The sequence below is a fragment of the Providencia hangzhouensis genome, assembly GCF_029193595.2.
GTDB classification, from domain to species: domain Bacteria; phylum Pseudomonadota; class Gammaproteobacteria; order Enterobacterales; family Enterobacteriaceae; genus Providencia; species Providencia hangzhouensis.
Map to the genome: position 1 here is coordinate 922,742 of NZ_CP135052.1, position 230,686 is coordinate 1,153,427.

Here is a 230,686-nt window from a genome sequence, read left to right on the forward strand (position 1 = left end):
TAATGCAATTCCCATTTGAGGGAGGGCTGGGAGGTACATATCGATAGACAATGGACCGAATGCCACTAATGACCCCAGTAATGGAATCAAGTAGTGCGGTATGTGTTTATCGAAATTTTTAACCATCTTGCCCTCTCAATAAAACGAAGAATAAAGCTTTAAACTCTTAGCCCTTAAACAAGGCATGAACATTGTTCTGTTTATAATTTAAAACAGGATCAAGCTCTTCCATGGTAAAAGACAGCGCGAGGTAACGTTTTGCCATTAAATCGGCAAAGTGGGTTTTGATCAGGTCGAAAATCATTTCCCCCGTTTTTTGCCTATCTTCAAGAGAGCGCCCAGCACCGATCTTCAACGTCATATGGACAAAAGCATAATCGTGCTTGCCATCGGCCATTTGCCAAGTATCCAGCCAAATAGCACGACTACGAATGCCACCTAATGGGAAGATACCGGTTCCCGCGAGGGCTTCATTCACTTTGGCGAAGAGCTCAGGTAGTTGAGCTTCATCACGAATATTTTCTGTACATTCTGCATAAAAATGAGGCATAACAATTCCTTATGCGGTGACAGCTTGTTTATCAGTAATATAGCTTGGTAGTGGGAACACGGCATTGATTTGCCCTGTGCCTGAGCTTGCAAACAAGTCAGTTAAGACTTCCACTTTCTCAGCGTATTTATCCCAACCTAACATACCTAACAGCATCACGGTGTCGTGCATATGGCCTTCGCCATAGCAGTAATCTGCGTATTCAGGCAACATTTTGCAGAATTCTTCAAAACGACCTTCACGCCAAAGTTTGACGACACGTTTATCCATTTGCTCATCAAATTCACGCGTGTAGCTGTTCATGCCATCTTCGGCTTTTTGGTCATCAATAAAGCGGTGTGATAATGAGCCACTCGCTAATACAGCGACGGTGCCATTGTATTTTTCAATCGCGGTTAGTACGGCTTCACCTAATTTGCGGCTGTCTTCAAAACTATGAGAAGTACAGAATGCTGAGATTGAGATAACTTTAAAGTGACGGTCACTATTCATATAGCGCATAGGAACTAATGTCGCATACTCAAGGGTTAAGCTTGGGATTTCATGAGCTTGAGCACGAACACCTAACTTACGCGCTTCCTCACCAATCATTTGGCCTAATACCGAGTTCCCATCGTATTCATATTCCATATCGCGAATAAAATGTGGAAGTTCATTACTGGTGTAAATACCTTTAAAGTGGTCAGCACAGTTAATGTGATAGGCGCTGTTGACTAACCAGTGCGTATCAAAAACGATGATGGTATCAACGCCTAATTCACGGCAGCGGCGGCTGATTTCTTTATGCCCATCGATAGCGGCTTGGCGGCATCCAAAGTTTTTACCTGGTAGTTCTGATAGGTACATGGATGGGACGTGTGTTATTTTTGCGGCGAGTGCCAACTTACCCATTTCATCCTCTCTTACCCGTTATATTTTGAGCTGTAGCGGTGTTGGCCGCACAAAACCACCCTAATCACATACTCATGTATGCTCATAGGGATGATTTCGCTTGCCGCCTAGCTACAACTCAAACTATTTAGGGTAAGGAACGAGTTTACCCATAATTTGTTGTAGCTATTATTTATCATGAATCATTTACAGTTCAAATTTTCATGGGTATCTAATTGATAAATAAAATAAATTTATGAATCACACACCCCAGCGAGGGATGTTGTGGTCTCCGTAGGAGATACACACGTTCTTCATTTCTGCGAACACTTCGAAGCTGTACTCGCCACCTTCACGACCTACACCGGAGGCTTTGACACCACCGAATGGTTGGCGCAGGTCACGCACGTTTTGGGTGTTAACAAACACCATTCCAGCTTCAATACTGCGTGATAAACGTAAAATCTTGCTGACATCTTGCGTCCAAATATACGAAGCAAGGCCGTACTCAATATCATTTGCCATGCGTAAACCGTCTTCTTCAGATTTAAACGGAATTAAACAAGCCACAGGCCCAAAGATCTCTTCTTGGGCGACACGCATGCGGTTATCGACATCAGCCAGTACGGTAGGACGTAAGAAATTACCGCCTTTGAGGTGGTCAGGTAGGTCAGTCGGTTTGTCTGGGCCACCCGCTAACAAGGTTGCGCCTTCTTCCATACCTAAACGAATATAACCCGAAACCTTGTTCCAGTGCTGCTGGCTGATCAATGCACCCACTTGGGTTTTCGGATCGTTCGGGTCACCGACGATCAAGCGGTTTGCACGTTCCGCAAAGCGTTTAACAAACTCAGGATAGATACTTTCTTGGATGAAAATACGTGAGCCAGCCGTACAGCGTTCGCCATTAATGGAGAAAATCGTAAACAGGGCAGCGTCTAGTGCACGCTCAATATCCGCGTCTTCAAAGACCAGTACCGGTGATTTACCCCCTAATTCCATGGAATACTTTTTCAAGCCTGCATTTTGCATAATAGTGCGGCCAGTAGCCGTGCCCCCAGTAAAGGAAACCGCACGGACATCATGGTGTTTGACTAAAGCATCCCCAGCAGTGCTACCATAGCCTTGAACCACGTTCAAAACGCCCGCTGGAATACCGGCTTCCAGAGCCAGTTCACCAAGGCGATTCGCTGATAATGGTGATAACTCAGACATTTTCAGAACCGCAGTATTACCCAGTGCTAAACAAGGGGCGGTTTTCCATGTTGCGGTCATAAATGGCACGTTCCATGGGGAAATCAGCGCACAGACACCCACAGGTTGAACCAAGGTGTAGTTCATCATCTTGTCATCAACAGGGTAAGTACGGCCATTCATTTGCTGGCAAATTTCAGCAAAGAATTCAAAGTTGTGTGAAGCGCGTGGGATCAACACGTTTTTAGTTTGGTGAATAGGCAAACCAGTGTCTTTGGTTTCCATTTCTGCAATTTGCGGGACATTTTCGTCGATCAATTCACCAAGGCGACGCATTAAGCGAGCGCGCTCTTTCATCGGGGTATTGGACCATTTTGGAAATGCGTCTTTTGCTGCGGCAACGGCTTGGTTGATTTCGTCTTGTCCACCCGCTGCGACTTCAGCGAGTACTTCACCCGTTGCAGGGTTGGTGGTTTCAAAATAGTCTTTGCTAGCAACGTTTTTACCGTTGATCCAATGATTAATCTTAGTCATTACACACGTTCCTCATAGTCTTTTTCGCTGATAATGGTGTTGACCAGTTTGCCAACACCTTCAACTTCAACAATGACTTCGTCACCCGGCACGACATCAGACAACCCTTTTGGTGTCCCTGTCGCAATCATGTCTCCCGGTTGCAGTGTCATAAAGTCACTGAGGTAAGCAATTAAAAATGGAATATCGAAAATTAGATCGGCAGTGGTGCCTTTTTGACGTAATTCACCATTAACATAGGTGTATAAAGCTAAGTTATGTGGATCTTTAATGGCGTCTTTATCGACGATCCAAGGGCCGATCGGCGTTAAGGTATCGCGGCTCTTAACACGTAAATTTGGGCGATAATAGTTCTCTAAATAGTCACGGATCGCATAGTCATTACACACGGTATAACCTGCGACATAATCCATGGCATCTTCTCTTGAGACCTTGTGAGCCGTTTTTCCAATCACCACCACTAACTCAGACTCATAATGCATATATTCAACATTATCAGGGCGAACAGAAACTTGGCGGTGGCCCGTTAAGCTGCTTTCTGCTTTTAAGAAAATTAAAGGTTCTTCAGGTGGCTTAAATTCTAATTCGGCAGCATGGTCCGCATAGTTCAAACCAAGGGCAAATAACGTTCCTTGAGCAGGGGGTAACCATTCAACATCAGGAGAATCACCCGTGACTACATCCCCATTAGGTAACGTAATGGCTTCGTTATCACCAACGGTGACGGAATATTCAGTGCCTTTAAAAAGGATTTTGGCGCGTTTTGTTATCGTAGACATTATTTTCCTCCTGCTGCCACAACGGTATTTTTCAGGCTAGGAAAGCCTTCCGCTTGGATAACCACGTCATCACCGGGTTTGATGGTGACGCGTTGCTGTGGCGTTCCGAGCAGGATCACATCCCCTTGCTTTAAGGTGGCAAAGTCACTTAATGCAGCCACTAACTCGCTAGCATCGCGGATCAGATCTTTTGTTGACCAGCGATCCACTTCTTTGCCATTCACTAGGGTGATGATATCGACAGGAGTATTTAGCGAAGTAGCCACCATTTCACCGATTGGGCAGAAAGTATCACGGCATTTTGCTTTAATTGCAGGGCGATAGAAGGTGTCTTCTGGCAAGCTCACTTCATTTGCCAGCGCAAACCCAGCAATAAATTGATGAGCATCCTCTTTACTGACTTTGCGTGCATTTTTACCGATCACCAAAGCAAGCGTAGCGCCACTTTGCACTTCTTCACCTATAGGGTGCAAAATTTGCTCACCTGAATTGATACGCGTATTACGCGGCTTAATAAACCACACAGGGGTTTTTGGTGGGGTCTTATAAGGGGCTTGCTGGAATGCCTCAAGCCAATGGCTAAGCTGGCTTTGGTGATTGAGGGCAACGGCAAATACAGTGCCTTTCATTGACAACTCCTTAATGAAAAGAATTCAACTTTCGAGTAATTATTAATATATTAATAAAGTATAATTTTTAAATTAGCAATAGGTTTATGTAAATGTTAATTTTAATTGTGATCTCATTAACATAATTGAGTCACCTTTCTGTAACATGCTGTTATAAATGGATTTATTATTTTTTCAATTTTTTTTGATTTACAAAAAATTAACTTTAAAGTTGAATTTTAAATTATTTACTCATTAATATTTTAGGGTTTTTCTTTGAGATTGTTATTTGACCGTGCTACTCTTGAATAAGGCAAATTGGTGATGTGGAAATTCATGGTGATAACCAAAGGGTTTCACTAAAGCATTGCGCCAATAAAGCACTGTGGCAGCCGCCATAAAATACCTAAATTGGGCTAAATAACGTTAATTAAGTGGTGAGTTTTAAGCTTATGCATGAATCATTGACAATTGCATTATTGCAGGCAAGGGAAACCGCAATGGGTTTTTTCCGGCCGATATTAAAGTCGTATAATTTGACTGAACAGCAATGGCGTATTATTCGCGTTTTAGCTGATAAGCGTTCAATTGATTTTCATGAATTATCAGTCCAAACCTGTATTCTGCGCCCAAGTTTAACGGGGATCCTAACCCGTATGGAGCGCGAAGGTTTAATTTTCCGCTTAAAACCGTTGAATGATCAGCGCAAGTTATATGTCTCTTTGACACCTGCAGGGCAAGAGCTGTATGACAAAGCGCGGCAGGAAGTGGAAGAAGGTTATCAAAAAATTGAGCTGGCTTTTTCGCCAGAGAAAATGCAGCAATTAACCGCGTTGTTGGATGAGTTAATTGCTTTAGAGAGCCCAGATTATAGTAATATCGCTGCTGATAAGAGAAAGAGCGCCTAAATTTTCGTCATATTTCGAGCTCTAGCTGTGTTGGCTTCTTTCGGCTATTTGGGTCACATACTGATGTATGCTCCCCAAACTATCCTCAATTGCCGCCTTGCTAGAGTTCGAACTATTTAGAAAATTAATTTGTCTTCGTCATATTTCACATTGTGACATTGTTGCTGGCGCTGGCTACTGGGTCACATATTGGTGTGTTTTCATCGGACTTTCTTCAATTGTCGCCTTCTTATAATTCGAATTATTTAGAATATAGTTATTACTTAAATAATTCACTTTTCCGTTTAGATTCACTGAAGTTGAACTTCATTTATACTTTTAGTTGAGTAGCCAATCCCTCACTATCATATCTTATTTGTAATTGTGAAATTACCTATAGGTTACTTGTGACAAACTCTTCAGAAAAATCATTCCTAATAAAATCAAATGATTGATTTTCAGTATATGGCATTAAATTTTATTATTAATTGCGGTTTGGTTAGATTAATATAATAAAATGGCGCAAAAAAAATCATATTAAGAATGAAAGTATTAATTTTTAGTCATGGTGGATTTTTTTATCTAAAAACAGTTAATGAGAATAAGTTACATTACGGTAAATTTACTGTTCGTAACGAAAATTTAGATAACATGACAAAATATCAAATTATATGGCGTTTATTATACTTATCGTTGTTTATGATTTCGCCTTATGGCTACACGGAAAATCAATTATTCCCTTCCACGAATGAAAGTATTCAATTTGAACAGAAACAACGGTTAGAATCGGAGTTAACCCAACGTAATCTATTGGAAAAACACAATGTAATCACTGTTGATGATACTTTTTCCAAACACGGTCAAGATGAAATTTGTTTCCCGGTCGATAAGATCCAATTTGTCGGTGCCACACAACTCACCAGTAAAACTCAGACTCAGTTAACCTCACCTTACTTAAAACGCTGCCTCACGCTAGGTGAAATACATGAGCTCACTAAGCATGTGACTAATTACTATATAGAACAGGGGTTTATTACCTCTCAAGCCATCATTCCTGAGCAAGATTTATCGTCACATCATCTCGCCATACAAATGATTGAAGGAAAGATTGAAACTATCGAGATTGAAAACTCCCCTAAGCGTTTAGCTCATCAAATATTCCCTCATCAACAAGGAAAAATATTAAACCTACGGCATATTGAACAGGGGTTGGAGCAACTCAACCGGTTATCGTCCGCTAAGTACACTATCGATATCCAGCCAGGAAGCCAAAATGGCTACTCTCGGATTATTATTCACCAGCAAGGGAAAAAGTGGCCTATCACGGGCCAATTGAACTTCGATAATTCAGGGATGAAAGCAACAGGAAAACAGCTGATTACCGGCGGTTTGACGGTAGATTCCCCATTAGGGTTTGGTGAGCAGTGGTCAGTCTCGGCCAATACCGATATGGATGGAAGTACATCCCATCATAATCGTTATATCGTTGCGAATGTGAATGTGCCTTATGGTTATTGGTCATACCGTTACCAATTATATCGTAATAATACATTACAGCCGTTTTATACATTGGATCAGCAATACCGTTATGAAGGCAAAAATACCAACCAACAATTTGATATCAGCCGCTTAATTTATCGCGATGGAAAACAGCGTCTAACCTTACAAGGCAGTTTGAAACATAAAAATGCCCGCACTCAGCTAGCTTCCCAAACCCTGAGTATCAGCAGCCCAACCTTAACCTCACTCTCGTTTACCCCGCAGTACAGCACTACCCTCGGACAAGGCTACTTCACGTTAAACCCTGCTGCTGAATGGGGAATATCCGCCTTTGGCGCCTCACCGGACACCCTCGCGAAAGACTCACCGCGCAGCCATTACCGCAAATTCAGTCTAAGTAGCAGTTATCAGTATTTTTTCGCTAATGGTTTGACTTATTTAACCTCATTTTACGGTCAATATTCGCCCGATAATTTATACGGCATTGAACGCATAAGTATTGGAGGCCAGTATTCTGTCCGTGGCTACCATGAGCAGTCTTTGAGTGGTAACCGAGGTGGCTATTGGCGTAATGAAATCAATAAAGGCATCGCTAATACGGCAATTGGGCAACTGCGTTTTATCGGAGCGCTAGATTACGGGTTTATTGCCTCAGATACGTACCACGTTGAACATGACACTTTAGCCGGCGGAGCCGTTGGCCTCTCTTTTACAGGCAATAGCCTAATTTATTCTCAGTTTCTACTCAGTAAACCTTTGCATTATCCCTCACAACTTAAACCAGACAATTGGTCGGCTTATTGGTCGGTCTCATTCTCTCTGTAGCTTTACGTTTTTAAAGGATTATTTATGCTAAATGAACAATTGCCTTCTCGCTCTAAGCGGATATTAAGTTACACCATTATTTTCTTAACTGCCGTCTACCCCTTACATCCCGCTTGGGGAGCTGCCATGACGGCGGCAGATAAAAACACCCAAATTAGCCAACAAAATAACGTCCCGATTATTAATATCGCCACACCGAATGGGGCGGGAATATCCCACAATAAATTTCAACAATTTAATGTCGATAAACAAGGTGCGGTACTCAATAACGCCACCACTAATGTGAATTCCCAAATTGCAGGGCAAATCAAAGCCAATGCGAATTTAAAGGGAAATGCCGCCAATCTGATTATCAACGAAGTTACCGGCAGTAACCGCTCAGAATTACAAGGTAAGTTGGAAGTAGCAGGCAAAGGGGCGAATGTCTTAATTGCTAACCCGAATGGGATTACCTGCAATGGCTGTAGCTTTGTGAATACCCCTGCGATTACCTTAACCACGGGAAAACCTATTCTGGATAACAAGGGGGCTTTGTCTGCGGTTGAGGTGAAAAAAGGCAGTGTGGTTATCGGCGCCAATGGCATGAATACCGAAGCGCAAACTTATGCCGATATTATCAGCCGTGCCACCGAATTGAATGGGCAAATCAAAGCCAAAAACCTGACCCTGATGCAAGGTAGCAACCGTGTCGATTTTCAAAAAGGCACCGTAACACCGATTGCGGGTGAAGGGGCAAAACCCAGTATTTCCGTAGATACCAAAGCACTGGGTGGGATGTATGCCAATCAAGTGAAATTGGTGAGTACGGAATCAGGGGTGGGGATTAACCTCAGTAATGTGCAAGCCAACCAACATGACCTGACGTTAACTGTCGATGGCAAAATTACCCTTGCCGGCAATATTCAAGGGAAAAAAGACATCAATGTCAGCACCAAAAACCTGCAGATTAACGCCAATGCCAACGTGAATGCCACCAAAGACATCACATTAGCCACCAACACCCTCGCCAATAACGGCAAAGTTACCGCAGGCAAGGATATGCGTGTCTTTGCCGATTCAATAAGCAATACGGGCAATAGTGCACTTATTCAGGCACAAGATAATTTGTGGATGCAAAAAAATGCCAAGGGGGATTTGAGTACGCTGATTGAGAATAAATCGGGGACGATAAAAACCAATACGGGAGATTTGGTGGTTCGTACGAAGCAATTGACCAACATGTCGTTAAATACCCACTACAAGGAAAATACGATACAACCGACCTCCACAAGTAAGAACTTATTAATAGACCGAGTTAGAGAAGGAGGCGGGAATTATGATGTGGTCATGAATGCAAAGTTGGTTAACCCTCTTCCTAATAAGTGGTTCGGTGTAGCTGATTTTTCAAATGCATTTTATAAAGAGGGTGTTTTAGTCAATACAGGTCAAAGTATTTACTCTGATGATTCAGTTCGGCTCGGAGAAATAGTTAGCGGTGGAAATGCTTATCTTAATGGTAATCAAATCACTAATGATAACGGTATCATTTCTGCTAAGAAAAATTTAATTTTAACCGGTAATACTTTAGATAACAGTCAAAATATTGGCTGGAAAAAATACACCTATAAAAATTATGTCATCGATCCTTCGAACAGTGGAAGTGGAATAGTTAATATTAGAAATATCAAAGAATTAATTTTAGAAACGCATTATAAAATACAAGGTGATGTGTTCATTTTGGAATTGATTGATAATGTAAAAACAAAGAAAGGGTTACATTCAGGTGCGAATCTCATCCTCGATTTTAAACATTCGATCAGCAGTGAGAACAAACTACCTATTACCTCATCACTGATCTCAAAAATAAATCACATCGATTCCCCCGCTTATTTAATGTCAGCAAAAAATATTATTTTAAATTCTAATAATATAAATATTTCTACTAACTTACAGTCTGAAAATGATCTGTCTATTATCGCTGGTCAAAACATCAATATTCATGATGCACAACTGGTTGCAAAACAATCACAAAGCCTAATTGCCAATAACGACCTTAATCTTAAACAAGTCAATTTAACGGCTAAAGACAGCACCTTAATTGCGAAAAATGGCGATCTTCAATACAGTTTAAACCCCGTTTCTGCCTTTAAAGAGAATGTATTATCGCCCCCGGTTCTCAATGCCGCAAATTCGTTACATATCCAAGCGGGTAAAAATATCACTTTTGATAATGCGCAATTAGCTAAAACGAATAAACTTACCCTAAGTGCCAATGACAATATCCTTATTCGTCGCGATGAACTCAACTTAATGAAACTCGCGGCTTCAGAGCCTGTCGCCAATATCAATGCGTTACTCACAAAAACAGGAAATTGGGCAAGTTCAGGGGAGATAAACCTCACTGCAGGTAAGAATATTGAAGCGCGTGGCATTGCCTTCAACAGTGGAAAATCACTGACGTTCAATGCAGGCCAAGATATTTTGTTAGGCTCAAAAGCGATTAAGGATGTCGATAATGTATTTAAAACCAATCGCTATCCAGAGTTGCGTTCTCAGCTCATCGCGAATGGCAATATCACGTTGAATGCAGCCCGTGATATTGACTTGCAGTCGGCTAACCTTCAATCCACAGACAAGGTCATAGCGCTTTCAGGTCGTGATATTAAATTAACGGCTACCGCTTACTCTGCCATTCCCAACCCCAGTGAAGATAACCAAGATGTACGTTATGTGACTTCGACACTTTCCGGTGACAAAGGCGTCACACTGGCCTCCAATGGTGCCTTAACCGCACAAGGCAGTACAATCAAATCCCTAGGTGATATCACACTCTCAAGCGGGGGAAATGTACGCTTAGAGTCGGTCAAAACGAATTATCGAAAACAGTCAGGGAAAAAATTTGAAGAGTTATATCGCCAAATTGGCACTGAAATTAACAGCGGTAAAACCCTGACCATTTTGTCAGAGGGGAGCATTCTTTTCCAAGCCTCACGTCTCGTTGCCAAAGGCGCGATGGATATTGCAGCAAAAGGCGGCTATCTCTACGCCCAAGCCATGGAAGAAAGCAGTTACTTCGAAGAGTATAAAAAGAAATACAATAGATGGACGCTTTGTATTACGAAAAAGGAAGTGAGAAAAACACGCAGTGATAAAACCAATAAAGTCACTGAGTTTACTGCTGGTGGCGATATTAATCTGTATGCCAAGGATGATGTCACATTAGAAGCGACCAAAATTAATGCGGGCAAGAATGCCAAAATCACCAGCCAAACGGGCAAGGTCAATTTTAAAGCGGTCAAAAACTCGCAATTTGAACAGGTGATTACAAATTCTAACGGTTTTTATATCACCCAACGTAATAAAGGCTATACCTCAGATAAATGGGTTTTACCTGCATTGCATATTGGTGGAAAACTAACAGTTGATGCGAATAAAGGGATCACTGCGGATGTTAAATCGAAAAATGGTCAGAGCTTAGAAAATGCCTTAGAGGCTCTTGGTAAAACAGAAGGTACACAGTGGCTTGCAGGCTTAAAAGACCGTGAAGATGTTCAGTGGAACTTAGTTAAAGACGCCTATGACAGTTGGGATTATAAAAGCCAGAGTTTAAACCCGGTTGCTGCTGCGCTGATTATGATAACTGTTGCAGCGATGACGTCAGGTACAGCAACGAAATTTGCGGCTTGGGCAGCATCCGGTAGCAGTGGTACGAGTGCTGCAGTGATATCAGGCGCGGCTTACTCTGGTATGACAGCTCTTTCAACACAAGCAGCGATCGCACTGGCTGAAAACCAAGGAAACCTATCGAAAGCGCTTAATTCACTAGGTAAAAGCGAAACAGTTAAATCTATTGTTGCTCAAATGGTGATCTCCGGGGCGCTTAATGGCTTAGATGTCAAAATGGGATGGACAAAAGGGAATCCGGGGAATGCTAAGTTACCTTTATTAAGTAATGGGGATTGGAATAAGGTTGCTCAGCGTGTTGCCGCGCAATCTGTGATTAGTTCAACCGTGAATACTACAATCCAAGGTGGCAGTTTTACCGATAACTTTAAGAGTGCCTTACTCAGTAATATTGGCAATCAGGTGAATGCGGAAGGTGCAAAGTTAATCGGTGATAACGGAGAAATTTTAGGGCATACAGGCAAATTATTAAGTCACTCAGTTGTTTCAGGGATTAGCGCTGAAATTGCAGGCGGAAATGCAAAAGGAGCTATAGTGGGTAGTCTTGCTGTTCAGTTAGCAGGGGTCACACTAAACAACAATTTAATTAATGAAAAAGAATGGCAAAAAGATTCTGAGAAATACGCTCAATTATCCCGCGTGTTAGGGGGATTTGCGGGTGCAATATTCACTGGTAACGCAGGAGGGGTCTACAGTGGTGCGGACTCGGGAGAAAGTACCTTCAGGTTTAATCACTTACTTCATGAACTTGCAATGGATTTTGATAATGAAATGCAAAAGTGTGCTGGTAATACAAACTGCGAAGCTACACAAATAAAAAAATATGCTATGTTCAGCTTAATAAACAGTGGCAATTTAGATTTAGAAATAACTAATAACCCATTAGTTACACAAGATATCACTAAAACGAGAATATCAAATGCATTTGATTTAGCTAAAAGGCCTTACTGGGCTAGTTATCTAGGTTTTGATGTCATGCAAAATGACCTAGCAAAACAATACTTAATGTATTGGAACTCACAAGACTTAAATAAAATAAACGCAAAAACACCGGGTTGGACAAAAGCAGCAGTATTAATATCAGATCCTGAAATACAAGCCTCAGTTATTTCATTAGGTTGGATAGGAAAACAACTTATACAAAAGAGTGTATTTACAGTGTCAAAACTAGGCTCTGATGAAATAACATTAATGATAAAAAGTACACAAACGGGCCTTAAAAATCCTAGTCAAATAGATCAAATGAAAATAGATATGCTCAGCAATAACTATAGATTCACTGCACCAGAAGGTATTATTGCTGGATACGTCGATAAAAAAGGTATTCATTATATATCAGAAGGCAATCATAGAATGGTAGCAGCTAAAGAAATATATGTTAAAACAGGTGACTCGCAGTATATTAATAAATTGATTGAAAATGGTAGATGGACTGTAGTTGAATCTGCTCCTGCTGGAGCAAAACCATTACCATCTAGAAACTAATAGGGTAATATCATGACAAAAAATGAAATATATGTAGACATGTTATTTTGGATCCTTCCATACATAAGAAATATTCAATCTCAGGATAAAAAAATAAAATCTAAGGATTTATCATGTTATTATGAATCTGAGCTAATACATAACTTACCAAATAAAATTCTAACGAATGAGTTCACTAGTAGTGATATATCATTTTTAAACTACCAAGCTAAATACTATTATGAAAATTGCACTCCGAAAATCAGTGTGCTTTACTCAAAAAATATAGAATATATTAAAATGTTATTTATTTTAGTACCTGATGAGTTAAAAGATCAACTAACTTGGTCAGGTCCACAAAATAATTCTATAGTTAATCAAGAAACGAATTAGCGTAAAATTTAATAGTTATTCATTCATTGTGGCGTTAATTTAAATATCCTAAATATTATATGGAGAGTGTAGTGGTACAGTGAACTTAACTAGTTAAAAATAAGTCTAATATATTGTTTTTAATGAATTTTAACTCCTTGTATCCATGATGGGTTCCGGTGTGGAACCTATAATGGGGAGCAGACCCCGAAAATCAACTTCTTCTTGTGAGTGGTAGATATTTAGCAAAACGATTAACTGATTTTACTATTAATTACTTTAGTCGAAATTCGTCTATAAAAACAATATCAACCTCAGAGATTGGAATGAAATGGTATTTACAAGGAGAGGGTAATACTCAAGAAATATTATGTGAAGATACGATCGCTAAAATCTTACCAGACTTAGCTAGCGTAAGTAATTTATTATCAAAAATGCAAATGTCATAAAATAGGATTCTATTGCATTAATAGACAATTGAATAAACACAGGCGGCTATAATTTTAGCCGCCTGTGAATTCTTATCGACACATTTTAGGTAATGTTTCTTTTTTGGGACTACTTACCCAGTAAGTGCAAGAAATGAATATGTTTTTCATATTGGTCTAGGATATCGTGAATGATCTGCTCTTTTTCCCAGCCCATCACGTTATAATCTTGCCCACCTTCTTTTAAGTGAATTTCAGCACGATAGTAGCGTTGCACCTCGCTCTTTTCATCATCACTTTCTGTCCCCATACCTGCTAAAGCAAAGGCTGGTTGAATATAGTAACGGAGGAGAAATTCATAGAAAAAGTTCATATCGTCGCCTAAATCGACTTCAAAGCTAAATTACCAGTCCTTCCCACATGATTTAAATAACAGAGCAGTCGGTTTCTATATCACAATCAGCAACAACGGCAATAATGCGAGGCTCAAGTTGCGTTTTAAACTCATCGCAAATGGTAATATTACGTTAAATGCGGCCCGTGATATTGACTTGCAGTCGGCCAACCTTAAATCCACAGACAAGGTCATAGCGCTTTCAGGTCGTGATACTAAACTATCCTCAATTGCCGCCGTGCTAGAGCTCGAATTATTTTGAATACCAATTTGTTTTCGTCATATTTCGCATTGTGACATTGTTGCTGGCACTGGCGTGCGGATATACTTAATCGTTATGCAGCCATTTTGGTCGGCAGGCGTTGGTCTATCACATCTTGAATCACATTTAGCCGTTTCACATCTTCCAATGTAAAAAATTCCGCTCTATAAGCAGTCATGTGCCCCCCTTAATAGTTAGCTTACGTGACGGACACCTTAACTTAGCCCAGAGCGGACATTACAATTTTGCTATTACAGCGTTTGATCGCTTAAGCTCCTTTATGTTAACACTATGTATTAATTACTTTTTTTATGCATTTTTTTATCTAAGTAGTCAATCCGTGATTGAATATCGGTGTAACCTAGTTGATAAGCTCTCTTGTATAAGTTGATCGCCTTCTCATAACTTTGAGGAACACCTAGTCCCTCCTCATACATTAAGCCCAAATTAATTAACCCGCCAAGCCCTTCTTTATTTGAAGCATCTTGATAGAGCTTTACTGCTTTATTGATATCGACTTGAACACCAAAGCCATGCTGATAAAGCAACCCCATTGAATTCATTGCCGCGGGATCTCCGTTTGCAATGCCTATTTCATAGCATTTTATTGCCTCATCATAATTTTCTAAATCACCGTACAAATAACCTAATCGAGTAATCGCAAAATCATTACCGAATTTAATCGATTCTTTATACCATTTTTCAGCCAACTTAGTGTTTTTCTCTCCTCCTCGACCATCTCTATATAAATCACCTAAACTCATCATAGCGCTGCTTGATTTATGCTTTTTAATTGCTATTTCAAACATTTCTTTAGCTTTGATGTAGTTATTTTCGTATTTATATAATATACCTAAATTGTAGTCTGCGGAGGATGACCCAAGTTCAGCGGCTTTTTGATAAAGTAAAATGGCCTCATCTTTTCTCCCTTGGTCTTCTGTTAGCATTGCTAAACGATTCATCCCGTTTGCATCATTCTTATCTGACAGTCTCTGATAAATTTCCTCTGCCTTTTCGAGATTTTTTGCGACACCAGTACCCGTTTCATAAAAACGCCCGACGATTAATAAAGCCTCATCATCCCCTTGTTTTGCTAAAGCCTCACACGCAAGAAAATTATTCTCTTCAGGAATACATTTAATCGCAGGTTCAGAATAAGACAATACGGGATTGCATAAGAGTAGGAATACTGTGACTATTGTAATTTTATTGTTTAACATAATCAAAATTCACCTAAGAAAAGTTTTCATAGGGGTCATAAACAAACCGCAGTAAATAGATAACCTCAACATTTTCTTGCATGACACGAGGATTTCGAGATACCCGAGATTTTAGAATAAAATCCATCCCTCGTAGAGTCGGAGGGATTACACCAAGTTCTGCTGCTGTATCTATTGTTCGTTTAACACCTTTTACTGATGTTACGCCAAAATCCTCTGTTCCTTTTACCCAGGGATTACTGAGTGCCGTTTTAACCGAAGGTTCATCACCATCACACCGATAATAAATTGATTCATCTAACCCGTTAGGGGTAAACATTCATTGGAGCGATTATGTGCGCTTTTAAGGTTTTTCAAAATTCGACGATAAATAGCCAACCTTTTTTCCATAGCTTCATTAGCATCCATGATTTCACCGTTTTTGCAGTAAAACCACTCTAAATCCCCACACTGCATACAATCCCCCACCTTATCCTTAAGTTAAACTTAAATCATAAATGAAAGAGAATTAAATGAATACATTTAACTTTGTGTTTATTGATTACCATAAGACCCATTATGCTAAACGAGCAAGTTTAGAGAATAAAACAGCCCGTTAGACATCATAAAACCGCCTCAGCGCGTTTTTAGCAACGTTGAGATTGAATGCGAAAACACACTGAAATCGTCGAAAAACATAAACCTGTTTTGTGGTGATTAACGATTTAACCAACCGAGTCAACGAGGGTTGTAGCCGAATCAATTAGGTAAAAGACACGTGGTCATGTCTGTCTATTTGAGGGATAAAACTTTCTTCTACTACGCCAGATTAGCTTGTGAAAAATATTTAAAAGTTCATTCGGAAGACTTAGCTAGCGTAAGTAATTTATTATCAAAAATGCAAATGTCATAAAATAGGCTTCTATTACATTAATAGACAATTGAATAAACATAGTCGGCTAACTTACTATCAAAAGGTAAGATCATTACGCTTTCAGACCATGATATTAAATTAGGCTTAATATCTCAAAATTAACCCCCCATCATAGAAAAAGATCAGTTGCATGCCTCTGCGACTAACAAATTGGTTGAGGAAATTAATAAATTAAATTCTAAATCACAAGCCGAGAAGTTTGCAGTTGGGATTGGTGCTTATGATCCTTCTATGGAGAAAACAGCATTTGGGTTTAGTAATGGTAAAGTCAGTGCGGAACTCGTTATGTTTTTATTGCTTTATGTGAAAAAAAATGGCTTACTAAAGCCAAATGCTACATAAGGAAATCGCATGAAACACCAAATAATCATGAGAATAATTGGATCTGAACAGGGGTTAATCACGAAAGACCTTTCAAATTCAAAAAATGATGCGATCCTAATTAATTCAATTAGTTATTCTAGAGAAAAAGATGAAAATGGCACTCCAATTCTACGATTGACGATTGATAAAGATTTGGGGCACTCAACCAAATTTATCTTTGATGCTATCAAAAACGATGAAAAAATAGATATTACTCTTAAATATTTTATTGATGGGGAAGAACCTTCTATTATCAATTATAACAATGTCATTATTGACAGTATACAATCGTTATTTTGTGCTGAAGGATTCAATTTCGATGATAACCTTGCGATAAGACAAGGTAAACCGTATGAATTAATTCAAGTGATTTCATATAATTAAGTATTATAACCTTGATGGTGATTATTATAAATCACCACCATCAAAATGAAAAACAAGACTATTTACACCAATTAAGATAAAAAGCTATATATTAGTATCAGAGGTCATAGTGAAAATAAGAAATATAGATAAGTTAAATAAAAATGACTTTATCAAACTTAGTTCAATTCATTCATCCATTGGAAAAGGGGATGATTTTGATTCATGGTTTGAAGAATCAGTATCAAGTAAAAAGATTCCCAAAATATTGTATTTGATTTATATTATTAACTATTTAACTCTTGTTTTTTTTATGGGGGCACCATTAATTCTATCACTAATACCTTTAACAATCGCATATTTAATCCCTGTATTAATGGTTTTATTTATAGACTCAGTAAATAGTAAAATACCTTTTTTATTTTATCTATCCATAAAATTTAAACTTTTAATTCACTAATGAAAATAAAAAAATTATAAAATACTAATTTTCGTCACTATGTAATTCAAGAATCAATTTCAATTTTATTGCTGATGCTGTTAATGAATATAATAACATTGGCTTATTTCCTATAGCTAATTTTCTTTTATAATTTTCACTAGTCCATCTTTCTATTCTAAACCCGACGTTATCTGGAAAATAGCGTTCAAAAAAACCTAATTTTCTTAATCCTTTAGAAGTTTTTGTTGGTAATTGTCTTATTTCAGTTCTTTTCTTTGGATCAATAATTTTAAATGCTCCAAAACCGATATAAAGATTATTTACAAAATCAACATCATAATAAATTTTCTTAGCTGTGATGCTATCTCCACCTAATGCTATAGTACCTTGTTCTATTAAAAATTTAACTGGATCTTGTCTAAAGTTTATTTCACCATCAGTTAACTCATACGTAATATCAGAAATACCTTGATATACACGACCTCCACCATAGGCCATGCTTATCGCACCGGACGTTTTCATTCCGTGACTTCCAATTGTTTTACCTATTCTATAACTAAAAATACCAACTGCTGTTTGAATTGCACCACCTAATATATCAAGGCTCTTGTCACCATAAAAAAGCCAGCCTTCACCAAAATAAGACCTAGTTGCATTATATAGTTCTTTACTTGCCTTTCTTAATTGGGAATACGCTAATTTTTCTGATTCATATTCGAGTTTAATTTCCTCAGTGTATTTATATATATCGGGCCAATTCCCCGTTGAACCTATATTCTCTCTAAACCAATCCCGAGTGCTATCTACTCGTTGATGCCTAGCATTATTATTATACAGTGCTATATTAAAATCAGCTCGGATCAACCTTATAACTTCATTTATTTCACTTCTGTAACCTTGTTTACAGTAGGGGTCGTCAAGAAAATACCTTGCAGATAACTCAGATATTTTTCTTAATTCATTTGCATACCATTCAAAGGTCTCTTCTGGGCTAGAGAACATTAAAAGCTCCTTTCTTCCCATATACTGTATGTACTAGTACCAGCAATAACATGCTCCCAGGTAACCGATTTAAATCGAAACGATACAGACTCTTCTGGTTGGGCTTGATTGTGAGTAACAGAATTAGGATAAAAACAATTTAGGTCAACAATTGAGGCATCTGTCAGTTTTATTTTATAATACAGCTCTAACCCACCATTCATTGATGTTCTATAAAAAGTAAAGTCGCACGTTAATATCTCACTCGATGTTAATGCTTGAGAAAGTAGTGGGGAAGACTTATCAATTGGCTTACGAATACTAATAGGCTGAAAACTGACATTTTGATGCATCGATAAATTAGAAGACAACTCATTAATAAGAATTTCGTTTTCGTGTCCCTTTTGATACTTGTTTCCGATAGAATCTATCGATGAGCATCCTTTCGAGATTAAACCTTGTTTATTTCCTTTTAGCGTAAGATAAATTATATTCGCCATTTTAAGCATTCCCTTTGTCATTAAAAACCAATATAGATAGTTCACAATACCATATACATTACTTAAGTTAAATATCATGATTTAGCATAGATTGCGTTTACCTTGATTTTAAAATTTCCATAAGACCTATTATGTTAAACTGGCGAACTTAGTGTCTAAAACACCCGTTAGGCATCATAAAACCGCCTCAGCGCGTTTTTAGCAACGTTGAGATTGAATGCGAAAACACACTGAAATCGTCGAAAAACATAAACCTGTTTTGTGGTGATAGACGATTTAACCAACCAAGTTAACGAGGGTCGTAGCCGAATCAATTAGGAAAAAGACACGTGGTCATGTCTGTCTATTTGAGGGATAAAACTTACATGAGGGGAGAAAATAAGAGTGCTAATTTTGCTTGTGAGTATGATGGATTTTTAGATGATATGATTTTTAAAGAGGGTGTTTTTTTGCAATAAGTTATCCTCCAGAAAAAGAAGATGAAATAGTCGTCAGTGAAGAAACTTGCTTTTACTATGCCAGATTAGCTTGTGAAAAATATTTAAAAGTTCATCCTGAAGACTTAGCTAGCGTAAGTACTTTATTATCAAAAATTCAAATGTCATAAAATAGGATTCTATTGCATTAATAGATAATCGAATAAACACAGGCGGAGGCGGCTATAATTTTAGCCGCCTGTGAATTCTTATCGACACATTTTAGGTAATGTTTCTTTTTTGGGGCTACTTACCCAGTAAGTGTAAGAAATGGATATGTTTTTCGTATTGGTCTAGGATATCGTGAATGATCTGCTCTTTTGCCCAGCCCATCACGTCATAATCTTGCCCACCTTCTTTTAAGTGAATTTCAGCGCGATAGTAGCGTTGCTCCTCGCTCTTTTCATCATCACTTTCTGTCCCCATACCCGATAACGCAAATGACGGTTGAATATAGTAACGGAGGCGAACTTCGTATAAAAAGTTCATATCTTCGCCTAAATCCACTTCAAAACCTATTCGGTCATCTTTATCAGTATGGATATGGCATACAGTACCTTGCTTAGCCAGTTCTTCAGATACCATTTCCATTGATGGCTTCACAGATTCTTCCATAAAGCGTTTAACATGCGCGCGTTTAGGGAAATATACGATGTTACGCAAGCGTCGCTGCCACGGAATAGGGTTACGGCTGGCAGTTGGTGCAATGGTCGCTAACTGTTGGCTATCGCGCTTATAGGCATCGACTCTTAAGGCTTTGAACAAGCCATAAATGGAGGCGAGCAAAACGACAGCAAAGGGAAGAGCACTCGCAATTGTCAGTGTTTGTAACGCTTGGAGACCACCTGCGAGTAACATTGTTATCGCAACGATACCCATTAAACCCGCCCAAAAGATACGTTGCCAAACAGGGGTATTAGAATCGCCGCCTGAAGCTAAAGTATCAACCACCATTGCTCCTGAATCCGCTGAAGTCACGAAAAACACAATGACCATTAGCATAGCAAAGAAAGATAAAACCGAAGAGAATGGAAAATAATTAAGGAATTCAAACAAAGCGAGAGATACGTCTGCCTGAACAGTTTCGGCTAATAAGGTTGCGCCTTTATTTTTAATTAAATCAATCGCTGTGTTACCGAAGAATGTCATCCACATTAAAGTGAAGCCAGCAGGGACAAATAATACCCCCATGACAAATTCACGAATACTACGACCGCGAGAGATACGGGCAATAAACATACCGACAAATGGCGACCAAGATAACCACCATCCCCAATACAGTAGTGTCCAGCCGCCTAACCAATTACTTGATTTGGGTTCATAGGCATAGAGATTGAAGGTTTTATTGACGATCTCTGAAAGGTAGCCACCTGTATTCTCAACGAAAGATTTTAAAAGAAGCACAGTTGGCCCTAAAGCAACGATTAATACGAGCAATAGAAATGCGAGGCCAAGATTGAGTTCCGATAAGATACGGATACCTTTATCTAGCCCTGAAACAACGGAAATTGTTGCAAGCCCTGTAAAAATGATGATCAAAGCCACCTGTACGGTTTCGCTGACTGGTAAACCAAATAAATGGTTCATCCCAGCGTTAACTTGCAGTACACCGAAGCCTAAAGATGTTGCAACACCAAATACCGTCCCTACTACTGCAAATACATCAACTGCATGGCCTATTGGGCCATAAATACGCTCACCAATAATGGGGTAAAGGGCAGAGCGTAATGTGAGAGGGAGACCGTGGCGATAGCTAAAAAACGCTAAAATTAATGCGACAATGGCATAGATAGCCCAAGCATGTAACCCCCAGTGGAAGAACGTTAAGCGCATGGCTTCTTTTGCGGCTTCAACGGTTTGCGGTTCACCTACAGGTGGGTTGAGGTAGTGCATTACGGGTTCTGCAACCCCAAAAAACATTAGCCCAATTCCCATACCTGCTGAGAAAAGCATGGCAAACCACGAGACATAGCTAAAATTGGGTTGGGCGTGGTCAGGGCCTAATTTTATTTGCCCATAACGGGAGAGTCCCAGATAAGTCACACTCAAAAGAATAATAGCGACGGCTAGAATGTAAAACCAGCTAGCATTATTGAATAAGTTTTGCTGAAGATGACTTAGATGAGATTCTGCGACTTCTGGCATCAAAGCGGCAAAGCCAACGATAACCAAAATAATAACGGCAGAGCTATAAAATACAGGGGGACTAATTTTAGAACGAATTTTTTTAGAATCAGTATCAATTTGACTCATAACAACCTTCTTTTGTTTTGTTTTATTTTATTTTTGGCATACCGATATCGACAAATATGCAGCGAGCTGTCCTTCTTAATGAAACAATGAATAATTGCGAAAAATTTCCCCTAAGGAAACGAGATAGAAAGAACAATAATATGGTGTTGAGGGCAGGCTAAACTGCCAAAAATAGCGATGAAACCCGGGTCTTTATCACCTTCATAAGTTAAAAAATAGGCGGTTATACTGCCATGATACGAGTGAATGATCAACAATATCGGGAAATAACATTAAATAGAGGATAAAAATATCATGTTAATTATCATTAAATTAATAATTAACAGTGCAGTATTTACATGTTTTACCAATAAGTTAACGCAAATGAGTGAAAGTAAGTACTAGATAAGTAAAAACCTTAGATAAATGGAGGTGGAAATGTGATTAGCGTAATTGGCTATCCTTACTGCCACGCCGATTATAGCCACTAAATGTAGATTGTTTTTTATCTAATTCATTTTGGCAGTTGATACAGAATTTAACGCCGGGTAATGCTAAACGGCGAGCCTCAGGAATTGCCTCACCACACTCTTCACAAAAATCGGCACTTTCACCTGAGTGCAATTGGCGACGAGCTTTCGCTACCGCATCATCAAGAGTGGCATCAATTTGTTCTTGAACAGCATCTTCATTTGCCCAACCATTTGCCATCATTCACCTCTGTTTGATTAAATATTGACCTATATACCAATATAGAGGCGAGAAAATTTAATTCAAGGGCAATTATTACTCTAAAGATAATGTCATATAAATGTGGTCCATTCCCTCTTCATCATACATTTCTCCCTCAGTTTGGTACCCCAGAGTATGGTAAAAATCAATGGCAGTATATTGCGCTGAAAGAGCTATTTTATGGTAATGATGAGAACGGCCATATTGCTCTACAAATTTCATTAATTCACGTCCTAGCCCTTTACTTCGGTGTGATTTTTGTACTGCGACACGGCCAACTTTGATAAGATTGTCTTCAAGTAGTACACAACGTAATACTGCAGCTGGCTGCCCATCTAAATACAAAACGACATGTAATGCGGACTCATCATATTCATCGACATCGATATCAGCGGGAAACCCCTGTTCTTGAGTAAAAACTTGTTGGCGCAGGTTGAAAGCATCAGTAAGGAGTTCTGGGTTTGTGTACCCCATGCTATGTTTAATTTGCATTAGTTTTCCTGGTAGCTAGCGAATAAGAAACATAATTATATCGTGGAATGGCGAAAGAGTTAGGTGGGTTTTGTTGTTTTTTTGCACCAAATAAGAATGCAGGCATTTAAAGCCCACATTCTTGAAGGGAACTGAGCGGAAAATTATTTTTTATTGGTTTCTGCGTCATTTTCTGCTTTGAGCGATTCCGTTTTTTCTTTCATATCGGTTGCGACTTCGTCAGCTTTATTAATCGCATCTGTTTTAACTTCTTGGCTCAGTTCTGACGCATTTTGTTTTAACTCTTCAGCTTTATTTTGCGCATCTTTCGTTAATTCATCAGCTTTTTGTTCACCATCTTCTTTTAATTGCTGGGCTTTTTCTTCAGCTTGTTTAACGGTGTCACTTGGTTTGGATGAGTCATCACAACCTACGATAACTGTAACAATTCCCGCGAAAAGAAGTGAAGTGATGAGTTTTATATTCATAAACATATCCTTAGCACGATGCTGGTAAAAATGTTATTAAAGCTCGATATTGGCATAATCGCCAATGTGTATATTTAACTATAGTTGAAATTAAGTGAGTTATAAAATAATTAGGTAAAAAACTGAAATCGTTATATTTTTTTTGATTGTAAACTCAAGTGAATGCTTTTTTTTGGAAAGTCATCTCTTGTTCCATGCTATAGAGTTATAAAATATAGAAAACCAAGCTAAACTGTTCGAACTTATTATTAAATAAATAATGAAAACAAATGTATGGCTTAGATAACAAAGGAATAGCATTATGGCGTACTATTATTCGTTGATTATTTTAAAATTTATTATCGGTTTTGCCATTGTTATCACTCATATGAATCTATCGGGAAAAACGCAGCTTTCCCAAATGACTCCTATTGATTTTATTGGTAATTTTGTTTTAGGAGGTATTATTGGTGGGGTGATTTACAGTGATACTATCCCATTGTACCAGTATGTGACTATTTTAATTATTGGTGTTTTGTTTATAAGCTTTTTGAACTTTTTAACAAAAAGATTTAATTTTTTTCGTAATGTGGCCATTGGTAATCCCATACCTATCATTAAAAAAGGCCAATTTATAATGGAAAACATCTTAGAAAAAGCCAATAAGATAGATCTCATCAATATTTCATCTAGAATTCATGCACAAGGCATTCATTCCTTTCAAGAAATTTATTATGCACAAATAGAACCTGATGGGCAGCTAACCATTATTTGTGATGAAAAAAATATGCCATCAGTGATCCTGATAAAAGAAGGGGTTATTAGAAGCTATGGTTTGGAATCTATCGAAAGAGATGAAGCTTGGTTAATGCAGCAAATTGAATTACAAGATATTGAATCAATAAACGATATTTTCTTAGCTGAATTTTGGCGTGGTGAAGTCACGTTTATTTTGCGGGATGGTAAAATAAACCGCAAGGGAGCACAGCATCTGAAAGTTATAGCTTAAATGAATAGGTCGGTGAAATGCAGATAACATTTCACCGACAGAGACCTAATTATTGTTTTAAATCATCATAAAGCATTAATGAGGATTTATTATCTGGGTCACCAATATAACGAGGTTGAGGTTTAAATGCCTCATTAAACAGGCTTTTTTCGGGCTCAAACCCAGTATAGTTTAAACCTGCTAAATCAGACCACGCGTAGATAAAGTCCATATTACTGAATGGTCGGGTTGTTTTATCATTCAAATCAAATTGATGAGTTGATAGCCACTCAGGTGATTGCCAAACTAGGAAAGGCACATTATAAATGACTTTACTTGGCTTACCTTCACTACGCCCTAACATTTTATGAGGCGGGGTATCATAAACATCTTCACCATGGTCTGAGAAAAACACCAGAAAACCATTTTCTTTTGAAGAATCAAAGTCCTTGATTAATGTTGAAACAACATAATCGTTATAATGTTGTGCGTTATCGTAAGCATTATAATCTTTCACTTCATCATCATTTAGGTTAGCGGGAACCACGCTGTCTTTATCTTTGAAAATGGCTTTATCTTCTGGATAGCGGAACTCATAGCGCATATGTGTTCCTAACAGATGGACCACGATAAATTTCTTTTCTGCTGGGTCTGCAAGCGCTTCTTTGAATGGTGCAAAAACCACGTCATCATAGATACGTGAGCTTTGAGCCATATCATTATTCAAATAATATTGCTTATCTGTTTGGCGAGAGAATGCCGTTAATAAGGTGTTGCGTTCAGTCATCGTCTGCTGGTTAGTGATCCAAAACGTTTTAAAGCCCGCTTGCTTCATCATGTTCATCATAGAAGGGCGCGAATTGAATAGTTCAGGCTCAGTTTGTGTCGCAAACGTCAGAATTTGTTGTAGTGCTTCAATAGTATAAGGTCGCGACGTCACAACATCATTGAATACGGATAAATTAGCAGGATAATCCCTTGCAAGTTCATCTAACTCAGGTGTCGTTGGGCGTGAATAGCCATATAGGCTCATTCTATCGCGGCTGGTGGACTCACCTATTACTAATACAAATGTGCGGGGTGTATCACCGTTTGCATCGACAAAGTTTTCTAATGGTGGAATTTTACTGTTGTCGCGGATTAATTCTTCCATGTTTGCTAGCTGGTTTTTATATAAAAAGTAACCACTCACAAACTGCCATGGCGCAGCGTAGGCGAGTTTACTATTTAAATATGATGCGACATTGGCCATTGGTCGGTCTTGTTTAATGCCTTTGTTATAATAAGGAATACCGAACAAAATAACTAAAATTAACAATGAAATACCGATTCGCCCTGACTTTGGCAGTGTTACCGGTTTTAGACGTGTCCATAGAAAAATTGCGACTACAGTATAGGCGAGTATGACTCCTAAGACTTTGAAGCTAAAATATTGTTTAAGGAATTCGCCTGCTTCATTAGTATTGGTTTCAAACATCACAAACATGACACTTTGGGATATTTGATGCCCATAAACCACAAAGTAGGCGAGGGCAACTACCGAAGAAAGCCATAAAACAATACCAATTAGTCCCGCAACTAACTTAACTTTTTTAGGGAACAGTAGGGCAGGAACCAGCCAAAGAGAGCTATAGAGTAGTGAATCTCTTAGGCCAATAGAATTACTTTGTCCTGTTACGAGCACATACAGTTGTAATAGTGATGAAAAATACCAAAAGTAGATTAGTAACCAGAACAGTGAGGTCCAGCTAAATTTTTCCGAGTGTGTAGTGTTACTCATAGGTTTTTAAACTCTTGTTTTCTATTATTGTTAAATCGAATTGAAAAATAATTGAGAAATCGGTTTTTAGATATAAAGACGTAGTTTAAGTTCCAAAATATATTATCTATAAATAATATTTCCTTAATAATCATATAACCGTTTGTTTACTAGTGTTTTTTAAAAGCTGTTTTGTTCGCTTGGAATTGGGCAGCTATCGTGATATTCAATTATAGACGATGTTTTGCTAGCCATTGTTAAAATAGTAAAATGTCCAATTAGCATTTGTCATCGTCTTTACGCCATTGGTACTATCCTTTGATGTATTTATGGTATATAAGAAAATTTGACGAATGCATCAATGAAGGGTGAGAGCAATACATGTTAGATAATTCATTTGTGGCTTTTTTAAAATCACCTCTATCAATCAGGGTGTTGCTTTCATTGCTAATAATTATTGATGGCGCAATGATTTTAAAGCCTGTATTAAGTGCTTATACCGACTACATTGATTGGCGCGAGTCAGGGCTAACACAGTGGTTAAAATCACTCGGCTTTATGAAGTTACTGGATATTCCTCGTTTTTTATTGGGAATTTCACTGATTTTCCTATCGTTATTTATGGTTAACGGAGCCCGTATTGCTTGGGTGTTCTCCTTATTTTTACTTGGGATTATTTCATTTGTTGACCTGCGGTTAACACAAGAAAACATACATCAAGGTTATTTTTCCCTCTTTTTATTGGTTGCTTTGTGCCTTTTTTGGAAGTTGTATCATCACCATAGCTTAACCAGTGCTGGCTTTGTGGCAATAACCTGTATTATTGCATTATTGCTGTATTCCATTTTTGGTACTTTATATATTGGTGATGAATTTTCACCAGTGGTTAAAGACGGCACAACGGCCTTTTATTTTGCTTTAGTCTGCATGACAACGGTCGGGTTTGGTGACATTGTTCCGGTTACAGTGGATGCGCGTGTATTCACGGTGACGGTGATTATTTTAGGAATTACAATTTTTACCACTTCAGTGGTTTATATTGTTGGGGTGTTAGCGAAAGGTACGAAAGAAATCGTGCGTAAGAGGTTTTCTTATATGAAAAATCATTATGTGGTGATTGGTAGCACACCAATGGCTGTCAATGTCTATCAAGGGCTGAAAAAACGAGAGCTGCCGGTGGCTGTGATTTGCCAAGAAAACCATCGCAGTCATTATCCCGAAAAAGATAATATTGTGACCGGTGACCCAACCAGTTCCGAATTGCTCGCCGCTGCTAATGTTAAACACGCAAAGTGTGTGTTAGTGATGACAGATAGCGATTCGCTCAGTACTTTCGCTTTATTGGGAGTGAAAGAGCAAGCAGGGGAAGGTAGCTCGGTAAAAACCGTGGTGCTAATTAACCAAGAGAGCAATATGGATAAAGTTCGCTTACTTAAACCTGATATGTTGTTTTCATTATCTACGCTAGGTTCAGAGGTTTTGATGCAAGTGCTTTGCGGTGAAGCAATATCGAGCGACTCTATTAGTGATATGCTGTTGAACAAAGTTGCAAAAAGCTAACCTTAAAATAAAAATAACGGGAATTGTGCTTCATGCTAAGTGCTCAACAAGTGAGTTGCCATCGGCAAAATAGGGTGTTATTCCATCAACTTGATTTTATAGTGCAACCTAGTGAAATCTTGCAAGTTGAAGGGCCAAATGGAGCGGGGAAAACAACCTTGCTACGAATGATGGCTGGGTTATTAAAACCTGATGAAGGGGCTGTCTGTTGGAATAATCAATCGATTGATAAACTAAAAGAAGAATTTACTCGTCATTTACTTTATTTAGGCCACAAACCAGCGGTTAAATCATTATTAACACCTTATGAAAACCTCAAATTTTATTACCAAATGCACCATAAAGGGCATGAAGGTGAGCGTATTTGGTCTGCTTTAGAAGAAGTTTCGTTAATTGGTTATGAAGATATTCCTGTTAGCCAACTTTCTGCTGGGCAACAACGGCGTGTTAATTTAGCGAGGTTATGGCTAAGCGAAGCTCCTCTGTGGATACTTGATGAGCCTTTTACCGCAATTGACGTGGCGGGGGTCGCTCGTTTAACAGAACGTTTTCATCAGCATGCAGAGCAAGGGGGGATTATTTTGTTTACCTCCCACCAAGCGATGTCAGGGCAATTTGGTTCACTAAAACTGACGGGTGGGGTTGAATCATGTTTTGGTTATTAATTAAAAGAGAGCTTAAAATTGCGTTTCGAGGTTTTTCTGAGCTCGTTAATCCGCTATGGTTTTTCTTAATTGTTATCACACTATTTCCCTTGAGTATTGGTCCTGAACCTCAATTATTAGCGCGCATTGCGGTTGGGGTGTTTTGGGTTGCGGCCATTTTATCTTCACTATTATCACTAGAGCGTTTATTTAAGGATGACTACCTTGATGGCTCCCTTGAGCAACTGTTACTCGCACCGCATCCTTTATTTATCACTGTATTTGCGAAGGTGATTGCCCACTGGTTAGTCACAGGGCTGCCCTTGATCTTGTTATCCCCTGTTGCGGCATTAATGTTGTCTTTTAGCGCAGACACACTATTTGTATTAGCAGGGACATTATTATTGGGCACACCTGTATTGAGTTTTATTGGGGCGATTGGTGCAGCATTAACCGTTTCCTTAAAAAAAGGCGGTGTCTTGGTGAGCTTGCTTGTTTTACCGCTGTATATTCCTGTGCTGATTTATGCAACAGGTACGATGGAAGCCCACAGCTTTAAAATGCCTCTCGATGGCTATTTTGCCATTCTTGCCGCGTTATTTGCCGCCAGTATTACTTTTTCTCCTCTCGCTATCGCCGCTGCGCTGAAGCTTAATATTAGCAATAGCTAATTATTTTTCTCTCGTCAAAATAGATAACAAGAGCAAATTAATTTTTGCCTTGTTATCTATTGTCGGTTCAGAATTGAAATATAATAATTACTTATACATTTAACGGGTGTTTTTTCTTAAGATTTCATTTTATTCAACTAGTTAATGGGCTTTATTTGTGTTTTTGATACAAATAAAGGTAAGTTTTATAAAAATCGCATTGAACTCAAATAATTTATTTAAATTGCTACCGTTTTATATTGTTTATTACAAAAAATATTTTTATGTTAAATTATAATCATAATATATGAAGTTAGATGAGTTATAAAAAAGCTTAAATGAGTGTGATTGTAATTTGACTTAAGGTATATGAAGTTTCGTATATTACTTTATCTCAAACCAATACAATTAATAATTCTAATGATTTTAAAACGTAATTTTAGCTATAGATCGATTTTGCTTACCTTTTGTCTCCCTATGGTAGCCAAGCGGGCGGTGGTTCACTGAGTCTCAATGCCAGCAAAACCGAGATGCACAGCGATTACCAATCGGTGGATAAACAAACTGGCATCAATGCAGGCAAAGCCAGCAACACCACTCATACAGCGGTATCGGAAGGTGAGATTGTTATTTGCGATAAGGTAAATCAGAAACAAGATGTTACTGATTTAAGTCGATATACAGACAATGCCCATGAGAAGCTGAATATGATTTTTGATAAAGAAAAAGAACAGAAACGGATACCCATCTAAATGGGTTAAAATTGAAAAGCTAATAATGAATAAGAGTAAAAATATAGTTTATTATTTAATAATAAACATCTTTAAATAATCTAGGTTCATCAAAGCTAATAATATTCATGAATAAAAATCCAATGTATAATAAAAAACTAAAAGTGGTTCATGTATCGTATGGTTTTTAAAAGTTAATATAGCGAGTTTATTCTTGTTATTTATTATGAATCATATTTTTATGCTTTATTGTGATAAAATGTTAAATTGGTTTATTGTTCTTAAATGAAAATAATCAAATGCCAAATAATACTAAATAATTAATGGACAAAAGGTGACTTATTATCTAGTTTATTGTTCCAATATGTTAGTTTAGGAAAAAATCACAAAAGGTAGCATATAATGTCGAATATTTTATCATTAGATAGTGATAATTTCTCGAGTACACTTTACCCCCTAGAGCAAGATGAGCAACAAACTGTAGTTGTTTATTTTTCGGCTTCTTGGTGTTTACCGTGTAAAAATATGTATCCTATTTTTACTAAGCTTTCTGAGTATTTTCAAGAAAATAACATCGATTTTGGTATTGTTGATATTGCTCAATCGCCCACTTTAGCTCCTCGATATGGTATAAAATCAGTGCCGACAATTGCGGTTTTCCAAGATACTCGGTTAATCGATATTATTGCAGGAGAAGTACCATTTAATAGGGCATTAATGGTATTGGAGAAAACGCTCGGTAAGCGTTAATATTCAGCGAATATATTTAATAATAATGATAAGACATTCATAATGTTAATACTGATATTAGAAGGGCTATTGATAGGCTGTCTACTAGGTTTAACGGGAGCGGGAGGTGGAATTCTTGCTGTTCCTGCTTTAATGGCAAGCCAAAATTGGAGTGTAGCATTAGCAGCACCTGTAGGGCTTTTAGCTATTACAATAGCGGCTTTTATTAGTGTTATTCAAGGGCTTATAAAAAAGAATATTCGCTATAAAGCAGCTATTTGGATAGCGCTATTGAGTATTCCTTCTGCTAAGTATGGTATTTACCTTGCCCATATTGTTCCTCCAGTTTGGTTAACGCTTATTTTTAGCCTTGTTATGCTTTATGTCGGGGGACGTATATTTTTCAATCGGGGTGATGAGCAAAATGATGCACATTGTTTAATTAATACAGAAACTGGGAAATTTATTTGGAACACTAAAACAGCGTTAATCTTTGGGGGAATTGGTGTCATTACAGGATTACTTACTGGCATGTTAGGTGTCGGTGGTGGTTTTATTATTGTTCCTGCATTGCGAAAATTCACTAATTTGAATATGAAGAGTATTATCGCAACATCATTAATGGTTATCTTCTGTATTGGTAGTATTAGTATTTTTATTAATGTCTGGAATGGGTTTCAATATCCTAAAGAAATTAGCATCGTTTTCATTGCTTCATGTGTTGTTGGCTTATTAATTGGTCGATTAATAATGCATTATATTTCTAATAAAGCCATTCAAATACTATTTTCAAGTGCTGTTATCTTTGTTGCCTTAGGGTTGATTTCATCAGTATTGATTGAATTTAATGTCATTTGAAATAGGTTTTAAATATCACTTATTAAATAAATTTTTATAATTCATGCAGTGTGTCACTATTTTGAATGTTCAATCATTTATTCTTCTTTAAAAAAGTAAATTTGATTTATCTTCAAGCTCAAAAAGGTATAATGAACCATCGCATTTTTCTACCCTGATAATAGTGAAATGGATTGCTAATATACTCTTCTGGGTAATCATTAAAGGTTGACTAGTATAATTATGACAAAACAAGATAGCTCAACAACGATAATTGATATAGCTAAACGTGCTAATGTAACTGATATTACAGTCTCTAGAGCATTTAATCATCCTGAGATGGTAAAGAAGGAAACTCGAGATAAAATATTAGCGATAGCACAAGAGCTCAATTATGTGCCAAATCTTTTTGCACGTAATCTGAAAAACAAAAATAGCCGCATAATAGGTGTGGTTACTGATAGCACATTTAACCCATTTTATATCGTACTAATTCAAACAGTCTCACGCTTAGCGAAAGAAAAAGGCTATCAAGTCATGATTTTTGATTCAGATAGTGATGAAAAAGCAGAAAAAACAGCAATCGAAACATTAGTCAGCTACAAAGCGAGCGGTATTTTACTATCGCCAGTTCGTGACGATAAAGACTATCAACCAAGTTACTTATCATTAATTGATCAACATAATGTGCCTTTAGTTTTTGTTGACCGTTCAATTTATGGTTATCAAAATAAGTATTCAGGACTGTTTTTGAAAAACTTTGAAATTGGCGCTTTAACAGGAAAATTTCTTAACCAGCAAAATAGTGAAAATACACTTATTGTTTCAGGTCCAGAAGGATCTGAAATTAGTTTGTCTCGTTTAGCGGGTATATATAAAAATTTTCCAAATAGAAAAAATATTAATGTCTTATACAGCAGTTATATGTTTAACAAGAATGATGAAGATTATCTAAGAAAAAAAGTTCAAGAGCTTTATACACCAAATATGTATATTGTTGGGCTGAATGGAATTATTACGGCAGGGATGTATAAAATTATTTTAGAACTAGGACTTTCTTGCCGTTATTTTTCTGTAGATTTACCACCCTATGCAGATACTTATCATTTATCTATTTCTGGTGTACATCACGATTCGGTATATCTTGGTGAATTAACAACTGAGTTATTGTTTTCTGAAATAGAGCGAGATTCACATAAAGACCATAAAACAAAACAGATATTTGTTGATGGGAAACTTGTTGTTTATTAATAAGAGTTAGAAAGAAAGTCCTTTGTGATTTATATACTCTAAAGAATTTTAGTTGTATATGAACACAGTCAACACCCATGCAACTTGAAGTATGGCGATTATAGATAGGCAGGTAATGATACCTGCCTATCTTAATGGCGATGAGGTATTATTAATTTAGCGTTTCATTGAGCTAATTAAGGTAGCGCCCCAAATAATTAAACCTTTTACAATATATTGAACATAAGGTGAAATACCTAATAAATTTAAACCATTATTAAGTACGCCTAAGATCATTGCGCCAATCAGTGTGCCAATGATCATACCACGGCCTCCTGCAATTGAAGCGCCGCCGAGTACGACCGCAGCAATAGCATCTAACTCAAATCCTACCCCTGCATTGGGTTGCCCACTCATTACTCGAGAGGTAAATATTAACCCAGCGAATGCAGCAGTAAAACCGCTAATAACGTAAACTAACATTTTATAACGTTCAACGCGGATACCACTGAGGCGTGCAGCTTCTTCATTACCGCCAATGGCGTAAATATAACGGCCAAAAGAGACATGATTTAGTACAACATAGAAAATAAGATAAAGGCCAAGCATTAATAAAATAGGAACTTGAATTCCCATTAATTCTTCGCGTCCCCAAAAAGCAAATTCTTGAGGTAACCCTGACACTGGGTAGCCACCGGTATAAATTAAGGCTAGCCCTTTAGCAATAATCATGGCGCCTAAAGTGACAATGATTGGTGGCATTTTACCATAAGCGGCTAAAATTCCATTAATGAAGCCAAAAGCAACACCGGATAATAAGCCCAGAGCAATTGCGGCGTAAGGGTCCATTCCATAATATTTCATTAAGCCAGCCATCAAGGTTCCAGAAAGCGCCATAACAGCACCAACGGACAAGTCAATTCCACCTGTTAAGATAGCAAATGTCATACCAATAGCGATGATGGCATTAATAGAAACCTGACGAGCAATGGTCGAAAGGTTATTTACAGTTAAAAAATGTTCATTAAAAATGGACATGCAGACAAATAAAAGAATTAAACCAACAAGTGGTAAAAATGCAGGTATTTTTGTTAGCTTAGAAAAACTAAATTTATTTTTAGTTAATGGAATTGCACTTTGATTAGACATAGTCGTTATCCTATATAATATTGCCGGCCGCATGTACCATGATCTGAGTTGAGTTTATTTCGTCTCCAGTTAACTCAGCAGCAATTTCACCATCTCGAAAAACCAAAACTCTATCACTGACACCAATAACTTCTGGTAGCTCCGATGAAATCATAATAATGGAAATTCCTTTTTCAGTTAGAGAGCGCATTAACTGATAAATTTCTGATTTTGCCCCAACATCAATACCTCGGGTGGGTTCGTCGAAAATAAGAATTTTGGCTTGTTTATTTAGCCAGCGAGCAATAACAACCTTTTGCTGATTTCCACCACTTAAAGTAGAAACCGCGGTGTGAGGTTCTGGTGTTTTAACTTTTACTTGGGAAATTAAATCAATAGATAAAGTGAGTTCTTTTTTATTTTGAATTAAAAATAATTTTTGAGCATGATTGTTTAACCATATATTTTCTTTAACGGAAAAGGGCAATACAAGGCCTTGAGTTTTTCGGCTTTCTGGTAATAAACCGATACCTAATTGCAATGCAGCCGCAGCCGATTTAACTTTAACTTCTTTGCCTTCTAAAATAACTTTCTTCTTATATGCTTTATCAGCACCGATCATGGCAAGAATAGTTTCTGTGCGACCCGATCCCACCAACCCCGCAAGCCCTAAAATTTCACCTCTCTTTAATTGAAGGTGGTTAGTTGGGCTATATGAGAAACGCTGAACTTCTGCATCTAAGATGACTTCTTGCTCGTTGAATTGGCGTTTATGAGGATAAATATTCTCAACTTCACGACCAACCATCATTTCGATAATAACGTCTAAATCTGTTTCATCGACCTTACGCGACCCTATATATTGTCCGTCACGTAGTACACTGATGGTGTCACAGATTTCATAAATTTCTTCTAGATGGTGGGAAATAAAAAACATTCCAACCCCTTTAGCTTTTAAATCACGCATTACATCGAATAAATGGTTTGCTTCATTGGGGGTTAATGTCGCAGTTGGCTCATCTAACACTAAAATTTTAGCATCCAAAGACAGAGCCTTTGCGATTTCAACAAACTGTTGCTCTGCGATACTTAAATGGCTAATAGGTTCATCAATATTGATGTTTACACCCAGCTCAGCTAGGATTTCCTGCGATTTTTTTCGCATTAATTTTCTATCTAATAAACCAAACTTATTTTTTAACTCTCGATTTAAAAATATATTTTCAAAAGCGTTTAAATAAGGAATAAGAGAAAATTCTTGGAAAATAATACCTACGCCAGCTTTGATGGCATCTCTGTAGTTATGAAAGGTGTGTTCTTTGCCTTCAATCAGAATTTGTCCGCTATCAGGTTTATGTATTCCACATAACACTTTCATTAGCGTTGATTTACCTGCGCCGTTTTCACCTAATAATGCGTGAACCTCCCCTTTTTCTAGGGAGAGATTAATATTATCTAACGCCTTAACCCCAGGGAAAGTTTTACTGACATCTTTTAATGCTAATAATTGCATCATATTGCTTCCCTATATTTCTCAACTGCTTAAAAATGGGTAACAAAGCCATTTGGAATTTTTATTCCAATATGCATTTAATAATTAATATTTATGAAAATGTATTGCACCGAACATCAGAAATACAGGTGCAATACATTGGTTATTGATAACTAACGATTACCAGTGAAAATCTTTAGCATTGGTTTTGTCGATCAATTTAACATCAATTGGGACTTCTTTAGGGACATTAGCGCCCCAGTATTTTGCTAAGCCCATAGCTAAACCAATACGAACTTGGTCACGAGGGAATTGCGCTGAAGTAGCAATAAATGGAGAGTTACCTTTGGCAATTTCAGCAACCGCTTCAGGGGAACCGTCAACACTCACTAATTTGACATCACGACCAGAGGACTCAATCGCTGCTAACGCACCTAAAGAACCGACATCGTTAACACTGAAAATCCCATTTAGCGTTGGGTTTGCTTGCAACATATTTTCTGTAACGTTCATTGCAGTATCACGTTCTTGTTTACCGTTCAATTTAGTTACGATTTTGATATTTGGATATTCTTTCATCGCTGCTTCAAAACCACGAACACGCTCAAGAATTGGCACAACAGGAATACCATCTAAAATTGCCACTTCGCCTTTGCCGCCTAATGCTTCACCTAAACGTTTACCTGCCATTAAGCCAGCATCATAGTTTTTAGAACCAACGAAAGAGTCAATTGGGCCATTTGCTTGAGCATCAATGGCGATAACTACAACTCCCGCTTTTTTCGCTGCCAGTACAGCCGTTTCCGCACCAACGCTATCTGCCGGGTTTATTAACAGAATATCGATTTTTTTCTGTAACATATCTTCGATATCACTGGTTTGTTTTGATACATCATGAGCCGCATCAGAAATGTATAGTTGTGCGCCCATATCACCCGTTGCGCTCTCTAAGGCTTCCTTCATGGTGACAAAATATTCATTGTTTAATTCTTGAAATGACATACCCACTGAAACTGGCTTAGCGGTAGCGTTAAATGCCATACCTAAAGTCAGTACACTTGCAGCGACAGCTAACTTTTTAAATTTACTCAGCATAAGATGTTCTCCTAAAAGAGCGTTTAATTATATGTAGGGTTTTTACTTATTTAGTGTTTATTTGAATTATCAATTATTACTGCCAGTTAAAACATGTTTATGGCTTGATGACGACTTTAATTGAGTCTGCCGATTTCGCCATGACAAAGGCTTCTTCCCAATCATCGATGGAATAGAAGTGAGTAACGATATCATCAGCACTAACTAAGCCACGGCTAAATAGGTCAATAGCGACTTCATAACTATATGGCCCTAAGTGAGCACCGCGGATATCGAGTTCTTTGCGGTCACCAATGATTGACCAGTCAACTGTTGTTTCTTTACCAAACACGCTGAATTCCACGAAACGGCCAAGTTTGCGGATCATTTCTAGCCCTTGAGTAACACCGATTGGTGCACCCGTTGCTTCAATATAAACGTCACAGCCATAGCCTTCAGTCATATCTTTGACTAATTTAATCGCATCTTCTTTCAGTGGATTGATAACGACATCTGCACCAAATTTTTTTGCTAATTCAAGGCGCTCATCAATCGCATCAATGACAACCAATTTTTTCGGCGTTTTTAATTTTGCGACTTGGATCATGCACAGCCCTAGTGGGCCTGCACCTGCAATGACGACGACGTCATTTAAATCAATATCACCACGGCGTACAGTGTGGATAGCACAAGCCATTGGCTCAATTAATGCGGCATCTTTATCAGATAGTTCATCAGGGATTTTATGAATAATGGCGCGTTCTGAAAAACGCATATATTCAGCCATACCACCGTCGGCAACTTCTTTTTGGAAACCGTAAATATCATGGGTTTCACACATCCAGTATTTGCCAGACTTACAGAAACGGCACTCCCAGCAAGGGACTATCTGTTCTGCTAAGATGCGGTCACCGATTTTCAGTTTGAATTTTTCAGCGGAGCCTTCACCGAGCTCTGCAACGCGGCCATAAAACTCATGGCCAGGAACTACTGGGGCTTTGATCCATGGGTCATCTCCCCAAAACATTTGAGCACCATCGTTGGCTTTACAGTCGCCAGCACAGATCCCGCACCCATCAACTTTGATGACAACTTCTCTAAATCCTGGCGTTGGTCTTTTAATATTTTCAAAGCGATAATCATGTGGGCCATGACAAACAACTGCTTTCATTTTTTCAGGTAGGTTACTCATGTTCTAAGACCTCTTTCTAGTTGTTAACCCTAATGTTGACGTCAACATTAAGCGTTTTTTTATAACGCATTTGCTTTAGTTTTTTAACGCTTAACTATCAATATTGATATGTATGTAAGAAAAATGGTTGTTTAATGTTATAGATAAAATAAATTTTTTTTAATATGACGACGTCGTCATTTTTGAAAGTCAGTATCTTAAAAACTAAAATTTGTGATTTAAGCCCTAATTTTAGTCACTTAATTGAGTACTTTCATTGGGAAATGAGACTGCCGAAACTGACTTTGTAACATGATGAAAATCATAATAAAAATCTTAATTCATTCCTTATTCTGTTTTTTTAAGAAATGAATATGAAGCCGAGTATAATTATTTTAACTATTTTCAGAAGTGAATATTTCATGCAAAAACATTTCAGCTCACACTTTTGAATGAAAACAAATTTAAACTACATTTTATAAAGAGATATTGAGTGGTTAACAGGACATTATTTTTAATTTATAAAATTTAATTTAAAAAATTAAATAGAGTAATGAGTCATTTTGATACGCTGCTATAATATTTTCTTTGCAGATATACCTATAGGTATTAAAAAAATAGCTTTATACCTTGTAATTGTATTTTACCAATTAAGCAAAGTATAAAGCTAAATAGAGCCAAAGTTTAACTTCATTTTGTCAATAAAATCATTTTGTTATATTCTAAAGAGGGTGAGGAAACCTCACACCCTAGTGTTAGACAATCATTGGTGCAATGATAAAACCGAAGGCGACACCTGCAATAATTCCACCTAGCCCTGGTAGCATAAAGGGGTGATTTAAAATATATTTTCCAACCCGAGTAGACCCTGTAGAGTCGAACTCAATGGCAGCTAATGATGTTGGGTAAGTGGGTAAGACAAATACCCCGGTGACGGCGACAAAAGAGGCCAATATTGCCCATGTCGGGACATCCAAGGCGATGGCTAATGGAATAATTAACGGTGTTGTGGCACCTTGTGAATATAACAAGGCACAAGTTAAGAACAGAACTAAAGCCAATAAAATAGGATATGCAGATAACACATCTCCTGCGATGGCCTTGATTTGGTCCATATGGGCATCAACAAAAGTAGTGCCTAATGTCACAATTCCGAGGATCACCGCAAGAGAACTCATTCCTGAGCGGAATGTTGGTGCTAGTACAATGGAATCCGGTGATGTTTTACAGAAAACTACCATCAAACATGCTGCACTTAGCATACAAATGATGATGATATCTCGTGTTCCCATCGGCTTACCAATATCAAAACCAGGACGTAATTGTGGGAATGCAGCGAGGATCACTATAGCAATAGTGGCAATAATGAATAGAACAACAGAGAATTTTTCTCTCGTTGTGCTCTCGCCTTTTTTCTCTTCGTACTTATGCACTAAGCCTTTTTGTAAACGTTCTAAATAGACCTCATCGTTTTCAAGTTCGCAGCCTTGACGCGATGCAATAAAGGCGGCAACCATAGCAGCAACAAAAGAGGCGGGTAAACATACTGACATGACAACGATAAAAGTGATGCCGTTACCTTCCATAATTGTCAACATCGCAGCCATTGCTGCACTGATTGGAGAGCCAGAAATAGCAATTTGTGAGGCAACCACTGAGCCTGCTAATGTTCTTGATGGTCGGATACCCGAATCTTTCGCAATTTCCGCTATCACAGGCAGCATAGAAAACACAATGAAACCTGTACCAGCCATGATAGTCATCACCCAAGTGGTAATTGGTGCTATTATATTCAAATACTTAGGATTTTTACGCATAAATTTACTGGCTAGGCGTACTAGATAATCCATCCCACCAGCAGCTTGTAATGCCGAAGCTGCTACCACGACCGTCATAATAATTAAAATAACATCAACAGGTGGTGATCCAATGGGTAAACCAAACCCGATGGTTAATACAGCTAATCCTAATCCACCACAGAGTCCTATACCTATTCCGCCCATGCGAATGCCAAAGAATATTGCACCTAATACAACAATGATTTCTAGCCAAACCATAATCGTCTCCAATAGACAATATATTGTCATTAGTAATATTGAAAAATTAATTTTTGATAATTGATATAAGTTAAATATTTTTATTTATCATTAAATTTTGTTTTCCGACTCTGTTTTCATACCAGTGAATACTTGCTCTGACTAATGAGCTGGTTGAGTCGATATATTTATCTGGATAATTATTTATTTCATTTGCAAGAATGACGGGGACTTCAGTACAGCCAAGAACAATAACTTCAGCTCCTCGAGAAAATAATGTCTCAGCTTGTTTTTTCATAATGGACTCAGCCATCTTTTTATTTCCTGACTTTAATAAATAAATGCTTTCCATTACATTTTCTTGGCTTTTTTTATCAGGAGTAATGCAATTTAAATAATTTCTCTCTATATTTTTTTGGTATAACCCCATATACATGGTGGCATTTGTTGCAAGTAATCCGATATTTTTTTTCTTAGTTGCTAGTACCTCTTTCATTGTCGTTTCAACGATACTTAGCATATCGACGTGGCAAACCTCTTTCAGTTCACTAAACCAAAAATGTGCGGTATTACAAGGTATAACAATGCATTCGGCACCTGCATTTTCTAGCTTTTTCAAATAGTCAGTCATTAAAGGTAGAGGAGATTCACCATGGTTTAATAGTGCGTCCGTTCGGTCTGGTATATCAGGAATAGATGATATAATTAAAGGAATATGCTCTTGGTCTCTATTTACCACGGTATAATTTACGAATTTATTAAATAAATCGACAGTAGCGGCAGGCCCCATACCACCTAATACACCAATTAAGCCTTTCATTTTAATACCCCTGCATTTCATTAGTCTTTTTATAAAATAAAAAACAATAAGAACTTATCTTTATTAATTTATTTAACATATACTTTAATGTTAAAATGGTTATTAACTTATTTATAACTGCCTAGCCTGTGGTTAATATTTATCAATGTTTATCTAAAATGAGAAATGCAAGTAAGTATGGTTTGATGCAAGATATGCATTAAGAGTTTTTATTCAAAATAAAAGCATTTTTATAAATGGCTCTGAAAGCCTGAATAGACTGGGCTCTATGGATTAAAAAAATCAAATGAAATTAATTTTTGATTTTTGTTAATGTTTTAAATGGTAGGGCTATGCATAATACAAATAACGCCACTACAAATTTAGTTTGATTATTTAACCAGTCATTAACTTAAAATATCAATAAAAATACTTTTGATTTTTTATATTTTAACAGCAAGTCAATTTAAGGCTTAATAAGATGAAAAATATAGAAACAAAATGGCTATATGATTTTTTAACACTAGAATCGTGCCGACATTTTTCTCATGCAGCAGAACAGCGAAGTATTTCTCAGCCCGCATTTAGCCGTCGTATTAAAGCTTTAGAGGAAGCTATTGGCGTTGAATTATTTGATAGAACGACGTCCCCTTTACAGTTGTCTGAAGAGGGCAAAATTTTTCATTCTCAAGCGCGTAGTTTATTACAACAACTGGAATGTAACTTAAATGAATTATCCGGCCATAATGTATTGAGCCTACCGAATATTAAAATTGCTGCTGCTCATTCGTTGTCGTTAACATTGCTCCCAAAATTAGTTCACGGGCTGTCTGGTTACGGTGGAGAATTTGTTTACCATGTTGAGGCTATTGATGTCGTACAAGTTGTGAACACATTGAGAGAAGGGAAAAGTGATTTTATTATCTCATTTTATGATGAAGATTTAATGCAATCACCATTTTCCTCATTGAATGTATTTGAATCTGAATTATACCCAATTTGTGCAGCGGATGAGCAGGGTAAGCCGCTATTTGACATCTATCAACCCCAAGTGCCGCTGCTGAATTATACCAGTGCTTCATATATGGGAAGATTAGTTAATCGTCGGTTAAGTGAGTTTGGTGCGATCAATTCAAAAACACTTTTTATGTCATCAATGAGTGAGTTACTAAAAAATATGGCTTTGGATGGCCATGGTATAGCATGGTTACCCATTTATTCTGTAGTGAATGAATTGAAAGAAAAAAAACTCGTTTGTTTGGATACACCTGAATTAACGATACCTATCCAAGCGTATATTTACCGCATGGATACACGACTAAATAAAACTGCAGAGGATTTTTGGCGTATTTTGAAAAAAAATATTCCAGAGGATTTACGGAATTTATAGTGGGGAAAGGTAATTTATAAGTAAATAACCTGCGAATATAAGCAGGTTATTTAAGTAATTCGCCTTTTATTTAGCGGAAATATAACACCTTAAAAGTGAGAAAATTAATGATCTAGAGAAACAGAATGCACATATTCCAACTGTTTTAAAGAACAGTAAAATTCAGGTAAAGTGATTTTTTGGCGTACTAATAGCTTTAAATTTACCTCGACGCGCTCTTTCTTGATATCTCTGATAGTGAGATTCTCAATTAAGTCCTTATGGTTTTTTAGATACTCAATAAGTAAAGGTACACCTTTTTCATGAGTAAATAGCATACGAACTTTAATTTTTCCTAGTTTTTGGTTTTTCATCTGAAATAATGCAACTTGGGGGCTGAGTTGTATTGCTAAGAAAAAAAGAACTGTAACTATGACCGCATGCCAGTAGAACCCCGAACCGCATGCAATTCCAACACCGGCAGATGCCCAAACAATGGCTGCGGTTGTTAGGCCTGAAATTGCATCATCACGCCGATGTAATATAACGCCAGCACCTAGAAAGCCTACTCCACTAATTATTTGTGCAGCTAATCTCATTGGGTCGCTACGTATATTGTCAGAGATATTGGCGTAATACTCCGCTGACTGAATAGAAACTATGGTTAATAAACAGCTAGCAACGGCAATAATGACACAAGTTTTAAAACCAACAGGCTTTCCCTTTGATTCACGTTCTAGGCCAATTAAGCCGCCTAAAACAAAGGCGGCCAACAGTTTAGAAATACTTGATAGTGATAAAGGGCCAATGGTGTCGACAAACTGTATAAATAAATCCATGGCTTGCTCCTGACGTAGCCTTAGCCTTTCCTCGATTTTTACTGTGTATACTCGTAATCCTTCAAGTTGCAGCGGTATTGACTACACTCAGCTAGCCGAGTCACATAGTTTATCTATGTTCCCCATCTATCTTCGCTTGTCGCCTACCCGCAACTCAAATCATTTGGGTATAGCAACGTTATTTACTACTTTTTCACCTTCGTTATTTTTCTTTTTAGATACGTCATCTTTAAAGAAGAAGATAAAGAAAACGGTGACAACAGCGGCGACGATAGCCGGGTAATGCCAGAATGTTCCCCATTGTGGTAATGCTGCGCTACCTGTCTCTGTGACAGTTGAATTAAAGATTTCACCACAAATTGTTGAAGCAAATAATAAGCCAAAGCCATTTGAAACAATAAAGCGTAAACCCTGAGCTTGCGCTCTGATCTCAGGTTTGGCTTTACGGTCAACGTAGATATCACCTGCTGTAAAGAAGAAGTCCCAGCATAATCCTTGAAGCATCAACCCTATAATAATGAAGTAAAAACCGGAATCTACTGCGGCATAGGAGAATAGCATTGAGCGAATAATCCAACTTACCGCGCCAAGAAGTAAGGTAATTTTGAAACCGAACTTCATTAAGAAGAAGGACAGAACGAACATAAATAGGACTTCACATGCAATACCAATTTGCATGATAGATGCCGCATTATCGAATCCCAGTGTTTTAATAAATACAGGAATATAAGCGGAGTAAGCTGTTTTCGGTATCATTAATACAAAGATGCTAAACATTAAGATAGCGAAATAGCGGTCTTTGAATAATGAAAGTGCATCTAAGCATAGAATATCTCTAGCGGAGAAAGGTTTACCTTTCGCTTTTGGCGGTGTATTTGGCAAAGTAAAGCAGTAAAAGCCTAATAATACAGCAACAGCCGATGCGATATACCAAGTCATGGTACTACCTGAAAAGCCCATTTCTCCTAATATAAATCCGATAGCCATAAAACCGAATGTGCCAAATACACGAATAATAGGGAAATATTTCACGCCATTAATATGAGAGAAGCTGATGCTATTAGAGAGTGCAGTTGTTGGATAAAACAGTAGCCCAATAATGAAAATCATAAACAGGGTCATACCGCTATTTTGTGCCTCAATAAATTGAGGAACACATAGAATAACGGCCGCATTAATTAAATGCAGTGTTCCCATTACCTTTTGTGAGGCAAAGAAGCGGTCTGCAACCATACCAATAAATAAAGGAGAAATAATGGTTGCCACACCTAATAAAGCGTAGGCATTACCAATAATATTTGCCATCCCATAAGTACTTAACACGAGTCCCATAGTCATATTCCATGCCCCTTGCATGAAATATTGCACAAACATCATAATGAGTAAGCGAGAGGTTATTTTCATATCCATGATTAGTTTTCCTCTTAATGTGCTTCTAGCGTTAATCCGTCATAAGCAACACGGATATTATAAGGTGCACAAATCGCTTCTAATTCTTCATGAAGTAATTTGCCACTATGGGAAATATGTGAAACAGCAATTTGAGTTTCTGAATGCAGACAGCCTTGTTGTTGCAGTTTTTCTTTGGCTGCAAATACAGTTTCTAAGCTCATGTGGTTATCTGTACAGTTTTTCCCATTGAGTCCGTAAGTGCATTCAAATACGACAATATCAAGCTGTTTATTTTCCAACCATTTCCATGTTAATTCAGGGAACCAACCTGAATCATGTCCATAAAAAATAGCTTTTCCAGCTTTTTCAATGTGATAGACGTAGCACAATTCCCATTTAGCATGGTTTGCGAGTAATGGCGTAATTTTATAACCATTTCTTTCTACAGTGACAAAAGGGATTAAGCAGTGGAAATCGAAACGTTCTTTGCTATAGCCAGGCAGAACATCAAGGCAGCCATTAATTGCTCGGTCATTACCAAAAATATGTAATGGATGGTAAATTTCAAAACCATAACCTTCCATGCGGCTAAATAAATCACCGACATTAAAATGGTCAGGGTGAGTATGGGTAAATAGCAGGCTTTCAAACTTGGTTGCATCCATTCCATCACGCATTAACTGATAGCTAAATGTCGGGGAAACATCGATCAGCATAAGATCATCTACAATAGCGGAAGAATGGGTTCTAATATCTTTCCCCCCGAGCTCTCTTGCTCTCTGGCAGTGCTCACAACGGCAGAAAGGATTTGGTATACCTTCAGAAGCCGCGGTGCCTAAGAAGTGAATTTTCATAATAATTACCTATATTTTATTGTTTTATATGTATTTTTTTAACCCTGATGTTGGCATTCAAATAAAAAACAAAGATATTTGAACGTTCCAATAATAATATTGGGGATTACTTTTGCCAATAAATGTTATTTTGATCAGTGATCTCATTCAAAGAATATTTTCAATGACATTGATTTTATTGATTTTTATTTTCAAATTGGAAAATGGCAATAAAAAAAGTATTTATATTACTAGCTTGCTTTATAAACGAATTAATTATGGAACGTTCAAAGTAATTATCAGTAGTCGCGATAAATAATTCAGGTATGCTATTGGTAGCAACAACCAAGGTGAAAAAAACAGATGGCAACAATCAAAGATATCGCAAAATTAGCAGGTGTTTCTCATGGGACTGTTTCTAACGTATTGAATAAACGGGGAAATGTGAGTGTTGAAAAAATTGAAGCAGTCTATAAAGCAGCAAAGCAAATGGGGTATCAGCTAAATACACAAGCTCAATTATTGAGAACCAATAAGAGTCAGAAGATAGCAATACTATTACCGCAATTAGTGTCTGATAAGTATGCAATATTTTTTAATTCATTTAGGCAATCAATGGCTCAGTATCCAGAGATAACTTATGATCTATTCTTGACGGATGATCTGGAAACGACAGAACTAGATGCATTACAAAAAATTGCGGCAGGTGGTTATAGGCAAGTAGTGGCAGTCAGTTGTTTGCAGGATGCCACTATCTATTTTGATACCTTAAAATTAGCGGCGTCTCAAATTATTTTTATTTACCGTCAGCCCACAAATGCTTACCACTTTTTCACACTGGATTACTCTCAGGCAACTGATGCGATATGCCAACAAATAGCCACAAGTCGAAGTCAATTAGTAGGTATTTTTAGTGATGATCATGGAAATCTAGAGAACGCCACTTTTGTCAGTGAGTTACAAAATAACCTTAAACAGAAGGCTCCGAATAAAAAATTTATTATTATTCGTGCTTCTAATGATGAATCTTATAAGGCGGCTTTTGATTTTTTCTCTGGAGAGCAGATTCCTGATTTATTTGTTGCTGAAGACATTGAAAAAGCGAGTTTTTTAACCCAAGCAAGTTTTTTTGGTAGCGAAGGTGATTGCCCCGCAATTTTTGCTTTAAGCGGTAACATTCCTCCTATACTAAAAGGGTTACATTGCTTCCCAATGAACTATGCACAATTAGGGTTGGAAGTGGTCGATGAACTGATGAGAGAAGATCATGAAAAGAAAACTGCGGGGACAAATACTGCCTATGTTCGTAATCAAAGTGGTAACCTTTATACGGCAACATCGGCAATAATTACTGACAATAAATCTGATCCAACCCTGAATTTACTCATTTTACCGAGTCCTTCAACAAACGCACTTAAAAAACTACTGCCACATTTTTATAGACAAACAGGAATTAAGGTTAATTTAGCGGTTTATCCTTATGATGAAGTTTATCAGATATTAGGGCAACTCCATTTACACCCTTATTATGATTTACTACGTATCGATATGGCCTGTTTTCCCTGGTTTGCGGAGCGCATTCTACAACCATTAGATAAAGTAGGAAGAGGGGTGACTGATTTATTAAATAACTTTTCCTTACCGACTCAGCAAAAATATAGTTTGGTGAATGATACTGCTTATGCCATGCCATTTGATGCCAGTGCGCAAATGTTGTTTTATCGTAAAGATCTCTTTGAAGATCCTATTTTAAAAAGAATGTATTACGAGAAAACAGGGCAAGAACTAATAGTACCCACTTCTTTTACTGAATATGATCAGGTAACTCAATTTTTCACAGAGCTACATGAAGAAGGTGAGTTTTTACGGCCTATTGGTGCATCAACGACGTTAGGTAGTGCAGGGTTAATTGCCACTGAGTATTTATTAAGGTATTACGCCGCTGGCGGAAAATTGATAAGTAATGGCCATATTCCTAGGTTAGAAATGCCATTAGCGGGTCAAGTATTAAATGAATACCTTCATCAGGTTTCTATGACAGAAAATATTCATAATAAATGGTGGAGTGAATCCGTCGAGCAATTTGAGCAAGGAAAACTAGCCATGTTAATTGCTTATATGAACCTATTTAACGATGTCGCTTATAGTAATATTTTCCCTAAAATTGGCTTTGCTTCTGTACCTGGGGGAATTCCTCAATTGGGGGGGGGAGCATTAGGGGTTTCTCGCTATAGCCAAAAAACTCATTATGCAGAACAATTTTATCGTTGGCTCTATTCACCGATAGTAATGGATCACCTCATATTATTGGGTGGCAACAGTAATCACCAAGATTTCAGCCATAATCAAGAGATTTGCTATCGTTATCCATGGATGCCGCTGGCGTATCAAGAAATAAACCGAGGGATCCGTGAGTCTTCAATTCCAAACGGTAAGTTGTTTAATTTACGCCAAGCTGAAGTCATTATTGGGCAAGGTATTACTAACGTTGTGAACAAAATCATGACGATAGATGAAACGATTGAATATATTAACCAACGGTTATTAGTTGATACGCAAGGCGAGAGATAAATATCGGTTTAATTAGAGTTTTAAATCAGCGGATAAACATATGATAAGGCGTCATTACTTTTCAATTTTATCCGCACAAGCTATCTTCTTCGCAAAAGTAATTTGTGATGAAGAGCGTTTTGCTCAGTAATTTTATAGGTAGATACAAAGCAAAAACCCGCCTTTTGGGCGGGTTCTTTAAATAAGTGGTGCCCGGACTCGGAATCGAACCAAGGACACGGGGATTTTCAATCCCCTGCTCTACCGACTGAGCTATCCGGGCAACGGAGCGTATTAAACCTGATTTCATTGGTTGAGTCAAGGCGCTTTCAATAAACTTTTGACTGTATGCGCTTTTTTTCAACATGTTAGCTAGTTTTTAATCGAAAACACATAAAATTATTAAGGTTAATGACTAATACCAGCCTTAAATCAGATTTTGGCTGGCATTCACTATTGGAAAATTTTAACGTAGATAATTTTTCTGTGCTTTGTTCACTTTAATCAGGTAATTACGTGACTCTGCAGCAGGGTGCTTAGTGGACAAGGTTTCATACACTTCACCCGGTTCTAAATTATTAATACGCTGCGCGGCTTGCTTTTTATCGCTGTGGAACACCCGCAGAACGCTGCCTGCGCCGCCATTATATGCGGTAATAACAGCATAACGGCGTGAGGTTTGATTACGAATATCGCCTAAGTAGCTGTTTTGCAATATGGCTAAGTAAGCCGTACCCGTATCAATATTTTTTTCTGGGTCAAACAAATAGCTACGGCTAGGAACACCGGATTTCCCTTGTGAGCGGAAAACATCTTTGCCGGCGGTATTTGGCATAATTTGCATTAAACCAAGCGCATCAGAGCGGCTAACTGCATAAGGGTTGAAACTCGACTCAATTTGCATAATCGCGAGGATTAATGACTCATCAACACCATATTTGGCCGCAGATTTCTTAATATAAGGTAAATATTTATGAGCCCGTTTATCTAAATGGTTTGGTACTAATTGCATAGTCACGGACCAAACAATATTCATACCAGACTGTCTGCGCTGCATTTTATTTTCAATCAGATAATCAGCAAACTTTGTGGCTCTCCATTCCCAACGAATCGCTTCTCCTGTGTTATCGAGCACTTGGCCAAATAAAAAGGGTTCTTTGCTGTGAGGAATATCATTGATATCAGAATAGAGGTCAATGGAATTGGGGTCGTCCCCCATTAATAAGGTGGTGACAATAGCTTTCTTTAAGTGCTGTGAAGGCTCTACCGCTGAAATAGTCTCAACCGTAATGGTCCCTGCATCAAAATTAATATGGCTACGAGTTCGGTATTCATCGGTATATTTTACGTAGTCTTTTGGACCCGCAATTAATACTTCTTTAATGCCCCAAATATTTTCAATATTGTGGGCAAATTGACCCATTAATATATCGAACCCATTGGTATCTTTGACATAATCAGGGTTAAAGTCAGATTTTTGCTTGCTAGAACAAGAAATAATTAGAGGGATCAACAAACTCAGCGCAAATAGTTTTTTCATACGATTCACAGTCTTGGGGCAAAAGTCTACCTACTAAGTAGGTAGACAAACAGATTATTTTTCAGGAGTATAGCCATCAATATGGATATCGTGGCCTTCAAACAAGAACTTAATCATTTCTTGTTCTAACATTTTACGGTCATCAGGGTTCATCGTATTAAGTTTCTTTTCATTAATGAGCATGGTTTGCTTTGTCATCCACTGACTCCACGCCTCTTTTGAAATCTCGTTAAAAATACGTTTTCCTAACTCACCTGGGTAAAGCTGAAAATCTTGCCCATCTGCATCACGTTGTAAAAATGTACAAAAAATGGTTCTACTCATTAATTTTTCCTCAAATATCAGGTAGTAAGGCGAGCTGTTTTAGTAAACTTTCAACTGGGGCAGCAAGGCCGATAGTTGCGCCTAAGTGTAAGTTATACCAGAGTCCTTTGCCTTCATCCATGGCAGAATTAAATGCCTGAATCTTAACTTTTACAGGGATAATATCTAAATGAAAATGGCTAAATGTGTGACGGAAAGAAATTAATTGCTCTAATTGAGTATACTCAAAGCCAGATTCGTTCAGCCAATCATTGAGTTGCTCTAAAGAATCAAACTGTGGAAAGGCAAATAACCCCCCCCAAATACCGGATGGTGGGCGTTGTTCTAACCACACATCATCGTCGTGCTGAATAATTAGAAACCAAGCACTCTTTTCAGGGATTTTCTGTTTGGGTTTTTTACCTGGGTAGTTTTGCCATGAATGATTAGCATAGGCCATACAGCCAAAATTAAGCGGGCATAGTTCGCATTTTGGTTTACTGCGAGTGCAGACCATTGCGCCTAAATCCATCATCGCTTGGTTAAAAAATTCAACTCCCACTTGTGGGGTGACATCAGTGCTGATTTCCCACAAACGGTTTTCGACTTCTTTTTTACCCGGCCAGCCATCAACCGCATAAGCTCGAGCTAATACGCGTTTAACATTACCATCGAGGATAGGGTAATGCTGTTTTTGCGATAATGATAAAATTGCCCCAGCAGTGGACCGGCCAACCCCGGGCAGCGCTAAAACCTCATCAAATGTAGTGGGAAATGAGCCATCATATTGAGTCGCGATCACTTGAGCGGTTTTATGGAGATTTCTAGCCCGGGCGTAATAGCCGAGCCCTGTCCATAAGTGCAAAACTTCATCAAGAGGAGCGTTGGCAAGGGCGGTCACATCCTCAAAGCGAGAGATAAACTTCTCAAAATAAGGGATTACAGTACTCACTTGGGTTTGTTGCAGCATAACTTCTGATAACCAAACATGGTAAGACGATTTTTCCTGTTGCCATGGCAACGTCTTACGACCATATTTGTGATACCAGTTAAGTACTGCAGATGAAAATTGTTGAGCTTCCATTAATAATTTTATTTTTTATTGATATTTCCAGTCATGGTAGGAATTGCAACATAGACGAAGGGGGCTGTAAACCGCTATTGTGTTGTTTAGTGTAAAGTTAGCGAATTATCAACTGCATCCTTGTGGAAGTTTTGCTAAACTCCGATATCCATCATGCCTCAAGGGTAAAGTTAATCACTACAACTTGGGCATTTAGGGCTGTAAATTGATAGGTTTGGTAACCAATCACCTTATAAACTTGATTGTTGGCACATTAACTTAATTGGGCACTCATTTTAGAACCTTTATTATGATCAATAATGTTATCTCCCCCGAATATAATGAAGATGGGCGGGTTATGCGCCGAGTCCGTAGTTTTGTCCGCCGTCAAGGGCGTCTGACAAAACGTCAGGAAGACGCATTAGAAAAAGAATGGGCAGAAAAAGGCATCGATTTTATCAATGAACCTTTTGATTTTGTCAAAGTATTCAATAACTTAAATCCAGTTACCTTGGAAATTGGGTTTGGGATGGGCGCCTCATTGGTGACCATGGCATCTCAGAATGCAGATAAAAACTTTTTAGGTATTGAAGTTCATGCTCCCGGTGTTGGCGCATGTTTAGCATCAGCAAAAGAAGAAAACGTCACCAATTTACGGGTGATGTGCCATGATGCAATAGAAGTTTTAGACTGCATGATCCCAAACGGCAGCCTTGCGATGGTTCAGTTATTTTTCCCTGACCCATGGCATAAAGCGAAACATAATAAGCGCCGTATTGTGCAAGTTCCGTTTGCAGAAAAAATTCGTAGCAAACTAGCTATCGGCGGTGTTTTCCATATGGCAACAGATTGGCAGCCTTATGCAGAGCATATGCTTGAAGTGATGACGAGTGTCGAAGGGTATAAAAACTTATCACCATCAGGTGATTACGTTCCTCGTCCAGAAACAAGACCAGAAACAAAATTTGAAAAGCGCGGCCAGCGGTTAGGGCACGGTGTATGGGATTTAATGTTTGAGAGGATCAAATAATGGCTAAACAACCACGTAGTCGTCGTTTACGTAAAAAATTACGCTTGGATGAGTTCCAAGAGTTAGGCTTTACTGTTAAGTGGAGCTTTAAAGAAGGTACGCCGATTGAGGAAGTTGACAGCACCGTTGACCAACTGATTGCAGAAGCGATTGAACCGAATGGTTTGGCGTTTGAAGCAAGTGGCTATATGAACTGGGAAGGGATCGTTTGCTTACAAAAAATTGGCAAATGTACCGAAGAGCACCGTCAAATTGTTGAAAATTGGCTAAAATCAAAAGGCATGAATGACGTCGTCGTTTCTGAGCTGTTTGATGTTTGGTGGGAAGAATAATTTTATTGAGTCAATCTCAATAAATAAACTGAGCTTTCAGTCGTTTGAAGAGGCATCCAAAAATTGGGTGCCTTTATTTTCTGTTGCAAATACTATCTGGAGTCAACGTTTTGAGCGCCATGTTTTCTAACCAGCTACTCAACGATATCCTAGACCAAGTTCGCCCACTGATTGGGCAAGGTTGTGTTGCAAATTATATTCCTGCTTTAGGTTGCGTACCTTCCCACCATTTAGGCATTGCGGTATCCACGATTGACGGTGATATTTTCACCGCAGGGGACGCATATCAACGTTTTTCAATTCAATCTATTTCAAAAGTATTAAGCCTCACGCTTGCAATGACACGTTATGAGGAAGAGGAAATCTGGAGCCGCGTAGGTAAAGAACCCTCAGGGCTACCCTTTAATTCGTTAATTCAAATTGAAATGGAAAAGGGGATACCTCGAAACCCGTTTATCAATGCGGGAGCCATTGTTATTGCTGATATGTTGCAATCACGCCTAAGCGCACCTAAACAGCGCATGCTAGAGTTTGTCCGAAAGTTGTCCTGTGAACCGGATATCAGTTATGACACGGTTGTCGCTCGTTCAGAATTGGAACACGCCAGTCGTAATGCAGCTATTGCTTATCTTATGAAATCTTTTGGGAATTTTGAAAATGATGTTTTAACGGTTCTCGAAACTTATTTTCATTATTGCTCTCTAAGTATGAACTGTGTTGAATTAGCGAGGTGTTTTTCCTATTTAACATCGCAAGGGATGTCATCTTGCTCCATTGACCCCATCATCACGCCACTACAATCAAGGCAAATCAACGCATTAATGATGACTTGTGGTATGTATGACGGTTCTGGTGAGTTTGCATTTCGGATAGGAATGCCCGGCAAGTCTGGTGTTGGTGGCGGTATTGTTTGTGTGGTTCCAAACCAATTTACCGTAGCGGTTTGGTCACCTGAGCTAGACTCGGCGGGGAACTCTTTAGTCGGCTGTGCGGCTTTAGAGTTATTATCGAAACGAATTGGGCGTTCTGTTTTTTAATTAATGCTCTACTAGGAGATTTTATGTTACGCCGTACATTAATTGCATTTTCACTCCTTGCTTGTGCGACGAGCCAAGCTGCAGATTATAACTGTTCTGTAACACCAAAGGATGACATCGTTATGACACCTGGAAGTGTGCAAGTTATTGGTGCAAGTGGCGATTTAAAAATTACGCCAAATGGTGATATCACGCTTAACGGTAAAAATGTTGCTGCAACAGAGGCCCAAAAGCAGCAAGCTATTCGTTACCAAGCCTCTATCCGTCAGGATTTACCTTGGATAAAACAAGAATCAGAAAAAAAATTATCAACTTCAAGGGAAACGATAGACAAAGTTGTCGTTAAAGTGGTTGGTAGCGATAGCAATATCCGTAACCGGTTAACAAAACTAGAAAAAGAGCTTAATGGGCAAATCAATCAAATTATTGAGACTCGCCCTAATGGTTATGTATTTCACCATGAAGCCATGAAAACTGTTGAAGCGAAAGGACGCGAGCTAGTTAATGAAAGCTTGGGGGGCATTTTACAAGACAGCATCAACGAAATGGGGCGCAAGCAATTATTATCGGGTGGTGATGCTAATAAAGCGCTACAAGGTATGTTAGGGAACTTAGGCGGGTTACAACAAGAGCTCGAATCTGAATGGAAAAAACAAGAGAAAAGCTTCCAGCAATTTGGCCAACAAGTTTGTTCTAAAGTAACCTCAATAGAGCAACAACGCGTCTCATTACTTAATTCAATCAAAAGTAGCTGATAGCACTAAAATCACAATAACCTTATGAGCAGTAATGTATTTTTTGTACATTACTGTTTTTTTATTTTATCTCTATCATCAATTTGTGTGATATTAATTCCATTAATGGGAATGAAAATGAAATTGATTCTTATTTGATTGACATCTAAGCTGCTCACTTTACAATGCGGGTTTGGCTTAATGACTAAATTGGGATCATTTAAATGAAAAAGTTCATTCCTGCTCTCCTTGTTTCTGTGTTGTCATTCTCTGCGCCTTTCGCTCTCAGCGCTGAATCTACCACTTTCACGCCAAATGCGGTGATAGCACAAGGTGTTGAAAAAGTGACGATCAAACACCTATCAGGTGAAACTGAAGTCGTGAAAAAACCACAAAAAGTGGTTCTGTTTGATTTCGGTGTTTATGACTCAATGCAAAAACTCGGCTTAGGTGACAAGGTTGTTGCGCTACCAACTGGCAATGCTCCCGCTTATATAAAAGGCAGCATTCCTGCATCAATGGAAAATGCAGGTGGAATGAAACAACCTGATTTAGCCAAAATCGCGCAATTAAAACCTGACCTTATTGTGATCACGGGTCGTCAAGGTAAGTCTTATGATGAGTTATCAAAAATTGCACCCACCATCAATTTAGGCTCTGATAGCAAGCACTATATTGATTCTGTAAAAGCCAACATTGGTGTGATTGGTGAGCTCTATGGTAACCAAAAAGCGGTTGATGAGCAGTTGGTTCAATTAGATAAAGTCATCGCAGACGCCCAGAAGAAAGCGGCTGATTCTAATAAAAAAGTGTTAGTGCTGATGCATAATGACGGCAAATTAATTCCAAACAGCCAAGCTGTTGTTTACAACGTTGTGAAAGCGCAACGCGCTGACCTACCTGTTGATGAAAGTGCAGATAAAGCAAAACGTCGTGTAGTGGATACCAAAACTATTGCTCAAGCGAATCCAGACGTGATCCTGATTGTTGACCGTAGCGAAGCGATTGGTGCAGGTAAACTGGATAAAACGGTATTTGAAGACAGCAATATTCAAGAAACCAAAGCTTATAAAGACGGCAAAATTACTTACCTGCAATCTGACTTATGGTATTTGTCAGGTGGTGGTTTAGTTAGCTTAACTGAACAAGTTAATGCGGTGGTGAATGCTCTATAACAGATATCTGCCACTGTCTTATTGATGGTGGCAATATGTATTACCTCAATTGTTATTCTTGTCTATTTCATTTTTATCTCTAAACAAAAGCCCACGTCAAATAAAGTGGGCTTTCATCTGATTTATAAGTGAAATGATATTATAAATAGATCGAATAACCGCTACTCTTCACCTAAAAATAACTCTAATAGGGAATTGAGAAACAATTTTCCATGCTCAGTGATCTGCCATTCATCCACAGTTTCTGTGATATAGCTTTTCGCTAAGGCTTCATCAATAGCCGCTCTAACTGTTGATTCTGGTAACCCTGTATATTGGGTAAATTCAGCGCGAGGCATAGCTTCAAGCAGACGAAAGCGGTTCATGAAATATTCAAATGGCCTATCGGAGGCATCAACATCATAGGATTGGTGCATATAACGCCCCTCCATATAACCTCGAGGGTGTTTTGTTTTTACGGTTCGTAAAATTTGACCATCTTCAAAAGAAATTTTTCCATGAGCACCACAACCGATGCCTAAATAGTCACCAAAGCGCCAGTAATTGAGATTGTGTTGGCATTGGTAACCGGGTTTAGCATAGGCGGATGTTTCATATTGCTGATAACCTGCCGCGCTCAATAATTTATGGCCTTCGGTGTAAATATCCCATAGTGTATCGTCATCGGGTAATACCGGAGGACGTGAGCCAAACTGAGTGTTGGGTTCAATGGTTAATTGGTACCAAGACAGGTGCGGAGGTGCAAGTTCAATGGCTTGGCGCAGGTCAGATAAACCTTCAATTTGAGTTTGCGCAGGTAACCCATGCATTAAATCGAGGTTAAAGCTTCTTAAATTAAGATTAGTGGCCAACTGAGCGGCGCGTTTCGCTTCATCAGCGCCATGAATACGCCCTAAAGTGATTAATTTGTCATTACCGAAACTTTGTACACCAATAGAAATACGGTTGATTCCTGCTGCTTGGTAACCTGCAAAACGGCCAGCCTCAATAGTGCCGGGGTTTGCTTCCATGGTGACTTCTGCGTGAGGGTCTAAATCAACTCTCTGACGTACGCCATCCATTAATGCTTGCATTGACTCAGCACTTAATAAACTGGGCGTTCCACCCCCAATAAAAATGGTTTTTACCGAACGCCCTGCAACTAATTTTGCATCAATGTCTAAATCGGCCAACAAGTGTGCCACATATTCTTGCTGAGGAATTTCCCCCTTAAGTGTGTGCGAGTTGAAGTCACAATAAGGGCATTTTTGCACACACCAGGGGATATGGATATACAGGCTCAGCGGGGGTAATTTAAGCATTCTTCAGCGCATCCAACATCATTGTGAGGGCTCTTCCACGATGTGAAACGGCTTGTTTTTCTGCTTTTGTTAACTCTGCTGAGGTGCAACCTAATTCAGGAACATAAAATATAGGGTCATAACCGAAGCCACCTTGGCCTTTGCGTTCATGAGTTATGACACCGTGCCAGCGACCATGAAAAACCAACGGCGTTGGGTCTTCTGCATGGCGTAAATAGACCAGAACGCAGTTGAATTGAGCCTGACGTTGGTCGTCAGGCACATTTTTCATTGCTTCAAGTAATTTTATCAGGTTTTGCTCATCGGTCGCATCTTCCCCTGCATAACGTGCAGAGTAAATGCCAGGTGCGCCACCGAGTGCATCAACAGAAATTCCTGAATCATCAGCAATTGCGGGTAACCCGGTTTGTGCTGCTGCATGGCGTGCTTTTAAGATCGCATTTTCAATAAAGGTTAAGCCTGTTTCTTCTGCAGATTCAACACCTAATGAGGTTTGTGCGACGATATCCATCCCAAAGTCACGTAGTAGGTCAGCTAACTCATTCACTTTCCCGGGGTTACCGGTGGCTAAAACAACTTTTTGCATTATTTAAAACTCGTTTTTACATAATACCAATGGAATACATCATTGCAGTCAATGATGGGTCAATCATCAGTGAGATATCAACACGCAGATAATTCAGCGCGATTAAAATAAACATTACAATCATTGCGGAGAAATCTAACCCGCCCATAGCAGGGATAATACGACGAATTGGCGCCATTAAAGGTTCTGTTAATTGGTATAATAAATAGTCTACAGGATTACGGCCTTGGCTGACCCAGCTTAAAATTGCACGGATTAAAATCATCCAAAAAATCAATTTACCGGTATAGGTTAATAATAAAATCAGCCCCATAGGTAAAATACTTATGCCTAAAATAGGGAGCAAGTTAGTCGCCCACATACCAAAAATAATAGCTGCAATGGCTAAAATAAATGCCACAACCACTGAAGCGGTATCTATTGCGCCAAAAGAAGGAATGACTCGGCGCAATGGTGCGACGATAGGCTGTGTTGCTTTGACAACAAATTTCGAAAAGGGATTGTAAAAATCTGCACGCACCCACTGCATCCATACGCGCAGCAGTAATACAAAAATATACAGTTGAATCAGGGTAGTAACGACGAATACTAAGGTCTGCATGGTGAGTTCCGCGATTAATTTAAAAAAGTTTTTCCATTTCTTCCGCTCTATTTATTGTGCTTTGCATTGCATCGGCAACAATCTGCGGAAGATTTCCATTATAAAATTGCTCTAAAGCCATCGCGGTGGTACCGCCTTTAGAGGTGACTTGTTCACGTAGAGTCGAAAAAGCCGTGTCATTTTGTGACTTAGCAAGTTCTACAGCCCCCTCAATCGCATGAAGAACGAGCTCTCTAGCTTGTTGTTTATCATAACCGAGTTGCTCTGCTTTTTGCTGCATTGATTCCATAAATAGAAAGAAATAGGCAGGAGAGCTACCAGTAATAGCAATAATGTTATTGATTTCTTGTTCTTGTTGGCACCAAATCGTTGAGCCGACACTTTGCATCAGTTCTTGTGCAAATTGTTTGTCTTGCTCTGAAACTTTCCCTTGAGCAAATAGCCCACTAACGCCTTTCCCTACCAATGATGGCGTGTTTGGCATGATGCGCACTAAATTCAGCGAATGAGCGAAATAGTCGTTATAACGTTCTGCTGGGATCCCAGCCGCAATGGTTAGGACTAATTTTTGCTCAAAATCAGCCGCATTTTGTAGTGGTTCACATACTTCTTTCATCATTTGCGGCTTAACGGCAAGGACAATCACATCCGCAGCTTTGACAGCGGCTAAGTTATCATGACTGCTGATAATGCCATATTGTTCAGCCAGTTTATCTCGACGCACAGGTGTCGGAGAACACACCGTGATCATCGATGCAGGGTAACCATGGTTAACCAGCCCAGCAATGATGGCGTGAGCCATATTTCCGGCGCCGATGAAGGCAATTTTACGATGTTGCATTCTGTTCTCCTATTTATTGGTGATATTGGCGCGCGCCAAAAATAGCGGTTCCTATGCGAACAAGTGTTGAACCGCAATGGATTGCTGCACGCATATCGTCAGTCATCCCCATTGAAAGAGTGTCAACCGTGGGATAAGTGGTTTTTAATTGTTCAAATGCCTCATTCATCTGATGAAACACGGCACACTGGCGTTCATAATCCGTTTCAGGCGCAGGGATCGTCATCAGGCCGCGTAACACTAGGTTTGGCATAGTAGCGACCTGTGCAGCAAGTTCTGCGACTTCTGCTAGTGTTATACCCGATTTACTGTTTTCATCGCTGATATTAATTTGAATTAGCACATTGAGAGGGGCTTTTTCACTAGGACGTTGGTCATTTAAGCGCTGAGCAATTTTCGCTCTGTCTAAAGTATGAAACCAGTCAAAATGTTCAGCGACAAGGCGGCTTTTATTTGACTGTAATGGGCCAATAAAATGCCAAATAAGGTCATTTCTATGCGAAAAATATTGAATTTTCTCAACACCTTCTTGAACATAATTCTCACCAAATTGGCGCTGACCTGCCTCAATGGCTTCTGAAATAGCTTCACAAGGTTTTGTTTTACTTACCGCGAGTAGCGTAATGTCCTGTGGTGAGCGCTGGCACTCTGCGGCAGCATGCTCAATACGCGCGGTGACATCAGAGATATTATTTTGAATGGTCATTATTTTATTCAATATGGTTTATTCAATACTATTTTATTCATGTCATACATGAATAGCGGCTGTTGACCATAGTGTAAAGCAAATTACATCAGAACGGCACCATGGCGTGAGATTAAGCTAAAAATAACCACGCAAAATACGCAATAATTACATCTGTTGTTCAAACCAGCTTTCAAGGATCACCACGGCAGAGGCTGAATCAACTTTGCCTTTGCTTAGTGCTCGATAACCGCCTTGTTCAAAAAGGCCTGCTTTTGCTTCAACCGTGGAAAGACGTTCATCATGTAATTCGACTTTAACACCAAAACGGCCATGAATCCGATTTGCAAAATTACGGGCTTGGCTTGTAACAAGTTGCTCGGTACCATCCATATTAAGGGGAAGGCCGACAATAACCAACTGAGGTTGCCATTCTTTAAGTAACTTTTCGATTTGTTGCCAATCAGGACGGCCGTCACTGGCTTTTAGTGAGGTTAGTGGTCGTGCAGTACCTGTAATTTCTTGCCCAACCGCTACACCGATACTTTTGGTTCCAAAATCAAAGGCTAACAATGTTCTTCCAGACATTAAGCATGCCCCGCTTGCATTGAAATTGTATGAATATCAACACCAATTAATTTAGCCGCGGCACTCCAGCGTTCATGAATGGGTGTGTCAAAAATAAGCTGAGGAGAAGCTTCAACGGTTAGCCAGCTATTTTCCATAATTTCACGCTCAAGTTGGCCTGGCTCCCAGCTTGCATAACCTAGCGCCACTAATGAGTTGGTAGGCGAGTGCTCACTTCCTAAAGTCTCTAAGATATCTTTTGACGTCGTCACCATAACGTCATCATTTAAATGCAGGCTAGATAAAAAGCCTTTAATTGGTGTGTGTAAGATAAACCCATGTTCTTCTGCAACAGGGCCCCCCGCAATGACGGGCTTTTTTAAATTACGGTTATCAATTTTATCTGAAATCGTAATTTCGAGTTTTTTGAGCATCGTATCGACAGAAAAGTCATCAATAGGTTTGTTAATCACGATCCCCATCGCCCCTTTTTCATTGTGCTCACACACATAAACGACCGACTGTTCAAAATAAGGGTCTGTTAAGGATGGCATGGCGATAAGAAAATGGTTTTGCAGATTCAAACTTAGACTCCAGCAAATTTAAAAACAATTGATAGAACACAATAAAAGGCAAAACTATAAGGTGGTAAATAAAACTGATGACTTTTACCGTTTGAAAACAATATATCTTGTTAAAACAATATATTGTGTGAAAAAAATAAAAATCATCAGTAAAGATAAACCACTGCTATAAATTATTTATTGAGACGGCGTTCAATGGCATCCATTAACATACCGGTAATGGAGATATCAAATGCGGCTTCAATTTCCCGTGCACACGTTGGGCTGGTCACGTTAATTTCAGTTAAACGGTCACCGATGATATCAAGACCAACAAAAATTAAGCCTTTTTCTTTTAATGTTGGCGCGACAGCACGCGCAATGGCCCAGTCACTTTCACTTAATGGACGCGCTTCCCCACGGCCACCCGCAGCAAGGTTACCTCGGGTTTCGCCTTGAGCTGGAATTCGTGCTAAACAATACGGAACGGGTTCACCATCAACAACTAAGACACGTTTATCACCATCTTTAATTGCTGGCAGGAAGTTTTGTGCCATGCAGTAGCGGGAGCTATGTTCTGTTAGCGTTTCAATAATCACACCCACATTTGGGTCATCTTGTTTGAGGCGGAAAATCGAAGCGCCGCCCATACCATCGAGTGGTTTAAAAATGACATCGCCATGTTTTTGGTGAAATTCTCTCAATTTTTGTGGGCTGCGAGTGACTAATGTGTCCGGTGTTAATTCAGCAAACCAAGCCGTAAACAATTTCTCATTACAGTCGCGTAGGCTTTGCGGCTTATTCACAATTAGGGTGCCGGCTTGTTCCGCTCTTTCTAAAATATAAGTCGCATAGATAAATTCAGTGTCAAAAGGCGGGTCTTTACGCATTAAAATGGCATCAAGTGAACTTAGGGCGATATCTTGTTCGCCATGAAATTCATACCATTTTTCAGGGTTTTCTTCGACCGTCACGATTTTTGTTTGTGCGCGAGCTTCACCTTGGTGTAAATACAGGTCATTCATTTCCATATAATGGATTTCATAACCACGACGCTGAGCTTCCAACATCATTGCAAAACTGGTGTCTTTCTTGATTTTGATGGATGAAATAGGATCCATCACTATACCGAGCTTGATCATTTTTTCTCCTTACCCCAGATCACCTAAGCGCACTTGCAGTGCTGTGATAGCGGTTAGCGCAGTCGTTTCTGTTCGTAATACTCGAGGCCCTAACAGTATATCGGTAAATTGATAGTTTGCTGTCATGGCAATTTCGTCTGCTGACAAGCCACCTTCAGGGCCAATCAACAATCGTACTTTCTTTAGTTCAGTGGGTAGCGTATTAATACTTTCTGTCGCCCGTGGGTGTAAATTGACTTTAAACGCACCGTCATTCTCGGTGCACCAGGCTTCAAGGGTTTGCACTGGGCGAATTTCTGGAATTCGGTTGCGGCCGCATTGTTCACAGGCTGCAATTGCAATTTTTTGCCATTGTAGTAATTTTTTTTCGAGTCGTTCGCCATCTAAGCGAACACCACAACGTTCTGATAATAAAGGTGTTATTGTATTAACTCCGAGTTCGACAGATTTCTGGATGGTAAATTCCATTTTTTCCCCACGAGACATGACTTGCCCTAGGTGCAAATCGAGCGGGGATTCTCTATCATCAATTTGGCTATTTTCAATGTGTACGAATACGTTTTTTTTAGTTGCTTCAGTAATTTCAGCACTAAAGGTCTGATTGCTGCCATCAAAAAGTTCGAGTTTTTGGCCAGCAGTCATGCGTAGCACCCGGCCGACATGGTTTGCGGCATCATCACCAAGAGAAATTGTTGTATTTATTTGAAGAGGCTCTGGGTGATAAATGCGTGGAATGCGCATAGCTTTTCCTTAGTACAAACTGGGTTAATAAATAATATAACTTTGATGAATATGGGGGTTGAATTGTTAAACTCAAGCGCTACTACCTAGTTTATAACGAAATACTGACCTTTTATAGTATGTCTGTGCCATAAGCGATATCTTAAACAGTGATGAAAGCAAACTAGGAGATCATGATATTCGAATAAACCGACTCCACTCAACGGAATTAAAGTGTTGGGAGCATCGAAAATTCACAGTATATTTATTTTTATCTCCATAAAGGAATAAGGAGTTAATATGAGGGAACTAATTTGTATTTTTATATCATCAGCTATATCTATTATTTCACCGTCTGAGCAGTTTATATTATCATGCCAAAATGGAAAATTTACAAATCCGTTTGATTTTGTTTGTATTTTTTCTGCTTTGATTATGTTATTAATCTCTTTTTTCTCGACTAAAAAGCTGCTTGTTTATTTACCAGTTGTTTTTTTTGATAAATCAAAAATTTTTATTAAAAATACTATTCTACTTCTAATATATGGCGTATTAATTTTTATAATATATTGGACATCTGATGGTTTATATATGGTTTTATTTTTGACACTATATATTAATTTGATAATTCCATTATTCATCATTGATAATAAAATAGGTTATCTCCCTGATATTCTTACATACCCATTATTATGGTTGGGGCTGTTATATCAAATTCATTTGCCAAATGGGAATGTGGTTTCAGCTATTTACGCGGTGCTGATCAGTTACTTAGTAATGCTTATGGTGGTGACATTGGTTGAAAAACAAACGTCTCAGCCACAAATGGGGAGGGGGGATTTTAAACTCGTTGCCGCTTGTTCTGCCTGGCTTGGGGTTTGGCAGCTTCCTTACTTTCTGGGGACTGCCGCAGGGGTAGGGCTATTACAATATTGGGTAATCTATGGGTTATTGCCTAAAATATATCAAAAGAAGCAACAGGCGAATCAGGCCTACCCTGAGATACTATCTGGGGCAAAAATAGCTAAAAAAACGAAGACGATCCCATTTGGCCCTGCGCTAATTATTAGTGCTAGCATATGGTTGTATTTATCAATAATTGAATATTAAATTAAAAGACAACCATACGTGCATGCATGAAAGGGGTGAGTAAAAATCGGAGTTGTAGTTGTTAAGACGCTGCTGTTACTAGAGAGTCTAAAAACTGCTGCCATTTACTCGGCTCACCGAGGTAATTTTGTAATGGAACACGCAACCATCTATCCTGTTGTTGTATTAACAGTGTTGGAAAACCGGATGCACCTGACTGCGCTAACAGAGCCTTACTTGTTCCAATGTGGGCCGCAGTTTCATGTTGCTCACACTCACTGTAGTCGGACACATACTGGGTTACATCGAGGCCAATTTCTTTGGCGAGCTCAAGAAGTACCGCGGTATCTTTAATATGGCGTCCTGAAATATAGTGTGCTTTTTGAATGGCTTTAAGCATTTCAAAGCCTTTGCCTTGCTTGGTTGCCGCTAATATAGCGGTTTGCGGTGGTGTTGAGTCCATAACCAAATTAGGTTCGTGTAGCATTTTTATATAGTCATCGCCAAACACTTGCCCTGTCATTGATGCAATGCGCTTATCGGATTGCAGAATATATTGGCGAAAATTATCATCTAAATGTAGACGAGCGTCACCTGCTAGCATGCCTCCACCATGCATTTCAATGTTGATACTTGGGTGTTGCTTGGCAATTTCGACTAAAGGCGCAGCGGCATAGCACCAGCCGCAATAAGGGTCATAAATATAGTGTAGGGTGATGTTACTCATAATCGTTCTCTTTATTTGCTATTTTTAAGTAATTTGAATTAAGTTGTATCATTATCATCAAAAGATTAATACCACTGTCATCTAGTTAAATCAGCCAAATTGTTTTAGGTAAGTCATTCAGTGTGTAGATACGGGACATACCGCGCAACTGGCTGAAATAGTGAATATTACTTAATTACTGAGGCCATTTCATTTCGCCTTTAATGACTTTTGCACTAAGTTCTAAGCTTGATTTATCATCTAATTGTGGATACTTCGCTGCAACTTTTTGGATGAGCTCACCTGAGTTTTTACTTGTTTTATATGCACTTTCAAAGTCCTGTAAATATTTTTGAGTGAAAGAAACCGTCGTTACATCTAATTTAGACGCCCCCGTAAAGTGGCCGGGAACAACGGTTGCTGGGTTCAGAGCTTTGATGTCTTTTAATGTTTGCAGCCAATTTTTGCGTGACTCTTCTGTTTGGGTATCCGCTACCCAAACATGAATATTGTCAGAAACAATAACGCCACCCACAACGGCTTTTAATGATGGAACCCAGAGATAAGTTCTATCTGGTGACACGCCATCAAGGCCTTTAATTTCAAGTTTTTCGCCATCAACGGTGAAGTAGTCTCCTTTAATCACTTCAGGGACGATAACATGGGCAGGGGCTTCATCTTTTAATACACCGCCCCAGTAAGCCAGCTTGCCATCTTTAGTGGCTTTAATGGCTTCAACTGTGTTTGCTGTTGCGATCACTTTAGCCTCTGGGAAGGCGTTTGTTAGGGTATCTAGCCCAAAATAGTAGTCTGGGTCAGAATGGCTAATGTAAATCGTAGTTAATTTTTTATTGAGTTTTTTAATCTTATCAACCAATTGTTGTGCATCATTTTTTTGAAATTGTGCATCAATCAACACCACTTCACTTGAACCGCTAATTATTTCAGAGGAAACTGGAAATACGCTGTTATTTCCAGGGTTATAAACATCTAGTGTGAGTGTTTCAGCTTGGGCCAGATTTATCGTTGTGGCAAATAGCGCGGTTGCCGCTAATAAGGTCAATTTCATGTTGTATCCTAAAATGAAGTTATACAGAAAAGTTTGTTTTGCATGTCGTGTATACTAAATTGCAATGATGAGATGAAAAACCCCATAATTAGGTGTTGTTTGTTGCATAATTCGGTCAAATGAGAATGGTATGGATAGATTAAAAGCGGCTGAGGTATTTATTACTATCGTTGAACAAGGCAGCCTAAGTGGAGCCGCAGAAAAACTGGATATGTCTAGAGCGATGGTGACACGCTATTTGTCAGAAATGGAGCAATGGGCGGGAGTACGTTTATTAAATCGCACCACACGGAAATTAAGTCTAACTTCAGCAGGGGAAGGGGTATATCAACAATCTTTGCAACTTAATGCTATTTCCCAAATGGTGCCTGTGCAGCAAGAGCTTGATGCAAAAGCATTATCTGGTTTAGTGCGTATTAGTTGTTCACAATCAATCGCCCAAAGTGCGCTTTCTGTGGCTATTTCTGAGTTTATGAAGCTCTACCCGAATATGGCTATTGATATGCAAATATCGAATAAATCGGTAAATTTGATAGAAGAACGAATTGATTTGGCAATCCGTATCACGAATCAATTGGAACCGAGTTTAATCGCAAAATCCTTGTCAACTTGCCATTCTGTCATTTGTGCTTCACCTGACTTTTTAAAAGGAAAAAAACAGCCTGAAAAGCCAGAGGATTTAGTTTTGCTTGATTGCTTAACCTACAATTTTTTTGGTCGTAGCTTATGGGTATTTGAAAAAGCAGGCATGCAGCATAGAGTGTTAGTTGATGGGCGCTTAAGTGCTAACGAATCCGTATTTCTCGCTGAAGCAGCATTGCAGGGGGCGGGTATCTCTATGCAACCTTATTATTCAGTTGCTAATCATTTGGCTTCGGGTGAGTTAGTTCAGTTATTACCTGAATATACTCCAATGCCACTAGGTATTTACGCTGTGTATACTAGCCGCCAAAAAATGCCAACCGCCCTGAGGGTGGTGATTGATTATCTCGCTAATTGGTTTGAAACTTCACCTCATTGGCAGTTATTGATGCAACAGCGCGGAAGTTAGCTGAGTTTTTATTTGATTAAAGTTATCCTCTAAATGTTGAGTAAAAATATTGGTCAATTGTGATGAAGGGCGGTGAATTGGCCTTATTAAACTAACAGTAAAAGGAATCGAAAAACTGAGTGGGCGTAGAGCTAACTTCCCAGCTGATTGTTGATGGAAATCTAATGCAGTTAACGGGTTAACAATAGAAACTCCAATCCCTTTTAGTGCCATAGCGCAAATGGATGATGCCGAATGCGTTTCCATGACCATTTTTCGTTCGACGTGGTGTTCCGCAAAGGTTGAGTCAATCAACTGACGGTAGCTGTCAGTTAATGACAGGCTAATAAAACGTTGGCCTTGAAAATCGCTGGGTGTTAACACTTCTTTTTGGGTTAAAGGGTGGCTCGCCGGTAAGACACACACTTCATTTAAACTTCCTAGTGTTTGTTGTTCAGTTCCTGGTGGCATTTGTAGATGCTCTGTTAAGCCGAAATCGTAACGTTGGGCTGACAACCATTCCTCTAATACAGGGGACTCTTGTGGGATCACCGTGATGCTGACATCAGGGTAATTTTCCATAAACGATTGGCAAACCTGAGGTAATAAAGATTGGGCGAAAGCAGGTAGACAGGTTATCGATATTTGCGCATGTTCGAAACGCCGGATGGTTTCCGCTGAATTTTTAATGCGTTCTAAACCATAATAGGAGCGTTCAACCTCTTCAAGAAACCGTAAACCTTGTGCAGTAGGTTGTAACCGCCCTTTGACTCTATCGAATAACTTAAACTGTAAAAGGTATTCTAAGCGAGCAAGTTCACGGCTGATAGTGGGTTGTGAAGTGTTCAGCAGCGCAGCGGCTTCCGTCAGGTTGGGGGTGGTCATCACCGCACGGAATATTTCGATGTGCCGCCATGAAATGGCTTGCATAAAAAGTCCTTAAATAAAGTCTATATCAAATATGAATAGATTTTAGCAAAATAGATATTTTTTTTCCCGTATTATTCTTTGAATAATAGCTTTTAATATAATAAAAACTTGCAAACGAGAAAGACAATGACTTCATTCGCAACGACAACAAGCCAATATTTAACCCCTGAGTATTTACGCGCATTACCTGAGCAGTATGGTAGCCCTGTTTGGGTTTATGATAGCGCGGTGATCATTGAGCGTATCAAGCAATTACAAGTTTTTGATACCGTGCGCTTTGCACAAAAAGCGTGCTCGAATATTCATATCCTTCGCTTAATGAAACAACAAGGCGTTAAAGTCGATTCCGTTTCCTTAGGGGAAATTGAACGTGCGCTGGTGGCAGGATTCCAGCCCGGGCGTGAAAACTCAGAAATCGTCTTTACAGCAGATGTGCTCGATAGGGCGACATTAGCGAAAGTGACTGAGTTAGATATCCCTGTGAATGCAGGCTCGATTGATATGCTTGAACAAATTGGCGAGCAAAAAGCTGGCCATCCTGTTTGGCTGCGTATCAACCCTGGTTTTGGTCACGGTCATAGCCAAAAAACTAATACTGGCGGCGAAAATAGTAAGCACGGTATTTGGCATGAAGACTTATCTTTAGCGTTAGAAAAAATTCGCCATTACAATTTGTCATTGGTTGGTATTCATATGCATATTGGTTCTGGGGTTGACTATCAACATCTTGCCGATGTGTGTGATTCTATGGTGGCGCTAGTCACAACCGCAGGGGTTGACCTTCATGCCATTTCAGCAGGTGGTGGGTTATCAACCCCTTATCGTGAAGGTGATGAATTAATCGATGTGCAGCATTATTACAGCTTATGGGATAACGCTCGCCAACGTATCGAACAACACTTAGGGCACAAAATTGAACTTGAAATAGAACCTGGCCGATATTTGGTTGCGGAATCAGGCGTATTGTTAGCTGAAGTGCGAGCCGTTAAAGATATGGGTAGCCGCCACTATGTGCTTGTAGACAGTGGTTTTAATGACCTAATGCGCCCAGCGATGTATGGCAGCTATCACCATATTTCAGTATTACCCACGGATGGACGTAATGTTGATGGGGCTCAACTAAAAGACACTATTGTCGCTGGCCCTCTGTGTGAATCAGGAGATGTATTTACCCAGTTAGAGGGCGGTTTAGTGGTAACCCGCGCTTTACCCGAGGTGAAAGTTGGCGATTTTCTGGTTTTTCATGACACTGGCGCTTATGGTGCATCCATGTCTTCAAACTACAATAGCCGCCCATTATTACCCGAAGTGATGTTTGTGAATGGCAAACCACAATTGATTCGCCGTCGCCAAACGATAGAGGAATTATTGGCGTTGGAGTTGTAATTTAAATAATTCCTCAAAAAATTAATGGGTCCAGCTATTAAATAAATGGCTGGATTTTTTTGTTTTTAATTAAGGTTAAAACTACTCTTTTAGGTTATTTACAATACTTTTTTATATGTAAAAATAAATTTATTTTCTTCTAATGATTGATTTTATTTAAATGAGAATAATATGAAATTGATGATTTTTATACTTGGCTTAGCCTTTTTAGAGTGTAAAGCTAATGATTTTAAAAGAGATATCATTATGCCATCATATAGGATGTTATCATTTAATTATGATAGTAAGTATTTAATATATGAACCATCTATTAGTGATGAGTACCCACCACCAAGAAATGAAAAAGATTTCTTTTTGTTAGTTGAAAAGGCTGCATCAGGAGATTCAAATAGTAATTTATTATTATTTAAATTATTCCTTAAGGATTCTAATTGCAAGTATTTTGATTTTAAACCGTCGATACCTAATTTCATCTGCAAAAAAGCTGTTAATTACTTAATTGAATCAGTTAATATAAATCCTGATAATAATATGGCGTTATTTGAAATGAGTAAACTTTATCATAAAGGGGTTGTATTGAATGAAAATGAAAATAAAGCAAATCTAATTCTAGATGAAATAATAAAAAAAGGAGGGAGAGATTCTGTATTAGTCTGTGATTACTTAGTTGAAATTACTCTTTTTGATGATGATGGAAATATAAAAAATATTGATAAATCTAGATATTATGCAGATATTGGTGCTAAAAATGGTAGCGAAAAATGTAAAAAATATCTCAATGATATAGATAACTATATGAGAAATTAATAGAGATAAAAGGAGGGATGTATGGATGTTAAAGAATATATACCAGAACATTATTTACAAAGCGTAAATGAAGGTGATAGTCGATTGTTTGAATTAGATGATAATGGTTTCTCTAGCTATGGAGGACCTAGCTTTACTATATTTGTTTCTCCGCCAGATAGCCAATATATAGATGTTGTAGGTGATAATACAAATATAGGGGATTCTTCTTTTGGTCATATATTTATTGGCCTTAAAGGCATAAATCCGGAAAGTAACCAATTTGAAAGCGTATCTATAGGTTTTAGTGCTGGTAATAGTTTTTTGACCAATACGGATAATATTTCATTCGATGATCATAATAAGTATTCAGAAGCATCATCTTTGACAATTGTGGGACAAGGACCTGTGTTTGATAATGATTTAAATAATTTATTTAAGACATATAATTCAATCAAAAATAATTCGGATGGTAATGAAAATTATAACTTGATATCAAATAATTGTATTGACTTCGTGAGTGAGTTTCTTGAGAAGTCTGGTGTCAATGGTATTAAATTAGCAGGAACACCGAAGAAAAACTTAAAGAAAATAAAGGAAATAGCAAAGGACTATAAAACACCTTTAATTATTGACTTAAATAATAATGGAGTGGAAACTTTATCATATGATTTTGGTGTGCTATTTAAATTTAATGGAGAGCTAAAAAAAACCGGATGGGTTTCTCCCAGTGATGCATTATTGGTGATGGATAAAAATAGTGATGGAATTATTAATGATTCTAGTGAGTTATTTGGGGGTGATTATCTGAAAGAAAATGGTTGTTTTGCATTAAATGGCTTTGATGGCTTAATGGATTTTGATAGCAATAATGATGGATTTGTTAGTAATGATGATTTTTACTGGGAATATCTTAAGTTATGGCGAGATAAAAACAGTGATGGTAAAACGCAGTCTGAAGAATTATTAGGTTTGAGTAAGGCCGGTATTTCATCAATAAGCTTAAATTATTCATTTTCTGATTATGTGGATGGAAATAGTAATCAACATAAATTAATATCAGAGGTAACTTGGATTGATGGAAAAAAACAGATATTGTTGATGTGTGGTTTAAACAAAAAGATATAGCTCATCCTGAAAATCAACTAGCAGAGTTGATTTCATTATTTAATAGTGAGTCATCTATAAGCTTAAATAATGTATTAATGACTACAATGAAAAATACACTACCATTTTTAAAATCAAATAACGATCGCGTATTTAATGGGTTAATATGAAATGGTTATTGGTTGTGTTAGTTTTTATTCTCAGTGGATATGATTCATATTCATATAGTGAAAATTTTTTACAAAGTAGTGACGTGAAACCTCCGTCGTATAGGATGCTTGCTTTTTCTACTAATAATATGAAGCATGAAGAAGAGAAAAATTTTTTTCAGGCCATGACACCAATTGAGACAGCAGAGAAATTTTATCTACTCAAAAATAAAGTAGATGAAGGTGACGCCAAAACCCATTATCTTTTATTTTTATTATATTTTGATGATTCGACCTGTTCTGAAAAAAGTCTAGTCAATTTAAAGCGAATTGCAGATGAAAATTGTTTAATTGGTTTAGAATATTTAAATAAAGCTGTAATGATTGATCCTAATTTTCAGCTGGGTTTATACCGATTAGCTTACTTTAATAACCACGGAGTTGGTGTGGAGATTGATTTAGAGCAGTCAATAAAATATTGGGAAAGGTTGATAGAAACTAAAGGTTATTACCGTCTATTAGCGTTAGAGGCCGCCTCTGAAATCTATTTTTATGAATTTGGAAAAATAGACAAAGCAAAAGAGTATCTAACAATTTGTGCAAATGAAGGTGGGGAGATTTGTCAATTTAAGCTAGGTGACTGGGATAATAAAATTAAATTACGACCTTATATATTAGAGGCTAAACAACGAGCAAACTCCCCGAGTACGTAGAAAATTGATGTATAATTTGCACTAATAAAAAACTCAAGGGGCGAATAACTCCTTGAGTTTTTTTATTACTTAATAAACTTAATAATTAATTAAGCCGCTTTCTTTTTCTTACTAGTTTCTTCATTTGAAGGTTCATCTGGTGACTTTTTTGTCGGAAGTACACCCAAATCATCAAACTCAAACTCATCGACGTTAATCGTCCGTAACCGGCTTGCTTCTGCTTTACGCAAGATATCAGCTTCTTCTTGCGTAATTACGTTTTCAGGAAGTAGTTGGTCAGCAAGCTTATCTAAGCGAGTAAAGCTGAGCTTACGCTCTTTTAAGCGGCAAATACGTTCGAAAATAGGTTCAGCGGCAATGATATCCAGCAAGGCTTGGTTAACTAAGCCATGAGGGTTGTTTTCCGTAGGTGTTAAATACTGCCCACGGCCCAATCTGTCGCGTGTTTCTGATGGCTCCATCAGAATTTGAGCCAGTTTATGGTCTAGTCGGTCTGATGGTGTCGACATCGCACGGCCAGTAGGGAACAGTGTGATGCGCATGATCCCGGCAACCAATTTGTTAGGGAAGTTTTTCAGGAGGTCATCCATCGCTTTTTCTGATTGATATAAACAATCTTCAACCGCCCATTTCACTAATGGTAAGTCTGCTTTCTGGCGACCTTCATCTTCATAACGTTTTAAGGTTGCAGATGCGAGATACAAGTGGCTTAAAATATCCCCTAAACGAGCAGAGATACGTTCACGGCGTTTCAAGCTACCGCCTAACACACCCATGGCAACATCGGATAGCAATGCTAAGTTGGCACTTTGGCGGTTTAGCATTTGATAGTAACGACGTGTTTCATCTTTGGTTGGTGCATGACTTCCACGGCCATTGGTTAAACCAAGCCAGAAGCTACGGAATTGGTTACTAACCACATGTCCAATATGCCCAAATACGGCTTTATCGAATTTATGTAAGTTATTGTCCTGCGCTGCGGCCATTTCTTCTAATACAAAAGGATGGCAACGGATAGCGCCTTGACCGAAGATGATCATACTGCGGGTTAGGATATTTGCCCCTTCAACTGTAATGGCGATAGGTGCGCCTTGATAGGCTCTGGCAACAAAGTTTGAATCCCCAAGACAGATTCCTTTACCACCCGTAATATCCATGGCATCAATAATGGCGCGCTGGCCACGGTGTGTACAATGGTATTTAACAATAGCAGACAGAACGGCAGGTTTCTCACCTAACATAATCCCAGAGGTAATGAGAGTTGCAGCTGCATCCATTAGATAGGTATTACCCGCGATGCGCGCTAGCGGCTCTTCAATACCTTCCATTTTACCAATGGGTAATTTGAATTGGCGACGAATATAAGAGTAAGCTCCTGTCGCGATAGCGATACTCTTCAAGCTACCTGTTGAGTTCGATGGCAATGTAATGCCACGACCCACTGAAAGGCACTCAACCAACATTCTCCAACCTTGGCCAGCCATTTTTGGCCCACCAATAATGTAATCGATTGGAACAAAAATATCTTTTCCACGTGTAGGACCATTCATAAATGGAATATTTAGTGGGAAGTGGCGGTGACCAATTTCAACACCTGGGGTATTAGTTGGAATTAACGCACAGGTGATACCAAGGTTTTTCTCGCCACCTAAGAGTTTATCAGGGTCTGAAAGTTTGAATGCGAGACCTAGTACAGTGGCAATTGGTGCTAAGGTAATATAGCGTTTGTTCCATGTTAAACGCATTCCTAATACTTGCTCACCTTGCCATTCTCCCATACAAACGACACCTGAATCTGGGATTGCACCAGCATCTGAGCCTGCTTCAGGGCTCGTTAATGCAAAACATGGAATTTCTTCACCCGTCGCTAAGCCCGGTAAATAGCGTTGTTTTTGTTCGTCAGTCCCATAATGCTGTAGTAGTTCGCCAGGGCCTAATGAATTTGGAACACCAACAGTGATAGCAAGAATACCGGATACGCCAGCGAGTTTTTGTAGAACTTGAGACTGTGCATAAGCAGAAAACTCAAGGCCACCATATTCTTTTTTGATGATCATAGCGAAGAAACGGTGATCACGTAGGTATTGCCACACTTCAGGAGGAAGATCCGCAAGTTCATGGCTAACTTCGAAGTCATTGACCATACCACAAACAGTTTCAACGGGCCCATCCATAAAAGCCTGTTCTTCAGCGGTTAATTGCGGTTTTGGGTAGTTATGCAGTTTATTCCAATCTGGAGCACCACGGAAAAGGTCACCTTCCCACCACGTTGTTCCAGCGTCAATGGCTTCTTTTTCTGTACTTGACATTGGCGGCATGACTTTTTGGAACATTTTCATCGCGCGAATAGAGAAAAGCGATTGACGTACGGGAGTGAAGACAAAAGGAAATAAAACCAAGGCAACTGGCAGTAACATCCAGTAGCTCCAAATATTGATGACCCCCATAACCGCGGTATAGGCCAATAATAATATTGAGCTAAAAACTAAAGAGGTTTTGTGGTAACAAAGTACGCCGATTAAGGCGAGAAATAACACAATGCTGAGAAGGATCATAGTTAAGCTCCTGTCCACTTGTAAGAGGTCTGACCTGTTTGTTGCTTTAATCTATACCTATTAATAAAGGATTAGCAATGTATTTACATCTTAATTACAACTTAGCTCACAAAAACGTCATATAAAGGAAATTATCGTAGTAATTAGTCTTATTTGTTTTATGAAAAGTCAGGTTATTGGTTATGAGATACGGTGAATTTTGTCGATAGGGTCATGACAGCACAATCAAAAGTAGAAACAAAATTATCCCTGTGCAACAATCTGACTATTAAAGATTAATTACTGATATCTATCTGAGTTTTGCCATGGAACGCCATTTTTCTTTTAGGATAATTTGGATGTAAATTAATCGTAATTTCTGTAACGTATTCTTAATTAAGAGGAAATCTCATGTATCAAGACTTAATCCGCGGCGAGCTGACTGAAGCGGCCGAGACGTTATCGAATTTCCTTAGCGATGATGCCAATATTAATGCTATCCAACAGGCTGCCGTTCTACTTGCTGACTCTTTTAAAGCAGGTGGCAAAGTATTATCTTGTGGTAATGGGGGCTCTCACTGTGATGCAATGCATTTTGCTGAAGAATTAACTGGGCGTTATCGCGAAAACCGCCCAGGTTATCCTGCGATTGCTATTTCAGATGTGAGTCATTTATCTTGTGTGAGTAATGACTTCGGCTATGAGTATGTTTTTTCGCGCTTTATCGAAGCTGTTGGCATGAAAGGTGATGTTTTACTCGGAATTTCTACCTCAGGTAATTCAGGAAACATTATTAAAGCGATTGCCGCTGCGCGTGAAAAAGGTATGAAAGTCATCACGCTAACAGGTAAAGATGGCGGGAAAATGGCTGGAACCGCGGATATTGAAATTCGTGTTCCACACTTTGGGTATGCCGACCGTATCCAAGAAATTCATATTAAAGTTATTCATATCTTAATTCAGTTAATCGAAAAAGAGATGGTGAAGTAACGTTATTATTGATCAGGAGCTTTTAAATGTGCGAGTTACTTGGCATGAGTGCCAATGTTCCAACCGATATTTCGTTTAGCCTAAGTGGGTTAATTTCCCGAGGGGGCCAAACAGGCCCACATAAAGATGGTTGGGGAATTACCTTTTATGAGGGGCTCGGGTGTCGCACATTTAAAGATCCTCAACCCAGTTTTTTATCACCTGTCGCTCGTTTTGTGCAGGAATACCCGATTAAATCAGAAAGTGTTGTTGCGCATATTCGCCAAGCAAATCGGGGGGATGTGTCGTTAGCAAATACTCACCCCTTTACTCGTGAGCTATGGGGACGTAATTGGACTTATGCACATAATGGGCAATTAAAGGGGTATCGTACACTGAAAACTGGACGTTATTGCCCAATAGGTGAAACTGATAGCGAATGGGCATTTTGTTGGATACTTCATCAACTCAGTGAAAAATACCCACGCAGGCCATCGAATTGGAAAAGCGTGTTCCGTTTTATTGCGACATTAGCTGACCAATTACGTCATAAAGGGGTATTTAATATGTTGCTGTCTGATGGGCAATATATGATGGCCTTTAGCTCGACGAATTTACATTGGTTAACGCGTAAGGCACCGTTTGGTAAAGCAAAATTACTTGACCAAGATATTGAAATCGATTTTGAGCAGTGCACGACCCCCACTGATGTGGTCTCTGTTATCGCAACGCAACCACTAACGGGTAACGAAAACTGGCAGCGAATTGACCCTGGTAATTTCGTCTTATTCTATCTTGGTGAGCGCATATTGTGATTTAGACCCTAACAATTTTGTTGGGGTATCAGCTTGGTCAATAACCGCATATTTACCTAAAGCGACCGACACCTCGGCAGGCCTTCCTGTGCGGTTGAAATACTCGTAAGCGGGTTGTAGCTGCTTCCAGAAGGCATAATGGCTGGAATTACGGTAGCGCAGCATATTTTCATTTGTCATTTTAAATGGGTAAATGCTGACATTAATGACCGACTGTCCGCTGAGTAAGGCCGTTTCTACTGTTTGGTAAATCTCACCCATATATTTATCGGTCATGGCATAACATCCCACCGAAACGCAACTGCCGTGGATCATAAGATAGCTACCGCTATAGCCTTGCGCTTTATCAAACTCATTAGGAAAACCAATATTGATAGATCGGTAATACCGACTATTAGGATTGAGCTGTTCCGCTGTAATTTGATAAAATCCTTCTGGACTTTTCAGGTCGCCTTCAATTTTTTTGGGACCTAGCCCTCCTGAAAACTTACAAATTGGGTAAGTTTTCGACAGTTTATATTTTCCTGATGGTGTTTTTTGGTAGAGTTCTAATAAACCTTCTTGCTTAAATATTTGAATAAAAATGGATGAGTTTGAGCTATCCGATACGTTATTATTAAGTAGAAATGAATAGTTACTTGCCTGAATAGCAGGAGAATATATGAGTACAAATAAAAAAATTGCACTAAAAAATTTACTTAATTTCATATTTAAGCCATATCAAGAAAATGTTTTTGAACAAAAAGAGTACATATTTTATGCATTCTAGACGAGTAAATCGAAAATTAATATAGTTTGTTAATAGTTTTTAAATGAACCTTTATTGTGTAAATAATAAACAATGATCGATAAATATGAGCTTAAATATCGATAATACCGAATTGTTAACAGAAAAATTTAAATATTAATGCAATTTGCTTGAACTATGTCACTTCTATAGCCGGACATAGAGAGTGGGAACTGATAAAATTGTGGGTGGCAGAAGATAAAATTTAGTAACAATTATGTGAGAATACCTGCTTAAGTGATGACGATTACTTGAGCTATTTTTTATTTAATGAGTCGCTATCATTCATTGCTGAATCGTTAGCTTAGGGTTTAACTGATAAACTTGTGCAGATCTTATGATTAAAATTAAAAAAGGCCTCAACCTTCCTATCGCAGGTGAGCCAGCCCAAGTGATAGAAGACGGCCCGAAAATTCAACACGTAGCTGTGCTAGGTGAGGAATATGTCGGAATGCGTCCTTCGATGCTGGTTAAAGAAGGTGAGCGTGTAGTTAAAGGACAGGTTCTTTTTGAAGATAAAAAGAACCCAGGGGTTTTATTTACAAGCCCAGCCTGCGGTAAAATTGTTGCTATTCATCGTGGTGAGCGTCGTGTGCTTCAATCTGTTGTCATCGAAATTGATGGTGATGAACAAGAAACATTTGCAGCTTATACTCGTGATGAGCTATCAACATTAACGCAACAACAAGTCGAAGATAACTTGATCAAATCGGGTCTGTGGACATCTTTAAGAACGCGTCCATTTAGCCGTTCACCACAACCGGGTTCTTCACCTATCGCTATTTTTGTCACTGCAATGGATACTAACCCACTTGCAGCGGATCCTGTTTTAATTATTAAAGAGCAAGAACAAGCATTTAACGATGGGCTTTTGGTTCTAAGTCGTTTAACAGAAGGTAAAATCCATGTGTGTCATGGAGAGGGAGACTTACCGAAGAATACGGCACATAACCAAATTTCTTATACTCAGTTTGCAGGGCCGCATCCTGCTGGTTTAGCGGGAACTCATATTCATTTCTTAGAACCTGTGAGTATTAAGAAAAAAGTTTGGAGCCTTAATTACCAAGACGTTATTGCTATTGGTAAGCTATTTGTTACGGGTCACCTATACACAGACCGCGTGATTTCATTAGCAGGGCCACAAGTTGAAAAACCTCGTCTTCTGCGTACTCGCCTAGGTGCTGATTTATATGAATTAACACAAGGTCAGCTTAAAGCGGGTGAAAATCGTATTATTTCCGGTTCAGTCCTTTGGGGCGTGACATGCGATGATACCCATCACTATCTTGGTCGTTTTCATAATCAAGTCTCAGTGTTAGCCGAAGGTCGCAATAAAGAGTTATTTGGCTGGATTATGCCTGGTGTTAATAAATTTACGATTACTCGTACCACAATCGGGCATTTCCTGAAAAATAAACGTTTTAATTTTACAACGACAATGAACGGTGGCGAGCGTTCGATGGTGCCAATTGGTAACTACGAGCGAGTCATGCCTCTCGATATCATGGTCACTCATTTATTGCGCGATCTCCTTGCTGGAGACACTGACTCATCACAAGAATTGGGCTGTTTAGAGTTGGACGAAGAAGATTTAGGTTTATGTACCTACGTTTGCCCAGCGAAATATGAATATGGTCCGGTGCTACGCGATGTTCTGACCAAGATTGAGCTAGAAGGGTGATTCCATGGGTCTGAAAAATTTATTTGAAAAGTATGAGCACCATTTTGAGCCCGGTGGAAAGCTAGAAAAATACTATGCGTTATTTGAAGCAGTTTCGACTGTTTTTTACACGCCGGGTACGGTAACAAAAGGGCGTTCTCATGTCAGGGATACTATTGACCTGAAACGTATGATGATATTGGTGTGGCTAGCGGTTTTCCCAGCTATGTTCTGGGGAATGTATAACGTTGGTAACCAAGCCATCCCAGCTTTGCATCAATTATATAGCGGGGCTGAATTACAGCAAGTTCTAGCTAGTGATTGGCATTATAGCTTAGCGCAGTTTTTAGGCGCATCACTTTCGATGGATGCGGGATGGGGAAGTAAAATGCTGCTGGGTGCAGTGTATTTCCTTCCTATTTATGCAGTCGTTTTCTTAGTCGGTGGTTTCTGGGAAGTGTTATTCGCCATGATCCGCGGCCATGAAATAAACGAAGGCTTCTTTATTACCTCGATTCTATTTGCCTTAATTGTGCCGCCAACCATTCCTTTATGGCAGGCTGCATTAGGTATCACGTTCGGGGTTGTTATTGCGAAAGAAATTTTTGGCGGTACTGGGCGTAACTTCTTAAACCCGGCATTGGCTGGACGTGCTTTCTTATTCTTTGCTTATCCTGCTCAAATATCAGGTGACTTAGTTTGGACCGCTGCAGATGGCTTCTCTGGTGCAACACCATTATCACAATGGGCAACAGGTGGTGAGCATGCGCTAATGAACACAGTGACTCATGAGCCTATTACTTGGATGCAAGCCTTTTTAGGTAATATGCCAGGTTCAATTGGTGAAGTGTCAACTCTGATGCTGTTTATTGGTGGGGCTCTTATCATGTTCTTCCGTATCGCATCATGGCGCATTGTTGCTGGTGTGATGGTTGGTATGATTGCAATGTCCTACCTATTCAACGCGATTGGCTCTGATACCAACCCGTTATTTGCTATGCCATGGTGGTGGCACATGGTACTCGGTGGCTTCGCATTCGGTATGATTTTTATGGCGACAGACCCAGTATCAGCTTCATTCACAGACAAAGGTAAATGGGCGTACGGCATTCTGATCGGTGTAATGTGTGTTCTTATCAGGGTTGTTAACCCAGCTTATCCAGAAGGGATGATGCTGGCGATCCTATTCGCCAACCTGTTTGCTCCTCTGTTTGACTATCTGGTCGTTCAAGCAAATATTAAGCGGAGAAAAGCTCGTGGCTAATGAAAAACCAATTAATAACGATAGCGTCGGCAGAACATTTCTAGTTGTTTTTATTCTTTGTCTAGTGTGCTCTATTGTCGTCGCAGGTGCTGCCGTTGGTTTAAAACCACAGCAGCAAGAACAGATTCAGTTAGATACTCAACGTAACATTTTAAGTGTTGCTGGGTTGCTACAGCCTAAAATGACCGCTGAGGAAGTTCAAAATGTGTATAAGGATCGCATCGAACCTAAACTTTTGAATTTTAAAACTAATGAATTATCTGATAGCACTAGCCGTTATGACTTAAATAGCGAGCTACGCAGCGAAGAAACGAGTATTGCACTCTCTCCTGCAGAGGATATTGCAAAAATCCGCCGTCGTGCCAATAGCGCTGAAATCTATTTGGTTAAAGATGAAGCAGGAAAAGTATCACAAATTATTTTACCTGTTTACGGTTCTGGTTTGTGGTCTGTCATGTATGCCTTTATTGCGGTAGATGTAGATGGTGTTACCTCTCGTGGTATTACTTACTACGCACATGGTGAAACACCAGGGCTGGGTGGTGAGGTTGATAACCCTCAGTGGAAAGCACAATGGCCAGGTAAAAAGCTGTTCAATGAACAGGGGGTTCCGGCAATTAAAATCGTGCGCGGTGGTGCTACAGATAACCCATACGGTATCGACGGCCTTTCAGGTGCGACTCTAACATCGAACGGGATCCAACATATGTTTGATTTCTGGTTAGGGGATAACGGTTTTGGTCCGTTCCTGAAAAAAGTACGTGAAGGAGCGCTGAATAATGGCTGATTCAAAAGAAGTAAAACGCGTCCTACTTGGGCCGCTATTTGATAACAACCCAATTGCTTTACAGGTATTAGGGGTTTGTTCTGCACTTGCAGTGACAACGAAGTTAGAAACCGCGCTCGTTATGACGATTGCTGTAACCTTAGTAACGGCTTTTTCTAACTTCTTTATCTCACTCATCAGGAACTATATTCCGAGTAGTGTGCGTATTATTGTTCAAATGGCGATTATTGCGTCTTTAGTTATTGTCGTTGACCAAATTTTACGTGCATACGCTTATGAAATATCAAAACAACTTTCTGTATTTGTTGGCTTGATTATTACTAACTGTATCGTCATGGGACGTGCTGAAGCTTACGCAATGAAAGCACCACCAATTGAAAGCTTCATGGACGGTATTGGTAACGGCCTTGGTTATGGTGTGATCCTTGTTTTAGTCGGTTTTTTCCGTGAGTTATTTGGTTCCGGCAAATTGTTTGGTATCACAGTTTTTGAATCACTACAAACCGGTGGTTGGTACATGCCAAATGGCTTGTTCCTCCTCGCGCCAAGTGCATTCTTTATCATTGGTATGCTGATTTGGGGACTACGTACTCTGAAACCAGCTCAGGTAGAGAAGGACTAATCACATGGAACACTATATTAGCCTATTTGTTAAAGCCATTTTTATTGAAAATATGGCATTAGCGTTTTTCTTGGGAATGTGTACTTTCCTTGCGGTGTCGAAGAATGTAAAAACCGCTTTTGGGCTGGGTATCGCTGTAACGGTAGTTCTGGGGATCTCTGTCCCAGCCAATAACTTAGTATACAACTTGGTGTTACGTGATGGTGCGATTGCCGAAGGTATCGATTTATCCTTCTTGAACTTCATCACTTTTATCGGTGTTATTGCCGCGTTAGTTCAGATTCTTGAAATGATTTTAGACCGCTACTTCCCGTCACTGTATAACGCGTTAGGTATCTTTTTGCCATTGATTACCGTTAACTGTGCCATTTTCGGTGGTGTTTCTTTCATGGCTCAGCGTGATTATAACTTTAGCGAATCGATTGTGTATGGGTTCGGTTCGGGGATCGGCTGGATGCTCGCAATCGTATTGCTGGCGGCTATCCGTGAGAAGATGAAGTACTCAGATATTCCATCGGGTCTAAAAGGGTTAGGTATCACCTTTGTGACAACCGGTTTAATGGCATTGGGCTTTATGTCCTTCTCCGGTGTGCAGCTATAAAGGCGAGAAGAATTCATGGAAATTATTATTTTAGGTGTCGTGATGTTTACCCTGATTGTCTTGGTGCTGACAGGTTTAATCCTGTTTGCTAAATCCAAGCTAGTCAATACAGGGAACATCAAAGTTGAAGTTAATGGCGATCCAGACAAAAGTTTTGAAGCTCCGGCGGGCGACAAACTGTTAGGCATGCTATCAAACCAAGGTATTTTTGTTTCATCAGCATGTGGCGGCGGTGGCTCTTGTGGTCAGTGCCGTGTGAAAATCAAAGAAGGCGGTGGTGATATTCTGCCAACTGAGCTTTCACACATCAACAAACGTGAAGCAAAAGAAGGCTGCCGATTAGCGTGTCAGGTCAACGTTAAGCAAGATTTAAAAATTGAGCTTCCAGAAGAAATTTTTGGTGTGAAAAAATGGGAGTGTGAAGTTATTTCTAATGATAACAAAGCCACTTTCATTAAAGAGCTTAAACTGAAAATTCCAGAAGGAGAGGTAGTTCCTTTCCGTGCGGGTGGTTTTATTCAGATTGAATGTCCGGCACATGTTGTCAAATACGAAGATTTTGATGTACCAGAAGAGTACCGCGAAGATTGGGATAAATTTAACCTGTTCCGTTATGTGTCTGAGGTTAAAGAGCCAACTGTTCGCGCCTATTCGATGGCAAACTACCCGGAAGAGTATGGCATTATCATGCTAAACGTGCGTATTGCTACGCCACCACCTCGTAATCCAGATGTCCCACCGGGGATCATGTCTTCTTATATTTGGTCATTAAAGCCAGGGGATAAAGTCACTATTTCTGGGCCGTTTGGTGAATTTTTTGCTAAAGAAACGGAAGCAGAAATGGTGTTTATCGGTGGTGGTGCGGGAATGGCGCCAATGCGTTCTCACATATTTGACCAACTGCGTCGTTTGGATTCTAAACGTAAGATCAGTTTCTGGTATGGTGCGCGTTCAGTCCGTGAAATGTTCTACACTGAAGATTTTGACCAACTTGCCGCAGAACATGAGAACTTTACATGGCATGTCGCGCTTTCAGACCCTATGCCTGAAGATAATTGGGATGGTTATACAGGTTTCATCCATAATGTCTTATATGAAAACTACTTAAAAGACCATCCAGCGCCAGAAGATTGTGAGTTCTATATGTGTGGACCTCCAATGATGAATGCTGCTGTGATTAAAATGTTGAAAGACCTCGGTGTTGAAGATGAAAATATCCTGTTGGATGACTTCGGTGGTTAAGCAACTTAGCTGATTTTATTAGACTTATCAAAGTCAGTAGACAGTAACACTTTAAAGAGGGAAAATATTTTCCCTCTTTGTGATTTTAGTAAATCTATTAAGTGCTAATTAGTTAGCGCTTAATAGGTAGATTTATAATTATTTTGACTGGAACATTCTCTGCATGGGTGACGATGTAAAGTGTGTTAATAGTCTGGGCGGCCTTAACAAAATGCGCTCATGATTGACGCGGAGAAAATTATGCTAAGTAAAAGAATTTATACCCCAATACTGCTATTTGTTGCAGCTCTGTTTCTTACTGCCTGTGGTGGACCTGAACAACAGAATCTTCAGGGGCAAACGATGGGGACGTACTATTCGGTTAAATATGTTACAGATTCTTCGGAGCCAAAGCCTGAAGTCATTCAAGCCGAAATAGATAAACGTTTGGAAGAAGTTAACGACCAAATGTCAACATATCGCCCAGATTCAGAATTAAGTCGTTTTAATCAATTTAAAGAAGTGAATACGCCGTTCCCAGTTTCTGCAGCAACCGCAACTGTGGTTAAAAAAGCCATTGAAATTAATAAGCTTACTAATGGTTCATTAGATGTAACGGTTGGGCCTTTAGTTAATTTATGGGGTTTTGGCCCTGAAGGAAGAGTGACTAAAGCGCCTTCTGATGAAGAGTTGGCTAAGCGTAGAGCCTGGACTGGTATCGAGAAACTCTCGGTTCAGGATAATAACCTAATTAAAACGATCCCTGAGCTGTACGTCGACCTTTCCTCAATTGCTAAAGGTTATGGTGTTGACGTTGTTGCTGAATATTTAGAATCATTGGATATCAATAATTATATGGTTGATATTGGTGGTGAAGTGCGTACGAAAGGAACAAATGGTAAAGAAGTACCATGGCGTATTGCAATAGAAAAACCTGTCGCGGATGGGGTAAGCCAAACAGCACAAGAGATTATTGAACCAGGTGACCGTTCTATCGCTACATCAGGAGATTACCGTAATTATTTCGAGCAAGATGGTGTTCGTTTTTCTCATACCATTGACCCAAAAACAGGCAAGCCAATCACTCATAATTTAGTTTCTATTACGGTGATTGCAGAAAATTGCATGAGTGCTGATGGCCTATCTACGGGGCTAAATGTTTTAGGGCCTGAAGTTGGCTTTGATTTAGCTGAAAAAATGAATATTCCTGTTTTTATGATTGTTAAGACAGATAAAGGTTTTGAAGAGCGTTATACTAAGGCATTCGAACCATTTTTAACTAAAAAACAGTAGTTTTGGGAGGATAAAAGATGCTAAATGTTTTTATTGCAGCCTTTGTACTGTTTTTGCTGGCCTTTTTAGGCATGTCACTTGGATATATTATTAAGCGTAAGAGTATCCAAGGTAGCTGCGGCGGGTTAAGCAGTATTGGTGTTGATAAAGTGTGTGATTGCCCTGAGCCTTGCGATGCACGTAAAAAGCGTATGGCACGTGAAGAAGCCCGCCAAAAAATACTGGATAAAAATCGTATTATTTGAATAGTAATATTTAACGGTTCTATAACTAGTAATGAGCCGGAGATGTCTAAATATAGTTATTAGACATCTCCAAATATTACTTTCCCGTTATACAGCCTAAATTAATTGCATTTTCTTAGCACATGAAACAGAGACAGGGTAATTAACATGCATGCTTTTTGTCTCACCATCAAATCTAATCGTGACCTTTCCATTATCATTGTTGTTAATTTGGCAAGGTAAAAAATCACCACTACTCCACAGTTCATTATTTTTCGTAGTAATTTTAGCTTTCCAAGCACTTTTACCTGTTGTTGAGTAAGGGAATGAATTTTCGTTAGAGCTAGATGTGGCATGTGATAGATTATAAAATATAAACACATTATCATAGGGGTTATCACTATTATGATAATGTATTTCAACTTTCCTTAATGTTTCATTCCAATAATTCTCGACAATCATTGTTCCAATATTTGACATATAAAACCTTTTTTAAATTATTTTAAATAGAATTTTTGTGACGGATTAAATATATCAAGTTTTCTATAGCGGTAAATTAAGAACAATTATTATTAATTGATGAAAAGAATGTTTTTAAGATGTGATTTAATTCCTAAGCTATTATTAAAGTAATAATAGCTTAGGAGATGTTATTAGATTATTTTTTAAATGCTTTTGGGGAATCAACCATTACAGCATCAACACCAATTTCTTTTGCGAGTTGGTAGTCACTGTCATTATTAACACCAAAGACAATGATATAGGCATTACCATTTTTTCTAAAACAGTCGATGGCCTCTTTATCCCATGAAAGGGTAGCTGGTGAGCGTGCCTCACCTAATGTATATTTTTCAACTACTTCAACTTTACGATGTAGCTCAAAGCCATACCAACGAGTGGTGGTCTTGTCATTTTCTATTGAGCATTGATGGTTCATTACGATATTTGCCAACATAGTCCGAGTTTCATCACGGCTTTCAAATAGTGAAATTTTTGATGAAAGGGATTTTAGCGCTTTTAAAAATTCATCATTAGTGGAATAAAAACGTACTTGGCTAAATGAATTAGTTTTATCTAGTAGTGCAAGGATAGCTTGTGCTTGGATATTAGGGTCTGCATCAGGTGATTTTAAATCAATATAAAAAGTCGTATCAGGGTATTTTTTTAAAATAGTTTCTAGTCTACTAATAGTAGTATCTTGCATAGGTAGTTGCAGGTTATTTTTTATATTGTATTTATATGCAGCATTTATACGGTTAAGTTGCAGGGCATTATATTTTGATACAGGACCTTCATGGTCTGTAAGTGAGCTTAAGTCACTTGGACGATATAAAACGAGTTGATTATCTTTACTTAACTGAACGGTAAGCCAAATAGCGTCAGCATTATTTTTCTTTGCTAAATCAATTGCATAAATTGTATTTTCTGGTGCATCAGCCGTTCCTGCACGGTGAGCAACAATTTTAGGGGATAGTGCAAAAACGGTTTGGCTAGCAAACAGTATTATGAGAGTTGCCATAAATTTAAAATATTTTGATGTTGATGTAATTGCCATAGAGATGATCCATAAATAGTTTTTCAAGGTATTGTCGTTGGTAAAACAACTCTTTTTATTACTTTTTTGTTTAAAAGTAAGTATTAACACTTATTTTTAAGACAAACTTTAAATAAAATCTTTATTGGATAGATTGGCAGATGATTATTGCAATATGATGAATTACCTAGTTATCATTAAGTTAGCTTGTTATTCATCCATTTATGGTGGTCTGATAATAATTGCATGGCTATTAAAGATACTGTATATTTAAACAGTTGATTGATTGTTAGGGTATACTCGTGCGTAAAATTATTCATATTGATATGGACTGCTTTTATGCCGCCATCGAGATGCGTGACGACCCAAGCCTTCGCAATGTACCTATTGCGGTGGGAGGTAGCGCAGATCGCCGAGGAGTGATTAGTACTGCAAATTATGAAGCACGTCGCTACGGTGTTCATAGTGCGATGTCTACAGCGATTGCACTTAGGCTTTGCCCTCACTTGAAAGTGGTTCCTGGGCATATGGCACTTTATAAAGAAACCTCTCTTCATATTCGAAAAATATTTGCGCGTTACACAGACCTCATAGAACCGCTTTCTCTTGATGAGGCTTATTTGGATGTTACGGATTGTACGCAATTACACGGCTCTGCAACGTTAATTGCTGAGGCTATCCGCAAGCAAATCTTTGATGAATTACAGCTCACTGCTTCAGCGGGGATCGCTCCAATAAAATTTTTGGCAAAGATTGCTTCCGATATGAACAAACCGAATGGCCAATTCGTGATCACACCACAAGATATCGATCAATTCGTTCTTAAATTGCCACTAAAAAAAATACCAGGAGTGGGTAAGGTAACAGCCCAAAAATTAGCGGATATGGGGTTGGTGACTTGTGCCGATGTTCAAAAATATGATGTAGTTGCGTTGATTAAAAGCATGGGGAAATTTGGGCAGGTACTTTGGGAGCGTTGCCATGGTATCGATGAACGTGCGATTAACCCTGATAGGCTTAGGAAATCGGTAGGAGTTGAACGTACACTTACAGAAGATATCTATCAATGGGAAGATTGCTTGCCGTTGTTGGATAAATTATACGATGAACTCCAACTGCGTTTAGCAAAGGTAAAGCCTGACCTTCGTATTGCTCGCCAAGGTGTAAAATTTAAATTTGCAGACTTTCAGCAAACGACACAAGAACATGTATATCCAGTTCTCAATAAACAAGATTTGGTACAAATAGCGAAAAAAGCTTGGGATAACCGCCGCTTAGGGCGTGGCGTTCGGTTAGTTGGTTTGCATGTGATGCTGCAAAGTCCTCAGCTTGAACGGCAATTATTACTTGAATTATAAAAAAACACCTATCGTATGATAGGTGTTTGATTTACAATTAATTAGTTGTTTATTCTTTAACTGGAATTGCTTTTAAAACCGCAGTTAATAATTTCCAATACTCACCAACGCTTGCAATATGCACACGCTCATCAGGGGAGTGCGCACCACGAATAGTTGGCCCAATTGAAACCATATCCATGTCTGGGTAAGGCTTTTTGAATAAGCCACACTCAAGGCCTGCGTGGATCACCATCACATTAGGAATTTTACCGAATAGTTTGTTGTAGGTATCGCTGACTAAATGCATCACTGGTGAGTCTGCATCGGGCTGCCAACCAGGGTAACTGCCTTCTGCTCGATATTGGGCTTGTGCTAATTTACTGATAGATGTCAGCATGTTAACAACGTAGTTCTTGCCGCTATCGATAAGTGAGCGAACAAGGAAGATAATTTCTGCTTTATCTTCAGTTAGGCGTACTACACCTTCATTAAGTGACGTTTCAACCACGCCAATAGCCACATCGCTCATGCGAATTACACCGTTCGGTGCTGCATTTAAGAAGAAAACAAAACGCTTTTGGCAATCATCAGAAAGGGCTTTTAGCTCACTTTGCGTTTCGTCAAGTAGCAGAACAAGGTTAGGCTCAACAACAGCTAATTCATTTTTCAGAATATCTTCATAGCGCGTTCTCAGTGCCGTTAATTCAGCAACTTTGTCTGCTGGAACAGCAATAATGGCATAGGCTTCACGAGGAATCGCATTGCGAACAGTACCCCCTCTAAAATCTAATAATTTTAGGCTTAAATCTTCTGCGTGCCCTGCTAGAAAACGAGCTAACAGCTTATTGGCATTACCTAAACCTAAATGTACATCACCACCGGAGTGACCACCTTTTAGGCCTTTTAGGGTCATAGTGAAGGTTTTATAGCCTTGTGGTAATGCTTCACGAGTCAGGTCAAACGTGGTTGTAAAATCAACACCACCAGCGCAACCCATGTAAATTTCACCTTCTTCTTCGGAGTCGGTGTTTATCAAAATATCTGCTTGTAACCAGCCTGCTTTCAAGCCAAAAGCACCTTCCATACCGGCTTCTTCGGTCATGGTCAGGAGAACTTCCATTGGCCCATGCTCAACGCTATCGTCAGCAAGAACAGCCAAAGCAGAAGCTAAGCCAATGCCGTTATCAGCACCTAAAGTGGTGCCTTCAGCAGTAACCCACTCACCATTAACATAGGGACGAATTGGATCAGTTTTAAAGTCATGTACCGTGTCGTTATTTTTTTGTGGCACCATGTCCAAGTGAGCTTGTAAAACAACACCTTTACGGTTTTCATAACCAGGCGTAGCAGGTTTACGGATCAGAATATTGCCTACTTCATCACGTTCAACGTGAAAGCCTTTTTGTTTTGACCAATCAACAATATGCGTGGCTAAGGCTTCTTCGTGATACGAAGGGTGTGGGATAGAACAGATTTTAGCGAAGATGTCCCATAGCGGTTGGGGGGATAATGTAGCTAGCTCAGACACGTCTCTCTCCTTTTATTTTCCCTTTATATTTCAATCTGTAGCGTTGTTGGCTTCATTCATAAATCCCAGTCACATACTTATGTATGCTCCTAGGATTTACTCATTTGCCGCCTAGCTACAAATTGAACTATTTAGGGATAATATCCTGAATAACCCAGTAGGAGCTGATTGGCAACCAACATTAATTTCAGCTTCAATTTTAAAAGGAATATTGCTGTAATTATGACCTAACAGCCTGAAGTTTCGAATTAAAGGCTGCCTCTTTTATAAACTCAGGATAACACTTTCTTTTGAGCAATGGACAGTGTAAATGATAATAATTAATGGCGAATGGTGCTTTTTGCTGGTTTTTAACCGGCCAAATCACTATAATCTCGCGCAACCTTTTTTCCGCAAGACACTTTTCAGATTTACTCAGCAGTCGGGACCCGAATTTTATGAGCGAAAAATATGTCGTAACGTGGGATATGTTGCAAATACATGCCCGTAAACTCGCACAACGTTTATTACCAGTAGAGCAATGGACCGGTATTATCGCGGTTAGCCGTGGTGGCCTTGTTCCTGGAGCACTGCTTGCACGCGAACTTGGTATTCGTAACGTTGATACCGTTTGTATTTCTAGCTATGACCATAATAACCAGCGCGAATTAACCGTGATTAAACGTGCAGAAGGTGATGGTGAAGGCTATATTGTCATCGATGATTTAGTCGATACAGGCGGCACAGCTCAAGCTATCCGTAACATGTACCCTAAAGCACATTTTGTCACCATCTTTGCAAAACCTGCAGGCCGTCCATTAGTTGATGACTACGTAGTTGATATTCCACAAGACACATGGATCGAACAACCATGGGACATGGGTGTCGTTTTTGTTAAACCATTGTGTGAACAAGATAAATAAATCTGTTTTTCATGAGCGTTTTAGGTGAAAACATTGTAATTATAAAGCGTTATAGGTTTTATTGATTGCAAAAACACATTAATACCTAAAATTTTTGAGCTAAACACGATATAATTTGGGGAGTGCATTTTTGCATTCCCTTTATTTTTGGCCAAATTCAACTCTGATCGACAAGGAAATAGGGATGACTCAGCAAAACCTTTCAGAAAAACTTTTCAAACCTAAAGTCAGACAAGTTGAAACATCAACATTAGTCTCTTATTCATCTCAAACAATTTCTCAAATTAAAGAACACAGTGTGTTAAGTGGCTCCCATCATGCGGGTTGGTATCGTATGATTAATCGCTTAATGTGGATTTGGCGAGGAATAGACGCCTTAGAAATTGAAGAAGTACTAAGTCGTATTGCTATCTCAGATGCTGAGCGTAGCAATGATAACTTGTTGGATACGGTCATTGGCAACCGTCGTGGAAACTGGTGTTTCGAATGGTCCCAGCAAGCCATGCGTTGGCAGCAAAAAGCATTAGAATTTGAAAAAGGTGCAGAGGCAGGGGAGGCTTGGTTACGTTCAGCTAACTTGTACAGCATTGCCGCTTATCCTTTTATCAAGGGAGATGAGCTTGCTGACCAAGCTATTTTGCTGGCTTGCAAAGCTTATGATAGTGCCGCAAAATTTTCTCAATATCGCCTAAAGAAAATTCCTTTCAAAGTTGATGGTGGGAAAGAAGTTTGCGGTTTTTTACATATTCCTTCACAGGGGCAAGGGCCTTATCCGACAGTGATGATCTGTGGCATGTTAGATAGCTTACAGATTGATTTTTGTCGCTATTTTCGCGACTACCTCGAACCACTCGGTATTGCGATGCTAACACTGGATATGCCGTCAATTGGTTATTCGGTTAAACACAAGCTTACGCAGGAAACGAGCACCTTACATGAGCAAATCGTTCGCCAGCTTGGGGATATTGCTTGGATTGATCATACGCGTTTTGGCATCGTTGGTATGCGTTTTGGCGCAAATATAGCGTTAAGATTAGCTTATATGTGCCCTGATAAGATTAAAGCGGTTGCTGTCATAGGGCCAATTGTCCACAGTTTATTGCATGAAGAGAAATATCAACAAGATATTCCTCGGATGGTTTTGGATGTATTCGCCAGTCGTTTGGGTATTTATCAAGTTGATGGTTCAGCTTTACGTCATGAATTAAGTTGTTATTCACTTAAAAATCAAGGGCTTTTGGGGCGGCGCAGTAAGGTTTCAATGCTATCGGTTAGTCTTAAAGATGATATTTACAGCCCCAAAGCAGAGTCTGATTTAATTCGACGTTCATCGATGGATGCTGACACGATAATGCTACCAAGCCAGCCCGTTTTTGCTAATTTTGAAAAGGCGCTAAGTGAAACTACTAATTGGTTAAAAGCAAAAATACTTTAATTTTATTTAATAACTTGCTTATTTTTTCCCATTTGTTAAAAAGGTGTCTTCCCAAGAAGGAGATCCTTAACATGGCTTTACCGACTGATTACTCAAATGGAAAGTATTTAAAGAAGTTTGCTTCGATAGGACCTTATTTACGTGAAAAACAATGTTTAAATGGCTGTTATATATTCGATAGTCTCGTTGTTTGCGTGAATGCAAATATTGCCCCAGAAAAACGTGAATTTTGGGGGTGGTGGCTAAAATTGGTTGCAACTGATAAGGGGTTTGAATTTACTTATCATTTGGGCCTATACAACAGCCATGGTAGTTGGCAAGTCAAAGCATTAAAAGATGCACCAACCATTGAGGCGACAGAGCAAAATTTAGTGTCTTTTCACCAAGCCCTTGCAAAACAGCTATCTGAACTTGAGTTAAGCCTCTTTCCCTCCCCGCTAATGACAGAATTAAAACTGGAATTAAGCGCATAAATTTGTTTTAAACCAACTTTTGTTGAATTTTGCGTTATGCCTGTTGGCATAACGCGCTTCTCCTGATAAAAATGATACCTACTTTTTGGTTTATTAATCCTAATGGCAGAAAAATGATGAAAAATAGCCAGACGCTGGTAGTTAAATTAGGGACCAGTGTATTAACAGGGGGCTCGCGCCGTTTAAATCAAGCTCATATTGTTGAGCTGGTTAGGCAGTGCGCGCAGCAATATGAAAAAGGGCATCGTATTATTATTGTGACTTCTGGGGCAATTGCCGCAGGTCGCGAACACTTAAATTACCCCGAATTGCCGGCTACCATAGCATCTAAACAGTTGCTTGCGGCGGTCGGTCAAAGTCGTTTAATCCAGTTATGGGAACGGTTATTCTCCATTTATGGCATTCATATCGGGCAAATGTTACTGACACGAGCCGATTTAGAAGACAGAGAACGTTTCTTAAATGCACGAGATACCTTGCAAGCACTGCTAGATAACGGAATCATTCCAGTTATCAATGAAAATGATGCTGTGGCTACCGCAGAAATCAAAGTCGGTGATAATGACAATCTATCCGCTTTGGCCGCGATTCTTGGCGATGCAGATAAACTGCTATTATTGACAGATATCGAAGGCTTATATGATGCTGATCCACGCAGTAATCCAAATGCAAAATTGATCCCTGAAGTGTATGGTATCAATGATGAACTTCGCGAAATGGCGGGGGGAAGCGTTAGCGGGTTAGGAACCGGTGGAATGGCAACTAAATTACAAGCAGCAGATGTCGCGGGCCGTGCAGGAATTGATGTTATCATTGCAGCAGGCAATAAACCGGATGTTATTAATGCGGTTATTGAAAATCTTCCAGTTGGTACCCGTTTTTATGGGCAAAAAAATCCAATGGAAAATCGTAAACGTTGGATTTTCGGTGCTCCAGCAGCTGGAGATGTGTACATTGATGATGGTGCACAACTGGCAATTATGGAAAAAGGCAGTTCATTATTGCCAAAAGGTATTAAGAAGATTGAAGGCGATTTCTCCCGAGGCGCAGTGATCCGTATTCGTAATATGGCAGGGAAAGATCTTGCTCATGGGGTCAGCCACTATAACAGTGATGCACTTAGAATGATTGCTGGGCACCATTCACAAGAAATCAGCAAAATACTTGGCTATGAACACGGTTCTGTGGCTGTTCATCGTGATGATATGATAGTGAGTTAATTATGTTAGAGACAATGGGTAAGGCTGCAAGGGTTGCTTCATGGCAATTAGCTCAGTTAAGTACCAAACAAAAAAATGCAGCACTATTACAAATTGCAGATCTACTAGAACAAGATAATGCAGTTATACTTGCAGCGAATCAAAAAGACATGGCGCAGGCAAAAGCAAGCGGTATGACTGAGGCGTTACAAGACCGCTTATTACTGACGCCAGAGCGTTTAAAAAGTATTGCTGATGATGTTAGAAAAGTATGCCAATTAGCTGATCCTGTTGGGCAAATCATTGATGGAAGCCAATTGGATAGCGGCTTAAATTTACAGCGCCGCCGTGTCCCATTGGGGGTTGTCGGTGTCATTTATGAAGCCCGCCCTAATGTCACCGTTGATGTGGCTTCGTTATGTTTAAAGACAGGTAATGCGGTCATTTTACGTGGCGGGAAAGAGACGCATCATACTAACCTTGCGGTGGTGGAAGTTATTCAAAAAGCATTGGAAAATAGCGGCTTGCCAGCAGATGCAGTACAAGCTATTAATAACCCTGACCGTGAATTAGTTGCGCAATTACTCAAATTAGATCGCTACGTGGATATGCTAATCCCTCGCGGCGGTGCGGGTTTACATAAATTATGTCGTGAGCAATCAACGATCCCAGTAATTACCGGGGGAATTGGTGTTTGCCATACATTTGTTGATAAATCGGTAGATTTTAATAAAGCCATTAACGTGATTATTAATGCAAAAGTTCAGCGCCCAAGCGCTTGTAATTCACTGGAAACATTATTAGTTCATAAAGAGATTGCGAATGAATTTCTGCCGTTTTTAAGTGAAAAAATGGCACAACAACAAGTCACATTACATGCGAGTGAAAAAGCGCTTCCATTGCTAAAACAAGGTCCAGCTAAAGTTGTTGATGTAAAACCTGAAAACCTTGTCGATGAGTGGCTCTCACTGGATCTTAACGTAGACATTGTTGAAGATATTGACGCTGCTATCGACCATATTCGTCATTATGGTACAGCTCATTCTGATGCTATCTTGACAGAATCTATTCACCAAGCTGACTATTTCGTTCAATGTGTAGATTCAGCCGCGGTATATGTTAATGCAAGCACTCGCTTTACCGATGGTGGGCAGTTTGGTTTAGGTGCAGAGGTCGCAGTGAGTACGCAAAAATTACATTCACGTGGCCCTATGGGGTTAGATGCACTAACAACGTACAAATGGATCGGGTATGGTGACTTTTTAAGTCGTCCATAATGAGTAAAAATGATGAGATAGCCACACTTGTGTGGCTTTCTTTTTTTATTTGCCAAACTAGGCAGTTTATCATAAGCAAATTTATAATCGGTATTGCTTAGTATTTATGATGATGGGATGAAATTTAATGTTTTACATTATCGGTCCAAGAGGTTCGGGTAAAACCACAATTGGTAAAAAATTTGCAGAATCTAAAGGTTATCAATTTGTTGATACAGATAAATTGATTTTAGAAAAAGCGGGAAAAAGTATCGCAGAAATTGTTGAACAGCACGGGTGGGATTACTTTCGCCAGCTAGAGACTGACGTCCTTAAGTCGATTACGCAAAGCGATATGATTGTTTCAACTGGTGGGGGGCTTGTTCTTGCAGAAGAAAATCAGCAAATTATGCGTAATAACGGCACCGTGATTTACTTAAATACCCACCCTGAAGTTTTAGCAAAACGCCTCGCTGCGGAACCGCAAGCGGATCAGCGACCAAGTTTGACAGGAAAATCTTTAGTTGAAGAAATTGAAGAAGTAATGCAACAAAGGGAGCCTATCTACCGTGCGACAGCACATCATATTATTGATGCGGCGCAGCCTGTCGACGACATCATCGCACAACTTAATGATTTAACTTAAACTCATGAGTGATAAGCCAGCGGTGTTTTCGGAATATACTAATTAGAGTAAAGGGAGTAGCTCAGTAAGATAGAAGTCACTAAAGGTATAGTCGTATCACACTAATATATAAAAATATAATCATAGTATAGGGACTCATTATGTTGGCAAAGATAGTCAAAACAGTACTTAAATTTTTGTTTCGCGTACAAGTTATTGGCGACGCGAAAGAATTTAATCAAGATAAATGCTTAATTACGCCCAATCATGTTTCTTTCCTAGATGGTGTATTAATCGCACTTTTTTTGCCTGTCAAACCTGTATTTGCTGTTTATTCAACATTTGCCACACCGAAAATGGTGAAGCGCCTTAAGCCCTATGCGGATATTGTCCCTCTTGATCCTGCCAACCCTCTAGGTATTCGTCATCTAGTTAAAGAGGTAGAAAAAGGGCGCCCAATAGTTATTTTCCCAGAAGGCCGAATTTCGGTTCATGGCTCTTTAATGAAAATATACGAAGGAGCGGCTTTTGTGGCAGCAAAGTCAGAAGCAAAAGTTGTTCCTATTCGTATAGAAGGTGCACAATATAGCCATTTTGGGCGGCTGAAAGGAATTTTTCCATTAAAATGGTTTCCGAAGATCACATTGTATATCTTGCCAGCACAAGAAATTCCAATGCCAGAAGCTCCTAGAGCGGTAGAGCGTCGTGCTCTGGCTGGTGAAAATCTGTACCAAATCATGAAGTCCGCACGTATGTCTTGTTTACCACAAGTCACATTAGTTGAAGAATTTATTCAAAGTGTTCAGTTTTTTGGGCGCCGCACGCCTTGTATTGAAGACATCGCATTTAAAGAGGATTCATATCAATCTCTATTGAAAAAAACCTTAGGGGTTGGTCGTATTATTGAACGCTATACTCATGAAAATGAAAGAGTTGGCCTATTATTGCCAAATGCGACAGTCACCGCAGCCGCGATTTTTGGCGCTTTAATGAGAGGCCGAGTACCTGCCATGCTTAATTACACTGCGGGCAGTCACGGTATTAGTAACGCTTTAAAAGCTTCAGCAGCGAAAGTGGTCTTTACTTCCCGCCAATTTTTGGAAAAAGGCAACTTAACGCATATTCCAGAACAAGTGCCAGAAGCAAGTTGGATTTACCTTGAAGATTTAAAAGACACGGTAACATGGCAAGATAAAATATGGATTATTAAGCACTTATTTAATCCTAAGAAAGCCATTATTCCCCGAAAGCCGTCCGATGAAGCGATTGTTTTATTCACATCCGGCTCGGAAGGTACACCGAAAGGTGTTGTCCACAGCCATGCCAGCTTGATGGCAAACGTAGAGCAAATTAAAACGATCGCTGATTTTACACCTCGTGACCGTTTTATGTCGTCACTTCCATTATTTCACGCATTTGGTTTGACGGTTGGCTTATTTATCCCTCTATTTTCAGGTAGCCGAGTTTTCCTTTATCCAAGCCCATTACATTACCGGATCATTCCTGAATTAGTCTATGACAAAAACTGTACGGTATTATTTGGAACATCAACCTTTTTAGGTAACTACGCACGATTTGCTCATCAGTATGATTTTGCACGTTTGCGTTATGTGGTTGCGGGCGCAGAAAAATTATCAGATAAAACCAAAAAAATCTGGTTTGATAAATTTGGCATCCGAATTCTTGAAGGCTATGGGGTAACTGAGTGTGCACCTATTGTTTCAATTAATGTGCCAATGGCCGCTAAAGAAGGCTCTGTAGGGCAAATTTTACCCGAAATGGAAGCGCGAATTATCCCCATTTCTGGTATTGAACAAGGTGGTAAATTACAGCTTAAAGGCCCAAATATCATGAAAGGGTATTTGCGTGTGGAAGCGCCTGGGGTACTTGAAACACCACGAGCTGAAAATGCACAAGGTGAAATAGAGGAAGGTTGGTACGACACAGGTGATATCGTTGAATTAGATCATAAAAATTTCTGTACGATAAAAGGCCGTGTTAAACGTTTTGCTAAACTTGCGGGTGAAATGGTTTCTCTCGAAAGTATTGAGCAAATGGTGGCATCTCTTTCTCCTAATGCAAATCATGGTGTGGTTACAAAGCCAGATAGCAGTAAAGGTGAAGCGCTTGTTTTGTTCACAACAGATAAAGAACTAGACCGTAGCGCATTATCTAGTGCAGCCAAAAGCAAAGGGTTAACCGAGTTAGCGGTTCCACGTGATATTCGTTTTGTTAAAGAGTTGCCAGTACTGGGTAGCGGTAAAACGGATTTTGTCACATTAAAGCAAATGGCATTAAAGGATGAATAATATGCAAGAGAATGCTTCCAATGTACCGTTAATGAGCAGAGGAATGAAAGCTGTTCTTGCTTCACAGTTTCTTTCTGCATTTGCAGATAATGCTTTATTATTTGCCATATTAGCCCAACTTAAAGCCGAGTTTTATCCTGAATGGAGTCATCCTATCTTACAAATGGTGTTTGTTTTCACTTACATCGTTTTAGCGCCATTTGTTGGGCAAATTGCAGATAGGTTCTCAAAGGGCCGAGTGATGTTGTTTTCTAACATCTTTAAGTTTATTGGGGCATTAGGGATTTGTTTTGGCCTAAACCCATTCCTTTGCTATGGGTTAGTGGGAATCGGCGCTGCTTCATATTCACCAGCTAAATACGGTATTTTAGGTGAGCTCACTGGTGGAGATAACCTTGTTAAGGCCAATGGTGTCATGGAGGCTTCAACAATCGCAGCCATTTTAGTGGGATCGGTTGTCGGAGGAATGCTTTCCGATATTAACTTAATCTTAGCGCTAGGCACATGTGCTGTATTGTATGCGTTAGCCGTTATTGCGAATTTTTTCATCCCACACTTAGCTGCCGCGAGGCCTGGAAAAGGTTGGGATCTTAAACTGTTAATTACTTCTTTTTTCAATGCCTGCCGGGTGCTATGGGCTAACCAAGAAAGCCGTTTTTCACTAGTTGGAACCAGCTTGTTCTGGGGAGCAGGGGTAACGCTGCGTTTTCTGCTCGTTGCATGGGTGCCTGTGGCATTGGGATTACAAGACAATACAACGCCGACTATTTTAAATGCGATGGTTGCCGTGGGAATAGTTGCAGGAGCCGGGCTTGCTGCCAAGTTTATTACCTTAAAAACGGTTTATCGCTGCATTCCTGCGGGAGTTATTATAGGTGTGATGGTGGTGTTACTTTCGTTGCAAACTAATATTATTCCATCCTATTTTATTTTAATCATCCTTGGGATCTTCGGCGGTTTATTTGTCGTTCCGTTGAATGCATTATTGCAAGAAAAAGGGAAGGAAACCGTTGGAGCAGGGAATGCGATTGCAGTACAAAATTTAGGTGAAAATAGTGCAATGCTAATTATGTTAGGCTTGTACTCATTAGCAATTAAAGCAGGTTTGTCAGTTGTGAATGCCGGTATTGGTTTCGGTGCTGTATTCGCAATTGCGATTGCGGGTTTATGGGTTTGGGATCGCGCTCGTAAAAAAATGGCATAAAGGTAGATAACATCATGATAGATGAGAAGCGGCTTGAAACTCTGAGTATTCAGGTTGGGCTGAAACTGAAAGAACAGGGTAAAACAGTCACAACCGCAGAGTCATGTACCGGGGGCTGGGTTGCCAAAGTTTTAACCGATATATCGGGTAGCTCAGATTATTTTCAGCGTGGCTTTGTGACATACAGTAATGAAGCAAAGCATCAAATGATCGGTGTTAAAGATGAGTCTTTACAGCAGTATGGCGCTGTAAGCCAACAAGTCGTTACTGAAATGGCGACAGGCGCTTTACAAGAAGCCTGTGCAGATTTTGCTGTTTCAGTTAGTGGAATAGCAGGCCCTGGGGGCGGTAGTGTAGAAAAACCTGTTGGTACAGTATGGTTTGGTTTTGCACAGAAACAGGCAGACCAAACGGTATTAGTCACAACACAACATCAAGTGTTTCAAGGAAACAGAAATGAAGTTCGTTTTCAATCAACACTTTATATACTTGAAACACTTTTAAAGCAGTTAAGTTAAAAATCTTCTTGATACTGTATGATTATACAGTATAATTAATTTCAACAAACCGAATTCAATCGTTTTATTTGCAGTGGTCAAATCATTGCACTTAGGGAGTAAACATGGCTATTGATGAAAACAAACAAAAAGCACTTGCAGCAGCATTAGGCCAAATTGAAAAGCAATTTGGTAAAGGTTCCATTATGCGTCTTGGTGAAGACCGCTCTATGGATGTTGAAACTATCTCAACAGGCTCCTTATCCCTTGATGTTGCATTGGGTGCTGGTGGCTTGCCACTAGGTCGTATTGTTGAAATCTACGGCCCTGAATCTTCAGGTAAAACAACACTAACTCTGCAAGTTATTGCTGCAGCGCAACGTAGTGGTAAAACATGTGCTTTCATCGATGCTGAACACGCTTTAGACCCTATCTATGCTAAAAAATTAGGCGTTGATATCGATAACTTACTATGTTCTCAACCGGACACCGGTGAGCAAGCGCTAGAAATTTGTGATGCATTAACTCGCTCAGGTGCGGTTGATGTGATCATCGTTGACTCCGTTGCTGCATTAACACCAAAAGCTGAAATTGAAGGTGAAATTGGTGATTCACATATGGGCCTAGCTGCTCGTATGATGAGCCAAGCAATGCGTAAGTTAGCAGGTAACTTAAAAACATCTAATACCTTACTGATCTTTATCAACCAAATTCGTATGAAGATTGGTGTTATGTTTGGTAACCCAGAAACAACAACAGGTGGTAATGCATTAAAATTCTACGCATCTGTTCGTTTAGACATCCGCCGTATTGGTGCTGTTAAAAATGGCGAAGAAATCATCGGTAGTGAAACTCGCGTTAAAGTGGTAAAAAACAAAGTTGCAGCACCGTTCAAACAAGCTGAATTCCAAATTTTGTATGGTGAAGGTATTAATACCTTCGGCGAGCTAATTGACTTAGGTGTAAAACATAAGTTAATTGAAAAAGCAGGGGCTTGGTATAGTTATAACGGCGATAAAATTGGCCAAGGTAAAGCTAACTCAACAAATTATTTAAAAGAGCACCCTGAAGTCGCTCAAGAAATTGATACCAAACTGCGTGAAATGTTATTGAATCATACTGGTGAATTTAGTAGTGCAGCAACAGACTTTATCAGTGATGCTGATGAAGAAGAAACACCAGAAGAATTTTAATTTTAATCTAATTAATTGATTAACAAGTAAATTATAGGCGCTCCGCTGATGTGGTGGCGCCTATTTTATTTTTAACCTATTACATTAATAGTTTATTGAACAGTTTTTCTGTGGAAAAATACACCAGTGCAAGGTATAAACATACTTTCAGAAAATATCTAGACGCTTTACAATGAAAGCTGCGAATGGATGTATCTATATTTTACTTCTGCACAAAGAGACTTTATCTTATCAGTCACTTTTTAATCGGAGAGTTGATTAGAGGTGATGTTACATTCCATCTCAACAATTCGTAATTCTGTTTCCAGCTTGATATCGGGATAAATATGAGTAAAAGCACCGCTGAGATCCGTCAAGCGTTTCTCGACTTTTTTCATACAAAAGGTCATCAAGTGGTCTCTAGTAGTTCACTAGTGCCAAATAATGACCCTACACTATTGTTCACAAACGCAGGGATGAACCAGTTCAAAGATGTATTTCTTGGTCTGGATAAAAGAGCATATTCCCGAGCGACAACCGCGCAACGCTGTGTGCGTGCAGGTGGTAAACATAACGACTTAGAAAATGTGGGCTATACCGCCCGCCACCATACATTTTTTGAAATGTTAGGCAATTTTAGCTTTGGCGATTACTTTAAGCATGACGCTATCCGTTTTGCTTGGGAGTTATTGACTAGCGAAGAATGGTTTAACTTACCAAAAGAAAGGTTGTGGGTAACCGTTTACGCAACTGACGATGAAGCTTATGATATCTGGAATAAAGAAATTGGTATTCCAGTTGAGCGTATTATTCGTATTGGTGATAACAAAGGCGCACCATATGCGTCAGATAACTTCTGGCAAATGGGTGATACCGGTCCTTGTGGTCCATGTACCGAGATTTTCTATGATCACGGTGACCATATATGGGGTGGCCCTCCAGGAAGCCCAGAAGAAGACGGTGACCGCTATATTGAAATTTGGAATTTAGTCTTCATGCAATTTAACCGTCAGTCTGACGGGACAATGGAGCCTCTACCAAAACCTTCAGTTGACACAGGAATGGGCTTAGAGCGTATTTCTGCGGTATTGCAGCACGTTAATTCAAACTATGAAATTGATATCTTCCGTGACCTTATTGCTGCGGCAGCTAAAGCAACAGGTGCGACGGATTTAGAGAATAAATCATTACGCGTTATTGCTGACCACATTCGTTCTTGTGCATTCCTTGTCAGTGATGGTGTTATTCCATCAAATGAAGGTCGTGGTTATGTTCTGCGTCGTATTATTCGACGTGCTGTTCGTCACGGTTATATGCTTGGTGCCAAAGACACTTTCTTCTACAAATTAGTCGCGCCATTGATTAAAGTCATGGGGCCTGCGGCCGATGAACTTGCACGCCAGCAAGCTATGGTTGAAAAAGTTCTCAAGACCGAAGAAGAGCAATTTGCACGCACGTTAGAACGCGGTCTTCAATTATTAGATGAAGAACTTGCTTCACTGAAAGGGGATACACTGGATGGTGAAGCGGCATTCCGCTTATATGACACCTATGGCTTCCCAATCGATTTAACGGCAGATGTTTGCCGCGAGCGCAATATTAAAGTCGACGAAGAAGGTTTTGAGCGGGCGATGGAAGACCAGCGTCGTCGTGCGCGCGAATCCAGTGGTTTTGGTGCGGATTATAACTCTTTAATTAAAGTTGATAAGCGTAGTGAATTCTCCGGTTATCAATATGATGAGCAACAAGCCACTATTACTGCATTATATAAAGATGGCCAACCTGTAGACAGTTTGAATGCGGGTGAAGAAGGCTTAGTTATACTAGATAAAACTGCATTTTATGCAGAGTCTGGTGGGCAAGTCGGTGATACTGGTTACTTAAATAATGACAATGCGAGCTTTAAAGTCACTGATACACAAAAATATGGTCAAGCAATTGGGCATATTGGTAAGGTAGAGGCGGGTTCACTGGTTGTTAACCATAGAATTACCGCTGTTGTGGATAGCGCTAGACGTGATGCGATCCGTTTAAATCACTCAGCAACACACTTACTGCATGCGGCATTACGCCAAGTATTAGGCGACCATGTTTCTCAAAAGGGTTCATTGGTTAATGACAAATACTTGCGTTTTGACTTCTCTCATTTTGAAGCGATGACACAAGAGCAACTACGTCAAGTAGAAGATATTGTGAATGCACAAATCCGTAAAAACTCAGAAATTGAAACTGAACTGATGGATTTAGAAGGCGCTAAAGCAAAAGGTGCTATGGCATTATTCGGTGAAAAATATGAGGAACGTGTACGTGTTCTGAGTATGGGTGATTTTTCTATCGAGTTATGTGGTGGTACACATGCGCGTCGTACAGGAGATATTGGTTTATTCCGTATCTTGAGTGAATCTGGTACGGCTGCAGGTGTTCGTCGTATTGAAGCGACTACAGGCTCAATGGCGATTGAAAGCATTCACAATCAGTCAGAGCAACTTTCAGCAATTGCACACTTAGTGAAAGGTGATATTAATAGTCTTGTCGAGAAAGTAAAAGCGGCGTTAGACAAATCTCGCCAACTCGAAAAAGAAATTGTGCAACTAAAAGATCAACAAGCATCTCAAGAAAGTGCTTCACTAAGTAGCAAAGCGAAAGACGTGAAAGGCATCAAATTATTAGTCACTCAATTAGCGGATACTGATCCTAAGTTGTTGAGAACTATGGTTGATGACCTTAAAAATCAGTTGAAATCAGCGATTATCGTGCTTTCAACAACAAGTGGTGATAAAGTCAGTATGATCGTTGGGGTAACTAATGATTTGACTGCTAAAGTTAAAGCAGGGGACTTAATTTCCTATATTGCAAGTCAGGTAGGTGGTAAAGGTGGCGGTCGCCCAGACATGGCTCAAGCGGGAGGTACTGACGTTAGCGCATTACCTGCTGCTATGGCAAGTGTCGAAGAATGGGTCGAAGCGCGTCTGTAAGCACTTACAAAGTTGCCTCATTAAAATATGAGGCAACTTTAATCTGTTGCGGCATTGTTAATGTATCGTTTGTAGTGCTATATTTTGCTTGTAAATAATTAGAATGCTTGTATTGATGGCATCAATGCTTTAGGTGAATGTCATTGCTTTACGTTTTCACGGTGTGTGATGGACAATAGCGGGGATACCTAGAGACCCGACTCTTTTAATATTTCAAGGAGCAAAGAATGCTTATTCTGACTCGTCGAGTTGGTGAAACACTCATGATAGGCGATGAGGTAACAGTTACTGTATTGGGTGTCAAAGGCAACCAAGTTCGTATTGGTGTTAATGCCCCAAAAGAAGTTTCTGTTCACCGTGAAGAAATTTATCAACGGATCCAGGCTGAAAAGACTCAACCAGATAATCAATAATAATGAATAAGCGTCCAATGATTGATCACACAGCAAGAATGGGCGCTTGTCTTACTCACATTATTTCTAAAAATATCCTTTCGTTTTTATAATTCTCTAGCATCAAACTCATTTTATTGTTTAGTCTTCGGTTCTCTTGTACGAAATCTTGTTTTCCTTTGTATGAAATATAGGCTAATCAATCCAGTGAGCTTATTTTTATTCACTTATAGAATAATTTTTTTCTGTATTTTTGTTTATAAAGTTAGTGTCATAAGGGCTGAAAAATATCTTTTTCGGTGTTAAACTAAGCATCTTGCTTGTGAAATGTGCAAACAGACAACGGAATGCAAAAAGTTTGGAAAAATTGTTTGACTTCTAAGTCTAGGAAAGTAATATGTGCGCCACACAGCAACGAGATGTTTGAAAAAACAAATCGTGTGTAACTAAAATATGGTGAGGTGGCCGAGAGGCTGAAGGCGCTCCCCTGCTAAGGGAGTATGCGGTCAAAAGCTGCATCGAGGGTTCGAATCCCTCCCTCACCGCCATTTTAGATTATGCATCCGTAGCTCAGCTGGATAGAGTACTCGGCTACGAACCGAGCGGTCGGAGGTTCGAATCCTCCCGGATGCACCATCTTTAACCCTATGAGAGAATCTGATGGGGTTTTGTTTTGGTTTTAGCAACCAAACAAAGCAGTAACTAAGAAGTTGATTTATAGAAGTAGAAGTTGATAAAGAAGTTTGAGAGAGCAGCACATCTTGCATTAAGTATGCATCCGTAGCTCAGCTGGATAGAGTACTCGGCTACGAACCGAGCGGTCGGAGGTTCGAATCCTCCCGGATGCACCATCTCTTAGCTAATAATTTAGCATATCAATAATACCTTTTAATTTAACTCAGAAAAGTTATTGAGAATGTATCGATTTCAAATCGAATGAATTTTGCATCCGTAGCTCAGCTGGATAGAGTACTCGGCTACGAACCGAGCGGTCGGAGGTTCGAATCCTCCCGGATGCACCATCTTTAAGAAACTCCTCGTTCGAGGAGTTTTTTTTGCCTAAAATTACCATTCATAAAATTAATTAAATCGTATTTTCTATACCTCTTTGATTTATTCCCTCATAAACCACACATCTAGACAGCGACAATTTATGTGATTTAAGCTAAAGTAATTGCCTTAATAAAATAAATTAACATCACAGGCGGGAGGTCGACTTGATCCCGGACGTATCGAAAGCGCTCTCATGGTTAGAGGCGCACCCAGAAACACTTAATGGTATTCAACGTGGTATTGAGCGTGAAACATTGCGTGTAACCCCCACAGGCGCAATTGCAGAGACCTTGCATCCAGAAGGGCTGGGAAAAGCTTTAACACATAAATGGATCACGACAGATTTTGCGGAGTCCTTACTCGAATTTATTACTCCTGTAGATAAAAGCATTAGCCATAATTTGGCTTTTTTGCGAGATTTACACCGCTATACAGCTCGTCACCTTCAAGATGAAAGAATGTGGCCGCTGAGTATGCCATGCTTTATTGAAAGTGAAGATAAAATCACTCTTGCGCAGTACGGCTCTTCTAATGTGGGGCAGTTTAAAACGCTGTACCGCGAAGGCCTTAAAAATCGTTATGGTGCTTTGATGCAAACGATAGCAGGGGTGCATTATAACTTCTCTTTGCCGATTGAATTTTGGCAAGCATGGGCGGGTATTGAAGACGAAGAAAGCGGTAAAGAAAAAATTTCTGAAGGCTATTTACGTCTAATTAGAAATTACTACCGCTTTGGTTGGGTTATTCCTTATCTATTTGGCGCATCTCCAGCTATTTGCGGCTCTTTTTTGAAAGATAGAGATACGACGCTATCATTTGATAAAACAGACTGTGGTACGTATTACTTGCCTTATGCGACATCATTACGCATGAGTGACTTAGGTTATACAAATAAATCACAAAGTGATTTAAACATCACATTCAATAAATTGGATGAATATGTAGGGAACCTGAAAAAAGCCATCCATAAGCCTTCAGCTGAATTTGAAAAACTGGGTGTAAAAAAAGACGGCAAATATATTCAACTAAATACGAATGTGCTGCAGATTGAAAATGAGCTCTATGCCCCAATACGGCCCAAACGCGTTCCTAAAGGCAATGAATCACCTTCTGACGCATTATTACGTGGTGGTATTGAGTACATTGAAGTCCGTTCACTTGATATCAATCCATTTAGTGCGATAGGCGTTAATGAAACGCAAGCTCGTTTTGTTGATCTATTCTTAATATGGTGTGTACTTGCTGATGCACCTGAAATGAATGCTCAGGAATTAGACTGTTGCCGTCAAAACTGGAATCGTGTCATTCTTGAAGGTCGTAAACCAGGCCAAGTCATTGGTTTCGGTTGTGGCAGCGAAGTTAAACCATTAGTTGACGTTGGGCAGCAATTATTTAATGACTTGATCCGTGTGGCTGAAGTGCTAGACACTTGTTGCGATGCAAAATATCAAGAAGTTTGTCACCAATTTGTTGCTATGTTTAAAGACCCAACTCTTACATATTCAGCGCTTGTTATGGATGAAATGTTAGAAAAAGGTATTGGTGGTTACGGGTTAGAATTAGCTGAAAAATATTTTGAACAGTTAGTGAACGAGCCGTATGAAGTGATAACTGAAGAGCAATTTGAGCAAGCACGATTAGCTTCAATAGCGAAGCAAGCGAAGATGGAACAAAGTGAGAGCGAAAGCTTTGAGGACTATCTACGCATTCATGCAGGACGCTAAAAGAAATGGCCACTCTAGGTGGCCAAAAAAAATCTCTTAGAGAATTAGGGATGATAACAAATTGCGCGTCTTTCAATAATTCAGACTCTGTATTTTCAAAATAGTTTCATTTATTTTAGAAAATATTTTTTATTTTCGAGGAGGTCACGAAATGCCATTATTAGATAGCTTTACTGTCGATCATACTCTCATGTCAGCACCTGCTGTACGTGTGGCAAAAACCATGAAAACACCAAGCGGTGATACCATCACAGTTTTTGATTTGCGTTTTACTGTACCAAATGAAGAAGCCATGACAGAAAAAGGGACGCATACTTTAGAGCACCTTTTTGCAGGCTTTATGCGTGATCACCTCAACGGAAATGGTGTTGAAATTATTGATATTTCACCAATGGGGTGCCGTACTGGTTTTTATATGAGCCTTATTGGCCAGCCAGATGAACTGCGTGTTGCTAATGCATGGAAAGCGGCAATGGAAGATGTTTTGCAAGTGAAAGACCAAAACAAGATCCCTGAATTGAATGTCTATCAGTGCGGTACATACAAAATGCACTCACTGGAAGAAGCCCAGCAAATTGCACGTAATGTTCTTGCATCAGAAATTGGTATCAATAAAAATGATGAATTAGCATTACCTGCAGAGAAACTTGAACAGCTACACGTTTAGTTTTTATCAAATATTCTCTATAAAAAGAGCCAATTAAGGCTCTTTTTATTTTATATGAGAATTAAATTGTAAGTTTATGACCAAATCAAAGGTCGGGGACTTGAGAACTGAATGTAAGAGGTGTGATCCTAACCTGTTTAACGATATTTTCATTCATCGCTAATACCTCGATAAGGTAATGCCCCACCACGATTTGCTCTTCAAGCTGTGGAATATCACCAATGACCTCTAAAACCATGCCATTAACCGTCCTAGGGCCATCTATGGGGAGATTCCAATCAAAAGCCTTATTCAGCTCACGAATATTAGCAGAACCGTCTACAAGAACGCTTCCATCACTTTGTGGCAAGACTTCTTCGGCTAAAGATGGCGACATCGAGGTTGTGAAGTCACCCACTATCTCTTCTAATATATCTTCGACAGTGATAAGGCCTTGAATTTCACCGTATTCATCAACAATGATCCCAAGTTTTTCTTTATTGTGCTGGAAGTTAACTAACTGAACATTTAATGGTGTACTGTTAGGAATAAAATAAATGTTATCTGCAGCTTTAATTAGGTTTTGCTTATTAAACTCACGTTTTTCCATCATAAGACGGTATGCTTCACGGACGCGTAAAATGCCAATAGAGTCATCAAGTGAGTCGCGATAAAGCACAATGCGGCCATGGGGGGAGTGCGTGAGCTGCCGAATGATTGATTTCCAGTCATCATTGACATCAATACCAACAATCTCATTCCTTGGCAGCATAATATCGCCAACAGTGACTTTGTCTAAGTCTAAAATTGAAATCAACATGTCTTGATTTCGGCGGCTAATTTTATGCTTTGATTCGTTAACAATGGTGCGTAGCTCTTCCTTATTAACCGCATCAGTTCTTGCGGTTAGTGACTTCACCCCAATGCAGCGTAACAGTAGGGCTGAAATAGTATTAAATGCCCAAACAATAGGCATCATGACTACTTGTAATGGTTTTAAGAGGTAACTACTTGGAAATGCGATTTTTTCAGGGTACAGCGCTGCCAGTGTTTTTGGCATGACTTCGGCAAAAATGAGGATCACAAAAGTCAGGATCCCTGTAGCCATAGCTACACCTGCATTCCCATATAGCCGCATACCAATGATGGTCGCTAATGCGGAAGCGACTATGTTGATTAAGTTATTACCAATAAGGACTAGACTTAACAGCTTGTCAGGGTGTTTAAGAAGTTTTTCAACGCGGATCGCTGAGCGATTACCTTGTTTTGCTAAATGTTTTAACCGATAACGGTTTAGCGTCATCATCCCTGTTTCTGATGCAGAGAAATAGGCTGACATAAAAATTAAAACAATCAATATGATGATTAGCGTACTCGTGGACACATCATCCAAAACAAGTTTCCTTATATTGTGAAAGTCGTGGCTTTATTTGCGTCAAAATACCATAAACTCCTGTATTAAACGGTTACCAAAAAAAGCCATTGTTAAGATGATTGAGCCACCAACATGGAAAAATAGGACGCGCTTACCTCGCCATCCTCCATGGAAATGTCCCCAAAGTAGAGTGATATAAACAAACCATGCAATGACGGATAATACCGATTTATGGATATTTTCTTTATCAAAAATATTATCCATATAAATAAAGCCAGTACACAAGGTCAGAGTCAGCAAAATGACCCCAACTTGAGTGATGTGGAACATTTTACGTTCAATTACCATCATGGGTGGCATATCTGGACTAAATTTTAAGGTTTTGTTCTTTAGCTGATGGTCAATTAAAGCCACTTGTAATGCATATAAAGCCGCAATAAGGAGTGTCGCATAGCTCAACAAAGCTAGACCAATATGAACAAAAAGTGGTAATCGAGCTTCAAGATGCGTAATAAACTCACCAGGCATTAGCGTTGACAGCATCAAGTTAATAATGGCAAAACTATAGACTATAGGCGTTAAGTACCAAGCTTTTCCCCAGTAAGCGACAACAGTCATAATCACACACATGAGTAAGCTCACTGTTGAGCCTAAATTCAACAGAGTGAGGTTTTGTCCCTCGGCTTCACTGAAAATCAAAAATTTCAATGTAATAGCGTGAGTTACTAACGCAACAACGGCAAGAAAAAGCGCGAGGTGGCGGTAGAACGGCTGTTTACGCACTTGGCCAGGGACGATCAGTAACAGACTGACCATGTATGTACAAACTGCTATGACTGCAAATACGGGCATAGTATAGTGTCGTTAATCATTTTTAGTGGAAAGTTATTCATAGTATAACTTGTACGAGTGTAGGCTCCAACTATTGGACAAGCCAATCACAATATATTCATTGCTGATAGCATTTCATGCGCCTACTGCTTGGTTTGTATTATTAAATTCATGCCATAATAACCTGTATCATCTGTTTCAAACAGGGGGCAGCGAAAAAACTGCGGGCATGTTACAATGGGGCATTATTTTGCCGCGATTATTTTTAGTGTTGGTTTCCCTTCATCATTGTGAAGGTATTGATGCTTATAATTCAAGTTGTTAGGTAACACGCACTTGAAATTATCTGTATTAGCAACCAGATCAGGCTGACATCGGCCCATCAACAGAATTGAGCTAAGACATATGTTTGATAATTTAACTGACAGACTATCGCGCACGTTGCGCAATATCAGTGGGCGTGGGCGTCTAACTGATGAAAATATTAAAGAAACACTACGCGAAGTTCGCATGGCCTTGCTGGAAGCTGACGTTGCTTTGCCAGTTGTCCGTGAATTCATTCAAAAAGTTAAAGAAAATGCCGTTGGGCAAGATGTCAATAAAAGTCTAACACCTGGCCAAGAGTTCATTAAAATAGTTCAAAATGAACTGACTAGGGCGATGGGGGACGAAAACCACCAACTTAATTTATCCGCACAACCTCCTGCTGTCGTTTTAATGGCAGGTTTGCAAGGTGCCGGTAAAACGACCAGCGTTGCAAAATTAGGTAAGCTCTTAAAAGAAAAGCAAAAGAAAAAAGTATTAGTTGTCTCTGCTGACGTTTATCGCCCTGCAGCGATTAAACAACTAGAGACATTAGCTGAAAGTGTTGGAATTGACTTTTTCCCTTCAGAAGTACAAGAAAAACCCACTGCAATTGTTCAAAAAGCATTAAAACACGCACAATTACAATTCTACGATGTGCTGTTGGTGGATACCGCAGGTCGCTTGCATGTTGATGAAGCGATGATGGAAGAAATCCAAGAAGTTCACCGTATTATTAAGCCAGTTGAGACCTTATTCGTCGTTGATGCGATGACAGGGCAAGATGCGGCAAATACAGCGAAAGCATTTAATGAAGCCTTACCACTGACAGGGGTTGTGTTGACCAAGGTCGATGGTGATGCACGAGGCGGTGCGGCACTTTCAATTCGTGCGATTACGGGGAAACCTATTAAGTTCTTAGGTGTTGGTGAAAAAACTGATGCCTTAGAACCATTCCACCCAGAGCGCGTCGCGTCTCGTATCCTTGGTATGGGTGATGTGATTTCTCTGATTGAAGAGATTGAGCATAAAGTTGACCGTGATGAAGCTGAAAAGCTTGCTAAAAAACTTAAGACGGGAGATAGCTTTGATTTAAATGACTTTTTAAGTCAATTGAAGCAAATGCGTAATATGGGCGGCATGGCGAGCATGATGAGCAAAATGCCAGGAATGTCTCAGTTACCCGATGCCGTTAAGTCCCAAATGGATGATAAAATCACCGTTCGTATGGAAGCGATGATTAATTCCATGACACGTAAAGAACGTGAAAAACCGGAAATTATTAAAGGTTCACGAAAACGTCGTATTGCGGCAGGTTCGGGAACTACCGTGCAAGAAGTTAATCGCCTCTTAAAACAATTTGATGACATGCAACGCATGATGAAGAAAATGAAAAAAGGCGGTCTAGCCAAGATGATGCGCGGCATGAAGGGTATGATGCCACCGGGTTTTCCGGGGCGTTAAGCAATAAAGCCTCAAACAAAACGCACTTTTGATTGATTTTTGCGTCAAAGTGAGTAAACTTTTCGGGCTTTTTATATGACAGCCGGACTCTATCCCTCGATGGAGTCTGGTTGTTTTGTTAACTAATGAGGATGTTATGGTAACAATTCGTTTATCTCGTGGCGGCGCTAAAAAACGTCCGTTCTACCAAATCGTTGTGACTGATAGCCGCAATGCGCGTGACGGTCGTTTCATTGAGCGTATCGGTTTCTTCAACCCGATCGCTGCAGGTCAAGCAGAAGAACTGCGTTTAGACCTGGACCGTGTTGAGCACTGGGTTGGCTTAGGCGCAACTATTTCTGACCGTGTTGCACAACTGGTCAAACAAGCTAAGAAAGCAGCTTAATCTGTCGCGGTGGTAACAATGAGCAAGCAAACTAAACTACAGCCACCTGAAAACCCAATTGTATTGGGGAAATTAGGTGCGGCATACGGTATTCGTGGTTGGCTCAAAGTTTTTTCGTCCACCGAACATGCTGAAAGTATTTTTGAGTATCAGCCTTGGTTTATCCAACGTTCAGGTCAATGGCAACACATTGAAATTGAAGATTGGAAACATCATAACAAGGATATCATTGTCAAGCTGAACGGGGTCGATGACCGCGATGCAGCCGCGCTTTTGACTAACTTTGAAATTGCGGTTGATTCAACCCAACTTCCTGAGTTAGAAAACGAATACTACTGGAAAGACCTGATGGGCTGCCAAGTAGTGACGTTACAAGGCTATGACCTTGGTACCATCACTGACATGATGGAGACCGGTTCAAATGATGTGCTGGTCATTAAGGCGAATTTAAAAGATGCATTTGGCATCAAGGAGCGGTTGGTTCCGTTTCTTGATGGGCAGGTTATCAAGAAAGTCGATCTCGATGCCAAACTTATTGAAGTGGATTGGGATCCTGGTTTTTAAATCTCCGGTTGAACGGTTTTGATAAGTGGGACGAAATTATGTGGATTGGTGTAATTAGCCTGTTTCCCGAAATGTTCCGCGCAATAACCGAGTACGGGGTAACTGGTCGGGCAGTGAAAAATGGCCTGCTAACATTTGAGTGCTGGAATCCGCGAGATTTTACTCACGATAAGCACAAAACTGTTGATGATCGCCCCTATGGTGGTGGTCCAGGCATGCTGATGATGGTGCAACCGCTTAAGGATGCAATCAACGCAGCAAGAACTGAGGCTGGTGAGGGTGCAAAGGTTATTTATCTTTCACCGCAAGGGCGCAAACTTAGTCAAGACGGTGTTTGCGAGCTGGCAACCAATGAGAAATTGATTCTTGTTTGTGGCCGCTATGAAGGCATTGATGAGCGTATCATTCAAACCGAAGTTGACGAAGAATGGTCAATCGGTGATTACGTTCTCAGTGGCGGGGAACTTCCCGCGATGGTGTTGATTGACTCAGTTTCACGGTTTATACCGGGAGTACTTGGTCATAAAGCCTCTGCTCAAGAAGACTCTTTTGCAGATGGTTTGTTAGATTGTCCGCACTATACCCGCCCTGAAGTGTTAGATGGCATGCAAGTTCCTGATGTTTTACTTTCAGGAAACCACGCTAAAATAGATAGCTGGCGCATGAAACAATCACTCGGCCGTACCTGGCTTAGAAGACCTGAGCTTCTGGAAAGCCTAGCTCTGACTGACGAGCAGAGGATGTTGCTGGCTGAATTCCAACGGGAATATCAGTCTGAGCAACAAATGAATCCAGACAATTAATTGTCTAAACATATCAGTTTACCTAGGGTAAGAGAGTTATTATGAGCAACATTATTAAACAAATCGAAGAAGAGCAGATGAAGCAGGACGTACCTTCATTCCGTCAGGGTGACACCGTGGAAGTTAAGGTATGGGTCGTAGAAGGCTCTAAAAAACGTCTGCAGGCATTCGAGGGCGTGGTTATCGCTATTCGTAACCGCGGTCTGCACTCTGCATTCACTGTTCGTAAAATTTCTAACGGCGAAGGTGTTGAGCGTGTATTCCAAACTCACTCTCCAGTCGTAGATAGCATTGCTGTTAAACGTCGTGGTGCTGTTCGCAGATCTAAACTGTACTACCTGCGTGAGCGTTCTGGTAAGGCAGCTCGTATCAAAGAGCGTCTGAACGCCAAGTAATACGCTTTCGCTACATCCGAAAGTTATGTTATGAGAGAGGCCCGCTTTGCGGGCCTTTTTATATTCGTCACTATATTCTTCATATTTCAAATTGTAGCTGTGTTGGCAGCACTCAGCCCCACAGGCCACATACCTTATTCGTCATATTTCAAGTTGTAGCCGTGTTGGCTGCGTTCAGCCACACAGGTCACATACTTGTGTATGCTCCCTGCGATGTCCTCACTTTGCCGCCTTGCTACAACTCGAACTATTTAGAATATAGCTGATAACTTATGCTTACCTGTAAATAAATGCTTACAGATTGCTTATTTTTCTTTAGTCTATTAAAATATTTTAATGTTAAATTAATGTAAAACTGTAATTTATTCAATTAATTATGGTGGTGTAAATAATTCAATACGATAGTGGAAATATTTTACATAAATGGATTGAATTGTTTACGATGCATGGTATGTTATTACTCATACACCCAAACACAATACGTAAATAATAAACTAAGCAAATATAAGCTAATAAGTAGGTAAAAAATGATCATGCAAAAAGATGTACTCAACAACGTGAATATTCAAGACGAGCAGGTATTAATCACTCCTGAGAGTCTGAAAGAGAAATATCCGCTGAGTCGCAGCAACCTGCATGCCATTGCGACATCGCGCCAAGTGATTGCTGACATTATTCATCAACGCGACCCTCGCTTACTCGTGGTATGTGGTCCTTGCTCAATCCATGATGTGGATGCCGCTATTGAATATGGTGAGCGCCTGAAAGTATTAGCCGAAGAATTAAGTGATAGCTTATATATTGTGATGCGTGTGTATTTTGAAAAACCTCGTACAACCGTAGGTTGGAAAGGTTTGATTAGTGATCCATTTATGGATGGTTCTTTTGAAATGGAAAAAGGCCTACATATTGCTCGTGACTTGTTGACCAATTTAGTGAATATGGGGCTGCCATTAGCGACAGAAGCATTGGATCCTAACAATCCTCAATACTTAGGGGATTTATTCAGTTGGTCAGCCATTGGTGCAAGAACGACTGAGTCACAGACCCACCGTGAAATGGCATCTGGTTTATCTATGCCTGTTGGTTTCAAAAATGGAACCGATGGGAGTTTATCTACAGCGATTAATGCGTTAAAAGCAGCAGCGATGCCACACCGTTTTATGGGAATTAACCAATCTGGCCAAGTTTGTTTATTACATACCAAAGGTAATAGTAACGGACATGTCATTTTACGTGGTGGGAAAACGCCTAACTACAATGCTGAAGACATTGCGGCTTGTGAAGCGGAAATGAAAAAAGCAGGTTTAGAGCCGTCCCTTATGGTGGATTGTAGCCATGGAAACTCGAATAAAGATTACCGCCGTCAGCCATTAGTTGTTGATTCTATTATTGAACAAATTATTAATGGTAATGAATCAATTACAGGTATTATGCTAGAAAGTCATATTAATGAAGGGAATCAAACATCTGAACAAGCCCGTGACACAATGAAATACGGTGTGTCAGTGACAGATGCCTGCATTAACTGGCAAACGACGGAAACGGTATTGCGTAAATTACATCAAGCATTGTTGCCTGTGCTTGAACAACGTGCGCAAAAATTGAGTAAAGTGAGCTGATCAAGGTATTGGTATGTCTGTTGAGTTATCCCATTTACGGGAACAAATTGATGAAGTTGATAAATCGTTACTAGATTTATTAGCAAAAAGGCTGCAACTGGTTGCTGAAGTCGGTGAAGTGAAAAGCTTACATGGTTTACCGATTTATGTGCCTGAACGAGAAACAAGCATGTTGGCAGCACGTCGCGCCGAAGCTGAGCGTATGGGGATCCCACCTGATCTGATAGAGGATATTCTAAGGCGGATCATGCGCGAATCTTACGCACGTGAAAATGATAAAGGGTTTAAAACACTGAACCCATCAGCTGGCCCAATTGTGATTGTAGGTGGTGATGGGAAAATGGGGCGGTTATTTCACCGTCTCCTTAATTTATCAGGCTATCAGGTTAAGACATTAAACGAAGATGACTGGGCACAAGCAGAATCTATAGTTGCTGGTGCGAGCGTCGTGATGGTTAGTGTACCAATACATTTGACGGTACAAGTCATCAACCAGCTGCCTAAACTGGATAAAAGCACGGTCTTGATGGATATCGCATCGATTAAGCAACAGCCATTAGAAGCGATGTTAGCAGCCCATGATGGGCCAGTACTTGGGCTTCACCCGATGTTTGGTCCTGATATTGGTAGTGTTGCAAAGCAAGTATTTGCTTACTGTAATGGCCGTGGCTCAGAGTCTTATCAGTGGTTTCTTGAACAGTTATTAGTTTGGGGGGCACGTTTGAAAGAAATCTCAGCCGAAGAGCATGATAAAAACATGAGCTTTATTCAGGCATTACGCCACTTTACAACATTTACTTACGGGCGAAATCTTGCTGAGGAAAATATCGATTTACAGCAATTACTTGATTTGTCATCGCCTATTTATCGTTTAGAGCTCGCGATGGTTGGGCGGCTGTTTGCTCAAGACCCTCAACTCTATGCAGACATTATTATGTCTTCAAATGAAAATGTTGAATTGATACGCAGATATCATCAATTGTTAGGTGATTCAATAGCGCTACTGGAGAAAAAAGATAAAGCGGAATTTATTCGCCAATTTAATCAAATTAGTCAGTGGTTCGGTGAAGATGCCCATCATTTTATGAAAGAAAGCCAATCATTACTGCAACGAGCAAACGATAATCGAAAATAATCATCCCGCCTTCTATCGTGTTTTATAGCGGTAGAGGGCTTTATTTTCCTGTTAATTTTTTGTTGTCTTCTATATTCTTCTATTTTAGTTAATCTCACCAAGAATGTTTATTTAAAATAGGTAATTGTACTTATCTGTATAATTTCTATCGAATAATATGCTAATCAGATAAAAACTGAATTTATTCACTATCTAATTTCAAATTAATCAATTTTTAAAATCAATATTTATAAATCGATCGATTTATATGATAAAGATTTCACCTGTTTTACCGATAACACTACTCATTAAATGATGGTTAGCGTGGTAAATATATGTCTTTTAAAAATCTCAAAATTAGTATGAAGTTAACGGTAGCATTTGGTGGTTTTGTTGCGCTTATTATCCTAAGTTCACTTTTTTCTTTAGCCAATATGAACCGAGCTAATGATGGCATGAAACAAGTCCTGTATGAAAGTTATCCTATTGCCTCTACCGCAGGGCAAATGATGGATAACTTTTATTCTTTTATAGGGATCCAAGAGCTAATTTTACTTGATGATCGTGGTAGTGATAAACGCAGAGAAGAGTTGGCTAAAATTACATTAAAAATTAATGGATTGATGGAAAGCTTAGAAAATAACGTTACAGATGATCGCTCTAAAGAAGTCTTGGCTGATTTGCGTGTTATTCGCCAACAGTTTCATTCATCAATTACTCGCATCAATACCTTTTTATCAGAGAATAATCGCCAAGCTGCTATTGATGAAATGATGACTAAAACGTCTAGTATTCAACGTGATTATCGTGATCAAATTCAAACGTTAATGGCTATCCAAGATTTGGAAATGCAAGAGGTTGGCCGTAAAGTGAATGCGGATTATGAAAACAATAAACTATTACTAGCGGTGTTATCAATCTTGAGTATTGGCGCGGGCTGCGTAATGGGCTGGTATATTACGAACATTATCACAAGGCCATTGGAAAATGCGGTTAATTTCGCGCAGTCAATTGCAAATGGGGATCTGACTAAAGATATTCAGGTCACCTCAAAAGATGAAACGGGTGTATTGTTAAATGCACTTAATGATATGAAAGAGCACTTGCTGGAAATCGTTCAAGAGGTTCAACAAGGTTCTGAAAGTATTTCGGCAGCAGCAGGGCAAATTGTCGCGGGGAACCAAAACCTGGCGGCGCGTACCGAAGAACAGGCTGCATCAGTTGAAGAAACGGCCAGTTCAATGGAACAAATAACTTCAACCGTTCAAAACACGACTGAGCACACTCATGAAGCTAGCATGCTTGCAGACCAAGCGGCAATTATTGTACAAAACAATGGCGACATGATGAGTCAAGTAACGAACAAAATGCGTGCAATCAATGGCTCATCATCACAGATGACAGAAATTATTAATCTAATAGACTCAATTGCATTTCAAACCAATATATTAGCATTGAATGCATCCGTTGAAGCGGCAAGAGCCGGTGAACATGGGCGAGGCTTTGCCGTTGTTGCCGGAGAAGTGAGATTATTAGCACAAAAAAGTGCGGCTTCAGCGAGTGATATTCGTGGGTTGATTGAAAACTCATCGTCACAAACGCAAGAGGGTATGGAACTTGTTGAAAAAGCGACTCAGCAAATACATGGCATGGTTGATAGTGTAAAAGAGATGAATGCGTTACTACGTGAAATTGGGCAGGCTAGTCGTGAGCAAAGCGATGGAATTTCTCAAATCAATAGTGCAGTAGGGCAACTTGATTTAACCACACAACAAAATGCGAGTTTAGTTGAGGAATCTGTTGTCGCAGCGGACTCATTGAATGAACAGGCGTACCATTTGAAGGAACTAGTCAATTATTTCAGAGTCAAATCTTCGAATTATCAACCTGAAGTGAGAGCATAGTTTCAGTTTAGTAGGCTGCACTGAAAAAATGCAGCCTAATTATATTTTAATTAAGGCGTAATTTTTTCAGGTTCAACAGGAACCACATTTTCGGATGGGTAGCAGCCTAATATTTTAATTGACCTAGTAATTGTTGAAAGCTCTCTTAAAGCTTGTTGCATATTATCTGAACGTAAATTGGCATGCACATCAACATAAAACATCTCTTCCCATGGTTTTCCATTTATTGGGCGTGATTCTAACTTGCTCATGATTATCTTATTATTTTTCAAAATAACTAATGCATCAACTAAGGCACCAGCTTGTTGGCCAGTGGTCAGAAGCAGTGTTGTTTTAGCCGGTACTTGTTCAGTGACTTCAATTGGTTGTGGTGCAACAACAATAAAGCGTGTCATGTTAATTTGCTGATTAGCGAGATTATGCTCTATTACGCTTAAATCGTATAAGGCGCCACCGGCTTCACTTCCAAGTGCCGCGACACTCGGTGAGTTTTGGTCTGCGACCATTTGCATTGCAGTTGATGTGCTATCACAATATTTTATTTCCCAGTGTGGGAATTGTGCTAAGTATTGGCTGCATTGTTGGAAAGGCTGAGGGTGGCTATACACGGTTTTGATCTGGCTGAGATCGGTATTTCCTGTTGTTAAGAGGCAATGGTTAATTGGGAGCCGAATCTCTCCGACGATTGATAATGATGTATTTTGCAGTAAATCGTAAACATCGTTAATTGCGCCCGAACTGGTGTTTTCTATTGGTAAAATGCCATATTCCGCTTGCCCATTTTCAACTAATGAAAAAATATCTTGGAATTTATGGCAACTGCATTCAACTAGTTGGTCAAAATGACGGGCTGAGTACTGGCGTGCCGCAATGTGTGAATAAGAACCTTTCGGCCCTAAAAATGCGAAACGCGCGGTATCACTAGGGGTTAAATTTAAATGCTTTTGTAAAATAGCCTGTTGCGTAAGAACAGAGTCCTCAATAATCATCTGGAATAGGCGAGTGATATAAAAGCCATCAAGCCCTAGCGGTTTGCCTTTGTTGATTAAAACATCAAGAAGCTGGCGCTCACGGTCTTTATCACGAATAGGGCGGCTATCATCAATTTTTGTTTCAGCGACTTCAACAGCATAACCACGGCGCTTTGCTAAAAGATTTAGTAATTCACTATCCAGTTGACTTATTTTCTCTCTTACTTTTAATAAATTAGTGCTGTTTTCCATGCTGCCCACCCTGTTAATATCATGATATAAAAAAAGCCCCCTAGAGGGGGCTTTCTAATTTTGTCTTCTTTTCTTTCTCGAACGACAAAAGCCCCCAATTAGGAGTTGCTAAAGAAGAAAAAGAAAACAAAATTAAGATTCATATGAACACCTTTAGTCAGATTCAATTTAAATAAACCCGATACTCACTAAGAAGTCAATAGGTAAGGGTCATAAACATAAAAAAACGCGCCCATGGTGAGCGCGTTTATAAGGTTCAAGATTAGTTGATAGATAATATAAAATTATAACGTAACAGTATTATTCGCTTCTTTTACACTATTATATGCTCTTCTTGATTCTCCTTTATGTTGCACTTTATTAAGTTGTCTTTCGAGTTTGTTAATTAGTTCATTAATTGCAACGTACATATCTTCATGCTTGGCACTTGCGACCAATTTTCCTGTCGCTGTTTTTATGTTGGCATCAACCATAAAACCTTGTGGCTCTTTTGATAATACGACATGCGTATTTATTAGAGATACTTGCCACTTATCGAGTTTTGTTAGACGGCTCTCAATGTGCTCACGAATCGCTGGGGTAATGTCCATTTGTTTGCTAGTAATGTTCACTATCATATAGTTACCTCTCATTGTTTCCGTCTTTGTTGATTTCAGAATACCCGTTCTTGCTAAGAAAAAATTGATGTAGATCACATCTCATTCAGGGGAAGAGTAACAGCTATCTGAAGTGTGATTTCACATAAAAAAGGGGCGAAAAAGCATTGCCAAAATGAATGGATTAAGGGACACTGATTGAGTTGGCTAGGGGAACGGTAAATAGCCGGAACTTTTTTTGGGTTAAAATTAGTACCCTAAATGAGCAAGCAACTAAATCGCCGCTAGCAAAGAAAAACAGCAGCCATGGCTGCTGTTTTAGATCGCACGATGATATTATTGTGGGTTTGCAGCAATAATACTCGCAACTTTATTCGCTTCTTGGTTTAGCCCCATCTCATTATAAGCAATTTCCATGTATGCTAAGGCATTACGTGTTGCTTCTGTGTCTGGGTAGTCTTTTAGCATTTGTTGAACACGATTAACAACCGCGACATAAGCACCGCGTTTGTTGTAGTATTCGACAACAGAAAGGTCGAATTTCGCTAAGCGGTCTTTTAAGAAGACTAATCGCTTACTCGCATCATTGGAGTATAAGCTGTTAGGATAGTAGCGAACTAACTGACTGAAATCTTTGAATGCAACTCGTGCATGCTGTGGGTCTCTGTCTGAGCGGTCAATACCAAAGAGGCCTTGCAATAAGCTATCATCCAGAGCCATCGCGGTTAAGCCTCGCATATAGAGGACATAATCAATATTTGGATGAGTTGGGTTCAAACGCATGAAACGGTCAATTGCGGCTATCGCCATTGGCAGCTCTGCTGATTTATAATATGCATAAATCAGGTCTAATTGAACCTGCTGAGCATATGGACCAAATGGATAACGGTTATCAAGAGCTTCAAATTGTTTAATCGCTGCTTTAAAATTGCCGTCCTGTAATTTTTGCTGACCCGTTGCATATATTTCAGCAGGGGTGCTATCAGGGCTGACTTCAGGAGTGCTGGAACAGCCGACTAAAATCAGGCTCAACGTGGCTGCAGCCACCAGATTTTTCATACGTATCATCACGTGTAGGTTATCCTCTGAGTGTTTCGAGGGAGTCTATCCATAAGGCTCCCGGCAAAATTCGAGTTACAATAGCATATATTTTAAATGAAACGGCACTGCCGTCAAAATACAAACACCAAAAAGTAGATTAATTTATGGCTCAACAAGTACAACTTAGTGCAACTATCGCTGAATCACAGCTTGGTCAACGTTTAGATCAGGCTTTGGCCGAATTGTTCCCTGATTATTCACGTTCTCGCATAAAAGAATGGATTTTAGCTGATAGAGTGCAGGTTAATGGCAAAGTTATCAATAAGCCAAAAGAAAAAGTTTTTGGCAGCGAACAAATTTTAATCGATGCCCTCATTGAAGAAGATAATCGCTGGGAACCACAAGATATCCCACTTAATGTGATTTATGAAGATGAAGATATCCTAATTATTAATAAACCGCGTGATTTAGTTGTCCACCCTGGAGCTGGAAACCCAGATGGCACAATTCTTAATGCGTTGTTATATCGTTATCCTGAAATTGCTGATGTGCCGAGAGCAGGTATTGTTCATCGTTTAGATAAAGACACGACAGGCTTAATGGTTGTCGCAAAAACAGTTCCAGCTCAAACACACCTTGTAGAAGCATTGCAACGTAGAGAAATTACGCGTGAATATGAAGCGGTTGCGGTCGGCCGTATGACAGCGGGTGGCATGGTAGAAGAACCTATCTCTCGTCATCCAACTAAACGAACCCATATGGCTGTGCACCCAATGGGTAAACCTGCCGTAACACATTATCGTGTGATGGAACACTTTAGAGCCCATACTCGTTTACGTTTACGTCTGGAGACGGGCAGAACTCACCAAATTCGTGTTCATATGGCTCATATCAATCATCCATTAATTGGTGATCCCTTATACGGTGGCCGCCCGCGCCCACTAAAAGGGGCGACCGAAGAATTTTTAGAGGTCATGCGTAATTTTGATAGGCAAGCACTGCATGCCACTATGTTACGCTTATATCACCCAATCTCAGGTATTCAAATGGAGTGGCATGCACCGTTACCTGATGATATGGTTAAGCTTATAGAAGCTCTAAAAGCAGACACTGAACTGCATAAAGACGATATGGACTGGTAATGAATACATTGATTTTCCCTGATTGGCCGCAACCTAAAAACATAGCTAGCTGTAGTACAACTCGAGTGGGTGGTGTGAGCCTGCCACCTTTTGATAGCTTGAATTTAGGTGATCATGTTGGGGATATACCCAATGCCGTCAGTGAAAATCGTCAACGCCTTGAGACGCTTGCTCAGCTACCACAACAACCAGTTTGGCTTGAGCAAGTTCATGGAACGGATGTGCTTCAGCTTGTTGGTGATAAAATTCATAATAGGCAAGCGGACGCCGTGTACAGTAATCAGGTTGGCCAAGTTTGTGCCATTATGACTGCGGATTGCTTGCCTGTGTTATTGACTAATCAAGCAGGAACGGAAGTGGCTGCAGCCCATGCAGGGTGGCGCGGCCTATGTCATGGGGTTCTTGAAAATACAATCAATCAATTTATTAGCCCTGCAAATGAAATTATCGCTTGGCTTGGCCCCGCTATTGGTGCTGAGAAATTTGAAGTCGGTAAGGAAGTCAAAGAGGCTTTTGTTAATCAATCATCTGATTTAGCCTCTGCTTTTGTTCCTTATAATGATAAATATCTCGCTGACATTTATTTATTAGCACGTAAAAAACTACGGGCTGCTGGCGTAACGAAGGTCTATGGTGGTGATTTTTGTACAGTAACAGATGAAAACAGATTTTTTTCCTATCGAAGGGAAGGAAAAACCGGCAGGATGGCTTCATTGATATGGATAAATACCTAGTATTGGGGTTTTGTTCTAAATTAACGGATATATCAAAAATAATTCCTTGCAAAACTTGAATATTTAAAAACTGACCTCATCTAGTATCCAGTAGCAAATTTAATCTCATTTATTGGAGGTGTTATGCGTCTGGACCGTTTAACTAATAAATTCCAGCAAGCTCTCGCTGACGCCCAATCACTAGCCCTTGGGCGCGAAAACCAGTTTATTGAACCTATTCATCTATTAAGTGCCCTGTTTAATCAAGAGGGTGGCACAGTTCGTCCATTGCTGACGACGTTAGGCGTGAATGCCGTACAATTCCAGCAAAAAGTCGAAGATGCATTAGGGCGTTTACCTCAAGTGCAAGGTGTTGCGGGAGATGTTCAACCATCAAGTGACTTAATGCGTCATTTGAATTTATGTGATCAATTGGCACAAAAGCACGGAGATGAATTTATCTCCTCAGAATTATTTCTTGTCGCCGCTTTAGAAGCCAATACGACATTAGCAGACATGCTCAAAGCAGCAGGTGTTAATAAAGATAATTTAAAAAAGGCAATAGAACAGATGCGTGGTGGAGAAAAAGTGAATGACCAAAGCGCTGAAGACCAGCGCCAAGCCTTGAAAAAATATACGGTTGATTTAACTGAACGTGCAGAGCAAGGCAAATTAGACCCAGTAATTGGTCGAGATGAAGAAATACGTCGGACCATTCAAGTACTGCAACGTCGTACTAAAAATAACCCTGTGCTGATTGGTGAACCAGGTGTAGGTAAAACAGCAATTGTTGAAGGGTTAGCACAACGTATTGTTAATGGTGAAATTCCAGAAGGGTTAAAAAACAAACGTGTATTATCCCTTGATATGGGGGCGCTGATTGCGGGTGCGAAATATCGTGGTGAGTTTGAAGAGCGTCTGAAAGCTGTTCTAAATGATCTTGCCAAACAGGAAGGTAACGTCATTCTGTTTATTGATGAATTACACACCATGGTTGGTGCAGGTAAAGCAGATGGTGCGATGGATGCGGGTAACATGTTAAAACCTGCGTTGGCTCGCGGTGAATTACACTGTGTTGGCGCTACCACATTGGATGAGTATCGCCAATACATTGAGAAAGACCCTGCTTTAGAGCGTCGTTTCCAAAAAGTGTATGTGGCTGAGCCATCCGTTGAAGACACAATTGCTATTTTACGTGGTTTAAAAGAACGTTATGAACTGCATCACCACGTTCAAATAACTGACCCGGCGATTGTGGCAGCGGCAACGTTATCGCATCGCTATATTACTGACCGTATGTTACCTGACAAAGCGATTGATTTAATTGATGAAGCGGGTGCAAGTTTACGTATGCAAATGGATTCGAAACCTGAATCCTTAGATAGGCTGGAACGCCGTATTATTCAGCTCAAACTTGAACAGCAAGCGCTTAAAAAAGAATCGGATGATGCAAGTAAAAAACGTCTTGAGATGTTAGAAGAAGAGCTCGCAGAGAAAGAACGTGAGTACTCTGCGTTAGAAGAAGAATGGAAAGCTGAAAAAGCATCATTAACAGGTACTCAGCATATTAAAGCTGAACTTGAAAATACACGTATCGAGATGGAAAAAGCACGCCGTATGGGTGATTTGGCAAAAATGTCCGAATTGCAATACGGTAAAATTCCAGAATTAGAGAAACAGCTTGAAGCGGCAACCAAAGCTGAAGGCAAAAGCATGAAACTGTTACGTAACAAAGTAACAGATGTCGAAATTGCTGAAATCTTAGCTCGTTGGACTGGCATCCCTGTATCTCGAATGCTAGAAAGTGAAAGAGAAAAACTGTTACGTATGGAACAGCAACTCCATCAGCGTGTTATTGGACAAGATGAAGCGGTAGTTGCAGTATCGAATGCAATTCGTCGTAGTCGTGCAGGGTTATCAGACCCGAACCGCCCAATTGGCTCGTTTATGTTCTTAGGGCCAACAGGGGTAGGTAAAACTGAATTGTGTAAAGCGTTAGCAAATTTCATGTTTGATAGCGATGATGCAATGGTTCGTATCGATATGTCTGAATTTATGGAAAAACATGCGGTATCACGTTTAGTGGGTGCACCTCCAGGATATGTCGGTTACGAAGAAGGTGGGTATTTAACTGAAGCGGTTAGACGTCGTCCATATTCAGTCATTTTATTGGATGAAGTTGAGAAAGCACACCCTGATGTTTTCAACATTTTATTACAAGTGCTTGATGACGGGCGTTTAACGGATGGACAAGGTAGAACAGTGGACTTCCGTAATACGGTGATTATCATGACATCTAACTTGGGTTCTGACTTAATCCAAGAAAGATTTGGCATGATTGGTTACTCAGAAATGAAAGATATGGTGATGGAAGTGGTATCCCATAGTTTCAGACCTGAATTTATTAACCGTATAGATGAAGTTGTTGTATTCCATCCATTAGGTAAAGAGCAAATTACGAATATTGCCAATATTCAATTGGCTCGTTTATATAAACGTCTTGAAGAGCACGGTTATGAAGTCAGTGCGACACCTGCTGCACTGGAGAAAATTGGGGAGGCTGGTTTTGACCCAATCTTCGGAGCAAGGCCATTAAAACGCGCAATTCAGCAGGAAATTGAAAACCCTCTGGCACAAGAAATCTTGTCAGGTAAGTTATTACCAGGTAAACCTGTCGTTTTAGATGTAGAAAATGACGAAATCGTTGCTAAACAGTAATTGATATTATTGTAAAATCAAAAGGTGGCTATTGTTAGCCACCTTTTTTATATCAAATTACGTATAAAATCACTTTTTTTGCTTGATAATTGGGCGTAAAGTATAAAATATCACCACTTGAAAATTTTTTTCAAAAAAACACTTGCCAGATTTTTCTGACTCCCTATAATGCGCCACCACTGACCGGGAACAAGACAACGCAAAGCGCGATGAACACTGAAACGGCAGCGAGAGATTCTGAAAAAGAAAAAGCAAAAAATTGCTTGACTCTCACGGAGGAAAACGTAATATACGCCTCCTCGCAGCAACGACCGAAAGGTTGGTTTTCATAAAGAAAAGCTGCAACGCTCTTTAACAATTTATCAGACAATCTGTGTGGGCACTCACAGGACACTATCAAAAAAATATTTGATTTTAAGTCTTGAAGAGTGACTAACACGTTAATTCATATATATGAAATAAGGTAGTAACGCTTATTTTGGAAGGGTAACGCGAAGGCAAGCAGAGATAACCCGAGGCAGTACTTAGGTACGGCGAGGGGAAGCGATGCGAAGCCGACAAAGTTAGCCGAACAAAAGAACGTTACGGTCAGTAAGACATTCTTTGAGCATCAAGCTACTTTTAATTGAAGAGTTTGATCATGGCTCAGATTGAACGCTGGCGGCAGGCCTAACACATGCAAGTCGAGCGGTAACAGGGGAAGCTTGCTTCTCGCTGACGAGCGGCGGACGGGTGAGTAATGTATGGGGATCTGCCCGATAGAGGGGGATAACTACTGGAAACGGTAGCTAATACCGCATAATCTCTCAGGAGCAAAGCAGGGGAACTTCGGTCCTTGCGCTATCGGATGAACCCATATGGGATTAGCTAGTAGGTGAGGTAATGGCTCACCTAGGCGACGATCCCTAGCTGGTCTGAGAGGATGATCAGCCACACTGGGACTGAGACACGGCCCAGACTCCTACGGGAGGCAGCAGTGGGGAATATTGCACAATGGGCGCAAGCCTGATGCAGCCATGCCGCGTGTATGAAGAAGGCCCTAGGGTTGTAAAGTACTTTCAGTCGGGAGGAAGGCGTTGATGCTAATATCATCAGCGATTGACGTTACCGACAGAAGAAGCACCGGCTAACTCCGTGCCAGCAGCCGCGGTAATACGGAGGGTGCAAGCGTTAATCGGAATTACTGGGCGTAAAGCGCACGCAGGCGGTTGATTAAGTTAGATGTGAAATCCCCGGGCTTAACCTGGGAATGGCATCTAAGACTGGTCAGCTAGAGTCTTGTAGAGGGGGGTAGAATTCCATGTGTAGCGGTGAAATGCGTAGAGATGTGGAGGAATACCGGTGGCGAAGGCGGCCCCCTGGACAAAGACTGACGCTCAGGTGCGAAAGCGTGGGGAGCAAACAGGATTAGATACCCTGGTAGTCCACGCTGTAAACGATGTCGATTTGAAGGTTGTTCCCTAGAGGAGTGGCTTTCGGAGCTAACGCGTTAAATCGACCGCCTGGGGAGTACGGCCGCAAGGTTAAAACTCAAATGAATTGACGGGGGCCCGCACAAGCGGTGGAGCATGTGGTTTAATTCGATGCAACGCGAAGAACCTTACCTACTCTTGACATCCAGAGAACTTAGCAGAGATGCTTTGGTGCCTTCGGGAACTCTGAGACAGGTGCTGCATGGCTGTCGTCAGCTCGTGTTGTGAAATGTTGGGTTAAGTCCCGCAACGAGCGCAACCCTTATCCTTTGTTGCCAGCGATTCGGTCGGGAACTCAAAGGAGACTGCCGGTGATAAACCGGAGGAAGGTGGGGATGACGTCAAGTCATCATGGCCCTTACGAGTAGGGCTACACACGTGCTACAATGGCGTATACAAAGAGAAGCGACCTCGCGAGAGCAAGCGGAACTCATAAAGTACGTCGTAGTCCGGATTGGAGTCTGCAACTCGACTCCATGAAGTCGGAATCGCTAGTAATCGTAGATCAGAATGCTACGGTGAATACGTTCCCGGGCCTTGTACACACCGCCCGTCACACCATGGGAGTGGGTTGCAAAAGAAGTAGGTAGCTTAACCTTCGGGAGGGCGCTTACCACTTTGTGATTCATGACTGGGGTGAAGTCGTAACAAGGTAACCGTAGGGGAACCTGCGGTTGGATCACCTCCTTACCATTGAAGTGTTTTTGTGAAGTGCTCACACAGATTGTCTGATGAAATAGAGTAGCGGTATCGATAGGCTTGTAGCTCAGGTGGTTAGAGCGCACCCCTGATAAGGGTGAGGTCGGTGGTTCAAGTCCACTCAGGCCTACCACTTTTCTCTTATGCTGCGTTATGGCTCAGCTCGTTTACCCAAAAGTAAACTTCGCTAATCCACGCCTTGCCTAAGAAAAAAGACCTCCGAATAAGAAAATCTTATAAAGAGATTAATTGATACCGAAAATACCTTTATGGGGCTATAGCTCAGCTGGGAGAGCGCCTGCCTTGCACGCAGGAGGTCAGCGGTTCGATCCCGCTTAGCTCCACCATAATTTTTCTGATTATTCAGAATAGATTAGTAATAGTCTATTGCGAATAATTATGCTCTTTAACAATCTGGAACAAGCTGAAAATTGAAAACAACGCACATTGTTTATCGCTTAAACAATGTGAGAGTCTCTCAAAATTTCAGACCTGAAATTTTCGGTCACAAACTCGAGCGGCATGCGCGAGCAGTGTGAAATTCAAGGCGGACAGCGCACAGCAAGCGCAGCGTACTTAGGTACGTGAGCATTGCGAGCACTGCCCAACGAAGAAGTTCACCACGCACAGCCATGACAGTAATGTGAACGTTGAAACAATTTCGGGTTGTGAGGTTAAGCGACTAAGCGTACACGGTGGATGCCTAGGCAATCAGAGGCGATGAAGGACGTGCTAATCTGCGATAAGCGTCGGTAAGGTGATATGAACCGTTACAACCGACGATTTCCGAATGGGGAAACCCAGTGCAATTCGTTGCACTATCGTTTGATGAATACATAGTCAAACGAAGCGAACCGGGGGAACTGAAACATCTCAGTACCCCGAGGAAAAGAAATCAACCGAGATTCCCCTAGTAGCGGCGAGCGAACGGGGAGCAGCCCAGAGTCTTAATCAGCATTAGCATCAGGAGAACGGTCTGGAAAGTCCGGCAGTAAAGGGTGATAGCCCCGTATCCGAAGGTGTTAGTGTTGTGAACTCGACGAGTAGGGCGGGACACGTGTTATCCTGTCTGAATATGGGGGGACCATCCTCCAAGGCTAAATACTCCTGATTGACCGATAGTGAACCAGTACCGTGAGGGAAAGGCGAAAAGAACCCCGGCGAGGGGAGTGAAATAGAACCTGAAACCGTGTACGTACAAGCAGTGGGAGCCCCATCACTCAAGTGCCTCGGCAATTGAGTGACGGTGTAAAACCATCACAATAACAGCGCAGGATTTGCCAACAAGATTGGCTGATTTTTTCAAGCCGCAGCGCAGTGGACATCGAAGTCCATGAGCAGCGGAAGTTAAAAAATCGGGCAAGATTGGCCGCAAAGCCAAGCGGGACATTTGAGGATGGGGTGACTGCGTACCTTTTGTATAATGGGTCAGCGACTTATATTCTGTAGCAAGGTTAACCGTATAGGGGAGCCGTAGGGAAACCGAGTCTTAACTGGGCGAATAAGTTGCAGGGTATAGACCCGAAACCCGGTGATCTAGCCATGGGCAGGTTGAAGGTTGGGTAACACTAACTGGAGGACCGAACCGACTAATGTTGAAAAATTAGCGGATGACTTGTGGCTGGGGGTGAAAGGCCAATCAAACCGGGAGATAGCTGGTTCTCCCCGAAAGCTATTTAGGTAGCGCCTCGTGAACTCATCTTCGGGGGTAGAGCACTGTTTCGACTAGGGGGTCATCCCGACTTACCAACTCGATGCAAACTACGAATACCGAAGAATGTTATCACGGGAGACACACGGCGGGTGCTAACGTTCGTCGTGAAGAGGGAAACAACCCAGACCGCCAGCTAAGGTCCCAAAGTCATAGTTAAGTGGGAAACGAAGTGGGAAGGCTCAGACAGCCAGGATGTTGGCTTAGAAGCAGCCATCATTTAAAGAAAGCGTAATAGCTCACTGGTCGAGTCGGCCTGCGCGGAAGATGTAACGGGGCTAAACTATGCACCGAAGCTGCGGCAGCGAACGTATCACTTAAACTGATTAAGTGATACTCAAATGTATCAAAACGATTGACGGAGCGAAGCGACGTCAATGCGTCCAACAAAGTCGAGGCGGAAACGTCAGGCAGTCAGTTTAAGGATACGTTCGTTGGGTAGGGGAGCGTTCTGTAAACCTGTGAAGGTGTGCTGTGAGGCATGCTGGAGGTATCAGAAGTGCGAATGCTGACATAAGTAACGATAATGCGGGTGAAAAACCCGCACGCCGGAAGACCAAGGGTTCCTGTCCAACGTTAATCGGGGCAGGGTGAGTCGACCCCTAAGGCGAGGCAGAAATGCGTAGTCGATGGGAAACGGGTTAATATTCCCGTACTGGTGATAATTGCGATGGGGGGACGGAGAAGGCTAGGCTATCCGGGCGACGGTTGTCCCGGTTTAAGGATGTAGGCAGGTGAATTAGGCAAATCCGGTTCACTATATGCTGAGGTCCGATGACGAGTCACTACGGTGATGAAGTAGCTCATGCCCCGCTTCCAGGAAAAGCCTCTAAGCTCTAGATTATCATTAATCGTACCCCAAACCGACACAGGTGGTCAGGTAGAGAATACTCAGGCGCTTGAGAGAACTCGGGTGAAGGAACTAGGCAAAATGGTGCCGTAACTTCGGGAGAAGGCACGCTGGCATTAGGTGAAGTGATTTACTCATGGAGCTGAAGCCAGTCGCAGATACCAGCTGGCTGCAACTGTTTATTAAAAACACAGCACTGTGCAAACACGAAAGTGGACGTATACGGTGTGACGCCTGCCCGGTGCTGGAAGGTTAATTGATGGGGTTATCCGTAAGGAGAAGCTCTTGATCGAAGCCCCAGTAAACGGCGGCCGTAACTATAACGGTCCTAAGGTAGCGAAATTCCTTGTCGGGTAAGTTCCGACCTGCACGAATGGCGTAATGATGGCCAGGCTGTCTCCACCCGAGACTCAGTGAAATTGAACTCGCTGTGAAGATGCAGTGTACCCGCGGCAAGACGGAAAGACCCCGTGAACCTTTACTATAGCTTGACACTGAACATTGAGCCTTGATGTGTAGGATAGGTGGGAGGCTTTGAAGCGTGGACGCCAGTCTGCGTGGAGCCAACCTTGAAATACCACCCTTTAATGTTTGATGTTCTAACGTTGCCCCATTATCTGGGGTGCGGACAGTGTCTGGTGGGTAGTTTGACTGGGGCGGTCTCCTCCCAAAGAGTAACGGAGGAGCACGAAGGTTGGCTAAGCATGGTCGGACATCATGCGGTTAGTGCAAAGGCATAAGCCAGCTTGACTGCGAGAGTGACGGCTCGAGCAGGTACGAAAGTAGGTCTTAGTGATCCGGTGGTTCTGAATGGAAGGGCCATCGCTCAACGGATAAAAGGTACTCCGGGGATAACAGGCTGATACCGCCCAAGAGTTCATATCGACGGCGGTGTTTGGCACCTCGATGTCGGCTCATCACATCCTGGGGCTGAAGTAGGTCCCAAGGGTACGGCTGTTCGCCGTTTAAAGTGGTACGCGAGCTGGGTTTAGAACGTCGTGAGACAGTTCGGTCCCTATCTGCCGTGGGCGTTGGAAGATTGAAAGGGGCTGCTCCTAGTACGAGAGGACCGGAGTGGACGCACCACTGGTGTTCGGGTTGTCATGCCAATGGCATTGCCCGGTAGCTAAGTGCGGAAGAGATAACCGCTGAAAGCATCTAAGCGGGAAACTTGCCTTGAGATGAGTCTTCCCTGACTCTTTAAGGGTCCTAAAGGAACGTTTAAGACTAAGACGTTGATAGGTTGGGTGTGTAAGCGTAGCGATACGTTGAGCTAACCAATACTAATGAACCGTGAGGCTTAACCTGACAACACCGAAGGTGTTTTAGAGAGATAGAGTTGTTTTCGAGAAGTGAGAAGCCGAAAGGTGAAGGACACGCAGCTTGTTTGAGATTGAGGTTCTGGTTTAGTGAAGAAAAAACTAAACGGGAACAAAACAGAATTTGTCTGGCGGCAATAGCGCGGTGGTCCCACCTGACCCCATGCCGAACTCAGCAGTGAAACGCCGTAGCGCCGATGGTAGTGTGGGGTCTCCCCATGTGAGAGTAGGGAACTGCCAGACATTAAATTAGTGAGAAAGCCACCCATTGGGTGGCTTTTTTGCGTTTGGAGAAAAAAAGAAAAACAGTGGATGTTGAGGTTAGGTGGGGTGTCTAAGTTTTAGTTCCTGAGTTCCTTAGTTCCTTAGTTCCTTAGCTCCTTAATGTTTTAACCCCTAATTTTAATCCCCTCTTCATCTCTTTTAGCTACTTTTAGGGCTCTCTCTATCTATCACCATCATTAATGAGCGTGTGTGATGCAAAGTAGTGAGTAACAGCTCACAGATTATTTAGGGTAGCGGAATTTTAATAAAATCAAATAAATATTGTGGATTGGATGCTTGCCCATCACGGTGATGAATGATACCGCTTAGGTGGGGTGCCTAACATACTTATCATTTCAAAGGGAGTAGTAAAAGAAGGCATGAAGCATTACTCATTTATAGATAGCGCTAATGAAAAACTTAAAGACCCTAGGGTTAAGATGGCAGTTACATTAAATTTGATAAGCTATAACACCTCAAATTTGATATACTACCTACAGTAACTAATCAAAAAGTGTAAGATTTTCATTATTTTTCTGTGATATAGGGACTTCAAATTTGGCGAAAAGAACCTATTCTGTTCGGTATATTGCAGGTGAGCCCGCTAAACGTATTCAGCCCATGCCTGTACATATGTTAGGAGAATCACTTCCAATAGGTTTACCGCTATTTGCTGCGGGTGAAACTCTTGATGTGGTTACATGGAACATTTATAAGCAGCAGCGCCCAAATTGGAAATATACACTTAATGAGTTAGTGAAAGATAGAAAACTTATTTTGTTGCAAGAAGCTCAAATGTCACCTGAGCTAATATCTTTTGCTGCATCACACAAATTAATTGCTGACCAAGTACCTGCATTACCTTTTTCTCCTCATCCCGCTGGTGTGATGACGCTTGCAGCTTCACACCCAATATATTGCTGTCCTTTAAGAGAAAAAGAACCACTTTTACGGTTAGCTAAATCTGCGTTGATTACGGTATATCCCCTACCAAATGGAAAACATTTGATGGTAGCGAATGTTCATGCAATTAATTTCAGTTTTGGAGTAGATGTTTATACTCGGCAACTAAGTAAATTAGGTGTTCATATTGCTAAACATGTAGGGCCAGTAATCCTAGCAGGTGATTTTAATGCATGGAGTAGACAGCGTGTGAATGCGTTGAAACGATTTATTCGCAGTGTAGGCTTGAAAGAAATTGTATTTAGTGATGATTACCGTACTAAGGCTTTTGGTCGTCCTTTGGATTACGTGTTTTATCGTGGATTGAACGTTAAAGATAGCACTGTACTACCGACAGATGCTTCTGATCATAACCCTATTATGACCAAATTTACGCTTTCTAAGTAATTAAGATTATCTCCCTTATTTTCCCTCGTATTTAATTGTAGATTCGATGAACTACTTTTATGGGGAATATCAGATTGAAATCATCGTTTTTATACATTCTTTTCTTTTTTGCACAAATAGCTAATGGGTCTAGCTTATTGTTGGCAAAACATGCTGAACAGTTGCCTCGTTTAGTTATTTATGACTCATCTTATCGACAAATTTCTTATCCAAATGGTGATGTGCCCGAACAATATGGTGTCTGTTCTGATGTAGTTATACGAAGCTACCGAAAAATTGGTATTGATTTACAAAAATTAGTACATGAAGACATGAAAGCAAACTTTAGTCAATATCCCAGCCAACGTATATGGGGATTACGTAAGCCAGATACAAATATTGATCATCGTCGTGTACCTAATTTAGAGGCTTTTTTCTCGCGAAAAGGGAAAAAAAAGCCTATATCAAAGAATGCCAGTGATTATATTCCCGGCGATATTGTCTCTTGGCGTTTAGATAATGGTCGGCCACATATCGGTGTTGTAACTTCGATAAAGTCACCAAGTACACAAAGTTATTTAGTTATGCACAATATTGGATATGGCCAAGTTGCTGAAGATGTTTTATTTCGTTGGGATATTGTTGGACATTATTCTTATTAAGTGAAATGGTTTTTATATAATATAATTTCCTAGATTATAATTTTAAAAATTAACTTACTCAAGAGGTTTTATATATGTAAGTGATTAGTTTTAATTGTTGTTTTTAAAATTATATTCTAATTATTGTATTAGCATTAATTCACTATGAACTATATTTATAACAGGTAGGTGGTATGTCGTATAGAATTTAATTATATATAAATGGTGGTTAATGTTATGAAAAATATAGTTATTGTTGGCGGTGGAACGGGTGGGACGATGCTAGCAAATACACTTGCTAGAAAATTGAGTAGAGAAATTTTTTCGAAGAAAATAAAAATAACATTAATTACTGATAATTCAATCCATTATTATAAACCTGCATTTATGTATGTTGCTTTTAATTTATTTTTTAAGGATGAACTGAGTCGCCCTGAAAGAGAATTGCTAAGACCTGAAATAGAGTTAGCCATTGATAAAATAGAGCATTTTGATTTTAAAAATAAAGCGCTAAACTCTAAGCATGGAAAAAAATATAACTATGATTTTCTTGTGATTGCAACAGGTTGCATACCTAAACCTGAGCGAATTGAAGGTTTAAAAGATATCGGTAACCACTTTTATGCATATGAAGCATCGAGAAAGCTAGCAGATCAACTTGCTAAGATTGAAAAAGGTCGAATTTTTATTACGGTATCATTCCCTGAAACGCCAAATGTACCCCATCAGTGTGGCATCGCGCCGATGGAAACAACATTAATGATTGATGAATTTTTACGTAAACGTCGAGTTAGGGATAGTATTGAAATCGTTTATACCTATCCAACAGTTTCACAATTATTGCGTAACTGTTTATTCATGCAACAACCTGTTTGTGAAGTTATTCCTGAAGTATTTACTGCTAAAAATATTAAAGCTCAGAGAGGGTTTACTTTAGATAAAGTTGATCCAGATAAAAAAATAGCTTATTCGAAAGAAGGTGATGAGCAAAATTTCGACTTATTGATCAGTACTCCGCCAATTACCGCGGTTGAGGCAGTTATTAATACCGGATTAAGTGAGCATAATAATGGTGAAGGTTGGTTACCTACCGACCATGAAACTATGCAAGTTTATGGTGTTGATGGCGTTTATGTTATAGGTGATACCGTTGATTTACCGATCAGTAAAGCAGGTGGAAGCTGTCATAATCAGGCTGCAATTATAGCTGATAATATCTGCGGAGAATTAATTTATGGTTATCCGGCAGCTATCTATGATGGGCGAGTTCAAGCTGTTGCTCAAATGGGATTAACTGCAGGGATGCCTTTACAATACGATTATAAACACGATGTTATTCCTACGCCTCCGACTAAATTAGGGGGATTACTAAGAAATGGCTTTAATAGAGGTATTTATTGGGCTGCTATTCGTGGCTTAGTTTAAGGAGGAAATCAAAATGTCTAATAATGAAAATCAAAGTAAACTAATTGAACTTCTTAATTCTGAGTCGGGTGATCATTTCGCAGACAAATTAGCACCGCTATTACAATTGAATCGTTTAGATAATATTGTTGATTTACTTTCTCTAATTTCTGACCTTATTGACATTACTGATAATAGCACGGTAGAAAAACTGGCAAACTCATTTGAGGATACTCTAGCGCCAGTCTGGGAATTCGGCACTGCATATAATATGGCTAAAATGGAGGAAATATATAATAGTAAAAATCCAAATTTTCGTTCGGTGTATGCTTTATTAAAAGATCCAAATACATTACGTGGAATTAGTACCGTTTTACGAACCTTGCAAATAATGGGTTCTCGATTGTCTTCCCCCCAAGAGGGATAATATTTCGGAGGTGGTATGATATTAGATAGACTGTATTCTTTTGATACGCGTGTGATACATAATTACTATGATGCAGCCGAAAATTTAGGATCACTAGCTTCTCCTATTTATCAAACGTCAACTTACGTATTTGATAGTGTTGAAGAAGGTGCCGCTTGTTTTAGCGGTGAATCGGATGGGTATATTTATACACGAATAAATAACCCAACATTAAGTTTGTTGGAAAAGCGGCTTGCTGATTTAGAAGAGGGGGATGCCGCAATTGTATTTTCTTCAGGGATGGGGGCAATAACATCGACTCTTTGGACCTTACTAAGCCCAGGAGATGAGCTGTTAGTTGATATGACGGTTTATGGCTGTACATATGCATTCTTTCATCATGGGTTAGCTCGATTTGGTGTCAAAGTTCGTCACATTGATATGAGAGACCCAAATAATGTGGCACAGGAACTCACTGAAAAAACAAAGATGATATTTTTCGAATCACCTGCAAACCCAAATATGCGCTTAGTTGATATTAATGCTGTGAGTAATATCGTTCATCAATATAACCTTGCAAATAACCAAGAAATATTGGTGACAGTAGATAATACCTATTGTACTCCTTACATTCAAAAACCACTTGAGCTTGGAGCGGATATCGTTGTTCATTCATTAACGAAATATATGAATGGGCATGGTGATGTGATGGCTGGCGCTGTTATAACAACTGAGGAATTAGCGAAGCAAATCAGATTGGTTGGGCTGAAGGATATGACTGGAGCATGTTTATCCCCTCATGATGCAAACCTGATATTGCGAGGAATGAAAACACTGCCAATCAGAATGGAAAGAGTGGTTGAGAATGCACAGAAAGTTGCGGAATATTTGGCCTCACTATCTGAAGTTTCTCAAGTGATGTATCCGGGTTTACCGAGTTTTCCTCAATACACATTAGCTCAAAGGCAAATGAAGCTGCCTGGAGGGATGATTGCTTTTGAACTTGGAGGGGGACTTGAGGCGGGTAAGCAGTTTCTGAACCGTTTACAGCTATTTTCTTGTGCGGTTAGCTTAGGTGATTGTGAGTCATTGGCCCAGCACCCTGCAAGTATGACCCATTCTACTTACACTGCTGAGGAACGAAAACAGTATGGGATTAGTGATGGGCTTATTCGTTTGTCAGTTGGGTTAGAAAGCGCTAATGATTTGATTGCCGATATTAAGCAGGCGCTCATTTGATACCAAAATAGGTAACAAAAGGCCCTATATCATATAAATATAGGGCCTAAATTTACTTTACGAATGCTTTAGTCGATTAAGGTTTTTGAAATTTACGCATGACAAAGAAGGTGACGCTCAATATAGCGACCCATGCAAACCCGACGAGAAGGGCAACTTGTGTATCTTTAAAGAAGCCAAGTAGCGCGATAACAAAGACCATAAATGCGATAGTAATTGCAGGGCCAATTGGCCAGAACGGTACAGGGAATTTGAGTTTTTTAACCTCTTCAGGGCTCATTTGGCGGCGCATTGCGACATGAGAAAGTAGTATCATTAACCAGACCCAAACGGTCGCAAAGGTTGCGATTGACGCAATAATCACAAAGATTTTTTCTGGAAGTAGGTAGTTTAAATAAACGCCCAGTAACATGACAACAGACATCACCAGTACAGTGACCCAAGGCACCCCACTTTTCGTCAACTTGGTAAAGACTTTTGGTGCTTGTTTGTCTTGTGCCATACCATACATCATGCGACCAGCACCGAAAATATCACTATTGATAGCTGAAATTGCCGCAGTGATCACCACGATATTTAAGATATTTGCCGCTGATTGAATGCCTAAGCTATCAAAAATTTGGACGAATGGACTGCCATTTTGACCAATTTGATTCCACGGATAGATACACATCAGAATAAAAAGAGTTAAGCCATAGAATAATAAAATACGAATGGGTACCGCATTGATTGCTTTAGGAATAGTTTTCTCTGGGTTTTGCGCTTCACTGGCGGTAATACCGATCACTTCGATACCCCCAAAGGCGAACATTACGATAGCTAAGGACGCGATAACGCCTTCAATGCCGTTTGGCATAAAGCCACCGTGTTCCCATAGATTTTGGATACCCACCGCATGGTCAGTTTCTTGGCCGAAGCCGTAGAACATTAAGAAGGCTCCACCAACAATCATTGCGATGATTGCAGAGACTTTTACGATAGACAGCCAAAATTCCATTTCACCAAAAATTTTAACGTGGCATAAATTGAGTGCGCTAATAAATAGCACGATACTTAATACCCACACCCATTGGTCGACATGAGGGAACCAAAACCCCATGTACATCCCAAAAGCGGTAATATCAGCCAAGCAAACGACCAACATTTCAAATACGTAGTTCCAGCCAGTTAAAAAACCAGCTAAGGGCCCCATGTAATGGCTAGCGTAGTGAGAGAATGAACCGGGTACTGGGTGATGTACAGCCATCTCGCCTAAGGCTCGCATGACCATAAATACAGCGGCACCACCGACCATATAAGCGAGTAGCACAGCAGGCCCTGCCGCTTGAATTGCGGAAGCAGACCCATAAAATAAGCCGGTACCAATCGCTGACCCTAAAGCCATAAAGCGAATGTGCCGAACACTCAGTCCCTTTCTGAGTTGATTTTGTTCACTACTTTGCATGTCTTTTCCTGTCTTTTTCTTCGTTCGATATATTGTTCCGAATAGGCTTTCGGTATTGTTTATTAAGTCGGACGTACTTTATTGAACCTTAAGGTGGCTACATTATCACAAACTTCCTTGTTCGTGAGATAGATATCTGCAATATAATGCGTGCTCAGCTAACTATTTTAGGAGTGATATGAAATACCCAATTAATGAAATCTTCCAAACCATTCAAGGAGAGGGGGTTTTTACTGGTGTTCCAGCCGTATTTATTCGTTTGCAGGGCTGCCCAGTTGGATGTAGCTGGTGTGATACCAAACAAACATGGGAAAAAGAACAAGATAAAGAATCTACCCTAGGGGATATCGCACTTAAAACGATTGATTCAGATGCATGGGCTATGGCAGATGGTGAGGCATTGGTTCAATTAATGAAAGAAAAACACTTCAGCGCACAGCATATTGTTATTACAGGCGGTGAGCCCTGTATTTATGATTTACAGCCACTGACTGGGATATTAGAACAACATGGATATCAATGCCAAATTGAAACTAGCGGCACATACCCTATTCAATGCACTGATAACACATGGGTTACTGTATCACCAAAAGTCGGTATGAAAGGAGGACTGCAGGTGATCAGCCAAGCAGTAAATCGTGCCAATGAAATTAAACATCCTGTTGCTCGCGAGAAAGATATTGATGCACTTGAGAAAATTTTAGCATTACGTACTGTCGAAACGCCTCCAGTAGTGGCATTACAGCCAATCAGCCAAAAAGCGGCAGCAACAAAATTGTGTATTGAAACCTGTATTCAACGCAACTGGCGTTTATCAATTCAAACACATAAGTATTTGGATATTCAATAATAAAAAATAGCGATGGTTTTTAGTAACCCCCAAGAGTTAGAAAACACTCATTGGGGGCCTTTAAATTACCTAAATGGTTGGTTTAATGGTACTTCAGGATCTGGCTCATGAGTAATACGGTTACGTAAGTCACGGCGAATAATTTCAATAGACCAAAACCAAATTAAATGGCCAAATATTTCTGAAACATTCTCATACCATGGTAGGTCGAAGAGTGGAGGGGTGAGCCCCATAAGAGGGAAAGAAATCATATGGACAAATAATTGCGCCAGTGCACCCGCTAACAACCCTTGCCATAGCTTAATTTTAGGGAATACTTCAGCAACAATACAATATCCGACAGCAAACACGATAGAAAATATGATGTGGGTAACACCCACAGAGTTAAAAACGTGCCCAGCAAAGGTGTAAACTGCAGAGTTAGGGTCGGCAATTCCTAACCAATCCCTTAAGAAAATATAAGGTGGGTTGAGGAAGTTACGTGAGCAGTCAATTTGTTCTGCTGCACGGATCAGCGTTTCTGGCGAACAAGCTGCGTTGAACATATCCGTTGGGCTTCTTGGTGGTAATGGGACTTCAGCCCCCCATTTGACAAACGAAGAGACGATACCAGCGATTAGACCAATAAATGCGGCCAGTCCATAACGCCTTCTGGATTTTGGTGTTTGTTGAAATAAATGCATTTTCCCTGCCTTATTAAGAGTAAATAATGGTAAATAATAGATCAGGTTATAATTTAATGCACTATGTCAAATTAAAGTTTTTATATCCTTAATTTCAAGGGGGAATGTCAGCCACTGATTGCTTTTTGCCCCTCATTTATTTTCAAAATCTATTAGGCTTGCCGCCTGAGGTGCTTGTGTCCCTATATTATATTTCTATATTTATGAATGTTATTTTGCCCAGCTATCAAAATGGCTGCGTAAAATAACATTACATTATATTTGTAGCACTTGTACTTTTAAGCTTCTCCGCGATAGACGCAACCTGCATTGCAGGTTTCTTTTACGGTAACCGCACTTAATAAGGGTAGTAAAGGCTTAGTTTGTTGCCAAATCCACTGCGCTAATACCTCACTGGTTGGGTTTTCTAACCCTTCGATATCATTTAAATAATGATGGTCTAAGCGTTCCCAAATAGGTTTAAACGCGGCTTTTACGTCGGAAAAATCAATAATCCAACCACTATGGGAGTCGACTTCACCAGTAATTTCTAAACGCACCATGAAAGAATGCCCATGGAGACGGCCACACTTATGACCCTCTGGGACATGAGGTAATTTGTGGGCAGCTTCGAAAGTGAAATCTTTATAGATTGTTGTGCTCATATGTGGCTCCTTGTTGTGAATAAACAGCGTATTGTACTGCATTTTTAGGTGAAAATATCTTTAATTACTAAAATAGCGTTAACCGCTTTTATCAATATGATCCATCAGTTAATTGCTTTAGGCTTTTTAGTTATTAATTATGGCTATCGTTTCTTATCCCATTATCTAGGGTTGTTATAACCTAACTGCATACCCTATATGTTTCAGGTACTGCGGTATTTTTTGCTTTATTACCTTAATTATTTGGGTGAATGAGCAAGTGTTAGGTTGTCGGTCTTTTCTGGGGTAATGACATGGCGTCGTTTTTAAAATCAAAGATGAATAACACTGGGGTTACAAGATAATGACAAAAAAACAGCCGCCATTAGCGGCGCTGCCAATATCTGTTGAGCAATTAGCACGTTTACAGACGGCCGTTGATGATTTTTCATCCCATCAACTCGCATGGCTTTCTGGTTATTTGTGGGGAATAGTAAATCAGAATACGCAAGTTGATGCATCTGTCAGTGCGCCTGTGGTTACCCAAGATACGGTCACAATCATCTCTGCATCACAGACAGGAAATGCACGCCGCCTATCAGAGCAGCTTAGAGAGCGTTTAGTCGGTGAAAAAATTAGTGTGAATTTAGTGAATGCAGGGGATTATAAATTCAAACAAATTAACCAAGAGAAAGTGTTAGTTGTTGTAGCCTCAACGCAGGGTGAAGGGGAGCCAGCTGAAGAAGCGATTGCATTATACAAATATCTTCATTCTAAAAAAGCGCCAAATTTATCACAAACCAGTTATGCGGTTTTTGCGCTGGGGGATTCATCTTACGAAAAATTCTGTCAAGCAGGTAAAGATTTCGATTCACAGCTTGCATCATTAGGGGCGACGTCATTAACCGAGCGAATTGATGCGGATGTTGAATACCAAGGGATTGCGGATGAGTGGGTTGAAAGCCTCACTCAGATTTTAAAAGCTCGCGTTCCTGCTCAAAGTGATAGCCAATTATTGGCGACTCAAGCAGGAAGTGTGAATGAAATTCATTCATCACCTTATAGTAAAACCGCACCATTGACTGCGTCACTTCTTAGCAATCAAAAAATAACCAGTCGGGACTCACAAAAAGATGTTCGCCATATTGAAATTGATCTCGGTGACTCTGGTTTACGTTATCAACCTGGTGATGCACTAGGTGTTTGGTTCGATAATGACCCTGCTTTAGTTGATGAGCTGGTGGCTTTGTTGTGGCTGCAAGGTGATGAAGAAGTCTTTATTGGTTCGCAGCGCCACTCATTACGTGATGCGCTGATTTATCAATTAGAACTGACACAAAATACTCCAGTGATTGTCGAAAAATATGCTCAGTTATCAAAAGACGATGCTCTATTGTCATTAATTAGCGATAAAGCCGCTATTTTGCACTACGCACAAAATACGCCAATCGTCGATATGGTACGCCAAGCGGCATCTCAGCCTACTGCCCAAGAATTTGTTGACCTACTGCGTCCGCTAACCCCTCGTTTGTACTCGATTTCTTCTTCCCAATCTGAAGTAGAAAATGAAGTTCATGCAACGGTTGGCGTTGTCCGCTATGAGATTGATGGTAAGGCGCGTACTGGTGGTGCGTCAGGTTTCTTAGCCGATCGCTTAAATGAGGATGATGAACTTCGTATATTCATTGAGCACAATGATAACTTTCGACTGCCACAAGACCCAAATACGCCTGTGATCATGATTGGCCCTGGTACAGGGATAGCGCCATTTCGTGCTTTCTTACAGCAGCGTGACAATGACGGTGCGACAGGAAAAAATTGGTTATTTTTTGGTAATCCACATTTTGTTGATGACTTTCTCTACCAAGTGGAATGGCAGCGTTATGTCAAAGACGGTTTACTAACCCATATTTCATTAGCGTGGTCTCGCGACCAGCAAGAAAAAATTTACGTACAAGATAAACTTCGCGAACAAGGTGAAGAAGTTTGGCAATGGTTACAAGAAGGTGCGCACATCTATGTGTGTGGTGATGCAAACCGCATGGCCAAAGATGTTGAACAGGCATTATTAGATATCGTCAGTCAATATGGGAACATGGACAGTGAAGAGGCTGATGAATTTTTAAGTGAGTTGCGCGTAATGCGCCGTTATCAGAGGGATGTTTATTAATGAGCAATGAACAACAACAAAAGCCCTTAATTGTCGAAGGTAAACTCGCAGACAGTGAACGCATGAAGCAAGACAGTAATTACTTGCGTGGAACCATTAAGGATGACTTAAAAAATGGGTTAACGGGGGGATTTGAGGGTGATAATTTCCTGTTGATTCGCTTTCACGGTATGTACCAACAAGATGACCGTGATATTCGTGCCGAGCGAGCGGAACAAAAACTCGAGCCTCGCCATGCAATGATGCTACGTTGTCGTTTGCCGGGCGGCATTATTACACCCAAGCAATGGCTTGATATTGATAAGTTTGCCACAGAGCACACGCTGTATGGCAGTGTGCGCATTACGAATCGGCAAACATTTCAGTTCCATGGCATCTTAAAAGGGGATGTAAAGCCTGCCCATCAAATGTTAAGTCACGTTGGTTTAGATGCCCTTGCAACGGCGAATGACGTCAACCGTAACGTGTTATGTACCTCTAACCCCGTGCAATCTGAATTGCACCAACAAGCTTATGAATGGGCAAAGAAAATATCTGAACATTTATTACCGCGCACTAGTGCTTACGCGGAAATTTGGTTAGATAAAGAAAAAATAGTGACAACGGATGAAGAGCCAATTTTAGGGCAAACTTATTTGCCAAGAAAATTTAAAACCTCTGTCGTGATCCCGCCATTAAACGATGTGGATTTGCATGCAAATGATATGAACTTTGTTGCGATAGCCCAAAATGGTGAGTTGATCGGTTTTAACGTGCTGGTGGGCGGTGGCCTTGCTATGACTCATGGTGATACGGCGACATTTCCTCGCTTAGCCAGTGAGTTTGGGTTTATTCCATTAGAGAAAACGTTAGCCATTGCAGAAGCGATAGTGACTACCCAACGGGATTGGGGAAATCGTACTGAACGTAAAAATGCGAAAACCAAATATACCCTTGAGCGAGTGGGAGTTGATACTTTCAAAGCTGAAGTCGAAAGGCGCTCAGGCGTAGTTTTCGAACCTATTCGCCCATATGAATTTACTGAACGCGGTGACAAGATTGGCTGGCTTAAAGGCATTGATAACCGTTGGCACCTAACATTGTTTATTGAAAATGGTCGATTAATTGATTTAGAAAATAAACCATTAAAAACCGGCGTGGCTGAAATTGCACGTATTCACCAAGGGGACTTTCGTTTAACGGCAAACCAAAACTTAATTGTTGCGGGTGTGCCCGAAAGTGAAAAAGCGGCAATTGAAGCGATTGCTAGATCTCATGGGTTAATGAGTGATGACATTACGGCACAACGTGAAAATTCCATGGCTTGTGTATCATTTCCAACTTGCCCGCTCGCGATGGCCGAAGCAGAACGTTTTTTACCTGAATTTATTAGTCAAGTGGAAAGTATCATGGCCGCTCATCAAGTTGCCAATGAACATATCGTTTTGCGGGTAACGGGTTGCCCTAATGGCTGTGGGCGAGCCATGCTGGCGGAAGTAGGGCTGGTCGGTAAAGCGATGGATAGATATAACTTACATTTAGGTGGAAATCGCATTGGCACCCGTATTCCACGCATGTACCGTGAAAACATCACTAGTACAGAGATTTTAGCTATTTTGGATGAGTTAATCGGTGATTGGGCGAAAAACCGTCTACCTAATGAAGGATTTGGCGATTTTGTTATTCGCACCAATGTTGTTAAGCCCGTATTGAATTCTGCTGTTGATTTTTATGAGGTTAAGGAGGCAGTATGAGCCGACTTGAACTAGCAACACTCATCGAACTCGATAAGCCCCAACAAATCGCTTATCTCGCTGAGTCTAATTCCCGGTTAGAAGCAATGAATGCATTGCAGCGGGTTGAGTGGGCGGTTGAATACTTACCGACTGAGTTTGTGTTGTCTTCCAGCTTTGGTATCCAAGCGGCACTGACATTGCATATGGTGACGCAAATTGTGCCTAATATCCCAGTTATTTTAACGGATACTGGTTATTTGTTCCCAGAAACCTATCAGTTTATTGAAGTGTTAACAGATAAGCTGAATTTAAATTTGCAGGTGTATCGAGCCAAACAGTCACCGGCTTGGCAAGAAGCGCTGTATGGTCAACTTTGGACACAAGGGCTTGATGGTATTGAGCGTTATAACCAATTGAATAAAGTTGAGCCGATGGAGCGCGCGTTACATGAATTACAAGCACAAACCTGGTTTTCTGGTTTACGGCGAGAACAATCAGCAAGCCGTGCAAGTTTGTCTGTACTAGGTATCGGGAAAGGGATTTTTAAAGTTTTACCAGTGATTGATTGGAATAATAAGCAAGTTTATGAATATCTAACAAAATATGATTTACCCTACCATCCGTTGTGGGAACAAGGGTATTTATCGGTTGGCGATACCCATACAACTCGCAAATGGGAAGAGGGTATGAATGAAGAAGATACGCGTTTTTTTGGTTTAAAGCGTGAGTGCGGGCTTCATGAAAACTAAATATTCGTCATAATTCAATCTGCAGCGTTGTTGGCTACGTGCACTCGCACTAGTCACATACTGGTGTATGCTCCTAGCGACTCATTTACTTGCCGCCTAGCTGCAACTTGAATTATTTAGAATATTGATTAGGTCATAATTCAATCTGCAGCGTTGTTGGCTACGCGCACTCGCACTAGTCACATACTGGTGTATGCTCCTAGCGACTCATTTACTTGCCGCCTAGCTGCAACTTGAATTATTTAGAATATTGATTAGGTCATAATTCAATCTGCAGCGTTGTTGGCTACGCGCACTCGCACTAGTCACATACTGGTGTATGCTCCTAGCGACTCATTTACTTGCCGCCTAGCTGCAACTTGAATTATTTAGAATATTGATTAGGTCATAATTCAATCTGCAGTGTTGTTGGCTACGCGCACTCGCACTAGTCATATACTGGTGTATGCTCCTAGCGACTCATTTACTTGCCGCCTAGCTGCAACTTGAATTATTTAGAATATTGATTAGGTCATAATTCAATCTGCAGTGTTGTTGGCTACGCGCTATTCGAATAATTTAGAGTGTTGATTAGTCATGTTTCACGTTATGACTTGAGTTTAAAATATAAATAATTACGAATTTAATAAAATATTTGTTTAATTACAAAGGGATACTTTTTATTAAAAATAAGTATCTCTTATTTTTCCCTTATTTTCAATTTTCTTATAAATATTATAAGTTTGCGTTAAGTGTTGTGTTTTTTTTGATATTAGCGGGTTTTAATGGCTTTTATACAAATTTTTTGGCTTATGCTTTTCAGTTACAAGAAAGAGCTTTTTGTCATTTCAAACCTATTACGTGAAGCCATATAGTCAATTGTCTATTTCTTATAATAAGTTTATATAACGATGGGTGAGCAAGATGGATTATTTACCATTATTTGTCGATGTCCGCACGCGAAAGGTCGTGTTAATTGGCGGCGGTGTGGTCGCAGCACGAAAAGCAGAATTGCTAATAAAAGCACAAGCTGACTTAGTGGTCATCTCACCGACGTTATGTACACAGTTACAAGCTGAACACCAACAAAATAAATTTGTTTGGTTAGCTGAAGATTACCAATCCATTCATTTAGATGATGCTTTTTTAGTTATCGCAGCAACAGATGATGCATTACTGAATGAAACGGTTTTCTATGACGCCAATGAACGAAAAATATTTGTTAACGTGGTTGATGACCAACCATTATGTTCATTTATTGTGCCTTCTATTATCGATCGCTCGCCAGTGATTGTGGCGATCTCTTCAGGGGGGACTGCGCCTGTATTAGCACGTTTACTCAGAGAAAAATTGGAAACGATGTTGCCAACTTCTTTGGGGAAAATGGCGGAAATAGCCGGCCGCTGGCGTCATAAAGTCAAAGAAACACTTACTAATATGCGTGAAAGAAAACGTTTTTGGGAAAAAAGTTTTAGTGGGCGTTTTGCCTCTTTAGTAGAAAAAGGGCAATTCAGTGAAGCGGAACAACAATTGGAACGTCAATTGTATGAGCCTGATAACCATGGCGAATTAATCTTAGTCGGTGCTGGGCCGGGTGATGCGGGGCTACTCACGTTAAAAGGGTTGCGAGTTTTACAAAGTGCAGAAGTGGTTTTGTATGACCATCTGGTGAGTGAGGAAATCCTCGAGTTAGTTCGCCGCGACGCTGACAAGATTTGTGTTGGGAAACGCGCAGGAAATCACAGTGTTTCCCAAGAAGAAACCAATGCTTTAATCGTGAAATTTGCTCAACAAGGTAAAAAAGTGGTGCGCCTTAAAGGTGGTGATCCTTTTGTTTTCGGGCGAGGAGGGGAAGAGCTACAAGTGGCGGCGCAAGCGGGGATCCCATTTCAAGTGGTTCCGGGTGTGACTGCAGCAATTGGTGCAGCCGCTTACGCAGGAGTTCCGCTGACTCACCGCGAACATTCACAAAGCATTACGTTTATTACGGGTCATTGCCGTGAAAATGGGATGGAACTTGATTGGCAGGCACTTGCTCGAGGAAACCAAACCTTAGCTATCTATATGGGGACCGTGAAGGCCGCGAAAATCAGCGAACAATTGATTCAATTTGGCCGTGCTGAAAATACCCCTGTAGCGGTTATCGGCTGTGGTACAAGGCGTGAACAAAAAGTAGTAACCGGAAAACTAGATGAACTTGAAGTGTTAGCACAGCAGGCACCAGCTCCTGCTTTGATAGTGGTTGGTGAAGTCGCTGCATTACACCAACAACTCGCATGGTTTGGTTCTCAAACTGAAGATATAAGATGGCGCAGTGCCGTATTGGAACTGGCTTAAGTAAGGGGCTATCGTGAACGACAAAAAATTGACTCATTTACAGCAGTTAGAGGCAGAAAGTATTCATATCATTCGTGAAGTTGCCGCCGAATTTGCTAACCCAGTCATGCTGTACTCTATTGGTAAAGATTCTTCCGTGATGCTGCATTTAGCACGCAAGGCATTTTATCCGGGAAAACTACCATTTCCTCTTTTACATGTTGATACCGGCTGGAAATTTCGTGAAATGTACGAGTTTCGCGATGCAACTGCAGAAAAATACGGCTTTGAGCTACTTGTTTATCGTAATCCTGAAGGGGAAAAATTAGGGATTAACCCGTTTGTGCATGGCAGCGCTAAGCACACAGATATTATGAAAACCGAGGGCTTAAAGCAGGCTTTAGATAAGTACGGTTTTGATGCTGCATTTGGTGGTGCTCGTCGTGATGAAGAGAAATCACGTGCCAAAGAACGGATCTACTCTTTCCGTGACCGATCTCATCGTTGGGATCCTAAAAACCAACGGCCTGAGTTGTGGCATAACTATAATGGACAGATCAATAAAGGGGAAAGTATTCGTGTTTTCCCGTTATCAAATTGGACTGAGCTCGATATCTGGCAATATATCTATTTGGAAAATATCGATATTGTTCCCCTGTATTTTGCAAAAGAGCAGCCGGTTATTCAGCGGGACGGCACTTTGTTAATGGTGGATGATAACCGTATTGACTTACAAGCTGGTGAAGTCATTAGTCAGCAAAAAGTGCGTTTTAGAACATTAGGTTGTTGGCCACTGACCGGAGCTGTGCCATCAGAAGCACAAACGCTGCCTGAGATTATAGAAGAAATGTTGATTTCCACAACGAGTGAGCGGCAGGGGCGGCTGATTGATAGCGACCAATCCGCTTCTATGGAGTTGAAAAAGCGCCAAGGTTATTTTTAGTGGGCAAGGTGAATACGCAAAGTCAGGAGAAAAATCATGGCACAAGCCGTTTATAATGAATCAATCGCTCATCAAATCGAACAGCAAGGTGGGGTAGAACCTTACTTATTGGCGCAGCAACAAAAAGGATTATTGCGTTTTTTAACCTGTGGTAATGTGGATGATGGTAAAAGTACCTTAATCGGCCGTTTACTGCATGATACCCGCCAAATATACCAAGATCAGCTGTCAACCTTGCAAAGTGACAGTAAGCGGATAGGGACTCAAGGGGAAAAGCTTGACCTTGCTTTGCTGGTGGATGGCCTTGCTGCTGAACGTGAGCAGGGGATCACAATCGATGTGGCTTATCGTTATTTTTCAACAGAAAAACGCAAATTTATTATTGCGGACACTCCCGGTCATGAACAATATACGCGCAATATGGCGACAGGGGCATCAACTTGCTCACTTTCTATTTTGTTGATCGATGCTCGAAAAGGGGTACAGGAGCAAACACGTCGACACAGTTTTATTAGTACATTGCTTGGGATTCGCCATCTTATTGTTGCCGTCAATAAAATGGATCTGGTGGATTACAGTGAAGCCATTTTTGAAAAAATAAAACAAGATTACAAAAAGTTTGCGATGGAATTGCCTGTGGATTTAAAGGTATGGTTTGTACCTATCTCTGCCCTAGATGGCGATAACATTGTAAATTCAAGTGATAATTTGAAATGGTATCAAGGTGATACGCTATTATCGATATTGGAAAATGTTCAAGTGGAACAAAAAGCCTCGGAGCAAGCTTTGCGTTTCCCTGTGCAATATGTGAACCGCCCAAATTTGGACTTTCGCGGATACAGCGGGACATTATCATCAGGTGTCGTGGAAGTGGGGCAAAAGGTTAAAGTGTTGCCCTCTGGCGCCATCTCAGCAATCAAAGAAATTGTGACATTTTCAGGGTTACAAGATTTCGCTGTGCCGGGGGAAGCAATTACATTAGTGCTTGAGGATGAAATTGATATCAGTCGTGGCGACTTAATTGTTGCACAAGATGAAACCTTACAAAGCACACAGCATGCCTCTGTTGATGTCGTGTGGATGTCTGAACAGCCGCTAGTTCAAGGCCAACAACTTGATATTAAAATTGCGGGAAAACGCAGTCGGGCAAAAGTAGAAAATATTCAATATCAAGTAGATATCAATAATTTAACGCAGAAAGTGGCGACAGAGCTGCCATTGAATGGTATTGGTTTAGTCGAATTTTCCTTTGATGAACCATTGTTACTGGAAAACTATCAACGCAATTCAGACACTGGCGGAATGATTTTTATTGATAGATTAACAAATGTGACCGTCGGAGCGGGTTTAGTCCGCGAAACACAAGCCCCTGTCTTTGAAAAAAATAGTAATTTTAGTGAATTTGAAATAGAGCTAAACAAATTAGTCCGCCGCCATTTCCCACATTGGGGTGCACGTGATGTTTTAGGTGGGAAATAATACGGATGACAAAAGAAAACCATATTGTTTGGCACCAACACGCGGTAACTCGCCAATTACGCGAAAGTAATAATGGCCATAAAGGTGCTGTGTTGTGGTTCACCGGGTTATCAGGTTCTGGGAAATCAACATTAGCGGGGGCAATAGAGAACCAACTTACGTCCATGGGAATGAAAACCTACTTGTTGGATGGCGATAATATTCGCCATGGTTTATGCCGTGATTTAGGATTTAGTGAGGCTGATAGACAAGAAAATATCCGTCGAGTGGGAGAGGTGGCTAAGTTAATGGTCGATGCGGGGTTAATTGTTGCGACTGCCTTTATCTCACCTTTCCAATCGGATAGACAGAAAGTTCGTGACTTGTTTGAACCCGAGCAATTTTTTGAGTTGTATGTGGACACCCCCGTAAATGTTTGTGAACAGAGAGACCCTAAGGGGTTATATCAACAAGCACGAGAAGGGAAAATAAAACAATTTACTGGGATTGATTCCCCTTATGAAGTACCACAACATCCTGAGCTGCATCTGGATGGTCAACAACCTATTTCGGATTCTCTTTCCCAAATCATTGCGCTTTTATTGCGCAATCATGTCATTCAGCTAGATTATTAATACAGCTAAAATACCTCCTTTATTTTATTCGATGGTAAAATAAGGCGGTATTTTGCGTATTCAAACCCGACTTAATCTGACTTTTTATCACAATTTCAGTATCACAGTGGCGTCAATCGTTGAGTTATGGGATGATTAGCAAATCATTTCAGGGGGCAAGATGGGTAAATTAACGCTACTATTAATTGCGATATTAGCTTGGTTACAGTATTCCTTATGGTTAGGCAAAAATGGCATACACGACTACGTACAAGTCAAAGATGATGTCGCCGCTCAGGAAATTGTAAATTCGCGTTTAAAAATGCGTAATGAACAGCTATTCGCTGAAATAAACGACTTAAATGATGGCCAAGATGCGATTGAAGAACGAGCTCGAACTGAGCTTGGGATGATCAAACCAGGGGAATCATTTTATCGGATGGTTAAAGAAAGTAATAACCAGAAATAGACATAATAAAATGATGTCAAAATAGTATACCCATTAGCCTGATAATTTCTGATGTAAGAATTCAACAATGACAAATCCAAACCATGCCCCAGAAAACAATCTCCCTCAAATTGTTGCACTGATTCCTGCTGCTGGGGTAGGTAGCCGTATGAATGCCGAGTGCCCAAAACAATATTTGCAGGTTGCAGGTAAAACGATCATTGAACATACCATAAGCGCATTGCTCGAAAATGATAAAGTGCAAGAGATTGTGGTTGCTTTGAGTGCAGAAGATGATTATTTTCAGCAGCTTGCAATTTCTAATGACCCACGAGTAACGACGGTTATTGGTGGCAAAGAACGTGCTGATTCAGTATTAGCAGGTCTGGATTTTTTAATCACTAACCCCAATTTTTCAGATTGCTGGGTATTAGTGCATGATGCGGCGCGTCCCTGCCTCCATCAATCAGATTTAAATGAAATTATTCAATTAGCAGCGGAAAAAAATTGTTGTGGTGGGATCCTCGCAGCCCCCGTACGCGACACCATGAAACGCAGCTCAATAGCGAGTCAATTAATTGACCACACTGTTGAACGTGAAGCGTTATGGCATGCGCTCACACCACAATTTTTTCCGTTAACATTATTACGGGACTGTCTAAGTAAGGCCTTGAAAGAAAACGCTGTGATCACAGATGAAGCTTCTGCGCTAGAGTATTGCGGCCACCAACCAGTGTTAGTTGCTGGCCGCGCTGATAATTTAAAAGTGACGCGCCCAGAAGACCTCACTTTAGCGGAATTTTATCTTTCAAGAATGAACAATTAAGGAAAAAAAATGAGAATCGGACACGGTTTTGACGTACACAAATTTGGTGGCGAAGGCCCTATTATCATTGGTGGTGTGCGTATCCCTTATGAACAAGGTTTGCTCGCGCACTCTGACGGTGATGTGGTATTGCATGCGTTAACTGATGCAATTCTCGGCGCTGCTGCATTAGGGGATATTGGTAAATTATTCCCTGATACTGACCCAGCATATAAAGGGGCGGATAGCCGAGTGTTATTGAGAGACGCGTTTTGCCATGTGCGTGCCAAAGGGTATCGCATTGGTAACATTGATATTACCATCATGGCACAGGCACCAAAAATGTTGCCACATATCGCGCAAATGCGAGTGAATATTGCCGAAGACCTTGAGTGCCACATGGATGATGTCAATGCGAAAGCGACCACAACCGAGCAATTAGGTTTTGTGGGGCGTAAAGAAGGCATTGCCTGTGCTGCAGTTGTTCTTTTAATAAAAGATAATAGTAATGAAAGTAATGAATGTTCAGTACCTGCATGGTAAGCCATTGTCTTCTGGCACATTAAAAAGTGTCCCAGAAGATTTTATCGTCAAAGAAGATTTAGGCTTTGAGCTAGATGGCGAAGGCGAACATGTTATGGTTCGTGTGGAAAAAACAGGCTGCAATACGGTGTTTGTTGCTGAACAACTAGCAAAATTTGCTAAAATTTCAGCGAGAGCGGTCAGTTACGCAGGTTTAAAAGATAGGCATGCAGTAACGGAGCAGTGGTTTTGCCTGCAAATGCCAGGTAAAGAAACACCTGTTTTTTCGACTTGGCAACTCGAAGGCTGCCGAATACTGGCTGTCACTCGGCAAAAACGCAAATTACGTATTGGTTCCTTGAAAGGAAACCAGTTCGAAATAACCTTGCGTGATATTTCAGATGCAAAAGACGTTGAGCAACGTTTACAGAAAGTTGCATTATCAGGGGTGCCTAATTACTTCGGTGAACAACGTTTTGGGCGCGATGGGCAAAATTTAACGCAAGCGTTGCGTTGGGCAAACCAAGAAATCAACGTACGTGAACGCAACAAGCGTAGTTTTTATCTTTCTGCTGCACGTAGTGCAATGTTTAATCATGTGGCAAGTGAACGTATTGCAAATAATACCGCTCAACACGTAATGTTGGGTGATGCGCTGCAATTAACCGGCAGAGGGAGTTGGTTTGTCGCGACACAAGATGAATTTGCTACATTGCAACCTCGCTTGGAGTCCAATGAATTAAGTATTACTGCCCCATTACCAGGTGATGGGGAATTGGGTACTCAGGATGAAGCACTGGCATTTGAAACCCAGCGTTTAGAGGATTATCAACCCTTTATCTCTTTAATGCAGCGCGAACGAGTTTCTTCAGCTAGACGGGCGGTAGTTGTTAAACCACAAAATTTACAGTGGGAATGGTTGGATGACTCGACGGTAAAACTGAATTTTTTCTTAAACTCGGGTTGTTTTGCAACCAGTGTTGTGAGAGAAATTATTAATCAAAATGGGCAGGATAATGTCGATGCTAAAGATTTTATTGAGTAATGACGATGGGGTAAATGCGCCGGGGATTCAAACCCTTGCGGCTGCGTTACGCCAATATTATCATGTTCAAGTGATTGCGCCTGACCGCAATCGAAGTGGGGCTTCGAACGCATTAACATTAGATAAACCACTTAAAATTCAGACGCTAAGTAATGGTGACCTTGCTGTACAAGAAGGCACACCGACAGATTGCGTCTATATTGGGGTGAATAAAGTGGTACGTCCACGCCCTGATATTGTTGTATCTGGTATCAACTGTGGCCCTAATTTAGGGGATGATGTTATTTACTCAGGCACGGTTGCAGCGGCAACGGAAGGCCGCCACTTAGGTTTACCTTCAATTGCGGTATCGCTAGATGGCGAAACGCATTACGAAAGTGCCGCTAAAGTGACATGCGATATTTTAGCGCTCTTACAGAAGAACCCATTGCGAGCAGGCAATATTTTAAATATAAATGTACCTGATATCCCGTACGAAGAGATTAAGGGTATCAAAGTCACTCGTTGTGGCAGCCGTCACGCCGCCTCTGAGGTGTATAGTTTAGAAGACCCGAAAGGGAATACACTGTATTGGTTAGGGCCTGTTGGTGAAATTCGTGATGCCAGCCCTGGAACGGATTTTGAAGCTGTGCAAAATGGCTATGTTTCCATCACCCCATTACAAGTTGATCTAACCGCTTATAAAGCACATTCATTAGTAGAAGAGTGGCTCGAAAAATCAGGAGTGTCAGTAAAATGAAAACAGGGCTCATGAAAGAACTTTTGGCTCAATTACGCCAACAGGGAATTCACGATGAGCGCCTATTAGATGCCATTTCACTCGTTCCTCGGGAACGGTTTGTGGATGAAGCGCTCTCCCATAAAGCCTATGACAATATCCCATTACCTATTGGGCATGGGCAAACTATTTCTCAGCCGTATATTGTTGCTAAAATGACGGCGCTATTAGCTTTAGCTCCGAATGATCACGTTCTTGAGATAGGGACAGGCTCAGGGTATCAAACAGCAGTATTGGCACACTTAGTTAAACATGTTTTTTCTGTTGAGCGGGTGAAGAGCTTGCAATGGGCTGCAAAACGGCGTTTGAAACAGCTTGATTTACATAATGTTTCAACGCGTCATGGAGATGGCTGGGAAGGTTGGCAATCTAAAGGGCCTTTTGATGCTATTATCGTTACTGCGGCACCAACAGAAATACCGGCTCTATTATTAGGGCAATTAAAAGATGGCGGGCGAATGGTTTTACCTGTCGGTGATAAAGAACAAGCATTGAAGCTAATTACTCGACGTGGTAATGATTACCATACTAATGTTATTGAAAAAGTCCGTTTTGTCCCATTGGTTGCCGGTGACCTCCTTTAACCTATTTGTAATGGTATTTAATCAAAGTCTGATTATTTTTATAATCGATTTAAATAAAATATCATTGCAAAGGTTCTATTAACCCAAATAGCAGTAAAACTATTCCAAATATGATATTTTACCCAGCTGAATTTGGGGGAATAGCTTAAAGCGTTAGGTCATACTCTCAAATTGTTATATTTTTAATATATTTAACTTGTTCACTATTTTGTATTTCTGCTTTAATAAGTGAAATATTTTATGATAACTCTATTGCTGACATTGTTTTGAATTGTCGCGTCAGATTTTTCTTCACGGGAGAAGAAGCATGAAAATTGTTAGCCCTATAAGCAGAATTCGATGGGCCGTCATCTTTTCATTTAGCGGAGCGCTATTGGCAGGTTGTTCTACACCGTATCATACAGCGGCACCTATTTCGAGTGTGAATGATAGCCAGTCTAGCCAACAGACGGTGCAAAGGACGACACCGGCCTCGTCACCAAATACGGGTATGAGCACGGCAATGCCGTCGTCTCGTCCAAATTTATCAAGTAATACTAACACTCAGCCTGTAAGCCGTAGTTCAGCGCCAGTAACAACTAATGGTGAAGGGCGCATTGTATACAACCGTGACTATGGCAGTATTCCAAAAGGCAGTTATAGCGGTAATAGTTATACGGTGCAGCGTGGTGACACATTATTCTATATTGCATACTTAACCGGTAATGATTTCCGGGAGTTAGCATCGAGAAACAATATTCCAGAACCTTACAGCCTAAATGTAGGGCAGGTTATTAATATTGGTAACACAAATGTGAACTCGAACACTCAATTAGCGGCAAATTCATCAAATAGTCATCAGCAAGCGGTTGATCTTCGAACAACTAATGAGTATCCTGCAAACAGTGGTGGTCAAACTTCAGGTAAGATGTTGCCTAATAATAAGAAACCTGCAACGCAAGTTTCAACGACAACAACAACCTCGACAGCAACCGCTTCTACCGCAGTCAGCAGTACGAATAATTCGTCAATAAAATGGCGTTGGCCAGCTGAAGGGAAAATGATTGAAGGTTTCTCTGATGCTCAAGGCGGGAACAAAGGGGTAGATATAGCCGGTTCTCGTGGTCAAGCTGTGCTTGCTGCTGCGCCAGGAAAAGTCGTTTACGCAGGTAATGCTTTGCGTGGATACGGAAATCTAATAATTATAAAACATAACGATGACTATCTAAGTGCTTATGCTCACAATGATACGTTACTTGTGCGTGATCAGCAGGATGTCACTGCGGGTCAAAAAATAGCCACTATGGGTAGTACTGGAACTAGTTCGGTTAGACTACACTTTGAAATTCGTTACAAGGGAAAATCAGTAAACCCGTTGCGCTATTTGCCGCAACGATAAACTGGGCAGAGTGCTTTGACATTCTGTCCGCATTATCTAGGGTAGGAGTCACTGATGAGCCAAAGTTCGCTGAAAGTTAACGAGTTATATAATGACCTCGATGAAAGTAATTTAAATGACACTTTTGACGAGAGTCAGTTTAAAGAAGAGGATCTGGTTACTGAGCTAGATGACGAAATGGATTTACTCCAGAACACAAATCAACGTGTTCTGGATGCCACTCAAATTTATCTTAGTGAGATTGGGTTCTCACCACTCCTTACAGCAGAAGAAGAAGTTTTCTATGCAAGACGTGCATTGCGTGGAGATATTGCATCACGACAGCGCATGATAGAAAGCAACCTTCGTCTCGTTGTAAAAATATCACGTCGTTATAATAATCGAGGTCTCGCATTACTCGATTTGATAGAAGAAGGAAATCTTGGGTTGATTCGTGCTGTTGAAAAGTTTGATCCTGAAAAAGGGTTTCGCTTCTCGACGTATGCAACGTGGTGGATCCGTCAAACGATCGAGCGCGCGATTATGAACCAAACTCGAACCATTCGTCTTCCTATTCATATCGTTAAAGAACTCAATATTTACCTTCGTACTGCACGTGAATTAGCCCAGAAGTTGGATCATGAGCCAAGCCCTGAAGAGATCGCTGAGCAGCTAGATAAACCTGTCGAAGATGTCAGTAGGATGTTACGTTTAAATGAACGTATCACATCTGTTGATACGCCAATTGCAGGGGACTCAGAGAAATCTTTGCTTGAGGTATTGTCTGATGATAATGATTCAGGTCCAGAAAATACAATTCAAGATAATGACTTAAAAGAGAATATTGTTAAGTGGTTATATGAATTGAACCCAAAACAAAGGGAGGTTTTAGCACGACGTTTTGGGCTTTTAGGCTATGAAGCTGAAACTCTGGAAGAAGTTGGCCGTGAAATAGGGTTAACAAGAGAACGTGTTCGCCAGATCCAAGTAGAAGGTTTAAAGCGATTAAAAGATATTTTACATGGAGAAGAGCTGACTCTGGAGTCGCTATTTAATATGTAGGATGTTGATTAGATAGTTAAAGCCCCTATAAGCTAAGGTTTATAGGGGCTTTTTATATGTAAATAATAGAGAACAAGCTTAGTTAATGGGGACACCACTATGAAATTTAAAATCATCATCAGGTGTCGAAATTAATTCAGCTTCAATAATACCAAAATAATTAACTCGCTCAGTAATATCTTGTTTGCTAATTAATTGTGCTAAGTGCAAATAATCTTGATAGTGGCGAGCTTCTGAGCGTAATAATGAAATATAAAAATTTGCCAGCTGCTCATCAAGAAATGGGGCTAATTTAGCAAAACGCTCACAAGAACGTGCTTCGATATAAGCTCCAATAATTAGCTTATCAACTAAGGTTTTTGGATCATGGGGGTCGACATGGCTCAACAACCCTTTAGCATAACGGCCTGCTGTGATGCCATCGTATGGAATATTACGTTCATGCATAATCTCTAGAACTTGGTAAAAATGATGAAGTTCCTCTTTGATTAGCAGGACCATTTTATCAATTAAATCTTGGCTATAAGGTGATTGTTTTTTTGCCAATATCTGTTTAGAAACCTGATTTTTATTTCTTAATGTATGGATGTCACCAATTCTGTCATAAGCAAATGATTCATAAGGTTTAAACCATTCAAGTAGCACTGCAGCACTGTCTTTATCGACAGCATACTTGCGAATTAAAAACATCGCACTTTGCGCGGCTTTTAATTCACATAATAAATGGTCTTTTAAGATAATGGGCAAGTTTTCAGGCAAACTCGCTTTTTTTACCCACGCATCAGGCGTTTCACATTGCAGAAACTGCCTGATTGGTGTGAGTAATTGCGCATACTCATCCATGTTAGTTATCCATATCCTTTAACCGATAAATCCAATCTAGGGCTTGGCGCGGAGTGAGTTTATCGGGATCAATTTCAGCGAGAGCAGTTAATACTGGAGATGGCTCGACATCTTCTGTGGTTAAAAAGCTAAGCTGGGCGCTATCCACATGGCTCGCATTGGCATTGTTTGAGATCACTTCGAGTTCTTTAAGCTTTTGTTTCGCTCGTTTAATCACATCTTTTGGCACGCCTGCAAGAGAAGCGACAGCAAGGCCATAGCTTTTGCTGGCGGCGCCGTCTTGAACGTTGTGCATAAAGGCAATGGTATCACCGTGCTCAATAGCATCGAGGTGAATATTGACTGCACCTTCGAGTTTTTCAGGTAGTGTTGTTAATTCAAAATAATGCGTAGCAAATAAGGTCATTGCCTTGATTTTATTAACTAAATTTTCAGCGCAAGCCCAAGCAAGAGAAAGGCCATCATAGGTTGAAGTCCCACGACCAATTTCATCCATTAGCACTAAGCTATGTTCTGTCGCATTGTGAAGGATATTGGCGGTTTCTGTCATTTCAACCATAAAGGTGGAACGGCCAGAAGCTAGGTCGTCAGAGGCTCCAACACGAGTAAAAATACGGTCGATTGGCCCTATTACTGCCTTGCTGGCAGGAACAAAACTGCCGATATACGCTAATAAGGTAATCAATGCAGTTTGGCGCATATAGGTACTTTTACCGCCCATATTTGGACCAGTAATAATTAATAGGCGACGTTGTGGTGATAGTGATAATGGGTTAGAAATAAACGGCTCGCTAAGCACTTGTTCTACAACAGGGTGGCGACCCTCGGTTATTTGGATACCCGGTTTTTCAGTCAGTTGTGGGCAAGCATAGCCTAGAGTTTGTGCTCTCTCCGCAAGGTTGGCTAGGACATCTAACTCAGCGAGTGCTTCAGCACTAGTTTGCAGCGCAGCAAGATGAGGCAATAGCATATCAAACAGCTCATCATACAGCGCTTTTTCAATAGCTAATGCTTTTCCTTTTGATGTCAATACCTTATCTTCATATTCTTTGAGTTCAGGAATAATATAGCGTTCTGCATTTTTTAACGTTTGGCGACGAACGTAATGGATAGGTGTTAAATGGCTTTGACCGCGGCTAACCTGAATATAGTAGCCATGAACCGCGTTATAACCGACTTTTAGGGTATCGATCCCCAGCTTTTCTCTTTCACGAATTTCGAGTCTATCGAGGTAGTCGGTTGCCCCATCAGCAAGGGCGCGCCATTCATCGAGTTCACTATTATAACCTGGGGCGATAACACCGCCATCACGTACCAACACAGGTGGTGCATCAATAATGGCTTTTTCAAGTAAGCCTTGTAACTCATCAAATTGACTAATACGATTTTGAAGATCTTGCAAATACGAACTACTTGATTGGCTCAGTATTTGATGAATATCTTGGTATTGCTGGAATGCGTAACGCATACGGGTTAAGTCACGTGGACGAGCGGAACGCAGTGCTAAGCGTGCTAATACCCGTTCTAAATCGCCGATTTGACGCAAAAATGGTTGTAATTCAAAGCCGCATTCTTGCAATGCACTAATAGCTTGTTGGCGGTTATTTAATACTTGAATATTACGCAATGGGGTATGTAGCCAACGTTTTAGCATACGACTGCCCATTGGGGTCACACACATATCCAAAATGGCGGCAAGTGTGTTTTCTGTACCACCTGCAAGGTTTTGTGTGATTTCTAAATTGCGACGAGTTGCTGCATCCAAAATGACATTATCATTTTGTTTTTCCATCACAATACTGCGAATATGGGGCAGTGAAGTACGTTGTGTGTCTTTTACATATTGTAATAAGCAGCCCGCGGCTCTGAGCGCTTTATGGGCATCTTCAACCCCAAAACCGATTAAATCTTTAGTGCCAAACTGTAAACCGAGCTGTTGTTTTGCAGTATCAAGCTCATATTCCCATAATGGGCGGCGACGTAAGCCTTTATTATGTTCAATTAATGCCATACTGGCGAAGTCTTCAGGGTATAGAAGTTCGGCAGGGCGAGTGCGTTGAAGTTCAGCTTGTAATGCTTCTTCGTCGGCGATTTCACTGATAATAAAACGGCCAGAAGTGATATCTAATGTGGCAAACCCGAAGCCTTGTTGGTCTTGCCATACCGCAGCTAATAGGTTGTCTTGCCTTTCATTTAATAGCGCTTCATCGGTGATAGTACCTGGCGTGACAATACGTACTACTTGGCGCTCAACCGGCCCTTTACTGGTCGCAGGGTCGCCAATTTGTTCACAAATGGCGACGGATTCACCCATTTGTACTAATTTGGCTAAGTAGCCCTCGGCAGCATGGTGGGGAACGCCGGCCATAGGGATCGGCTGCCCCGCAGATTGCCCCCGTTTGGTGAGGGAAATATCCAACAATTGAGACGCTTTTTTAGCATCATCAAAAAACAGTTCGTAGAAGTCACCCATGCGATAAAACAGCAGTATGTCTGAATGTTGTGCTTTTAGTTTTAGATACTGCTGCATCATAGGGGTGTGAGATTCGAAACTTTGCTTATCAGTCATAATGTTGTCTGTTTAACGTATTGAGTTAACTAAATTCTGTGAGTGTATTCGACGATTATTTTCAGAGACTAAAATACCACAAATCGCAAGAAATGAGAGTAGGCAAACGTGTTAGCCATGCAATTCTCTATAGTATGACGTGATTATCACAGGGACAATGCATGTTTGGTGATAAATGGTCTGAAATATTGTTGAGTAGAAATAAATAGCGCAAATAAGGGGACATAGATATAACCGTTATTTGCGCTAAAGATAAAACGGATTATTTAGCTGCTGTTTCCGCGCGTAGCTGGCTAACTTGTTGTTCCAAATCAGGCCATGGCGATTTGTCGGTAAACGTTGTTCTTAGGTAATTTAAGAGTACAGCTATTTGCTTATCACTTAAATTATGACGAAAAGCAGGCATGCTACCGAGCCCATCTGTTGCCTCATACTCTATTCCATTTAATACAACGCGAATGGCATTATCTGGTGTATCTGCATAAAGATTTGTATTTAAGGCTAAAGCGGGGCGTACACCTGACATTTGCGCACCTTTCGTTTGGGCGTGGCATGCCATACAAGCCCCTGAATATAACCTTGCCCCTTCAGTAGAGAGTGGTTCAATTTTATCTTCTGTTTGCTGTACGATTGCTACGGCTTGCGATGTGACCTGCGGATGATCAACTTCAGAAGTCAAATAGGTAGCAATAGCTTGTCTATCTTCTTCGGTTAGTTGAGAGGTTCCTTCTCTAATGACAGGCGCCATCGGGCCTGCTGCAACGCCATGGTTAGCTGAGAACCCGCTACGCAAAAACTCCGCCATGTCCTGATGGCTCCATGCAACAGGTGAAGATTGGTTACCTCGCAGCGCTGGTGCACTCCACCCTTCAGCATCTCCGCCCATCAAGTGGCTATCTCCGCCTTTTTCGCCAAATAAAATATCACGTGGAGAGTGGCAAGCGCTGCAATGGCCGAGTCCTTCGGTAAGGTATGCACCTCGGTTCCACTCATCAGTTTGTGAACTATCTGGTTTTAATGACCCGGTGGTTAAATAGAGCTGGTTCCATGCCCAAATTCCTTGGCGAATATTAAAGGGGAAGTTCAACGATGTCTTTGGGGGTTGATAACGAACGGGTTTTTGGCTCATTAACCATGCATAGAGGTCATATAAATCATCGTCGGAAGTATGAGTAAATGCGGTATAAGGGAAAGCAGGGTATAAATAATTCCCTTCACGATCAACACCATAACGCATAGCCCGTTCAAACGCTTCATATGACCAGCTGCCAATTCCTGTTTCTATATCCGGTGTTATATTTGTGGTGTAAATTGTGCCAAAGGGGATCTCCATTGCGAAGCCCCCGGTATTTTTCTCACCGCCAGGCCGTGTATGGCAAACAGCACAATCACCTAGTGCCGCTAATTTTTCACCGTGGGCAATTTGAGCATCAGTAAAACTTTGTGTCGAATTAGTGTGTAATGGCTCAATGGCAGATTGCCAACTCAGAGCGAGTCCCCCCACCGCAATAATAATGACAGCAAGCGCACTGTAGCCAAATAGTTTTTTTGCTTTACTCATGAGCCACTCCTTGGTTTTTGGCTGCCATATTTACTGCTCGCAGAATACGTTCAGGGGTAAACGGAGCTTCCCGCATACGAACACCTAATGCATCAAATAACGCATTTGCTACCGCGGCAGCGCTTGGTACCGATGAAGATTCACCCGCTCCCATAGGGGGTTCATTGGGATATTCCATTAATTGAATGTCAATTTCAGGTAACTCATCGAAACGTAGAATAGGGTATCCCCCCCATTCAAGTGAGGTTGTGCCTGATTTATCAAAGGTGGCAAACTCTTTTAATACTCGGCTACAGGATTGAATAATGTTTCCATGGACTTGGTGTTTAACGCCATCTGGGTTAACTATTTGTCCACAATCATGAGCGACATAGACTTTTTTGATAAGCACTTGCCCTGTACGACGATTAACGGTTAAGTCACAAACCCAAGCTGCCCATGCTGCACCAAACCCCGGGAATTTACTGTGAAAATAACGCGCCCATGCAAAGCCTCGACCATTCACAATTTCTTCGGTTACAGGGGATGGTTTTTGATGCATTGGTCCATCAATCCAATTTGCCTGTTTTTTCACAGCATTAATTAAAGCGATAGCTCGAGGATCATCTAAATATTTCAAGCGGTATGCTATAGGGTCTTGCTGTGCTAAATAAGCAATTTCATCAATCCAAGATTCATGGGCAAATACATTTGGGAGCGCTGAAACTCCGCGCATCCAAGATGCCCTAACAACAGGTGCGGTATCTTTAGCAATAACACGCATATGTGGGTATAGATATTGAGGGATAGCAGTGCGGTCTCCCATCTGTTGAATATCGGGTTTGTTTTCTTTTTTCCCAGTTAAAATCAACGATAAAGTAGCAGCATTATTTGATGGATAACGAGTACTGAGTTCGTAAGCGCTGACATCATTATTTTGATCAACTCCCCCTCGAATTTTAATCAATTGCCCTGTGCCTTTTGGCTCCCAACCCGCTTCTTGTTCTCGCATTAATTGCACTCGCACAGGTCGGCCTGTCGCTTGAGACAGTAAAACAGCATCGGCAGCCACGTCATCAGCACAGTTGCGCCCATAGCACCCTGATGCTTCCATGCGATGAATATGTATTTGATATAGGTCTCTATCGAGTTGTAGTGCTAAATCTTTTCGTAGGTCATGAGGGTTTTGTGTGCCTGACCAGACGTCTACTTTATCGGCACGGACATCAGCGATAGCGCAAGATGGCCCAATTGATGCGTGTAAATGGTATGGCCAAACATAGTCAGCATTCACGGTTTTATGTAAATTTGCTAAGGCGCTGTCAACATCGCCATCATCTCGTAATACCCTATCTTGGCTGGGTAATGCATCAAGGGTGTCATGGAGCTTATCAAGGGTTAAATCGGGTAATCCTTGCCATTCTTTCCATTGAACTTTTAACTGACGCATAGCGTCTATCGCTTGTTCTTCTCGTTCTGCAACGACACCAACAAAGTCATTAATGCGTACAACTTTTACCATGCCTTGCAGGTGGGCAATCGAACTTTCATCAATGGAAAGCAAACTATTCCCAAGCGGCGCGCTACTATCTGCACCTGCATAAGGAGGGCGAATAACTCTGCCATGTAACATATTGGGTACTCGCATATCATGTACCCAAGTCAATTCACCCGTTACTTTAGCGCGAATATCTACGCGTTGAATCGGCTTTCCGACATAAACAGCCTCAGAAACAGGTTTTAAGGTTACGTTTTCATCTAATTCAAAATGGAGATCTTGTCCTTTCGCCAATTGCGCATAACTCAAACGGCGTTCAGGTTCGGCAGTGACAAAAACATATCCATGCTCTGCTCGAACAGCTTCCACAGGCTCATTTAACGCTTTTGCAGCAAGAGATGTTAGCTTCATACGAACTTGAGCTGCGGCATGGCGTAAAGGGATAGAAGTGACTTGAATGGTCGCACTGGCGATAGTCGGCCCTTGATCTGGTGTACTTTGCGGATCCCCAAGTATCATTGTTACCGATTCAAAAGAGACACCAATTTCATCAGCGACAATTTGTGCGAGCGAGGTACGAATTCCTGTACCTAAATCCACATGGCCATTAAATGCAGTCACCGAACCATCTGCAGCAAGAGCAATAAAACTATCGACATAATTTAAAGGGATAGCGGCATTCTTGGTTGGTGTTTTTTCTGTTGCAAATGAAATAGAAGGCAACATGTTACTGACAACGATGAGCCCACCAGCTTGCAGCATACGGCGTCGAGTGATATCTAAAATACTCATGCTTTACCACCTTGTGCGATGATTATTTTAGCTTTTTTAGCTGCTTTTAATATTTCTACATGGGTTCCACAACGGCATAAATTAAAAGCGAGCTCTTTTTTTATTTCTTCTTCACTTGCATTAGGGTTACGTTTAAACAGAGCAACCAATGTCATTATCATGCCATTCGTACAATAACCACATTGTGCTGCTTGCTCATCAATAAATCCTTGTTGCACAGGATGGAGTGTATCAGCATCACTAATACCTTCTAATGTCGTAATTTTTCTATTTTCTACTGTCGATATAGGTGTTGAACAAGAGCGAACGACTTTACCATCGATAAGTACACTACAAGCACCACATTCGCCTAAGCCACAGCCATATTTGGGGCCGTTGAGCTTTAAATCATTACGTAATACGTAAAGAAGCGGTGTTGATGGAGAAATATTACTTAGTTCAACCCATCTTCCATTGATATTTAGTTGCATATACTTTCCTTTCACATTGCTAATCACAATAAATGATAATTTAATGTTATTATTTGTATGTTAACTATAACATAGGTTATTAATTTGAATTGTGACTGTATGTGCTAAGCTAAATTTTCGTTATGTATATAGTAAGTGCTTATTAATAAAGGTTAATATTGAAAAATACCCATGAGTTGTGTGAATGTTTGAGTGAGGTAATGTGAAAGGAAATCCAGTTGATATATTCCAAATAATTAGAATGTGGGCTGTCGTTTTCTCTGCTTGTGGGATTAACTCAAGATAGGCTTTTAGATAACAATAAAATTAATGGGGATTTTACTCAAATATTGTAATGAAAATAATAATGTCGCTTCCCTTCAATAAATAAGTCATTTGAAGAGAAGCGACGAATGATTACTGAGCCGCCTTTTTCAGTTTTTCAACTTGTTCGGCGGTGACGGGTTTACCTTGTCCTCCCCACTCAGCGCGCGCCCATGAAATTAAATCTGCCATTTCTTGAGGTGTTAAATCATCGGCAAAACTTGGCATTGCATACATACGCTGCCCGTTCGGGAAGGTGGTGGTTGGAATACCGGTTAATACCACACTGATAAAGGTTTCAGGGCTGTCCATGGCTAGGATGGCATTACCTTTTAACGCTGGAATGCCATTTGGTACACCTTCTCCGGTGATCCCGTGGCAACCTGCACACGTAGACATATACATCAGGCGACCAGTTTCCATGATTTGACTAACATCACCCACTTCTGGTGAGTTTGCTTCCGGTAATGGCGCTGGTGGGGCTTTGGCTCCGAGTATTTTTCCTTGTTTATCGGTCATCAAATAAATCGCCATGTCATCAACATCGCTTTTTTTCATCTGACTAGTAGAAAAATGAGTCACTGTGCTCATATCTGCAAATGCAGAGCCTTGTGGGGCATTGCCCGTCAGTAAAAATTGGCTCAAAGAGGCGGTATCGTAGCCATGTTTGGAAAGCGCTTCTGCTGTGATATCAGGGATCGCTAAACCCGCTTCTTCACCCCCTTGAAGTGACCGTGAAAACTCGACACCCATCATTAAGTTACGTGGTGAGTGGCAAGCACCGCAGTGTGCCAAACCTTCGACAATATACGCGCCACGGTTCCATTCTGCAGAGCGTTGCGGGTCGTGGGGTGCATTTTGTTTAGGAAAATTGAGCAAAGTCCAGAAGTTCATAAATGGACGAACGGGTAGGACAAAGACACCTGTATTTTCTTTGTTTGGCACGGCTATTGGTGGAAGCGACATCACATAAGCATATAGTGCATCAATATCTTCTGATGTGGTCATATGGGTAAATACAAACGGCATCGCAGGGTAGAGATTACCTCTTTCTTTGCCAATTCCGTCTTTCAACGCACGATGGAAATCAGCGCGGGTATAGTTACCAATACCAAATTGTTTATCAGGCGTTATATTCGTGGAGTAAATAGTACCGAAAGGGGTTCCGATAGCACGCCCCCCCGCAGCCAATGGCCCTTCAGGTAATGAGTGGCAACCAAAGCAATCCCCAGCGGTTGCCAGTTCTTGCCCTCTTGGCAATAATTTGGCGACTTCTTCTGAGGTTAGCGGTTTATCTAAATCAGGGCCGATACTGGAGGTACGAAAAGCGCCAAACAGGATCGCAAGCATTAATATTATGAATAATAAGATAATAATATAAATGCTTTTACGTAGAGAGCTGGATTTAGCCATGATGTTTCTCCCTAGTCGATTACGCAGCCAGGAGTGTCGAGAGCGACTTTCCTCACAGCTTCATAATAGCGTACATAACCTGTACAACGGCAAATATGCTCATTGAGAGCCTCTTCAATCGCATGTTCGAGTTGGTCTCGTTTCACTGGATTTTTCTTCAGTTTATCAAGAAACACCGTTGCACCTGTGACAAAACCGGGAGCACAATAACCACATTGGAACGAAAAGTTTTCGATAAAAGCTTGTTGAATTGGCGTTAATTCAACAACTTTGCCTTGTTCATCCAGTTTGGCTTGCCCTTCGATGGTAACAATATTTTTATTGTTGAAATAATGGGCACCAAAGATACAAGTCCGGCTTTCAACCGTTGTGCCATCGGGCTGGATTTCCATAATGGTACAAGCATGGCAAATCCCTTGTCCGCAACCAAAGTGGGTGCCAGTGAGGTCTAGGTATTCATGTAGAAACTCAATCATTGGCATCCCAACAGGGACATCAATAGGACCAATTTTTTGGCCGTTAATGGTCAGTGTTAGTGGCTTGCGCTCAATAATCGGAACGGCATTGTTGATTTTCATGAGAGTGCCTTTTTAATTTTATCTACCGTAATAGGGAATTCATAGAAACGCTTGCCTGTTGCATGGGTTAATGCATTGCTAGTCGCAGGTAAGATTGGGATCATCCCCAGTTCTGCCATGCCTTTGGGTGGGGAAGTTTCTGAAAGTGGTGGTAAGTAATCAATGGTTTGCTGCCAAACCGCAACATCTTTAGCGCGCGGCAGGACATAGCGATTAAAGTTCCATGTTCCGTTTCCTGGCCCATCTTCATAGAGTGGTAATTCTTCCATCAACGCGTGGCCGATACCCATCGCGGTACCCCCTTGAATTTGGCCTGAAACCAATTCAGGGACAATCATCGTACCGGGGTCCATAATCATATGGTGGCGCATGATATCGACCTCACCCGTCATGGTGTTGACGTTGAGCTCGACTAAACAAGACGCAGGCGTGACCGTTGTTGGGTCCGCTTTAGCGCGTTGTGTTGGGGGGTAGTAGGCAATTTTACGTTTAATAAAATGGTAACCGCTAGTTGTCATTTGTTTTTTCAATTCTTGTGGAGCACCCTCGCCATAACGAACGGATATTGCATCGAGAGGGAGATTTTTCAAACCCACAGTTGGGATATCGAATTCTGCGCGAGCCCACTGCCAGCTGGAATAGCCGTGAACAGCAACCCCAGTGATGAGCCCCATCTCATGGGCTCTTCTGGCTAAAATGTCAAAAGGAATGGGCTTCATTCCGCCACCGCCAATACCATCTGGGCCAACGCGAATATCGGAAAATTCAACATTTAAGCCGTTGAACGCACCGCCGCCGGGGCCTTCACTCCAAATGCTTTTGGCCGCAGGCCAGAGGGTATTTTCCAATAAAAAATGGCCAGCTTGGCGTGTACCGAACCCAATGTAGTAAACACCACTTGATGAGCTCATGTCAGGTATTAGAGCGGGTGTCCAATAGGGATCAGTTTTGGATAATTCATCTTGTTTTTTCTGGTCGGCCCAACTGGTTTTAAGCGGTAGTTCTTCAAACTCAGTCACCCCAAACTCAACGACATCAGGGGCTTTGCTGAGTGCTTGCCATACCATCACTTGCTGTGCGGTTGTGCCACCGGTGCCAATCTCTTGCATACAATGGCGCATTGTTAGCTTGCCATTGGCATCAAATTCAAGAGAAAGAATCGTTGGAACACCGCTAGACCCATAAACTTGCTGTACTTGCGCGAAGCCAACGCCGTATAACTTACCGGGGTTTTCCGCTTCATAATCGGCTTTGTTTTTCTCACGATCGACCCAAATCGGGTGTTTTTCCGCAAGATTTAACATTTCAACGTTGCGTGGATCACCGGCTATTACACCACCTTGTGTATTTGGATAACCTTCTAAAATGGCATTACGGCGGCGCAGTTCAATCGGGTCAATATTAAGATTATGAGCGATTTCATCCACCATCAATTCAGTGACTGCCATCGACTGCAAGGAACCAAAACCACGCATTGACCCCGCTTCGACAGCCGGAGTGGCCATGGCGAGAGCGGTGAGGTCAGATTTAGGGAAGTAATAAATAGACTGAGCACCGCGCACTGCTACGTGAGATACGGCAACGGAGAGGTTTTCACGACCGCCGCCATTACAGTTATAAGTGCCTTTTAATACATCAAACTTACCTGTTTTTTTATCACCAATAATGGTGACATCCATCTCAATGGAGTGGCGTTTCATTCCCATTTGGAATTGTTCATAGCGGTCATTTGCCATGCGAACAGGTAAGCCATCAGCGTAGAAACTAGCGACCATCGAATAAAAAGGAAAAACCGAATAGTCTTTTGAGCCGTAACCAACAGTAGAACCGGTTAATAACACAATGTTTTCGACGGAAAAATGTTTGTTGTGTTTAGATAGCTCAGCAGCAGCATTAACTACACCAGCAGGAGACTGTGTCGCGGTTAAGATATGCAGTGTTTTGGTTTGTGCGTCATACCAAGTATTACAGTTATCTGGCTCCATCGCGCAAGGGTCAATGGATTGTGAAAAACCATGGCGCTCAATCACAAACTTATCAGGGTTCTCGCGAGCCGCTGCGATTTCTTGCTCAATTTGCCGCGCGTAATCCATCGCTTTTTCTTGTTTATCAGGGCTTTTTTCTGCCTGATGAAGGGCTTGAATAAAGCCACCGCCACGATCTTTACGGATCACTGGGGGAATAGAAATGGCGTGCTTGGGGTCATAAGGTGGCCAAATAGGCGTATTGCCATCGAACCCGCCTTTAATACCTGAATCTTGATAAGGGGAAAAAATAGAAGGCGAAAGTGGTGTGTCACCACCGATACGCACGTACCGTGCTGCACCATAGTTGGCGGGCGGTTTTGGCCCTGTCACCGTTCCGTATTTTACGGTGTTTGTGGCAAAGCGTAACATCCGCTGTGCTGCACTATATTTATCGAAATCATGATAAATCAAGATAGCAACTGGGTGGCCAATAATCGGCGGTGTATCCCCTAGAGGAACTAAAATATTGGTGCCATAGAAGCCTTTCCCCATACTGGTATCTTGGGGAATATTTAAGCCATCACGGATAAGATCTTCTTGTAAAACAACTTTATCAGGTTGTAGATTTGGCCCTAACATTGAAATATCAATGCCTTCAAAGGTTTTATCTGCCTCTGTCGCTTTTAACATAAAGGCATAACTTTGTTTTTTTGGCCAGCCGGGGATGTCTTTAGCGCGGTAATCACGAGCAAAATTTTTACGGCCAGTGACTTTCTCAACGCCATCCCAACGAAAACGTGCTTTACCGTTTTGACCAATCCAATCCGTTGATGGGGCGTCAGAATCGAGCTCCATTGCTATTGCAAAAGGGAGTTTGCCGACCATAACAGCAATGCCCGCAATAGTGCCTAGTTTGATGAAATTGCGTCTAGAAATATGTCCCGACATGTTGTGCTCCCTGATTATATTTTTAGGGTTTTTATTATGAGCAATGGAAGTAAATAATATTTTTTAGTCATTCATTATAAGATCGTTTTATTTCGCTTAAGTTTGCTCACAATTTGATGACTAATATCAGATAGCTCAGTAAGTTACATAAATAGTATGGGTATCTGTAATGATATATCAAGAACGAGTAAAGGGATTTAGACAAGAAAGTGAATAATACTGTTTAAGTCATCTTAATATGACAGTATTGAATAAAATAACTGAGCTTTATTAGAACACAATTTATTTAAATGATACTAATTCTTATTAATGAATGATTAAATCAATATGCATTTAATTATATAAAGTATATTTACATTCGGTTATTAAATAGAAAACTATTGGGCTCGTTAAATACGAACAAGCCCGATAGTTCATTTTTTGTCATTATTGACGTAAGGATTTAACATGCTCCGGGGTGACATCAGCAGGTTGTCCTCCCCACTGAACGCGAAGGAAGTTCACTAAGTCACTAATTTGTTGGTCATTTAGCTTATTGGCAAACCCTGGCATGCTTTGCATATATTGGTTATTTGGGAACGCTTGCTCAGGCAAACCATCTAGAATCGCATTAATTAGGTTAGTGCTATCCACATCACGCAATGTTGAATTTCCTTTCATTGCCACCGCAACATTCGGTTTACCGCTACCGTCATAGGAGTGGCAACCTGAGCAGGTTTCTAAATAAATTTGGCGGCCTTGTGCATTACCTTCCCCCACCCTTAATGGCGAAGTTGCTGGCGGGTTATCGCCCATTAAATAGGTGGCTATGGCATTATTATCTTCTGGAGTTAAATGTTGAGAACTCAGATAAATTACAGGGTGCATATCACTGTAGGCGGAACCTTGTGGTGTGAGCCCAGTCATGAAAAACTGCTGTAAATCTTCTTTTGTCCATCCTCGTTCTGCAAGCGCTTGCGGGGTAATATCTGGAGCAACAAAACGACCTAAAGCACCCCCTTTCATAAAGTTATCTAAATCCATTTCTCCCAGCTTTCCTCTTGGCGTATGGCATTCGGCACAATGCTCTAATACGTTAACTAAATACTTACCACGTAGCCATTCAGGGGAGCTACCTTGTGAGCTATCGGGGAGTGGTTTATCGTTAAAAAACAATAAATTCCAGCCAATCATTGCCATGCGTTGGTTCAGTGGGAATGGCAATGAATTTTCAGGTGGCGCGACATCAATAGCTGGCTGGCTCATCAAATAACTGTAAATAGCGTCAGAATCTTCCCGAGTGATCCCTTTATAGGATGTATAAGGCATTGCCGGATAAAGATTTTTACTCGGTGGAGAGATACCTTGGGTCAGTGCTTTATAAAAATCATCTTTTGTCCAGCGGCCGATACCAAAATCGGCTGAGGGCGTTAAGTTACTGCTGTAGATGGTACCAAATGGGGTATCGAGTGGAAAACCACCAGCTAATGGTGCACCATCAGCACTGGTGTGACACGCAGCGCAGTCACCGGCAAGAGTGAGGTAACGGCCTCGCTCAATTTCTTGAGGCGTCGCAGTCACTTTTTGTACAGGGCCATCTAAGGTACGGCCTTCATACCAATACAGTACCGCCCAAACGATGATAGCGATAGCTATCAACCATAAAATAATTCGTTTGATCATTTTACTGCCTCCTTGATAAGACCAGGAGTCGCAAGAACCACATCGCGTACTGCTTCATAATAGCGTACATAACCAGTACAACGGCATATATGGTTATTTAGAGCTTGTTTGATAGCCTCTTCTAAGTCTGCTTCTGCAATCGGGTTTCGCTGAAGTTCTTCAATAAACACGGTCGCTGCATTTACAAAACCTGGGGTACAGTAGCCACACTGAAAACTGAAATTTTCAACAAAAGCTTGTTGAACCGGAGATAGTTTTACCTCTCCGTTTTCTTCTTTGGTGGCAGCCCCTTCGATAGTTCGGATGCTTTTATTATTGAAAAAATGTGCACCAGTAATACAGGTGCGGATTTCTTCGCTGGTACCAGATGGATTATCTAATATAACAACGCAAGCATGGCAAATGCCTTGGCCACAACCTAGGCGAGAACCTGTTAGGTCAACATATTCATGAAGAAAGTCTATCATCATGAGGCCTTCAGGCACGTCCATTGGTCCATACTGTTGGCCATTAATGGTTAAGGTGAGGGGAAGGAAATTTAGGCTCATGATATTACCTCTAAAATGTCTTTTGCGCGTACAGGCAAATGCAAGAAATGATGACCAGTTGCATCTGCAATGGCATTGACGATGGATGAAACTACCGGGATCATAACAACCTCAGCAACGCCTTTCGGCGGGTCAGTATCTGAAAGTCCTGGTAGGACTTCATTGGTTTGTTGCCAAACTGCAACATCACTGGCAAGCGGGAGATGATAACGGTTGAAGTTCCACGTCCCATTACCGGGACCATCTTCGTAGAGAGGTAAATATTCATGGAGTGCATGGCCGATACCCATTGCTAATCCACCTTGAATTTGTCCTGAAACCAGTTGTGGGACGATAAGATTACCGCATTCCACCACACTATGGTGATTCAGCAATTCGACTTGCCCAGTCGCTTTATCAATGGATAGCTCGCTAACGGTAGCGACGGCACTGTAGTAAGTGACTCCGGCATCATTTCTTTGTGTATCAGGGTAATAAGCTTTTTCGCGGTGGCAAACTTGGTATTCTTTATCGGCAAATCGTAGTGATAGCCCATCAATCGGTAAACGGCGAGTTTCACCCTGAATAGGGAAATCGGCTTCAGCCCATTGCCAGCGGTTAAATACGTGGCACACTGCGCCAGTTACCCCGCCCATTGCAAAAGTGCGTTCAATTAAGCGCGGTAAGCTAAGCACCTCAAGCCCATCAGCGGTTAAGCCTTCAGCAACCCAACGAGCATCTTCACGGCGAACAACTAGAGGGGCCGCTTGTCCGCCGCCAATCCCTTCTTGCCAAATTGACATGGCAGCTGGCCATAACCCATGTTCGAATATAAGGCGTGCGGCTGCTTCTGTGCTGTGGGTGAAATAATAGGCTGAATTACTCGCACTCGCAGGTGAGCAGTAGTTCGGTGTCCATAATGGGTTTTGTGCTAAGTGGTTTTGCTCATCTTGTGACATAGCAAATGGGTTACCTGTTGAGATCATCGGTAAAATTGACCAATCAACAACAGAAAAATGAGCTTGTTCCGCAGGCTTTCCTAACCATTTAGCGCAAACCACCGATTGGGACGTTGACATACCTGTACCAATTTCTGCGCCACTATGATAAATGGCTATTTTACCCTCGGGGGTAAGTTCTACGCGAGCAAAGGAGGATTCCGCACCTGTCCCAAAGTCTTTTTGCACACAAGAAATCCCTGTACCGAATAGTTTACCGCTATGTTTCGCTTCAAAGTCGGCTTTACGTTTGGCTCTGTCAGTCCACATTGGGTGAGCAGCACAGCGGGTTAACACTTCATCGGCACGAATTGCGCCGCCAGGAATTGCCCCTTGGGTATTTTTCATCCCAGATTTGATGATATTTTTAAGACGGAACTCGATGGGGTCTACTTTTAGGAGTTTTGCGGCTTCTTCCATTAACATATCGGTTGCTGCCATGGCTTGTAAAGTACCATAACCGCGAGCTGAACCCGCATCGACAGCTCTTGATGCAATACCGACCGCAGATAAATCACTACGGGGAATATAATAGATAGCTTGGGCCCCAGTAGCCCCGACCATGACAACGGAAGGCGTAAAATTACAGCGACCACCGCCGTCACCGATAAAAGAAGCTGAAAGGGCTTCAATTTTATGCGTTTTTTTATTAACCGCTAAGGTGTAATCCATATCGAAAGCATGGCGTTTGATGGTAGATTGAAATTGTTCATAACGGTCATTAGCTAGACGAATAGGGACTCCGTCTCCATATAATGTTGCCATCGCACCATAATAGGGGAATGGAGTGTGGTCTTTAGAACCATAACCAACGGTAAAACAAGGGTGTAGGAAAATTTGTTTAATTGGAAAATGCGATTTTGCCAACATCTCTGGTAATGATTCCGCAACTTCCTGCGGGGACTGTGTCGGAATAACAAGATGGAATGACTGTGTTTTGGCGTCGTACCAACCGTTAGCATTATCAGGCTCTAAGGCAGCAGTATCAATGGATTGAGAAAAGTATTTTCGTTTGAGCACTAACCAGTCTTCCGGTGGGTTTTCCAGTTGTTTAGCGAGCTCATCAGCATATAGCATGCCTTGTTGATCTAATTTTCCGCCTTCGCGACCTTCAGGCCAAACGGGTAAGTGCTTTTTCATGCCAATAGGGGAGATTGGCATATCTTTTAGGCTTGAATAAATATCTGGCTCATAAGGATTTTCATTGCCAATTCGCACGCCACGGTAGGTTCCCCATGGGTCTCGTTCTAATGGGCCAGTTACTGCGCCGTATTGGATAACATCGTCACGGAATTTTAAGGTTTCTTTGGCAAAACGGAATTTAGCAAAATCATGATAAATCAATAATGCGACGGCTTGGCCAAGGTAAGCGGGAGTTTTCCCTTCTGGAAGCAATAAATCATCACCATAAAATTCAGGGAAAGCAACGCCATCTTTTTCTAAGTCACTTGCAGTTACGATGCGGTCAGGCATCAGGCCATCTTTTAGCAGATCAAGGTTAAAGCCTTGGTAAATTTTATCGGCTTGAGTCACGCGGAGTAAAAATGCATGACCTTGCTGTTTTGGCCAGTGAGGGATATCACGTGCACGAATGTCTCTGGCGAAGACTTTTTCCCCTTGGACTTTGGCAAAACCATCAATACGAAATTTGATTTGTTTGTCGACCGGGTTCCAGTCAGGAGATTGAAGAATTTTTTCTTCGAATAGCACATCAAAAGCACGGCTATACAAAGGGGCTAAATAAACAGATATTCCCGCTATAACGGCACATTTTAGAAAGTGTCTGCGGGAGAGTTCGACATTGCTTTTGCTCATAATACACCCTTACACTTATTATTATTACATCGGTATTTTTATTTTTATAGTCATATCGAAAAAATTACTTGTATCACATTTATATTATACTTCTCTTAATAATTTTCAAATTAATGATAAGTAGTTCTTGTGATCTTACTGAATATACTTTATTTATGAGATACGCAATCAGTATATCGATTTAAAATAAAAACTATGAATATTGGTATTTTAATATTGGCAGCAGGAAAAAGTGAACGTTTTCAAAATGCTGGAGGTAAAGGAAGTAAATTAAATTTTATGCTTGAAAAAAATACAGTTTTTGAAAAAACACTATTAAATTCAATCGATAGTGAGCTTCCTGTGCATGTAGTGACACGGCCTGAGAATGAAGGTGTTATTAATAATTGTTTACAATTTAATATTCCATACTCGTTGATAAATAGTAATGGGTTAGGTGAATCAATCGCATTTGGTGTTAAAAATACGTCTAATTTAGATGGGTGGATAATTCATTTAGCGGATATGCCATACATCAATAGTCATTTATTTACTCGTATAGTGAATGAATTAAAACAGCATACATTAGTCAGGCCAATATATAATGGTTTGCCAGGCCATCCAGTGGGAATATCTGCAAAGCATTATACAGAATTAATTAATCTAGTAGGTGATGACGGTGCGAAATCAATATTAAGTCGTAATCTTGTTTATCAATTAGACATAAATGACGAAAATGTTGTAAAAGATATTGATTATCCGAGTGTTGATAACGATTAAGGAACGAATATGTTGCGTGAAGATGTTTTTGTTATCTCTCAAGCCCTTTCTTGGATAAAAAAAGAGCCCATATGGTTGTGTACGGTGCTAAGTACATATGGTTCCTCTCCTCGTAGCCCGGGCTCACTTCTTGTTGCAAAGGCAGATGGCCAGTATGTTGGTTCTTTATCAGGTGGTTGTATTGAAGAAGATTTTATTCAACGAATACAGCATGCTGAATACATTAAGAGCAGCCAAATTGTTCGCTATGGTCGCGGTGGTTTAGAAGCGAAAGTGAATTTACCTTGTGATGGTAGTTTAGATGTTTTAATTGAATATTTACCGAATAGTCAGGAAAGTGTTAGTTACCTTACGGAGATACATCAAGCGTTACTGGGATATACTGCAATCAGTAAAAAAATCACGTTGCCACAAAGGGGGGAGGTAAGCACGGTTAATAATCAACAAACCCCAACCCAAATAGAGCGGGAAGGGGAGAACATTCAATTATATATTGCCGCGCCGCCACGGTTAATTATTGCTGGGATCTCAAATGTAGGTATTTACTGTGCTAGTTTTGCAGCAACATTAGGGTTTGAGGTTATAATTTGTGAACACCGTGAAGATGAGCTATCGCGTTTTTCTGGGCAACTTTCTAGTCAATTTGAAGTCATTAAATTATTTCCAGCTCGCTATTTGGAATCCCAAAGCTGTACACCGAATACCGCTATTGTTTCTTTAACCCATGATCCTCGTATTGATGACCTGACACTAATGGAAGCAGTGAATACCCCAGCGTTTTATATTGGTGCAATGGGCTCAGTAAGAACGAGTGCTCGTCGTCGTGAACGTCTTATAGCATCTGGTGGGATGACGGAGGCGGAAATAGAACGCATCCATGCTCCCATTGGTATTCCTATCGGTAGCAAAACACCACCCGAAATAGCATTAGCGATAATGGCGGATATTGTAGCTCATAAAAATGGCGTAGTTTCATCTAGTTATGTTAGTGAAACGAAAAAAGTAATGGTTACAAATTCAATGTATTGTGATGTTTAAAGTTAAATTCCCACGCCTTATAAAGTTAAATGACCTTTATAAGGCGAAAGGACCTAAAACTAGTTTAGTTGGTATAAATAGAAGAAATAATTTCTCTCATTTTTATTAAATATTTTGAAGCATCATATCGGTCAGTGACTATTTCTATATAAGCTGCAGTGTCGAGTGTTTCGATAGCCTGTAAAGCCTCATCTAATTCATCGCAGGTTGTCACTTTTTTGCAATACCAATCGTCACATCCCAGTGCTAAAGGAAGTTGTGCGTAATTCCATTGCGCAACATCATTATAATAATATTCAGGTTCTTTACAGAATAGTCGTTCAATAAGATAGCCATCATTATTTAATATAAAGATAATGGGTTTTAATCCAAATCGTGCAAATTGACTAATTTCTTGCATAGTTAATTGATGAGCGCCTTCCCCTGTCGCTAAGATGACTCGACGTGACGGGGATGCTAAAGCGGCGCCCAGTGCAGCAGGTGTTGCCCAGCCAATAGATCCCCATAATGATTGGGAATGAAAAGATGCACCTTTAGGTAATAGTGAAAATGCTAAGCCCATTGAAAAGGTTCCAGTATCTGTAAATATTATATCATTAGGTCTAAACATTTTTTCTAAGCGAGGATATAGATATGATTCAGTTATTTCGTTTGTTTCTACGGCTATCGGTTGACCTAGTGATTGGGCCTTAGGACTTTTGTGTTGATTAAAAGAAGAGGTTGGCAGTGATAGCAATCTATTCTGCAAGGCTAAAACAACGTCTTTCATGGAAATATTATTGTAGCATTGGCCATCAATAATGACTTTATCTTCCATAATATGGATTATATTTTCGATTTTAATATTAGAGGTATAACAACCTGAATTAAAGTCAGACAGAATAGTGCCTATATTTATAACACAATCACTGCTTTCGACAAATGAAGTGACTTGAGGAGTTAATATTTGCCCTGTATACATTCCGATATATTGCGTATTAGTTTCATCTAATACACTTTTATCCATAAATAACGTGGTATAAGGAATTTTGGTTTTTTCAATGATTGTTTGTAAGGTATTTGCTACGCCTAAGCGCAAAGACATTGAGCCTGCTAATATGCAAGGTTGTTGGCTATTTATTAATTTATTTAAGATTAAAGGAATAATATTTTTTAGTGTTTCTGAGCAACTGTTTGGTATTAATGGAACAACATGATGAAATGGTTTAATTACAGTCTTTACAGCATAATCAGCAGGTAAGCCAAAATAAACTGGACGGCGTTCATGTAAGGCGCATGCGATTAACCGCTCAGCCTCTTCAATACAGTTTTCAGGGGTAATAATGGCATGAGCACAGACAATATGTTGGCTCATTTTATAAAAAACGTCATAGTTTCCATCCCCTAATGTGTGATGAGAAATACGCTGTTTCTTTTGTGTTAGGCTAGGAGGCATTCCAACAAGGTGAAATATAGGGACTCTTTCAGCATAAGAACCTGCTATTGCATTGAGAGCGCTTAATTCGCCAACGCCAAAGGTTGTTGATAGTGCAGCAACACCTTTAATTCTTGCATATCCGTCTGCAGCATACGCTGCGTTTAATTCGTTGCAATTGCCAACCCAACGTTGATGGGAGTTTGCACAAACACTATCATTTACAGGAAATGAATAATCACCAGGAACACCAAATATATCTTCAATGCCTAATTGATAGAGCTTAGATAAAATATATTCAACAACAGTTTCTTTCATTTAACTTCTCCAGTTAATAATTGTTTTTTACTTGATTTGTAATTATTTATATTAGCTATTTATTCTTATTGAAATCAATTCCATGATAGCTAATAAGGGAAGTAGTGAAAGTGTTATATTTTATAATGAGATTAATGGGGGTTATTAAATATATTATTTAATAAATTAATATAAATTAGTAGAGTAATAAAAAACAGTAGATCTTTTTAGACCTCACTGTTTTTTAGATTTAGAATACCGTTAAATAGGGTCAAGCCTGAGCGGCAATCACCATAATTTCTACTAGTACTTGTTCCCGAGCCATATTGGCTTCAACAGCTGCACGGGCAGGGCTATTTTCTATAGGCATCCAACTTTCCCATACCGCATTAAAGTCAGCAAAATCCCGTTTGATATCTTTAATCCAAACTTGGGCGGATAAAATACGTGTTTTATCACTGTTGCTTGCAGCAAGTAATGAATCAATCTTGGCAAAAACGTCTTTGGTTTGTTGTGTGATATCACCTGTTAGATCATTAGGTACTTGCCCTGATAAGTAAACTAAACCTGAATATTCAACGCTATCAGCTAAGCGTGGTTTTGGGTTGTTACGTTTTATGGACATGATTACCTCGTTAATCCAGTTAAAGAAATAGGGGGTTTTTGTTCAGTTATTAATTGGCTCAGTATTTCCGCGCTGCCTGCGGCAAGTGTAAACCCTAAACTGCCATGCCCAATATTAAGCCATAAATTTTTATAGGCAGTTTTTCCTAGTATCGGTGGGCCTTTCGGTGTTGAAGGGCGTAACCCACACCAACTTTCAGCATCGTCAATTTTAGGTAATTCAGGGAAGGTATTTTTAATAATATTCTTGAGTGCTTGTATTCTATTTTCACGTAAGCCTTGCTTGTCATAACCAATATCAACCATCGCAGCAATGCGTAATTGATCATTAAGTTTGGCATAGACAATTTTATTGCCGTAATCAGTCACGTTAATTTTCGGAACAATATGTTCTACCTGTGGGTATTCTACGCTTAAGCTATAGCCTTTTAACCCTAAAATTGGGACATTAATATTTAGTGGTTTTAACAATTCGCGGCTACCATTGCCGGCACAAACAATAAAATCATCAGCTTGGATAGTTCCCTGGTGAGTGGCTACTCCTGTAATGCAGTCATCTTGTTTAATGAAAGATTGAACATTATGTTGTAAGCAAAGATTAAATTGAGGCTGCGTGAGTAAATATTGCAGTAGGTTCTTACAGAATAAATAGCAATCTGCACTCTCATCATCAGGGGCATATATTGCACCTACCAGCTGAGACTGTATGTCTTTTAAAGAAGGTTCTAGCCCAACAATTTCAGAGGGTGTTAATATTTTTTGAAATTGTTTATCAACTGTTTCACTGGCTTTTTGAAAACTTTTATTATCTCGGTGGATAATTAATTTCCCTGATTTCTCCCAAGCAAAATCAGAAATATCACCATTGTTACGCCATTTATTCATTATTTCTTGGCTAAAAAGTGATAAACGTAAAAGATGAGCACCATTAATTTTATTGGTTTTACGGTTACAAGCTAATGTAAATTGTGCAAGCCAAGACCATTGTTGTATTGAAGGCGTTATTTTTAGATTTAAAGGAGAATTATTTTTCCCCATCCAACGTAGGCCTTGCAAAGGAACACCGGCGTCTGCAAGAGGAGATACATAGCGATAGCTGAGTTGCCCACCGTTAGCAAAACTGGTCTGCATGCCAACATCGGTATCTGATTCAACTAATGTTACGGTTTGGCCTGCTTTAATTAATGCATAGGCGGTGCTTAAACCAATTACACCAGCTCCAATAACCACCACATGTTTAGTCATAATAATCCGTAACCCATAATAACCAAGATGTTATTATTTAACGGTGAATAAGCTAATTAAACAATTGAGTTTTCATTACTAGAGTATAACTTTTGGTTAACTACTTTATTTCTTTTTTCAAGTGTGGATGCCAAAGTATTAACATAATTTTGTGCAGCTTTGGTTAATGGTTTGTCTGCGCGATGAAAAACAGATACGGCAAGATGTAAACCTTCTTTTAGTGGGTAAATCATTGACTCAGGTAGCGTATGTTCGGCTGAAAAAATATCCGTAATACTACAGCCTAAACCCGCTTGAACAAATTCTGCTGCCATATGGTAGGTATGAACACTAATATTTGATTCTGCAAACTCATGGCGCTTTTGTAATAGCTGAGATAAGGAGTCAGACCCAGGATGGATCCAACGCTCTTGGTCTATATCGGTGAGTGATACAGGGGAGTGCAATGGTAATTTGCTATCCACATAGACTAATGGGATATCAGCAATGGGAAGAACAGCAATGCCCCCTTCAATTTCAAGATTAAAGCCAATACCAATGTCGAGATCTTGTTGGGTTAATAACTGCAGAATATCCGTTGTATGATGTGTACCGATCGTGAGTTTGATATTGGGGTGTTTTTTAATAAATTGCGCGGTCACTTCAGGTACTAAGTTTAGCCCTAAGCTAGGTAGACAACCAATGGCTAGTTTACCTTGCGGATCACGTGATAAATTTTGCGCTAAAATTCTTAGTTTATCTAGATTTTGATAAACTTCTTTGGCTTCTTCAAATAGCAGGTTTGCCTCAGCCGTGGGAATTAACTTTCCTCTTATTCGCTGGAACAAGACTAAGCCAAGTTGTTGTTCTGCATGTTTTAAGGCCTTACTTGCCGCGGGTTGTGAGATATGTAAAACCTCCGCTGCACGAGTTAAAGAGCCACATGTCATGACCGCATAAAAAATATCGAGATGCCTTAATTTCATTTTCAGAAACCTACTATTTGCTTTGACTCACTGAAACCGACTATTGGTATTAATTCGCATATTCTACCGAATTAATACAAATTAATCTGAACAACTATTTATTTGGTACTGAAAATGATGAAAGGTAATTAGGCGGTTTAAATTCAATGGTGATAAAAAAGAGAAGGCCAGATGATATACATAGGTTATAGCCTGGCCTTTATGATTGCGTACTAGGTAAAATACGTGCCGATTTCGATAAAGATTTTAATTAAGATACTATTTGAAATATCGACAATAAATGCCCCTACCATTGGCACCACTAAAAATGCTTTATGAGAAGGACTGAATGCTTTAGTGACGGTCTGCATGTTAGCGATAGCGGTTGGTGTCGCACCCATTCCAAACCCGCAGTGCCCAGCACTAATAACAACTGCGTCATAGTCTTTACCCATCATTTTAAAGGTAACAAATGTTGCAAATAGAACCATAACTACCGTTTGGACAGCAATAATTATCAGAACAGGGCCTGCCATACTGGCGAGTTGACCGAATTTTAAGGACATTAGCGCCATTGCTAAGAATAATGACAAGGCAACGCTACCTAAAACATCAACAGTTGGTTCAAAAACTTCATGCTTAAATACATGGGTTAAGACGTTACGAATAATAATACCGACAAATAAGCACCAAACAAAGGTTGGTAATTGCATGACAGTATCTTTAAAAAACTCACTAATATAGCCACCGACAACAATACAGATAATCAGCATTGAGATGGTTTCAATAACATTATTAGCATTAATTTTTCGTTTGACACTCGGTTGTTCGAAGGCTTCAACGATCGTTTCTTTTTCGAGTTCAGTGCTTTTAGGGATTGAAACTTTTTTCAATAAATGACGAGCAACAGGGCCGCCAATTAACCCACCTAATACTAAACCTAGGGTTGCACATGCCATAGCTAATTCAACAGCACCAGTCACGCCATACTTATCAGCCAGTATTGGTCCCCAAGCTCCTGCGTTGCCGTGGCCACCCGTAAGTGTGATTGAGCCTGCAATTAAGCCAATAAATGGACTTTCATTAAGCATGACAGCCATTCCCATACCAACGGTATTTTGAATAGCAATTAAGATAGTCACTGCGATAGTTAATAAAATAAGCGGCTTACCACCTTTTATTAAACGCGAAAAATCTGAGCTCAATCCAATTGATGAAAAGAACGTAATCATTAAAATGCTTTGTAGTGAAGCATCAAAAGTAAATGAGTATCCAGCTGTTTTATCGACAATTAATAGAATGATAGCAACAATAAAACCGCCAACAACGGCTTCAGGAATATGGTTTTTTTGTAGAAAAGGAGTGTATTTTACAACAAACATACCAATCAATAGCGCCAAACAAGCGACTAATAAAGTGTAGCTGGCATCTAGGATCATTATTTTACCTCAAGTTAGTTTACCAGAACTTTCACCGTTGTTATTTAACATTAGCGATAAATTAAATTACTTTGCGTAACTTTTGTTTAACAATGAGTTTTGTTTGGGTATCTATAACTTTTAGTTAACTGCGACATTCTTATTTTTTCATTTGTCGAGTCATCCAATCCCGTAGTAAATTATTTATTTTCAATTTAACTATTTGTTAATTATGATTTTTTCTGTTTTATATGTATTTTGGTATCATTTATGTGGTGATTAATATTTGCACTGGTTTTATCTCGTGGTTATAAAGCCGTATTCAATATGAATGATGAGAAGTGTGATGTGCCGCATGTAAGATGTTTAGCAAATGTAGGAGAAGAGGGGGAATGCTACATGATGTAGAATGCGCTTAATAATTCAAATGAAAATTGATGTCTTGGACATTTCGTTTTGGCTCAGTATGCTAAACGATTAATTGCTTTTAACCTCAGTAGAATGAATGCGAATATTATTCATTAAAATAATAGTGTAATTCTATTTAAATATTATAGCTTAGTTTTTTAACCATTTTATTTATGCCATAAAAATAAGCTAGTGATTTAGTTATTGATTTTATTAAAGTTATTATTTTAATTACTATTTATAATAGTATTAGTATCATTAAATATGATAGGAGCGATATGATGGTGACTCCCCCCGAAGCAGAACAAGCATTGGTTATTCTGCGAAAACATTTTTCTGATTCATTAATTGCAGTTTATCTACACGGTTCCTCTGTTTCTAGTGGGTTACGGCCAATGAGTGATATTGATTTACTTGTGGTGATTGATAGCCCCGTGACTGATATTTGCCGTGAACAACTTGTACGAGATTTAATGGATATTTCTGGCTTATATCCGATTGATCCAAAAGGCCGGCGACCACTGGAAATTGTTGTATTCTTAACAAGTGAATTAAACATGCTTTCTTATCCTGCAAAATGTGAATTAATTTATGGAGAGTGGTTACGTACAGAGTACGAGCAAGGGGTATTTGAAGGACAAACTCAAGACCCTGAATTCACACTAATGTTAGCCCAAGCGTCACAAGAAGCAGTAAGTTTATGGCACAAGGAAATATACGGCTTACCTATTGTTGGCCTGCATGATATTCGCCGAGCTATGTTAGATTCACTCCCTAATTTAGAGTTATCTCTAAAAGGTGATGAGCGTAATGTTTTACTGACATTAGCACGCATGTGGTACACCATGGAAACGGGACTATTTATATCAAAGGATGAGGCTGCCATTTGGGCAATAGAACTCATGCCAGTGGAATTGGCCTCGGTGCTACTGGTAGCGAAAAAGGCCTATTTAACTGGTGTTTCTGTTGAATGGGAAAATCAACAGGTGGAAGTCACCTTGTGTGCGAACTATTTAGCTGAGCGTATTCGTGTTTATTCTTAGATGCACATAAGCCAGTGTGTCTTTTGATGCTTTTTTAATACAAATCAAATAACGTTTGCCTGATATTTAATGAATTGAAAAGTGAAAGTCTTATACTGCTTTACTGTTTTATTAACGATGGAACAAAAATGACTAAAAAATCGATAAATCCAGCGTCTGTCTTTAATTCTTTGCAGTATGGCTTTAGCCAAGCCGTAGAAACAACGGGAACCCGACAATTATTTTTATCGGGTCAGGTTGGTGTGAATGCTGCGGAAGAAACTGTTGCTGGGGGAATTTACGAACAAACCGTGCAATCATTAATTAATATTGAACATGTATTGCATGAGGCCGGTGGCGATTTATCTCATGTGGCTATGCTACGTATTTATATCAAAGAGGGCTTTAACAGCCATAAGGAACAAGCTGATATTGCGCGAGCATTAAAAGAAAAATTTCCAAATATGCCACCTGCATCTTCTTGGGTTATTGTTTCAGGGCTTTCCTTGCCAGAATGGTTAATAGAAATAGAAGCTCATGCAGTTTTGAACTAAATTTATTAGAATAGAAAAGCCGACAGTGGAAGTATCGGCTTTTCTGGCACTCGTGGTATTAGTGTTTTACTAATGTTGAGAAATAATAAATAAGAGGTACTGCAAGGATCCACAAGCTTATTGGAATTTCTCTCCATTTGCCTGCAACCGCTTTGATTAAAATATAAAATAACAGCCCACCTGCAATACCAGTACCAAAACTATTAGCGATTAACGTAATCATCACCATCATTAATACTGGTAAGCCATCAGTAAAATTGCCTAAGTCCACTTTTCGTAAGCCACTAAACATATTTAGTCCAATTAAAATTAGAGCTGGAGCTGTGGCTTGGGCTGGGATCATTAATGCGATAGGCGTAAATAACAGCATTAGTAAAAACATAAAGGCAGCAGCAAGGGCAGTCATACCTGTTTTACCCCCAGCTTCTGCGGCAGCGGAGGACTCAATGAGTGCGGTTGCCGCTGGAATACCTACCCAAGGGCCTAATGCAGCAGCAATTGAGTCAACGATAAAGGGGCGGTTAATATTTGGCATATTACCTTCTTTATCTAATAAGCCAGCCTCTCCGCCAACGGCTAAAGTTGTTCCCATGGTTGAGAAAAACTCAGCAGCAAAAAAGACAAATAAGAAAGGTAGGAAAGCGATATTTAATGCGCCAATTAAGTCTACATGCCCTAGTACAGGTGCCACAGAATGTGGAATACCAATAAAGCTTTCAGGCAATTTTGTGACGCCAAAAGGAATGCCTAAGAGAGTTGCAAATAAAATTGCCCATAAAATTCCGCCTGGTATTTTGCGAGCTTGTAGTGCAATCGCAACGAAAAAGCCTGCGAGTGCAACTAATGCGCCAGGAGAAAGGAAATCCCCAAGCATTAGTGCATTTGTTTTTGGGTTAGCAAGTACTAATCCTGCATTTCGAAAACCTAAAACGGCCACGAACAGACCAATTGATGCAGTTAATCCGAGTTTAATTGATTGAGGAACAGAGCGTGTAACAACCTCACGCAAGCCAAATTTAGTTAATAGGAAAAATAAAATTCCAGACCAACAAGCAATGCCGAGCCCTATTTGCCAGTCAATGCCTTCACTACCTGCGAGAGTAATACCGACAAGAACAGAGCCTCCGATACCGGGGCCAACAATAAATGGTAAATTCGCATAGAATGCCATTAATAAACTGGCAATGACGAAGACAATAATTGTTCCAGTGGTTGCTGCGCCTTTATCCATTCCTCCTGCGGCAAGTAAACCGGGGATCACGACTAGCAGATAAGCTGCAGCTAAAAAACCAGTAACTCCGGCTAAACACTCTGTTTTCACTGAACTCCCACGTTCACGTAAAGCAAAGCGTTTTTCCAGCCAACTCCCTGATGTTGGCGTATTTATTGAACTGTCAGCCATTAATAGGCTCTCCTATCATTATTTTTGATATTTTTAATTTTCTAAGCGTGCTTAACCGTATGGATAACAGCGTCAACGATTTGGCGTGTTGTTCCGTCAGTTAATCCTAAATCGGTTAAATGTGGCCCTGCATTGCAGGCAAGACAAGTTCCCTCAATGGCTTTAAATACGCGATAAGGTGGTTCCCAATCTGCAATTTCACTGCTTAATTCACGTAATTGACGAAACTGAGCGGCTAATTCAGGCGCGGGTAAATCAGATAACATCCCCGCTATTGGCATCGCAACATGGGCTAAAATTTGGCCATTTTGCACTAACGCCATACCTCCACCACTCTCGATTAATAAATTAGCAGCGATAGCCATATCATCGGGGTCACGTCCAAGAACAACGAGGTTATGTGAATCGTGTGAATAGCTTGTCGCAATGGCTCCGCGTAATTCACCCCAGCCCTCAAGTAAGGCTATTTGAGGTAAAGCATCGTGACGGCCGTGACGGTGTTGAACTCGAATAAGACTGAAATTATTCGGCAGTTGTACCACGCTATTTTTGATTTGTACGTCAACTTCTCCCCATTGGGTAAAGCGCGCCCCACGAATATGACGTAAACGCGCACTACCATTATTTATTTCATCAATTTTTAATGTGCAATCATTTGGGGTAATAGGTGAAAGTCGCATGGTATCGCGTGGAGGTAAAATGTCATTAGGCACATTTAATGCATTGATAAGCTGATTATTTTCAGCAATTTTTCGTCCAGACACATACACAGCTTTCGCTTTCAAAACTTCCAATGAATCGAAGATAACTAAATTTGCTTTTCTACCTGCGGCAATCAGGCCAAGGTCATGGCGTTGCAAGCGTATTGCAGCATTAAATGTAGCAAAGCGTAGTACGTCCGTTGCCGGCATTCCATGCTCAATTAAAAGGTTAAGTAACGCAATAATGCCACCTTTTTCAATTAACATATCGGGCGGAACATCATCCGTACATACTGTAATTTGCGATGATAAATGTGGTAAGGATTTTAATGCGGCAACAATATCGGGAAGAAGGTAAGGATGAGAGCCACGAATTTGTAATGTAAGGCCCGCACGCAGTTTTTCAAGGGCATCTTCAGCCGAGGTTAATTCGTGATCAGATGTGACTCCGGCAGCCAGATAAGCTTGGAGATCAGCCCCATTTAAACCTCTTGCATGGCCTTCTATAAGTTTACCTGATGTAATTCCTGCATTTAGAATTTCTTCCATTCTATCACTGCCATGGAGCACGCCAAACATATCCATAACTTCAGCCACACCGCGGACTTCCGGCCAACTCAGCATGGTTGACATCTCATCCCCAGCAAAGTCTGCACCAGACATTTCTAGGCCAGGTGTTGATGGTACTGATGAAGGGGCTGCAACCATAATATCTAGCGGCAAATTTCGGCTAGAATCAATGGCATAACGTACACCTTCTAGGCCTAGTACATTGGCGAGTTCATGGGGGTCCCAAAATACAGCAGTTGTTCCTTGAGCTAGAACTATCTCGGCATAGCGAACAGGAGGTAAGTGTGAGCTTTCTAAATGAACGTGAGTGTCTATTAAGCCGGGTGAAATGAAATAGCCTGATAAATCATGGACTTCATTTGCATCAGTACGGGTTCCAGTAGGGTGAACGCTAGCAATTAGGTTGCCGGTGATCCCGATATCTGCAAGGCGAACTTCACCTGTGACCATATCGACAATATTGGCATTAGCGAGTAAAAGGTCAAAAGGCTTTTCACCTTTAGCGGATTGAATGACGTGACGCCTGTTTTGTTCTGTTATGCTCATAAAAATACCATTCCTTCAATTTAATGACTGTTACTTTATGAGCAACGCAAACGTTTGCCAAGATGATAAAATTTATCATGCGATAAGAAATGGTTATAATGAACAGATATATTGGCTAATCCAATAAAAATAAAAGTACATTATTATGATAGAACCTTGGCAGAGACTGCCAGCACTTACGCTCAAACAACTACAGTATTTTGTGACATTAGCAAAACTGCGTCATTTTACCGAGACAGCAAATCGTCTAGCGGTGAGCCAACCTGCTTTGAGTAGTGCTTTGCGGCAAATAGAAACGGTTATTGGAGGAAAACTAATTAATCGTACCGCTTCATCCGTAACATTAACGGAGCTAGGCGCAGCAATTTTACCACATGCACAGCAAATACTGAGTGTTTCTCACCGTGCATTTAGTGAAATTCAAAAAATAATCGTGGAAGGTGGGGATGGAACATTGCGTATTGGGCTGGTTCCTTCCGTAAGTTCTTTGTTATTTCCTGCTGTACCTGAATTATTAACTCAATATTTTCCGAGGCTTAATATTGAGTTTTATGACCAAACGAATGACGCTTTGATTGATAAACTTATCAATCATGAAATTGATTTTGGCATTGGTGTGTTAGATAGCTCAGTGCCTCAAAATTTAAATATCTTTCCCTTGCAGGATGACCCTTTTGTTGCTGTTGTTCATCATGATGATGCCGTGTCTGCCAATGAATTTCACTTGCCGTGGAAATTGCTAAATAATCGTGATATTGCCGTATTTTCGAAAGGTAATATTCAACGTTTAGTTGCTGCTACGGTGGAAAGTCACCGACTAAAATTAAATATTCGTTATCAAGTAGATTATATTGAAACCTTGTATGGCTTAGTTCGTTCAAAATTAGCGATTGCTATTTTACCACTGCTTTATACTGTACATTTACGAGACCCGGAATTGAAAGTTTTGCAATTACAACAACCGGAGTTAACGCGCACAGTCGCTTTAATTCGTAATAGCGAGCAAGCGACGCCACTAATGGACGAGGTTTTTCAGGTATTGTTAAAAGTATTGCGTGATAACAACGTATGAGATTTATCAACTAAGGCAGATTACTACCGCATTTATCGTAAAGTTATTTTATTTGAATAACTGAATAATGGTTTCAATATCGATAATAATATCTTAAAGAGCGTTACAGATAGCGCTCACTTTTTATTTAATAAATTGATTTTAAAAAGCTTTGGAATAACTTTATGAATACTATACTAAAATATAGCTGTTTTATCGCCGCGGTTATATTACTTTCCGCTTGTGATGATATGGAGCTTTTAAGTGGTAAAGGTAAATTTTATTATAGTAACCCAAGCGCAAACACGATTAGGTTTAAGCTAGATGGTAAAGATTATGATGTTTTACCAGAAGATAAAGGTGTTGTTTTACTTTCTAGCGGGTTACACCAGTTAGAAAGCGATGAGGGTAACGTGACGGATTTTTTTGTCTTTGAAAATAACTCTGGCGGTATTATTAACCCAAATCATTTTGTTTATTACACATTGTCTGAAGTTTATGCTGTTGATGGCAAAGAAGAGAGGTTTAAACCTGCGAGTTACCCCATTACGATTAATGGGCACGAGCTTGAACTGCCAGTTCGCAGTTCTAATGCAACGCTTATTGATGGAAATATATTTAGGTGTAGCTACCCGGTTGGTGAAAATTTTCCAGATTCAATCACACTTTATGATGATAAGTTAGATGGAAATATTAAATCAAAGTGTTTTGATAAACATGAATTAATTGCCTATTTAGATAATGAATACGGACAAAATTTATTACCGGATCCTGCTAATCATGAAGCTGTGGATTCTATCAATGTGGTATTTATGTATGGAGTCCCAACTGTTACTTTTGATAATGAGGATGTACAGGCAAAGGCCGAAAAATTAATTCAGTTAGTTACGCGGTTAAAAAGTACCGATGATGTGAATATTCATGAAGAATTAAACCAAGAATTTCATCAGGCTATCACAGAATTAGTCCAGGAGCAGGCTCGAAGTGCTTCATCAAATTCTGTTGCGGAAAATATTAAATATAATCATTTCATTCAAGAAATTAATGTAGTAAGAGAAAATGGTATTTGGTTAAAATAGTAATCATTTAAGTAGATTTACTCTTTACATATTTACTCAAAAAACTATTTCGAGTAATAATTTTTTTGAAATTAATTAAGAAAATGCTTATTAATTATACAGAGTAATCTTATTTGAAATAATTGGCGAAAAAGCGAGATTGGGGTAGTTATATTTTTATTAACCTCACCAAGGAACTCGGCGATGAATTTATCCATACAATCTGTTTTCACCGTCATATCAGCTGTATTTTTGTTTTTATTTTCTTCTGTCGCTAGCAGTACAACTATTATTGATACCAAAAAGGAACCCGATGTTTTAGATTTAGTATTCATTCTTGATAAAAGTGGCTCTATGTCAGGTTTCGAGACTGATACAATTGGTGGATATAATAGTGTATTAACTGAAAATAAAGGAAAAAAAGCAAAAACCTACATTACAACTATTTTATTTAATGACAAAACAAGTTTACTCCATAATAGAGAACCCATTGCAAAAGTTTCTAATCTAACACTTGATGATTATCCTGTTGGTGGCTATACCGCATTGTTAGACGCAATAGGAGAAGGCATTGAAAAAATGCAAGAAAATAGAAAGGTTACTAAAAATAATAATGTCCTTTTTGTAATAATTACAGATGGGCAAGAAAATAGTAGCCGTAAATATTCCCAGGCGAAAATTAAAGCTATGATTAAGTCTGCTGAAACAGAAGATAAATGGGATTTTATTTTCTTAGGAGCCAATATTGATGCCATTTCTGAAGCGGAAAATATTGGGATTAAAAGTTCAAATGCCACTGGTTATGTGCAAGATGGGACAGGCTACGATAAAGCTTATCGTGCTGTAAATAAAGCGGTGGAAGCTAAACAAATGTCTGCGCCAATATCAGAGGACTGGAAACAGGAAGTCGAAGCGGATGTGAAGGAACGTAAAAAATAATAATGTGTTCAATTAAAAAGAGATGAATATCGCTTCGAATAAAGCCCTTACGGCAAATGCAATAAGGGCTTTCATTTTATAAATATAATTAGCTAGTTTGTTTTAAGGCTGTAAACATTTTTTCAGCAAGTGTGTCTTGTGCCGATTGGACTCCAGGTAATACAAAATAGTACCCTCCACCAAAAGGCTTGATATAACGTTCAAGTGGTTCACCATTGAGCCGTTTTTGAGTGTCAATAAAGCCTGTCTTTAAATTTTGTTGAAAAGAGACAAAAACTAAGCCCATATCGAGAGTTCCTGTTTCGGTTAACCCCAGTGAATAGCTATAACTTCTTCGCCTTAGTTTTGCGGTATAACGTTCAGGGTTACGAGGCTCTGCACGGCGCATATGGGAATCAAATAAAATACGGTCACCATGAGGATCTTTTTCAAACTCAGGATCATCATGCTCATTTTTCATGCCGATTGGTGCTCCTGAGTCTTTATGTCGGCCAAAATCATTTTCTTGATCTTCTAATGGTGTTCTATCCCAAAACTCTAAATTAAAACGAATGAGACGTACTGCTTGGTATGTCCCTCCGTCGCACCAAGACGGTTCTTGGCTGCCTTTTGTTATCCATATTAATTCGTTCATTAACGAATTGTCATCGGCAGGCGCATTTCCTGTTCCATCCTTAAAACCAAAAAGGTTGATAGGCGTTGAGTGGTTATCAATATCTCTTGCAGGTAAGAAACCATCTATTTTCCAGAGAGGAAAACTGTATGGCGAAATATGACGTAGGATGTCACGTAATGCATAGATAACGCTTTCTTGGCTATTCGCACATATTTGCAGAAGAAGATCACCACCACACCATTTTTGTTCTAGTCGATCGTTAGGAAAACTGGTCATTTCACTAAGATGTTTAGGCTTAATTTTATTTAAGCCGAATCGGTTATCAAAAAGAGAATTTCCTAAAGCAACGGTGATAGTTAGTGAGTCGGGTTGTTGTTGTGTCCCAAGAATACCTGATTCTGCCGGAGGCATCTTATCGTTATTGATTGACGGCTCTATTTGGGGTTGAGTTAAGTGAGCAATACGCTGAGTCAGTAAAGTAAAAAAAGTTTGTAATTGTTCGACAGAATTCGCTGTAGTATTAAATGCAATAAAAGTGGCATTTTTGGGTTCAGGCGTTAAAACACCGGCTTGGTGTAGCCCAAGATAATTGATTGCTTTGTTATAGGTGAGCTGGCAATTAGCAATTTTCCCTTGCGCTTTTAATGTTGGAGCCGCTAAAACTGCGCTACTAACTGCGAGCATTTTTAGGGCATTACGCCGAGACATTCCGTTGGTTTGCAATATACTACTAAGTTTAGCTTGCATAAATATATGCCTTAATATTTATAGTAAACATCGACATCAAGCTCAGCACGTAATTTCGCTAAGGTTTCAGCTTGCTGAGTGAGTAATGAATAAAGCGCCATTTTGTCTTTTAATTGTAATTGGCTATAAGGTTGGTATGTGGTATTTGACAGTTGATATGGCTGCATTATTTGGTTAATCAGCTGTTCATTTTGCTGTATTTTATCCAGTGTTTCTGGCTTGATAAAAGGTTTAAGAACCTCAACTATTTTTTTTGCTCCCTCTAAATTAGCGGCAATATCAGTTAAATCAGAAAAACTGTAGATATTTTCTTTACCACCCAATTTTGTTTCTAAGATCATTTCAATAAAATCAGCCGAGGCTTGCACAAGCTTGGGTATTTCGATGGTTTCAGTTGCTACTCGTTTATGCAAATCACGCCCTTTGAGTAATAGCTCTTGGTTTGCCGCTAACGCAAGTTTTGCATCCTTTTGCATAAATAGCTGGTACTCAACAAGATGAAACCCCGTAAAGCGATAATCTGTTTCTTTATCGAGGAAATAATCGGCTCTTGGGTTAATTGTCCTATCCGTATTACCAAATAAAATAATAATCGGGCGCACTGTTTCATAGTACTGGTGAGCTTGAATATATGCTGTTTGAGCTTGTTGCAGCTTCCCTTGCTGTAAACTCTGTTGTAACAATTCCAATTGTGTGATCATTTCTGCCAATTGATTAGTGGCAAAGGTTAAATAGGTTTGGATTGCATGTTGATATTTTTCTGGAGTGGGTATATCACCTTTAGCAATAATGATGTTGTCCCCTGTTTGCACAGGGGATCTTAGTGCTTTACTTTGAACCAAAGTAGGAATGGCAACACTGAGTATTAAGCTAAAAGACATCCATTTGATATTCCGCCTCAGTGAGCTAGACATTTTTTTTGCTCCGAACAAACAATGGGATCACAATAGCCCAATAAAGGACAAAGGTAATGACGCTGAGCCAAATCGGTTGTGAACGGTAGGCAAAGAAAGAAGAGATAAAATTGCCAGCAATACCAGAATCATCGAGAAATGCAGTTGTATCCCAAGCGGGGTAAATTAAAAACTCAGGGATAGCGAAATCATATTCAATCAGTAAGTTAGCACTTTCTTCTACACCTTTAAGTAAGAGAGATAATGCGAGGAATAATAAAATAACCCCAGTAACTTTAAAGAAGATAGACCACGAAATTAAGCGATTTGTTAGTAGGAAAACATAAAGTGTAAGACCTGCAATCGCAATTCCACCACCGACCTCGATAAAGAAAGTCGAGGCATTAGATGTGGTTAGCGACATAATAAAGCTAGATAGGAAGACGACGATTTCACTCCCTTCGCGGGCAATGGCAATAGCAATAATCAATGCGGCTCCCCACCAGTTATGGTGGGCGGCATTACGGCTTATTCCTGACTCAATTTCGGATTTCATTGAACTTCCATGTTTGTTCATCCAATACACCATTTGGACAATCAGAACACAGGCGAGTAACTCCATAAAAATCATAAATAGTGATTGCCCAGTGTCATCGAGGACATTGAATACACCATAAATGAGAAGCGCCAATAAGATTGAGGTTATAACCCCGATAGCGACACCAGCCCAAAGGTATTTCATACCATTATGTGCGTCAGGGTGACGTTTAATCCACGCATAAATAATGCCAATGACAAGTAGCGCTTCAAAGCTTTCACGCCAAACAACAAACAGAACTTGTCCCATGCTAAATCCTTTTATTTCGCAATTATCTCGCCTTTGGGGTGAGAAAGGTGGAAGTCATCAAAAAAAGTGTACGTACCAGGTTTCAGTGGTGCTATTACCACTACTGAGCTTGCACCCGGCGCTAAAACTTTTTCTTTTCTTAATTGAATGCTTTCAAACTCTGCGGGTTCAGTACCTGTGTTGATAATTTTAATGCGGATAATCGTTTTTGCAGGAACTTCAAGAACTCGCGGGATGAGATCACCATTTTTCATTTCTAATTCGACAGTATATTTTTCTGCAGCAAATGAAGATAAGGGAACTATTGTACAAGTGATAACCAGTAAAAAACTCAGTAATGTTTTCATTTTGGCTTGGTTTATCCTTTAATAACAACAAACAAAAAAGGGCTTACGCAAGATAACTCCCTTGGTTAAGCCCTTAACTAATTTTAATAAAAAAATTAGTAACTACCTTTACGGCCAATACCTGCGTAGTCAAAGTCCCAAGAGACTTCGAACGGTTGGAACCAAGGGGCTACACCTGTTTCTTTATCAATATGGCGGCCAAAGGCAACTTCTTTATTGTGTGATGGCGGGTAAATTTTATAGGTGACGCGGTATTTACCATTGCCATCTAATTTTATGTTTTCCCCATAATGAGGGCCATCACTCGCCACCATAGGCATAAATGTGCCTGTTTGAGTTTGTGGTTTATCACCGAGTTTAGTAACTGAATACTCAATGGTCAGGTAAGGGATCCAATCGCCTTCTGCAAAGCCATTTGGGTTATCTTCAACAGCGTGAATATCTGCTTCTAAGTGGACATCTGCTTTATCTGCAGCTAAGTGAGACATCGCATGATGGCCTTCTTCGGTATCCATTGTAATGGGCTGTAAATAAACACCTTGGATTTCCATTCCGTTTTTGATCACAGGGTGACCGAGAGGGTACTCTTGAGCGAATGCTGAGATTGAAAACAACGCGAGACCTGAAACAGCAGCTTTATAGGCGAGTTTCATTATTTTTGTCCTTACCATAAGTGATATAGAGTAGTAATGATAATCATTACTATTAATAAAAAACAAGTGATAATTTCTGATAAGTTGACAGCGCGTTGCTGAGAATGATTATTTTTATATAAAAATCTATGTGTTAGAAAAAGTTATTATTCTTCAAAAAATAACTTGCTAATAGTGTGCTCTATTAGGCAGTTTATTATTATCTACGTGATATATTTTGAATGTAGATATTCATGACAAATGAGTTTTTCATCAATTTTGTTGAAACTAAAGGTATAGCCATGCAACGACGTTATCTTGATTGTTCAGCTTCAGAAATCGCAAAATTCAATAAAAAGAATCTATTAGAATCAATTAAAGCCAGTGAAGGGCGAATATTGGTTTCTGAAACCATTGGTACAATTCAGCCTGTATTAATGACGGTAACGAATGCTGAATTAGCTGCAAGCCAAGGTGCCGATATCCTGTTGCTGAATGTTTTTGATGTTAATCAACCTATTATGCAAGGTCTGCCCGAAGGGATTGAACCCGAAGAAATCATTCGAACGCTTAAGCGTTTAACGGGGAGAGCAATAGGCGTTAATTTAGAGCCCGTACCTGAGGGATTTAATAATCCAACACAGGATGCGCAGTGGAAAATGTCAGAGGGGCGGTTAGCAACAGTAAAAAATGCCATTAAGTTAAAAGAAATGGGTGCTGACATTATTGTTTTAACGGGAAACCCTGGAAATGGAGTCACTAATCAGGAAATTAACCAGAGCCTTAAAGAGCTTAAAGCTGTTGTTGGCGAAGATATTGTGCTTATTACAGGGAAAATGCACGCGGCAGGGGTTTTGAATGCCTCGGCTGAGCAACTCATAACAGAAGATGATATTCGTACCTTTATTAACAGTGGTGCAGATATCATTTTGCTTCCGGCTCCAGGAACGGTCCCCGGGATCTCGTTAGAGTTTGTGCAAAAAATGGTGGGTTATTGCCATTCCCAAGGTGTGATGACAATGACAGCGATTGGGACTTCTCAAGAAGGCGCAGATTTACAAACTATTCGGCAAATAGCATTAATGTGTAAAATGGCCGGGACAGATTTACATCATATTGGTGATTCAGGGTATAACGGAATTGCATTACCTGAGAATATTTTAAATTATAGTATTGTGATCCGAGGGGTTAGGCACACTTACTCACGTATTGCTCGTTCAATTAATCGCTGATTGGCATTTTTAGGTGGTTTTTACAAAATGATTTGTGAAAATCACCGACTAAAAGCAAGATTTGTTTCTATCTATTCTAGATTTAAATTCATATTATTTTCGACAAAAATTTATACAATTCCCTCAATTCTTCAGGTAAAATTTCGCCCATTTTTCTAAAACAATATTTATAACACAATAAAAGAAGTGAGTTATGTCGCAAAATACTAATCCGGTACCAAAAATTGGTTTCGTTTCTCTCGGCTGCCCGAAAAACCTAGTTGATTCAGAACGCATTTTAACTGAATTACGCACTGATGGTTATCAAGTGGTTCCAAGCTATGATAATGCTGACTTAGTCATTGTGAATACTTGTGGATTTATCGACAGTGCAGTGCAGGAATCATTAGAAGCGATTGGGGAAGCACTGAATGAAAATGGTAAAGTGATTGTGACAGGATGCCTTGGTGCGAAAGAAAACCAAATTCGTGAAGTACATCCAAAAGTTTTAGAAATCACTGGCCCACATAGCTATGAGCAGGTACTTAACCATGTTCACCACTATGTACCGAAGCCTGAACATGACCCTTTCTTGAGTTTAGTCCCTGAGCAAGGGGTAAAATTGACACCAAAGCATTATGCGTATTTAAAAATTTCCGAAGGGTGTAATCATCGTTGTACTTTCTGCATTATTCCTTCAATGCGAGGGGACTTAGATAGCCGTCCAATCGGGGATGTGTTAAATGAAGCTAAGCGTCTGGTCGCTTCAGGAGTCAAAGAGTTACTGGTTATTTCCCAAGATACTTCTGCATATGGTGTTGATGTTAAAAATAAAACGGGTTTTTGGGATGGTCAGCCTGTAAAAACTAGCATGGTGGGGTTATGCGAACAACTTGCTTCAATGGGCGTATGGGTGCGTTTACATTATGTTTACCCTTATCCACATGTTGATGATGTTATCCCGTTGATGGCAGAAGGTAAAATTTTACCTTACTTAGATATTCCATTACAGCATGCAAGTCCGAAAATTTTAAAATTAATGAAACGCCCCGGTGCCGTTGAAAGAACACTTGAGCGGATTAAACGTTGGCGTGAAATTTGCCCTGAACTCACCTTACGTTCAACATTTATTGTTGGATTTCCCGGTGAGACAGAAGAAGATTTCCAAATGCTATTAGATTTCTTATTGGAAGCTAAGTTGGACCGAGTCGGCTGTTTTAAATATAGCCCTGTCGAGGGAGCGAAAGCGAATGAACTAGCAGATCAAGTTCCTGAGGAAATAAAAGAAGATCGTTATCATCGTTTTATGCAATTACAACAGCAAATTTCTACACAGCGATTACAAGATAAAATTGGTAAAGAAATTTTAGTCATTATTGATGAAGTTGATGATGAAGGTGCTATTGGTCGTAGTATGGCTGATGCACCAGAAATTGATGGTATGGTTTATCTCAATGGTGAATTTGAGGTTAGCGTTGGGGATATAGTGAAAGTATTAGTTGAGCATGCAGATGAATATGATCTGTGGGGAAATATTGTTACTGCTTAATTTAATAAAAGCGTTCTAGAAGTGTATATGGCTAACTTAGATAGATTCAGTTAGCCATTTTCTTTTTTACCACATTGATTTACTACTTTTAATTATAAAAAATTGATGTGTATCAATGGTTGTAAACCTATCAATTAATAACTTGATCTAGAATATAATAATTAAATGGCAAATTGACATAATCAGATAACTCTTATCGAAGAATAAGGATAACTATGTCAACTCATTTAATATTTCCAACTACAACACCTGTAAAAGAAAGTATTTATAATTCAGGTAATTATGAATATATCGTAGAGCTTGCTCATACAACCATTGAGAGCGGATTAGCCTCATTACATGATAATAATATTCGCAGTTCTCTACTGAGCACTGATGGGAAAACGCTGTGGCTCAGTCATGAGCTTGATGGTAATTTTGAGATAGCAAATTTACTATCTGATAATTTAACTTATGGGGCACAGCTTAGGTTGTATGCAGAGCCAATTGAATTACATGGAATTTTTTATTACTTAGCACCAGTGTATTCACATACTGGTGAGCCTGTACTCGTTGTTGTTTTATCTTCAACTAAGAATAGTTGCAATATTTTGTTTGCACTTACGCAATCCTTAGCAAGGGAAGTGAGTGAAAAATTGAAATTTCACTATTACGAACAAGGTATTTTTAAGGTAGATAAGGACGAACAACGGTTCGCTAACTTAGATATTCATTCAGTTGAGAAAGCTTTGATTATTGAAGTTGCACAAGCTTGCAAAGGTAAAATTCAAAAAATGCATAAAGTCCTTGATATGGGACGGACAACATTATGGCGCAAGCTAAAGCAGTACGAAATTAACATTAAGGACTACAAATAGCTCTCCTATATGCTCTGAATGGTAAAAAATAGCGCTTTCGCGTGTTTTTCGAACAGCTACAAAACATAAAAACAGCGAAGCGCGAAATATTTACCAACATTTTGAACGACAGCCGATAGATAAATAAAGCGTAATCTATCTACTTGTATCGTTACTTGATGTATTGAGAAAAGAAAATGAAAACGATGCTTATTATGCTTGGATACGGTAAGGAGGTATGTCGTTTGTAGCCTTATTTTTTTAGTTTTATGAGAGAGAAAGTTCGTTGATAAAGGTTATTGTTTTACTAAAAAAGTAGTGAGATATGGGGAGGGTAAATAATACTTTAATAACTAAAAAAAATGTAATTTTATTTTATGATTATTAGTGGTTATTATTACCATCTGAATTATTAATTTACTTAGGTTTTTAATCCATAACAGAGTGGTGTTGTTTTTATCACTTATAAAAATAAGTTATTATTTCAAAATTAACAGAATATTAATCTATATTTATCTAAATTATAGTACCTTTAGGTATTTTTCATATAGTTAATTTCTGATGGCTTAGAATCAAGCCATCAGAAATAATAACGCTATAAGAAGGTAAACATAGCATATAGATTAAATATATCTAGGATAGGTATTAATGTATTCGTATTCTTGAATAAGTTGTGGTAGTGATTTTATTCCTAATTTTGTATAAATATTAGAGCGATGTACCTCTACAGTTCTTGGTGATAATGACAGTTTTTCTGCGGTTTCTTTACTGGTATTACCTTCTAATATCATATCCATAATTTCTCTTTCTCTAACCGAAAGACGATTAAATTTATCAGAGAGATGAGTATATTTTTTATGCTTTTCATGCATACTTAAAAATAATTCCATCGCGTTACTAATGGAATTTGATATTTCTATATCTTTGAAAGGAAAAGGAAAAAAATCAAAAGCTCCAGATTTAAAGCTTTCTCGACATAGACTGATAGAAGGCTCTTCGGCAAGCACAATGAATGGAACAATACCAAATGAATTATTTATATTGTTTAATCGATTAATACGATTTTCATCATTGTTTAAGAATAATAAAATACATTCCTTTACATTAATCTCATTAGGGTAAGTATAATTACTCATAAACACTTCTTCGTTATTATAAAATCTAAAGATAAAACCAAAAGATTCCATCATTAATTTCAGTTTATTCTTAAAGACATTATCACTTTCTACGATTACGTGAATGGTGTTATTCATCACCATACTCCTGTTGAACTGATTTGATATTCATACTAATCTGATAAAATACGTAGATAAATAAAGTGAAATTTAAATTCCACAATAATATTTTCTACTGATCGTTGTTTTTTTTATTAATGTAATACTGACCTTAATTTATATTAAAAACATCATCTAGTTAAATTTAATATAAAAATAGAAACAATAGTTAAAGTTTGTGTCATTGGGTAATATTCGATTAATGACGTGTAACATTTTAGGTGATTTTACTTATTAAATGTGTTTTTATCATAAAGTGATAGACAGAAATATTGCTAAAGCTAATCAATAATATCTTAAATCATTAGTCATAAAAAGTCTTAGATGTACACTTATGTTGTTTTTTGAGGTGATAGCTCTTAACTTGTGAATTGACGAAGATTAAGTACTTTTTATATCTAACATGTTAAAATTAATACTTACCTAGTTTTGATGAGTGAATATACTTAATGGCTTCTTTAAAAGACGTAGCTCGACTTGCAAATGTTTCATTGATGACTGTATCAAGGGCAATTAATAGCCCTGAATTACTAAAGCCTGAAACCTTGAAACAAGTCCAACAAGCTATTGAGTCACTCAATTATGTCCCTGATTTTTCAGCGCGAAAGATCAGAGGGAAAAGCTCTAGGGTTTCGACAGTTGGTGTTTTGGCCCTCGATACAGCAACTACCCCTTTTTCTGTAGAAATCATTCTTTCAATAGAACAAACCGCGAGACAATTCGGCTGGAGTAGCTTTGTAGTTAATATTACATCTAGCGAAGATAGTGAAAGAGCTGTCCGACAATTATTATCTCAGCGGCCTGATGGTATTATTTATACTACGATGGGGCTTCGAGAAGTAGCGATTCCAGAAACATTACATAATAATCGTTTGGTTCTTGCTAATTGCATAGATAAAAATGGGCAGTTCCCTGCTTATGTGCCAGATGATTTTAATGGTCAATTTAATGCAGTAAAACGCTTAATAGAGAAAGGGTATCGAAATCCTCTTTGTCTTTATATTCCGCAAGAGACACTTGCTGGAAAAATGCGCCGTGAAGCGGTGGAGTCTGCGTGGGCAAGTGCTGACTTACCGCTAGCATCACTTCAGCAACACCATTTAGAGTTAGGCGATGAGCATTATTTAGATGTTATAGCTTTAATTAATAGTCATTTTAAGAATAAAAAACCGAATTTTGATGTCATTATTTGTGGAAATGACCGTATAGCATTTTTAGCTTACCAAGTACTACTTAGCCGTGGCTTACGTATTCCACAAGATATCGCAGTACTTGGCTATGATAATATGATAGGTGTCGGGGAACTATTTTATCCTCCATTAAGTACGGTTGTGTTACCGCACTATCAATTAGGCCAACAAGCCGCTTTACACATCATAGAAGAACGGCAGCAAAATAGTGTTGAATATGTTGCTTGCGACTTGTTAGAACGTAATTCTTTTTAACCTTGCAGAGAAAAGCAAATCTAGTAGCTTGCTATTCAATGGATTTTTTGATCTCCCAATAAATCGCTTTTTCGAGCTTTGCTTGCTGATTTATTGCAAATAATCTTAAGTCCCGCTCACTTTGATGGGGGTAGATTCGACAACTAAAGTTGAGTTCACCATCATTAATAAATACTTCCAAGCTAGAGTGATCGATAAAAGCATTTATTTTAAGTTGATGACCTTCAGGTATTGGCGCACAACGACTATCACTAATTGTATATTCAGGGTAATGACGCATTAAGGTTAATTGCTGACTTTGGTTATCAATGTAAAACTGTACGCCGTATCCTACCCAAAAGCCGAATTTTTCAGCAGGGCTTTGCTGTAAGTCCCAGATAAGTTCTATTTCACAACTTGTCGCATTCTCATTCAGTATGATTGTGCTGTTTTTAGCTAGTGTTGTTGCGGGAAAATGGCTTGCGGACTGACGTAATGTTTTCAATTCCTCTATAGGTTTAGCGACAATTTTACCTTGTTCATTCAGTGTTAGCTCTCTAGGTAAAGTAAAACATCCTGACCACCCATGTTTTTGTGTGGGCATATGGCTTTCCCACATATCCATCCAAGCGATAGCGATACGGCGGCCATCTTTAGCTAAAAAGGTTTGAGGTGCGTAAAAGTCTTGGCCGAAATCAAGTTCTGTAAATGCATGTGAAATTTTATAAGATGAATTAGGAGACCAATTACCAACCAAATAACCATTTTGAAATAGATTTCGATACTGATAATTTTTTGCCTTTTTTCCTTGAGGTGAAAAGAGGGCAACAAATTGTTCGCCTAATGGAAAGAAATCAGGACATTCCCACATATAAACATTATCGTCGTCAGTTTTTGCCAGAACTTGGTAGTTTTGATCCCAATTTAATAAGTCTGTACTCTTAAATAAAAGTATTTGTCCTTGATCTTGGGAGTCTCTTGCGCCGACGACCATCCACCATTTTCCATCTTGTCGCCAAACTTTAGGATCTCGAAAGTGCATATAACCATCGGGTGCAGAAAGCACAACACCTTTCTTTTCGAAATGAATACCATCTTCACTGATTGCAACACATTGTGATTGGATGATTTGACTATCATCACCTGGATTTGCTAACCAGATGTGGCCCGTGTAGAACAGATATAATTTATTATCGTAACTAATTGCAGATCCTGAGAAACAACCATCTCGGTCATAGTCTTCACTAGGTGCTAACGCAATTGCCTGATGTTCCCAATGTACCATATCTGTACTTGTTGCATGCCCCCAATGCATGGGGCCCCAAATCGCACTAAATGGATGATGTTGATAAAATGCATGGTATTGGCCTTGATGATAGATCAAACCATTAGGGTCATTCATCCAGCCTGCATAAGGGGCAAGGTGGTATTGTGGGTAAAACTGCAAGTCCATATTTTTCCTTGCTGTTTTGATGGCTTCGTTGGCTAGTTCAAGTTGTTTTTTCATTATGGCTTCCTGAATGTTTTTCGATCGCAATAACAAAATAAGCACATGAAATTCAATAATAGGTGCGTTTATTTGCTGGTTTCTTTATACTCAATGTTAACGTTAACAGTTTGCGTTTACTAGTTTTATTTTTATGAGTTGGTAATGTGCTAGCTATGAATAAGAATGAAGGTTAAAAATATAAAACTCGCAAAGGAGACATAATGAAAGTTTGGGCATTAGGGGATGCTGTCATTGATTTAATCCCCCTTCAAAACATGCAATATGAAGCTTGTGCTGGTGGAGCACCTGTGAATGTTGCCGCGGGTGTTGCACGCTTAGGGCAAAACAGTGGTTTTATTGGGCGAGTCGGCGAAGAAGCTTTTGGGCATTTTATGCAGAAAACCCTATTTGATATAGGGGTTGATACTAGTGCGATGGAGTTTGATGAAAAGTATAAAACAAGTACTGTTCTCGTCTCGTTACACGAAAATGGAGAACGTGAATTTTCTTTTTTAGTTTCTCCTTCGGCCGACCAATTTTTAACGATAAATAATTTACCGCAATTTGGTAATGATATTTTGCATTTTTGCTCATTAGCTCTGGTGCACCATCAATGCAGAGCATCACTATCGACAGCTATCGAACAACTCAAGCTCGCTGGCGGATTACTGAGCTTTGATATTAACATTCGTCCGCAAATGTGGTCAGATCCCGACGAAATGCACCAAATTGTTGATAATTTTGCAAAACAAGCAGATATTTTAAAACTTTCGGATGATGAATTGCTGTGGTTAACGCAAGAAAGTCGTTTTGAGAATGCCATAGCTAAATTGCAAAATTACCCTGCTCAATTAAAAATTGTGACTCAAGGTGCTAAAGGTTGTCAGGTGTTCACCCCCTCAGTTCAAATAGCCGTAAGTGCTTATTTAGTTGAAAGTATTGATACTACTGGTGCAGGTGACGCATTTATGGCAGGGTTATTGGCGGCCATCTCACAATATGGGCTAGTCAACGAAAAAGAGGGATTGATGAAGGTCATCTCGCAAGCTACGGCTTGTGGTGCATTAGCGACAACTAAAAAAGGCGCTATCGCTGCGGCTCCGACACAACAGGAATTATTTGTATTTATGCAGCAGCAACCGCCATTACATCAACGCGATGTTTTTTGATGAGAATATATGTGTATTGAGCAACTAAAAGGTAGCGATATAGTTACCTTTTAGTTTAAGAATACTTGATATAATTCAAATTATATTATGGTGGTGGCAAGTTTTATTTTTTGCATTTTGGCGTATGATAAGTAGCTAATATTATTTAATCAGATTTTATTGTGGATAAATCATGTTGCTTCGCTCGGGAGTAGCTCTTGCTATTTTTTCCTATATCTTATGGGGAATAACACCATTATTTTATCGTTTACTTCCCGGTGCGGAACCTTTAGAGCTACTTGCAGAACGTCTTATCTGGTCTGTGCCTATACTTTTTCTTGTTCGCTTAATTATCAAAAATAAATCTTTATGGCGTGAGGTATGGTCTGACAAACAGTCGATAATTCTATGTTTATTTAGTTCGTCGGTTATGGCGATATCTTGGACAACATTTACTTATGCATTAACCCACGGGCAGGTGTTAGCTGCTAGTCTTGGCTATTTTATTAACCCATTATTTTCTATTTTACTTGGTGTTTTGTTCCTTCGCGAACGGCTTGTTTTTGCAGAAAAAATGGCTGTTATTTTTATTTGTGCGGGGGTCGGTTACCAAATTTGGCAGTATGGTGAATTACCTATTTTAGCGTTAGTAATGGGGAGTGCTTTTGCAGTCTATGGGTTAATTCGTAAATTTATTCGATTTGATGTGATTACGTCTTTATTTCTAGAAGCACTTTGGCTGCTTCCCATTGCAATAGCGATCACTTGGTGGTTAGCATCTCATGGTCTAAGTGCCGTGACGCAAGGGGATTGGCAAATTAAAGTTCTTTATATGTTAGCGGCGCCTGTCACGATAATTCCTTTGCTCTTTTTTACCGCAGCGATTAAACGGACATCATTAACGGTGATTGGTTTAGCGCAATATATAGAACCAACAATTCAATTTTTATTGGCCGTATTTTTATTTAATGAGCTCTTTGATTGGGTCAAAGGTATTAGTTTTTCACTTATTTGGATTGGTTTAATGTTTTGTGTATTAGCTATTTTACGCAAACAGTATATTAAATTTTCTCACAAAGAACCCTTTATTACTGGGCGCGATAAAACACCATTAGATTAAATAATAATTATTATTATCAATCGATTATGAAAATTTTTTTTATAGTGTTTTTTCCTTGATAGTAAAAGCAAACGATTGCGTATATAATTGGTATCAACTTTTTGTCGGTAAGGTCATCAATCATGAATCAATTAGGTACTGCGCTGTGTAAATCTGCAACAAAAGTCATGCTGTTAGGTGCTGGAGAGTTAGGCAAAGAAGTTGCGATTGAATGTCAACGATTGGGCATCGAAGTTATTGCGGTTGATCGCTATGATAATGCGCCAGCGATGCATATTGCACACCGCAGTTATACGATAAACATGCTTGATGGCGAAGCGCTGAAACAAATAGTCTCACGGGAAAAACCTGATATTATCGTGCCTGAAATTGAAGCAATTGCGACACAGGTATTGATGGAGCTTGAACAGCAAGGACAAAAAGTGGTTCCGTCTGCGAAAGCCATTGTACTTACTATGGATAGAGAAGGGATCCGTCGTTTAGCGGCAGAAGAGTTGAAATTGCCAACATCAGAGTACCAATTTGTAGACAGTAACCCCGATTTTATTGCAGCGGCAGAAAAAATTGGGTTTCCCTGTATTGTTAAGCCTGTGATGAGTTCATCAGGAAAGGGACAAAGTGTGATCCGCTCTCGAGCAGAATTAGATCAGGCTTGGGATTATTCGCAGCAAGGTGGGCGAGCAGGGCAGGGGCGTGTAATTGTTGAAAAAATGGTTAATTTTGATTTTGAAATTACATTGTTAACAGTCAGTGCGGTGGATGGTATTCACTTTTGTGCGCCTATAGGTCACCGACAAGAAAAAGGGGATTACCGTGAGTCTTGGCAGCCGCAGTACATGAGTGAGGCTGCGTTGAAAAAAGCGCAAGACATTGCCAAGAAAATTGTAACCTCTCTAGGAGGTTATGGAATATTTGGTGTTGAATTATTCGTATGTGGTGACGATATCATTTTTAATGAGGTTTCGCCTCGTCCCCATGATACGGGGATGGTGACGCTTATTTCGCAGAGTTTATCTGAATTTGCATTACATGTTCGTGCATTTCTTGGTTTCCCAATTGGCGTGATCCGCCAATATGGGCCGAGTGCTTCAGCGGTTATTTTACCTAATTTACAAAGCCAAAATGTGGTTTTTTCAAATATTGGTGCTGCTTTGGGGTCTGACACCCAATTACGGTTATTTGGTAAACCTGAAATTGCAGGAACTCGTCGGTTAGGTGTGGCTTTGGCGATTGCGGATTCTATTGAAAATGCATTAGATATGGCTAAGAAAACCGCGAATACAGTGTGTGTTTCTGGTTGATCTTGATGAATTTTGCGCTCAATGACTCTAAGTGAGTGAGCGCTTGTATACTTTAATTTTAACTTTGAGATTATCTTCATATAAGACTTTATTTACCTTTATTCCTAGTTTCACTGAAATAGATATCCGCTATCTTTAATTAAGCGAGTATTTAATAGAGCAAAGTTGATGAGCTTAGCGTCTTATCACTTAGTAGGCATAAAAGTAGAATAAGGAAAGTTATGATGATTCATTATGTAGTTGGTTTAATGTCATTAGGATTAATATCTTTTTTATCAACAGCGCAAAATCTTGAACAACAATTCAGTTTATGGGTAGAGAACGAAAAAGATAAAATCGAGTGTTTTGAGCAACAATCTTCATTTAAGTATTGTTTAGGTAAATCATCGAATAAAGGCTTAGCTGTTTTTGACCAAAAAGGACAAGAGATTTACCAACTTTACTATTTTGATAATTGGCCTGATGAAGCGCAAGACGGGGTATATCGAATTCGCAAAGAAAATAAAATTGGTTTTGCAGACGCAATTACTGGGGAAATCGTGGTTGATGCAATTTATGATTGCGCGTATCCCTTTGAAGCAGGGAAAGCGAAAGTCGGTATCGGATGTGAAACGCAAACAGATGGTGAACATAGTTGGTGGGTTGGTGGTAAATGGACAACAATTACACGCCAATAGCACATAGATATTATAAAGCTTTAGATAACCTAACTTTGAGATTTCACGTTATTAGTGAAATTTGTTTACAATAAACTTCATTTTATTCATATGAGTTACATTTTTTAACTTATTGAAAACAAATCAGAATCGTTATGTGGATCACATTTTTGACCTCATATTCCCTTCCTTAAAACCATTTAAAGTAAAAAACAAACCGCTTAATTCTATATGGCACCACTTAGCATAACTTTAGTCATTTGCTGAGTGTAATTTCATACCATATACACCATGGCAGAGCTCAATTTTTTAATTCAATACAGTTCAACCACTGCCAATTAAAAAACCATCAACGATAAATGATAAGCAACGAAAACACAGCGATATCGTTTTTTAAGATGGTTAATACAAAATCAATGGCATGTTCGTTTTACCTCAGAAGGGTGTTCTATGAACAAAAATGGTATTTTAAAGCACATTCCGTGGATGATCCTCGGGATAATCGGTGCAGTCTGTTTAGGGGTTGTTGCACTCAGACGCGGTGAGCACATTAGTGCGCTGTGGATTGTCGTCGCTTCTGTGGCGGTGTATCTCATCGCATATCGTTATTACAGCTTATATATTGCTAAGAAAGTGATGAAGCTGGACGAAACACGTGCGACCCCAGCCGTCATTAATAATGATGGTTTAAACTATGTTCCGACAAATAAAAATGTTCTATTTGGTCACCACTTTGCCGCTATTGCAGGGGCTGGGCCATTAGTCGGACCCGTTCTTGCGGCGCAAGTAGGCTATTTACCCGGTACCTTATGGTTACTAGCTGGGGTTGTGTTAGCCGGTGCGGTGCAAGATTTCATGGTGTTATTTATTTCATCACGCCGTAATGGTGCATCATTAGGGGAAATTGTTAAAGAGGAGCTTGGCCCGATTCCGGGAACGCTGGCGCTCTTTGGGTGCTTCCTAATCATGATCATTATCCTTGCTGTATTAGCATTGATTGTGGTGAAAGCCTTGGCAGAAAGCCCATGGGGTGTCTTTACCGTTGTTTCAACAGTGCCTATCGCATTGTTTATGGGGATATATATGCGATATATCCGGCCGGGGCGCGTAGGTGAAGTTTCTGTTATCGGTATTGTTCTGTTAGTTGCTTCCATTTGGTTTGGTGGTGTGATTGCTCATGACCCATACTGGGGCCCAGCACTGACATTCAAAGACACGACGATCACTTATGCGTTAGTCGGTTATGCGTTTGTTTCAGCATTATTACCTGTATGGTTAATTTTAGCGCCTCGTGACTATTTAGCGACCTTCCTGAAAATTGGGGTTATTGTTGGTTTAGCGATTGGTATCGTTATTCTAAACCCTGAATTAAAAATGCCAGCTGTCACCCAATTTGTTGATGGCTCCGGTCCTGTTTGGAAAGGTACTCTATTCCCATTCTTATTTATTACCATCGCTTGTGGTGCGGTATCCGGTTTCCATGCGCTTATTTCTTCAGGGACAACACCTAAGTTATTAGCAAACGAAAAAGATGCGCGTTACATCGGTTATGGTGCAATGTTAATGGAGTCATTTGTTGCGATTATGGCACTGGTAGCGGCTTCTATTATCGAACCAGGCTTGTATTTTGCAATGAATACACCACCGGCAGCGTTGGGTATTACTATGCCTAACTTACATGAACTGGGTGGTCCAGATGGCGCAGCTATCATGGCTCAGCTCAAAGATGTGTCTGTTCATGCAGCCGCTACAGTGAGTTCATGGGGCTTTGTGATTTCACCTGAGCAAATCATGCAAACAGCGAAAGATATTGGTGAGCCGTCGGTGTTAAACCGTGCAGGTGGTGCACCGACATTAGCGGTAGGTATTGCGTATGTCTTCCATGAAATCATGCCTGCGGCAAATATGGGCTTCTGGTATCACTTTGGTATTCTGTTTGAAGCGCTGTTTATCTTAACCGCATTGGATGCAGGAACCCGTTCTGGTCGCTTTATGCTGCAAGATTTATTAGGTAACTTTGTTCCGTTCTTGAAGAAAACCGATTCACTGGTTGCGGGTATCATCGGTACAGCGGGATGTGTTGGGTTATGGGGTTACTTATTGTATCAAGGCGTTGTTGACCCACTGGGCGGTGTTAAGAGCTTATGGCCTCTGTTCGGTATCTCGAACCAAATGTTAGCAGCGGTTGCTTTAGTCTTAAGTACAGTTGTATTGATTAAGATGAAACGCAGTAAATACATTATGGTGACTGTCTTACCTGCAGTATGGCTATTAATCTGTACAACTTGGGCATTAGGACTGAAATTATTCAGTGATAACCCACAACTGGAAGGGTTCCTATACTTAGCGAAATCTTATAAAGATAAGATTGCGGCAGGTGGTGCAGAGTTAACTGCACAAGAAATTACTAATATGAATCACATTATTATTAATAACTACACCAACGCTGGGCTGAGTATTCTATTCTTAGTGGTTGTTTACGGTATCATTTTCTACGGTATCCGCGTTGGGATGAAAGCACACAAAAACCCAGAGCGTACAGACAAAGAAACACCTTATGTTCCTGTACCTAAAGAGGGCGTGAAAGTTTCATCTTCACATTAAGTCACCCTTCAACGGATTTGAACATCGAAAGGTGCTCAATAAATGAAAGGTCGCCCTACATTATGTGCTCATGATGTAGGGCATTTGTATTGGAGAGGCTGATGTTTGGAAATCTCGGCAAAACAGGAAAATACCTCGGGCAAGCCGCACGTATGTTAATTGGTATTCCTGATTATGATACTTATGTGCAGCATATGAGTGATAACCATCCAGACAAACCTGTGATGACATATAAAGAATTTTTTCGCGAAAGACAAGATGCACGGTATGGTGGTAGTGGTAAAGGCGGATTTCGCTGCTGTTAATCAATGAAGTGTGAGGGCAATAATGAAACCTATTAGCGTAACAATTTTAACCGGTTTTCTCGGTGCAGGTAAAACGACTCTCCTTAGCCATATTCTTCATGCTGAGCATGGTCATAAAATCGCAGTGATTGAAAATGAGTTCGGTGAAGTCCCCATTGATAACGCAATAATTGGTGATCGTGCGACACAAATTACTACATTAAGTAATGGATGTATTTGTTGTAGCCGTTCGAATGAATTAGAAAATGCCTTATTAGATCTATTAGATGGCCTTGATAGTGGAAAATTAGACTTTGACCGTCTGCTCATTGAATGCACTGGCATGGCAGATCCCGGGCCGATCACTCAAACCTTTTTTTCCCATGAAGTCCTCTGCGAACGTTATGTATTAGATGGGATTATTACCTTAGTGGATGCTGTTCACGCTGATAAACAATTAAATGATTTCGCCATTGCTCAAGCGCAAATTGGCTATGCAGACCGTATTTTATTGACCAAAACCGATATTGAGCCAAATAATGAAGCTTTAATTGAACGTTTACAACGAATTAATGCAAGGGCGCCGATTTACTCAGTCATTCACGGTGATATTGACCTGAGTATGTTATTAGATATCGACGGTTTTTTATTGGATTCACAATTAAATGTTAAACAACCGACATTCCGTTTCGCCCCTAAACAACAAAATGAAGTAGGCTCGATTGTTCTCGAATTTAATTACCCTGTTGAACTGATGGCGGTTTCTCAGGTAATGGAAGAATTATTACTTGGCTTTGCAGATAATTTACTGCGCTATAAAGGGATCCTTTCCATTGTGAATGAGCCAAAACGCTTATTATTCCAAGGTGTTCAGCGTCTTTATAGTGCGGATTGGGATAGAGACTGGGAAGTTGATGAACAACGCCGCAGTGTATTAGTGTTTATTGGTATTGACCTACCAGAAGAGATGATCCGCGAAAAATTCGCAGCCCTAGAAGTTAATTCAAAATAGAACAATTCAAAAAAAAAGAATTTCAAAAAAAAGAATTTCAAGAAAAGAAATTCAAAGTCATTAGCGGCGTAGCAAGGCGGCAAAAGAGCCAATCCCTAGGAGCATACACAAGTATGTGACTAGGGTTGGCGAATGCAGCTAACAACGCTACGGCGTTAAGGGCGAAGAATTAGCGGCGTAGCAAGGCGGCAAAAAGCCAACCCCTAGGTGCATACAAAATATGTAACTAGGGTTGGCGAATGTAGCTAACAACACTGCGGCGTTAAGGGCGCGCTTTAGCGGCCATAATTTCAATAATCTGCACGTCAGTATGTCTCATAGAACCCGCAGCTAAAGAACATAAATTGGCAATGGACTGGTCGACATCATCAGAAACAATACCATCCGACCCTCTGACACAGCTATTATCTAATGCCATTAGCACGGCTTTATAAGCGGCACTCGCACTGGTTGACACCTTCATTGCACAACTGTTTGATGCACCATCACAAATCATACCACTAACATCACCAATCATACTGGAAATTGCCATTGCGACGACTTCATAGCGGGATTCTAGTAACCAAGCGATGCCTGCAGCAGCCCCCATAGCTGCTGTTGTCGCAGCACATAGTGCCGATAACGCAGGAAGCTGGTTGTGAATATAAATAGCCATTAAGTGTGACAACATTAAGGCTCGAGCCAGTTGCTCTTCAGAAGATTGCAAATAATCTGCAGTGACAACTACCGGCATGGTTGCTGCAATACCTTGGTTACCTGACCCTGAATTACTCATTGCGGGCAATACAGCCCCTCCCATGCGCGCATCAGAAGCCGCGGAGGTACGGATCATAATTTCTGACATTAAGTCTTTTGAAAGCAAACCACGGTCTCGCTGGGTTTGTAATGTTTTGCCGATATGTAAGCCATAAACATTGCGTAAACCTTCTTGAGATAAGGCTTCGTTTAAATGCGCGGCTTCAAGAATAAAACGAATATCCTCTAAAGGCGCTTCGGTGGCAAATTGATAAACAGATTTAGCAGTGACTGGCGGTAGTGGGATGTCAGCTGCACAGTCAACTGGAGATTCATGGTGAGGTTGAGCCGTTGTGGCATCAAATACGGTGTGATTGTTATGAATAATTTTAACAATATTCGTATGTGACCCCGCAATGATGACGGTTGCGGATTCTGTTTGGGTATATACCGTGGCTTCGGAGTAGATAACATCGTCGCAAGGGTGCTTAATATCAACGGTAATAGCCCCTTGTGCTAACATGGTTTTACTTAATGCAATGGCATCCTCAGATGCTGATTTTAATACTTCTAAACCTGCTTCAGCATCACCGCCAACTGCACCAAGGGCTGCAGCAATGGGTAGACCAACCATTCCTGTTCCGGGTACGGTTACGCCCATACCATTTTTCATGAGGTTAGGGGAAACGAAAGCACAGACTCGGGTCACTTTGCCATTAAGAAATGAAGCCGCTTTGGCGGCAGCATATGCCAATGAAATTGGCTCAGTACAACCTAAGGCAGGCTTTACTTCTTGCTTTACTGCGTTGATAAAATATTGCCAAAGTAGTGGTTGTGATTGAGCATGCATGGCAAGTCCCCTTAATAAAATCTTTTTTGATTTTATTATTTTAAACAACAGTCTGGAGAAAAACTTCACTAAGTTAGGGGATTTAAAGAGAGTGGAGAGAAATATTATCTCTAATTTGAATTATAAAAATGAAAAATTTCTAACTTTGAGCTTAGTCACAAAAGTCCTGCCTATAATATTCGGCAGGACTGAGTGATAACTGAACAGATTAGCTTTCTACATCAAGACGCTTACTTTGCCACTTACGTGAACGCCAGCGCCATGCATTGGTTAAGCCGCGCAACCATTCATCAGCAAAGAAACCTAACCAAATACCTAAGAGGCCCATCTCCATTTTTATGCCTAAGAAGTAGCCTAATGGGATAGCGACGCCCCACATAAAAATAATAGCGGTACACAGAGGAAAGCGAGCATCGCCAGAGGCACGCAAGGCATTTACCATCACGATATTAATTGTTCTGCCGGGCTCTAAGAACACCGAAAGTAAAAATAATGGCAGCAGTACCTTAATAATACCTTGGTCATCAGTAATATTATTTAAGATAGGATCACGGAATAACCAAAAGGCAATAACGACACCAATTGTTACGTAAAAACCCATTTTAAGGCTTTTTACACCGCGCCTAAAGGCATCTTCAAAGCGTTTTGCTCCAACAAGGTGGCCAACCATAATTTCATTACCAATACTGATAGAGATCCCGAACAGCATGATAAACAATGACAATTGGAAATAGAGCGTTTGTGCCGCAAGAGGCGTTTCCCCCATGAGACCGATAAACGCAGATGCGGTCATAAAATGGAGGATCCACACAAGATTTTCCCCCGCAGAGGGTAATCCAATATGTAAAATCTTACCCAACATTTTCCGTGACCAGTGTATTAACATCATTGGGACAAATTTAATTCTCAGCCCATAAAACAGTAGGCAGAAAAGTAAAATAACGGCAACAATACGCCCAACGACTGTTGACCAAGCAACGCCTTCAAGGCCGTATTGTGGTAAGCCGAAGAAACCATAAAGCACAATGATATTACCAAATACTGTAATCACATTAGCGATTAATGTGACCCACATTGCGGGTTGCGCTTTACCATAAACCCGCAAGCATGCCGCTAAAATAATTGAAATCGCTTCAGGGATTAAACAAATCCCTAGAATACGTAAATAAGTATAACCATCAGCCATTAAATGCGATGGCATATTCATAATAGTTAGAATGCTATAGCCAAAAAATAACGCAACTAATGCGCTGGAAAAACCAAGAATAAAGTTAAACGCGATTGAAATATGAATCGCTTGGCTGGCTTTTTCTCGGCGGCCTGCCCCTAGGTATTGGGCTATAACAACGCTACACCCCACACTGATAAAGTTAAAAATAGTGATAAATAGGTCAAACACTTGGTTTCCCACCCCCATAGCAGCAAGGTAGGCTGTAGACACGTGACTAACCATGTAGGTATTAATTAATAATGTGGCCAAATGAAGAAAAATATCGATAAAAATTGGCCAGCTGAGCGAAAAGAGTGACCGCTCAGTCACATCGGATTGATGCATTGAGAACCTTTATATATTCATGAATGATAGGGAAAGCTTTCTGATGGGCTAATTCTACATGGATTTCAACAATGAAAATAGGGTTAAAATGCGTCTGATTTAATTAGGCTAATGTTTTGTTTACTTTTAATTATTCTGTTAAATTCAATTTCGCTATAAATAATTTAATGAGCAACATCAGAACTGTATAGGAGCAAAAATGACAAAAATTAAAGCAGCAATAGTGGGCTACGGTAACATTGGTCGCTATGCACTAGAAGCTGTTCTGGCCGCTGAGGATTTTGAGTTAGTCGGGGTAGTTCGTCGCAATACGCAAGATATTCCTGCTGAGCTTTCTGGATATAAAGTGGTTGATGATATTGAAAAACTTGGGAAAGTTGATGTTGCACTCTTGTGTTCACCAACGCGTGCTATCGGCCCATTAGCAGCTAAAGTTTTGAGCCTCGGTATTAATACTGTTGATAGTTTTGACGTGCATTCAGATATTGTGGCGCTAAAACACAGCTTAGATGACGTTGCGAGACAGCATAATAGCGTGGCGGTTGTTTCTGCCGGATGGGATCCTGGCTCGGATTCGATTATGCGTACATTGATGCTAGCAATGGCACCAAAAGGGGTAACTTATACGAATTTTGGTCCAGGGATGAGTATGGGACACAGTGTGGCCGCTAAAGCTATCAATGGCGTAAAAGATGCCCTTTCTGTCACAATTCCATTAGGAACAGGGGTTCATCGTCGTATGGTTTATGTTGAATTAGACGGTGGCGCTAAGTTCGATGAGGTGGCTCAAGCGATTAAAGCAGACAGCTACTTTTCTTCTGATGAAACACATATTCGTCAGGTGGATAGCATTGATGCATTAAAAGATGTTGGGCACGGTGTGCACATGACTCATAAAGGGGTTTCAGGGGCAACACATAACCAGTTGTTCGAATATTCAATGCGCATTAATAACCCTGCACTGACTTCTCAATTTATGGTTTCTGCCGCACGAGCGACGATGAAACAAGCAGCAGGCGCATATACAGTGATTGAAATTCCACCAGTGAATTTCTTACAAGGTGATTTAGATACGCTGATCGCCAAACTGGTTTAATTAAATTTAATCTATCTGTGGCATGACATTTATTCGTTCATGCCATCTTGTCGATATTTCTTACACTTTACCTCGCTTTGAACCTGCCATTCAGACTTTAGCCACTGTTTATTTTTTGTGTGATCAAGTAGCTTATTAATAAAGTGATATTGGTGAGATGGAGTGAGCTAATGGTAAAACCACCAAGGAATGGGAAAGATAAAAACCAAGGTTTTTTCCCAGAACAATCTTCAGTAAAAAGTGTGAAGGAGAACCCGCATTCTTTCAGTATTATTCGTGCTTTTTCTAAAATAATAAACTACGGTTTTTCATTGTTTTATGTTGGTTTTATTCTATCTGTATGGTTTTTTCCTGAATACTATACGGTAGAAATTATTTATAACCTGACGTTGATCCTGATTTTTGAATTTATTTTAGTTCACTCGGGCGTCTTTATGGCGGTATTTCGTGATTGGCGAGTATTAACGTTATTTGCTCTTTTCTATGGTCTTTTTGCACTGGCCATCAATATGTCAGTATTAGGTGATTCCCCATTAATTTTATATTTATACAGTGCCACTGTTGCCAATCGAATGCTTTTTGGTTTAACCAGCCGAACAGAGCAAGAACGTTCAGAAAATATGGGCTATTCAGCATTAATGGCACTCAATTTTATGTTCTGTATTTTCTCGGTGTTAATTTTATCTTTCCTCGTGCCTTATGGCGGATTAACGCCTGAATATTTAAGATCGATTGACTATTATTCGAGTATTTCTAGCGGTGGTGAATTCCCGGAGAAACCCCATGTGGCTTTTGCCTTTGGCGTGCTCTACTTTGGTATGCCTATATTTATGGCTTGTCTAACACATTTCTTATGCAAAGGGCATTCTATTTACCAGAAAAAGGGAAGTAACTTTCGTGGCTAGAAAGATAAAAAAACGCCTACCGAAGTAGGCGCCTGGTGTTGGCAAAATATAAAGTAAAAAAACTAACGTGTAATTGATTTAAATTTTTGTGTGGTGGCGGTTAATGCCACTTCTGTTGGTAAACGTTCCATTGAGCTGGCACCATAGAAACCATGGCAATCAGGGCAGTTGGCTAAAATATATTCAGCATCTTCAGGGGTGGCTATTGGGCCACCGTGGCACAGAACAATCACATCTTCGCGTACTGATTTTGCCGCTTTTGCCCATTCATTGATTAGTGGAACGCAATCTTTGAGCGTCAGGGCGGTTTCTGCTCCAATATTCCCCCCAGTCGTTAGCCCCATATGTGGCACAATAATGTCGGCACCAGCTTTAGTCATCGCAATGGCATCTTCAGCGCTAAAAACGTAAGGCGTAGTGAGCAAATCTTTCTCATGAGCGAGACGGATCATCTCAACTTCTAACCCATAGCCCATTCCTGTTTCTTCTAAATTGGCGCGGAAATTGCCATCAATTAAGCCGACGGTAGGGAAATTTTGTACTCCTGCAAAACCTGTTGCTTTGATATCATCAAGGAATTTATCGAATTGGCAGAATGGGTCTGTTCCATTCACACCCGCAAGGACAGGAGTATGTTTTACTACGGGTAAAACCTCTTTTGCCATATCCATAACGATTTCATTCGCATTGCCATAGGCTAATAAGCCTGCAAGTGAACCTCTACCTGCCATGCGGTAACGGCCTGAGTTATAGATAACGATTAAATCGATACCGCCCGCTTCTTCACATTTAGCAGATAGCCCTGTTCCTGCGCCACCACCGATGATTGGTTCTCCCCGAGCAATCATGTCTCTAAATTTTTTTAATAAATCTGCGCGGTTATGTTTCATAGTTAACCTCTATTATTTGTTCAAAATTTCCTGGTGAAGCTGAATAACCTGGTCACAAAACTCTGTGGAGTTAATATGATAAGGACTCAAAATAAGTTGTCTTTTCTCTGTTATTATTAAATTTGCTGTTAAAGCATCAATGAAGGCTTGATCTGCGATAGGATCCCAAAATGGAGCACCATCAACATCTAATGCTGAAAAGCCTGCTGTTGGGATGATAAAGCGCACTTCACCATTACAACGATTTAATTTTTCTGCAATCCAACGACCCATTTGCTGATTTTCTTCTTTGGTCGTTCTCATTAAAGTGACTTGAGCGTTGTGATGATAAAATAAGCGATTTTGGTAGTGTTCGGGCACAGTCGAAGGGCGGCCGAAATTCACCATATCGAGAGCTCCACAAGACATCACGCAAGGGGTTTGAGTGCGTTCAATGGCACCAAAACGGTCTTCATCACAAGCTAATACCCCACCAAATAAATAATCACATACTTCGGTGGTTGTAATATCTAAAACAGAATGTAATAACTGGCTATCAATCAGTTTTTCCATGGCTTTGCCACCACTGCCTGTCGCATGGAAGACTAGACAGTCATATTGCGCCTCTAACTCTGTTGTGAGCTGCTGTACGCATGGGGTCGTTACTCCGAACATGGTTAGTGCAATTGCTGGTTTTAAGTCATGTGGTTGTTCTTCGTCGTCAAACCAAACAGCTCCTGCTATTTGATTGGCAGCATTTTTTAATACTTTGCGGGAAATGATATTCAAACCTGATACATCAGTGACGGAGTACATCATCGAAATATCACTCGCGCCGATATAACCAGAAATATCCCCTGATGCCATTGTGGAAACCATTAATTTTGGAATACCTACGGGCAATACTTGCATGGCGGGTGTAATGAGTGCGGTTCCACCCGAACCACCTAAACCAAGAATAGCGGCAACATCTGTTTGTGCAGCAAGATAAAGGCTGAAAGCGTGTGCCATAGCTTCAATGGCTTTACCGCGGTCACCACAGAAAACGGCCTCAGTACCAAGTGGATGAAAACTTGCGACAGTGTGTGCGCTGATATCTGCGTTTTTTTCTAATTGCGTTAGTTGTGTTGTCAGGTCAACAGTACGTACCGCCAATCCGGCGTTTTTGATTAATTCACTAACATAAAATAGTTCAGCACTTTTAGTGTCAAGCGTCGTTACAATATAAATAAAACCCGGATGTTTTTTCATATACAAACCCTTTCAGAGTAAAACGAGCGTTGAATTTTTCATCATAATGAGACTATAGTATCATTGCGATTGATTGTAAAATGAGATTGTAGTCTCATTTTTGGTTTATTATGACGTTATTGACTGATAATGTTTTTATCCTATTGATAAAATAGTATAAATTATTATTTATAGACCTGAGCTATTTTGAGTATATTTGGATATTTAAAAGATATAATTGTGATTGTTATGATTTTTGCTATTACTTTTAAATCACCTTTATGAATAATTTCTTTAAATCATCAACCAAGTGCATTTACCTATTCACACTTATATGTTTTCATGAGCTCTAACTCATTTTATAGTAAGTGACAGTATTTTAAGGATAAATTAATGTCTAAAACTAATTCACATTCAGAATACAAAGGGACACGAAAACGAACCTATGTATTGTTGATTAAGACGGCTTTAGATTTATTTGAAAAAGGGGCGATGCCTTCTGTTTCTGAGTTGGCACTTGAGGCGGGAGTTTCTCGTGCGACAGCTTATCGTTATTTTCCAACACAAGCCGATTTAATTACCGCAACGGTTAATGAAAGTTTAGGTCCTATTTTAACTTGGCGCCCGCAAAGTGAGCAAACCGAAGAGCGTATTGACGAGCTATTAACCTATGCTTTTCCACGTATGTTTGAACATGAAGGTGTTTTACGAGCCGCGCTGCAAGTATCATTACAGCAGTGGGCACAGGGGCGAGCAGCTCCACAAAGCATTAAAGATAAGCGTCTAGAACGCGGTAATCGTAAAGAAATTCTTGCAATGGTCACATCGCCAATGAAATCAGAATATCCGCAAGAAATTATTGATAAAGTGATTCGTGCTTTTTCTGTTATTTATGGTTCTGAAATATTTTTAGTACTAAAAGATATTTGGAAAATGGATGATGCTCAAGTAACACAATTAGCACAATGGATGTCCAAAGCGGTTATGAACCAAGCTCATGCTGATAACATAAAGAGAAGGAAATAAATTTTTCACTGTACCGTGTCAATCTAAGTTAAAAAGATTTTTTCAGACCAAGTTAAAATAATAAGATCAAAACCTAATAAATAGATAAATGTTGGTGGATATCACTAGGGTGATAAATAAATAAAAACTAAAGCTATATGGCTTAAATAATATGATATAAATTAGGGATATAAAAAGACTTAATGGTTAATACCATATGAAGAAATTATTAAAAATGATAGGTGGGATTTCCATCTGTGCTTTAATCGGTGGCGGGCTTACTTACCTAGGAGTTCCCCTTGCATTGATGTTTGGCCCGATCATTGCCATTATCATTTTTCATCGTTTTGGTATTTCCTTCGCAATTCCTAAACACACCATTAGTTTTGTTCAAGTCACGTTGGGAACCTCTGTGGGCTTGATGTTCAATCAAGTATCTCTTAATGAAGCGGACAATTTATTTCTTTTATTATTGATGTTAGTTGTTTGTTTGGCTGTGCAATTTTCGTTTAGTTTTTTTTGGTTTTACCGGAAAGTCGGTTGGACAAAACAAGAGGCAATGCTTGGCTCTGTACCCGGTGCTATGGCGGCAATCCTCGCATTAACAGACCACACCCATACACCGCCTCAGAAAATTGTTATTTCCCATACAATTCGCTTAATTATTCTTATCTTATTAGCAGGAATTGTTGTTGGCAGTGATGGTGACCCACAACCGATAATAGAATTGCCAGAATTGACATTAATTTCAACGGGATGGCTACTGCTTATTATTGCTGTTGGGGTGATTTCAGGGGCCATTTTACAGCGTTTAAAAGTTCCTGCGCCTTTTATGTTGACGTCATTAGCGGCGGCAACACTCATTCAAGGTTGGGCTGATATCCCATTGAATTTTCCACTGATGTTGACTGAATTGAGTATGGTATTGATTGGGATGAACATTGGTAACCATTTCATTGTGTTCCCACTTTCCTCGTTGATTAAAAATATATACTCTTCAGCTCAAGTCGTGGTGGTTAATATCGTGCTGACTTTTCTTATCACGGTATTTGCATCTTGGATTACAGGCTATGATATTTCGGTGTTACTGTTAGCTTGGGCCCCGGGAAGTATGGAAGCGATGACATTCGCAGCAATTACCATGAATTTAGATGCAGGCTTTGTTATGTCAAACCATATTATCAGGATGGTAATTATTCAAAGTATTCCATCGATAGCTTTGTTTTGGCAAGAAAGAAGGCAGAAAAGAAAGAATAATTTAGGGTAAAGAAAGAAAACATGCAGGCAATATGTTGGCATGTTTTCTTGATGGGCTTTCTTATCAGCTTACTTGACGTAAGCAAAGAGGCCAAGAGAATCCCGTGCAAGGGACTGGCATTTAAACTCAGTGGTGAGTGGTATCCCTTTTAGGTCACTATAACTTTCTTTGTTAAGGGCGGTCATTTTTTCCGCATTATAGTTGCTAAGGTCCCATTTGTTACTTTTAGCAAAGTAAACAATGGCACGTTCAATTTCTCTATCTGGGATTTGTGAATACCCGCAATCATATTTTAGATAAATAAAAACAGCCGTGAGATCAGCAAGATCTTCAGCTTCGTTGTTGGAAAGAGCTCTGACAGAATTGGTTATCCCCAACAGAGTCATTAAGCATGACATCAATATAAATTTGCGCATTCGTTATTCTATCTGTTTTCTATGTCAAGTTACGTTAGCATAAGAATAGAATTGTTAGTCAACTATATTTTTCTTAAATCCATGTAATAAACCCACATTTTTAGAGTGGCTTTATTGACCTTCCTGTAAGGGGAAGCTTTATCATACCTCCATTAAACCATGTTTTGCTTCGAAAGTGTAATTTGTCATAAATTACACCACTGATGATTATCGATTTGATAAATAAAAGGAAGGTTATCAATGCTACGTCGCGATTTTCTTAAGTTAAGTGCTATCACATATGCTGCAAGTGCGCTGCCTATTTGGAGCCGCATCGCGGTAGCAGCAGGAAATTATCCAACATTAGCGATTCCACCCTTATTGGAGCCTGATGCGCAAGGCAACATTCAGGTCGTTATTCAGCAGGGCGTTTCGCAATTTGTTCCAGGAAAGCAAACGACGACATGGGGTTATAACGGTAATTTATTAGGCCCTGCAATTAGTTTGAAAAATGGACAAAATGTTAATATCAATATTATTAACAAACTGGCAGAAGACACCACGGTTCATTGGCACGGTTTAGAGATTTCAGGTGAGCAAGATGGCGGCCCTCAAGCGATAATCCAACCAGATACAAGCCGTAAAGTGAATTTTACGGTAAATCAAAGCGAAGCGACATGTTGGTTCCATCCTCATACTCATGGAAAAACCGGTTACCAAGTGGCGATGGGGTTAGCTGGTCTTGTATTAATTAAAGATGATGACAGCACAAAACACGGCTTACCAAGCGATTGGGGTGTTGATGACATTCCTGTCATTTTGCAAGACAAACGCTTAAAAGATGATGGGCAAATTGATTACCAGCTTGATGTGATGAGTGCGGCTGTGGGGTGGTTCGGTGACATCATGCTAACGAATGGTGCTGTTTATCCTAAACATGTTGCCCCGAAAGGTTGGCTGCGCTTAAGGTTATTGAATGGCTGTAATGCTAGAAGTTTAAATATTTCCACCAGTGATGGACGTAAAATGTATGTCGTTGCGAGTGATGGTGGTTTATTAGCCGAGCCGATTGCGGTAACAGAATTACCTATCTTGATGGGAGAGCGTTTTGAAGTATTAATTGATGCCTCCGATGGTCGTGCATTCGATTTGGTAACTCTACCTGTCGGGCAAATGGGTATGACGATCGCACCATTTGACCAGCCTTTGCCAGTACTGCGTATTGAAACAACGTTGACGAAGGGAGAAGGTGACTTACCATCAACACTTGCAGCAATGTCTGCTATTCCTTCTCTTGCTGGCTTAAATCGCCGTCGTTTCCACTTAATGATGGATATGCGTTTGGACATGCAAGGCATGATGATGTTACGTGAAAAATATGGTGACCAGGCCATGGGTAACATGGGCGGTCATGGTGCAATGATGGGGAATATGAACCACGGTAACATGAATGCAGGTAATATGAACCATGGAAATATGAATCATGGAAATATGAATGGCAAAATGGGAAGTGGCGGCCACTGTGGTACAGGTTCTGATGGTTTGGATATTCATAATGCGAATACTATTAATGGGCAAGTTTTCTCAATGACGCATCCTGCATTCAATGCCCCTATGAATCAGCAAGAAATTTGGGTCGTTTCAGGGCGTGGCGATATGATGTTGCACCCATTCCACGTCCATGGCACACGTTTTCGTATCCTAAAAGAAAACGGCCAAGCCGTAGCGCCTCATCGTCAAGGGTGGAAAGATATTGTTAAAGTGGAAGGGCAGGTGAGTGAAATTTTAGTCGAGTTTAAACACCCTGCAACTCAACAGCACCCTTATATGGCCCATTGCCATCTTTTGGAGCATGAAGATACAGGAATGATGTTGGGCTTCACTGTCAGTTAACAGCAATATTTATTTTCAGAGAAAATGCAGTGTGAAATTTTAGCACTGTATTTTCCTTTATTAGTATATGCGTGCTGCCTATGTTAAAATTACGTGCTTTCCATTCCCATAGATGCGTAATAGAAGATGAAACATACCCTTGAAGTGATGATCTCTGAAGAAGAGATTGCTCAACGAATTAGTGAATTAGCTGATAAAATTAGTGCTCATTATCAAAAGCTTGATGGTGAATTAGTCCTTGTTGGCTTGCTGAAAGGTTCATTTATTTTTATGGCTGATTTATGCCGTAAGATTGATGTTCCTCATGAAGTCGATTTTATGACTGTTTCAAGTTATGGCAATGCGATGACATCGAGCCGTGATGTTAAAATTGTCAAAGATTTGGACGAAGATATCCGTGATAAACACGTATTAATCGTTGAAGATATTATCGACTCTGGTAATACTTTAAATAAAGTTCGTGAAATTTTCGAATTACGTGGCCCTAAATCTGTCGCTATTTGTACATTACTGGATAAACCTTCACGTCGCGAAGTGCAGGTTCCTGTTGAGTGGATTGGTTATTCTATTGAAGACAAATTTGTGGTGGGTTACGGTATCGACTACGCTCAACAATATCGTCATCTGCCTTATATTGGTCATGTAACGTTACTTGAAGATTAATATTTGGTGACCTTATAAAGAAGAGCCGCGTTTAGCGGTCCTTCTTACTGTAGCTAGATAGTATAGGTTAGCAGTATACTGAGCGCCACAGTAGGGCGCTTTTCCTACTTTGCAATTTATTATTCGTAAGTCACTTCTACGTCCATAGCCGCATTGGCTTTACCTGGAAGAATCGTTTTTTCCATTTGTATATAATACGAGTTAAAGTATATCGATAGTTTTCCGTCAACATTTGACGGGGAAACCAAAGTACCACGGCCACCTATTCCCATCCTATACCACAGCGTTCGGTCATTACTGTATTCTATTCTTATTCCAACACCTCTGGCTCTATCAGAAGAGTTATCTATATCTAGAACTGTGTTAGAACCTGAATATTGACGTCCTTGAAGAGCAATATTAATTTTAGTGTCTTTATCGCAATCAAAATCAATCTGCCATCTCACATCTTTGCTTTGCGTGTTGACACCACTACCAAAGCCAGACTGGCCAATAGTATAATCACCAAGATGAACATTTTGTATTCTTGATGATTGGACGGAGCAAGTATTAGAAGATACTCGTCCTGTAATATTAAAAACGGCATCATAACCGAATGATTTAAAAGAAAATAATGATGTCATTATTACAAAGCAATGAATTGCATATTGAGTTTTTTTATTCATTGCTTCCCCTTAATTATTTCGTACAACGAATGTAATAGAGGCATTTGCCGTACCTGGTGTTGCGCTATTTGCTAATTGCTTATAGCGCGCACGCAATTGAACTGTATTAGTTCCTGAGGCTGTCCCAGCCGCACTAATTAAGGTGCTGACTTCATTTGCATTTTTCGCTTCCCAACGTTTGCGCTCGGGTGAATAAGTTTCAACTTGAATTGCCATTCCGCTCGCTGAACCTTCAGTCTGATCCAACTCAAATAGCTTTCTATCTAGTACAGCAGGGGTTCCTTCTAAGGCGCCACTCACTTGTCGATTTACTGTTGAACAATTAAAAACCAAATCAAATTCCACCCAATCCGTCACTGAGTTACGAGGGAAGTTGCTTCCATCACCTTCTAAAAACCACATTCCTAAATCAACACCTTGCGCAGCAGAAGATATGCTACACGTTTCACCTTTAATCGAACCTGTGAAATTCACCTTGATATAGGCATCCACAGCCATCACATTCATTGGCATTAGAGATATAAAAAACAGTACAAATAGATTTAAATTATGTTTCATAAATAATGACCCTTGATTATTTATACACAAGGGTAACCGTAACCTGTGCATTACCATGAGTTGCCTTCACTTCATTTGATGTTTTGACATATCTGAATTCAAATGTTTTTGTGACAATGGGGCTCAGACTTGCTTTATCCAGCAAGGAATAGACATAATTGTTGGATAAGGTACGGTCTCCTCCTAATTTCAATGGGGAAGATTGACCCGCTTCGTATACTCGCACCGCAAATCCAGGGCTTTCGCTTTCATTTTCTAAATAAATAATATCTGTATTTATATTACTTGGATGCAAGTTATCCGCTACGGTGTAGGCTACAGACATGATGGCAGGGCAGTTAATCGTAATCGACTGTTGAGCATGGCCAAAGGTATCTCCTATATTTAACGAGCGAACTTTAGCGATGTCATGGACGCCGAGGTCGACCGATTGTCGAACTGATGAAACTGCACAAGTGCGTTGTGCCCATGAAATCAATGTTGATGCAGGCAATATTTCCCCTACTGATGAGATCCAATTCATATCACCACTGCATTGCACTTTGACTGGATTAAAATGTGTAACAGCCTTATCCGTTCCTTCAATATCTCCTTGAACGGTTTTGACATACATCATTCGTGTTTCAAGTTGTAGCGATGATGAGCCATCAATGGCACTAATTTCGCTATTATTTCCTGTTAATGGATACCATTGGCTCGTTCCTTTTTGCCTTAATGCCATGACATAACCCACGCCATTAATGCCAGTGCTAAAAACGGGGTAACTCCCTGAGCCATCATTAATCACCATTCCTACGGGTTGGCTATTTACTTGAGGAGTAAAATTAAAGTTTCCCGGCCCTTCAGCAACACATAATTCTTGATTCCCTGTAGACTCAAATTGCTTCCAACCATTACCCAATATCGCTTCACGGGGAAGTTTATGAGTTGCCGTATCAATTTCTAAATCCCCTAAATTGATACGAAACTGCCCGACACTGAGCGCGTTAAATGAAAACAAGGTAATACCAACCAAAGCAATAATTTGTTTTATATTCATATTCAAAACCTATTTTATTGGCAGTTGACGGGCAATATGGGTAAATGATGCTTCAATTGTTCAGCAGTTAATTTATATTCGGCAACACACTGATCTTCTTGGTTTTTACCCCATTTAATTTGTAGTCGCCCTTGCTCTGGCATCCCACTGAGATACACATCACCATTATCACCGACAATACCTGAGCTCATATTTTGGTCATCACTTTGAGCGAATTGGGCCATTGCACCGAAAGGCACTGGTTTTCCATTATGAGTAACATTAAATAATAATCGGTAACCGACATGAGTTTGGTAGCTTGCCAAAATTGCGGCACCTTTTGTTGGTACCGCATTAACTGTATTGGTTTTTAATTCAACATTTTCAGGTAAAGAGTCAATGTTGAGGGATATTTCATTTTTAGTATAAGGGTTGAGATAAGGCACAATTGCGTAACCTCGAGAATCGGTTGAAATATTAGCTCGATTTAAAACTTGCACATTTTCCGCACCCGGAGCTCGAATAATCGCGAAAGAATCATAGATAGGCTGGGCTAAAGTGATACCATATGGATGAGCAACAATCGCCCCTGTTAAACCATAGTTTGCTCGCTGTGAATATCTATCATAGCCATAGGCCGCATTAGCAACACCGTAACTTCCTCGATAAGATGCCGAGGCATTTCCACTACCACGAGTTTCTTTATTTCCATATGACTGCTGAACAGCGTAATTAATATTATTTTTTTCACCAAGAGTACCACTTACTCCCATCATTGCGTCTGCATTGCCGCTGTTATCCGCTGTAATACTACTATTTATCGATGTGTAATTGCCGGATGTATTATTAAGTGGAATAGAAACTGAAAAAGAGAAGTAATTATCAGCTTTACGTTGATAAGCACTATCAGAATAACTGTAATTAAAGTTATAAGTGATCCCATCAAAGCTTTTGTTATAACCTGCATTTAATGAGCGTTCTTTACCCGAACGGTTCCAATAATCTTGCTGATAACTAGAAAAATAAATATTACCGAATTCATTTAGTGACTGATTTAGTGAGATTTGAAAGCGATTTTTTTTATTATCGCGATATATTTTAGGTTGATTACTGTTAGCTTCACTGAATGAATAAAAACCTTCCGTTGAGTAACGATAGTTAGCTAAAGTTACAGATGTACCAGTCGAGGTCACGTTTTTGGAGTATTGAAAACGATATGACTGCCCACTGTCGGTATCTTCTTTCCCTAATAAATTTTGGCTATTTGCTTGTGTAACATCAGCCGATAGTGCTCCCAAACTACCTAAATTAATTCCCATTCCTATCGCATAAGATTGGTAATTTTTTGATAGTAAAGTTCCAACATACCCAGTAATACCTTTTGGTAACCCATAAATAAAAGTACTTTGCAGGAAATCAGGTTCTACTTCACCGGAGGCATTAGATTTATATTTTCCCCCCGTTAATGAATACTTGAGTTGCCCTTCTCGCTGCATAATAGCAATTGATGAGAAAGGAACAGTAAATGAGCGTTCAGTACCATCCGCTTCCTTAATTATAACGGTTAAGTCACCGCTAGTCCCTGTTGGGTATAAATCATCAATTTCAAATGCACCTGGAGAGACATAGGATTGATAAATAACATAGTTATTTTGTTTAATCGTAACTTCTGCGTTACTTTGAGCTATTCCCCTAATAATCGGAGCAAAACCTCTCATTGAACTAGGTAGCATGGATTCATCACTTTGTAATTGAATGCCACGGAATTGAAAACCATCAAAAATCTCACTTGGTGTCGCTGTGTCACCAATCACTAATTGAGATTTTAAGAAATTAATCCCTCTTTCTAAGCTAGTCTCAATGTTTTTCCATTCGCGTTCTCCACTATTATCCGTATAAGTCGAATAGTTTTTTAAACGCCATGGGCCTAGATTTCCAGTGCTACGAAGGTTGAAATAATGAGAGTTTGTATCTTTGGCGTTATTACGACTCCAATTGTTTGAACCACTATAATAATAATTTAAGATTAAAGCAGGAACACCATTTTCCCATTGACTAGCGGGAACAGTACCTAATGCTTGTTTATTCATAGCAATTTGAGGTATTGAGATATTCAGCTTCTGTTGATTCAATTCAAGCGTAGATTTTGCCTCGGGTATATATTCGCCTATTGGGCCTATATATTGCCCAGCAGAAAGTGCAGCCAATGCTGGAATAGAATTAACTTTAACTCCCCAAAGTGCTAATTCTTCTTTTGTTATGCGTGGAATTAACTGGCTTGATTTATCATCCTTAACAAATTCGATAACCTTAGAATCCATTAAAATACCATTTACGATAATATCGACATGATATTCTCCCGCTAACTGGCCTCCAGGGTTAGCAAACTGGTCTAAATTAGGTAGATCTGCAATATTTTGGCCATCAATGACGCTGAGTGAGCTAGGACTAAAATAATCTTCCGCAGATACATGACTAATGCTTATTCCAGCCAAAATTATTGCAGTTACTACCTGACATATTTTTTTTAATCGAAAATAAGTTACCCCATTATGCAAATCGGTTATCGCGTCATAATGACGATTTAATGGATGTTGCTTTCTTGAAATGCAGCGCATAATGAATGTTCTTCCAACTGATTATTTTAATGTCTGAGTTTTCGCTTTCGTTATCGTTCCATAGTCATTAATTGCACTCCAAGTAACTTGGTTTGCTTGAGTTCCCGAAATATTCCATGACGCTTCGCCCAGAGGAGGGACCATGCCTGGTTCTGCAATTTCTTTATTACCAACCTTCAACTCCCCGAATGAAACATAATAAGGCGTTGGATTATTTGCTTTTAAATAGTTTCCTTGTTTTTTAAAGGTTAATTTTTCATACGCAATTAATGCTTCTGCTGTTGGTAAATCTGCAGGGCGATAAAATAATTTAATCTTGTTATTAATTGAAATCGTTAAATTATTTGTTGCATTTGGGTCTGATGGTGGAATTGATTTAACATTTAGCCAATAAACTGATTCTTTATCAGAGGGTAACTGAGAATCTGTTAAAACAATTCGAATAGCATTGGCTGATTCAGGTTCAATGCGAAAAAGTGGAGGAGTTACAGTAAACGGTACTTTTTGCTTATCATTATTATTAAAATTATTGACCCAAGATTGTACAAGATAAGGTGTTTTGTCATCATTTCTCACTGAAATTGAAGCTTCTTTCTTATTGCCTTCATAAATAACACGAGTGCCACCTAAAATAACACTGGCGTTTGCATTAAGAGTCGTCATAAATAAAAGCGCTAATGAAATGAGATGCTTTTTCAAAATTTTCCCCTATAAAAAGAGGGAACGAATGTTCCCTTAATTCAGTGAACTATTGGTTATATTGAATAGTGACAGTAACGTCAGCGTTTGCTTTACCAGCAGTAACTTCATTTGCGGTTGTAACGTAACGCGCATAATATGTTTTTTCGCCACTATTACCTTTCAAATCAATACCATCAGCTTCTGTGTCTGGAGTATAGAAATTTGTTCCGTTAACATCACCAGAAATACCAATACCAACACCTTCAGCCTCATTGACAGCATATAATTGGTTGTTATCTGGGTGTGCGGTTCCTCCGAAGGTGACGCGAGCACGTGCTAATGTTGCAGGGCAGCCACTCAAGCCTATTGTTAAAGGAACTGCATCAGTTAATTCACCGACTTTATCGAAGGTGTTAGTCATCCAAGTGCCAAGTTGCACTACACCTTCATTTTTGTTTGTATTATTAACTTCAATAGTACAAGTCGTATCAATAAATTGACCTTTGAAATTTATGGTGCCTTTAGCATTACCGCTATCAATTGCAGCATGTGCCACACTTGATAATGAAACCATAATAATTGATGCCATTAATACTGACTTTTTAAAAATCATAGGAACCTCTTATCTATCTAGTAAAGAATCATTAATTATATTCAGGTTAGATGACTAAGTTATTTTTTAATAACTATTATCCCATATATTTCACACATCAAAATTATATTAGTGTTTTTAAAGTAAATCCATTAAACGAGTAATTTTAAGTATTTTACTTAGATTGCGATGTTTAACTTTGAAATAACGCTTTTAAGTTAATAATATAGATGAATAATCCAATAAACTGACATTTTCTTAACTGTTAACGATAACAATCATATTAAAATTAAATTTAAATATTATTTAAGTAACTGTAACATTGTATTTCGTTTGAAATATAATTTAACGGATATATGCAGGCCAATATTCTTATTATACGAGATGCGTGGTATTAAAAATCTCCAAAGTTGGTATTTAAGGTATTTAAAGCTTATTTGCTGTAGGGGAAATGTGAAAACTCATAAGATATGATCTGGCAGTGCTATAAAATCATCTTTTTATTTTTACCTTTTCAGGTAAATAAAATGAATGATAAGACCATGAATTTTAATTTTTTCAACAAGAAACTATTTATGGTTTAAATTAAAGGGGTAGTAAACTCTCTTTAATATATAATTTTTTATTAAATTTACTTTAGTTTTGATTTTTTATCGAGAATATTCTTTGCTTGATTAAGTGATTTTACTTAAAAATAAAAGGCCATATCTAATTAGCTGAATGACAACGATAGATATGACCTTTTTATTATTTATAATCTAGGCTAAATTAACTGCGTAACCCTCTACCTTGTTCAATCAAATACCAAGTTAGTAAATAAAAAACTATCAAGAAAATCATCAGTACACCAAGAGTAATTGCGATTGATACATCTGCAATACCTAGGAATCCATATCTAAATCCACTAATCATATACACGATAGGGTTTAATTTAGATATAGCCTGCCAAACTGGCGGTAATAAGGATAGCGAATAAAAGACACCACCTAAATAAGTTAACGGTGTTAGGACAAAAGTAGGAACGATACTGATATCATCAAACGTCTTAGCAAAAATTGCATTTAATAGCCCAGCAAGTGAAAATACAATAGCGGTTAGCAACAAGGTTACTACAACCATAACCCATGAATGGACTTGTAGTGGAATAAAAAATAGTGACACTAACGTGACTAAAAAACCAACTAGGATCCCACGAGCAACACCTCCACCAACAAAACCAGCAATAATTATGTGTGTTGGAACAGGTGCAACCAGTAACTCTTCAATATTCTTTTGAAATTTAGAACCAAAAAATGAAGAGCAGACATTAGAGTAAGAGTTAGTGATAACTGCCATCATGATTAACCCCGGAACTATAAATTGCATATAGTCCACACCACCCATATCACCAATTCTTGAGCCAATTAAATTACCAAAAATGACAAAGTATAGTGACATTGTAATGACTGGTGGTAATAAGGTTTGTACCCAGATACGACCAAATCGAGTGACTTCTTTTATCCAAATAGTTTTTAATGCTACCCAGTACAATGAGATCATTTTACAATCTCCTTCTCGGCCGCATGGCTTTCTTTTTTGACTAAATTAACAAATAACTCTTCCAAACGGTTCGCTTTATTACGCATACTTAAAATTTGTACACCTTGCTCGCTGAATTGGCTAAAAACACTATTTAGGCCTTGCTCTCTTTTTACATCCACTTCAAGTGTTGATGTGTCTATCAAACGAGATTCATACCCTAATAATTGAGGAACAGGACTTTTGGGCATTAGATCAAAAATAAAAGTTTCTGATTCTAGTTGGCTAAGTAGTTGTTTCATACTTGTATTTTCAACTAGCTCACCATGTTGAATAATACCAATATTACGGCACAGCATTTCAGCTTCTTCTAAATAGTGAGTTGTTAAAATGATTGTCGTCCCTTGAGCGTTTAGATTCTTCAAAAATGTCCACATAGAACGACGTAACTCGATATCCACTCCTGCTGTTGGCTCATCGAGTATTAATAATTTTGGTTGGTGCATTAAAGCACGAGCAATCATTAAACGGCGTTTCATTCCACCTGATAGATTGCGGGCACGCTCATTGCGTTTTTCCCATAAATCAAGTTGAGTCAGATACTGTTCGGCACGTTCTACAGCAACTGAACGAGTGACTCCATAGTAACCCGCTTGGTTAAGGACGATTTGTAGTACTGTCTCAAAAGGGTTGAAATTGAATTCTTGAGGCACTAAACCAAGTTGTTGTTTTGCTTGTACAACTTGCTTTTCTAAATCATAACCAAAAACTTTTACACTCCCACTCGTTTTATTCACTAATGAGCTGATAATCCCGATTGTAGTTGATTTACCTGCACCATTTGGTCCTAGCAAAGCATAAAAATCGCCATCTTCAACGCTTAAGTCGATTCCTCGCAAGGCTCTTACACCACCGGGGTAGGTTTTGGTTAACTGCGATAATTCAAGTGCATATGTCATATGTAAAAAAAACCTTTATTCTTAAGATAGTTTGGCGGCAATATATCCTAATGATGCCACTTTTTTCTGTCCTATGTTATGCAGAAAAGAGATAATTAATTTATCTAAGATAATTCAATATGTTACTAATTTAGGGTTGTTTTGTCTAAAGGAGAGGTTCATCATAAGGGCATTAAAATTAGTATAACTAATTATTAATTAATCAATAAATGCTGTATAAGATTTTATCGCAAAGTAACACAATTAGGCTATAAGTCATGATGAGAAAAATAGAAGAACTGTTTGCTAACAATGAAGCATGGTCAGCATCAGTAAAAGAGCAAGATCCTGAATTCTTCAAAGAATTATCAAAAGCGCAAAAGCCAAGATTCTTATGGATAGGCTGCTCAGACAGTCGAGTACCTGCAGAAAAGCTAATTAACGCAGCACCTGGCGACCTTTTTGTTCACCGTAATGTTGCTAATTTAGTTATCCACACGGATCTTAATTGTTTATCTGTTATTCAATATGCCGTTGATGTC

Annotated in this window: 200 protein-coding genes, 7 tRNA genes, 3 rRNA genes, 1 pseudogene and 1 other annotated feature (2 of these 212 cut by a window edge); of the genes and pseudogenes, 119 read left to right on the forward strand and 92 right to left on the reverse strand. The window is 39.9% G+C overall.

The features are described from left to right. From PZ638_RS03985 to PZ638_RS04010, 6 genes are all read right to left on the reverse strand, one after another. A protein-coding gene (locus tag PZ638_RS03985; RefSeq protein ID WP_272674221.1) for a Bcr/CflA family multidrug efflux MFS transporter crosses the window boundary here: on the reverse strand, positions 1 to 126 show its 5' end (the start). The gene continues 1,101 nt to the left of window position 1, outside the view; the window shows 126 of its 1,227 coding nt (coding positions 1-126); the start codon lies at positions 124 to 126; its stop codon lies off the left edge, out of view. Positions 127 to 166: 40 nt separating this feature from the next. Then, positions 167 to 550, reverse strand: a complete 384-nt coding sequence (locus tag PZ638_RS03990; RefSeq protein ID WP_004905302.1) for a 5-carboxymethyl-2-hydroxymuconate Delta-isomerase — start codon at positions 548 to 550, stop codon at positions 167 to 169. Positions 551 to 559: 9 nt separating this feature from the next. Further along, positions 560 to 1,441, reverse strand: a complete 882-nt coding sequence (hpaD, locus tag PZ638_RS03995; protein WP_164455016.1) for a 3,4-dihydroxyphenylacetate 2,3-dioxygenase — start codon at positions 1,439 to 1,441, stop codon at positions 560 to 562. A 240-nt stretch (positions 1,442 to 1,681) separates the two neighbouring features. Continuing rightward, entirely contained in the window at positions 1,682 to 3,148 is a 1,467-nt protein-coding gene (hpaE, locus tag PZ638_RS04000; RefSeq protein WP_094962174.1) for a 5-carboxymethyl-2-hydroxymuconate semialdehyde dehydrogenase, read from the reverse strand. Continuing rightward, positions 3,148 to 3,927 (reverse strand): fumarylacetoacetate hydrolase family protein, encoded by a 780-nt coding sequence (locus tag PZ638_RS04005; RefSeq protein WP_136134805.1) that lies wholly within the window; start codon positions 3,925 to 3,927, stop codon positions 3,148 to 3,150. Before PZ638_RS04005 ends, hpaE begins: the two co-directional genes overlap by 1 nt. After that, positions 3,927 to 4,556, reverse strand: a complete 630-nt coding sequence (locus tag PZ638_RS04010) for a fumarylacetoacetate hydrolase family protein (RefSeq protein ID WP_112307868.1) — start codon at positions 4,554 to 4,556, stop codon at positions 3,927 to 3,929. Before PZ638_RS04010 ends, PZ638_RS04005 begins: the two co-directional genes overlap by 1 nt. A gap of 431 nt (positions 4,557 to 4,987) precedes the next feature. On the opposite strand from PZ638_RS04010, the gene hpaR reads away from it, so the two are divergent. The 4 genes from hpaR to PZ638_RS04030 all read left to right on the forward strand — a co-directional run bounded on the left by hpaR (position 4,988) and on the right by PZ638_RS04030 (position 13,267). Continuing rightward, the gene (gene hpaR / locus PZ638_RS04015) at positions 4,988 to 5,443 is read left to right on the forward strand and encodes a homoprotocatechuate degradation operon regulator HpaR (RefSeq protein WP_004905292.1); all 456 of its coding nucleotides are present in this window, start codon (positions 4,988 to 4,990) and stop codon (positions 5,441 to 5,443) included. A 522-nt stretch (positions 5,444 to 5,965) separates the two neighbouring features. After that, positions 5,966 to 7,747, forward strand: a complete 1,782-nt coding sequence (locus PZ638_RS04020) for a ShlB/FhaC/HecB family hemolysin secretion/activation protein (protein ID WP_164455018.1) — start codon at positions 5,966 to 5,968, stop codon at positions 7,745 to 7,747. Positions 7,748 to 7,771: 24 nt separating this feature from the next. Next, on the forward strand, positions 7,772 to 12,895 hold the full coding sequence (locus tag PZ638_RS04025) for a DUF637 domain-containing protein (protein WP_166185433.1): 5,124 nt from the start codon (positions 7,772 to 7,774) through the stop codon (positions 12,893 to 12,895). 12 nt (positions 12,896 to 12,907) lie between these two features. Beyond that, on the forward strand, positions 12,908 to 13,267 hold the full coding sequence (locus PZ638_RS04030; RefSeq protein WP_004905285.1) for a hypothetical protein: 360 nt from the start codon (positions 12,908 to 12,910) through the stop codon (positions 13,265 to 13,267). 537 nt (positions 13,268 to 13,804) lie between these two features. Here the strand turns inward: PZ638_RS04030 and PZ638_RS04035 are convergent. The 3 genes and pseudogenes from PZ638_RS04035 to PZ638_RS04045 form a co-directional block, all read right to left on the reverse strand. Beyond that, positions 13,805 to 14,071 (reverse strand): annotated as a pseudogene (locus PZ638_RS04035) (choline transporter); the annotation flags it as partial. Positions 14,072 to 14,626: 555 nt separating this feature from the next. Then, entirely contained in the window at positions 14,627 to 15,550 is a 924-nt protein-coding gene (locus PZ638_RS04040) for an SEL1-like repeat protein (RefSeq protein WP_094962179.1), read from the reverse strand. Between the two features lie 13 nt (positions 15,551 to 15,563). Then, positions 15,564 to 15,869, reverse strand: a complete 306-nt coding sequence (locus PZ638_RS04045; RefSeq protein ID WP_004905280.1) for a hypothetical protein — start codon at positions 15,867 to 15,869, stop codon at positions 15,564 to 15,566. A gap of 720 nt (positions 15,870 to 16,589) precedes the next feature. On the opposite strand from PZ638_RS04045, the gene PZ638_RS04050 reads away from it, so the two are divergent. Continuing rightward, complete coding sequence (locus PZ638_RS04050) at positions 16,590 to 16,805, forward strand: hypothetical protein (protein ID WP_004905277.1); 216 nt, start codon at positions 16,590 to 16,592, stop codon at positions 16,803 to 16,805. 9 nt (positions 16,806 to 16,814) lie between these two features. Next, positions 16,815 to 17,210, forward strand: coding sequence for a hypothetical protein (locus tag PZ638_RS04055; protein WP_112307870.1), 396 nt, complete (start codon positions 16,815 to 16,817; stop codon positions 17,208 to 17,210). A 463-nt stretch (positions 17,211 to 17,673) separates the two neighbouring features. Here the strand turns inward: PZ638_RS04055 and PZ638_RS04060 are convergent, their stop codons facing one another. Then, a complete protein-coding gene (locus tag PZ638_RS04060; RefSeq protein WP_036958546.1) occupies positions 17,674 to 18,633 on the reverse strand; it encodes a hypothetical protein in 960 nt (319 codons plus the stop codon). After that, positions 18,633 to 19,112: an Hcp family type VI secretion system effector gene (locus tag PZ638_RS04065; RefSeq protein ID WP_094962184.1), complete on the reverse strand. Its 480-nt coding sequence runs from the start codon at positions 19,110 to 19,112 to the stop codon at positions 18,633 to 18,635. Before PZ638_RS04065 ends, PZ638_RS04060 begins: the two co-directional genes overlap by 1 nt. A gap of 484 nt (positions 19,113 to 19,596) precedes the next feature. Between PZ638_RS04065 and cdiI the strand changes: the two genes are divergently transcribed. Further along, positions 19,597 to 19,719, forward strand: coding sequence for a ribonuclease toxin immunity protein CdiI (cdiI, locus tag PZ638_RS04070; protein WP_231665161.1), 123 nt, complete (start codon positions 19,597 to 19,599; stop codon positions 19,717 to 19,719). A gap of 115 nt (positions 19,720 to 19,834) precedes the next feature. On the opposite strand, the gene PZ638_RS04075 is transcribed toward cdiI, so the two are convergent. The 4 genes from PZ638_RS04075 to PZ638_RS04090 all read right to left on the reverse strand — a co-directional run bounded on the left by PZ638_RS04075 (position 19,835) and on the right by PZ638_RS04090 (position 23,511). Continuing rightward, on the reverse strand, positions 19,835 to 21,841 hold the full coding sequence (locus PZ638_RS04075; RefSeq protein ID WP_094963056.1) for a BCCT family transporter: 2,007 nt from the start codon (positions 21,839 to 21,841) through the stop codon (positions 19,835 to 19,837). A gap of 423 nt (positions 21,842 to 22,264) precedes the next feature. Further along, positions 22,265 to 22,531 carry a DksA/TraR family C4-type zinc finger protein gene (locus PZ638_RS04080; protein ID WP_275612181.1) on the reverse strand — a complete coding sequence of 89 codons (267 nt, stop codon included), beginning with the start codon at positions 22,529 to 22,531 and terminating at the stop codon, positions 22,265 to 22,267. A gap of 75 nt (positions 22,532 to 22,606) precedes the next feature. Continuing rightward, positions 22,607 to 23,044 carry a GNAT family N-acetyltransferase gene (locus PZ638_RS04085; protein WP_004905264.1) on the reverse strand — a complete coding sequence of 146 codons (438 nt, stop codon included), beginning with the start codon at positions 23,042 to 23,044 and terminating at the stop codon, positions 22,607 to 22,609. A gap of 143 nt (positions 23,045 to 23,187) precedes the next feature. Next, positions 23,188 to 23,511 carry a hypothetical protein gene (locus PZ638_RS04090; RefSeq protein WP_036958543.1) on the reverse strand — a complete coding sequence of 108 codons (324 nt, stop codon included), beginning with the start codon at positions 23,509 to 23,511 and terminating at the stop codon, positions 23,188 to 23,190. A 301-nt stretch (positions 23,512 to 23,812) separates the two neighbouring features. Between PZ638_RS04090 and PZ638_RS04095 the strand changes: the two genes are divergently transcribed. Further along, on the forward strand, positions 23,813 to 24,499 hold the full coding sequence (locus PZ638_RS04095) for a DUF421 domain-containing protein (protein WP_004905262.1): 687 nt from the start codon (positions 23,813 to 23,815) through the stop codon (positions 24,497 to 24,499). 49 nt (positions 24,500 to 24,548) lie between these two features. On the opposite strand, the gene cptA is transcribed toward PZ638_RS04095, so the two are convergent. Next, positions 24,549 to 26,258, reverse strand: coding sequence for a phosphoethanolamine transferase CptA (gene cptA / locus PZ638_RS04100; RefSeq protein WP_094963057.1), 1,710 nt, complete (start codon positions 26,256 to 26,258; stop codon positions 24,549 to 24,551). A 360-nt stretch (positions 26,259 to 26,618) separates the two neighbouring features. Here cptA and PZ638_RS04105 point away from each other — a divergent pair, with 360 nt between their 5' ends. The 7 genes from PZ638_RS04105 to PZ638_RS04135 all read left to right on the forward strand — a co-directional run bounded on the left by PZ638_RS04105 (position 26,619) and on the right by PZ638_RS04135 (position 32,639). Beyond that, positions 26,619 to 27,797, forward strand: a complete 1,179-nt coding sequence (locus PZ638_RS04105) for an ion channel (protein WP_096864750.1) — start codon at positions 26,619 to 26,621, stop codon at positions 27,795 to 27,797. A gap of 32 nt (positions 27,798 to 27,829) precedes the next feature. Then, positions 27,830 to 28,462, forward strand: a complete 633-nt coding sequence (gene ccmA, locus PZ638_RS04110; protein ID WP_004914240.1) for a cytochrome c biogenesis heme-transporting ATPase CcmA — start codon at positions 27,830 to 27,832, stop codon at positions 28,460 to 28,462. Continuing rightward, complete coding sequence (ccmB, locus tag PZ638_RS04115) at positions 28,447 to 29,112, forward strand: heme exporter protein CcmB (RefSeq protein ID WP_004905254.1); 666 nt, start codon at positions 28,447 to 28,449, stop codon at positions 29,110 to 29,112. Before ccmA ends, ccmB begins: the two co-directional genes overlap by 16 nt. Positions 29,113 to 29,621: 509 nt before the next feature. Further along, positions 29,622 to 29,843, forward strand: coding sequence for a hypothetical protein (locus PZ638_RS04120; protein WP_196731726.1), 222 nt, complete (start codon positions 29,622 to 29,624; stop codon positions 29,841 to 29,843). Positions 29,844 to 30,224: 381 nt separating this feature from the next. Continuing rightward, positions 30,225 to 30,572 carry a thioredoxin family protein gene (locus PZ638_RS04125; RefSeq protein ID WP_004905250.1) on the forward strand — a complete coding sequence of 116 codons (348 nt, stop codon included), beginning with the start codon at positions 30,225 to 30,227 and terminating at the stop codon, positions 30,570 to 30,572. Positions 30,573 to 30,614: 42 nt separating this feature from the next. Further along, positions 30,615 to 31,409, forward strand: a complete 795-nt coding sequence (locus PZ638_RS04130) for a sulfite exporter TauE/SafE family protein (RefSeq protein ID WP_004905249.1) — start codon at positions 30,615 to 30,617, stop codon at positions 31,407 to 31,409. A 222-nt stretch (positions 31,410 to 31,631) separates the two neighbouring features. Then, a complete protein-coding gene (locus PZ638_RS04135; protein WP_094963061.1) occupies positions 31,632 to 32,639 on the forward strand; it encodes a LacI family DNA-binding transcriptional regulator in 1,008 nt (335 codons plus the stop codon). A gap of 156 nt (positions 32,640 to 32,795) precedes the next feature. On the opposite strand, the gene PZ638_RS04140 is transcribed toward PZ638_RS04135, so the two are convergent. From PZ638_RS04140 to cuyB, 6 genes are all read right to left on the reverse strand, one after another. Next, a complete protein-coding gene (locus tag PZ638_RS04140) occupies positions 32,796 to 33,767 on the reverse strand; it encodes an ABC transporter permease (RefSeq protein ID WP_004905244.1) in 972 nt (323 codons plus the stop codon). 10 nt (positions 33,768 to 33,777) lie between these two features. Next, complete coding sequence (locus PZ638_RS04145; protein ID WP_094963062.1) at positions 33,778 to 35,262, reverse strand: sugar ABC transporter ATP-binding protein; 1,485 nt, start codon at positions 35,260 to 35,262, stop codon at positions 33,778 to 33,780. Between the two features lie 156 nt (positions 35,263 to 35,418). Next, positions 35,419 to 36,279 (reverse strand): ABC transporter substrate-binding protein, encoded by an 861-nt coding sequence (locus PZ638_RS04150; RefSeq protein ID WP_370661211.1) that lies wholly within the window; start codon positions 36,277 to 36,279, stop codon positions 35,419 to 35,421. A gap of 151 nt (positions 36,280 to 36,430) precedes the next feature. Further along, entirely contained in the window at positions 36,431 to 37,504 is a 1,074-nt protein-coding gene (locus PZ638_RS04155; RefSeq protein ID WP_004905239.1) for an erythritol/L-threitol dehydrogenase, read from the reverse strand. Positions 37,505 to 38,238: 734 nt separating this feature from the next. Then, positions 38,239 to 39,540 (reverse strand): anaerobic C4-dicarboxylate transporter, encoded by a 1,302-nt coding sequence (locus tag PZ638_RS04160; RefSeq protein ID WP_094963063.1) that lies wholly within the window; start codon positions 39,538 to 39,540, stop codon positions 38,239 to 38,241. Positions 39,541 to 39,610: 70 nt separating this feature from the next. Beyond that, on the reverse strand, positions 39,611 to 40,339 hold the full coding sequence (gene cuyB, locus PZ638_RS04165) for a cysteate racemase (RefSeq protein WP_164455024.1): 729 nt from the start codon (positions 40,337 to 40,339) through the stop codon (positions 39,611 to 39,613). Positions 40,340 to 40,799: 460 nt separating this feature from the next. Here cuyB and hypT point away from each other — a divergent pair, with 460 nt between their 5' ends. Continuing rightward, positions 40,800 to 41,708: a hypochlorite stress DNA-binding transcriptional regulator HypT gene (gene hypT / locus PZ638_RS04170; RefSeq protein WP_004905229.1), complete on the forward strand. Its 909-nt coding sequence runs from the start codon at positions 40,800 to 40,802 to the stop codon at positions 41,706 to 41,708. A 104-nt stretch (positions 41,709 to 41,812) separates the two neighbouring features. Here hypT and PZ638_RS04175 read toward each other — a convergent pair whose 3' ends face one another. From PZ638_RS04175 to PZ638_RS04185, 3 genes are all read right to left on the reverse strand, one after another. After that, positions 41,813 to 42,526, reverse strand: coding sequence for an MgtC/SapB family protein (locus PZ638_RS04175; protein WP_004905226.1), 714 nt, complete (start codon positions 42,524 to 42,526; stop codon positions 41,813 to 41,815). A 159-nt stretch (positions 42,527 to 42,685) separates the two neighbouring features. Beyond that, the gene (locus tag PZ638_RS04180) at positions 42,686 to 43,936 is read right to left on the reverse strand and encodes an MFS transporter (RefSeq protein WP_004905224.1); all 1,251 of its coding nucleotides are present in this window, start codon (positions 43,934 to 43,936) and stop codon (positions 42,686 to 42,688) included. 14 nt (positions 43,937 to 43,950) lie between these two features. Next, positions 43,951 to 44,772: an MBL fold metallo-hydrolase gene (locus tag PZ638_RS04185; RefSeq protein ID WP_094963067.1), complete on the reverse strand. Its 822-nt coding sequence runs from the start codon at positions 44,770 to 44,772 to the stop codon at positions 43,951 to 43,953. A 342-nt stretch (positions 44,773 to 45,114) separates the two neighbouring features. On the opposite strand from PZ638_RS04185, the gene PZ638_RS04190 reads away from it, so the two are divergent. Beyond that, positions 45,115 to 47,322: an extracellular solute-binding protein gene (locus PZ638_RS04190; RefSeq protein ID WP_094963068.1), complete on the forward strand. Its 2,208-nt coding sequence runs from the start codon at positions 45,115 to 45,117 to the stop codon at positions 47,320 to 47,322. A gap of 186 nt (positions 47,323 to 47,508) precedes the next feature. Here PZ638_RS04190 and PZ638_RS04195 read toward each other — a convergent pair. From PZ638_RS04195 to mutY, 4 genes are all read right to left on the reverse strand, one after another. Then, positions 47,509 to 47,584, reverse strand: a tRNA-Phe gene (locus PZ638_RS04195). A gap of 183 nt (positions 47,585 to 47,767) precedes the next feature. Then, positions 47,768 to 48,841, reverse strand: a complete 1,074-nt coding sequence (mltC, locus tag PZ638_RS04200) for a membrane-bound lytic murein transglycosylase MltC (protein ID WP_004264664.1) — start codon at positions 48,839 to 48,841, stop codon at positions 47,768 to 47,770. Positions 48,842 to 48,895: 54 nt separating this feature from the next. Beyond that, positions 48,896 to 49,165 (reverse strand): oxidative damage protection protein, encoded by a 270-nt coding sequence (locus tag PZ638_RS04205; RefSeq protein ID WP_004264665.1) that lies wholly within the window; start codon positions 49,163 to 49,165, stop codon positions 48,896 to 48,898. 10 nt (positions 49,166 to 49,175) lie between these two features. Next, positions 49,176 to 50,228, reverse strand: a complete 1,053-nt coding sequence (mutY, locus tag PZ638_RS04210) for an A/G-specific adenine glycosylase (RefSeq protein ID WP_144141308.1) — start codon at positions 50,226 to 50,228, stop codon at positions 49,176 to 49,178. Positions 50,229 to 50,517: 289 nt separating this feature from the next. Here mutY and trmB point away from each other — a divergent pair, with 289 nt between their 5' ends. The 5 genes from trmB (at position 50,518) to PZ638_RS04235 (ending at position 54,515) form a co-directional block, all read left to right on the forward strand. Further along, complete coding sequence (trmB, locus tag PZ638_RS04215) at positions 50,518 to 51,237, forward strand: tRNA (guanosine(46)-N7)-methyltransferase TrmB (RefSeq protein ID WP_206277726.1); 720 nt, start codon at positions 50,518 to 50,520, stop codon at positions 51,235 to 51,237. Next, positions 51,237 to 51,569: a YggL family protein gene (locus PZ638_RS04220; protein ID WP_004264672.1), complete on the forward strand. Its 333-nt coding sequence runs from the start codon at positions 51,237 to 51,239 to the stop codon at positions 51,567 to 51,569. The genes trmB and PZ638_RS04220 overlap by 1 nt, the downstream gene beginning before the upstream one ends. A gap of 110 nt (positions 51,570 to 51,679) precedes the next feature. Next, the gene (glsB, locus tag PZ638_RS04225; protein ID WP_094962054.1) at positions 51,680 to 52,606 is read left to right on the forward strand and encodes a glutaminase B; all 927 of its coding nucleotides are present in this window, start codon (positions 51,680 to 51,682) and stop codon (positions 52,604 to 52,606) included. A gap of 23 nt (positions 52,607 to 52,629) precedes the next feature. Beyond that, positions 52,630 to 53,361 (forward strand): YggN family protein, encoded by a 732-nt coding sequence (locus tag PZ638_RS04230; protein ID WP_094962053.1) that lies wholly within the window; start codon positions 52,630 to 52,632, stop codon positions 53,359 to 53,361. Positions 53,362 to 53,564: 203 nt separating this feature from the next. Next, on the forward strand, positions 53,565 to 54,515 hold the full coding sequence (locus tag PZ638_RS04235; protein ID WP_110592327.1) for a siderophore ABC transporter substrate-binding protein: 951 nt from the start codon (positions 53,565 to 53,567) through the stop codon (positions 54,513 to 54,515). A 161-nt stretch (positions 54,516 to 54,676) separates the two neighbouring features. On the opposite strand, the gene hemW is transcribed toward PZ638_RS04235, so the two are convergent. The 9 genes from hemW to rsmE form a co-directional block, all read right to left on the reverse strand. Continuing rightward, on the reverse strand, positions 54,677 to 55,816 hold the full coding sequence (gene hemW, locus PZ638_RS04240) for a radical SAM family heme chaperone HemW (protein WP_206277727.1): 1,140 nt from the start codon (positions 55,814 to 55,816) through the stop codon (positions 54,677 to 54,679). Next, positions 55,809 to 56,402, reverse strand: coding sequence for an XTP/dITP diphosphatase (locus tag PZ638_RS04245; protein WP_094962051.1), 594 nt, complete (start codon positions 56,400 to 56,402; stop codon positions 55,809 to 55,811). The genes hemW and PZ638_RS04245 overlap by 8 nt, the downstream gene beginning before the upstream one ends. 16 nt (positions 56,403 to 56,418) lie before the next feature. Then, positions 56,419 to 57,003, reverse strand: a complete 585-nt coding sequence (locus PZ638_RS04250) for a YggT family protein (protein ID WP_094962050.1) — start codon at positions 57,001 to 57,003, stop codon at positions 56,419 to 56,421. 19 nt (positions 57,004 to 57,022) lie between these two features. After that, a complete protein-coding gene (gene proC / locus PZ638_RS04255; RefSeq protein ID WP_206277728.1) occupies positions 57,023 to 57,844 on the reverse strand; it encodes a pyrroline-5-carboxylate reductase in 822 nt (273 codons plus the stop codon). 13 nt (positions 57,845 to 57,857) lie between these two features. After that, positions 57,858 to 58,550 carry a YggS family pyridoxal phosphate-dependent enzyme gene (locus tag PZ638_RS04260; RefSeq protein ID WP_094962049.1) on the reverse strand — a complete coding sequence of 231 codons (693 nt, stop codon included), beginning with the start codon at positions 58,548 to 58,550 and terminating at the stop codon, positions 57,858 to 57,860. A gap of 147 nt (positions 58,551 to 58,697) precedes the next feature. Beyond that, entirely contained in the window at positions 58,698 to 59,117 is a 420-nt protein-coding gene (gene ruvX, locus PZ638_RS04265; RefSeq protein WP_004264697.1) for a Holliday junction resolvase RuvX, read from the reverse strand. Further along, positions 59,117 to 59,680 carry a YqgE/AlgH family protein gene (locus tag PZ638_RS04270; RefSeq protein WP_094962048.1) on the reverse strand — a complete coding sequence of 188 codons (564 nt, stop codon included), beginning with the start codon at positions 59,678 to 59,680 and terminating at the stop codon, positions 59,117 to 59,119. Before PZ638_RS04270 ends, ruvX begins: the two co-directional genes overlap by 1 nt. 173 nt (positions 59,681 to 59,853) lie before the next feature. Then, complete coding sequence (gshB, locus tag PZ638_RS04275; protein WP_004264707.1) at positions 59,854 to 60,801, reverse strand: glutathione synthase; 948 nt, start codon at positions 60,799 to 60,801, stop codon at positions 59,854 to 59,856. A gap of 9 nt (positions 60,802 to 60,810) precedes the next feature. Beyond that, on the reverse strand, positions 60,811 to 61,542 hold the full coding sequence (rsmE, locus tag PZ638_RS04280; protein WP_004264709.1) for a 16S rRNA (uracil(1498)-N(3))-methyltransferase: 732 nt from the start codon (positions 61,540 to 61,542) through the stop codon (positions 60,811 to 60,813). Between the two features lie 279 nt (positions 61,543 to 61,821). On the opposite strand from rsmE, the gene PZ638_RS04285 reads away from it, so the two are divergent. Continuing rightward, entirely contained in the window at positions 61,822 to 62,631 is an 810-nt protein-coding gene (locus tag PZ638_RS04285; RefSeq protein ID WP_094962047.1) for a prepilin peptidase, read from the forward strand. A gap of 61 nt (positions 62,632 to 62,692) precedes the next feature. Here PZ638_RS04285 and PZ638_RS04290 read toward each other — a convergent pair whose 3' ends face one another. After that, the gene (locus PZ638_RS04290) at positions 62,693 to 63,337 is read right to left on the reverse strand and encodes a DsbA family protein (protein ID WP_004264718.1); all 645 of its coding nucleotides are present in this window, start codon (positions 63,335 to 63,337) and stop codon (positions 62,693 to 62,695) included. A 175-nt stretch (positions 63,338 to 63,512) separates the two neighbouring features. Next, entirely contained in the window at positions 63,513 to 64,385 is an 873-nt protein-coding gene (locus PZ638_RS04295; RefSeq protein WP_094962046.1) for an MBL fold metallo-hydrolase, read from the reverse strand. Between the two features lie 130 nt (positions 64,386 to 64,515). Between PZ638_RS04295 and PZ638_RS04300 the strand changes: the two genes are divergently transcribed. Continuing rightward, the gene (locus PZ638_RS04300) at positions 64,516 to 65,436 is read left to right on the forward strand and encodes a LysR family transcriptional regulator (protein ID WP_206277922.1); all 921 of its coding nucleotides are present in this window, start codon (positions 64,516 to 64,518) and stop codon (positions 65,434 to 65,436) included. Here the strand turns inward: PZ638_RS04300 and PZ638_RS04305 are convergent. Continuing rightward, a complete protein-coding gene (locus tag PZ638_RS04305) occupies positions 65,410 to 66,345 on the reverse strand; it encodes a LysR family transcriptional regulator (RefSeq protein WP_094962044.1) in 936 nt (311 codons plus the stop codon). The two genes, PZ638_RS04300 and PZ638_RS04305, sit on opposite strands and share 27 nt — an antisense overlap. 126 nt (positions 66,346 to 66,471) lie before the next feature. Here PZ638_RS04305 and lysA point away from each other — a divergent pair, with 126 nt between their 5' ends. The 4 genes from lysA (at position 66,472) to PZ638_RS04325 (ending at position 70,486) form a co-directional block, all read left to right on the forward strand. Continuing rightward, a complete protein-coding gene (gene lysA, locus PZ638_RS04310; RefSeq protein ID WP_004264731.1) occupies positions 66,472 to 67,731 on the forward strand; it encodes a diaminopimelate decarboxylase in 1,260 nt (419 codons plus the stop codon). Positions 67,732 to 67,902: 171 nt separating this feature from the next. Beyond that, a complete protein-coding gene (locus PZ638_RS04315) occupies positions 67,903 to 68,538 on the forward strand; it encodes a sel1 repeat family protein (RefSeq protein ID WP_228677140.1) in 636 nt (211 codons plus the stop codon). A 21-nt stretch (positions 68,539 to 68,559) separates the two neighbouring features. Further along, positions 68,560 to 69,645 carry a hypothetical protein gene (locus tag PZ638_RS04320; RefSeq protein WP_272674216.1) on the forward strand — a complete coding sequence of 362 codons (1,086 nt, stop codon included), beginning with the start codon at positions 68,560 to 68,562 and terminating at the stop codon, positions 69,643 to 69,645. A gap of 145 nt (positions 69,646 to 69,790) precedes the next feature. After that, positions 69,791 to 70,486, forward strand: a complete 696-nt coding sequence (locus PZ638_RS04325; protein ID WP_004264740.1) for a hypothetical protein — start codon at positions 69,791 to 69,793, stop codon at positions 70,484 to 70,486. Between the two features lie 89 nt (positions 70,487 to 70,575). Here the strand turns inward: PZ638_RS04325 and fadE are convergent, their stop codons facing one another. Continuing rightward, the gene (gene fadE, locus PZ638_RS04330) at positions 70,576 to 73,041 is read right to left on the reverse strand and encodes an acyl-CoA dehydrogenase FadE (protein WP_110592317.1); all 2,466 of its coding nucleotides are present in this window, start codon (positions 73,039 to 73,041) and stop codon (positions 70,576 to 70,578) included. Between the two features lie 390 nt (positions 73,042 to 73,431). Here fadE and lpcA point away from each other — a divergent pair, with 390 nt between their 5' ends. Then, entirely contained in the window at positions 73,432 to 74,010 is a 579-nt protein-coding gene (gene lpcA, locus PZ638_RS04335; protein WP_004264745.1) for a D-sedoheptulose 7-phosphate isomerase, read from the forward strand. Positions 74,011 to 74,036: 26 nt separating this feature from the next. Next, a complete protein-coding gene (locus PZ638_RS04340; protein ID WP_004264748.1) occupies positions 74,037 to 74,804 on the forward strand; it encodes a class II glutamine amidotransferase in 768 nt (255 codons plus the stop codon). Here PZ638_RS04340 and PZ638_RS04345 read toward each other — a convergent pair. Beyond that, positions 74,775 to 75,512 (reverse strand): L,D-transpeptidase family protein, encoded by a 738-nt coding sequence (locus PZ638_RS04345; protein ID WP_004264751.1) that lies wholly within the window; start codon positions 75,510 to 75,512, stop codon positions 74,775 to 74,777. The genes PZ638_RS04340 and PZ638_RS04345 overlap by 30 nt on opposite strands. A gap of 416 nt (positions 75,513 to 75,928) precedes the next feature. Between PZ638_RS04345 and PZ638_RS04350 the strand changes: the two genes are divergently transcribed. From PZ638_RS04350 to nqrM, 8 genes are all read left to right on the forward strand, one after another. Further along, entirely contained in the window at positions 75,929 to 77,272 is a 1,344-nt protein-coding gene (locus PZ638_RS04350; protein ID WP_004264753.1) for a Na(+)-translocating NADH-quinone reductase subunit A, read from the forward strand. Between the two features lie 4 nt (positions 77,273 to 77,276). After that, positions 77,277 to 78,515 carry an NADH:ubiquinone reductase (Na(+)-transporting) subunit B gene (locus tag PZ638_RS04355; RefSeq protein ID WP_004264756.1) on the forward strand — a complete coding sequence of 413 codons (1,239 nt, stop codon included), beginning with the start codon at positions 77,277 to 77,279 and terminating at the stop codon, positions 78,513 to 78,515. Next, positions 78,508 to 79,302: a Na(+)-translocating NADH-quinone reductase subunit C gene (locus tag PZ638_RS04360; RefSeq protein WP_110592315.1), complete on the forward strand. Its 795-nt coding sequence runs from the start codon at positions 78,508 to 78,510 to the stop codon at positions 79,300 to 79,302. Before PZ638_RS04355 ends, PZ638_RS04360 begins: the two co-directional genes overlap by 8 nt. Next, positions 79,295 to 79,924: an NADH:ubiquinone reductase (Na(+)-transporting) subunit D gene (locus PZ638_RS04365; RefSeq protein ID WP_004264762.1), complete on the forward strand. Its 630-nt coding sequence runs from the start codon at positions 79,295 to 79,297 to the stop codon at positions 79,922 to 79,924. Before PZ638_RS04360 ends, PZ638_RS04365 begins: the two co-directional genes overlap by 8 nt. Positions 79,925 to 79,928: 4 nt before the next feature. Beyond that, the gene (nqrE, locus tag PZ638_RS04370; protein WP_004264764.1) at positions 79,929 to 80,525 is read left to right on the forward strand and encodes an NADH:ubiquinone reductase (Na(+)-transporting) subunit E; all 597 of its coding nucleotides are present in this window, start codon (positions 79,929 to 79,931) and stop codon (positions 80,523 to 80,525) included. A gap of 15 nt (positions 80,526 to 80,540) precedes the next feature. Continuing rightward, entirely contained in the window at positions 80,541 to 81,767 is a 1,227-nt protein-coding gene (nqrF, locus tag PZ638_RS04375) for an NADH:ubiquinone reductase (Na(+)-transporting) subunit F (protein ID WP_004264766.1), read from the forward strand. Between the two features lie 240 nt (positions 81,768 to 82,007). Beyond that, complete coding sequence (locus PZ638_RS04380; protein WP_036958908.1) at positions 82,008 to 83,039, forward strand: FAD:protein FMN transferase; 1,032 nt, start codon at positions 82,008 to 82,010, stop codon at positions 83,037 to 83,039. A gap of 17 nt (positions 83,040 to 83,056) precedes the next feature. Continuing rightward, on the forward strand, positions 83,057 to 83,284 hold the full coding sequence (gene nqrM, locus PZ638_RS04385) for a (Na+)-NQR maturation NqrM (protein WP_004264769.1): 228 nt from the start codon (positions 83,057 to 83,059) through the stop codon (positions 83,282 to 83,284). 96 nt (positions 83,285 to 83,380) lie between these two features. Here nqrM and PZ638_RS04390 read toward each other — a convergent pair whose 3' ends face one another. Next, positions 83,381 to 83,743, reverse strand: a complete 363-nt coding sequence (locus PZ638_RS04390) for a hypothetical protein (protein WP_004264771.1) — start codon at positions 83,741 to 83,743, stop codon at positions 83,381 to 83,383. Positions 83,744 to 83,921: 178 nt separating this feature from the next. Further along, positions 83,922 to 84,818, reverse strand: a complete 897-nt coding sequence (locus PZ638_RS04395; RefSeq protein WP_110592314.1) for a glycerophosphodiester phosphodiesterase family protein — start codon at positions 84,816 to 84,818, stop codon at positions 83,922 to 83,924. A 281-nt stretch (positions 84,819 to 85,099) separates the two neighbouring features. Here PZ638_RS04395 and dinB point away from each other — a divergent pair, with 281 nt between their 5' ends. Next, positions 85,100 to 86,155, forward strand: coding sequence for a DNA polymerase IV (gene dinB, locus PZ638_RS04400; RefSeq protein WP_036958912.1), 1,056 nt, complete (start codon positions 85,100 to 85,102; stop codon positions 86,153 to 86,155). Between the two features lie 49 nt (positions 86,156 to 86,204). Here dinB and pepD read toward each other — a convergent pair whose 3' ends face one another. Continuing rightward, positions 86,205 to 87,665, reverse strand: coding sequence for a beta-Ala-His dipeptidase (pepD, locus tag PZ638_RS04405; protein WP_094962034.1), 1,461 nt, complete (start codon positions 87,663 to 87,665; stop codon positions 86,205 to 86,207). A 437-nt stretch (positions 87,666 to 88,102) separates the two neighbouring features. Here pepD and gpt point away from each other — a divergent pair, with 437 nt between their 5' ends. The 18 genes from gpt (at position 88,103) to luxS (ending at position 105,548) form a co-directional block, all read left to right on the forward strand. After that, complete coding sequence (gpt, locus tag PZ638_RS04410; RefSeq protein ID WP_036958965.1) at positions 88,103 to 88,567, forward strand: xanthine phosphoribosyltransferase; 465 nt, start codon at positions 88,103 to 88,105, stop codon at positions 88,565 to 88,567. A gap of 184 nt (positions 88,568 to 88,751) precedes the next feature. Beyond that, positions 88,752 to 90,002 carry an esterase FrsA gene (gene frsA, locus PZ638_RS04415; protein ID WP_180312387.1) on the forward strand — a complete coding sequence of 417 codons (1,251 nt, stop codon included), beginning with the start codon at positions 88,752 to 88,754 and terminating at the stop codon, positions 90,000 to 90,002. A 71-nt stretch (positions 90,003 to 90,073) separates the two neighbouring features. Continuing rightward, entirely contained in the window at positions 90,074 to 90,475 is a 402-nt protein-coding gene (gene crl / locus PZ638_RS04420; protein WP_036958914.1) for a sigma factor-binding protein Crl, read from the forward strand. Positions 90,476 to 90,591: 116 nt separating this feature from the next. Beyond that, entirely contained in the window at positions 90,592 to 91,695 is a 1,104-nt protein-coding gene (gene proB / locus PZ638_RS04425) for a glutamate 5-kinase (RefSeq protein ID WP_036958967.1), read from the forward strand. A 2-nt stretch (positions 91,696 to 91,697) separates the two neighbouring features. Beyond that, the gene (proA, locus tag PZ638_RS04430) at positions 91,698 to 92,951 is read left to right on the forward strand and encodes a glutamate-5-semialdehyde dehydrogenase (RefSeq protein ID WP_110592310.1); all 1,254 of its coding nucleotides are present in this window, start codon (positions 91,698 to 91,700) and stop codon (positions 92,949 to 92,951) included. Between the two features lie 127 nt (positions 92,952 to 93,078). Beyond that, positions 93,079 to 93,576, forward strand: a complete 498-nt coding sequence (gene aroL / locus PZ638_RS04435) for a shikimate kinase AroL (RefSeq protein ID WP_004264804.1) — start codon at positions 93,079 to 93,081, stop codon at positions 93,574 to 93,576. A 140-nt stretch (positions 93,577 to 93,716) separates the two neighbouring features. Next, positions 93,717 to 95,864, forward strand: a complete 2,148-nt coding sequence (gene aas, locus PZ638_RS04440; protein ID WP_144140912.1) for a bifunctional acyl-ACP--phospholipid O-acyltransferase/long-chain-fatty-acid--ACP ligase — start codon at positions 93,717 to 93,719, stop codon at positions 95,862 to 95,864. A 1-nt stretch (position 95,865) separates the two neighbouring features. Beyond that, entirely contained in the window at positions 95,866 to 97,068 is a 1,203-nt protein-coding gene (gene lplT / locus PZ638_RS04445) for a lysophospholipid transporter LplT (protein ID WP_036958917.1), read from the forward strand. Between the two features lie 14 nt (positions 97,069 to 97,082). Next, positions 97,083 to 97,586 (forward strand): nicotinamide-nucleotide amidase, encoded by a 504-nt coding sequence (gene pncC, locus PZ638_RS04450; RefSeq protein ID WP_004264808.1) that lies wholly within the window; start codon positions 97,083 to 97,085, stop codon positions 97,584 to 97,586. A gap of 104 nt (positions 97,587 to 97,690) precedes the next feature. Further along, positions 97,691 to 98,758: a recombinase RecA gene (gene recA, locus PZ638_RS04455; protein WP_004264809.1), complete on the forward strand. Its 1,068-nt coding sequence runs from the start codon at positions 97,691 to 97,693 to the stop codon at positions 98,756 to 98,758. A 326-nt stretch (positions 98,759 to 99,084) separates the two neighbouring features. Then, positions 99,085 to 101,712: an alanine--tRNA ligase gene (alaS, locus tag PZ638_RS04460; RefSeq protein WP_004264811.1), complete on the forward strand. Its 2,628-nt coding sequence runs from the start codon at positions 99,085 to 99,087 to the stop codon at positions 101,710 to 101,712. Positions 101,713 to 101,939: 227 nt separating this feature from the next. Next, positions 101,940 to 102,125, forward strand: a complete 186-nt coding sequence (csrA, locus tag PZ638_RS04465; protein ID WP_004264815.1) for a carbon storage regulator CsrA — start codon at positions 101,940 to 101,942, stop codon at positions 102,123 to 102,125. Positions 102,126 to 102,559: 434 nt separating this feature from the next. Further along, positions 102,560 to 102,652, forward strand: a tRNA-Ser gene (locus PZ638_RS04470). Positions 102,653 to 102,663: 11 nt separating this feature from the next. Next, positions 102,664 to 102,740, forward strand: a tRNA-Arg gene (locus tag PZ638_RS04475). A 138-nt stretch (positions 102,741 to 102,878) separates the two neighbouring features. After that, positions 102,879 to 102,955: transfer RNA gene (locus PZ638_RS04480), tRNA-Arg, on the forward strand. A 94-nt stretch (positions 102,956 to 103,049) separates the two neighbouring features. Next, positions 103,050 to 103,126 (forward strand) — tRNA-Arg (locus tag PZ638_RS04485). A gap of 195 nt (positions 103,127 to 103,321) precedes the next feature. Next, entirely contained in the window at positions 103,322 to 104,881 is a 1,560-nt protein-coding gene (gene gshA / locus PZ638_RS04490; RefSeq protein ID WP_094962027.1) for a glutamate--cysteine ligase, read from the forward strand. A gap of 151 nt (positions 104,882 to 105,032) precedes the next feature. After that, positions 105,033 to 105,548, forward strand: coding sequence for an S-ribosylhomocysteine lyase (gene luxS, locus PZ638_RS04495; RefSeq protein WP_272674215.1), 516 nt, complete (start codon positions 105,033 to 105,035; stop codon positions 105,546 to 105,548). A gap of 85 nt (positions 105,549 to 105,633) precedes the next feature. On the opposite strand, the gene PZ638_RS04500 is transcribed toward luxS, so the two are convergent. After that, entirely contained in the window at positions 105,634 to 106,920 is a 1,287-nt protein-coding gene (locus tag PZ638_RS04500) for a CNNM domain-containing protein (protein WP_110592308.1), read from the reverse strand. 42 nt (positions 106,921 to 106,962) lie between these two features. Then, positions 106,963 to 107,754: a cytochrome C assembly family protein gene (locus PZ638_RS04505; protein ID WP_275612180.1), complete on the reverse strand. Its 792-nt coding sequence runs from the start codon at positions 107,752 to 107,754 to the stop codon at positions 106,963 to 106,965. A gap of 384 nt (positions 107,755 to 108,138) precedes the next feature. Between PZ638_RS04505 and ffh the strand changes: the two genes are divergently transcribed. From ffh to PZ638_RS04545, 8 genes are all read left to right on the forward strand, one after another. Continuing rightward, the gene (gene ffh, locus PZ638_RS04510; RefSeq protein WP_164455148.1) at positions 108,139 to 109,500 is read left to right on the forward strand and encodes a signal recognition particle protein; all 1,362 of its coding nucleotides are present in this window, start codon (positions 108,139 to 108,141) and stop codon (positions 109,498 to 109,500) included. 136 nt (positions 109,501 to 109,636) lie between these two features. After that, the gene (rpsP, locus tag PZ638_RS04515; RefSeq protein WP_004264823.1) at positions 109,637 to 109,885 is read left to right on the forward strand and encodes a 30S ribosomal protein S16; all 249 of its coding nucleotides are present in this window, start codon (positions 109,637 to 109,639) and stop codon (positions 109,883 to 109,885) included. A gap of 18 nt (positions 109,886 to 109,903) precedes the next feature. After that, positions 109,904 to 110,449 carry a ribosome maturation factor RimM gene (rimM, locus tag PZ638_RS04520; RefSeq protein ID WP_004264824.1) on the forward strand — a complete coding sequence of 182 codons (546 nt, stop codon included), beginning with the start codon at positions 109,904 to 109,906 and terminating at the stop codon, positions 110,447 to 110,449. A gap of 38 nt (positions 110,450 to 110,487) precedes the next feature. After that, the gene (gene trmD / locus PZ638_RS04525; RefSeq protein WP_112307896.1) at positions 110,488 to 111,252 is read left to right on the forward strand and encodes a tRNA (guanosine(37)-N1)-methyltransferase TrmD; all 765 of its coding nucleotides are present in this window, start codon (positions 110,488 to 110,490) and stop codon (positions 111,250 to 111,252) included. A gap of 41 nt (positions 111,253 to 111,293) precedes the next feature. Next, on the forward strand, positions 111,294 to 111,647 hold the full coding sequence (gene rplS / locus PZ638_RS04530; RefSeq protein WP_096864779.1) for a 50S ribosomal protein L19: 354 nt from the start codon (positions 111,294 to 111,296) through the stop codon (positions 111,645 to 111,647). A gap of 527 nt (positions 111,648 to 112,174) precedes the next feature. After that, positions 112,175 to 113,269, forward strand: a complete 1,095-nt coding sequence (locus tag PZ638_RS04535) for a 3-deoxy-7-phosphoheptulonate synthase (RefSeq protein ID WP_004264828.1) — start codon at positions 112,175 to 112,177, stop codon at positions 113,267 to 113,269. A gap of 13 nt (positions 113,270 to 113,282) precedes the next feature. Continuing rightward, positions 113,283 to 114,404: a bifunctional chorismate mutase/prephenate dehydrogenase gene (gene tyrA, locus PZ638_RS04540; protein WP_110592306.1), complete on the forward strand. Its 1,122-nt coding sequence runs from the start codon at positions 113,283 to 113,285 to the stop codon at positions 114,402 to 114,404. Positions 114,405 to 114,718: 314 nt separating this feature from the next. Continuing rightward, positions 114,719 to 116,287 carry a methyl-accepting chemotaxis protein gene (locus PZ638_RS04545; protein WP_004264831.1) on the forward strand — a complete coding sequence of 523 codons (1,569 nt, stop codon included), beginning with the start codon at positions 114,719 to 114,721 and terminating at the stop codon, positions 116,285 to 116,287. A 50-nt stretch (positions 116,288 to 116,337) separates the two neighbouring features. Here the strand turns inward: PZ638_RS04545 and pheA are convergent, their stop codons facing one another. From pheA to bamD, 3 genes are all read right to left on the reverse strand, one after another. After that, complete coding sequence (pheA, locus tag PZ638_RS04550) at positions 116,338 to 117,510, reverse strand: bifunctional chorismate mutase/prephenate dehydratase (protein ID WP_004264832.1); 1,173 nt, start codon at positions 117,508 to 117,510, stop codon at positions 116,338 to 116,340. Positions 117,511 to 117,536: 26 nt separating this feature from the next. Beyond that, positions 117,537 to 117,654: a sequence feature (Phe leader region), on the reverse strand. A 140-nt stretch (positions 117,655 to 117,794) separates the two neighbouring features. Continuing rightward, on the reverse strand, positions 117,795 to 118,127 hold the full coding sequence (gene raiA, locus PZ638_RS04555; RefSeq protein WP_036958924.1) for a ribosome-associated translation inhibitor RaiA: 333 nt from the start codon (positions 118,125 to 118,127) through the stop codon (positions 117,795 to 117,797). Positions 118,128 to 118,442: 315 nt separating this feature from the next. Further along, on the reverse strand, positions 118,443 to 119,174 hold the full coding sequence (gene bamD / locus PZ638_RS04560; protein WP_004264835.1) for an outer membrane protein assembly factor BamD: 732 nt from the start codon (positions 119,172 to 119,174) through the stop codon (positions 118,443 to 118,445). 137 nt (positions 119,175 to 119,311) lie between these two features. Between bamD and rluD the strand changes: the two genes are divergently transcribed. The 13 genes from rluD to megL all read left to right on the forward strand — a co-directional run bounded on the left by rluD (position 119,312) and on the right by megL (position 135,054). Further along, positions 119,312 to 120,289, forward strand: coding sequence for a 23S rRNA pseudouridine(1911/1915/1917) synthase RluD (gene rluD, locus PZ638_RS04565; RefSeq protein ID WP_004264836.1), 978 nt, complete (start codon positions 119,312 to 119,314; stop codon positions 120,287 to 120,289). Then, positions 120,289 to 121,023 (forward strand): purine nucleoside phosphorylase YfiH, encoded by a 735-nt coding sequence (yfiH, locus tag PZ638_RS04570; RefSeq protein ID WP_094962021.1) that lies wholly within the window; start codon positions 120,289 to 120,291, stop codon positions 121,021 to 121,023. Before rluD ends, yfiH begins: the two co-directional genes overlap by 1 nt. A gap of 123 nt (positions 121,024 to 121,146) precedes the next feature. Next, positions 121,147 to 123,720, forward strand: coding sequence for an ATP-dependent chaperone ClpB (gene clpB / locus PZ638_RS04575; protein WP_094962020.1), 2,574 nt, complete (start codon positions 121,147 to 121,149; stop codon positions 123,718 to 123,720). A gap of 622 nt (positions 123,721 to 124,342) precedes the next feature. Continuing rightward, a 16S ribosomal RNA gene (locus PZ638_RS04580) occupies positions 124,343 to 125,882 on the forward strand. Positions 125,883 to 125,947: 65 nt separating this feature from the next. Next, positions 125,948 to 126,024, forward strand: a tRNA-Ile gene (locus PZ638_RS04585). A 138-nt stretch (positions 126,025 to 126,162) separates the two neighbouring features. Further along, positions 126,163 to 126,238 (forward strand) — tRNA-Ala (locus PZ638_RS04590). 325 nt (positions 126,239 to 126,563) lie between these two features. After that, positions 126,564 to 129,760, forward strand: a 23S ribosomal RNA gene (locus tag PZ638_RS04595). Positions 129,761 to 129,898: 138 nt separating this feature from the next. Further along, a 5S ribosomal RNA gene (gene rrf / locus PZ638_RS04600) occupies positions 129,899 to 130,014 on the forward strand. Together the 16S, 23S and 5S rRNA genes with 2 tRNA genes alongside form the textbook arrangement of a ribosomal RNA operon. Before the next feature lie 579 nt (positions 130,015 to 130,593). Continuing rightward, positions 130,594 to 131,385, forward strand: coding sequence for an endonuclease/exonuclease/phosphatase family protein (locus PZ638_RS04605; RefSeq protein WP_036958303.1), 792 nt, complete (start codon positions 130,594 to 130,596; stop codon positions 131,383 to 131,385). Between the two features lie 59 nt (positions 131,386 to 131,444). Then, entirely contained in the window at positions 131,445 to 132,026 is a 582-nt protein-coding gene (locus PZ638_RS04610; RefSeq protein ID WP_172766844.1) for a DUF1287 domain-containing protein, read from the forward strand. Between the two features lie 216 nt (positions 132,027 to 132,242). Further along, on the forward strand, positions 132,243 to 133,430 hold the full coding sequence (locus PZ638_RS04615) for an NAD(P)/FAD-dependent oxidoreductase (protein ID WP_112307819.1): 1,188 nt from the start codon (positions 132,243 to 132,245) through the stop codon (positions 133,428 to 133,430). Between the two features lie 13 nt (positions 133,431 to 133,443). Beyond that, entirely contained in the window at positions 133,444 to 133,836 is a 393-nt protein-coding gene (locus PZ638_RS04620) for a helical membrane plugin domain-containing protein (protein ID WP_094960905.1), read from the forward strand. A gap of 15 nt (positions 133,837 to 133,851) precedes the next feature. Further along, positions 133,852 to 135,054, forward strand: coding sequence for a methionine gamma-lyase (gene megL / locus PZ638_RS04625; RefSeq protein WP_272674861.1), 1,203 nt, complete (start codon positions 133,852 to 133,854; stop codon positions 135,052 to 135,054). 76 nt (positions 135,055 to 135,130) lie between these two features. Here the strand turns inward: megL and PZ638_RS04630 are convergent, their stop codons facing one another. Then, a complete protein-coding gene (locus PZ638_RS04630) occupies positions 135,131 to 136,498 on the reverse strand; it encodes an amino acid permease (protein ID WP_094960907.1) in 1,368 nt (455 codons plus the stop codon). A gap of 178 nt (positions 136,499 to 136,676) precedes the next feature. On the opposite strand from PZ638_RS04630, the gene queE reads away from it, so the two are divergent. Next, positions 136,677 to 137,348, forward strand: coding sequence for a 7-carboxy-7-deazaguanine synthase QueE (gene queE / locus PZ638_RS04635; protein ID WP_144140605.1), 672 nt, complete (start codon positions 136,677 to 136,679; stop codon positions 137,346 to 137,348). 65 nt (positions 137,349 to 137,413) lie between these two features. Here queE and PZ638_RS04640 read toward each other — a convergent pair whose 3' ends face one another. Beyond that, a complete protein-coding gene (locus PZ638_RS04640) occupies positions 137,414 to 138,031 on the reverse strand; it encodes a YagU family protein (protein ID WP_004260761.1) in 618 nt (205 codons plus the stop codon). A 278-nt stretch (positions 138,032 to 138,309) separates the two neighbouring features. Next, positions 138,310 to 138,675 (reverse strand): 6-carboxytetrahydropterin synthase QueD, encoded by a 366-nt coding sequence (queD, locus tag PZ638_RS04645; protein ID WP_004913900.1) that lies wholly within the window; start codon positions 138,673 to 138,675, stop codon positions 138,310 to 138,312. Between the two features lie 343 nt (positions 138,676 to 139,018). Between queD and cysJ the strand changes: the two genes are divergently transcribed. The 15 genes from cysJ to rpoS all read left to right on the forward strand — a co-directional run bounded on the left by cysJ (position 139,019) and on the right by rpoS (position 155,199). Next, positions 139,019 to 140,824, forward strand: coding sequence for an NADPH-dependent assimilatory sulfite reductase flavoprotein subunit (gene cysJ / locus PZ638_RS04650; protein ID WP_272674862.1), 1,806 nt, complete (start codon positions 139,019 to 139,021; stop codon positions 140,822 to 140,824). Further along, positions 140,824 to 142,557 carry an assimilatory sulfite reductase (NADPH) hemoprotein subunit gene (gene cysI / locus PZ638_RS04655; protein WP_004260751.1) on the forward strand — a complete coding sequence of 578 codons (1,734 nt, stop codon included), beginning with the start codon at positions 140,824 to 140,826 and terminating at the stop codon, positions 142,555 to 142,557. The genes cysJ and cysI overlap by 1 nt, the downstream gene beginning before the upstream one ends. Continuing rightward, on the forward strand, positions 142,554 to 143,288 hold the full coding sequence (gene cysH / locus PZ638_RS04660) for a phosphoadenosine phosphosulfate reductase (protein WP_144140609.1): 735 nt from the start codon (positions 142,554 to 142,556) through the stop codon (positions 143,286 to 143,288). Before cysI ends, cysH begins: the two co-directional genes overlap by 4 nt. A gap of 903 nt (positions 143,289 to 144,191) precedes the next feature. Beyond that, positions 144,192 to 145,604: a siroheme synthase CysG gene (cysG, locus tag PZ638_RS04665; RefSeq protein ID WP_094960912.1), complete on the forward strand. Its 1,413-nt coding sequence runs from the start codon at positions 144,192 to 144,194 to the stop codon at positions 145,602 to 145,604. Between the two features lie 13 nt (positions 145,605 to 145,617). Then, positions 145,618 to 146,526, forward strand: a complete 909-nt coding sequence (gene cysD, locus PZ638_RS04670; protein ID WP_272674714.1) for a sulfate adenylyltransferase subunit CysD — start codon at positions 145,618 to 145,620, stop codon at positions 146,524 to 146,526. Positions 146,527 to 146,562: 36 nt separating this feature from the next. Further along, the gene (cysN, locus tag PZ638_RS04675; protein WP_144140611.1) at positions 146,563 to 148,005 is read left to right on the forward strand and encodes a sulfate adenylyltransferase subunit CysN; all 1,443 of its coding nucleotides are present in this window, start codon (positions 146,563 to 146,565) and stop codon (positions 148,003 to 148,005) included. Positions 148,006 to 148,010: 5 nt separating this feature from the next. Beyond that, positions 148,011 to 148,619, forward strand: a complete 609-nt coding sequence (cysC, locus tag PZ638_RS04680) for an adenylyl-sulfate kinase (RefSeq protein WP_004260739.1) — start codon at positions 148,011 to 148,013, stop codon at positions 148,617 to 148,619. Positions 148,620 to 148,779: 160 nt separating this feature from the next. Beyond that, complete coding sequence (gene ftsB / locus PZ638_RS04685; protein ID WP_004260736.1) at positions 148,780 to 149,067, forward strand: cell division protein FtsB; 288 nt, start codon at positions 148,780 to 148,782, stop codon at positions 149,065 to 149,067. Between the two features lie 67 nt (positions 149,068 to 149,134). Next, positions 149,135 to 149,872 carry a 2-C-methyl-D-erythritol 4-phosphate cytidylyltransferase gene (gene ispD / locus PZ638_RS04690; protein ID WP_004260733.1) on the forward strand — a complete coding sequence of 246 codons (738 nt, stop codon included), beginning with the start codon at positions 149,135 to 149,137 and terminating at the stop codon, positions 149,870 to 149,872. 9 nt (positions 149,873 to 149,881) lie between these two features. Beyond that, positions 149,882 to 150,394, forward strand: a complete 513-nt coding sequence (gene ispF / locus PZ638_RS04695; RefSeq protein ID WP_004260732.1) for a 2-C-methyl-D-erythritol 2,4-cyclodiphosphate synthase — start codon at positions 149,882 to 149,884, stop codon at positions 150,392 to 150,394. Next, positions 150,360 to 151,418 (forward strand): tRNA pseudouridine(13) synthase TruD, encoded by a 1,059-nt coding sequence (gene truD / locus PZ638_RS04700; RefSeq protein ID WP_144140613.1) that lies wholly within the window; start codon positions 150,360 to 150,362, stop codon positions 151,416 to 151,418. Before ispF ends, truD begins: the two co-directional genes overlap by 35 nt. Then, the gene (gene surE / locus PZ638_RS04705) at positions 151,396 to 152,157 is read left to right on the forward strand and encodes a 5'/3'-nucleotidase SurE (RefSeq protein WP_004260729.1); all 762 of its coding nucleotides are present in this window, start codon (positions 151,396 to 151,398) and stop codon (positions 152,155 to 152,157) included. The genes truD and surE overlap by 23 nt, the downstream gene beginning before the upstream one ends. Further along, positions 152,154 to 152,780 carry a protein-L-isoaspartate(D-aspartate) O-methyltransferase gene (locus PZ638_RS04710; RefSeq protein ID WP_004260727.1) on the forward strand — a complete coding sequence of 209 codons (627 nt, stop codon included), beginning with the start codon at positions 152,154 to 152,156 and terminating at the stop codon, positions 152,778 to 152,780. The genes surE and PZ638_RS04710 overlap by 4 nt, the downstream gene beginning before the upstream one ends. A 307-nt stretch (positions 152,781 to 153,087) precedes the next feature. After that, a complete protein-coding gene (gene nlpD / locus PZ638_RS04715; RefSeq protein ID WP_094960916.1) occupies positions 153,088 to 154,158 on the forward strand; it encodes a murein hydrolase activator NlpD in 1,071 nt (356 codons plus the stop codon). A gap of 54 nt (positions 154,159 to 154,212) precedes the next feature. Then, the gene (gene rpoS, locus PZ638_RS04720) at positions 154,213 to 155,199 is read left to right on the forward strand and encodes an RNA polymerase sigma factor RpoS (RefSeq protein WP_004260723.1); all 987 of its coding nucleotides are present in this window, start codon (positions 154,213 to 154,215) and stop codon (positions 155,197 to 155,199) included. 78 nt (positions 155,200 to 155,277) lie between these two features. Here rpoS and miaE read toward each other — a convergent pair whose 3' ends face one another. The 11 genes from miaE to PZ638_RS04775 all read right to left on the reverse strand — a co-directional run bounded on the left by miaE (position 155,278) and on the right by PZ638_RS04775 (position 173,122). Then, on the reverse strand, positions 155,278 to 156,042 hold the full coding sequence (gene miaE, locus PZ638_RS04725) for a tRNA isopentenyl-2-thiomethyl-A-37 hydroxylase MiaE (RefSeq protein WP_096865144.1): 765 nt from the start codon (positions 156,040 to 156,042) through the stop codon (positions 155,278 to 155,280). Between the two features lies 1 nt (position 156,043). After that, positions 156,044 to 158,611 carry a DNA mismatch repair protein MutS gene (gene mutS, locus PZ638_RS04730; protein WP_180312395.1) on the reverse strand — a complete coding sequence of 856 codons (2,568 nt, stop codon included), beginning with the start codon at positions 158,609 to 158,611 and terminating at the stop codon, positions 156,044 to 156,046. 262 nt (positions 158,612 to 158,873) lie between these two features. Further along, a complete protein-coding gene (locus tag PZ638_RS04735; RefSeq protein ID WP_094960920.1) occupies positions 158,874 to 160,172 on the reverse strand; it encodes a c-type cytochrome in 1,299 nt (432 codons plus the stop codon). Further along, a complete protein-coding gene (locus PZ638_RS04740) occupies positions 160,165 to 162,441 on the reverse strand; it encodes a xanthine dehydrogenase family protein molybdopterin-binding subunit (protein ID WP_094960921.1) in 2,277 nt (758 codons plus the stop codon). Before PZ638_RS04740 ends, PZ638_RS04735 begins: the two co-directional genes overlap by 8 nt. Next, complete coding sequence (locus tag PZ638_RS04745; RefSeq protein ID WP_036958302.1) at positions 162,438 to 162,911, reverse strand: (2Fe-2S)-binding protein; 474 nt, start codon at positions 162,909 to 162,911, stop codon at positions 162,438 to 162,440. The genes PZ638_RS04740 and PZ638_RS04745 overlap by 4 nt, the downstream gene beginning before the upstream one ends. Before the next feature lie 396 nt (positions 162,912 to 163,307). Then, the gene (locus PZ638_RS04750; RefSeq protein ID WP_144140621.1) at positions 163,308 to 164,627 is read right to left on the reverse strand and encodes a cytochrome c; all 1,320 of its coding nucleotides are present in this window, start codon (positions 164,625 to 164,627) and stop codon (positions 163,308 to 163,310) included. Between the two features lie 11 nt (positions 164,628 to 164,638). Continuing rightward, positions 164,639 to 165,205, reverse strand: coding sequence for a (2Fe-2S)-binding protein (locus PZ638_RS04755; RefSeq protein ID WP_004260707.1), 567 nt, complete (start codon positions 165,203 to 165,205; stop codon positions 164,639 to 164,641). Beyond that, positions 165,202 to 168,120 (reverse strand): xanthine dehydrogenase family protein molybdopterin-binding subunit, encoded by a 2,919-nt coding sequence (locus PZ638_RS04760; protein ID WP_206277446.1) that lies wholly within the window; start codon positions 168,118 to 168,120, stop codon positions 165,202 to 165,204. Before PZ638_RS04760 ends, PZ638_RS04755 begins: the two co-directional genes overlap by 4 nt. Positions 168,121 to 168,546: 426 nt before the next feature. Beyond that, on the reverse strand, positions 168,547 to 169,782 hold the full coding sequence (locus PZ638_RS04765; protein WP_206277447.1) for a c-type cytochrome: 1,236 nt from the start codon (positions 169,780 to 169,782) through the stop codon (positions 168,547 to 168,549). Then, complete coding sequence (locus PZ638_RS04770) at positions 169,779 to 170,330, reverse strand: (2Fe-2S)-binding protein (RefSeq protein WP_004260697.1); 552 nt, start codon at positions 170,328 to 170,330, stop codon at positions 169,779 to 169,781. Before PZ638_RS04770 ends, PZ638_RS04765 begins: the two co-directional genes overlap by 4 nt. After that, positions 170,327 to 173,122, reverse strand: coding sequence for a xanthine dehydrogenase family protein molybdopterin-binding subunit (locus tag PZ638_RS04775; RefSeq protein WP_164455169.1), 2,796 nt, complete (start codon positions 173,120 to 173,122; stop codon positions 170,327 to 170,329). Before PZ638_RS04775 ends, PZ638_RS04770 begins: the two co-directional genes overlap by 4 nt. Before the next feature lie 195 nt (positions 173,123 to 173,317). On the opposite strand from PZ638_RS04775, the gene PZ638_RS04780 reads away from it, so the two are divergent. Together PZ638_RS04780 and PZ638_RS04785 are read left to right on the forward strand one after the other, a co-directional pair. Continuing rightward, positions 173,318 to 173,881: a nucleotidyltransferase family protein gene (locus PZ638_RS04780; protein WP_096863304.1), complete on the forward strand. Its 564-nt coding sequence runs from the start codon at positions 173,318 to 173,320 to the stop codon at positions 173,879 to 173,881. Positions 173,882 to 173,890: 9 nt separating this feature from the next. Continuing rightward, positions 173,891 to 174,919 (forward strand): XdhC family protein, encoded by a 1,029-nt coding sequence (locus PZ638_RS04785; RefSeq protein ID WP_094960926.1) that lies wholly within the window; start codon positions 173,891 to 173,893, stop codon positions 174,917 to 174,919. Positions 174,920 to 174,983: 64 nt separating this feature from the next. Here PZ638_RS04785 and PZ638_RS04790 read toward each other — a convergent pair whose 3' ends face one another. From PZ638_RS04790 to gltS, 5 genes are all read right to left on the reverse strand, one after another. Continuing rightward, positions 174,984 to 176,651, reverse strand: a complete 1,668-nt coding sequence (locus tag PZ638_RS04790) for an alpha-keto acid decarboxylase family protein (protein ID WP_094960927.1) — start codon at positions 176,649 to 176,651, stop codon at positions 174,984 to 174,986. A 250-nt stretch (positions 176,652 to 176,901) separates the two neighbouring features. Then, positions 176,902 to 177,255, reverse strand: a complete 354-nt coding sequence (locus tag PZ638_RS04795) for a RidA family protein (protein ID WP_004260681.1) — start codon at positions 177,253 to 177,255, stop codon at positions 176,902 to 176,904. A 2-nt stretch (positions 177,256 to 177,257) separates the two neighbouring features. Then, positions 177,258 to 178,499 (reverse strand): D-amino acid dehydrogenase, encoded by a 1,242-nt coding sequence (locus PZ638_RS04800; protein WP_094960928.1) that lies wholly within the window; start codon positions 178,497 to 178,499, stop codon positions 177,258 to 177,260. Between the two features lie 56 nt (positions 178,500 to 178,555). Beyond that, the gene (locus tag PZ638_RS04805; protein WP_004260676.1) at positions 178,556 to 179,464 is read right to left on the reverse strand and encodes a LysR family transcriptional regulator; all 909 of its coding nucleotides are present in this window, start codon (positions 179,462 to 179,464) and stop codon (positions 178,556 to 178,558) included. Positions 179,465 to 179,676: 212 nt separating this feature from the next. Beyond that, positions 179,677 to 180,882 (reverse strand): sodium/glutamate symporter, encoded by a 1,206-nt coding sequence (gltS, locus tag PZ638_RS04810; protein WP_094960930.1) that lies wholly within the window; start codon positions 180,880 to 180,882, stop codon positions 179,677 to 179,679. 665 nt (positions 180,883 to 181,547) lie between these two features. Here gltS and PZ638_RS04815 point away from each other — a divergent pair. Next, complete coding sequence (locus PZ638_RS04815; RefSeq protein WP_206277448.1) at positions 181,548 to 182,312, forward strand: aminoglycoside adenylyltransferase domain-containing protein; 765 nt, start codon at positions 181,548 to 181,550, stop codon at positions 182,310 to 182,312. A gap of 128 nt (positions 182,313 to 182,440) precedes the next feature. Then, positions 182,441 to 182,845: a RidA family protein gene (locus PZ638_RS04820; protein ID WP_004260667.1), complete on the forward strand. Its 405-nt coding sequence runs from the start codon at positions 182,441 to 182,443 to the stop codon at positions 182,843 to 182,845. A gap of 58 nt (positions 182,846 to 182,903) precedes the next feature. Here the strand turns inward: PZ638_RS04820 and PZ638_RS04825 are convergent, their stop codons facing one another. Both PZ638_RS04825 and PZ638_RS04830 read right to left on the reverse strand, forming a co-directional pair. Continuing rightward, the gene (locus PZ638_RS04825; RefSeq protein ID WP_004260651.1) at positions 182,904 to 184,247 is read right to left on the reverse strand and encodes an NCS2 family permease; all 1,344 of its coding nucleotides are present in this window, start codon (positions 184,245 to 184,247) and stop codon (positions 182,904 to 182,906) included. 41 nt (positions 184,248 to 184,288) lie between these two features. Then, entirely contained in the window at positions 184,289 to 186,064 is a 1,776-nt protein-coding gene (locus PZ638_RS04830) for an adenine deaminase (RefSeq protein WP_164564728.1), read from the reverse strand. Between the two features lie 145 nt (positions 186,065 to 186,209). On the opposite strand from PZ638_RS04830, the gene PZ638_RS04835 reads away from it, so the two are divergent. The 3 genes from PZ638_RS04835 to PZ638_RS04845 all read left to right on the forward strand — a co-directional run bounded on the left by PZ638_RS04835 (position 186,210) and on the right by PZ638_RS04845 (position 189,112). Next, on the forward strand, positions 186,210 to 187,136 hold the full coding sequence (locus tag PZ638_RS04835) for a LysR family transcriptional regulator (protein WP_004260644.1): 927 nt from the start codon (positions 186,210 to 186,212) through the stop codon (positions 187,134 to 187,136). Between the two features lie 164 nt (positions 187,137 to 187,300). After that, positions 187,301 to 188,194: a hypothetical protein gene (locus PZ638_RS04840; protein ID WP_004260642.1), complete on the forward strand. Its 894-nt coding sequence runs from the start codon at positions 187,301 to 187,303 to the stop codon at positions 188,192 to 188,194. 183 nt (positions 188,195 to 188,377) lie between these two features. Beyond that, positions 188,378 to 189,112: a vWA domain-containing protein gene (locus tag PZ638_RS04845; protein ID WP_050763767.1), complete on the forward strand. Its 735-nt coding sequence runs from the start codon at positions 188,378 to 188,380 to the stop codon at positions 189,110 to 189,112. An 88-nt stretch (positions 189,113 to 189,200) separates the two neighbouring features. On the opposite strand, the gene efeB is transcribed toward PZ638_RS04845, so the two are convergent. The 5 genes from efeB to PZ638_RS04870 form a co-directional block, all read right to left on the reverse strand. Further along, positions 189,201 to 190,475 (reverse strand): iron uptake transporter deferrochelatase/peroxidase subunit, encoded by a 1,275-nt coding sequence (efeB, locus tag PZ638_RS04850; protein WP_144140635.1) that lies wholly within the window; start codon positions 190,473 to 190,475, stop codon positions 189,201 to 189,203. An 11-nt stretch (positions 190,476 to 190,486) separates the two neighbouring features. After that, positions 190,487 to 191,389, reverse strand: coding sequence for an EfeM/EfeO family lipoprotein (locus PZ638_RS04855; protein ID WP_144140637.1), 903 nt, complete (start codon positions 191,387 to 191,389; stop codon positions 190,487 to 190,489). Continuing rightward, positions 191,382 to 192,215 (reverse strand): FTR1 family iron permease, encoded by an 834-nt coding sequence (locus PZ638_RS04860; protein ID WP_144140639.1) that lies wholly within the window; start codon positions 192,213 to 192,215, stop codon positions 191,382 to 191,384. The genes PZ638_RS04855 and PZ638_RS04860 overlap by 8 nt, the downstream gene beginning before the upstream one ends. A gap of 11 nt (positions 192,216 to 192,226) precedes the next feature. After that, complete coding sequence (locus PZ638_RS04865) at positions 192,227 to 192,562, reverse strand: cupredoxin domain-containing protein (protein WP_144140641.1); 336 nt, start codon at positions 192,560 to 192,562, stop codon at positions 192,227 to 192,229. Between the two features lie 95 nt (positions 192,563 to 192,657). After that, complete coding sequence (locus tag PZ638_RS04870; protein WP_144140643.1) at positions 192,658 to 193,215, reverse strand: iron transporter; 558 nt, start codon at positions 193,213 to 193,215, stop codon at positions 192,658 to 192,660. A 281-nt stretch (positions 193,216 to 193,496) separates the two neighbouring features. Between PZ638_RS04870 and PZ638_RS04875 the strand changes: the two genes are divergently transcribed. The 3 genes from PZ638_RS04875 to PZ638_RS04885 all read left to right on the forward strand — a co-directional run bounded on the left by PZ638_RS04875 (position 193,497) and on the right by PZ638_RS04885 (position 196,811). Next, positions 193,497 to 194,426, forward strand: a complete 930-nt coding sequence (locus PZ638_RS04875; protein ID WP_036958384.1) for a DUF7916 family protein — start codon at positions 193,497 to 193,499, stop codon at positions 194,424 to 194,426. Between the two features lie 193 nt (positions 194,427 to 194,619). Further along, positions 194,620 to 195,954 carry a 30S ribosomal protein S12 methylthiotransferase RimO gene (gene rimO, locus PZ638_RS04880; RefSeq protein ID WP_004260618.1) on the forward strand — a complete coding sequence of 445 codons (1,335 nt, stop codon included), beginning with the start codon at positions 194,620 to 194,622 and terminating at the stop codon, positions 195,952 to 195,954. A 215-nt stretch (positions 195,955 to 196,169) separates the two neighbouring features. Then, the gene (locus PZ638_RS04885) at positions 196,170 to 196,811 is read left to right on the forward strand and encodes a helix-turn-helix domain-containing protein (protein WP_094960938.1); all 642 of its coding nucleotides are present in this window, start codon (positions 196,170 to 196,172) and stop codon (positions 196,809 to 196,811) included. A 602-nt stretch (positions 196,812 to 197,413) separates the two neighbouring features. Here PZ638_RS04885 and PZ638_RS04890 read toward each other — a convergent pair. Then, positions 197,414 to 198,043: a response regulator transcription factor gene (locus tag PZ638_RS04890; protein ID WP_094960939.1), complete on the reverse strand. Its 630-nt coding sequence runs from the start codon at positions 198,041 to 198,043 to the stop codon at positions 197,414 to 197,416. 470 nt (positions 198,044 to 198,513) lie between these two features. On the opposite strand from PZ638_RS04890, the gene PZ638_RS04895 reads away from it, so the two are divergent. Further along, positions 198,514 to 199,509 carry a LacI family DNA-binding transcriptional regulator gene (locus tag PZ638_RS04895; protein WP_004260608.1) on the forward strand — a complete coding sequence of 332 codons (996 nt, stop codon included), beginning with the start codon at positions 198,514 to 198,516 and terminating at the stop codon, positions 199,507 to 199,509. 31 nt (positions 199,510 to 199,540) lie between these two features. Here the strand turns inward: PZ638_RS04895 and PZ638_RS04900 are convergent, their stop codons facing one another. After that, positions 199,541 to 200,995, reverse strand: a complete 1,455-nt coding sequence (locus PZ638_RS04900; protein WP_094960940.1) for a glycoside hydrolase family 32 protein — start codon at positions 200,993 to 200,995, stop codon at positions 199,541 to 199,543. Positions 200,996 to 201,198: 203 nt separating this feature from the next. On the opposite strand from PZ638_RS04900, the gene PZ638_RS04905 reads away from it, so the two are divergent. The 7 genes from PZ638_RS04905 (at position 201,199) to yjiA (ending at position 209,102) form a co-directional block, all read left to right on the forward strand. Then, positions 201,199 to 202,146, forward strand: a complete 948-nt coding sequence (locus PZ638_RS04905) for an aminoimidazole riboside kinase (RefSeq protein ID WP_004260601.1) — start codon at positions 201,199 to 201,201, stop codon at positions 202,144 to 202,146. Positions 202,147 to 202,318: 172 nt separating this feature from the next. After that, positions 202,319 to 203,245: an EamA family transporter RarD gene (rarD, locus tag PZ638_RS04910; RefSeq protein ID WP_004260597.1), complete on the forward strand. Its 927-nt coding sequence runs from the start codon at positions 202,319 to 202,321 to the stop codon at positions 203,243 to 203,245. Positions 203,246 to 203,367: 122 nt separating this feature from the next. Then, the gene (gene purT / locus PZ638_RS04915) at positions 203,368 to 204,546 is read left to right on the forward strand and encodes a formate-dependent phosphoribosylglycinamide formyltransferase (RefSeq protein ID WP_004260593.1); all 1,179 of its coding nucleotides are present in this window, start codon (positions 203,368 to 203,370) and stop codon (positions 204,544 to 204,546) included. A gap of 221 nt (positions 204,547 to 204,767) precedes the next feature. Further along, positions 204,768 to 205,223 (forward strand): hypothetical protein, encoded by a 456-nt coding sequence (locus tag PZ638_RS04920; RefSeq protein WP_004260591.1) that lies wholly within the window; start codon positions 204,768 to 204,770, stop codon positions 205,221 to 205,223. Positions 205,224 to 205,652: 429 nt separating this feature from the next. Beyond that, positions 205,653 to 207,806, forward strand: coding sequence for a carbon starvation CstA family protein (locus PZ638_RS04925; protein ID WP_004260588.1), 2,154 nt, complete (start codon positions 205,653 to 205,655; stop codon positions 207,804 to 207,806). 101 nt (positions 207,807 to 207,907) lie between these two features. Continuing rightward, positions 207,908 to 208,111, forward strand: coding sequence for a YbdD/YjiX family protein (locus PZ638_RS04930; protein WP_004260586.1), 204 nt, complete (start codon positions 207,908 to 207,910; stop codon positions 208,109 to 208,111). A gap of 22 nt (positions 208,112 to 208,133) precedes the next feature. Continuing rightward, positions 208,134 to 209,102, forward strand: coding sequence for a GTPase (gene yjiA / locus PZ638_RS04935; protein WP_181488499.1), 969 nt, complete (start codon positions 208,134 to 208,136; stop codon positions 209,100 to 209,102). Positions 209,103 to 209,364: 262 nt separating this feature from the next. On the opposite strand, the gene PZ638_RS04940 is transcribed toward yjiA, so the two are convergent. Then, entirely contained in the window at positions 209,365 to 210,687 is a 1,323-nt protein-coding gene (locus tag PZ638_RS04940; protein ID WP_004260581.1) for an L-cysteine desulfidase family protein, read from the reverse strand. A gap of 208 nt (positions 210,688 to 210,895) precedes the next feature. Further along, positions 210,896 to 212,242 (reverse strand): MATE family efflux transporter, encoded by a 1,347-nt coding sequence (locus tag PZ638_RS04945; protein WP_144140768.1) that lies wholly within the window; start codon positions 212,240 to 212,242, stop codon positions 210,896 to 210,898. A 199-nt stretch (positions 212,243 to 212,441) separates the two neighbouring features. On the opposite strand from PZ638_RS04945, the gene PZ638_RS04950 reads away from it, so the two are divergent. Both PZ638_RS04950 and PZ638_RS04955 read left to right on the forward strand, forming a co-directional pair. Beyond that, positions 212,442 to 213,338: a diaminopimelate dehydrogenase gene (locus tag PZ638_RS04950; RefSeq protein ID WP_144140766.1), complete on the forward strand. Its 897-nt coding sequence runs from the start codon at positions 212,442 to 212,444 to the stop codon at positions 213,336 to 213,338. A 170-nt stretch (positions 213,339 to 213,508) separates the two neighbouring features. Next, positions 213,509 to 214,243: a hypothetical protein gene (locus PZ638_RS04955; RefSeq protein ID WP_004260570.1), complete on the forward strand. Its 735-nt coding sequence runs from the start codon at positions 213,509 to 213,511 to the stop codon at positions 214,241 to 214,243. 62 nt (positions 214,244 to 214,305) lie between these two features. On the opposite strand, the gene PZ638_RS04960 is transcribed toward PZ638_RS04955, so the two are convergent. Beyond that, complete coding sequence (locus tag PZ638_RS04960; RefSeq protein WP_004260569.1) at positions 214,306 to 215,133, reverse strand: phosphoenolpyruvate hydrolase family protein; 828 nt, start codon at positions 215,131 to 215,133, stop codon at positions 214,306 to 214,308. A gap of 12 nt (positions 215,134 to 215,145) precedes the next feature. Further along, entirely contained in the window at positions 215,146 to 216,363 is a 1,218-nt protein-coding gene (locus PZ638_RS04965; RefSeq protein ID WP_272674728.1) for a Tm-1-like ATP-binding domain-containing protein, read from the reverse strand. A gap of 372 nt (positions 216,364 to 216,735) precedes the next feature. Between PZ638_RS04965 and PZ638_RS04970 the strand changes: the two genes are divergently transcribed. Together PZ638_RS04970 and PZ638_RS04975 are read left to right on the forward strand one after the other, a co-directional pair. Next, positions 216,736 to 217,368, forward strand: a complete 633-nt coding sequence (locus tag PZ638_RS04970; RefSeq protein WP_004260563.1) for a TetR/AcrR family transcriptional regulator — start codon at positions 216,736 to 216,738, stop codon at positions 217,366 to 217,368. Between the two features lie 196 nt (positions 217,369 to 217,564). Then, positions 217,565 to 218,614 carry an AbrB family transcriptional regulator gene (locus tag PZ638_RS04975; RefSeq protein WP_094960943.1) on the forward strand — a complete coding sequence of 350 codons (1,050 nt, stop codon included), beginning with the start codon at positions 217,565 to 217,567 and terminating at the stop codon, positions 218,612 to 218,614. 59 nt (positions 218,615 to 218,673) lie between these two features. Here the strand turns inward: PZ638_RS04975 and PZ638_RS04980 are convergent, their stop codons facing one another. Then, complete coding sequence (locus PZ638_RS04980) at positions 218,674 to 219,021, reverse strand: YacC family pilotin-like protein (protein WP_036958296.1); 348 nt, start codon at positions 219,019 to 219,021, stop codon at positions 218,674 to 218,676. A gap of 240 nt (positions 219,022 to 219,261) precedes the next feature. Between PZ638_RS04980 and cueO the strand changes: the two genes are divergently transcribed. Together cueO and hpt are read left to right on the forward strand one after the other, a co-directional pair. Beyond that, a complete protein-coding gene (cueO, locus tag PZ638_RS04985; RefSeq protein ID WP_112307179.1) occupies positions 219,262 to 220,893 on the forward strand; it encodes a multicopper oxidase CueO in 1,632 nt (543 codons plus the stop codon). 126 nt (positions 220,894 to 221,019) lie between these two features. Further along, entirely contained in the window at positions 221,020 to 221,556 is a 537-nt protein-coding gene (gene hpt / locus PZ638_RS04990) for a hypoxanthine phosphoribosyltransferase (RefSeq protein WP_125891608.1), read from the forward strand. Between the two features lie 119 nt (positions 221,557 to 221,675). On the opposite strand, the gene PZ638_RS04995 is transcribed toward hpt, so the two are convergent. The 8 genes from PZ638_RS04995 to PZ638_RS05030 all read right to left on the reverse strand — a co-directional run bounded on the left by PZ638_RS04995 (position 221,676) and on the right by PZ638_RS05030 (position 230,165). Then, positions 221,676 to 222,221: a fimbrial protein gene (locus PZ638_RS04995; RefSeq protein WP_206277824.1), complete on the reverse strand. Its 546-nt coding sequence runs from the start codon at positions 222,219 to 222,221 to the stop codon at positions 221,676 to 221,678. Positions 222,222 to 222,230: 9 nt separating this feature from the next. Next, a complete protein-coding gene (locus PZ638_RS05000; protein ID WP_206277825.1) occupies positions 222,231 to 222,779 on the reverse strand; it encodes a fimbrial protein in 549 nt (182 codons plus the stop codon). 16 nt (positions 222,780 to 222,795) lie between these two features. Further along, on the reverse strand, positions 222,796 to 223,818 hold the full coding sequence (locus PZ638_RS05005; protein ID WP_180312405.1) for a fimbrial protein: 1,023 nt from the start codon (positions 223,816 to 223,818) through the stop codon (positions 222,796 to 222,798). Positions 223,819 to 223,832: 14 nt separating this feature from the next. After that, positions 223,833 to 226,415, reverse strand: coding sequence for a fimbria/pilus outer membrane usher protein (locus tag PZ638_RS05010; RefSeq protein WP_144140762.1), 2,583 nt, complete (start codon positions 226,413 to 226,415; stop codon positions 223,833 to 223,835). Between the two features lie 21 nt (positions 226,416 to 226,436). Beyond that, the gene (locus tag PZ638_RS05015) at positions 226,437 to 227,114 is read right to left on the reverse strand and encodes a fimbrial biogenesis chaperone (RefSeq protein WP_197739528.1); all 678 of its coding nucleotides are present in this window, start codon (positions 227,112 to 227,114) and stop codon (positions 226,437 to 226,439) included. Between the two features lie 49 nt (positions 227,115 to 227,163). After that, complete coding sequence (locus PZ638_RS05020; protein WP_004260526.1) at positions 227,164 to 227,709, reverse strand: fimbrial protein; 546 nt, start codon at positions 227,707 to 227,709, stop codon at positions 227,164 to 227,166. Between the two features lie 747 nt (positions 227,710 to 228,456). Continuing rightward, on the reverse strand, positions 228,457 to 229,227 hold the full coding sequence (locus PZ638_RS05025) for an ABC transporter permease (RefSeq protein ID WP_004260522.1): 771 nt from the start codon (positions 229,225 to 229,227) through the stop codon (positions 228,457 to 228,459). Further along, positions 229,224 to 230,165, reverse strand: a complete 942-nt coding sequence (locus tag PZ638_RS05030; protein WP_004260518.1) for an ABC transporter ATP-binding protein — start codon at positions 230,163 to 230,165, stop codon at positions 229,224 to 229,226. Before PZ638_RS05030 ends, PZ638_RS05025 begins: the two co-directional genes overlap by 4 nt. Before the next feature lie 257 nt (positions 230,166 to 230,422). On the opposite strand from PZ638_RS05030, the gene can reads away from it, so the two are divergent. Further along, a protein-coding gene (can, locus tag PZ638_RS05035; RefSeq protein ID WP_004260515.1) for a carbonate dehydratase crosses the window boundary here: on the forward strand, positions 230,423 to 230,686 show its 5' portion. Its footprint extends 411 nt past the window's final position; only the first 264 of its 675 coding nucleotides appear in the window; the start codon lies at positions 230,423 to 230,425; its stop codon lies off the right edge, out of view.

Excerpts from the sequence above, each read along its gene's own strand:
- PZ638_RS03990 (WP_004905302.1), bottom strand. The coding sequence starts at position 550 with ATGCCTCATTTTTATGCAGAATGTACAGAAAATATTCGTGATGAAGCT.
- hpaD (WP_164455016.1), bottom strand. The coding sequence starts at position 1,441 with ATGGGTAAGTTGGCACTCGCCGCAAAAATAACACACGTCCCATCCATG.
- hpaE (WP_094962174.1), bottom strand. The coding sequence starts at position 3,148 with ATGACTAAGATTAATCATTGGATCAACGGTAAAAACGTTGCTAGCAAA.
- PZ638_RS04005 (WP_136134805.1), bottom strand. The coding sequence starts at position 3,927 with ATGTCTACGATAACAAAACGCGCCAAAATCCTTTTTAAAGGCACTGAA.
- PZ638_RS04010 (WP_112307868.1), bottom strand. The coding sequence starts at position 4,556 with ATGAAAGGCACTGTATTTGCCGTTGCCCTCAATCACCAAAGCCAGCTT.
- hpaR (WP_004905292.1), top strand. The coding sequence starts at position 4,988 with ATGCATGAATCATTGACAATTGCATTATTGCAGGCAAGGGAAACCGCA.
- PZ638_RS04020 (WP_164455018.1), top strand. The coding sequence starts at position 5,966 with ATGAAAGTATTAATTTTTAGTCATGGTGGATTTTTTTATCTAAAAACA.
- PZ638_RS04025 (WP_166185433.1), top strand. The coding sequence starts at position 7,772 with ATGCTAAATGAACAATTGCCTTCTCGCTCTAAGCGGATATTAAGTTAC.
- PZ638_RS04030 (WP_004905285.1), top strand. The coding sequence starts at position 12,908 with ATGACAAAAAATGAAATATATGTAGACATGTTATTTTGGATCCTTCCA.
- PZ638_RS04040 (WP_094962179.1), bottom strand. The coding sequence starts at position 15,550 with ATGTTAAACAATAAAATTACAATAGTCACAGTATTCCTACTCTTATGC.
- PZ638_RS04045 (WP_004905280.1), bottom strand. The coding sequence starts at position 15,869 with ATGTTTACCCCTAACGGGTTAGATGAATCAATTTATTATCGGTGTGAT.
- PZ638_RS04055 (WP_112307870.1), top strand. The coding sequence starts at position 16,815 with ATGAAACACCAAATAATCATGAGAATAATTGGATCTGAACAGGGGTTA.
- PZ638_RS04060 (WP_036958546.1), bottom strand. The coding sequence starts at position 18,633 with ATGTTCTCTAGCCCAGAAGAGACCTTTGAATGGTATGCAAATGAATTA.
- PZ638_RS04065 (WP_094962184.1), bottom strand. The coding sequence starts at position 19,112 with ATGGCGAATATAATTTATCTTACGCTAAAAGGAAATAAACAAGGTTTA.
- PZ638_RS04075 (WP_094963056.1), bottom strand. The coding sequence starts at position 21,841 with ATGAGTCAAATTGATACTGATTCTAAAAAAATTCGTTCTAAAATTAGT.
- PZ638_RS04080 (WP_275612181.1), bottom strand. The coding sequence starts at position 22,531 with ATGGCAAATGGTTGGGCAAATGAAGATGCTGTTCAAGAACAAATTGAT.
- PZ638_RS04085 (WP_004905264.1), bottom strand. The coding sequence starts at position 23,044 with ATGCAAATTAAACATAGCATGGGGTACACAAACCCAGAACTCCTTACT.
- PZ638_RS04090 (WP_036958543.1), bottom strand. The coding sequence starts at position 23,511 with ATGAATATAAAACTCATCACTTCACTTCTTTTCGCGGGAATTGTTACA.
- PZ638_RS04095 (WP_004905262.1), top strand. The coding sequence starts at position 23,813 with ATGGCGTACTATTATTCGTTGATTATTTTAAAATTTATTATCGGTTTT.
- cptA (WP_094963057.1), bottom strand. The coding sequence starts at position 26,258 with ATGAGTAACACTACACACTCGGAAAAATTTAGCTGGACCTCACTGTTC.
- PZ638_RS04105 (WP_096864750.1), top strand. The coding sequence starts at position 26,619 with ATGTTAGATAATTCATTTGTGGCTTTTTTAAAATCACCTCTATCAATC.
- ccmA (WP_004914240.1), top strand. The coding sequence starts at position 27,830 with ATGCTAAGTGCTCAACAAGTGAGTTGCCATCGGCAAAATAGGGTGTTA.
- ccmB (WP_004905254.1), top strand. The coding sequence starts at position 28,447 with ATGTTTTGGTTATTAATTAAAAGAGAGCTTAAAATTGCGTTTCGAGGT.
- PZ638_RS04120 (WP_196731726.1), top strand. The coding sequence starts at position 29,622 with ATGCACAGCGATTACCAATCGGTGGATAAACAAACTGGCATCAATGCA.
- PZ638_RS04125 (WP_004905250.1), top strand. The coding sequence starts at position 30,225 with ATGTCGAATATTTTATCATTAGATAGTGATAATTTCTCGAGTACACTT.
- PZ638_RS04130 (WP_004905249.1), top strand. The coding sequence starts at position 30,615 with ATGTTAATACTGATATTAGAAGGGCTATTGATAGGCTGTCTACTAGGT.
- PZ638_RS04135 (WP_094963061.1), top strand. The coding sequence starts at position 31,632 with ATGACAAAACAAGATAGCTCAACAACGATAATTGATATAGCTAAACGT.
- PZ638_RS04140 (WP_004905244.1), bottom strand. The coding sequence starts at position 33,767 with ATGTCTAATCAAAGTGCAATTCCATTAACTAAAAATAAATTTAGTTTT.
- PZ638_RS04145 (WP_094963062.1), bottom strand. The coding sequence starts at position 35,262 with ATGATGCAATTATTAGCATTAAAAGATGTCAGTAAAACTTTCCCTGGG.
- PZ638_RS04150 (WP_370661211.1), bottom strand. The coding sequence starts at position 36,279 with ATGGCATTTAACGCTACCGCTAAGCCAGTTTCAGTGGGTATGTCATTT.
- PZ638_RS04155 (WP_004905239.1), bottom strand. The coding sequence starts at position 37,504 with ATGAGTAACCTACCTGAAAAAATGAAAGCAGTTGTTTGTCATGGCCCA.
- PZ638_RS04160 (WP_094963063.1), bottom strand. The coding sequence starts at position 39,540 with ATGGTTTGGCTAGAAATCATTGTTGTATTAGGTGCAATATTCTTTGGC.
- cuyB (WP_164455024.1), bottom strand. The coding sequence starts at position 40,339 with ATGAAAGGCTTAATTGGTGTATTAGGTGGTATGGGGCCTGCCGCTACT.
- hypT (WP_004905229.1), top strand. The coding sequence starts at position 40,800 with ATGAAAAATATAGAAACAAAATGGCTATATGATTTTTTAACACTAGAA.
- PZ638_RS04175 (WP_004905226.1), bottom strand. The coding sequence starts at position 42,526 with ATGGATTTATTTATACAGTTTGTCGACACCATTGGCCCTTTATCACTA.
- PZ638_RS04180 (WP_004905224.1), bottom strand. The coding sequence starts at position 43,936 with ATGGATATGAAAATAACCTCTCGCTTACTCATTATGATGTTTGTGCAA.
- PZ638_RS04185 (WP_094963067.1), bottom strand. The coding sequence starts at position 44,772 with ATGAAAATTCACTTCTTAGGCACCGCGGCTTCTGAAGGTATACCAAAT.
- PZ638_RS04190 (WP_094963068.1), top strand. The coding sequence starts at position 45,115 with ATGGCAACAATCAAAGATATCGCAAAATTAGCAGGTGTTTCTCATGGG.
- mltC (WP_004264664.1), bottom strand. The coding sequence starts at position 48,841 with ATGAAAAAACTATTTGCGCTGAGTTTGTTGATCCCTCTAATTATTTCT.
- PZ638_RS04205 (WP_004264665.1), bottom strand. The coding sequence starts at position 49,165 with ATGAGTAGAACCATTTTTTGTACATTTTTACAACGTGATGCAGATGGG.
- mutY (WP_144141308.1), bottom strand. The coding sequence starts at position 50,228 with ATGGAAGCTCAACAATTTTCATCTGCAGTACTTAACTGGTATCACAAA.
- trmB (WP_206277726.1), top strand. The coding sequence starts at position 50,518 with ATGATCAATAATGTTATCTCCCCCGAATATAATGAAGATGGGCGGGTT.
- PZ638_RS04220 (WP_004264672.1), top strand. The coding sequence starts at position 51,237 with ATGGCTAAACAACCACGTAGTCGTCGTTTACGTAAAAAATTACGCTTG.
- PZ638_RS04230 (WP_094962053.1), top strand. The coding sequence starts at position 52,630 with ATGTTACGCCGTACATTAATTGCATTTTCACTCCTTGCTTGTGCGACG.
- PZ638_RS04235 (WP_110592327.1), top strand. The coding sequence starts at position 53,565 with ATGAAAAAGTTCATTCCTGCTCTCCTTGTTTCTGTGTTGTCATTCTCT.
- hemW (WP_206277727.1), bottom strand. The coding sequence starts at position 55,816 with ATGCTTAAATTACCCCCGCTGAGCCTGTATATCCATATCCCCTGGTGT.
- PZ638_RS04245 (WP_094962051.1), bottom strand. The coding sequence starts at position 56,402 with ATGCAAAAAGTTGTTTTAGCCACCGGTAACCCCGGGAAAGTGAATGAG.
- PZ638_RS04250 (WP_094962050.1), bottom strand. The coding sequence starts at position 57,003 with ATGCAGACCTTAGTATTCGTCGTTACTACCCTGATTCAACTGTATATT.
- proC (WP_206277728.1), bottom strand. The coding sequence starts at position 57,844 with ATGCAACATCGTAAAATTGCCTTCATCGGCGCCGGAAATATGGCTCAC.
- PZ638_RS04260 (WP_094962049.1), bottom strand. The coding sequence starts at position 58,550 with ATGACCATTCAAAATAATATCTCTGATGTCACCGCGCGTATTGAGCAT.
- ruvX (WP_004264697.1), bottom strand. The coding sequence starts at position 59,117 with ATGTCTGGAAGAACATTGTTAGCCTTTGATTTTGGAACCAAAAGTATC.
- gshB (WP_004264707.1), bottom strand. The coding sequence starts at position 60,801 with ATGATCAAGCTCGGTATAGTGATGGATCCTATTTCATCCATCAAAATC.
- rsmE (WP_004264709.1), bottom strand. The coding sequence starts at position 61,542 with ATGCGCATTCCACGCATTTATCACCCAGAGCCTCTTCAAATAAATACA.
- PZ638_RS04285 (WP_094962047.1), top strand. The coding sequence starts at position 61,822 with ATGAGGGAACTAATTTGTATTTTTATATCATCAGCTATATCTATTATT.
- PZ638_RS04290 (WP_004264718.1), bottom strand. The coding sequence starts at position 63,337 with ATGAGTAACATCACCCTACACTATATTTATGACCCTTATTGCGGCTGG.
- PZ638_RS04295 (WP_094962046.1), bottom strand. The coding sequence starts at position 64,385 with ATGAAATTGACCTTATTAGCGGCAACCGCGCTATTTGCCACAACGATA.
- PZ638_RS04300 (WP_206277922.1), top strand. The coding sequence starts at position 64,516 with ATGGATAGATTAAAAGCGGCTGAGGTATTTATTACTATCGTTGAACAA.
- PZ638_RS04305 (WP_094962044.1), bottom strand. The coding sequence starts at position 66,345 with ATGCAAGCCATTTCATGGCGGCACATCGAAATATTCCGTGCGGTGATG.
- lysA (WP_004264731.1), top strand. The coding sequence starts at position 66,472 with ATGACTTCATTCGCAACGACAACAAGCCAATATTTAACCCCTGAGTAT.
- PZ638_RS04315 (WP_228677140.1), top strand. The coding sequence starts at position 67,903 with ATGAAATTGATGATTTTTATACTTGGCTTAGCCTTTTTAGAGTGTAAA.
- PZ638_RS04320 (WP_272674216.1), top strand. The coding sequence starts at position 68,560 with ATGGATGTTAAAGAATATATACCAGAACATTATTTACAAAGCGTAAAT.
- PZ638_RS04325 (WP_004264740.1), top strand. The coding sequence starts at position 69,791 with ATGAAATGGTTATTGGTTGTGTTAGTTTTTATTCTCAGTGGATATGAT.
- fadE (WP_110592317.1), bottom strand. The coding sequence starts at position 73,041 with ATGATCCTTCTCAGCATTGTGTTATTTCTCGCCTTAATCGGCGTACTT.
- lpcA (WP_004264745.1), top strand. The coding sequence starts at position 73,432 with ATGTATCAAGACTTAATCCGCGGCGAGCTGACTGAAGCGGCCGAGACG.
- PZ638_RS04340 (WP_004264748.1), top strand. The coding sequence starts at position 74,037 with ATGTGCGAGTTACTTGGCATGAGTGCCAATGTTCCAACCGATATTTCG.
- PZ638_RS04345 (WP_004264751.1), bottom strand. The coding sequence starts at position 75,512 with ATGAAATTAAGTAAATTTTTTAGTGCAATTTTTTTATTTGTACTCATA.
- PZ638_RS04350 (WP_004264753.1), top strand. The coding sequence starts at position 75,929 with ATGATTAAAATTAAAAAAGGCCTCAACCTTCCTATCGCAGGTGAGCCA.
- PZ638_RS04355 (WP_004264756.1), top strand. The coding sequence starts at position 77,277 with ATGGGTCTGAAAAATTTATTTGAAAAGTATGAGCACCATTTTGAGCCC.
- PZ638_RS04365 (WP_004264762.1), top strand. The coding sequence starts at position 79,295 with ATGGCTGATTCAAAAGAAGTAAAACGCGTCCTACTTGGGCCGCTATTT.
- nqrE (WP_004264764.1), top strand. The coding sequence starts at position 79,929 with ATGGAACACTATATTAGCCTATTTGTTAAAGCCATTTTTATTGAAAAT.
- nqrF (WP_004264766.1), top strand. The coding sequence starts at position 80,541 with ATGGAAATTATTATTTTAGGTGTCGTGATGTTTACCCTGATTGTCTTG.
- PZ638_RS04380 (WP_036958908.1), top strand. The coding sequence starts at position 82,008 with ATGCTAAGTAAAAGAATTTATACCCCAATACTGCTATTTGTTGCAGCT.
- nqrM (WP_004264769.1), top strand. The coding sequence starts at position 83,057 with ATGCTAAATGTTTTTATTGCAGCCTTTGTACTGTTTTTGCTGGCCTTT.
- PZ638_RS04390 (WP_004264771.1), bottom strand. The coding sequence starts at position 83,743 with ATGTCAAATATTGGAACAATGATTGTCGAGAATTATTGGAATGAAACA.
- PZ638_RS04395 (WP_110592314.1), bottom strand. The coding sequence starts at position 84,818 with ATGGCAATTACATCAACATCAAAATATTTTAAATTTATGGCAACTCTC.
- gpt (WP_036958965.1), top strand. The coding sequence starts at position 88,103 with ATGAGCGAAAAATATGTCGTAACGTGGGATATGTTGCAAATACATGCC.
- frsA (WP_180312387.1), top strand. The coding sequence starts at position 88,752 with ATGACTCAGCAAAACCTTTCAGAAAAACTTTTCAAACCTAAAGTCAGA.
- crl (WP_036958914.1), top strand. The coding sequence starts at position 90,074 with ATGGCTTTACCGACTGATTACTCAAATGGAAAGTATTTAAAGAAGTTT.
- proB (WP_036958967.1), top strand. The coding sequence starts at position 90,592 with ATGAAAAATAGCCAGACGCTGGTAGTTAAATTAGGGACCAGTGTATTA.
- proA (WP_110592310.1), top strand. The coding sequence starts at position 91,698 with ATGTTAGAGACAATGGGTAAGGCTGCAAGGGTTGCTTCATGGCAATTA.
- aroL (WP_004264804.1), top strand. The coding sequence starts at position 93,079 with ATGTTTTACATTATCGGTCCAAGAGGTTCGGGTAAAACCACAATTGGT.
- aas (WP_144140912.1), top strand. The coding sequence starts at position 93,717 with ATGTTGGCAAAGATAGTCAAAACAGTACTTAAATTTTTGTTTCGCGTA.
- lplT (WP_036958917.1), top strand. The coding sequence starts at position 95,866 with ATGCAAGAGAATGCTTCCAATGTACCGTTAATGAGCAGAGGAATGAAA.
- pncC (WP_004264808.1), top strand. The coding sequence starts at position 97,083 with ATGATAGATGAGAAGCGGCTTGAAACTCTGAGTATTCAGGTTGGGCTG.
- recA (WP_004264809.1), top strand. The coding sequence starts at position 97,691 with ATGGCTATTGATGAAAACAAACAAAAAGCACTTGCAGCAGCATTAGGC.
- alaS (WP_004264811.1), top strand. The coding sequence starts at position 99,085 with ATGAGTAAAAGCACCGCTGAGATCCGTCAAGCGTTTCTCGACTTTTTT.
- csrA (WP_004264815.1), top strand. The coding sequence starts at position 101,940 with ATGCTTATTCTGACTCGTCGAGTTGGTGAAACACTCATGATAGGCGAT.
- luxS (WP_272674215.1), top strand. The coding sequence starts at position 105,033 with ATGCCATTATTAGATAGCTTTACTGTCGATCATACTCTCATGTCAGCA.
- PZ638_RS04505 (WP_275612180.1), bottom strand. The coding sequence starts at position 107,754 with ATGCCCGTATTTGCAGTCATAGCAGTTTGTACATACATGGTCAGTCTG.
- ffh (WP_164455148.1), top strand. The coding sequence starts at position 108,139 with ATGTTTGATAATTTAACTGACAGACTATCGCGCACGTTGCGCAATATC.
- rpsP (WP_004264823.1), top strand. The coding sequence starts at position 109,637 with ATGGTAACAATTCGTTTATCTCGTGGCGGCGCTAAAAAACGTCCGTTC.
- rimM (WP_004264824.1), top strand. The coding sequence starts at position 109,904 with ATGAGCAAGCAAACTAAACTACAGCCACCTGAAAACCCAATTGTATTG.
- trmD (WP_112307896.1), top strand. The coding sequence starts at position 110,488 with ATGTGGATTGGTGTAATTAGCCTGTTTCCCGAAATGTTCCGCGCAATA.
- rplS (WP_096864779.1), top strand. The coding sequence starts at position 111,294 with ATGAGCAACATTATTAAACAAATCGAAGAAGAGCAGATGAAGCAGGAC.
- PZ638_RS04535 (WP_004264828.1), top strand. The coding sequence starts at position 112,175 with ATGATCATGCAAAAAGATGTACTCAACAACGTGAATATTCAAGACGAG.
- tyrA (WP_110592306.1), top strand. The coding sequence starts at position 113,283 with ATGTCTGTTGAGTTATCCCATTTACGGGAACAAATTGATGAAGTTGAT.
- PZ638_RS04545 (WP_004264831.1), top strand. The coding sequence starts at position 114,719 with ATGTCTTTTAAAAATCTCAAAATTAGTATGAAGTTAACGGTAGCATTT.
- pheA (WP_004264832.1), bottom strand. The coding sequence starts at position 117,510 with ATGGAAAACAGCACTAATTTATTAAAAGTAAGAGAGAAAATAAGTCAA.
- raiA (WP_036958924.1), bottom strand. The coding sequence starts at position 118,127 with ATGATAGTGAACATTACTAGCAAACAAATGGACATTACCCCAGCGATT.
- bamD (WP_004264835.1), bottom strand. The coding sequence starts at position 119,174 with ATGATACGTATGAAAAATCTGGTGGCTGCAGCCACGTTGAGCCTGATT.
- rluD (WP_004264836.1), top strand. The coding sequence starts at position 119,312 with ATGGCTCAACAAGTACAACTTAGTGCAACTATCGCTGAATCACAGCTT.
- yfiH (WP_094962021.1), top strand. The coding sequence starts at position 120,289 with ATGAATACATTGATTTTCCCTGATTGGCCGCAACCTAAAAACATAGCT.
- clpB (WP_094962020.1), top strand. The coding sequence starts at position 121,147 with ATGCGTCTGGACCGTTTAACTAATAAATTCCAGCAAGCTCTCGCTGAC.
- PZ638_RS04610 (WP_172766844.1), top strand. The coding sequence starts at position 131,445 with ATGGGGAATATCAGATTGAAATCATCGTTTTTATACATTCTTTTCTTT.
- PZ638_RS04615 (WP_112307819.1), top strand. The coding sequence starts at position 132,243 with ATGAAAAATATAGTTATTGTTGGCGGTGGAACGGGTGGGACGATGCTA.
- PZ638_RS04620 (WP_094960905.1), top strand. The coding sequence starts at position 133,444 with ATGTCTAATAATGAAAATCAAAGTAAACTAATTGAACTTCTTAATTCT.
- megL (WP_272674861.1), top strand. The coding sequence starts at position 133,852 with ATGATATTAGATAGACTGTATTCTTTTGATACGCGTGTGATACATAAT.
- PZ638_RS04630 (WP_094960907.1), bottom strand. The coding sequence starts at position 136,498 with ATGCAAAGTAGTGAACAAAATCAACTCAGAAAGGGACTGAGTGTTCGG.
- queE (WP_144140605.1), top strand. The coding sequence starts at position 136,677 with ATGAAATACCCAATTAATGAAATCTTCCAAACCATTCAAGGAGAGGGG.
- PZ638_RS04640 (WP_004260761.1), bottom strand. The coding sequence starts at position 138,031 with ATGCATTTATTTCAACAAACACCAAAATCCAGAAGGCGTTATGGACTG.
- queD (WP_004913900.1), bottom strand. The coding sequence starts at position 138,675 with ATGAGCACAACAATCTATAAAGATTTCACTTTCGAAGCTGCCCACAAA.
- cysJ (WP_272674862.1), top strand. The coding sequence starts at position 139,019 with ATGACAAAAAAACAGCCGCCATTAGCGGCGCTGCCAATATCTGTTGAG.
- cysI (WP_004260751.1), top strand. The coding sequence starts at position 140,824 with ATGAGCAATGAACAACAACAAAAGCCCTTAATTGTCGAAGGTAAACTC.
- cysH (WP_144140609.1), top strand. The coding sequence starts at position 142,554 with ATGAGCCGACTTGAACTAGCAACACTCATCGAACTCGATAAGCCCCAA.
- cysG (WP_094960912.1), top strand. The coding sequence starts at position 144,192 with ATGGATTATTTACCATTATTTGTCGATGTCCGCACGCGAAAGGTCGTG.
- cysN (WP_144140611.1), top strand. The coding sequence starts at position 146,563 with ATGGCACAAGCCGTTTATAATGAATCAATCGCTCATCAAATCGAACAG.
- cysC (WP_004260739.1), top strand. The coding sequence starts at position 148,011 with ATGACAAAAGAAAACCATATTGTTTGGCACCAACACGCGGTAACTCGC.
- ftsB (WP_004260736.1), top strand. The coding sequence starts at position 148,780 with ATGGGTAAATTAACGCTACTATTAATTGCGATATTAGCTTGGTTACAG.
- ispD (WP_004260733.1), top strand. The coding sequence starts at position 149,135 with ATGACAAATCCAAACCATGCCCCAGAAAACAATCTCCCTCAAATTGTT.
- ispF (WP_004260732.1), top strand. The coding sequence starts at position 149,882 with ATGAGAATCGGACACGGTTTTGACGTACACAAATTTGGTGGCGAAGGC.
- truD (WP_144140613.1), top strand. The coding sequence starts at position 150,360 with ATGAAAGTAATGAATGTTCAGTACCTGCATGGTAAGCCATTGTCTTCT.
- surE (WP_004260729.1), top strand. The coding sequence starts at position 151,396 with ATGCTAAAGATTTTATTGAGTAATGACGATGGGGTAAATGCGCCGGGG.
- PZ638_RS04710 (WP_004260727.1), top strand. The coding sequence starts at position 152,154 with ATGAAAACAGGGCTCATGAAAGAACTTTTGGCTCAATTACGCCAACAG.
- nlpD (WP_094960916.1), top strand. The coding sequence starts at position 153,088 with ATGAAAATTGTTAGCCCTATAAGCAGAATTCGATGGGCCGTCATCTTT.
- rpoS (WP_004260723.1), top strand. The coding sequence starts at position 154,213 with ATGAGCCAAAGTTCGCTGAAAGTTAACGAGTTATATAATGACCTCGAT.
- miaE (WP_096865144.1), bottom strand. The coding sequence starts at position 156,042 with ATGGATGAGTATGCGCAATTACTCACACCAATCAGGCAGTTTCTGCAA.
- mutS (WP_180312395.1), bottom strand. The coding sequence starts at position 158,611 with ATGACTGATAAGCAAAGTTTCGAATCTCACACCCCTATGATGCAGCAG.
- PZ638_RS04735 (WP_094960920.1), bottom strand. The coding sequence starts at position 160,172 with ATGAGTAAAGCAAAAAAACTATTTGGCTACAGTGCGCTTGCTGTCATT.
- PZ638_RS04740 (WP_094960921.1), bottom strand. The coding sequence starts at position 162,441 with ATGAGTATTTTAGATATCACTCGACGCCGTATGCTGCAAGCTGGTGGG.
- PZ638_RS04745 (WP_036958302.1), bottom strand. The coding sequence starts at position 162,911 with ATGCAACTAAATATCAATGGAAGATGGGTTGAACTAAGTAATATTTCT.
- PZ638_RS04750 (WP_144140621.1), bottom strand. The coding sequence starts at position 164,627 with ATGGCTAAATCCAGCTCTCTACGTAAAAGCATTTATATTATTATCTTA.
- PZ638_RS04755 (WP_004260707.1), bottom strand. The coding sequence starts at position 165,205 with ATGAAAATCAACAATGCCGTTCCGATTATTGAGCGCAAGCCACTAACA.
- PZ638_RS04760 (WP_206277446.1), bottom strand. The coding sequence starts at position 168,120 with ATGTCGGGACATATTTCTAGACGCAATTTCATCAAACTAGGCACTATT.
- PZ638_RS04765 (WP_206277447.1), bottom strand. The coding sequence starts at position 169,782 with ATGATCAAACGAATTATTTTATGGTTGATAGCTATCGCTATCATCGTT.
- PZ638_RS04770 (WP_004260697.1), bottom strand. The coding sequence starts at position 170,330 with ATGAGCCTAAATTTCCTTCCCCTCACCTTAACCATTAATGGCCAACAG.
- PZ638_RS04775 (WP_164455169.1), bottom strand. The coding sequence starts at position 173,122 with ATGAGCAAAAGCAATGTCGAACTCTCCCGCAGACACTTTCTAAAATGT.
- PZ638_RS04780 (WP_096863304.1), top strand. The coding sequence starts at position 173,318 with ATGAATATTGGTATTTTAATATTGGCAGCAGGAAAAAGTGAACGTTTT.
- PZ638_RS04785 (WP_094960926.1), top strand. The coding sequence starts at position 173,891 with ATGTTGCGTGAAGATGTTTTTGTTATCTCTCAAGCCCTTTCTTGGATA.
- PZ638_RS04790 (WP_094960927.1), bottom strand. The coding sequence starts at position 176,651 with ATGAAAGAAACTGTTGTTGAATATATTTTATCTAAGCTCTATCAATTA.
- PZ638_RS04795 (WP_004260681.1), bottom strand. The coding sequence starts at position 177,255 with ATGTCCATAAAACGTAACAACCCAAAACCACGCTTAGCTGATAGCGTT.
- PZ638_RS04800 (WP_094960928.1), bottom strand. The coding sequence starts at position 178,499 with ATGACTAAACATGTGGTGGTTATTGGAGCTGGTGTAATTGGTTTAAGC.
- PZ638_RS04805 (WP_004260676.1), bottom strand. The coding sequence starts at position 179,464 with ATGAAATTAAGGCATCTCGATATTTTTTATGCGGTCATGACATGTGGC.
- gltS (WP_094960930.1), bottom strand. The coding sequence starts at position 180,882 with ATGATCCTAGATGCCAGCTACACTTTATTAGTCGCTTGTTTGGCGCTA.
- PZ638_RS04815 (WP_206277448.1), top strand. The coding sequence starts at position 181,548 with ATGATGGTGACTCCCCCCGAAGCAGAACAAGCATTGGTTATTCTGCGA.
- PZ638_RS04820 (WP_004260667.1), top strand. The coding sequence starts at position 182,441 with ATGACTAAAAAATCGATAAATCCAGCGTCTGTCTTTAATTCTTTGCAG.
- PZ638_RS04825 (WP_004260651.1), bottom strand. The coding sequence starts at position 184,247 with ATGGCTGACAGTTCAATAAATACGCCAACATCAGGGAGTTGGCTGGAA.
- PZ638_RS04830 (WP_164564728.1), bottom strand. The coding sequence starts at position 186,064 with ATGAGCATAACAGAACAAAACAGGCGTCACGTCATTCAATCCGCTAAA.
- PZ638_RS04835 (WP_004260644.1), top strand. The coding sequence starts at position 186,210 with ATGATAGAACCTTGGCAGAGACTGCCAGCACTTACGCTCAAACAACTA.
- PZ638_RS04840 (WP_004260642.1), top strand. The coding sequence starts at position 187,301 with ATGAATACTATACTAAAATATAGCTGTTTTATCGCCGCGGTTATATTA.
- PZ638_RS04845 (WP_050763767.1), top strand. The coding sequence starts at position 188,378 with ATGAATTTATCCATACAATCTGTTTTCACCGTCATATCAGCTGTATTT.
- efeB (WP_144140635.1), bottom strand. The coding sequence starts at position 190,475 with ATGCAAGCTAAACTTAGTAGTATATTGCAAACCAACGGAATGTCTCGG.
- PZ638_RS04855 (WP_144140637.1), bottom strand. The coding sequence starts at position 191,389 with ATGTCTAGCTCACTGAGGCGGAATATCAAATGGATGTCTTTTAGCTTA.
- PZ638_RS04860 (WP_144140639.1), bottom strand. The coding sequence starts at position 192,215 with ATGGGACAAGTTCTGTTTGTTGTTTGGCGTGAAAGCTTTGAAGCGCTA.
- PZ638_RS04865 (WP_144140641.1), bottom strand. The coding sequence starts at position 192,562 with ATGAAAACATTACTGAGTTTTTTACTGGTTATCACTTGTACAATAGTT.
- PZ638_RS04870 (WP_144140643.1), bottom strand. The coding sequence starts at position 193,215 with ATGAAACTCGCCTATAAAGCTGCTGTTTCAGGTCTCGCGTTGTTTTCA.
- PZ638_RS04875 (WP_036958384.1), top strand. The coding sequence starts at position 193,497 with ATGCAACGACGTTATCTTGATTGTTCAGCTTCAGAAATCGCAAAATTC.
- rimO (WP_004260618.1), top strand. The coding sequence starts at position 194,620 with ATGTCGCAAAATACTAATCCGGTACCAAAAATTGGTTTCGTTTCTCTC.
- PZ638_RS04885 (WP_094960938.1), top strand. The coding sequence starts at position 196,170 with ATGTCAACTCATTTAATATTTCCAACTACAACACCTGTAAAAGAAAGT.
- PZ638_RS04890 (WP_094960939.1), bottom strand. The coding sequence starts at position 198,043 with ATGAATAACACCATTCACGTAATCGTAGAAAGTGATAATGTCTTTAAG.
- PZ638_RS04895 (WP_004260608.1), top strand. The coding sequence starts at position 198,514 with ATGGCTTCTTTAAAAGACGTAGCTCGACTTGCAAATGTTTCATTGATG.
- PZ638_RS04900 (WP_094960940.1), bottom strand. The coding sequence starts at position 200,995 with ATGAAAAAACAACTTGAACTAGCCAACGAAGCCATCAAAACAGCAAGG.
- PZ638_RS04905 (WP_004260601.1), top strand. The coding sequence starts at position 201,199 with ATGAAAGTTTGGGCATTAGGGGATGCTGTCATTGATTTAATCCCCCTT.
- rarD (WP_004260597.1), top strand. The coding sequence starts at position 202,319 with ATGTTGCTTCGCTCGGGAGTAGCTCTTGCTATTTTTTCCTATATCTTA.
- purT (WP_004260593.1), top strand. The coding sequence starts at position 203,368 with ATGAATCAATTAGGTACTGCGCTGTGTAAATCTGCAACAAAAGTCATG.
- PZ638_RS04920 (WP_004260591.1), top strand. The coding sequence starts at position 204,768 with ATGATGATTCATTATGTAGTTGGTTTAATGTCATTAGGATTAATATCT.
- PZ638_RS04925 (WP_004260588.1), top strand. The coding sequence starts at position 205,653 with ATGAACAAAAATGGTATTTTAAAGCACATTCCGTGGATGATCCTCGGG.
- PZ638_RS04930 (WP_004260586.1), top strand. The coding sequence starts at position 207,908 with ATGTTTGGAAATCTCGGCAAAACAGGAAAATACCTCGGGCAAGCCGCA.
- yjiA (WP_181488499.1), top strand. The coding sequence starts at position 208,134 with ATGAAACCTATTAGCGTAACAATTTTAACCGGTTTTCTCGGTGCAGGT.
- PZ638_RS04940 (WP_004260581.1), bottom strand. The coding sequence starts at position 210,687 with ATGCATGCTCAATCACAACCACTACTTTGGCAATATTTTATCAACGCA.
- PZ638_RS04945 (WP_144140768.1), bottom strand. The coding sequence starts at position 212,242 with ATGCATCAATCCGATGTGACTGAGCGGTCACTCTTTTCGCTCAGCTGG.
- PZ638_RS04950 (WP_144140766.1), top strand. The coding sequence starts at position 212,442 with ATGACAAAAATTAAAGCAGCAATAGTGGGCTACGGTAACATTGGTCGC.
- PZ638_RS04955 (WP_004260570.1), top strand. The coding sequence starts at position 213,509 with ATGGTAAAACCACCAAGGAATGGGAAAGATAAAAACCAAGGTTTTTTC.
- PZ638_RS04960 (WP_004260569.1), bottom strand. The coding sequence starts at position 215,133 with ATGAAACATAACCGCGCAGATTTATTAAAAAAATTTAGAGACATGATT.
- PZ638_RS04965 (WP_272674728.1), bottom strand. The coding sequence starts at position 216,363 with ATGAAAAAACATCCGGGTTTTATTTATATTGTAACGACGCTTGACACT.
- PZ638_RS04970 (WP_004260563.1), top strand. The coding sequence starts at position 216,736 with ATGTCTAAAACTAATTCACATTCAGAATACAAAGGGACACGAAAACGA.
- PZ638_RS04975 (WP_094960943.1), top strand. The coding sequence starts at position 217,565 with ATGAAGAAATTATTAAAAATGATAGGTGGGATTTCCATCTGTGCTTTA.
- PZ638_RS04980 (WP_036958296.1), bottom strand. The coding sequence starts at position 219,021 with ATGCGCAAATTTATATTGATGTCATGCTTAATGACTCTGTTGGGGATA.
- cueO (WP_112307179.1), top strand. The coding sequence starts at position 219,262 with ATGCTACGTCGCGATTTTCTTAAGTTAAGTGCTATCACATATGCTGCA.
- hpt (WP_125891608.1), top strand. The coding sequence starts at position 221,020 with ATGAAACATACCCTTGAAGTGATGATCTCTGAAGAAGAGATTGCTCAA.
- PZ638_RS04995 (WP_206277824.1), bottom strand. The coding sequence starts at position 222,221 with ATGAATAAAAAAACTCAATATGCAATTCATTGCTTTGTAATAATGACA.
- PZ638_RS05000 (WP_206277825.1), bottom strand. The coding sequence starts at position 222,779 with ATGAAACATAATTTAAATCTATTTGTACTGTTTTTTATATCTCTAATG.
- PZ638_RS05005 (WP_180312405.1), bottom strand. The coding sequence starts at position 223,818 with ATGAATATAAAACAAATTATTGCTTTGGTTGGTATTACCTTGTTTTCA.
- PZ638_RS05010 (WP_144140762.1), bottom strand. The coding sequence starts at position 226,415 with ATGCGCTGCATTTCAAGAAAGCAACATCCATTAAATCGTCATTATGAC.
- PZ638_RS05020 (WP_004260526.1), bottom strand. The coding sequence starts at position 227,709 with ATGATTTTTAAAAAGTCAGTATTAATGGCATCAATTATTATGGTTTCA.
- PZ638_RS05025 (WP_004260522.1), bottom strand. The coding sequence starts at position 229,227 with ATGATCTCATTGTACTGGGTAGCATTAAAAACTATTTGGATAAAAGAA.
- PZ638_RS05030 (WP_004260518.1), bottom strand. The coding sequence starts at position 230,165 with ATGACATATGCACTTGAATTATCGCAGTTAACCAAAACCTACCCCGGT.